This window comes from Pararhizobium sp. LjRoot255, assembly GCF_964252905.1.
Classification (GTDB): domain Bacteria; phylum Pseudomonadota; class Alphaproteobacteria; order Rhizobiales; family Rhizobiaceae; genus Pararhizobium.
In genome coordinates, this window is the sequence record NZ_CAXUPQ020000001.1 from 499,176 (window position 1) to 724,241 (window position 225,066).

Annotated in this window: 216 protein-coding genes, 1 tRNA gene, 1 pseudogene and 1 riboswitch (2 of these 219 running past the window's edge); of the genes and pseudogenes, 95 read left to right on the forward strand and 123 right to left on the reverse strand. The window is 61.5% G+C overall.

From position 1 onward, the window contains the following. Nucleotides 1-1,263, reverse strand: the 5' portion of a protein-coding gene (locus tag ACSQ2W_RS02580) for a diguanylate cyclase domain-containing protein (RefSeq protein WP_436084836.1). It extends 369 nt beyond the left edge of the window; the window shows 1,263 of its 1,632 coding nt (coding positions 1-1,263); its start codon is at nt 1,261-1,263; the stop codon falls past the left edge of the window. Between the two features lie 249 nt (nt 1,264-1,512). Between ACSQ2W_RS02580 and ACSQ2W_RS02585 the strand changes: the two genes are divergently transcribed. Then, nucleotides 1,513-3,312, forward strand: coding sequence for a caspase family protein (locus ACSQ2W_RS02585; RefSeq protein WP_436084837.1), 1,800 nt, complete (start codon nt 1,513-1,515; stop codon nt 3,310-3,312). Here ACSQ2W_RS02585 and ACSQ2W_RS02590 read toward each other — a convergent pair whose 3' ends face one another. The 3 genes from ACSQ2W_RS02590 to ACSQ2W_RS02600 form a co-directional block, all read right to left on the reverse strand. After that, the gene (locus ACSQ2W_RS02590; protein ID WP_436084838.1) at nt 3,313-6,777 is read right to left on the reverse strand and encodes a chromosome segregation SMC family protein; all 3,465 of its coding nucleotides are present in this window, start codon (nt 6,775-6,777) and stop codon (nt 3,313-3,315) included. A gap of 180 nt (nt 6,778-6,957) precedes the next feature. Beyond that, nucleotides 6,958-7,842, reverse strand: coding sequence for a DsbA family protein (locus tag ACSQ2W_RS02595; protein WP_436084839.1), 885 nt, complete (start codon nt 7,840-7,842; stop codon nt 6,958-6,960). Nucleotides 7,843-7,965: 123 nt separating this feature from the next. After that, a complete protein-coding gene (locus ACSQ2W_RS02600; RefSeq protein ID WP_436084840.1) occupies nt 7,966-8,472 on the reverse strand; it encodes a DUF721 domain-containing protein in 507 nt (168 codons plus the stop codon). Between the two features lie 86 nt (nt 8,473-8,558). Between ACSQ2W_RS02600 and mutY the strand changes: the two genes are divergently transcribed. Genes mutY through ACSQ2W_RS02615 form a run of 3 tightly spaced genes read left to right on the forward strand, consistent with a single transcriptional unit; the run spans nt 8,559 to nt 10,662 of the window. Continuing rightward, the gene (gene mutY / locus ACSQ2W_RS02605; RefSeq protein WP_436084841.1) at nt 8,559-9,674 is read left to right on the forward strand and encodes an A/G-specific adenine glycosylase; all 1,116 of its coding nucleotides are present in this window, start codon (nt 8,559-8,561) and stop codon (nt 9,672-9,674) included. Next, nucleotides 9,674-10,291, forward strand: coding sequence for an HAD family hydrolase (locus ACSQ2W_RS02610; RefSeq protein WP_436084842.1), 618 nt, complete (start codon nt 9,674-9,676; stop codon nt 10,289-10,291). The genes mutY and ACSQ2W_RS02610 overlap by 1 nt, the downstream gene beginning before the upstream one ends. After that, nucleotides 10,288-10,662, forward strand: coding sequence for a nuclear transport factor 2 family protein (locus tag ACSQ2W_RS02615; protein ID WP_436084843.1), 375 nt, complete (start codon nt 10,288-10,290; stop codon nt 10,660-10,662). The genes ACSQ2W_RS02610 and ACSQ2W_RS02615 overlap by 4 nt, the downstream gene beginning before the upstream one ends. Nucleotides 10,663-11,140: 478 nt before the next feature. On the opposite strand, the gene ACSQ2W_RS02620 is transcribed toward ACSQ2W_RS02615, so the two are convergent. After that, nucleotides 11,141-12,271: a site-specific DNA-methyltransferase gene (locus ACSQ2W_RS02620; protein WP_436084844.1), complete on the reverse strand. Its 1,131-nt coding sequence runs from the start codon at nt 12,269-12,271 to the stop codon at nt 11,141-11,143. A gap of 144 nt (nt 12,272-12,415) precedes the next feature. Here ACSQ2W_RS02620 and ACSQ2W_RS02625 point away from each other — a divergent pair, with 144 nt between their 5' ends. Beyond that, complete coding sequence (locus tag ACSQ2W_RS02625; RefSeq protein ID WP_436084845.1) at nt 12,416-12,712, forward strand: nucleotidyltransferase family protein; 297 nt, start codon at nt 12,416-12,418, stop codon at nt 12,710-12,712. Further along, entirely contained in the window at nt 12,709-13,059 is a 351-nt protein-coding gene (locus ACSQ2W_RS02630) for a HepT-like ribonuclease domain-containing protein (RefSeq protein WP_436084846.1), read from the forward strand. Before ACSQ2W_RS02625 ends, ACSQ2W_RS02630 begins: the two co-directional genes overlap by 4 nt. On the opposite strand, the gene ACSQ2W_RS02635 is transcribed toward ACSQ2W_RS02630, so the two are convergent. Then, a complete protein-coding gene (locus ACSQ2W_RS02635; RefSeq protein WP_436084847.1) occupies nt 13,046-13,444 on the reverse strand; it encodes an antibiotic biosynthesis monooxygenase family protein in 399 nt (132 codons plus the stop codon). The two genes, ACSQ2W_RS02630 and ACSQ2W_RS02635, sit on opposite strands and share 14 nt — an antisense overlap. Continuing rightward, entirely contained in the window at nt 13,441-13,770 is a 330-nt protein-coding gene (locus ACSQ2W_RS02640; protein ID WP_436084848.1) for an NIPSNAP family protein, read from the reverse strand. The genes ACSQ2W_RS02635 and ACSQ2W_RS02640 overlap by 4 nt, the downstream gene beginning before the upstream one ends. 93 nt (nt 13,771-13,863) lie before the next feature. Between ACSQ2W_RS02640 and ACSQ2W_RS02645 the strand changes: the two genes are divergently transcribed. Beyond that, nucleotides 13,864-14,550: an ArsR/SmtB family transcription factor gene (locus ACSQ2W_RS02645; RefSeq protein WP_436084849.1), complete on the forward strand. Its 687-nt coding sequence runs from the start codon at nt 13,864-13,866 to the stop codon at nt 14,548-14,550. Here the strand turns inward: ACSQ2W_RS02645 and ACSQ2W_RS02650 are convergent, their stop codons facing one another. Then, nucleotides 14,551-14,982, reverse strand: coding sequence for a DUF1284 domain-containing protein (locus ACSQ2W_RS02650; protein WP_436084850.1), 432 nt, complete (start codon nt 14,980-14,982; stop codon nt 14,551-14,553). It lies immediately after the preceding gene. Nucleotides 14,983-15,212: 230 nt separating this feature from the next. On the opposite strand from ACSQ2W_RS02650, the gene ACSQ2W_RS02655 reads away from it, so the two are divergent. Next, nucleotides 15,213-15,908 (forward strand): HAD family hydrolase, encoded by a 696-nt coding sequence (locus ACSQ2W_RS02655; RefSeq protein ID WP_436084851.1) that lies wholly within the window; start codon nt 15,213-15,215, stop codon nt 15,906-15,908. Between the two features lie 264 nt (nt 15,909-16,172). On the opposite strand, the gene ACSQ2W_RS02660 is transcribed toward ACSQ2W_RS02655, so the two are convergent. Further along, complete coding sequence (locus ACSQ2W_RS02660) at nt 16,173-16,721, reverse strand: hypothetical protein (protein WP_436084852.1); 549 nt, start codon at nt 16,719-16,721, stop codon at nt 16,173-16,175. Between the two features lie 354 nt (nt 16,722-17,075). On the opposite strand from ACSQ2W_RS02660, the gene thrC reads away from it, so the two are divergent. The 4 genes from thrC to ACSQ2W_RS02680 all read left to right on the forward strand — a co-directional run bounded on the left by thrC (nt 17,076) and on the right by ACSQ2W_RS02680 (nt 23,412). Then, on the forward strand, nt 17,076-18,482 hold the full coding sequence (thrC, locus tag ACSQ2W_RS02665; protein WP_436084853.1) for a threonine synthase: 1,407 nt from the start codon (nt 17,076-17,078) through the stop codon (nt 18,480-18,482). Between the two features lie 16 nt (nt 18,483-18,498). After that, nucleotides 18,499-19,800 carry a M16 family metallopeptidase gene (locus tag ACSQ2W_RS02670; RefSeq protein WP_436084854.1) on the forward strand — a complete coding sequence of 434 codons (1,302 nt, stop codon included), beginning with the start codon at nt 18,499-18,501 and terminating at the stop codon, nt 19,798-19,800. 88 nt (nt 19,801-19,888) lie between these two features. Next, on the forward strand, nt 19,889-20,500 hold the full coding sequence (locus ACSQ2W_RS02675; protein WP_436084855.1) for a GNAT family N-acetyltransferase: 612 nt from the start codon (nt 19,889-19,891) through the stop codon (nt 20,498-20,500). Next, entirely contained in the window at nt 20,500-23,412 is a 2,913-nt protein-coding gene (locus ACSQ2W_RS02680) for an EAL domain-containing protein (protein WP_436084856.1), read from the forward strand. Before ACSQ2W_RS02675 ends, ACSQ2W_RS02680 begins: the two co-directional genes overlap by 1 nt. 79 nt (nt 23,413-23,491) lie before the next feature. Here the strand turns inward: ACSQ2W_RS02680 and ACSQ2W_RS02685 are convergent, their stop codons facing one another. The 3 genes from ACSQ2W_RS02685 to ACSQ2W_RS02695 all read right to left on the reverse strand — a co-directional run bounded on the left by ACSQ2W_RS02685 (nt 23,492) and on the right by ACSQ2W_RS02695 (nt 25,710). Further along, entirely contained in the window at nt 23,492-24,571 is a 1,080-nt protein-coding gene (locus ACSQ2W_RS02685) for a zinc-binding metallopeptidase family protein (RefSeq protein ID WP_436084857.1), read from the reverse strand. A 228-nt stretch (nt 24,572-24,799) separates the two neighbouring features. Beyond that, a complete protein-coding gene (locus tag ACSQ2W_RS02690) occupies nt 24,800-24,991 on the reverse strand; it encodes a CsbD family protein (RefSeq protein WP_436084858.1) in 192 nt (63 codons plus the stop codon). Nucleotides 24,992-25,107: 116 nt separating this feature from the next. Next, nucleotides 25,108-25,710, reverse strand: a complete 603-nt coding sequence (locus ACSQ2W_RS02695; protein WP_436084859.1) for a YqgE/AlgH family protein — start codon at nt 25,708-25,710, stop codon at nt 25,108-25,110. Between the two features lie 189 nt (nt 25,711-25,899). Between ACSQ2W_RS02695 and ACSQ2W_RS02700 the strand changes: the two genes are divergently transcribed. Further along, entirely contained in the window at nt 25,900-26,718 is an 819-nt protein-coding gene (locus tag ACSQ2W_RS02700; protein ID WP_436084860.1) for a protein-disulfide reductase DsbD domain-containing protein, read from the forward strand. A 94-nt stretch (nt 26,719-26,812) separates the two neighbouring features. Further along, nucleotides 26,813-27,298: a peroxiredoxin gene (locus ACSQ2W_RS02705; RefSeq protein ID WP_436084861.1), complete on the forward strand. Its 486-nt coding sequence runs from the start codon at nt 26,813-26,815 to the stop codon at nt 27,296-27,298. 43 nt (nt 27,299-27,341) lie between these two features. On the opposite strand, the gene ACSQ2W_RS02710 is transcribed toward ACSQ2W_RS02705, so the two are convergent. Next, nucleotides 27,342-28,100 (reverse strand): SDR family oxidoreductase, encoded by a 759-nt coding sequence (locus ACSQ2W_RS02710; RefSeq protein WP_436084862.1) that lies wholly within the window; start codon nt 28,098-28,100, stop codon nt 27,342-27,344. Between the two features lie 86 nt (nt 28,101-28,186). Here ACSQ2W_RS02710 and ACSQ2W_RS02715 point away from each other — a divergent pair, with 86 nt between their 5' ends. Then, nucleotides 28,187-28,495 carry a helix-turn-helix domain-containing protein gene (locus tag ACSQ2W_RS02715; protein ID WP_037124505.1) on the forward strand — a complete coding sequence of 103 codons (309 nt, stop codon included), beginning with the start codon at nt 28,187-28,189 and terminating at the stop codon, nt 28,493-28,495. A gap of 63 nt (nt 28,496-28,558) precedes the next feature. Here ACSQ2W_RS02715 and ACSQ2W_RS02720 read toward each other — a convergent pair whose 3' ends face one another. Next, the gene (locus ACSQ2W_RS02720; protein ID WP_436084863.1) at nt 28,559-29,038 is read right to left on the reverse strand and encodes an SRPBCC family protein; all 480 of its coding nucleotides are present in this window, start codon (nt 29,036-29,038) and stop codon (nt 28,559-28,561) included. Further along, nucleotides 29,035-29,379, reverse strand: a complete 345-nt coding sequence (locus ACSQ2W_RS02725) for an ArsR/SmtB family transcription factor (protein ID WP_436087659.1) — start codon at nt 29,377-29,379, stop codon at nt 29,035-29,037. Before ACSQ2W_RS02725 ends, ACSQ2W_RS02720 begins: the two co-directional genes overlap by 4 nt. 213 nt (nt 29,380-29,592) lie before the next feature. Here ACSQ2W_RS02725 and ACSQ2W_RS02730 point away from each other — a divergent pair, with 213 nt between their 5' ends. After that, nucleotides 29,593-30,255, forward strand: coding sequence for a peroxiredoxin (locus tag ACSQ2W_RS02730; RefSeq protein WP_436084864.1), 663 nt, complete (start codon nt 29,593-29,595; stop codon nt 30,253-30,255). 46 nt (nt 30,256-30,301) lie between these two features. Then, a complete protein-coding gene (locus tag ACSQ2W_RS02735) occupies nt 30,302-31,339 on the forward strand; it encodes an MBL fold metallo-hydrolase (RefSeq protein WP_436084865.1) in 1,038 nt (345 codons plus the stop codon). A 21-nt stretch (nt 31,340-31,360) separates the two neighbouring features. Here the strand turns inward: ACSQ2W_RS02735 and ACSQ2W_RS02740 are convergent, their stop codons facing one another. Continuing rightward, on the reverse strand, nt 31,361-32,023 hold the full coding sequence (locus tag ACSQ2W_RS02740) for a class I SAM-dependent methyltransferase (protein WP_436084866.1): 663 nt from the start codon (nt 32,021-32,023) through the stop codon (nt 31,361-31,363). Between the two features lie 125 nt (nt 32,024-32,148). On the opposite strand from ACSQ2W_RS02740, the gene ACSQ2W_RS02745 reads away from it, so the two are divergent. Continuing rightward, a complete protein-coding gene (locus tag ACSQ2W_RS02745; RefSeq protein ID WP_436084867.1) occupies nt 32,149-32,970 on the forward strand; it encodes a DUF1194 domain-containing protein in 822 nt (273 codons plus the stop codon). 134 nt (nt 32,971-33,104) lie between these two features. On the opposite strand, the gene rnhA is transcribed toward ACSQ2W_RS02745, so the two are convergent. From rnhA to coxB, 12 genes are all read right to left on the reverse strand, one after another. After that, the gene (rnhA, locus tag ACSQ2W_RS02750) at nt 33,105-33,548 is read right to left on the reverse strand and encodes a ribonuclease HI (RefSeq protein WP_436084868.1); all 444 of its coding nucleotides are present in this window, start codon (nt 33,546-33,548) and stop codon (nt 33,105-33,107) included. After that, nucleotides 33,545-34,525 (reverse strand): homoserine kinase, encoded by a 981-nt coding sequence (locus tag ACSQ2W_RS02755; RefSeq protein ID WP_436084869.1) that lies wholly within the window; start codon nt 34,523-34,525, stop codon nt 33,545-33,547. Before ACSQ2W_RS02755 ends, rnhA begins: the two co-directional genes overlap by 4 nt. Before the next feature lie 201 nt (nt 34,526-34,726). Then, the gene (gene ispH / locus ACSQ2W_RS02760; protein ID WP_436084870.1) at nt 34,727-35,734 is read right to left on the reverse strand and encodes a 4-hydroxy-3-methylbut-2-enyl diphosphate reductase; all 1,008 of its coding nucleotides are present in this window, start codon (nt 35,732-35,734) and stop codon (nt 34,727-34,729) included. A 3-nt stretch (nt 35,735-35,737) separates the two neighbouring features. Beyond that, entirely contained in the window at nt 35,738-36,103 is a 366-nt protein-coding gene (locus ACSQ2W_RS02765) for a DUF1304 domain-containing protein (RefSeq protein ID WP_436084871.1), read from the reverse strand. 48 nt (nt 36,104-36,151) lie between these two features. Next, on the reverse strand, nt 36,152-36,922 hold the full coding sequence (locus ACSQ2W_RS02770; RefSeq protein ID WP_436084872.1) for an SURF1 family protein: 771 nt from the start codon (nt 36,920-36,922) through the stop codon (nt 36,152-36,154). Continuing rightward, nucleotides 36,891-37,274, reverse strand: a complete 384-nt coding sequence (locus ACSQ2W_RS02775) for a DUF983 domain-containing protein (RefSeq protein WP_436084873.1) — start codon at nt 37,272-37,274, stop codon at nt 36,891-36,893. The genes ACSQ2W_RS02770 and ACSQ2W_RS02775 overlap by 32 nt, the downstream gene beginning before the upstream one ends. Nucleotides 37,275-37,436: 162 nt before the next feature. Next, the gene (locus ACSQ2W_RS02780) at nt 37,437-38,315 is read right to left on the reverse strand and encodes a cytochrome c oxidase subunit 3 (RefSeq protein ID WP_436084874.1); all 879 of its coding nucleotides are present in this window, start codon (nt 38,313-38,315) and stop codon (nt 37,437-37,439) included. Between the two features lie 62 nt (nt 38,316-38,377). Beyond that, nucleotides 38,378-38,983: a cytochrome c oxidase assembly protein gene (locus tag ACSQ2W_RS02785; RefSeq protein ID WP_436084875.1), complete on the reverse strand. Its 606-nt coding sequence runs from the start codon at nt 38,981-38,983 to the stop codon at nt 38,378-38,380. A gap of 12 nt (nt 38,984-38,995) precedes the next feature. After that, a complete protein-coding gene (locus ACSQ2W_RS02790) occupies nt 38,996-39,136 on the reverse strand; it encodes a hypothetical protein (RefSeq protein ID WP_436084876.1) in 141 nt (46 codons plus the stop codon). After that, on the reverse strand, nt 39,136-40,092 hold the full coding sequence (locus tag ACSQ2W_RS02795; protein WP_436084877.1) for a heme o synthase: 957 nt from the start codon (nt 40,090-40,092) through the stop codon (nt 39,136-39,138). Before ACSQ2W_RS02795 ends, ACSQ2W_RS02790 begins: the two co-directional genes overlap by 1 nt. A gap of 106 nt (nt 40,093-40,198) precedes the next feature. Beyond that, nucleotides 40,199-41,905 (reverse strand): cytochrome c oxidase subunit I, encoded by a 1,707-nt coding sequence (gene ctaD / locus ACSQ2W_RS02800; RefSeq protein WP_436084878.1) that lies wholly within the window; start codon nt 41,903-41,905, stop codon nt 40,199-40,201. A gap of 34 nt (nt 41,906-41,939) precedes the next feature. Further along, a complete protein-coding gene (gene coxB / locus ACSQ2W_RS02805; RefSeq protein ID WP_436084879.1) occupies nt 41,940-42,824 on the reverse strand; it encodes a cytochrome c oxidase subunit II in 885 nt (294 codons plus the stop codon). Nucleotides 42,825-43,257: 433 nt separating this feature from the next. On the opposite strand from coxB, the gene ACSQ2W_RS02810 reads away from it, so the two are divergent. The 3 genes from ACSQ2W_RS02810 to ACSQ2W_RS02820 all read left to right on the forward strand — a co-directional run bounded on the left by ACSQ2W_RS02810 (nt 43,258) and on the right by ACSQ2W_RS02820 (nt 46,788). Then, nucleotides 43,258-43,797 carry an invasion associated locus B family protein gene (locus tag ACSQ2W_RS02810; RefSeq protein WP_436084880.1) on the forward strand — a complete coding sequence of 180 codons (540 nt, stop codon included), beginning with the start codon at nt 43,258-43,260 and terminating at the stop codon, nt 43,795-43,797. A gap of 301 nt (nt 43,798-44,098) precedes the next feature. Further along, on the forward strand, nt 44,099-45,514 hold the full coding sequence (tldD, locus tag ACSQ2W_RS02815) for a metalloprotease TldD (RefSeq protein ID WP_436084881.1): 1,416 nt from the start codon (nt 44,099-44,101) through the stop codon (nt 45,512-45,514). A 233-nt stretch (nt 45,515-45,747) separates the two neighbouring features. Beyond that, nucleotides 45,748-46,788: a polysaccharide deacetylase family protein gene (locus tag ACSQ2W_RS02820; RefSeq protein WP_436084882.1), complete on the forward strand. Its 1,041-nt coding sequence runs from the start codon at nt 45,748-45,750 to the stop codon at nt 46,786-46,788. 12 nt (nt 46,789-46,800) lie between these two features. Here ACSQ2W_RS02820 and pdxH read toward each other — a convergent pair whose 3' ends face one another. Next, nucleotides 46,801-47,433, reverse strand: a complete 633-nt coding sequence (gene pdxH, locus ACSQ2W_RS02825; protein ID WP_436084883.1) for a pyridoxamine 5'-phosphate oxidase — start codon at nt 47,431-47,433, stop codon at nt 46,801-46,803. Between the two features lie 113 nt (nt 47,434-47,546). On the opposite strand from pdxH, the gene ACSQ2W_RS02830 reads away from it, so the two are divergent. The 4 genes from ACSQ2W_RS02830 to ACSQ2W_RS02845 all read left to right on the forward strand — a co-directional run bounded on the left by ACSQ2W_RS02830 (nt 47,547) and on the right by ACSQ2W_RS02845 (nt 51,049). Further along, nucleotides 47,547-47,999 carry an RT0821/Lpp0805 family surface protein gene (locus ACSQ2W_RS02830; protein ID WP_436084884.1) on the forward strand — a complete coding sequence of 151 codons (453 nt, stop codon included), beginning with the start codon at nt 47,547-47,549 and terminating at the stop codon, nt 47,997-47,999. A gap of 228 nt (nt 48,000-48,227) precedes the next feature. Continuing rightward, nucleotides 48,228-49,328: a DnaJ C-terminal domain-containing protein gene (locus ACSQ2W_RS02835; RefSeq protein ID WP_436084885.1), complete on the forward strand. Its 1,101-nt coding sequence runs from the start codon at nt 48,228-48,230 to the stop codon at nt 49,326-49,328. Nucleotides 49,329-49,553: 225 nt separating this feature from the next. Further along, complete coding sequence (gene fabI, locus ACSQ2W_RS02840; protein ID WP_436084886.1) at nt 49,554-50,372, forward strand: enoyl-ACP reductase FabI; 819 nt, start codon at nt 49,554-49,556, stop codon at nt 50,370-50,372. Nucleotides 50,373-50,464: 92 nt separating this feature from the next. Next, the gene (locus ACSQ2W_RS02845; protein ID WP_436082270.1) at nt 50,465-51,049 is read left to right on the forward strand and encodes a histidine phosphatase family protein; all 585 of its coding nucleotides are present in this window, start codon (nt 50,465-50,467) and stop codon (nt 51,047-51,049) included. 54 nt (nt 51,050-51,103) lie between these two features. Here ACSQ2W_RS02845 and ACSQ2W_RS02850 read toward each other — a convergent pair whose 3' ends face one another. Beyond that, nucleotides 51,104-51,364, reverse strand: a complete 261-nt coding sequence (locus tag ACSQ2W_RS02850; RefSeq protein ID WP_436084887.1) for a DUF1344 domain-containing protein — start codon at nt 51,362-51,364, stop codon at nt 51,104-51,106. Nucleotides 51,365-51,614: 250 nt separating this feature from the next. Here ACSQ2W_RS02850 and ACSQ2W_RS02855 point away from each other — a divergent pair, with 250 nt between their 5' ends. From ACSQ2W_RS02855 to ribB, 3 genes are all read left to right on the forward strand, one after another. Further along, nucleotides 51,615-54,329 carry a bifunctional diguanylate cyclase/phosphodiesterase gene (locus tag ACSQ2W_RS02855; protein WP_436084888.1) on the forward strand — a complete coding sequence of 905 codons (2,715 nt, stop codon included), beginning with the start codon at nt 51,615-51,617 and terminating at the stop codon, nt 54,327-54,329. 157 nt (nt 54,330-54,486) lie between these two features. Continuing rightward, nucleotides 54,487-55,584 carry a chorismate synthase gene (aroC, locus tag ACSQ2W_RS02860; RefSeq protein ID WP_436084889.1) on the forward strand — a complete coding sequence of 366 codons (1,098 nt, stop codon included), beginning with the start codon at nt 54,487-54,489 and terminating at the stop codon, nt 55,582-55,584. Between the two features lie 53 nt (nt 55,585-55,637). Then, nucleotides 55,638-56,738 carry a 3,4-dihydroxy-2-butanone-4-phosphate synthase gene (gene ribB / locus ACSQ2W_RS02865; RefSeq protein WP_436084890.1) on the forward strand — a complete coding sequence of 367 codons (1,101 nt, stop codon included), beginning with the start codon at nt 55,638-55,640 and terminating at the stop codon, nt 56,736-56,738. 257 nt (nt 56,739-56,995) lie between these two features. On the opposite strand, the gene ACSQ2W_RS02870 is transcribed toward ribB, so the two are convergent. Together ACSQ2W_RS02870 and ACSQ2W_RS02875 are read right to left on the reverse strand one after the other, a co-directional pair. Continuing rightward, a complete protein-coding gene (locus ACSQ2W_RS02870) occupies nt 56,996-57,262 on the reverse strand; it encodes a hypothetical protein (protein WP_436084891.1) in 267 nt (88 codons plus the stop codon). 343 nt (nt 57,263-57,605) lie between these two features. Beyond that, entirely contained in the window at nt 57,606-58,055 is a 450-nt protein-coding gene (locus ACSQ2W_RS02875) for a VOC family protein (RefSeq protein ID WP_436084892.1), read from the reverse strand. 50 nt (nt 58,056-58,105) lie between these two features. Here ACSQ2W_RS02875 and ACSQ2W_RS02880 point away from each other — a divergent pair, with 50 nt between their 5' ends. Both ACSQ2W_RS02880 and ACSQ2W_RS02885 read left to right on the forward strand, forming a co-directional pair. After that, complete coding sequence (locus ACSQ2W_RS02880) at nt 58,106-58,708, forward strand: TetR/AcrR family transcriptional regulator (protein ID WP_436087660.1); 603 nt, start codon at nt 58,106-58,108, stop codon at nt 58,706-58,708. Between the two features lie 163 nt (nt 58,709-58,871). After that, on the forward strand, nt 58,872-59,045 hold the full coding sequence (locus ACSQ2W_RS02885; RefSeq protein WP_436084893.1) for a hypothetical protein: 174 nt from the start codon (nt 58,872-58,874) through the stop codon (nt 59,043-59,045). A 15-nt stretch (nt 59,046-59,060) separates the two neighbouring features. Here ACSQ2W_RS02885 and ACSQ2W_RS02890 read toward each other — a convergent pair whose 3' ends face one another. Then, entirely contained in the window at nt 59,061-59,489 is a 429-nt protein-coding gene (locus ACSQ2W_RS02890; RefSeq protein ID WP_436084894.1) for a VOC family protein, read from the reverse strand. A 130-nt stretch (nt 59,490-59,619) separates the two neighbouring features. Continuing rightward, entirely contained in the window at nt 59,620-60,810 is a 1,191-nt protein-coding gene (locus tag ACSQ2W_RS02895; RefSeq protein ID WP_436084895.1) for a winged helix-turn-helix domain-containing protein, read from the reverse strand. Between the two features lie 115 nt (nt 60,811-60,925). On the opposite strand from ACSQ2W_RS02895, the gene ACSQ2W_RS02900 reads away from it, so the two are divergent. From ACSQ2W_RS02900 to ACSQ2W_RS02920, 5 genes are all read left to right on the forward strand, one after another. Continuing rightward, the gene (locus ACSQ2W_RS02900) at nt 60,926-61,606 is read left to right on the forward strand and encodes an energy-coupling factor ABC transporter ATP-binding protein (protein WP_436084896.1); all 681 of its coding nucleotides are present in this window, start codon (nt 60,926-60,928) and stop codon (nt 61,604-61,606) included. Continuing rightward, on the forward strand, nt 61,600-62,223 hold the full coding sequence (locus tag ACSQ2W_RS02905; protein ID WP_436084897.1) for an energy-coupling factor transporter transmembrane component T family protein: 624 nt from the start codon (nt 61,600-61,602) through the stop codon (nt 62,221-62,223). The genes ACSQ2W_RS02900 and ACSQ2W_RS02905 overlap by 7 nt, the downstream gene beginning before the upstream one ends. 84 nt (nt 62,224-62,307) lie before the next feature. After that, entirely contained in the window at nt 62,308-62,871 is a 564-nt protein-coding gene (locus tag ACSQ2W_RS02910) for a biotin transporter BioY (protein WP_436084898.1), read from the forward strand. A 123-nt stretch (nt 62,872-62,994) separates the two neighbouring features. Continuing rightward, complete coding sequence (locus ACSQ2W_RS02915; protein ID WP_436084899.1) at nt 62,995-63,921, forward strand: histone deacetylase family protein; 927 nt, start codon at nt 62,995-62,997, stop codon at nt 63,919-63,921. Nucleotides 63,922-63,923: 2 nt separating this feature from the next. Next, on the forward strand, nt 63,924-64,184 hold the full coding sequence (locus ACSQ2W_RS02920; RefSeq protein WP_085995090.1) for an exodeoxyribonuclease VII small subunit: 261 nt from the start codon (nt 63,924-63,926) through the stop codon (nt 64,182-64,184). Between the two features lie 10 nt (nt 64,185-64,194). Here the strand turns inward: ACSQ2W_RS02920 and ACSQ2W_RS02925 are convergent, their stop codons facing one another. Both ACSQ2W_RS02925 and ACSQ2W_RS02930 read right to left on the reverse strand, forming a co-directional pair. Then, the gene (locus tag ACSQ2W_RS02925; RefSeq protein ID WP_436084900.1) at nt 64,195-64,545 is read right to left on the reverse strand and encodes an HVO_A0114 family putative DNA-binding protein; all 351 of its coding nucleotides are present in this window, start codon (nt 64,543-64,545) and stop codon (nt 64,195-64,197) included. After that, entirely contained in the window at nt 64,542-64,859 is a 318-nt protein-coding gene (locus ACSQ2W_RS02930; protein ID WP_436084901.1) for a toxin-antitoxin system TumE family protein, read from the reverse strand. Before ACSQ2W_RS02930 ends, ACSQ2W_RS02925 begins: the two co-directional genes overlap by 4 nt. A gap of 98 nt (nt 64,860-64,957) precedes the next feature. On the opposite strand from ACSQ2W_RS02930, the gene ACSQ2W_RS02935 reads away from it, so the two are divergent. From ACSQ2W_RS02935 to ACSQ2W_RS02960, 6 genes are all read left to right on the forward strand, one after another. Next, complete coding sequence (locus ACSQ2W_RS02935; RefSeq protein ID WP_436084902.1) at nt 64,958-65,881, forward strand: pirin family protein; 924 nt, start codon at nt 64,958-64,960, stop codon at nt 65,879-65,881. Between the two features lie 167 nt (nt 65,882-66,048). After that, complete coding sequence (dxs, locus tag ACSQ2W_RS02940; protein ID WP_436087661.1) at nt 66,049-67,959, forward strand: 1-deoxy-D-xylulose-5-phosphate synthase; 1,911 nt, start codon at nt 66,049-66,051, stop codon at nt 67,957-67,959. Nucleotides 67,960-68,079: 120 nt separating this feature from the next. Then, nucleotides 68,080-68,883: a TlyA family RNA methyltransferase gene (locus tag ACSQ2W_RS02945; protein ID WP_436084903.1), complete on the forward strand. Its 804-nt coding sequence runs from the start codon at nt 68,080-68,082 to the stop codon at nt 68,881-68,883. Continuing rightward, nucleotides 68,880-70,130 (forward strand): class I SAM-dependent RNA methyltransferase, encoded by a 1,251-nt coding sequence (locus tag ACSQ2W_RS02950; RefSeq protein WP_436084904.1) that lies wholly within the window; start codon nt 68,880-68,882, stop codon nt 70,128-70,130. The genes ACSQ2W_RS02945 and ACSQ2W_RS02950 overlap by 4 nt, the downstream gene beginning before the upstream one ends. 169 nt (nt 70,131-70,299) lie before the next feature. Then, nucleotides 70,300-70,932, forward strand: a complete 633-nt coding sequence (locus ACSQ2W_RS02955; RefSeq protein ID WP_436084905.1) for an alpha/beta hydrolase family protein — start codon at nt 70,300-70,302, stop codon at nt 70,930-70,932. Further along, nucleotides 70,883-71,311: an alpha/beta hydrolase family protein gene (locus ACSQ2W_RS02960; RefSeq protein WP_436084906.1), complete on the forward strand. Its 429-nt coding sequence runs from the start codon at nt 70,883-70,885 to the stop codon at nt 71,309-71,311. The genes ACSQ2W_RS02955 and ACSQ2W_RS02960 overlap by 50 nt, the downstream gene beginning before the upstream one ends. Here ACSQ2W_RS02960 and ACSQ2W_RS02965 read toward each other — a convergent pair. The 5 genes from ACSQ2W_RS02965 to ACSQ2W_RS02985 all read right to left on the reverse strand — a co-directional run bounded on the left by ACSQ2W_RS02965 (nt 71,295) and on the right by ACSQ2W_RS02985 (nt 78,752). After that, nucleotides 71,295-72,362, reverse strand: a complete 1,068-nt coding sequence (locus tag ACSQ2W_RS02965; RefSeq protein ID WP_436084907.1) for a helix-turn-helix domain-containing protein — start codon at nt 72,360-72,362, stop codon at nt 71,295-71,297. The genes ACSQ2W_RS02960 and ACSQ2W_RS02965 overlap by 17 nt on opposite strands. A 183-nt stretch (nt 72,363-72,545) precedes the next feature. Then, the gene (gene mcpU, locus ACSQ2W_RS02970; protein WP_436084908.1) at nt 72,546-74,642 is read right to left on the reverse strand and encodes a methyl-accepting chemotaxis protein McpU; all 2,097 of its coding nucleotides are present in this window, start codon (nt 74,640-74,642) and stop codon (nt 72,546-72,548) included. 242 nt (nt 74,643-74,884) lie between these two features. Next, complete coding sequence (locus ACSQ2W_RS02975) at nt 74,885-75,973, reverse strand: extracellular catalytic domain type 1 short-chain-length polyhydroxyalkanoate depolymerase (protein WP_436084909.1); 1,089 nt, start codon at nt 75,971-75,973, stop codon at nt 74,885-74,887. Between the two features lie 136 nt (nt 75,974-76,109). Then, nucleotides 76,110-76,862, reverse strand: a complete 753-nt coding sequence (locus ACSQ2W_RS02980) for a crotonase/enoyl-CoA hydratase family protein (RefSeq protein ID WP_436084910.1) — start codon at nt 76,860-76,862, stop codon at nt 76,110-76,112. A 108-nt stretch (nt 76,863-76,970) separates the two neighbouring features. Next, nucleotides 76,971-78,752 (reverse strand): acyl-CoA dehydrogenase, encoded by a 1,782-nt coding sequence (locus ACSQ2W_RS02985; protein ID WP_436084911.1) that lies wholly within the window; start codon nt 78,750-78,752, stop codon nt 76,971-76,973. A 207-nt stretch (nt 78,753-78,959) separates the two neighbouring features. Here ACSQ2W_RS02985 and ACSQ2W_RS02990 point away from each other — a divergent pair, with 207 nt between their 5' ends. Further along, the gene (locus ACSQ2W_RS02990; RefSeq protein ID WP_436084912.1) at nt 78,960-79,952 is read left to right on the forward strand and encodes a transporter; all 993 of its coding nucleotides are present in this window, start codon (nt 78,960-78,962) and stop codon (nt 79,950-79,952) included. A gap of 57 nt (nt 79,953-80,009) precedes the next feature. Here ACSQ2W_RS02990 and ACSQ2W_RS02995 read toward each other — a convergent pair whose 3' ends face one another. Continuing rightward, the gene (locus ACSQ2W_RS02995) at nt 80,010-80,486 is read right to left on the reverse strand and encodes a BA14K family protein (protein ID WP_436084913.1); all 477 of its coding nucleotides are present in this window, start codon (nt 80,484-80,486) and stop codon (nt 80,010-80,012) included. A 258-nt stretch (nt 80,487-80,744) separates the two neighbouring features. Between ACSQ2W_RS02995 and ACSQ2W_RS03000 the strand changes: the two genes are divergently transcribed. Further along, complete coding sequence (locus ACSQ2W_RS03000) at nt 80,745-81,722, forward strand: glycoside hydrolase family 25 protein (protein ID WP_436084914.1); 978 nt, start codon at nt 80,745-80,747, stop codon at nt 81,720-81,722. Nucleotides 81,723-81,859: 137 nt separating this feature from the next. Here the strand turns inward: ACSQ2W_RS03000 and ACSQ2W_RS03005 are convergent, their stop codons facing one another. From ACSQ2W_RS03005 to ACSQ2W_RS03015, 3 genes are all read right to left on the reverse strand, one after another. Continuing rightward, on the reverse strand, nt 81,860-82,165 hold the full coding sequence (locus ACSQ2W_RS03005; RefSeq protein WP_436084915.1) for a DUF982 domain-containing protein: 306 nt from the start codon (nt 82,163-82,165) through the stop codon (nt 81,860-81,862). Nucleotides 82,166-82,610: 445 nt separating this feature from the next. Next, on the reverse strand, nt 82,611-83,705 hold the full coding sequence (locus tag ACSQ2W_RS03010; protein WP_436084916.1) for a 2Fe-2S iron-sulfur cluster-binding protein: 1,095 nt from the start codon (nt 83,703-83,705) through the stop codon (nt 82,611-82,613). A 1-nt stretch (nt 83,706) separates the two neighbouring features. Beyond that, nucleotides 83,707-84,951 (reverse strand): aromatic ring-hydroxylating oxygenase subunit alpha, encoded by a 1,245-nt coding sequence (locus ACSQ2W_RS03015; protein WP_436084917.1) that lies wholly within the window; start codon nt 84,949-84,951, stop codon nt 83,707-83,709. 117 nt (nt 84,952-85,068) lie between these two features. Further along, nucleotides 85,069-85,266, reverse strand: a riboswitch (cobalamin riboswitch). Between the two features lie 353 nt (nt 85,267-85,619). Between ACSQ2W_RS03015 and ACSQ2W_RS03020 the strand changes: the two genes are divergently transcribed. After that, on the forward strand, nt 85,620-86,222 hold the full coding sequence (locus tag ACSQ2W_RS03020) for a DUF6656 family protein (protein ID WP_436084918.1): 603 nt from the start codon (nt 85,620-85,622) through the stop codon (nt 86,220-86,222). 122 nt (nt 86,223-86,344) lie between these two features. Here ACSQ2W_RS03020 and ACSQ2W_RS03025 read toward each other — a convergent pair whose 3' ends face one another. Next, complete coding sequence (locus ACSQ2W_RS03025) at nt 86,345-87,406, reverse strand: GGDEF domain-containing protein (RefSeq protein WP_436084919.1); 1,062 nt, start codon at nt 87,404-87,406, stop codon at nt 86,345-86,347. A 224-nt stretch (nt 87,407-87,630) separates the two neighbouring features. On the opposite strand from ACSQ2W_RS03025, the gene ACSQ2W_RS03030 reads away from it, so the two are divergent. The 3 genes from ACSQ2W_RS03030 to ACSQ2W_RS03040 all read left to right on the forward strand — a co-directional run bounded on the left by ACSQ2W_RS03030 (nt 87,631) and on the right by ACSQ2W_RS03040 (nt 90,480). After that, the gene (locus tag ACSQ2W_RS03030; protein ID WP_436084920.1) at nt 87,631-88,623 is read left to right on the forward strand and encodes an L-threonylcarbamoyladenylate synthase; all 993 of its coding nucleotides are present in this window, start codon (nt 87,631-87,633) and stop codon (nt 88,621-88,623) included. A 93-nt stretch (nt 88,624-88,716) separates the two neighbouring features. Beyond that, nucleotides 88,717-88,950 (forward strand): hypothetical protein, encoded by a 234-nt coding sequence (locus ACSQ2W_RS03035; protein ID WP_436084921.1) that lies wholly within the window; start codon nt 88,717-88,719, stop codon nt 88,948-88,950. Nucleotides 88,951-89,049: 99 nt separating this feature from the next. After that, nucleotides 89,050-90,480, forward strand: a complete 1,431-nt coding sequence (locus ACSQ2W_RS03040) for an FAD-binding oxidoreductase (protein ID WP_436084922.1) — start codon at nt 89,050-89,052, stop codon at nt 90,478-90,480. Between the two features lie 9 nt (nt 90,481-90,489). Here ACSQ2W_RS03040 and ACSQ2W_RS03045 read toward each other — a convergent pair whose 3' ends face one another. Then, nucleotides 90,490-92,796 (reverse strand): DUF1217 domain-containing protein, encoded by a 2,307-nt coding sequence (locus ACSQ2W_RS03045; protein ID WP_436084923.1) that lies wholly within the window; start codon nt 92,794-92,796, stop codon nt 90,490-90,492. Between the two features lie 349 nt (nt 92,797-93,145). Between ACSQ2W_RS03045 and ACSQ2W_RS03050 the strand changes: the two genes are divergently transcribed. Continuing rightward, a complete protein-coding gene (locus ACSQ2W_RS03050) occupies nt 93,146-93,712 on the forward strand; it encodes a DUF6101 family protein (RefSeq protein ID WP_436082305.1) in 567 nt (188 codons plus the stop codon). 169 nt (nt 93,713-93,881) lie between these two features. Next, a complete protein-coding gene (locus tag ACSQ2W_RS03055; protein ID WP_436084924.1) occupies nt 93,882-94,076 on the forward strand; it encodes a hypothetical protein in 195 nt (64 codons plus the stop codon). Nucleotides 94,077-94,127: 51 nt separating this feature from the next. On the opposite strand, the gene ubiA is transcribed toward ACSQ2W_RS03055, so the two are convergent. From ubiA to ACSQ2W_RS03070, 3 genes are all read right to left on the reverse strand, one after another. Next, the gene (ubiA, locus tag ACSQ2W_RS03060) at nt 94,128-95,087 is read right to left on the reverse strand and encodes a 4-hydroxybenzoate octaprenyltransferase (RefSeq protein ID WP_436084925.1); all 960 of its coding nucleotides are present in this window, start codon (nt 95,085-95,087) and stop codon (nt 94,128-94,130) included. A 67-nt stretch (nt 95,088-95,154) separates the two neighbouring features. After that, nucleotides 95,155-95,964: a MipA/OmpV family protein gene (locus ACSQ2W_RS03065; protein ID WP_436084926.1), complete on the reverse strand. Its 810-nt coding sequence runs from the start codon at nt 95,962-95,964 to the stop codon at nt 95,155-95,157. Between the two features lie 254 nt (nt 95,965-96,218). Beyond that, the gene (locus tag ACSQ2W_RS03070) at nt 96,219-97,034 is read right to left on the reverse strand and encodes an AraC family transcriptional regulator (protein WP_436084927.1); all 816 of its coding nucleotides are present in this window, start codon (nt 97,032-97,034) and stop codon (nt 96,219-96,221) included. A gap of 109 nt (nt 97,035-97,143) precedes the next feature. Between ACSQ2W_RS03070 and ACSQ2W_RS03075 the strand changes: the two genes are divergently transcribed. From ACSQ2W_RS03075 to ACSQ2W_RS03100, 6 genes are all read left to right on the forward strand, one after another. Further along, nucleotides 97,144-98,343, forward strand: a complete 1,200-nt coding sequence (locus tag ACSQ2W_RS03075; RefSeq protein WP_436084928.1) for an MFS transporter — start codon at nt 97,144-97,146, stop codon at nt 98,341-98,343. Between the two features lie 108 nt (nt 98,344-98,451). Further along, nucleotides 98,452-99,495, forward strand: coding sequence for a polyamine ABC transporter substrate-binding protein (locus ACSQ2W_RS03080; RefSeq protein WP_436084929.1), 1,044 nt, complete (start codon nt 98,452-98,454; stop codon nt 99,493-99,495). Next, nucleotides 99,492-101,885 carry a putative bifunctional diguanylate cyclase/phosphodiesterase gene (locus ACSQ2W_RS03085; RefSeq protein WP_436084930.1) on the forward strand — a complete coding sequence of 798 codons (2,394 nt, stop codon included), beginning with the start codon at nt 99,492-99,494 and terminating at the stop codon, nt 101,883-101,885. The genes ACSQ2W_RS03080 and ACSQ2W_RS03085 overlap by 4 nt, the downstream gene beginning before the upstream one ends. A gap of 96 nt (nt 101,886-101,981) precedes the next feature. Then, nucleotides 101,982-103,253, forward strand: coding sequence for a phosphoribosylamine--glycine ligase (purD, locus tag ACSQ2W_RS03090; RefSeq protein ID WP_436084931.1), 1,272 nt, complete (start codon nt 101,982-101,984; stop codon nt 103,251-103,253). Between the two features lie 109 nt (nt 103,254-103,362). After that, a complete protein-coding gene (locus ACSQ2W_RS03095) occupies nt 103,363-103,890 on the forward strand; it encodes a plant virulence effector HPE1-like domain-containing protein (RefSeq protein WP_436084932.1) in 528 nt (175 codons plus the stop codon). A gap of 269 nt (nt 103,891-104,159) precedes the next feature. Further along, nucleotides 104,160-105,992, forward strand: a complete 1,833-nt coding sequence (locus ACSQ2W_RS03100) for a methyl-accepting chemotaxis protein (RefSeq protein WP_436084933.1) — start codon at nt 104,160-104,162, stop codon at nt 105,990-105,992. Nucleotides 105,993-106,151: 159 nt separating this feature from the next. Here ACSQ2W_RS03100 and ACSQ2W_RS03105 read toward each other — a convergent pair whose 3' ends face one another. The 6 genes and pseudogenes from ACSQ2W_RS03105 to ACSQ2W_RS03130 form a co-directional block, all read right to left on the reverse strand. Further along, complete coding sequence (locus ACSQ2W_RS03105; RefSeq protein ID WP_436084934.1) at nt 106,152-106,670, reverse strand: DUF523 domain-containing protein; 519 nt, start codon at nt 106,668-106,670, stop codon at nt 106,152-106,154. 12 nt (nt 106,671-106,682) lie between these two features. Beyond that, complete coding sequence (locus tag ACSQ2W_RS03110; RefSeq protein WP_436084935.1) at nt 106,683-109,109, reverse strand: glycine--tRNA ligase subunit beta; 2,427 nt, start codon at nt 109,107-109,109, stop codon at nt 106,683-106,685. Then, a pseudogene (locus tag ACSQ2W_RS03115) lies at nt 109,109-109,567 on the reverse strand (endonuclease domain-containing protein). The gene ACSQ2W_RS03110 and the pseudogene ACSQ2W_RS03115 overlap by 1 nt, the downstream one beginning before the upstream one ends. A gap of 168 nt (nt 109,568-109,735) precedes the next feature. Beyond that, the gene (locus ACSQ2W_RS03120; RefSeq protein WP_436084936.1) at nt 109,736-111,667 is read right to left on the reverse strand and encodes a DUF2207 domain-containing protein; all 1,932 of its coding nucleotides are present in this window, start codon (nt 111,665-111,667) and stop codon (nt 109,736-109,738) included. 148 nt (nt 111,668-111,815) lie between these two features. Then, complete coding sequence (locus tag ACSQ2W_RS03125; RefSeq protein ID WP_436084937.1) at nt 111,816-113,084, reverse strand: 3-phosphoshikimate 1-carboxyvinyltransferase; 1,269 nt, start codon at nt 113,082-113,084, stop codon at nt 111,816-111,818. A gap of 100 nt (nt 113,085-113,184) precedes the next feature. Next, nucleotides 113,185-113,733, reverse strand: a complete 549-nt coding sequence (locus tag ACSQ2W_RS03130) for a LemA family protein (RefSeq protein ID WP_436084938.1) — start codon at nt 113,731-113,733, stop codon at nt 113,185-113,187. 205 nt (nt 113,734-113,938) lie between these two features. Between ACSQ2W_RS03130 and ACSQ2W_RS03135 the strand changes: the two genes are divergently transcribed. Further along, nucleotides 113,939-114,136 (forward strand): hypothetical protein, encoded by a 198-nt coding sequence (locus tag ACSQ2W_RS03135; protein WP_436084939.1) that lies wholly within the window; start codon nt 113,939-113,941, stop codon nt 114,134-114,136. A 103-nt stretch (nt 114,137-114,239) separates the two neighbouring features. On the opposite strand, the gene ACSQ2W_RS03140 is transcribed toward ACSQ2W_RS03135, so the two are convergent. Then, nucleotides 114,240-114,578: an antibiotic biosynthesis monooxygenase gene (locus ACSQ2W_RS03140; protein ID WP_436084940.1), complete on the reverse strand. Its 339-nt coding sequence runs from the start codon at nt 114,576-114,578 to the stop codon at nt 114,240-114,242. A gap of 337 nt (nt 114,579-114,915) precedes the next feature. On the opposite strand from ACSQ2W_RS03140, the gene ACSQ2W_RS03145 reads away from it, so the two are divergent. Then, on the forward strand, nt 114,916-115,053 hold the full coding sequence (locus ACSQ2W_RS03145; RefSeq protein WP_436084941.1) for a hypothetical protein: 138 nt from the start codon (nt 114,916-114,918) through the stop codon (nt 115,051-115,053). A gap of 89 nt (nt 115,054-115,142) precedes the next feature. Here ACSQ2W_RS03145 and ACSQ2W_RS03150 read toward each other — a convergent pair whose 3' ends face one another. From ACSQ2W_RS03150 to ACSQ2W_RS03170, 5 genes are all read right to left on the reverse strand, one after another. After that, nucleotides 115,143-116,105, reverse strand: coding sequence for a glycine--tRNA ligase subunit alpha (locus ACSQ2W_RS03150; RefSeq protein ID WP_436084942.1), 963 nt, complete (start codon nt 116,103-116,105; stop codon nt 115,143-115,145). A gap of 240 nt (nt 116,106-116,345) precedes the next feature. Continuing rightward, complete coding sequence (locus ACSQ2W_RS03155) at nt 116,346-116,537, reverse strand: hypothetical protein (protein ID WP_436084943.1); 192 nt, start codon at nt 116,535-116,537, stop codon at nt 116,346-116,348. Nucleotides 116,538-116,559: 22 nt separating this feature from the next. Further along, nucleotides 116,560-117,426 carry a S49 family peptidase gene (locus ACSQ2W_RS03160; RefSeq protein ID WP_436084944.1) on the reverse strand — a complete coding sequence of 289 codons (867 nt, stop codon included), beginning with the start codon at nt 117,424-117,426 and terminating at the stop codon, nt 116,560-116,562. An 82-nt stretch (nt 117,427-117,508) separates the two neighbouring features. Continuing rightward, nucleotides 117,509-118,279, reverse strand: a complete 771-nt coding sequence (locus ACSQ2W_RS03165; RefSeq protein WP_436084945.1) for a tRNA1(Val) (adenine(37)-N6)-methyltransferase — start codon at nt 118,277-118,279, stop codon at nt 117,509-117,511. Nucleotides 118,280-118,481: 202 nt separating this feature from the next. Beyond that, nucleotides 118,482-118,703: a DUF2007 domain-containing protein gene (locus tag ACSQ2W_RS03170; protein ID WP_436084946.1), complete on the reverse strand. Its 222-nt coding sequence runs from the start codon at nt 118,701-118,703 to the stop codon at nt 118,482-118,484. 109 nt (nt 118,704-118,812) lie between these two features. Here ACSQ2W_RS03170 and ACSQ2W_RS03175 point away from each other — a divergent pair, with 109 nt between their 5' ends. The 4 genes from ACSQ2W_RS03175 to moaB all read left to right on the forward strand — a co-directional run bounded on the left by ACSQ2W_RS03175 (nt 118,813) and on the right by moaB (nt 123,386). After that, entirely contained in the window at nt 118,813-119,829 is a 1,017-nt protein-coding gene (locus ACSQ2W_RS03175; RefSeq protein WP_436087662.1) for a polyprenyl synthetase family protein, read from the forward strand. A gap of 271 nt (nt 119,830-120,100) precedes the next feature. Then, entirely contained in the window at nt 120,101-121,921 is a 1,821-nt protein-coding gene (locus tag ACSQ2W_RS03180; RefSeq protein ID WP_436084947.1) for a tetratricopeptide repeat protein, read from the forward strand. A gap of 12 nt (nt 121,922-121,933) precedes the next feature. Next, nucleotides 121,934-122,857, forward strand: coding sequence for a 4-(cytidine 5'-diphospho)-2-C-methyl-D-erythritol kinase (locus ACSQ2W_RS03185; protein ID WP_436084948.1), 924 nt, complete (start codon nt 121,934-121,936; stop codon nt 122,855-122,857). Beyond that, nucleotides 122,844-123,386, forward strand: coding sequence for a molybdenum cofactor biosynthesis protein B (gene moaB / locus ACSQ2W_RS03190; RefSeq protein WP_436084949.1), 543 nt, complete (start codon nt 122,844-122,846; stop codon nt 123,384-123,386). The genes ACSQ2W_RS03185 and moaB overlap by 14 nt, the downstream gene beginning before the upstream one ends. A 429-nt stretch (nt 123,387-123,815) precedes the next feature. Here the strand turns inward: moaB and ACSQ2W_RS03195 are convergent, their stop codons facing one another. Then, a complete protein-coding gene (locus ACSQ2W_RS03195; RefSeq protein ID WP_436087663.1) occupies nt 123,816-124,352 on the reverse strand; it encodes a glycosyl transferase in 537 nt (178 codons plus the stop codon). Nucleotides 124,353-124,591: 239 nt separating this feature from the next. Here ACSQ2W_RS03195 and ACSQ2W_RS03200 point away from each other — a divergent pair, with 239 nt between their 5' ends. From ACSQ2W_RS03200 to ACSQ2W_RS03210, 3 genes are all read left to right on the forward strand, one after another. Then, entirely contained in the window at nt 124,592-125,749 is a 1,158-nt protein-coding gene (locus tag ACSQ2W_RS03200) for a PA0069 family radical SAM protein (RefSeq protein WP_436084950.1), read from the forward strand. Between the two features lie 151 nt (nt 125,750-125,900). Next, nucleotides 125,901-126,584 (forward strand): ribonuclease HII, encoded by a 684-nt coding sequence (locus ACSQ2W_RS03205; protein WP_436084951.1) that lies wholly within the window; start codon nt 125,901-125,903, stop codon nt 126,582-126,584. A 190-nt stretch (nt 126,585-126,774) separates the two neighbouring features. Beyond that, entirely contained in the window at nt 126,775-127,086 is a 312-nt protein-coding gene (locus ACSQ2W_RS03210; RefSeq protein ID WP_436084952.1) for a hypothetical protein, read from the forward strand. Between the two features lie 98 nt (nt 127,087-127,184). Here the strand turns inward: ACSQ2W_RS03210 and ACSQ2W_RS03215 are convergent, their stop codons facing one another. The 12 genes from ACSQ2W_RS03215 to ACSQ2W_RS03270 all read right to left on the reverse strand — a co-directional run bounded on the left by ACSQ2W_RS03215 (nt 127,185) and on the right by ACSQ2W_RS03270 (nt 139,355). After that, a complete protein-coding gene (locus ACSQ2W_RS03215) occupies nt 127,185-127,676 on the reverse strand; it encodes a F0F1 ATP synthase subunit B (RefSeq protein ID WP_436084953.1) in 492 nt (163 codons plus the stop codon). 10 nt (nt 127,677-127,686) lie between these two features. Further along, entirely contained in the window at nt 127,687-128,295 is a 609-nt protein-coding gene (locus ACSQ2W_RS03220; protein WP_436084954.1) for a F0F1 ATP synthase subunit B, read from the reverse strand. 71 nt (nt 128,296-128,366) lie between these two features. Next, entirely contained in the window at nt 128,367-128,594 is a 228-nt protein-coding gene (locus ACSQ2W_RS03225; RefSeq protein ID WP_018330055.1) for a F0F1 ATP synthase subunit C, read from the reverse strand. Between the two features lie 82 nt (nt 128,595-128,676). Further along, nucleotides 128,677-129,438, reverse strand: coding sequence for a F0F1 ATP synthase subunit A (locus ACSQ2W_RS03230; RefSeq protein WP_436082344.1), 762 nt, complete (start codon nt 129,436-129,438; stop codon nt 128,677-128,679). A 62-nt stretch (nt 129,439-129,500) separates the two neighbouring features. Continuing rightward, complete coding sequence (locus ACSQ2W_RS03235; protein ID WP_436084955.1) at nt 129,501-129,866, reverse strand: AtpZ/AtpI family protein; 366 nt, start codon at nt 129,864-129,866, stop codon at nt 129,501-129,503. A 288-nt stretch (nt 129,867-130,154) separates the two neighbouring features. Continuing rightward, complete coding sequence (locus tag ACSQ2W_RS03240) at nt 130,155-131,315, reverse strand: cell wall hydrolase (protein WP_436084956.1); 1,161 nt, start codon at nt 131,313-131,315, stop codon at nt 130,155-130,157. A gap of 367 nt (nt 131,316-131,682) precedes the next feature. Further along, on the reverse strand, nt 131,683-133,584 hold the full coding sequence (locus tag ACSQ2W_RS03245; RefSeq protein WP_436084957.1) for a potassium transporter Kup: 1,902 nt from the start codon (nt 133,582-133,584) through the stop codon (nt 131,683-131,685). A 17-nt stretch (nt 133,585-133,601) separates the two neighbouring features. Beyond that, a complete protein-coding gene (locus ACSQ2W_RS03250; RefSeq protein ID WP_436084958.1) occupies nt 133,602-134,579 on the reverse strand; it encodes a magnesium transporter CorA family protein in 978 nt (325 codons plus the stop codon). 502 nt (nt 134,580-135,081) lie between these two features. Next, complete coding sequence (apbC, locus tag ACSQ2W_RS03255) at nt 135,082-136,254, reverse strand: iron-sulfur cluster carrier protein ApbC (protein WP_436084959.1); 1,173 nt, start codon at nt 136,252-136,254, stop codon at nt 135,082-135,084. A gap of 476 nt (nt 136,255-136,730) precedes the next feature. Then, nucleotides 136,731-137,486 carry a LuxR family transcriptional regulator gene (locus tag ACSQ2W_RS03260; protein ID WP_436084960.1) on the reverse strand — a complete coding sequence of 252 codons (756 nt, stop codon included), beginning with the start codon at nt 137,484-137,486 and terminating at the stop codon, nt 136,731-136,733. A 114-nt stretch (nt 137,487-137,600) separates the two neighbouring features. Continuing rightward, nucleotides 137,601-138,341 carry a helix-turn-helix transcriptional regulator gene (locus ACSQ2W_RS03265; protein WP_436084961.1) on the reverse strand — a complete coding sequence of 247 codons (741 nt, stop codon included), beginning with the start codon at nt 138,339-138,341 and terminating at the stop codon, nt 137,601-137,603. Nucleotides 138,342-138,554: 213 nt separating this feature from the next. Next, nucleotides 138,555-139,355, reverse strand: a complete 801-nt coding sequence (locus ACSQ2W_RS03270; protein ID WP_436087664.1) for an IclR family transcriptional regulator — start codon at nt 139,353-139,355, stop codon at nt 138,555-138,557. 162 nt (nt 139,356-139,517) lie between these two features. Here ACSQ2W_RS03270 and ACSQ2W_RS03275 point away from each other — a divergent pair, with 162 nt between their 5' ends. The 6 genes from ACSQ2W_RS03275 (at nt 139,518) to ACSQ2W_RS03300 (ending at nt 145,453) form a co-directional block, all read left to right on the forward strand. Next, the gene (locus ACSQ2W_RS03275; RefSeq protein ID WP_436084962.1) at nt 139,518-140,288 is read left to right on the forward strand and encodes an SDR family NAD(P)-dependent oxidoreductase; all 771 of its coding nucleotides are present in this window, start codon (nt 139,518-139,520) and stop codon (nt 140,286-140,288) included. After that, the gene (locus ACSQ2W_RS03280; RefSeq protein WP_436084963.1) at nt 140,288-141,205 is read left to right on the forward strand and encodes a 2-dehydro-3-deoxygalactonokinase; all 918 of its coding nucleotides are present in this window, start codon (nt 140,288-140,290) and stop codon (nt 141,203-141,205) included. The genes ACSQ2W_RS03275 and ACSQ2W_RS03280 overlap by 1 nt, the downstream gene beginning before the upstream one ends. A 13-nt stretch (nt 141,206-141,218) precedes the next feature. After that, nucleotides 141,219-141,851: a 2-dehydro-3-deoxy-6-phosphogalactonate aldolase gene (locus ACSQ2W_RS03285; RefSeq protein WP_436084964.1), complete on the forward strand. Its 633-nt coding sequence runs from the start codon at nt 141,219-141,221 to the stop codon at nt 141,849-141,851. 2 nt (nt 141,852-141,853) lie between these two features. Further along, nucleotides 141,854-142,738 carry an SMP-30/gluconolactonase/LRE family protein gene (locus ACSQ2W_RS03290; protein ID WP_436084965.1) on the forward strand — a complete coding sequence of 295 codons (885 nt, stop codon included), beginning with the start codon at nt 141,854-141,856 and terminating at the stop codon, nt 142,736-142,738. A gap of 91 nt (nt 142,739-142,829) precedes the next feature. Continuing rightward, nucleotides 142,830-144,557, forward strand: a complete 1,728-nt coding sequence (locus tag ACSQ2W_RS03295) for an IlvD/Edd family dehydratase (RefSeq protein WP_436084966.1) — start codon at nt 142,830-142,832, stop codon at nt 144,555-144,557. Nucleotides 144,558-144,838: 281 nt separating this feature from the next. Further along, on the forward strand, nt 144,839-145,453 hold the full coding sequence (locus ACSQ2W_RS03300) for a PRC-barrel domain-containing protein (protein WP_436084967.1): 615 nt from the start codon (nt 144,839-144,841) through the stop codon (nt 145,451-145,453). A gap of 45 nt (nt 145,454-145,498) precedes the next feature. On the opposite strand, the gene ACSQ2W_RS03305 is transcribed toward ACSQ2W_RS03300, so the two are convergent. Further along, nucleotides 145,499-147,049, reverse strand: coding sequence for a trimethylamine methyltransferase family protein (locus ACSQ2W_RS03305; RefSeq protein WP_436084968.1), 1,551 nt, complete (start codon nt 147,047-147,049; stop codon nt 145,499-145,501). Between the two features lie 90 nt (nt 147,050-147,139). Between ACSQ2W_RS03305 and ACSQ2W_RS03310 the strand changes: the two genes are divergently transcribed. Beyond that, the gene (locus ACSQ2W_RS03310) at nt 147,140-148,114 is read left to right on the forward strand and encodes a LysR substrate-binding domain-containing protein (RefSeq protein ID WP_436084969.1); all 975 of its coding nucleotides are present in this window, start codon (nt 147,140-147,142) and stop codon (nt 148,112-148,114) included. Here ACSQ2W_RS03310 and ACSQ2W_RS03315 read toward each other — a convergent pair. Both ACSQ2W_RS03315 and ACSQ2W_RS03320 read right to left on the reverse strand, forming a co-directional pair. Continuing rightward, a complete protein-coding gene (locus ACSQ2W_RS03315) occupies nt 148,078-149,439 on the reverse strand; it encodes a putative bifunctional diguanylate cyclase/phosphodiesterase (RefSeq protein WP_436084970.1) in 1,362 nt (453 codons plus the stop codon). The two genes, ACSQ2W_RS03310 and ACSQ2W_RS03315, sit on opposite strands and share 37 nt — an antisense overlap. A gap of 196 nt (nt 149,440-149,635) precedes the next feature. Next, nucleotides 149,636-151,372, reverse strand: coding sequence for a response regulator (locus tag ACSQ2W_RS03320; protein ID WP_436084971.1), 1,737 nt, complete (start codon nt 151,370-151,372; stop codon nt 149,636-149,638). 282 nt (nt 151,373-151,654) lie between these two features. On the opposite strand from ACSQ2W_RS03320, the gene mutL reads away from it, so the two are divergent. Together mutL and ACSQ2W_RS03330 are read left to right on the forward strand one after the other, a co-directional pair. Beyond that, on the forward strand, nt 151,655-153,454 hold the full coding sequence (gene mutL / locus ACSQ2W_RS03325; RefSeq protein WP_436084972.1) for a DNA mismatch repair endonuclease MutL: 1,800 nt from the start codon (nt 151,655-151,657) through the stop codon (nt 153,452-153,454). Nucleotides 153,455-153,623: 169 nt separating this feature from the next. Then, nucleotides 153,624-153,854 carry a DUF2093 domain-containing protein gene (locus ACSQ2W_RS03330; protein ID WP_436084973.1) on the forward strand — a complete coding sequence of 77 codons (231 nt, stop codon included), beginning with the start codon at nt 153,624-153,626 and terminating at the stop codon, nt 153,852-153,854. A 12-nt stretch (nt 153,855-153,866) separates the two neighbouring features. On the opposite strand, the gene lpxK is transcribed toward ACSQ2W_RS03330, so the two are convergent. Next, nucleotides 153,867-154,904, reverse strand: a complete 1,038-nt coding sequence (lpxK, locus tag ACSQ2W_RS03335; RefSeq protein ID WP_436084974.1) for a tetraacyldisaccharide 4'-kinase — start codon at nt 154,902-154,904, stop codon at nt 153,867-153,869. Nucleotides 154,905-155,144: 240 nt separating this feature from the next. Between lpxK and ACSQ2W_RS03340 the strand changes: the two genes are divergently transcribed. Then, complete coding sequence (locus ACSQ2W_RS03340; protein ID WP_436087665.1) at nt 155,145-155,336, forward strand: flagellin; 192 nt, start codon at nt 155,145-155,147, stop codon at nt 155,334-155,336. Here the strand turns inward: ACSQ2W_RS03340 and ACSQ2W_RS03345 are convergent. From ACSQ2W_RS03345 to ACSQ2W_RS03365, 5 genes are all read right to left on the reverse strand, one after another. After that, nucleotides 155,291-155,998, reverse strand: coding sequence for an HAD family hydrolase (locus tag ACSQ2W_RS03345; RefSeq protein ID WP_436084975.1), 708 nt, complete (start codon nt 155,996-155,998; stop codon nt 155,291-155,293). The genes ACSQ2W_RS03340 and ACSQ2W_RS03345 overlap by 46 nt on opposite strands. Nucleotides 155,999-156,015: 17 nt before the next feature. Continuing rightward, complete coding sequence (waaA, locus tag ACSQ2W_RS03350; RefSeq protein ID WP_436084976.1) at nt 156,016-157,329, reverse strand: lipid IV(A) 3-deoxy-D-manno-octulosonic acid transferase; 1,314 nt, start codon at nt 157,327-157,329, stop codon at nt 156,016-156,018. A gap of 94 nt (nt 157,330-157,423) precedes the next feature. Further along, a complete protein-coding gene (locus ACSQ2W_RS03355; protein ID WP_436084977.1) occupies nt 157,424-157,660 on the reverse strand; it encodes a DUF4170 domain-containing protein in 237 nt (78 codons plus the stop codon). 59 nt (nt 157,661-157,719) lie between these two features. Continuing rightward, nucleotides 157,720-158,532 carry a 3'(2'),5'-bisphosphate nucleotidase CysQ gene (locus ACSQ2W_RS03360; RefSeq protein WP_436084978.1) on the reverse strand — a complete coding sequence of 271 codons (813 nt, stop codon included), beginning with the start codon at nt 158,530-158,532 and terminating at the stop codon, nt 157,720-157,722. A gap of 60 nt (nt 158,533-158,592) precedes the next feature. Then, a complete protein-coding gene (locus tag ACSQ2W_RS03365; protein WP_436084979.1) occupies nt 158,593-159,939 on the reverse strand; it encodes a TldD/PmbA family protein in 1,347 nt (448 codons plus the stop codon). A gap of 168 nt (nt 159,940-160,107) precedes the next feature. Between ACSQ2W_RS03365 and ACSQ2W_RS03370 the strand changes: the two genes are divergently transcribed. Further along, on the forward strand, nt 160,108-161,967 hold the full coding sequence (locus tag ACSQ2W_RS03370) for a monovalent cation:proton antiporter-2 (CPA2) family protein (protein ID WP_436084980.1): 1,860 nt from the start codon (nt 160,108-160,110) through the stop codon (nt 161,965-161,967). Nucleotides 161,968-161,973: 6 nt separating this feature from the next. Here ACSQ2W_RS03370 and ACSQ2W_RS03375 read toward each other — a convergent pair whose 3' ends face one another. The 3 genes from ACSQ2W_RS03375 to ACSQ2W_RS03385 are packed head-to-tail and all read right to left on the reverse strand — an operon-like array spanning nt 161,974 to nt 165,394. Next, nucleotides 161,974-162,843, reverse strand: coding sequence for a patatin-like phospholipase family protein (locus ACSQ2W_RS03375; RefSeq protein ID WP_436084981.1), 870 nt, complete (start codon nt 162,841-162,843; stop codon nt 161,974-161,976). Nucleotides 162,844-162,862: 19 nt separating this feature from the next. Continuing rightward, complete coding sequence (rsmD, locus tag ACSQ2W_RS03380; protein WP_436084982.1) at nt 162,863-163,423, reverse strand: 16S rRNA (guanine(966)-N(2))-methyltransferase RsmD; 561 nt, start codon at nt 163,421-163,423, stop codon at nt 162,863-162,865. Nucleotides 163,424-163,429: 6 nt separating this feature from the next. Beyond that, nucleotides 163,430-165,394, reverse strand: coding sequence for a pseudouridine synthase (locus tag ACSQ2W_RS03385; RefSeq protein ID WP_436084983.1), 1,965 nt, complete (start codon nt 165,392-165,394; stop codon nt 163,430-163,432). A 77-nt stretch (nt 165,395-165,471) separates the two neighbouring features. Here ACSQ2W_RS03385 and ACSQ2W_RS03390 point away from each other — a divergent pair, with 77 nt between their 5' ends. Further along, nucleotides 165,472-165,921: a nucleoside deaminase gene (locus tag ACSQ2W_RS03390; RefSeq protein ID WP_436084984.1), complete on the forward strand. Its 450-nt coding sequence runs from the start codon at nt 165,472-165,474 to the stop codon at nt 165,919-165,921. Nucleotides 165,922-165,931: 10 nt separating this feature from the next. On the opposite strand, the gene ACSQ2W_RS03395 is transcribed toward ACSQ2W_RS03390, so the two are convergent. The 8 genes from ACSQ2W_RS03395 to ACSQ2W_RS03430 all read right to left on the reverse strand — a co-directional run bounded on the left by ACSQ2W_RS03395 (nt 165,932) and on the right by ACSQ2W_RS03430 (nt 175,062). Beyond that, nucleotides 165,932-166,408, reverse strand: coding sequence for an N-acetyltransferase family protein (locus ACSQ2W_RS03395; RefSeq protein ID WP_436084985.1), 477 nt, complete (start codon nt 166,406-166,408; stop codon nt 165,932-165,934). A 6-nt stretch (nt 166,409-166,414) separates the two neighbouring features. Then, nucleotides 166,415-167,032 carry a hypothetical protein gene (locus tag ACSQ2W_RS03400; protein ID WP_436084986.1) on the reverse strand — a complete coding sequence of 206 codons (618 nt, stop codon included), beginning with the start codon at nt 167,030-167,032 and terminating at the stop codon, nt 166,415-166,417. Nucleotides 167,033-167,170: 138 nt separating this feature from the next. Continuing rightward, nucleotides 167,171-170,080 (reverse strand): isoleucine--tRNA ligase, encoded by a 2,910-nt coding sequence (ileS, locus tag ACSQ2W_RS03405; RefSeq protein WP_436087666.1) that lies wholly within the window; start codon nt 170,078-170,080, stop codon nt 167,171-167,173. Between the two features lie 305 nt (nt 170,081-170,385). Then, nucleotides 170,386-170,625 (reverse strand): BrnA antitoxin family protein, encoded by a 240-nt coding sequence (locus tag ACSQ2W_RS03410; protein ID WP_436084987.1) that lies wholly within the window; start codon nt 170,623-170,625, stop codon nt 170,386-170,388. A gap of 83 nt (nt 170,626-170,708) precedes the next feature. Beyond that, complete coding sequence (locus ACSQ2W_RS03415; protein ID WP_436084988.1) at nt 170,709-171,689, reverse strand: bifunctional riboflavin kinase/FAD synthetase; 981 nt, start codon at nt 171,687-171,689, stop codon at nt 170,709-170,711. A gap of 210 nt (nt 171,690-171,899) precedes the next feature. After that, complete coding sequence (locus ACSQ2W_RS03420; RefSeq protein ID WP_436084989.1) at nt 171,900-172,748, reverse strand: TIGR01459 family HAD-type hydrolase; 849 nt, start codon at nt 172,746-172,748, stop codon at nt 171,900-171,902. A 123-nt stretch (nt 172,749-172,871) separates the two neighbouring features. Continuing rightward, complete coding sequence (chrA, locus tag ACSQ2W_RS03425; protein WP_436084990.1) at nt 172,872-174,236, reverse strand: chromate efflux transporter; 1,365 nt, start codon at nt 174,234-174,236, stop codon at nt 172,872-172,874. After that, on the reverse strand, nt 174,229-175,062 hold the full coding sequence (locus ACSQ2W_RS03430; protein ID WP_436084991.1) for a chromate resistance protein ChrB domain-containing protein: 834 nt from the start codon (nt 175,060-175,062) through the stop codon (nt 174,229-174,231). Before ACSQ2W_RS03430 ends, chrA begins: the two co-directional genes overlap by 8 nt. 265 nt (nt 175,063-175,327) lie before the next feature. Between ACSQ2W_RS03430 and groES the strand changes: the two genes are divergently transcribed. From groES to ACSQ2W_RS03445, 3 genes are all read left to right on the forward strand, one after another. Beyond that, nucleotides 175,328-175,624, forward strand: a complete 297-nt coding sequence (groES, locus tag ACSQ2W_RS03435; RefSeq protein ID WP_037124760.1) for a co-chaperone GroES — start codon at nt 175,328-175,330, stop codon at nt 175,622-175,624. Between the two features lie 66 nt (nt 175,625-175,690). Continuing rightward, the gene (groL, locus tag ACSQ2W_RS03440; protein ID WP_436084992.1) at nt 175,691-177,334 is read left to right on the forward strand and encodes a chaperonin GroEL; all 1,644 of its coding nucleotides are present in this window, start codon (nt 175,691-175,693) and stop codon (nt 177,332-177,334) included. Nucleotides 177,335-178,026: 692 nt separating this feature from the next. Further along, the gene (locus tag ACSQ2W_RS03445; protein ID WP_436084993.1) at nt 178,027-178,476 is read left to right on the forward strand and encodes a hypothetical protein; all 450 of its coding nucleotides are present in this window, start codon (nt 178,027-178,029) and stop codon (nt 178,474-178,476) included. Nucleotides 178,477-178,488: 12 nt separating this feature from the next. Here the strand turns inward: ACSQ2W_RS03445 and ACSQ2W_RS03450 are convergent, their stop codons facing one another. The 6 genes from ACSQ2W_RS03450 to ACSQ2W_RS03475 form a co-directional block, all read right to left on the reverse strand. Then, nucleotides 178,489-179,706 (reverse strand): NAD(P)/FAD-dependent oxidoreductase, encoded by a 1,218-nt coding sequence (locus tag ACSQ2W_RS03450; protein WP_436084994.1) that lies wholly within the window; start codon nt 179,704-179,706, stop codon nt 178,489-178,491. Between the two features lie 94 nt (nt 179,707-179,800). Beyond that, complete coding sequence (locus ACSQ2W_RS03455; protein ID WP_436084995.1) at nt 179,801-180,508, reverse strand: glutathione binding-like protein; 708 nt, start codon at nt 180,506-180,508, stop codon at nt 179,801-179,803. 110 nt (nt 180,509-180,618) lie between these two features. Then, nucleotides 180,619-181,317: an ATP phosphoribosyltransferase gene (gene hisG / locus ACSQ2W_RS03460; RefSeq protein ID WP_436084996.1), complete on the reverse strand. Its 699-nt coding sequence runs from the start codon at nt 181,315-181,317 to the stop codon at nt 180,619-180,621. Then, on the reverse strand, nt 181,314-182,453 hold the full coding sequence (locus ACSQ2W_RS03465; protein ID WP_436084997.1) for an ATP phosphoribosyltransferase regulatory subunit: 1,140 nt from the start codon (nt 182,451-182,453) through the stop codon (nt 181,314-181,316). Before ACSQ2W_RS03465 ends, hisG begins: the two co-directional genes overlap by 4 nt. 190 nt (nt 182,454-182,643) lie before the next feature. Further along, on the reverse strand, nt 182,644-184,206 hold the full coding sequence (gene hisS / locus ACSQ2W_RS03470) for a histidine--tRNA ligase (RefSeq protein ID WP_436084998.1): 1,563 nt from the start codon (nt 184,204-184,206) through the stop codon (nt 182,644-182,646). A gap of 154 nt (nt 184,207-184,360) precedes the next feature. Further along, nucleotides 184,361-184,990, reverse strand: coding sequence for a helix-turn-helix domain-containing protein (locus tag ACSQ2W_RS03475; protein WP_436084999.1), 630 nt, complete (start codon nt 184,988-184,990; stop codon nt 184,361-184,363). A gap of 283 nt (nt 184,991-185,273) precedes the next feature. Here ACSQ2W_RS03475 and ACSQ2W_RS03480 point away from each other — a divergent pair, with 283 nt between their 5' ends. Continuing rightward, entirely contained in the window at nt 185,274-185,690 is a 417-nt protein-coding gene (locus tag ACSQ2W_RS03480) for a hypothetical protein (protein ID WP_436085000.1), read from the forward strand. A gap of 80 nt (nt 185,691-185,770) precedes the next feature. Beyond that, nucleotides 185,771-185,965: a hypothetical protein gene (locus ACSQ2W_RS03485; protein WP_436085001.1), complete on the forward strand. Its 195-nt coding sequence runs from the start codon at nt 185,771-185,773 to the stop codon at nt 185,963-185,965. Nucleotides 185,966-185,985: 20 nt separating this feature from the next. Here the strand turns inward: ACSQ2W_RS03485 and ACSQ2W_RS03490 are convergent, their stop codons facing one another. Beyond that, nucleotides 185,986-186,615 carry a DNA-3-methyladenine glycosylase I gene (locus ACSQ2W_RS03490; RefSeq protein ID WP_436085002.1) on the reverse strand — a complete coding sequence of 210 codons (630 nt, stop codon included), beginning with the start codon at nt 186,613-186,615 and terminating at the stop codon, nt 185,986-185,988. A gap of 250 nt (nt 186,616-186,865) precedes the next feature. Between ACSQ2W_RS03490 and ACSQ2W_RS03495 the strand changes: the two genes are divergently transcribed. Together ACSQ2W_RS03495 and ACSQ2W_RS03500 are read left to right on the forward strand one after the other, a co-directional pair. Further along, nucleotides 186,866-187,630 (forward strand): L,D-transpeptidase, encoded by a 765-nt coding sequence (locus tag ACSQ2W_RS03495; protein WP_436085003.1) that lies wholly within the window; start codon nt 186,866-186,868, stop codon nt 187,628-187,630. Between the two features lie 168 nt (nt 187,631-187,798). Next, nucleotides 187,799-188,485 (forward strand): L,D-transpeptidase, encoded by a 687-nt coding sequence (locus ACSQ2W_RS03500; protein WP_436085004.1) that lies wholly within the window; start codon nt 187,799-187,801, stop codon nt 188,483-188,485. A 113-nt stretch (nt 188,486-188,598) separates the two neighbouring features. Here ACSQ2W_RS03500 and glcF read toward each other — a convergent pair whose 3' ends face one another. The 3 genes from glcF to ACSQ2W_RS03515 form a co-directional block, all read right to left on the reverse strand. Further along, complete coding sequence (gene glcF / locus ACSQ2W_RS03505) at nt 188,599-189,906, reverse strand: glycolate oxidase subunit GlcF (RefSeq protein ID WP_436085005.1); 1,308 nt, start codon at nt 189,904-189,906, stop codon at nt 188,599-188,601. Between the two features lie 202 nt (nt 189,907-190,108). Continuing rightward, a complete protein-coding gene (locus ACSQ2W_RS03510) occupies nt 190,109-191,314 on the reverse strand; it encodes an FAD-binding protein (RefSeq protein WP_436085006.1) in 1,206 nt (401 codons plus the stop codon). Further along, nucleotides 191,311-192,750, reverse strand: a complete 1,440-nt coding sequence (locus ACSQ2W_RS03515) for an FAD-binding oxidoreductase (RefSeq protein ID WP_436085007.1) — start codon at nt 192,748-192,750, stop codon at nt 191,311-191,313. The genes ACSQ2W_RS03510 and ACSQ2W_RS03515 overlap by 4 nt, the downstream gene beginning before the upstream one ends. Nucleotides 192,751-192,865: 115 nt before the next feature. Here ACSQ2W_RS03515 and ACSQ2W_RS03520 point away from each other — a divergent pair, with 115 nt between their 5' ends. Next, complete coding sequence (locus tag ACSQ2W_RS03520) at nt 192,866-193,759, forward strand: LysR family transcriptional regulator (RefSeq protein WP_436085008.1); 894 nt, start codon at nt 192,866-192,868, stop codon at nt 193,757-193,759. Here ACSQ2W_RS03520 and ACSQ2W_RS03525 read toward each other — a convergent pair. Together ACSQ2W_RS03525 and ACSQ2W_RS03530 are read right to left on the reverse strand one after the other, a co-directional pair. Continuing rightward, nucleotides 193,744-195,174, reverse strand: a complete 1,431-nt coding sequence (locus tag ACSQ2W_RS03525) for a DUF6880 family protein (protein WP_436085009.1) — start codon at nt 195,172-195,174, stop codon at nt 193,744-193,746. The two genes, ACSQ2W_RS03520 and ACSQ2W_RS03525, sit on opposite strands and share 16 nt — an antisense overlap. A 40-nt stretch (nt 195,175-195,214) precedes the next feature. After that, a complete protein-coding gene (locus tag ACSQ2W_RS03530; RefSeq protein ID WP_436085010.1) occupies nt 195,215-196,498 on the reverse strand; it encodes a DUF3422 family protein in 1,284 nt (427 codons plus the stop codon). Nucleotides 196,499-196,676: 178 nt separating this feature from the next. Here ACSQ2W_RS03530 and ACSQ2W_RS03535 point away from each other — a divergent pair, with 178 nt between their 5' ends. From ACSQ2W_RS03535 to ACSQ2W_RS03570, 8 genes are all read left to right on the forward strand, one after another. Beyond that, nucleotides 196,677-197,474: a FadR/GntR family transcriptional regulator gene (locus ACSQ2W_RS03535; protein ID WP_436085011.1), complete on the forward strand. Its 798-nt coding sequence runs from the start codon at nt 196,677-196,679 to the stop codon at nt 197,472-197,474. Between the two features lie 294 nt (nt 197,475-197,768). Then, entirely contained in the window at nt 197,769-198,275 is a 507-nt protein-coding gene (locus ACSQ2W_RS03540; RefSeq protein ID WP_436085012.1) for an NUDIX hydrolase, read from the forward strand. A 92-nt stretch (nt 198,276-198,367) separates the two neighbouring features. Next, complete coding sequence (locus ACSQ2W_RS03545) at nt 198,368-199,873, forward strand: inorganic phosphate transporter (protein ID WP_436085013.1); 1,506 nt, start codon at nt 198,368-198,370, stop codon at nt 199,871-199,873. 9 nt (nt 199,874-199,882) lie between these two features. Continuing rightward, a complete protein-coding gene (locus ACSQ2W_RS03550) occupies nt 199,883-200,620 on the forward strand; it encodes a 16S rRNA (uracil(1498)-N(3))-methyltransferase (RefSeq protein WP_436085014.1) in 738 nt (245 codons plus the stop codon). Between the two features lie 146 nt (nt 200,621-200,766). Beyond that, the gene (locus ACSQ2W_RS03555) at nt 200,767-202,140 is read left to right on the forward strand and encodes a glutamate--cysteine ligase (protein ID WP_436085015.1); all 1,374 of its coding nucleotides are present in this window, start codon (nt 200,767-200,769) and stop codon (nt 202,138-202,140) included. 78 nt (nt 202,141-202,218) lie between these two features. After that, a complete protein-coding gene (locus tag ACSQ2W_RS03560) occupies nt 202,219-202,548 on the forward strand; it encodes a hypothetical protein (protein ID WP_436085016.1) in 330 nt (109 codons plus the stop codon). Between the two features lie 110 nt (nt 202,549-202,658). Beyond that, the gene (locus tag ACSQ2W_RS03565; protein ID WP_436085017.1) at nt 202,659-203,495 is read left to right on the forward strand and encodes a DUF937 domain-containing protein; all 837 of its coding nucleotides are present in this window, start codon (nt 202,659-202,661) and stop codon (nt 203,493-203,495) included. 318 nt (nt 203,496-203,813) lie between these two features. Further along, nucleotides 203,814-204,119: an HAD-IA family hydrolase gene (locus ACSQ2W_RS03570; RefSeq protein WP_436085018.1), complete on the forward strand. Its 306-nt coding sequence runs from the start codon at nt 203,814-203,816 to the stop codon at nt 204,117-204,119. A 212-nt stretch (nt 204,120-204,331) separates the two neighbouring features. Here ACSQ2W_RS03570 and ACSQ2W_RS03575 read toward each other — a convergent pair whose 3' ends face one another. Continuing rightward, nucleotides 204,332-204,625, reverse strand: coding sequence for a DUF1127 domain-containing protein (locus ACSQ2W_RS03575; protein WP_436085019.1), 294 nt, complete (start codon nt 204,623-204,625; stop codon nt 204,332-204,334). A gap of 324 nt (nt 204,626-204,949) precedes the next feature. Between ACSQ2W_RS03575 and ACSQ2W_RS03580 the strand changes: the two genes are divergently transcribed. Further along, nucleotides 204,950-205,900 (forward strand): LysR substrate-binding domain-containing protein, encoded by a 951-nt coding sequence (locus ACSQ2W_RS03580; protein WP_436085020.1) that lies wholly within the window; start codon nt 204,950-204,952, stop codon nt 205,898-205,900. A gap of 277 nt (nt 205,901-206,177) precedes the next feature. Here ACSQ2W_RS03580 and ACSQ2W_RS03585 read toward each other — a convergent pair whose 3' ends face one another. The 9 genes from ACSQ2W_RS03585 to ACSQ2W_RS03625 form a co-directional block, all read right to left on the reverse strand. Then, complete coding sequence (locus ACSQ2W_RS03585) at nt 206,178-207,053, reverse strand: dienelactone hydrolase family protein (protein WP_436085021.1); 876 nt, start codon at nt 207,051-207,053, stop codon at nt 206,178-206,180. 141 nt (nt 207,054-207,194) lie between these two features. Further along, the gene (locus ACSQ2W_RS03590) at nt 207,195-207,977 is read right to left on the reverse strand and encodes a 3-hydroxybutyrate dehydrogenase (protein WP_436085022.1); all 783 of its coding nucleotides are present in this window, start codon (nt 207,975-207,977) and stop codon (nt 207,195-207,197) included. Between the two features lie 12 nt (nt 207,978-207,989). Continuing rightward, a complete protein-coding gene (locus tag ACSQ2W_RS03595; RefSeq protein WP_436085023.1) occupies nt 207,990-208,730 on the reverse strand; it encodes an acetoacetate decarboxylase in 741 nt (246 codons plus the stop codon). Beyond that, nucleotides 208,727-209,857: a DUF3734 domain-containing protein gene (locus ACSQ2W_RS03600; RefSeq protein ID WP_436085024.1), complete on the reverse strand. Its 1,131-nt coding sequence runs from the start codon at nt 209,855-209,857 to the stop codon at nt 208,727-208,729. The genes ACSQ2W_RS03595 and ACSQ2W_RS03600 overlap by 4 nt, the downstream gene beginning before the upstream one ends. Nucleotides 209,858-210,090: 233 nt before the next feature. Then, complete coding sequence (locus tag ACSQ2W_RS03605) at nt 210,091-210,510, reverse strand: MAPEG family protein (protein WP_436085025.1); 420 nt, start codon at nt 210,508-210,510, stop codon at nt 210,091-210,093. Nucleotides 210,511-210,728: 218 nt separating this feature from the next. Then, nucleotides 210,729-212,225: an IMP dehydrogenase gene (guaB, locus tag ACSQ2W_RS03610; protein ID WP_436085026.1), complete on the reverse strand. Its 1,497-nt coding sequence runs from the start codon at nt 212,223-212,225 to the stop codon at nt 210,729-210,731. A 289-nt stretch (nt 212,226-212,514) separates the two neighbouring features. Then, nucleotides 212,515-212,898 carry a VOC family protein gene (locus tag ACSQ2W_RS03615; protein WP_436085027.1) on the reverse strand — a complete coding sequence of 128 codons (384 nt, stop codon included), beginning with the start codon at nt 212,896-212,898 and terminating at the stop codon, nt 212,515-212,517. A gap of 4 nt (nt 212,899-212,902) precedes the next feature. Then, nucleotides 212,903-213,658, reverse strand: a complete 756-nt coding sequence (locus ACSQ2W_RS03620) for an RlmE family RNA methyltransferase (RefSeq protein ID WP_436085028.1) — start codon at nt 213,656-213,658, stop codon at nt 212,903-212,905. Further along, nucleotides 213,655-215,244, reverse strand: a complete 1,590-nt coding sequence (locus tag ACSQ2W_RS03625; protein ID WP_436085029.1) for a Ppx/GppA phosphatase family protein — start codon at nt 215,242-215,244, stop codon at nt 213,655-213,657. Before ACSQ2W_RS03625 ends, ACSQ2W_RS03620 begins: the two co-directional genes overlap by 4 nt. A gap of 270 nt (nt 215,245-215,514) precedes the next feature. Here ACSQ2W_RS03625 and ACSQ2W_RS03630 point away from each other — a divergent pair. Then, nucleotides 215,515-215,588, forward strand: a tRNA-Gln gene (locus ACSQ2W_RS03630). Between the two features lie 156 nt (nt 215,589-215,744). Next, the gene (locus ACSQ2W_RS03635) at nt 215,745-217,841 is read left to right on the forward strand and encodes a DUF6538 domain-containing protein (RefSeq protein WP_436085030.1); all 2,097 of its coding nucleotides are present in this window, start codon (nt 215,745-215,747) and stop codon (nt 217,839-217,841) included. A 22-nt stretch (nt 217,842-217,863) separates the two neighbouring features. Here the strand turns inward: ACSQ2W_RS03635 and ACSQ2W_RS03640 are convergent, their stop codons facing one another. From ACSQ2W_RS03640 to ACSQ2W_RS03665, 6 genes are all read right to left on the reverse strand, one after another. Continuing rightward, complete coding sequence (locus ACSQ2W_RS03640; protein WP_436085031.1) at nt 217,864-220,197, reverse strand: hypothetical protein; 2,334 nt, start codon at nt 220,195-220,197, stop codon at nt 217,864-217,866. 233 nt (nt 220,198-220,430) lie between these two features. Beyond that, complete coding sequence (locus tag ACSQ2W_RS03645) at nt 220,431-220,721, reverse strand: hypothetical protein (protein WP_436085032.1); 291 nt, start codon at nt 220,719-220,721, stop codon at nt 220,431-220,433. A gap of 496 nt (nt 220,722-221,217) precedes the next feature. After that, nucleotides 221,218-222,021: an ATP-dependent Zn protease gene (locus ACSQ2W_RS03650; protein WP_436085033.1), complete on the reverse strand. Its 804-nt coding sequence runs from the start codon at nt 222,019-222,021 to the stop codon at nt 221,218-221,220. Continuing rightward, the gene (locus ACSQ2W_RS03655; RefSeq protein ID WP_436085034.1) at nt 222,018-223,874 is read right to left on the reverse strand and encodes an ATP-binding protein; all 1,857 of its coding nucleotides are present in this window, start codon (nt 223,872-223,874) and stop codon (nt 222,018-222,020) included. Before ACSQ2W_RS03655 ends, ACSQ2W_RS03650 begins: the two co-directional genes overlap by 4 nt. Continuing rightward, nucleotides 223,874-224,167 (reverse strand): hypothetical protein, encoded by a 294-nt coding sequence (locus tag ACSQ2W_RS03660; RefSeq protein ID WP_436085035.1) that lies wholly within the window; start codon nt 224,165-224,167, stop codon nt 223,874-223,876. The genes ACSQ2W_RS03655 and ACSQ2W_RS03660 overlap by 1 nt, the downstream gene beginning before the upstream one ends. A gap of 198 nt (nt 224,168-224,365) precedes the next feature. Further along, nucleotides 224,366-225,066 carry the 3' portion of a hypothetical protein gene (locus tag ACSQ2W_RS03665; protein ID WP_436085036.1) on the reverse strand. 379 nt of this gene lie beyond the right edge of the window, so 701 of the gene's 1,080 nt are visible here — the last part of the coding sequence; its start codon lies off the right edge, out of view — the gene reads right to left on this strand; the stop codon is at nt 224,366-224,368.

A 225,066-nucleotide genomic window follows, 5' to 3' on the forward strand; every position in this document is an offset into this window, starting at 1 on the left:
GCCGTCGAGGTCGAGGTAGTGGACCGCCAGTTGCCCGCCGTCACGCGCCGCCGTTTCCAGCGCGGCCTCCAGCCGCTTGCGGAACTGCATGCGGTTCGGCAGGCCGGTCAGCGCGTCATGGTGGGCGAGATGGGTGGCATGCGCCTCGGCGCGAACCCGATCGCTGACGTCGGCGATCGTCAAAAGCAGTCGCCGCGACGCCCCTTCATGGAGGATGCGGACATAGATGAGCACGTGATGTTCCGTACCGCTCGCCGTCTTCTGATGCCACACGGTGCGTGCCTCGCAATCAGCATCAAGCCCGCGCATCATGACGCCAAGACGCTCGCTTTCTCCGGGGGCTTGTAAGTCCGTGATGCGCTTTTGCAGGATGTCCTCACCACTAAAGCCGTAGAGGGCAATCGCGGCGTCATTGACGGCGACGATGTCGAGGGAAGCCGCATCACAGACCATCATCGGCATCGGGTTGGCGTCGAACAGCAGCCGGAACGATTCCTCGCGGCGCTTGAGGTCGGTGATGTCGATGCGCATGCCGATAGCGCCGCCATCCGGGGTGCGGCGATCGTCATGGCGCAGCCAGCGTCCGTCGCGCAGCATCTGCTCGTGCTGGGAAACGGCAAGCGCGTGTTTCTCCAGGCGCTCCTCGATCCAGGTTTCAGGATCCGTCACGAGCTCCGGCAGGTCGCCACTCTTAAGGCTGATTTCCAGAATCTCGCGGAAGGGAATGCCGGGGCGCAGGTGCGCGGCGATCTCCGGATAAAGCGCCGCATATTTCTCGTTCCACAGGACATAGCGGTCCTCGGCATCGAAGACGCAAGCCGCCTGCGGCAGCATGTCGATAATGAAGCCCAGGCGCCGGCGGGCAGCCTCCGCTTCCATCAAGGCCTCCTCGTTTTGCCGCTCGAGCTCAAGACGCATCGATTCCAGCGCCTTTTCATCGATCAGGTCGCGGATGACGACCCCGATCATCGCTTCTGCGGCCGCACCAAAGCGCACGAAAGAGAGTTCGACCGGGATCGCGCCGCCATCGCTGCGCAGAAGCATCGTTTCGCGGCGGAACGATCTGGCGGATATCGTCGACAACAAGTGCCATTCCGGCAGGAGCCGCGAAACCGGCGTTCTCGCAAGCATCGACCGGGCGCCAGCGATTTCACATGCGGCCTGATTGGCAAACACGATGGTGCCGGCCGCACTCACGCACACGCAGGCGAAGGGCACCACCCCCAGCAGCAACAAGGCATCAGCGCTCGTGAAATCCGTCAAGCTTCAAGTCCTCGACAGCCCACCTATCCGAAAGGCGTAGCCGATACCGTAAGCGCAATATATGAAAAATCTTCTTATCAGCTGACGAAGTGTTTAAGATGAACGCCGGAGGCAGATCGCCGGCAGGTGATCGATTACTCTTTCGACTGTGCTTTTGTCCTTGTGCAAGGAACGACAAATTTTTCCGGGCCGCGCCCCGCGTTTCCTGATGGATGGGAGCGTTTCCTGATGGATGGGGAGCGCTTCAAAATGCAGGAGATCGCAAAAAGGGTATTGGTGGCGCTGGCGATTGTCTTGTGGGCGGGTGTTTCGCCGTCTCAATCGGCAGACGGCCGGCGGCTCGCTCTCGTTATCGGCAGTTCGGCCTATGAGGCAGCCGGCAACCTGCCAAATGCCGTCGCCGACGCGCGGCAATTCGGCGCATTCCTCTCCAGTCAGGGATTTGACACCGATATCGTGACCGACGCGGATCGCAAGGAGATGGCGGACGCCGTGTCACGCTTTGCCCGAAAGATCAGCGCCGACGACGTCGCCCTTTTCTATTTCGCCGGTCATGGCATGCAGCTTCGCGGCGAAAACTACCTCGTCGGCACCGATGCACGGCTTGCGAGCGAATTCGATGTCGCGGCCGAGACGCTGGCGCTGACCGATGTCATCGGGGCAATCGAGAAAAAGTCGAAGATCGCCCTCTTCTTCCTGGACGCATGTCGCAACAATCCACTCGCCAACCGCCTCAATCAAGAGGTCGAGGGCGCCACGAGAAGCATCGCGACGCGAGGACTGGCGCCTGTCGAAACCGAAAGCGCGGGAACGATGGTCGCGTTCGCGGCGGCACCGGGGCAGCTCGCGTCCGACGGCAGCGGCGCCAACTCCCCGTTCACCACGGCGCTGATCGGCCACCTTGCTGGCCCGGGCCTCGAAATCAGCACCGCCTTCAAGAGGGTCATCCGGGACGTTCGAAAGGCGACGGATGGCAAGCAGTCGCCGCAGATATTGTCGTCGCTGGCGCTCGAATTCTATTTCAACAGCTCTTTGCCTGAAGTGGAGCAAGCGCCGGTCGCCACACCGACGATCGATCCCGAAAAGATAGAAGCCGAGGCGGATTTTGAAAAGGCGCTGCGGATCAATACACCGCGCATCTGGAAATTCTTTCTCGCCAAGCATCGCAGCGGGGAGCAGTCTGACCTCGCCCGGCAAATCCTGTCAGTCATGGCGCCGACAGCACTTACCCCCCTGTTCCCGACGCCTGAGCAAGCCGAGAACGAACTCGCCCTCAACAGGTCTCAGAGGAGCGAGATTCAACTGGCGCTAGCCGCAAAGGGTTTCGGTGCGGGGAACGCAGATGGTGTGTTCGGTGCGCAGACACGCAGAGCCATCACCGAGTATCAAAAATCCGCCGGCATTTCCAATACCGGCTATCTCAATGAAATGACGGCGAAAGCGCTTGGGCTCAACCTGCTCAAGGTCGAAGACGGCCTCTATTCCTCGCCCGTGGCGCGGCAGTATATGCCGAAGGATTTCGCCGGGCTGGAAACGGATGCGCGCGTCTGGAAGGCAATCGACTGCGACCCCTGGCAGGAAAAAGTCTATGGCTCCTTCGAAGGGCATGTCTACCTCGTGATACACGCGCAAAACACGACGTGGAAGTCGGCTACATTGGCGGCCGAGCGCTGCGGCGGACACCTGGCGACGATTGGCTCGAAGCAAGAAAATGATTTTGTCGTCTCGCTCTTCAGCAAGGACGAGCGCTTCTTCGACACCGGCTTCGATGGACAACAATATTCCTACAAAATGGGTCCTTGGATCGGGTTGCTTCAGAATGAAAATGGTCGTGAGCCCAAGGGGGGCTGGCGATGGATTACCGGCGATGCCTTGGGTTACACGAAGTGGCTGGAATCTCACCCGAACGAACACAAGCCGGGCGACGACTACGGCATGTACTTTGCGGACGCCGAGGGCAACCGCGACATGAAGGACGTGCGGGTCGATACCTGGGACGATATGGGACCGTCGGATGCGTCCCACAGCTTCGTCATCGAATTCGAATGATCACACCGCTTCGCGCAGCTGCTCTGCCGTCTGCAGATCGACCGAGACGAGCTGGGAGACGCCCTGCTCGCCCATAGTGACGCCGAACAGGCGGTTCATGCGGGCCATGGTGATCGGATTGTGGGTGATGATGACGAAGCGGGTCTCCGTCGAGGCGGCCATCTCGTCCATCAGGTTGCAATAGCGCTCGACATTGTGATCGTCGAGCGGCGCGTCGACTTCGTCGAGTACGCAGATCGGCGCCGGGTTGGTGAGGAACACCGCGAAGATCAGCGCCATCGCCGTCAGCGCCTGTTCGCCGCCGGACAAGAGCGTCATCGTCTGCGGCTTCTTGCCGGGCGGCCGGGCAAGGATTTCGAGGCCGGCATCGAGCGGATCCTCGCTCTCGATCAGTTGCAATTCGGCGGTACCGCCGCCAAACAAGTGGGTGAACAGGCGCTGGAACTGCGCGTTGACCACGTCGAAGGCGGCAAGCAGGCGCTCGCGGCCTTCGCGATTGAGGTTCTGGATTGCCGACCGCAGCTTGCGGATCGCGTCGATGACGTCCTCGCGCTCCTTGAGCATGGCATCGAGCTTGTCGGATAGTTCCTTCTGCTCTTCCTCGGCCCGGAGATTGACCGCGCCCAGGCGCTCGCGCTCGATCTTCAGCCGCTCCAGATCACGCTCGATCTGGCGCATGTCCGGCAAATCGCCATCGACCGGAAGGCCGGTGAGGCGCATCACCTCATGCGGGGCGCAATTCAGCGCCTCGCGAATACGGGCTTCAATCTCGACGCGCTTTTCGCGGGCGGAAACGAGGCGCTCTTCGGCGCGTCCGCGTTTTTCACGCGTTTCGGCAAGCTCCGACAGCGCCGTCGCAGCCACCCGGTCGGCATCGCGCTGGCGGGCTTCAGCCGCAGCCAGAAGGTCCGCCGCCTGCCGGCGCGCCTCTTCCGCCTTCGACAACTCGTTCATCAGCGCGCGGCGTTTCTCGTCGAATTCATCCGGTGCTTCGAGAAGTTCTTCCGCCTCCTCACGCGCTTCACTTTCGCGCTCACGCAGCGTTTCGATATGCTCCTGCGCGCTTGCCGCCCGCGCATTCCAGGTCTGCCGCTCGCCGGTGATTGCCCCGATGCGGCGCTCACGCGCCTGATTTTCGCGAGCAAGGCCGTCATTGATCGCACGCGCTTCGGCAACCCGCGCCCGATCGGTCGCGACGGTCGTCATCTGGCCGTTCAGCCGGCGCTCCAGCTCAGCGAGATCCGGCGCATCCTCCAGCGCCTCGCGCGCGCCTTCCATCTGCTCGCCGATTTCCTCGACCTGCAGGGCGAGCTGACTGCTTGTTTCCGCCAAAACGGCGCGGCGGCGGACGAGATCGCCGGAGGCACGCTCGGCAGCCGCCAGCGCATCGCGCGCCTCGGCCAGCTTGCGCATGACCATGCGCTGCTCTTCCCGCGACAGCCGCAGGCGTTCGTCCCCGGCGCGAATGCGCGCGGCGGCGGCGGCAAGCTCCGCCTCGCACAATTCCAGCTGATGGCGGGCATCGACAAGTTCGGTTTCGAGTTCGGCCAGCCGGTTCTTCTGCTCCAGCCGCAAGGCAGCCGCGCTCGGCGCATCGGCACCGGTCACATGGCCGTCCCAGCGCCAGACGGCACCCTGGCGCGTCACCAGCCGCTGGCCGGCCTTGAGCATTGGCAAAAGCGCCTCGGCCATCGCATCGCTGTCGACGATGCCGATCTGGCGCAGACCACGATCGAGCGCCTGCGGGGCACGCACATGCCCGGCCAACGGCACCGCGCCGTCCGGTAATCGCGGATCGTCCAATCCATCACCCGGCGCGCGCCAATGGGCGGGCGCATTCGGGTCGAGCGGCGATTCCAGGTCTTCGCCAAGGGCAGCGCCAAGGGCGGTCTCAAAGCCGCGATCGACTTGCATGTCATCGACAATCGGAGGGGCCGTGCCCTGTATCGCTGTGGCTTCGAGCATGCGCCGGATGGTGCGTGCTTCCGTCTCGATGCCGTTCAGCCGGGCGCGGGCCGCCTCGACTGGCGGGCGGGCCTCGACTTCGGCGAGACGCGCGGCATTCAGCACATCCTCGATATCGGCGATTGCAGTTTCCGCCTGCTCCAGCGCCGCTTCGGCCGCCTCGACCTCCTCGCGCTTTTCCTGCGGATCAGCAAGTGCCGAAATCTGCCGGTCGAGTTCGTCGAGATCGCGGTTCTGGTCGGACAATTGCCGGGCAAGCCGCGCCTGCCGCTCGCCGAGATCGCGGATGGTCTTTTCCAGCTGGTTGCGCGCTGCCTGCGCTTCGGCCTTTTCGGCGGTCAGAAGGCCTAACTGCCGTTCGCTTTCGCCCAGTGCTTCGCTCGCCTCGGCCAACCGCTCGCGCGCTTCCTCCGCCCGCTCGCCGGCTTCGGCCAAAAGGTCGCGAAGCTCGCTTTCCTCTTCGTCCAGCCGCGCCAGGATGCCGGCATTGTCGGCCACGAGGCGCTCCTCGCGCAGGATGTCTTCGGCAAGCTGCGACAGGCGGCGCTGCAGCTCGTCGCGGCGGCGCAGGATGCGGCCGGCATCTTCCTCGAGCTGCGCCTTGGCGATCTGCAGCCGCTGCAGGGCGGCAGCAGCACGTGCCTCGCCTTCACGCAGTTCCGGCATCTTCAGACTGGCGATGCCTTGCGCCTTGGCCGCCTCCATCTGGGCTTGCGCCTTTTCGGCAACCAGCGATGTCGCCTGGTTGAGATGACTATCGGCTTCGGCTTCGGCCTCCTTTGCCTGCACCCAGCGGATATGCAGAAGCATCGCTTCGTGCCGGCGAATGTCGGCCGACAGCATCTTGAAGCGGTTGGCCTGGCGCGACTGGCGCTTCAGGCTTTCGATCTGGCTTTCGAGCTGCGAAGTGACGTCCTCGAGCCTTTCCAGATTGGTTTCGGCGCCCTTGAGACGCAATTCCGCCTCGTGCCGGCGCGAGTGCAGGCCGGAAATGCCGGCGGCCTCTTCGAGCAGTTGCCGGCGCGCCTGCGGCTTGGCGGCGATCAGTTCGCCGATCCGCCCCTGCCCGACCATCGACGGCGAGCGCGCGCCGGTCGAGGCGTCGGCGAACAGGAGCTGCACGTCCTTGGCACGCGCCTCCTTGCCGTTGATGCGATAGACAGAGCCGTTTTCCCGCTCGATCCGCCGCGTCACCTGGATCTCGTCGCTGTCATTGAAAGCGGCGGGCGCGGTGCGGTCGGAATTGTCGAGATACAGGCCGACTTCGGCGGTGTTGCGGGCCGGGCGATTGCCGGAACCGGAAAAGATCACGTCGTCCATGCCGGACGCGCGCATGTTCTTGTAGGAGTTTTCCCCCATCACCCAGCGCAGCGCTTCGACCAGATTGGACTTGCCGCAGCCATTCGGCCCGACAACGCCAGTCAGCCCCCGCTCGATGACGAATTCGGAGGGCTCGACGAAGGACTTGAAACCGAGAAGGCGGAGTTTTGTGAATTTCATGGAGCCACTCTCCCCTTGAGGGGGAGGGTCGGAGCGGAGCTCCGGGGTGGGGTGGCCTCTTGCGACACCCAAAGTTCACCCCCACCCGCGCGTTCCGCGCGACCTCCCCCCTCAAGGGGGAGGTAAAGAAAAACGGGCGCACTGAGGCGCCCGCCGGTCGTTCTCAAAGAACGCGAAGGATCAGAGCATCGTTTCGATAAGGGCCGACATGGTGTCAACCGACATTTCTCCGGAATATTGCTTGCCGTTGATGAAGAAGGTGGGCGTGGCCTTTACCCCGAAATCCTTCTCGCCCTTCTGCATCGTTGCCTGCACATCATCGAGAAGTTTCTGGTTCGTCAAGCAGGCCTCGAAGCTCTCCTGTGTAAAACCGGCGAGTTTCGACATCTGCAGCAGCGCATCGCGGCCGTTCGGGGCCGCAGCCCAGGTTTCCTGCTGTTTGAACAGCATCGAGACCATCGGGAAATACTGGCCCTCCGGCGCGCAGCGCGCCAGCATGAAGGCAGCCGCAGCGCGCGGATCGAACGGGAATTCGCGAACGACGAAACGAACCTTGCCGCTGTCGACGTATTTCGCCTTGATGGCATCGAAGGTCTCGTTGTGGAAACGCGCGCAATGCGGGCAGGTCATCGACATGTATTCGACGATGGTCACCGGCGCATCGGCCTTGCCGATCGACATTTCCGGCAGCGGACCCGGCTCCATCAGTTTGGCGACATCGACTTCGCCCTGGACTTCGGGCAGTTCGACCTTGGCGGGGGCTGCAGCCTGCGCCATCTGCGTCTGGTTCGCGTCGGCGGTCGCGGGCTTCATCGCCGACGACATGGTCGAGGAGGTCATCGTGCCGTCGACGGGCTTAACTTCGGTCTTCGTCGCGGCCATCATGGAACCGCCGTCAGCCGGCTTGACCTCGGTCTTCGCCGCCGTTTCGGTCGTTTCCGTTGCCGGAGCGTTGGAAGCCGCGTCCTTCTTCTCGTCGCTGCAGGCGGCGAGCGTCACGGCGATGGCAGCCACGGCGACGCCGCTCAGGAGGCGCTTGAAAGGGCTCATTTCAGAAAGGGACATTGTTTCACCTGTGTAAAGGGACGAACGAAAACGGTCGAAAATTCGATAACTTGCCTTGCCTTAGGCGACAAGGGCCTGCCGCTCACCAAAGTTCAAACAATTGTGACCGGCTGATGATCCGCTTCATTTTTTTCGAGCGGACAGGACGGCCGTGCCAAGGCGCGTCAAGGCCGCCTTCAGCGCCTCGCTCTCGATACCATCGACCATCGCTTCCAGATGCCGTGCCCGCTCGCCGGTCAGAGGTTTCGGCTTGCGATTGCGCTTCGGCGGCGGCGCGACCGGCTTTTGCACGATGCGCATCTGGTTGATCGCCGGAAAACCGAAGAAGCCGTTGATCCGCTGGATCAGTTCGCCCTGCGCATGGGTGAGGAACAGGGCGCGCGCGCCCTCGCAGGCGACCGTCAGGACACCGGGCTGATACCCGCCCTCGCCCGCCATTTCCGAGGCGCGCCGCGGCCAGGCGATCTTTTCCGGGCGGGTGCAATCGGCAAACTCCTCGCCGGCGATCTCGTCCCAGGAGCCGAGCAGCAGCGTGTTGATGCCGGCGCGCTTGGCAAGCACCGGGTCGATCAGGCCGTTGGCGACCTCGCTGATCTGCACGACGCCCTTGCGGGTGTAAGGTTGTTTCAACAGAACGGCTTTCGGTTCTCGATTTCGCCTTGAAGGATGGCGAACACTCCGCCAAGTATAGGACCCAACCAACCTTCCGGCAAATGATGCAGCACATGTTCAATGCGGCCGATGGGGCCAACCGGCTTCTTGCCTGGTACGACCGGCACCACCGCGATCTTCCGTGGCGCGTCTCGCCGCCGATGGCAAGGGACGGCGTCGTCGCCGATCCCTATCACGTCTGGCTGTCGGAAGTGATGCTGCAGCAGACCACCGTGCAGGCGGTCAAACCCTATTTCCACAAGTTCCTGTCGCTCTGGCCAAAGGTCAGCGATCTGGCGGCCGCGGACACCGAAGAGGTGATGAAGGCGTGGGCGGGGCTCGGCTACTATGCCCGGGCGCGCAACCTGAAGAAATGCGCCGAGGCCGTCGCGTGCGATCATCGCAGCGTGTTTCCCGACACAGAGGAAGCACTGAAGGCGCTGCCGGGAATCGGCGACTATACCGCCGCGGCGGTTGCGGCCATCGCCTTCAATCGCCAGAGCGCCGTGCTTGATGGCAATGTCGAGCGGGTGATTTCCCGGCTGCATGCGATCGAGACGCCACTGCCCACGGCCAAACCGCAGATGCGGGCGCTGGTGGCCGAGATGACCCCAGTCGGCCGGCCGGGCGATTTCGCCCAAGGGATGATGGATCTCGGCGCGACGATCTGCACGCCGAAACGGCCGGCCTGCGCGCTCTGTCCGTTCAACGATCTCTGCCTGGCGCTGAAGACCGCCGATCCCGAAACCTTTCCGCGCAAGGCCGCCAGGAAGGACAAGCCGCTGCGCGTCGGTGCGGCCTTCGTCGCCAGCTGTCCGCAAGGCGCGGTCTATCTGCGCAAACGGGCCGAAACCGGCCTGCTCGGCGGCATGACGGAGGTGCCGGGCACAGCCTGGACAGCGCGCATTGATGGCGAAACCTCGGTCGAGGCGCAGCCTTTTGCCGCGAGCTGGGAACCTTGCGGCGCGATCACGCATGTTTTTACGCATTTTGAATTGCGCTTGTCGGTCTATCGCGCGAATGTCGCCAACCGGAACAAAAGCGGAAACGGCTGGTGGGAGCCGCTCGCCTCGCTGGAGGCGCAAGCGCTGCCGACCGTCATGAAAAAAGCAATCGCCCAGGCTATACCGCATGCCTTCCGCGGCAAGCATGATAGAGGCCGGGAACCGAGGAACATCTGATGAGCAGCGTCGAGATCCGCCACATCGTCTTCGACATCGGCAAGGTGCTGATCCACTACGATCCCGATATTCCCTTCAGCCGGATCATTCCGGACGAGGCCGAGCGCAAATGGTTTTTTGCCAATGTCTGCACGCATGACTGGAACATCGAGCAGGACCGCGGCCGCGGCTGGCGCGAGGCGGAAGATCTTTTGATCGCCGAGCATCCGGCGCAGGAAGAAAACATCCGCGCCTTTCGCAGGCACTGGCACGAGATGGTGCCGCATGCCTATGTCGAATGCGTCTCGATCATGGAGTGCCTGATCGCCAAGGGCTACGACGTGACGCTGTTGACCAATTTCGCCTCCGATACCTTCAAGGAGGCGCAGAAGCTGTTTCCGTTCCTGACGCTGCCGCGCGGCGTCACGGTCTCGGCAGATGCGCGGCTGACCAAGCCCGACGTGGCGATCTACCAGGCGCATGCCGAAGCCTTCGGCCTTGATCCTTCCGCGACACTGTTCATCGACGACAACATGGTCAATGTCGAGGGCGCCCGGGCGGCCGGATGGCATGCCGTGCTTTTCACCGACCCGCAGACGTTGCAGGCCGATCTGCTGGCCTATGGGGTCAATGTGTGAGAACGGGTGCGCAGCCAGCCCTTGATCCCGTCACGCTGGTGAGGCGGTTTCACGCCGCCATCAGCGCGCTCGATTTCGCCGCGATCGAGGATTTCTTCACGGAAGACGCCACCTATTCTTCTGGCAAAGTCGGCGGCCTCAAGGGCCGTTCAGACATCATGGCGGCGTTCCGGCGCTATTTCGCCGAGTACCCTGACCAGGTCGCCGAGGACAGTTTGATCGAACCTCTGTCCGCCGTTTCGGCACGCTCGATCTGGCACCTGACGGCCACCAGTGCGCTCACCGGAAAACAGCTTCGGCGGCAGGGCGAAGAGATCATCACCTTCGACCAGGGCGGCAGGATCGTCAGCGTCGACGTGACCGACCGCTGACACCAACGTTGAAGGGCTCCACTGCGGGGCCCTTTTGCTTTGCACCATTGCGAAAGTCCCGCAAACAGAAACGCCCAGGACCTTTTCGGATCCTGGGCGTTTAAGTCTCCCTCCGGGACTGAAGGTACGAAACCGGACGAAAACTATCTCTGAACAGGGCAGCCTCGGAGGCTGTCCTGCCGGGCAATTTGCGGGTTGCCCCGCGCGCCTCGCGTGGTTGATCACGCGGTCGTCTTGCCTGACATCAGAGTATCCGCGGGATGGTTAAATTGTTCTAAAGGCCACGAAGGCGCCGATCGTTTTCGGCTGCGAATTCTCCGGATCATCCGTCAGAAATTTGCGGTTGGCGATCGCATGCGCGGGAGCACGGGGCGTTCTGCATCGGGTCGCCCGAACCGCCATGCAGGACGCAGACGCCGCGCCTCCTTGCGGATAGCGCGGCGTCAGGAATGCTTTTCCGTGGTTCTTGCTTATCTGCTCAGTTGAGCTTGGCCATGTCGCTGCGGATGACGGCGCGCAGGTCGTCGATCGGGCGCAGCGCCGTGCCGTCGTCATAGTGCCAGAAGGTCCAGCCGTTGCAGGCGTCGAGCCCCTGAACCTTGGCGCCGAGGCGATGGATGGAGCCCGCCTCGCCGCCGCTGGCCACGGTGCCGTCGGCGCGCACGATGGCGCTGTAGCGGCGCCTTGCATCGGTCAGCACCGTGCCGGGCTTGATCATGCCGCTTTCGACCAGCGTGTTGAAGGCGACGCGCGGTTCGGCCTTCTTGCCGGTCATGACCGACAGCGTTGCCTTGCCGAGCGGCTCGACTGCGGCAATGCGCTCGGCGGCGGCATCGATATAGCTCTGCTCGCGCTCGATGCCGACGAAATGGCGACCGAGGCGCTTGGCCACGGCGCCCGTCGTACCGGAGCCAAAGAACGGATCGAGCACCACGTCGCCAGGCTTGGTCGAGGCCATCAGGATGCGGGCCAGCAGCGCTTCCGGCTTCTGGGTCGGATGCACCTTCTTGCCGTCGTCGCCCTTCAGCCGTTCGCCGCCCGAGCAGATCGGAAACAACCAGTCGGAGCGCATCTGCACATCGTCGTTAGAGGCCTTGAGAGCGTCGTAATTGAAGGTGTAGCCCTTGCCCTTGGCGCTGGGGCTTGCCCAGATCAGCGTCTCGTGGGCATTCTGAAACCGGCGGCCCTTGAAGTTCGGCATCGGGTTGGTCTTGCGCCAAATGATGTCGTTGAGGATCCAGAAATTGAGGTCCTGCAGCGTCGCGCCGACGCGGAAGATGTTGTGGTAGGAGCCGATGACCCAGAGCGTGCCGGTCGGCTTCAGAACGCGGCGGCAGGCGAGCAGCCAGGCGCGGGTGAAGGCGTCATAGGCCTCGAACGAAACGAACTGGTCCCACTCGTCGTCGACCGCATCGACCAGCGACTGGTCGGGGCGGGTGAGCGCACCGCCAAGCTGGAGATTGTACGGCGGATCGGCGAAGACGACATCGACGGAATTGTCGGGAAGCGCCTCAAGGGCTGCGACGCAATCGCCCTTGATGATGGAATCGAGCCAGCCGGAAGGGCTGACGCCGCGGGAGATTTCGGCCAACGAAACAACTGATGACATGGACAACTCGCACCTACGCTTACTCGGAACTGATCAGTGCTTATGGTTACCGAACTTGGTTACCAAATGCTGAAGGCCGGCGCGAAATCTGCGAGATGGTACACGAGGATGGAAAGTCCATCGCCGATACGGTATCTTGTTTTCATGATCAAAAGCGACGCCATAGCAAGATTGCGGGAGCAAGCCGATACCGTTCGCGGGATGGGTGCAACCGCGCTTTATCTTTACGGCTCGACGGTGCGGAACGGGACGCATGCCGCCAGCGATCTCGACCTGTTCATCGACTACGATCAAGAAAGCCGATTCAATGCCTTCGATCTGATCGGGATAAAATTACTTTTGGAGTCGGAACTTGCGGTACCGGTTGATATCACCACTCGGGATGGGTTGCATCCGGTGCTGAAATCCGAGATCGAAAAGTCCGCTGTACAGGTTTTTTGATGGCTCGGGAGTTTCGCCACGCGCTTGGCGACATGCTCGATGCCATCGCGGGCATCGAGCGGTCGGTCGCGGGCAAGACGTTGGCGGACTATCAAAGCGACTGGCTTCTGAAACATGCCGTGCAACGAGCAATAGAAATAATATCAGAGGCAAGCCGCGCCCTTCCTGATGACGTCAAAGAACTCCGTCCTGAAATTCCCTGGCCGCAGGTGCGCACAATCGGCAATGTCCTCCGGCACGAATATCATGGGCTGTCTGACAGGATTATTTGGGGCGTTGTCGTTGACGAACTGCCAGCCTTGAAAATCGCTGTCGCGGCTCTGAACGAGAAATTCAAGACACATTAAGGTCGGCCTTTGGAACGACACGCCAGCGCGTACGTCCCACATCCTCATGAAACGCCCGGCTGTCATCGGGCGCCTCGTTGCGCTCCGTCATTCCATAGTCGCGGATGACACTGGCGATGCGCAGGCGGTAATCAGCGAAGGTGCCGTTGCGGCCGGCGTGCTGGGCCGCCCGGTGCTCGGCGCCGTTGCGCCACGTGGCGATCGCCGCCTCGTCGCGCCAGAACGACAGGGACAGGATCTTGCCCGGCATCTTCAGGCTTTCGAACCGCTCGATCGACAGGAAGCCGTCGATCTTGTCGAGGCGCGCATGCAGTTGCGCGGCGAGATCGAGATAGGCGCTGCGCCGGTCATCGGACGGCGTGACTTCGAAGATGACGGCGATCACGGCGAGACCCCCCTGGCATGCGGCAGCGAAACGTTCGTCAGGAAAATCCGGTCTTCCTTGAGGATGAAGCGCTCCCTCTTGGCAAATTGATAGTTCTCGGCGCCGAGCGGATCGGCTGCAAGCCTTGCGCGATAGGCCTCGTAGGCGGCAAGGCTTTCGATGTTGTAGACGCCATAGGCGGTCGTGGCCGAGCCTTCATGCGGGCCGAAATAGCCGATCAGGTCGGCGCCGTTGCGCGGGATGGCCTGACCCCAGTTGCGGGCGTAGGTGGCGAATTCCTCTTTCTTGAACGGATCAATCTCGTAGCGGATGAAGCAGGTTATCATTGTCTTTTCTTTCGATGTTTCCCGGCCGTCGTGACCTTCGATGATCCTTTTTGCCACCTTGAATGCGCTCGATGCTTCGGTTACGGTCGAAGTATGAAAGAAGGACCGGACATAGCCCAGATCGGGTCGCTGATCGGCGATCCAGCCCGCGCCAACATGTTGACCGCCCTGATGGGCGGCAAGGCGTTGACGGCGACCGAGCTTGCCGGAACGGCGGGGATCACGCTGCAGACGGCGAGTTCGCATCTGTCGAAACTGGAGGCCGGCGGGCTGATCAGCCAGCGCAAGCAGGGCCGGCACCGCTATTTCGCCCTTGCCGACGACGATGTCGGCCTTTTGCTCGAAAGCCTGATGGGGTTTGCCGCCCATCGCGGCTTCACCCGCCACCGCACCGGCCCCAAGGATCCGGCGCTGCGCAAGGCGCGCGTCTGCTACAATCATCTCGCCGGCGACTACGGCGTGCGTTTGCTCGACAGTCTTGTCGCCGAGGAGGTGATCACCGGTGCGGGCGACGACCTGTCGCTGACGCAGGCCGGCGAGGACAAGATGACGGCGCTCGGCATCGACCTTTCGGCGCTCACCAAATCGCGGCGCCCGGTCTGCCGCACCTGCCTCGACTGGAGCGAACGCCGCTCGCATCTCTCCGGCTCGCTCGGCCAGGCACTGCTGACACTGTTTCTCGACAAGGGCTGGGCCAGGCGCGAGACCGACAGCCGCGCCGTGCGCTTCACCGGCACCGGCGAGAAGGAATTTTCAAAGCTCTTTCCCCTGCCCGCCTGATCAGCAGCCAAAGGATACGACGAGCACGCCGTCGAAACCGGAGGCTGCAATGCCGGTACAGAGCGGCGACCATTCGCAGCGGACGCATCCCTTGCGGATCAAGCCTGAGCTGAAAGCCTCGCGCATCCTGGCGAGAAACTCTGCATCCGGGAGGATAGAAGCTCCCGGACCGGCCGGCACGCCGAGCAGAGCCTCAATCGCTTCGCTCGCCTTCAAATCCCGTTCCGTCACGCTATCGCAAAAACAATGGTTGCTGGTCTCGCCGAGCATCGGCGCGCAAATGTCGTCCGGGCCATCGACAACAAGAATATCCTCGCCCGCAGAGAGACGTTTTGCGATCAGACGGTAGTTCTCGGTGAACCCGGCCGTATATCCCTTGCCGACAAAGGTCAGCATGCAGAGCAGGTGATGCGGGCGCAAGCGAACGGTCATGGAGGCCTTGGTGCTTGGGGGTAAACGGGTGCCGAAGCGTGTTTTACCTAGCCCGCATATACGCTGGACGCAACAGCTTCGGTTTCCGCCGTCTCGCCATCACCCACAAATGCCGACCCAGCCCCTTCCTGCATGGCAGCTTCCCGCCGCGCATGGTTGAGCTTTCAGGCCGCTTCGTGTACATCGCCCCCTTCTTTCCAAGGTTCTGGCCTTCCCAAGGATTCCCCGACATGCCCAGCATTGATCTCATCATCTTCGACTGCGACGGCGTATTGGTCGATTCGGAAATCATCGCCAGCGAGGTCGAGGCCGAACTCCTGACCGAAGCCGGTTATCCGATCAGCACCGAGGAAATGGCCGAGCGTTTTGCCGGCATGACCTGGCACAACATACTTCTTGCCATCGAGAAGGAAGCCGACATTCCGCTTTCGGCCCAACTCCTCACCAGGAACGAGGCCATCCTCGACAAGCGGCTGGCAAGCGATGTGCAACTCATCGAGGGCGTCAAGCCGATGCTGGCGCAGCTGACGCTGCCGCACTGCATCTGCTCAAACTCGACATCGAAGCGTCTCGCAATGATGCTCGGCAAGGTCGGGATCCAGGATCATTTCGGCAAGCATATCTATTCGGCCCGCGATCTCGGCGAAGACAAGGTGAAGCCGAAGCCGGACATCTTCCTCCACGGCGCCAGGCAGTTCGGCATCGATCCGTCCCGCGTGCTGGTGATCGAGGATTCCGTCCACGGCATCCATGGCGCCACCGCCGCCGGCATGCGCGTCGTCGGCTTCACCGGCGCCTCGCACACCTACCCCTCGCATGCCGACAAGCTGACCGAGGCGGGTGCCGAGACGGTGATCTCGCGCATGAGCGCCCTGCCCGGCGTGATTGCAGCATTGTCGGAATGGTCGGAAACTCTGATTGCGTAGTGGTGTTTGGTGGGTGCCTTAGCTGAAGGCAGCCCGCCCACCTCCGTCATCCTCGGGCTTGACCCGAGGATCCATTCTCGAGCCGTTTGAAGTCGGCGCATCGTTGTGTTCCCACCGCTTGGATCCTCGGGTCAAGCCCGAGGATGACGTGCGGAGAGGCATGCCCGGTACAAAACGAGCTACTCGGAAAAAAGCGCTGCGACAGCACCAACCAAACGCCGGCACGAAAAACGCACTGGCTCTTCGTTCATTGCAAACCCCCGCTTATTTCTTCGTCTTCACCGGACCTTCGTCGAAGCCGACATAGACCTTGGCGAAATCGCCGGCGCCGCCGGGCAGCGCGATGTCGGCCTTGGTGAAGATGAACTGGGTGGTGCCGACGCCGGCCGGAACTTCGACCGGATATTGCGTCAGTTCGGAATAGAGCGTGTTCTTGCCATCGGTCGCGGCGACGCGGATTGGCAGGTTGACGTTTCCGGCGCCGCCGGCGGGGCCGGCAACCACGCGGCCCTGGACGACGACGGTCATTACCAGCTGGCTTTCGTTCTGGACGCACTGGCGGGTCGTGTCGGCCAGCGACGCCTGGTAGACGATCTTGGTCGGATCGTCCTTGGCACCCTTGGCATAGGTGCGGTAGTTCGCCGTTCCGTCGAGCAGATAGACCTGCGGGCAGGTGCCCTGGATGACGGCGGGCGTTGCTGCGACCGCGCTGCCGCCGGCATCGATCGCTCCGCCGGTATCCGTTTTGTTGCAGCCTGCTATGACGACGAGAAGTGAAATTCCGAGAAGACGGCTGGAGATTTTACCAAACACCTGAGTTGACCCTCTGCCTTGCACAATTGATGTCGCGGGACAGGACTGACCGGAAAATAAGGATTTTTTCCGTCGCCTCCCCCTGCAGCTGGGCCTTTCAAGACCCTTGGCGATGGTCTATAGCAGCGACGCATCGAAAAATCGATTGGAGTCTCAGAGCCAAAGGTCAATTTTTCAGCACCCGTCAAAACGCGACGGGAGGCGGCTGGAAACGACCAACGGCGGAGCTGCAATGCGATGTTTCCGTCGGCTTCGCCAAGGGCTGACGCAACAAGAACCGCGATTTCCATCCGGTTCGAATAGGGTGCCGATCAATTCTCGCCGCATCCTCCGCGGCAACACAGACGACGAAGGATGGTCACGGTGAAGTATGTCTCGACGCGGGGCGAAGCCCCTTCGCTCAGTTTTTGCGATGCGCTTCTGGCGGGTCTTGCCCGCGACGGCGGCCTCTATGTGCCGAAGGAATGGCCGCATTTCTCCAAGAAGCAGATCCGCGCGCTGCGCGGCAAATCCTATCAGGAGATCGCCTTCACCATTCTTTCGCCCTTCGTCGACGGTGAAATTCCGGACGACAAGTTCCGGGCGATGATCGACGAGGCCTATGCCACGTTCCGCCATCCGGCGATCGCGCCCCTCGTCCAGACCGGGCCGAACGCCTTCATCATGGAACTGTTCCACGGCTCGACGCTTGCCTTCAAGGACGTCGCCATGCAGCTGCTCGGGCGGCTGATGGATCATGTGCTTACCGAGCGAAACCAGCGTGCCACCATCGTCGGCGCGACTTCCGGCGATACGGGGGGAGCTGCGATCGACGCCTTTGCCGCACGCGACCGCACGCACATCTTCATCCTGTTTCCGCATGGCAAGGTCTCCCCGGTGCAGCAGCACCAGATGACGACCTCCCAGGCTGCCAACGTGCATGCGCTGGCGATCAAGGGCAATTTCGACGACTGCCAGAACCTCGTCAAAGCCATGTTCAACGACGTTGCCTTCCGCGACGGCGTGGCGCTTTCCGGCGTCAACTCGATCAATTGGGCGCGCATCATGGCCCAGATCGTCTACTACTTCACCACCGCACTTGTCCTCGGCGGCCCGGACCGGAAAATCTCCTTCACCGTTCCCACCGGCAATTTCGGCGATATCTTTGCCGGCTACGTCGCCATGCAGATGGGGCTGCCGATTGACAAGCTGATCGTCGCCACCAATGAGAACGATATCCTCGCGCGCACGCTGAAGACAGGCCGCTACGAGATGCGCGACGTCAAGGCGACCACCTCGCCCTCGATGGACATCCAGATCTCCTCGAATTTCGAGCGGCTGCTGTTCGAAGCCTATGATCGCGACGCTTCCAAGGTGCGCGGCGCCATGGCGAGCCTGAAGCAGTCCGGCGCCTTCGAGATCGAGGAAAAGGCGCTGAAGACCATCCGCAAGGTGTTCCGCGCCGGCCGTGCGACCGAAAAAGAGGTCGCCGAGACCATCCGCTCGATGCTCGAGGCAACCGGCTATCTTCTCGACCCGCATACGGCGATCGGCGTTTTCGTCGCCGGCAAGCATGAAAAGCCGAATACGCCGATGGTGACGCTTTCAACCGCCCATCCGGCGAAATTCCCTGCCGCAGTAAAATCGGCCAGTGGTATTGACCCGGCGCTTCCAACGTGGCTTGCTGATCTGATGGTCAGGGAGGAGCGTTTCGATATTCTGGAGCCGGAACTGAAAATCGTTGAAACCTTTATCAGCGAGCACGCCCGCATTCGGAGCTAAGGACGCAGAAAGACGTATGATGAAAGTTGAGTGCACCCGGCTCCAATCCGGGTTGACCGTCGTCACCGAGAACATGCCGCATCTTGAAAGCGTGGCACTCGGTGTCTGGATCAAATCCGGTTCACGCGATGAAACCACGGACGAGCACGGAATTGCCCATCTGCTGGAACATATGGCATTCAAGGGCACAGCGCGGCGAACCGCCCGCGAAATTGCCGAGCAGATCGAAAATGTCGGCGGCGAAGTCAACGCCGCGACCTCAACGGAAACCACATCTTACTACGCCCGCATCCTGCAGGACGATGTCCCCCTCGCGGTCGATATCCTTGCGGATATCCTGACGGAATCGTCCTTCGAGGAAGACGAGCTGCAGCGCGAAAAACACGTGATCCTGCAGGAGATCGGGGCCGCCAACGACACGCCCGACGATGTCGTCTTCGACAAGTTCGCCGAAGCCGCCTTTGTCAACCAGACGATCGGCCGCCCGATCCTCGGTACGCCGGAAACGGTTCTTTCCTTCACGCCGCAACAAATCCGCACCTATCTCGGCCGCAACTACACCACCGACCGCATGTTCGTCGTCGGGGCTGGTGCGCTTGATCATGATAGCTTTGTGCGACAGGTTGAAGACCGTTTTTCCAGCCTTCCGCAAAAGCCGGCCACAGCGCCGGTTACCGACGCCGCCCGCTATACCGGCGGTGACGTGCGCGAGGATCGCGACCTGATGGACGCGCAGGTCCTGCTCGGTTTCGAAGGCAAGGCCTATCACGCCCGCGATTTCTACTGTTCGCAGATTCTCGCCAATATCCTTGGCGGCGGCATGTCTTCGCGCCTGTTCCAGGAAGTGCGCGAGCATCGTGGTCTCTGCTATTCGGTCTATGCTTTCCATTGGGGCTTTTCCGACACCGGCATCTTCGGCGTTCATGCCGCCACCGGCGGCGAGAACCTGCCGGAACTGATGCCCGTCATCATCGATGAACTGCGCAAGTCGTCGATGAAGATCGAGCAGCAGGAAATCGACCGCGCCCGCGCCCAGATCCGCGCCCAGCTTCTGATGGGCCAGGAAAGCCCGGCTGCCCGCGCCGGCCAGATCGCTCGCCAGATGATGCTCTACGGCCGGCCGATCCCGAACGAGGAACTGATGGAGCGCCTGTCCGGCATTACCATCGAGCGCCTGACGGATCTTGCAGGGCGGCTGTTCTTCGACACGGCCCCGACGCTTTCGGCGATCGGACCGGTCGAAAAGCTGGCGCCGATGGACGACATTCTCGGCGCACTTTCCAACAAGACCGTTCAAGCTCGCGCCGCCAACGGTTAATTCTTATTTTGAAGGGCGACCTCCGGGCGTTCTTCGAGCGCCCGGCACTCTCGCATCACGGCAACACCCACGCGTTGCGGAGGCTTATATGACACGATCGGTCTTTCGGTTTCTGTCACGGCAGCCGGACCCGGTCGAGATTGCCAATGCCACGTATTTGCTGCGTTTACCGAAAACATCCGACTACCGGCAATGGTATCGGCTGCGCAGCGAAAGCCGCGCCTTTCTCGAGCCGTGGGAGCCGACGTGGCGCGCCGACGAGATGACCGAGAACGCTTTTCGCAACCGCGTCATTCGCAACGAGCAGGAATTTGCCTCCGGCCAGGCCGTGCCGCTGTTCGTTTTCCTGCGCGCCGAGGACCAGCTGATCGGCGGGCTGACCATCGGCTATATCCGCCGTGGAGCCGCGCAGTGCTGCATGATCGGCTACTGGATGGGCGAGCGATATGCCGGCAACGGCCATATGGCGCAGGCTGTCAAACTGGCTATTCCCTACATCTTTTCGACCCTTCAGTTGCACCGTATCGAAGCAGCCTGTATTCCCGAGAACCATAGAAGCATCCGGCTCCTTGAAAAGGCCGGGTTTCAGCGCGAAGGCTATTTGCGGGAATACCTGAAAATCAACGGGCAATGGCGGGATCATCTCATGTTCTCCCTGCTCTCGCAGGACAGCGTGCAACCTAAGAATTTGAGTGATTGATGTCTTTGAACTGCCTGCCGCGTCTCCCCTCAGCACGAAGGCTCCTGGCGTTTCTGGTCGCCATGATGACGCTGGTCTGCCTGATGGGGAGCGGTGCGGCATTTGCCACGGAACCCGTCAAGATTTCGCGCGAGGACAGAGCGCTTGACCTGACGGCCACGACGGAAATCTATACCGGCCGCGGCGAAGCCTTTCAGGTCTCGACCGCCCCCGGCACGGACGGTATCGTCCGGCGCATCGAGGTGCGATCGAGCGCCGAGAACCACCAGGGCGACTGGGCCGTTTTCGCGCTCGCCAATGTGTCGGAAGAGCAGCTGGAGCGCGTCATCGTCGCGCCGCATTTCCGCCTGGTGAATTCCAAACTGTTCTGGCCGGATCTCGGCTCGCAGCGCATCCTCTCGATCACCCCGAGCGAAGGCTTTGCGCTCGACCGGCAGCCGAGCGACGAAGCGGACGTCTTTCGCATCACGCTGAATCCGGGCTCGGTCATCACCTTCGTTGCCGAACTGGCGGGACCCGACCTGCCGCAGATCTATCTCTGGCAGCCGGATGCCTACAAGGACACGGTCAACGCCTTTACCCTCTACCGCGGCATCGTGCTCGGCATTGCCGGCCTGCTTGCAGTGTTCCTGACGATCCTCTTCGTCGTCAAGGGAACCTCGATGCTGCCGGCGACAGCTGCACTTGCCTGGGCGGTGCTCGGCTATATCTGCGTCGATTTCGGTTTCCTGTCGAAGCTGATCAGCATTACCGCGGGGGATGAACGCGTATGGCGGGCGGGAACGGAGGTGTTTCTCGCCGCCGGCCTCGTCATCTTCCTGTTCACCTACCTCAACCTCAACCGCTGGCACCAGCATCTGAGCTATGCGACGCTCGCCTGGATCCTCGGTCTCGGCCTCCTGTTCGGCGTCGCCATCTACGACCCGGCGATCGCGTCGGGCATCGCGCGGCTCTCCTTTGCGCTGACCGGCACCTGCGGCATCGTGCTCATCGCCTATCTCGGCTTCAACCGCTACGACCGCGCCATCCTGCTCGTACCGGCCTGGCTCCTGATCCTCGTCTGGCTGTTCGGCGCGTGGCTGACCGTAACCGGCCAGCTTGCCAATGATATCGTTCAGCCTGCACTCGGCGGCGGCCTCGTGCTGATCGTGCTGCTGATCGGCTTCACGGTGATGCAGCACGCCTTTGCCGGCGGCGCCTATGGCCAGGGTCTGTTCTCCGACCTCGAGCGCCAGTCGCTGGCCCTGACGGGCTCGGGCGACACCGTCTGGGACTGGGACGTGGCGCGCGATCGCGTCGTCACCATTCCCGACATCTCGGCGCAACTCGGGCTCTCGCCCGGCACCATGCATGGCGCTGCGCGCAACTGGCTGCCACGCCTGCACCCCGACGACCGCGACCGGTTCCGCGCAACGCTCGACGTGCTGCTGGAGCATCGCAAGGGGCGGCTCAATCACGAATTCCGCGTTCGCGCCGAGGACGGACATTACCACTGGCTATCGATCCGCGCGCGGCCGGTGCTTGGCGCCAATGGCGAAATCATCCGCTGCGTCGGCACCATCGTCGATATCACCGAGCAGAAGAACTCCGTCGATCGCCTGCTGCACAACGCGCTGCACGACAATCTGACGGGATTGCCGAACCGTCACATCTTCCTCGACCGGCTGCAATCCATCCTGTCGCTGGCGCCGGGCTCAAGCGTTGTCCGGCCGACCGTGCTGACGATCGATATCGACCGCTACAAGCAGGTCAATGACGTGCTCGGCATCGCCGCTGGCGACAACATCCTGATCGCGCTGACCCGCCGCCTGCGCCGGCTCATGAAGCCGCAGGACACGCTGGCCCGCCTCGGCGGCGACGAGTTCGGCCTGATCCTGATATCCGAGCGCGATCCCACCAAGGTCGCCGATTTCGCCGATGCGGTTTCCAAGGCGATCATGGTGCCGCTCAATTTCGGCAATCGCGAAATCAACCTCACCGCCTCGATCGGTCTCGTTTCCTGGGTTGATCAGCAGGAAAATGCCGCAGGCTTGCTCGACGATGCCGAGCTTGCGATGTTCCGGGCTAAAAAGGCGGGCGGCAACCGCGTCGAACCCTTCCGTCCGGCCTTCCGCGCCTCCGGCACCGATCGCCTGCAACTGGAAAACGACCTGCGTCGCGCCATCGAGCGCAAGGAATTAAGCCTCGTCTATCAGCCGATCGTGCGCCTGGTGGATGCCGAGATTGCCGGGTTCGAGGCCCTGATGCGCTGGGAGCATCCCAAACGCGGCAGCATCTCGCCATCGGAGTTCATCCCGATCGCCGAAGGCTCCGATCTCATCAACCAGCTCGGCATGTTCGCCTTCGAGAAGGCGACCAGCGACCTGACGGAATGGCAGCTGCAAACCGGTGACCTGCCGATCTTCGTCTCCGTCAACCTGTCGAGCGCGCAGCTGCTCAACAACGACTTGCATGATGATGTCCGGGCGGTCTTGAACAAGAACCACTGCGATCCACGGAAGGTGAAGGTGGAACTCACCGAAACCCTCGTGATGGAAAACCCGGAGCAGGCCCGTCTCGTGCTGGAGAAGCTCAAGGATTCCGGCCTGAAACTGGCCCTCGACGACTTCGGCACGGGCCATTCCTCGCTTGCCTACCTGACCCGCTTCCCCTTCGATACGATCAAGATCGACAAGGCGCTGGTCAAGGATCCGAGCGACAAGCGCGCGATCCTGCTCCGCTCCGTCATCACCATGGCGCGCGAACTCGACATGCAGGTCGTCGCCGAAGGCATCGAATCCGAGGAAGATGCCATTCAGTTGGCCCAGATGGGCTGCGATTTCGGCCAGAGCTTCCTCTTCGGCCCGCCGATCGGCTCGGAATCGATCCTGCGACTGTTGAAGGAACGCTTTCCGCTGATGAAGCGGGCGTAACTCGTAGGCGGTAGCAGTAGGCAGTAGGCAGTAGGCAGTAGAATATCGCTGCCTTGGCCTGGAAGGCGACAGCTATTGCCTATTGCCATTGCCTATTGCCTGCCCGCGCTATCAGCCGGTTGATAAAATCCAGCTTCTGCACCACCGGCGGCGAGAGCACGAAAGGGTAGCTGTCGGGCTGGCCCATGCTGCGCTGGATGCTGTTCAGCGCCATGCTCAAGGGGATCCAGGCATCGACCAGCGCCTGGGCGCTCGCGGCACCACGATAGGGATCGAAATCGACCTCTGCCGCCATGCCCTGGTGGCGGCGCGGATCGGTAGACAAGCCGAAGGAATGCGCCGTTTCCAGCGCATCGACGATGTGGAAAAAATGTGCCCAGCATTCGGCGAAATCTTCTGCCGGATGGGCGCTGGCGTAGGTACTGATGAAACTGGCCTGCCACTCTGCCGGAGGACCCTCCTCATAATTGCGACGAAGCGCCTCCGCGTAATCCGTCCGCTCGTCCCCGAACAACTGCCGGGCTTCGTTCAGCGTCTGGTCGTCACGGACAAGCTGCGCCCAATAGAAGTGGCCGATCTCGTGGCGGAAATGGCCGAGCAGCGTGCGGTAGGGCTCGTTCATCGACACACGCACGCTTTCGCGCGTGGCATCATTGGCTTCCGCCGCGCGCAGGCTGATCAGGCCGTCTTCATGACCGGTGATGGCCGGCACCAGATTGCCATAGGCATCAACCTCGTCGGCGAGAAAATCGAAGACAAGCCCGGCCTGCGGGTCAACGTCACGGCCCGGCCGCGGCAGATTCCAGCGCAACAGGGAATAGAACAGATGCCGCTGCGCCTGGCCGATCTTCTGCCAGCGCGCCAGCCCCTCCGGGTTGTCGGTGACCGGCACGATGCGGTTGTAGCGGCAAGCCTGGCAATAGGCATGATTGTCATTGGTAGAGATCAGCCAATTGCATGTATCGTGGGCTGCATTGGCGCAGAACCGGACGTCCGCCTCCTGGCGCGCCGGCAGCTGCCACAAGTCGCCACCTGCCGGCATCAGCGCCTGCATCGCCATGGCCTCCGGCAGGAAGCCGAGCCGAGAGCCACAGTTGATACAGACACGATTGTCGAAATGGACCGGGTTTCCGCAATTGCCGCATTCGTAAAGTCTCATGAAAGATCGTCCGTCCAGTGGTGGGCATGAATGTCGAAGACATCGAATGCCCTATTCAAAAAACAAAACGCACACCCCAAGGAATGCCCCAAAGGAATGCCCGCCGGCGCGAAGCACAGCGGGCATCGGCGCTAAAATCTTCCATCCAGTTGAACCCGTCAGGACAGTCGATCCGCGCACTTTGAAGCCGCCATCATCTCATTGGCGAAAGAGGGGCGGCAAACCGGATTACATGCGATCAACGGTACCTTTCACTGCACTCTTGGCCTTGCCAATCGCGGACTGGACCTTGCCCTTGGCTTCCTGCCCTTTGCCTTCCGCCTGCAGCTTTTTGCTACCGATTGCCTTGCCGGCCGCCTGTTTGGCCTTGCCTGCCGCCTGGTTGGCTGCGCCGGAAATCTTGTCGGAAGTGCTGCCCATGATCAGTCTCCTTGACGGGTTGAGGACAGGATCAAGCGTCATGTCCTCGCGTCCAGAAAACGGTGGGCAGGTCAAATTGTTCCGGCAAAAAACCGCAAGGGCGGAAAATCCGCCGGTCAGGCGTGGCCGGCATCCGTGGAGAGCATGGCTGGAGAAACGCCCATCAGCGCCAGCGCCCGGTCGTATTTGTCGCCGAGATCGCGGTCGAAGATCAGTTCCTCGCTCGCCGGGCAATTCAGCCAGCCATTGTTGGCGATCTCGCTTTCCAGCTGGCCGGCACCCCAGCCGGCATAACCCAGCATCATCATCGCCTTGGACGGCCCCTCGCCGCGCGAGATGGCCCGCACGATATCGAGCGTCGCCGTCAGGCAGATGTCATCGCTGACCGGAATGCTGGATTCGCTCAGGTAATCGTCGGAATGCAGGACGAAGCCGCGGCCGGTTTCAACAGGCCCGCCGGTCTGGATCTGGAAATTGCGGGTGAGCGGCGGCAAACGGATGGCTTCCGCCTGATCGATGATCTGCAGGTGAAGGAGCACATCCGGAAAGGTCAGTTGCTGCGGACGGTTGAGCACGAAACCCATGGCGCCGTCACTGGAATGGGCGCAGACGAAGATGACCGTGCGGGCAAAATTGCTGTCGAACATGCCGGGCATGGCGATCAGGAACTGACCGTCTAGCAAACCGCGCTCGCGTTTCTTCTGGAATGTCGCCATCATGGTGTCCGCCTTGTGGGTCGAATGAAAAGCGTTTCCACCCTCGTCTTTTGGTTTTGAGGCTTTTCTCGGGTTTCCTCGTTTCGCGTCCATCAAGAGAAAATGATCCGGAGGTGAAAGCGGGCATCTTTAAACCACACGCCAAAACCGGTAAGCCTCATCCACATGAAACATCATCGTCTCCTAGAGAATGTGACTCATTTGGCGGCGCTGGCAAGCCTTGCCGGATATTTTTTTATTGCGTCCAGTGCGAACGCCGCGCAGAGCGACTGGGCGCATTCCGAAGGTGGCGCTATCCGCATCGTGGCTGGCAGGCCGCAACCGGACGGGACGATCCCGGCCATCCTCGACATCCGCCTGAAACCCGGCTGGAAGACCTACTGGCAAGCGCCCGGGGCAAGCGGCATCCCGCCGCAAGTGAGCATCGACCCGAAGGATGGCATTTCCTTTTCCGGCATGCGCTTTCCGGCACCGAAGAGCTTCGGCGACGGTGTGGGGCAGTACACCGGCTATGATAAATCTGTGGCTTTTCCGCTCCTGTTGAAGAGCAAGAAGAGCGGCGACCTGTCTCTCAGGGCCTCGGTTTTCCTCGGCATCTGCCAGGACATCTGCATCCCCGTCCAGGCCGAGCTCAGCCTTTCGCTGACCGAAGGTGCTGCGGACAACCCGCTCGACAAGGCCCGGATTGACGATGCCGTTGCCGCCTTGCCGGCGCAACCCTCCGAGACGTTCAAGGTCAAGGCCGCGTCCTTCGATGCCGCCGGCAAGCGCCTTCGTCTCTCGCTGGTGATGCCCGGCGCGTCAGCCGAAACACCGCCCGAACTCTTCCTCGCCGGCCCGCCCGGCTACAGCTTCGGCAAGCCCGAAAACATCAGCGTCGCGAACGGCACGTTTACGGCGGACGTGCCGGTACGGGTTCCGGCAAAAGGCGGCACGCTGAAGAGCGGATCGGTCCTGCTCGTCGCACGGTCCGGCGAGCACAGCATGGAAACCCCGCTTGCCTTTGACTGAGGCAAATCTATATTCCTTCCCGACCCATCGCAGTGCCCGACCCAACGGAGCGACTGCGCTTTTGCCTTTCCGAAACGCCTCAAGGAGTAAGACCGTGACAATTTCTGTCGGAGACAAGCTGCCTGCCGCCACCTTCAAGGAAAAGACCGCCGACGGCCCGGTCGAAATCACCACCGATCAGCTGTTTGCGGGCAAGAAGGTCGTGCTGTTCGCGGTTCCCGGCGCCTTCACGCCGACCTGCTCGCTCAATCACCTGCCCGGCTATCTGGAAAACCGCGATGCGATCCTTTCCCGCGGGATCGACGACATCGCGGTCGTCGCCGTCAACGACCTGCATGTCATGGGCGCCTGGGCGACCGCATCTGGCGGCATCGGCAAGATCCACTTCCTCTCCGACTGGAACGCCGCCTTCACCAAGGCGCTCGGCATGGACATCGACCTCTCCGCCGGGACGCTCGGAGTGCGCTCTAAGCGCTATTCGATGCTGGTGGAAGACGGCGTCGTGAAGACGCTGAACGTCGAGGACAGCCCCGGCCAGGCAACCGTCTCGGCCGCCGCGGCCATGCTGGAACAGATCTGAGGCAAAACGGCCGGCTCCGGCATCGAAGCCGGCCGTTTTCAGTTCATATCTGGGTCATACCGCCATCGACGCTCAGTTCGATGCCGTTGACGTAGCCGGCATCAGCCGAGGCGAGAAAAGTAATCGTGGTCGCGATCTCTTCCGGCTGGGCGATGTAGCCAAGCGGCACTATCTGTTCGGCATGGCTGTGCAGGGCGGCGATCTGCTCTTCGTCCATCTTCAAGCCGTTTTCCATGATTGGCGTGCGCGTCAGGCCGGGGCTGACGGCGTTGACGCGGATTTTTCGCTCCTTGAGATCATTGGCAAGCGTTCGGGCAAAGGAGCGCACAGCCGCCTTCGACGCATTGTAGAGGCTGAGTTCCGCCATCCCCTTGTTGGCAACGATCGAGGCATTGAGCACGACGGCCCCGCCATCCGGAACGAGCGGCAAGAGGGTCTGCACGGTGAAAAACAGGCCTTTGACGTTGATGTCGAAGGTCTTGTCGAATTCGGCTTCAGTCGTTGCGCCGAAGCTGTTCTTTTCCGCTATGCCGGCATTGGCGAAAAGCACATCGACATTGTCGCCGCGCTGCTCGATTTCCGCCTTGAGCTTCTCAATATCGCCGATTTTCGAGACATCCGAGACCACCGGAACGGCACGTTCGCCGAGCGCCTCCACCGCAGCATCGAGGCTCTTGCGCGTGCGCCCGGTGACATAGACGCGCCTTGCCCCTTCTTTAAGAAAGGCGCTCGCCGTCGCCAGACCGATACCGGTCGAGCCACCCGTTACAACCACCACCTGATCATCAAATCTCTTCGTCATACACAGTCCTTCCTTATTTCCGTATTACGGTATTTCGACATTACCGAAATATTGAAGTCTGTCAATCGATGTGTTATCTGCGGTTCATGAGCCAATTCTTTCATCCGTCGCGAGACGACATAACCCTGACAGGCGTCATGACCGCACTCGGAGACCCGACGCGGCTGGCGATCGTAAAGACGCTCTATTGTTCAGCGGACGGCAGGAATTGCGGCGAAGCGGCAGCACCTTTTCCCGACATGGCACGTTCGACCCTTTCGGGCCACTTCCGGGTGCTGCGAGAATCAGGCGTTATTCAGACCACCAAGAAGGGTGTCGAGAATATCAACGTGGTCCGCCTCGATGATCTCGAAGCCCGCTTTCCGGGGCTTTTGGCAAAGGTCATGTCCTATTGACGACCTGGCCGGAGCGGCGACCAAAATAAAGCACGAGCGCCGCCGGCCCGACAACGCAATCTTTCATCCCGCGCGTTGTTCTACGAGCTTGGCAAGCTGCTCAATGACGGTGCCCCATCCGTCGTAGAAGCCCATTTCCGCGTGCATGTTCCGGTCTGCATTATTCCTGTGCATCACATGGGCAGCATAATCCGTGCCGTCCGGGTGGTCCCGCAGCGTGATGATCGCCGTCATGAAGGGCTGTTCGGCAGGCCGCCAGCCACCGACCAGCGCGTTGGTAAAGACGATCCGTTCTCCGTCGGCGATGTCGAGGAAGCAGGCGTCCAGATGCGGCGTGAAGTCGCCGCCGTCCTCGCTCATGCGGGTGACGAACGCGCCGCCGGGGCGCATCTCCATGTCCACGACCTTGCATCTGGCCGGCGCCGGGATCCACCATTGTTCAAAGCTCACCGGATCGGTCCAGGCGCTCCAGACGAGCGAACGCGGTGCCCTGATGACGCGGGAAATCGTCAGGTCGAGATCAGCATTGAAAGATCGGGTCATTGGCTTTCTCCCTTCTTTTGAGCGGCGATGACAAACTGCTCAAGCCTGTCGGTGCGGCCTTCCCAGAGGCCGTGCTGTTCGGTGAGCCACGCTTCGACCGCGGCAAACTGCTTCTTCTCGATGACGCAGGTCCTGACGCGGCCTTCCTTGCGCGTCCGGATCAAGCCGCTGCCCTCGAGATAATGGATGTGTTTCATGAAGGAGGGCAAAGCCATCTCGAACGGCCTTGCGAGATCGCTGATGCTTGCCGGCCCCCTGCCCAGCCGCGCCAGCACGGCGCGCCGGGTTGGGTCGGCCAGCGCCTGAAAAATGCCATCAAGTCGATCGGAATACTGTTCCATAAGGCTAAGTATCACCACAAAACACTTAGCGCAAGAGCTAAGTAACTTGACGCGGCGTCGGGGTTTGGCGCCGGCGGCTGGCCAGACACACCATCTTGTCAGGAAGGTTAGCCTCATGCCCGATTTTTTCGCTTTTCCTGATTTATCAAAAGGAGCAAACTGCGCGCCTTGGGTGCTTTTGGTGAGCATTTTCTCAAAGCTATGAGGGGTATCATGACACTTGCAATCAATGATCTCGCGCCGGATTTCACGGCAACAACCACCGAAGGTGACATAAGGTTCCACGACTGGATCGGCGATTCCTGGGCGGTGCTTTTCTCGCACCCGAAGGATTTTACGCCGGTGTGCACCACCGAGCTGGGATACATGGCCCAGATCAAACCCGAATTCGACAAGCGCGGCGTCAAGATCATCGGGCTGTCGGTCGATCCGCTGGACCGTCATTCCGGCTGGGTGAAGGACATCGAGGAAACGCAAGGGTTCGCGCCGAACTTCCCGATGATTGCCGACACGGACTACACCGTGTCGAAGCTCTACGGCATGCTGCCGGCTGCAGTATCCGGCGATCCGACCCAGCGCACCCCGGCCGACAATCAGACCGTGCGCAATGTCTTCGTCGTCGGCCCGGACAAGAAGATCAAGCTGATCCTCGTCTATCCGATGACCACCGGCCGCAATTTCGACGAGGTGCTGCGCGTGATCGACTCGCTGCAGCTCACCGCCAAACACAAGGTCGCCACGCCGGTAAACTGGAAGCAGGGTGAAGACGTGATCATCGCCGGCTCGGTAACGGACGACGACGCGCGGAAGCAATACCCGCAAGGCTGGCGCGCGCCAAAACCCTATATCCGGATCGTGCCGCAGCCAGAGGGATAGCGTCGATGTTCCGCGCCGACCGAAGAGACGCGCAACGGAGGCACCGATGATCTTCCGTCAGTTGTTCGACAGCGCGTCCGGTACCTATACCTACCTCATTGCCAGCCGGCACGGGGGAGAGGCGCTGATCATCGACCCGGTTCTCGAAAAGGTCGATCGCTACCTGCAGCTGGTGCATGAGCTCGATCTGAAGCTCGTCAAGGCCGTCGACACGCATCTGCACGCCGATCACATCACCGGGCTCGGTGCGCTGCGCGACCGAACGCACTGCATCACGGTGATGGGCGAGCAGACGCTGGCCGATGTGGTCTCGATGCGCGTGGCGGAAGGCGACCGCGTCGCGATCGAGGGCCTGAGCCTCGACGTGCTCTATACGCCCGGCCATACGGATGATTCCTATTCCTTCCTCATGGGCGGTCGTGTCTTCACCGGCGACACGCTGCTCATTCGCGGAACCGGGCGCACCGATTTCCAGAACGGCGACCCGCGCCAGCAATATGATTCGATCTTCAACAAGCTGCTCAAACTGCCGGACGAAACGCTGGTCTTTCCGGCCCATGACTATAAGGGCGATACCGTTTCGACGATCGGCGAGGAAAAGCGGTTCAATCCGCGGCTCAGGGTCCGATCGGTCGACGAATATGTCGACATCATGAACAATCTCAACCTGCCGAACCCGAAGATGATGGATGTGGCCGTGCCGGCCAATATCCATGTCGGCCTTCACCAGGAGGAAATCGCGCGCAAGGGCTGGGCGGTTTCGGCGGCCGAGGCATTGGCGCTCAGCGGCCGCCCCGACATTGCGATCGTCGACCTGCGTGAGAAGGCGGAACGCGAGAAGCATGGCGTCATTCCGGGCGCCCTGCACGCGCCCTATCCGGAGCTGCAGGAAAACATCGGTGCGGGCGGCATGCTGCATGAGTTGGCGGCAGCCACCGGCAAGCGGATCGTCTTCTATTGTGCCTTCGGCGAGCGCTCGGCGATGGCGGTCGAGGCCGCGCAGGATGCCGGCCTGACGAGCGCCTGCCACATCGAAGGCGGCATCGACGCCTGGAAGAAGGCGAACGGGCCAGTGGTCCGATAAGCAGAAAAGCAGCGGTCTCCCTCAACCCGGAAGCTTGAGGTCTCTTATGCCAAGGCGTTCAGGCCCCGCGACCTTTTCGAAAGTGCTGAATTGGAATTTCTGCACGGATCCCCATGGGGTTGTGTGTTGATGGCGCCGCGTTGCAGCGAGCTTGAACCGTTCGCCGAGAACGGCCTGCAGGCTTTCCGCATCATAACGGGCAACGGGCAGGCCGCTGCATTTCTCCGGTCCGTCCGGCGCAAAGGTGCCAATCACGGCCTTGCCACCGTCCTTGAGAGCCTGCACCATCACGCGAACATATGCCTGCTGATCCTCTACCGCCGTCAGGAAATGAAAGGCGGCGCGATCGTGCCAAAGATCGTACGGACGGTCGGGCGTCCATGCGGTCACATCCGATACGACCCACTGTACCCGATCGGCATTTGCCAATCTGGCTTTCGCCGTTTCGAGCGCGGCGGCAGACAGATCGAGGACGGTGACATGGGCCTGACCGGACGCCTCCAAAGCATCCACCAGCCGCGACGTGCCGCCGCCGATATCGATAACAGACATTTCCGGCCTCAACCCAGCTTCGCGCAACAGGGCGAGCGATAGCTCTGGCGCGTCCTCATACCAACTGACGTCGGTCTCTGCCTTGGTCGTGTAAACACCTTCCCAATGAGTTTGCCGGTCGATGGCGATCATGACATCATCTCTTCCCACAAAGCCTCCGCAGTGGCCATCGCGAAACTTCGGACGTATGTTAACCTGCTTCAGCCGGAACGACTATCAAGAGTGATGCGCGATGGACGCCTCGCCGGCGCGACTGAGTGGCTAAATGGATTGCCGCGATGAAACCGCGATGGGCGTTTTTGGCTACTTTTTGTCTTCTGGGGGGAAATACTTCTGCCGAACATTATTCTGTTGCCGTAGATCTGGAGCTGGTTATTGCCGTTGATGTCTCTTACTCAATGGAAATCGATGAACAGCGGATCCAACGTAAAGGCTACGTGGACGCATTCCGCAGGTCGGAGATCGTCAAAGCCGTGCAGGGCGGACCGCTCGGCAGGATTGCGGTCACCTATATCGAGTGGGGTGGCTCCGCTGTCCAAATCGTGCCCTGGACCCTGATCGACGGCCAGGAGGCCGCGGCACAGTTTTCCGAACTGTTGCGCCAACAGCCGATCAGGCGAATCTCCTTCACGTCGATCTCCAACGCGCTTGCGTTTACCCGAAAGCTCTTTCAAACCAGCCCATTTCGAGGGAACCGACGCGTGATCGATGTATCCGGCGATGGGCCCAACAATGCCGGGGTCCCGGCGCCTGTTGGCAGAAATACGACCATCGCTCAGGGCATCGTCATTGACGGCCTTCCCATCATGTTGAAGACCGCGCCGGATTCGGCATCGATCCCGGACCTCGATGCCTATTATCGGGAATGCGTCATCGGCGGCGATGGGGCATTTTTGTTGAAGGTCACGGATGTGTCCCAATTTGCCGAAGCTATCCTGCGCAAGCTCGTTATCGAGATTTCAGGACTGGAGGTCAGCGGCCCTCCGCAGCGCCAAACGGGGCTGGTGCCGGTTGAATACTCTCAGCCCTATAATTGTTTTATCGGCGAAGAGATGCAGGAGCGTTCCATTGGAAAATAGCCCGGTCTCGCTTCGGCCATCTACGCGCCGCGCGTCAAACATGACCCGCAAAGGACGCTGTAGCACTTTGAAACTGCTTAAATCGATTCCGATTTAAGGAGTTATGCAGCAGGTGAAATCCTCCGCCGTTCCCCTCACCGCTTCTTCTTGAACGGCTCCATGCCCTTGCGGGCGAGTTCGTCGGCGCGTTCGTTTTCCGGGTGGCCGGCGTGCCCCTTCACCCAATGCCAAGTGACCTTGTGGCGCTGGTTGGCGGCATCGAGCGCCTGCCAGAGTTCGCCGTTCTTCACCGGCTTCTTCTCGCCCGTTTTCCAGCCGTTCCGCTTCCAGCCATGGATCCATTTGCCGATGCCGTCCATGACATACTTGCTGTCGGTGTAGAGATCGACCTCGCAGGGCTGCTTCAGCGTGTTGAGCGCTGTGATCGCGGCCAGAAGCTCCATGCGGTTGTTGGTGGTGTCCGCCTCGCCGCCGCACAGGTCCTTCTCGACTTCGCCATAGCGCAGCACCGCCCCCCACCCGCCCGGTCCGGGGTTTCCGGAGCAGGCGCCGTCGGTGAAGATATCGACATGTTTCATACGGGCCGGGCCTCTTCAGTCAGGCCATATTCGGCTGCAGTTGCAACAGAGCGATGAAACTGCAGTTTCTTCAGATATTCGAGCGGGTCCTTCTTCACCACCAGGGCCCCCGGTGGCGTCGTCAGCCAGTCGTAGAGCCTGGTCAGGAAAAAGCGCAGCGCCGAGCCGCGCGCGAGAAGGGGCAGAGCCTCGATCTCGGCTGCGGTCAGCGGCCGGACGCTCTGATAACCGGACAAGAGCGCCATGCCCTTGGTCATGTTGAAGGCGCCGTCCTTTTCGAAGCACCAGGCGTTCAAGCAGACGGAGACGTCATAGGCGAGGAAGTCGTTGCAGGCGAAATAGAAGTCGATCAGGCCGGAGAGCATTTTGCCGAGGAAAAAGACATTGTCCGGGAACAGATCGGCGTGAATGACGCCCTCCGGCAGGTCCTTCGGCCAATTGGCTTCGAGGAAATCGAGCTCGGCGGCGATCTCGGTCTTGAGGCCCGGCTGCACCTCGTCGGCGCGGTCGCGCGAATTGTTCCACAGCGGCCGCCAGCCATCGACGGACAACGCATTGCGGCGGCGGATCTCGAAGCCATCGGCCGCCACGTGCATCGCCGCTAGGGCCTTGCCGACCTCGCGGCAATGATTGGCGTCAGGCTTGCGCAGCCACATGCCTTCGAGAAACGAGATGACAGCGGCCGGCCGGCCGGAAAGTTCGCCGAGCAGTTTACCGTCGGCGCGCGGCAAAGGCAGTGGGCAGGACAGGCCCTTGTCCGCCAGATGGTGCATCAGTCCCAGGAAGAACGGCAGGTCGTTCTGGTCCACCCGCTTCTCGTAAAGCGTCAGGATGTAGGCGCCATTGGTGGTGTGCAGCAGGAAATTGGTATTTTCCACGCCCTCGGCAATGCCCTTGTAGGACGTCAGCATGCCGACGTCATAGGCAGTCAGAAAACGGGAAAGGTCGTCTTCCGTGATGTCGGTGTAAACTGCCAAGGTCTGTTCTCGCGGTTGTAAGTGTTGAAATTGTTCGGCCGGGATATGGATCCTCGGGTCATCCTCGGGTTTAACCCGAGGACGAGGATGACGGAGAGAGGGAGCAATCGCAACGGCGACAGCTGGCTTCAGAATGGCAGGAAACCCAAGGTCGTCATCCCAGGGCCTGACCCGAGGACCAATGCCACTGCCCTCATACCTCTAATCTCCATTCACGAACGCCATATCCTGCACGGTCAGCGGCACGTGGCGAAGCTCGCGGTTGACGAGGAAGTTCTCGGTTTCCTCGACCGTATCGGCAAGCTCAACCGAAGCATCGTAGCGCTCGCGAAAAGCCTCGATGATTTCGTTGACGATGACTTCCGGCGCAGACGCGCCGGCCGACAGGCCGACGCTGGAGATATCGCCGATGTCATCCCAGTCGATTTCCGAGGCGCGCTGGACAAGCACCGATTTCTTTGCACCGGCCCGAAGCGCAACCTCGACCAGCCGCCTGGAATTGGACGAATTCGGCGCACCCACGACAAGGAAGAGGTCGCAGCCGGGAGCAGCCTGCTTCACTGCCTCCTGGCGGTTTGTCGTGGCATAGCAGATCGAATCGGCGGCGGGTGCCGTCAGGTTGGGAAAACGCTCATGCAGCCGCTTGATGACGCCGGCCGTGTCATCGACCGACAGCGTCGTCTGGGTGACGAAGCCGAGATTGTCCGGATCCGGCGGCACGTATTTGTCCGCGTCCTCGACTGTCTCGATCAGCGAAACGGCACCTTCCGGCAATTGCCCCATGGTGCCGATGACTTCCGGGTGACCGGCATGGCCGATCAGCACGACATGGCGGCCGAGACGCTGGTGGCGCATGGCCTGCTTGTGGACCTTGGAAACCAGCGGACATGTGGCGTCGAGATAAAACAGATTGCGGCTCTCTGCATCGGCAGGCACCGACTTCGGCACACCATGAGCGGAGAAGACCACCGGCTGCTTGCGATGTTCTTGCGGAATCTCGTCGAGTTCCTCGACGAAGATTGCGCCCTTGGCTTCCAGACCCTCGACGACATAGCGGTTGTGAACGATCTCGTGGCGGACATAGACCGGTGCGCCATATTCCTTCAGCGCCAGAACGACGATCTGGATCGCCCGGTCGACGCCGGCGCAAAAGCCGCGCGGACCGCAGAGGCGAATGGTGATCGGTTTCTTTGCCGAGGAGGAAGCCATGGATCAGGATGCCAGAACAGTGAACAAGAGTGCCAGGATCGCCGGGCCGCCCTGCACCAGAAGGATGCGCGGCTTGACCGACCATGCGCCATATATAGCGGCAACGATCACGCACACAAGGAAGAACAGCTTCAGCTGAAAGGCAAATTCCGGCGGCGACGCAATCAGCGACCAGAGGAGACCTGCGGCGAGAAAGCCGTTGTAAAGCCCCTGATTGGCCGCCAGCACCTTCGTCGCTTCCGCGCGTTCTTGAGACATGCGGAAGGCCTTTCGGCCTTGCGGCCCGGTCCAGAGAAACATTTCGAGCACGAGAAAGCCGATATGCAGCAAGACTGTTACGGCAATCAATAGAGTGGCGATGATGGTCATGAGCTCCCTCGGCTGTCATTACATGTGTTCAAGGCAACCCCGCCCGATTTATCGTTTTCGCCGGAAGATGAACACGCCGCTGACAGCGACCAGCGCCGCGGCCAGGCCGTACCATGTCACGGCATATTGCAGGTGGTTGTTCGGCAGATCGAATTGCGTGACGCCGCCGATCGGCATGCCTCCCGGATTGGGCGCCGCGTCCGCATCGACAAAGAACTGGACCGTGCGGGCCGGATCAAGACCGACACTCGCGGCCATTACGTCGAGGTCCTTCCAGTAGAAGATGTTCTTGGCGACATCGTTGTCCGGCACGGCCCAGGACGGCTTTTCGGTGAGCTTGATGCGCGCAAGGCCGGTGACGGTCTGCTCTCCGGTCAACTGCCCCTGCTTGCGCATCTCCGGCTCCTTGCGCTCGAAGGAGACGAAGCCGCGGTTGACGAGGAGGACGCGGCCATCGGCGAGCTGCAATGGCGTGTAGACGTAGTAGCCGGTCCGGCCTTCATAGGTTGCGAAGAAGTGCCGTTCCTTGTTGTTGATGTAGGTGCCGGTGACGCGCACCGTGCGGTAGTCGATGTCCTCGCCGGACTTGGCCATTGCCTCGATCGCCTCCAGATCGACCGGCGGTGCTGCGCGGCGCTCAGTAATTGCTGCCAGCAGGTCTTCTTTCCAATGGAGCCGCTGCATCTGCCATGTGCCGAGCGACAAGAGGATCGCGAGCGCGATCAGGACGAGCACAATGCCCACGGTGCGGCCGAGCAGGCCGCCGCCCTGCTTTACGCTGGCCGTCTCAGCCACGATCGATCTCGCCCTGCCGCGCATTGTTGCGGTATTGCAGGTTGATCAGAATACCCTTGAGCATGCGCATGAGGGCGAGGCTGAAGATTGTGGCGAGCGGTATCCAGAGCAGGAAATGCAGCCAGAGCGGGGGGTTGACGTTGACTTCCATCCACAGAGCCGCGCCAACCACGATGAAACCGACGATCAGGATGACGAAGACCACTGGACCATCGCCGGAATCGGCGAACGTGTAGTCGAGGCCACAGCTCGTGCAGGCCGGTCTCATCTTCAGGAACCCGTCGAACAGCTTGCCCTGGCCGCATCGCGGGCAAAGCCCCTTGAGCCCGGCCTTGACCGGATCGACGGGTGGAAAATGTGCGCTGTCTTCGTTCATGGTTTTACGTCCTGTTTGCCGCCACTTTCCATAACGCATTCGTTGCGCAAGGGATATATCGGCCACCGCGACCTTTGGGCTCATTCGATCGCTCACGGCGGCGTTGCAACAAAAAAGGCGGGCGCCGTTGCACCCGCCTCAGATATTCGAATCCAGACCCGATCAGCCGTGGGCGAGCGGCGCGCCCCAGCCGCCCCAGACGTAGATCGAGAAGAACAGGAAGAGCCAGACCACGTCGACGAAGTGCCAGTACCAGGCGGCGGCCTCGAAGCCGAAATGATGCGTCGGGGTGAAATCGCCCTTCAGCGCGCGCAAGAGGCAGACGAGCAGGAAGATCGTGCCGACCAGCACGTGGAAACCGTGGAAGCCGGTCGCCATGAAGAAGGTCGCGCCGTAGATCGAATCCTTGAAGGCGAACGGTGCGTGGGCATATTCGTAGGCCTGGACAGTCGAGAACAGGATGCCGAGCAGCACGGTCAGCGTCAGACCGCTGATAAGACCCTTGCGGTCGTCGTGCAGCAGCGCATGGTGCGCCCAGGTAACGCAGGTGCCCGAGAGCAGCAGGATCACCGTGTTGTAGAGCGGCAGGTGCCAGGGATCGAGAACCTCGATGCCCTTCGGCGGCCAGACGCCGCCGGTATAGGCGGCGCGGGTCGCCTGGATGGCTTCGCCCGAAAAGAGGCTTGCGTCGAAGAAGGCCCAGAACCAGGCGACAAAGAACATCACTTCCGAAGCGATGAACATGATCATGCCATAGCGCAGATGCAGCGACACGACGCGGGTATGATGGCCCTCATGCGCTTCCTTGATCGTGTCCGACCACCAGCCGAACATCGTGTAGAGAACGACTACGAGCCCGATGAAGAACACCCAGGGATTGGCCAGTTCGAGACCGAACATCTTGAACGAACCACCGGCCAGGTAGCGCATGTAGGCAACGCCGCCGAAGGCCATGATGAAAGCGCCGATCGAGGCCAGAAGCGGCCAGGGGCTCGGGTCGATGATGTGGTAGTCGTGGTTTTTCTGATGCGCATCGGCCATGTGAAGTATCCCCGATAAGTCTTTCTCGTGTCGTTTCCGGCTTAGCCGAAAACGGTGATCTGTCAAAGTGTGTTGTCAGTCTCGGCCGGCTTCACCGTCAGGCCGGCAATCGGCTTCGACGGTTCGCGGGCGTAGAAGGTGTAGGAAAGCGTCAGCGTGCTGATGCCCTTGGTCTCGATCGTATTGACGATTTCCGGATCGACGAAGAACACCACCGGCATCTCCATCTTTTCGCCGGGCTGCAACGTCGTCTCGGTAAAGCAGAAGCACTGCACCTTGTTGAAATAGGCGCCGGCTGCCATCGGCGTGACGTTGAACACCGCCTGTCCCGTCGTCGGCTTCTTCGACAGGTTCGTCGCCTCGAACTCGACCTGCACCGTTTCGCCGATCTTCAGTTCGATCTCGCGCTGAACCGGCTTGAATCCCCAAGGCAGGCCCGGTGCCGTGTTGGCGTCAAACGTCACCTTGATCGTCTTGTCGAGGATGACGTCGGACGCTTGCTCGACGCGCTTCGTCGTGCCGTTGTAGCCGGTGACCTTGCAGAACATGTCGTAGAGCGGAACGGCGGCATAGGCCATGCCGACCATACCGAACGCGAAGGCGAGACAGGACGCGACGATGACGCCGTTTGCCCGGTCCTTCTGGTCTGCGTTGTTCGCCACAGTCATGATCGTTCGATCCTAGTGAGCCATGCCGCTGGTGAATTTGATCAGCGTCACGACATAGAAGGCAGCAACGAGACCGAAGAGCACGAAGCCGAGCGCGATGTTGCGGCCGCGGCGCGATTTCTTCTGGGCGTCCGTCAGTCTCACGAGTTCCATCAGGCAACCTTTCCGACAGTGAGCCACAGCGTGGCAATCAGATGATCGACCATCAACGCGGAGAAGATCGCGAAGAGATAAAGGATCGAGAAGGCGAAGAGTTTTTTGGCCGGGATCATCTTCTCGTCGCCCTCCGGCATGCGGTGAACGCCGATTGAGTACCAGATGAAGCCGAGGCCGAGACAGAGAGCGATCGCGCCATAAGCGGCGCTGGCGAAACCAAGCGTGGCCGGAACGACGCCGATCACTGCCGTCAGCACCGCATAGACGACGATCTGGTTCTTGGTCGCCGCCTCGCCGCAGACATTCGGCATCATCGGCACGCCGACTGCGCCATAGTCGCGCATCTTGAACAGCGCGAGCGCCCAGAAATGCGCCGGCGTCCAGAGAAAGGTGATGAGGAAAAGCACGATGCTTTCGATCGAAATTCCATTCGTCACGCAGGCCCAGCCGATCATCGGCGGGAATGCGCCGGCGGCTCCGCCGATAACGATGTTCTGCGGCGTCGAGCGCTTCAGCCACATCGTGTAGATGACGACGTAGAAGAAAATGGTGAATGCGAGCAGCCCGGCCGACAGCCAGTTGACGACGATGCCGAGAATGCAGACGGAGAAGGCCGAGAGCGTCAGGCCGAAGGCGAGCGCTTCCTTCGGCAGGATCTTTCCCGCCGGGATCGGCCGCCTGGCCGTGCGGGTCATCACCGCATCGATATCGGCGTCGTACCACATGTTGAGGGCGCCGGAGGCTCCGGCGCCAACGGCGATACAGAGGATCGCGATGAAGCCGATGAAGGGATGGATGTGGCCCGGCGCCAGCACCATGCCGGCAAGCGCTGTGAACACCACCAGCGACATGACGCGCGGCTTCAACAGTTCAAAGAAATCGCGCGCAGAGGCTTCCGAGAGACGAACGCCGCCCTCCGGACCCATTGCTTCGTGATTTTCGATGACCGTCATATCTCATCCTTGGATCGTTTCGGCACTTATCCCGCGCCGTCTTGCCGGTTATCCCCGGCGTGGAGCGAAGCCGCCGTTACCGGCGGCTTCGGATTGAAAGCAGCGCTTACTTGATGCGCGGCAGCTGTTCCCACTGGTGGAACGGCGGCGGCGACGTCAGCTGCCATTCCAGCGTGTTCGCACCCTCGCCCCATGGATTGTCGCCGGCAACGCGCTTCTTGGCGAAGGCTTCGAAGACGCCGAAGAGGAAGATCAGGACGCCGACGGCCGAGATGTAGGAACCGTAGGACGATACCATGTTCCAGCCCGCATAGGCATCCGGATAGTCGATGTAGCGGCGCGGCATGCCGGCAAGGCCGAGGAAGTGCTGCGGGAAGAACACCAGGTTGACGCCAACGAACATCACCCAGAAGTGCAGCTTGCCGAGGAATTCCGAGTACATGTAGCCGGTCATCTTCGGGAACCAGTAGTACCAGGCGGCGAAGATGGCGAAGACGGCGCCGAGCGACAGAACGTAGTGGAAGTGGGCGACCACATAGTAGGTGTCATGCAGCGACCGGTCGAGTCCGGCATTGGCGAGCTGGACGCCCGTAACGCCGCCGACGGTGAACAGGAAGATGAAGCCGATCGCCCAGACCATCGGCGTGGTGAAGCGGATCGAACCGCCCCACATCGTCGCGATCCAGGAGAAGATCTTCACGCCGGTCGGAACCGCGATGACCATCGTCGCGAAGACGAAGTAGCGCTGCGTGTCGAGCGACATGCCGACCGTATACATGTGGTGCGCCCAGACAATGAAGCCGACGGCGCCGATGGCGACCATGGCATAGGCCATGCCGAGGTAGCCGAAGATCGGCTTGCGCGAGAACGTCGAGACGATGTGGCTGACGATGCCGAAGCCGGGCAGGATCAGGATGTACACTTCCGGGTGGCCGAAGAACCAGAACAGGTGCTGGAACAGGATCGGGTCGCCGCCGCCTTCAGGCGCGAAGAAGGCCGTGCCGAAGTTGCGGTCGGTCAGGAGCATCGTGATGCCGCCTGCCAGAACCGGCAGCGAGAGCAGGAGCAGGAAGGCGGTGATCAGCACCGACCAGGCAAACAGCGGCATCTTGTGCAGCGTCATGCCCGGAGCGCGCATGTTGAGGATGGTGGTGATGAAGTTGATCGCACCGAGGATCGACGAGGCGCCGGCGATATGCAGGCCGAGGATCACCAGATCCATCGCCGGCCCAGGCTGGCCCGATGTCGAATAGGGCGGATAGACCGTCCAGCCGCCGCCGGACCCATAGGCACCCGCCGGACCTTCGACGAACATCGACAGAAGCACGAGCAGGAAGGCCGGAACGATCAGCCAGAAGGAGATGTTGTTCATGCGCGGGAACGCCATGTCCGGCGCGCCGATCATGATCGGCACCATCCAGTTGGCGAAGCCGCCGATCAGCGCCGGCATGACCATGAAGAAGATCATGATCAGCGCGTGCGCGGTGGTGAACACGTTGAACATGTGCTTGCCGCCGTCGATGGCAGCGTCGCCTTCGAAACCGTAGACCATGGCGGCCAGACCGTGGAAGATCTGGATGCCCGGCTCCTGCAGTTCGGCGCGCATGAAGACCGACAGCGTACCGCCGATGATACCCGCGATGATCGCGAAGATCAGGTAGAGCGTGCCGATATCCTTGTGGTTGGTCGAGAGAAACCAGCGCTGAAAGAAGGTCAGCGGCTTGTGGGCGTGGTCATGGTCATGGTCATGCCCCTGATGGGCGTTGGGGGCGTGATCATGAAGCTGATCGTGTTGCGCGGTTGTTCCGGCCATGGGTCGAGTTCCCCTTCGAATTCTGTAGGGCGAATTACTGTGCGGCGTTTGCAGCGACGTCTACGGTCTTTTCCGCGCCGTCGATGGAAGCCATGAGTGCCTTGTTCGCGTCACCGATATTGGTGGCGGCGGCAGCAAGCCAAGTGTTGTACTTGTCTTCACTGACCACGCGGATGGCGATCGGCATATAGGCATGATCCTTGCCGCAGAGCTCGGAACACTGGCCATAGTAGAGACCTTCGCGGTCCGCCTTGAACCAGGTTTCATTGAGGCGGCCGGGAACGGCATCGACCTTGACGCCGAACGCCGGCATGGCGAAGGCGTGAATGACGTCGGCAGCAGTCACGAGAACGCGCACGGTCTTGCCCACCGGCACGACGACTTCATTGTCGACCGCAAGAAGACGCGGATATTCCGTCTTGTCTTCCTTGCCGAGCGATGCACGATCCTCGTCCTTCATCATCAGGCTGTCGAAGGTGAGCGGGCTCTCGCCGACTTCATATTCATAGGACCAGTACCACTGGTTACCGGTGGCCTTCAGCGTTAGGTCCGGATTAGCAGGCGGCGTCAGTTGCGCGGTCAGCAGCTGGAAGGAGGGAATCGCCAGGAAGAGCAGGACGAGGACCGGGCCGACCGTCCAGGCGATCTCGATCATCGTGTTGTGGCTGGTCGTGGACGGAACCGGATTGGCCTTTTCACGGAAGCGGAGCACGATCCAGACCAGCAGCGCCAGGACGAACAGCGTGATCGGGATGATGAACCAGAGCGTATAGTGCTCGAACCATGTGATTTCTTCCATGATTCCAGTTGCTGCCGTCTGAAAATTGGTCTGCCAAGCGACCGGCTTGTCGGCAAAGGCGTTCGTAGCAAAAAGCAGACAGGCAATGGATGCCAGAACTGCATAAGCCTTGTTTTTCACAATATGTCTCCCTGGGCGCTTGATCAGGATCAAACCAAAACGCAGAATCCCTGCGATACTGAAGCGCTTCAAACCACAGTTTGATGAGCGCCGCAACATCTGTCCATTCAAGCCCATGCGGCATTTTTGCGCAAACCGTGCTTTTCGCACAGGCTCTTGAGCGATGCGGCCTTTCAAAGGCGCGCGGCGGAGAAGACCGCACCGGCACCATCCGGCATTTCATGTCGATGGCGGACCCTATACCATATTTACCTCAGCCGGCACTACGCCGATGCCATCTTATATTGAGGCTTCACCACTCGTCTTGCCGCCTGCGCCGCCCGCAAGAGCCCCATTTCCGCCACACCGGGCTGGAATGTACCGCGCCGGGGCTTTTCATTTGCGTGTACGCACTTCAAGAATAGCCGGACTGATTCTTAAGTTTGAGGTTTACATGGGCCTGCCCCTCCTTTCCCGGCTGCCGATCGCGGCGTTCGGACTTGCCGCCACTCTTCTGTCCCATACGGCGGCGGCCCAGCAGACCGGAGCGCAACAGCCAGGCACACCCGGCACTGTAAAGTCGAACCACGGCGCATGGTCGATCGTCTGCGATCAGCCGGCGGGTGCAACCGCCGAGCAATGCGCGCTGATGCAGAACGTCATTGCCGAGGATCGTCCGGAAGTCGGTTTGTCGGTCGTGGTCCTGAAGACCGCCGATCGCAAGGCGAAGATCCTGCGCGTGCTTGCGCCGCTCGGCGTTCTGCTGCCCAACGGGCTCGGCCTCAACGTCGATGGCAAGGATATCGGCCGCGCCTATTTCGTCCGCTGTTTTTCCGACGGCTGCTACGCGGAAGTGGTTCTGGAAGAGGAACTGTTGAAGACCTTCCGCAGCGGCGCGACCGCCACTTTCATCGTCTTCCAGTCACCGGAAGAAGGCATAGGCATCCCGGTCGACCTCAAGGGTTTTGGCGAAGGGTATGACGCGCTGCCGTAAGTGGGTCGATGCAAGACAATTAGTGTGGTGATCGCCGCGCATACCCCCTCTGTCCCTTCGGGACATCTCCCCCTCAAGGGGGGAGATTGGTCGCGCGCCTTGTGCTTCCCTTACGTGGTTGAGCTAGCGAGGGAAAGGAATGATCTCCCCCCTTGAGGGGGAGATGTCACGAAGTGACAGAGGGGGGGTAATCTCTCCTCGATTGCAGGCTGCATGGTGCCACGCCACATCTCCGCTTGCCCCTCTCCGAACCTGTCCCTACATAGAGCACCATATCCTTAAGCATCTGGAGCCCGCGCCCATGAACACCGATCTCATCAAACTGTTCGACAGCGACGAGGCGGCTGTGCGCGAGGTGCTGGCTAAGACGCTTTCCGGTGCCGACGACGGCGAGCTGTTCATCGAGCACAGCCAGTCGGAAAGTTTGTCGTTTGACAATGGCCGCCTGAAGGGCGGCAGCTTCAACACCGACCAGGGGTTTGGCTTGCGCGCCGTAGCCGGGGAAGCGGTCGGCTATGCGCATGCGGGCGATCTTTCCCTCTCCGCGCTGAAGCGGGCGGCCGATGCGGTCGGCGCAGTAACGCGCGGCTATTCCGGCACCTACGCGGCAGCGCCACAGCGCACCAACAAGAAACTCTACGGCGACGAGAACCCGATCGGCGAACCGAGCTTCGAGGCCAAGGTCTCGCTGCTTGCCGAGATCGACGCCTATCTGCGGACCAAGGAACCGAAGGTGCGGCAGGTGACCGCTTCGATCGCCGCCAGCTGGCAGGTGGTCGACATCCTGCGCGCCGACGGTGAACGCATGCAGGACATCCGGCCGATGACGCGTCTCAACATTTCCGTCGTCGTCGGCGAAGGCGACCGGCAGGAATCCGGCACCTACGGCGTCGGCGGCCGCCGCGGCTTCGGCGATTTCGTCGCCACCGACAACTGGCAGCGTGGCGCCGACGAGGCTTTGCGGCAGGCGCTGGTCAACCTGGGCGCCATCGACGCGCCGGCCGGCACCATGGATGTGGTGCTTTCCTCCGGCTGGCCGGGCGTGATGCTGCATGAAGCCGTCGGCCATGGCCTCGAGGGCGATTTCAATCGCAAGAAGACATCGGCCTTTGCCGGACTGATGGGCAGCCAGGTCGCTGCGAAGGGCGTGACCGTCGTCGACGACGGCACGATCGAAGCCCGGCGCGGATCGCTGACCATCGACGACGAGGGCACGCCGTCCGGTTACAACGTGCTGATCGATGACGGCAAGCTGGTTGGCTACATGCAGGACCGCCAGAACGCCCGGTTGATGGGCATGAAGCCGACCGGCAACGGACGGCGCGAATCCTATGCGCATGTGCCGATGCCGCGCATGACCAACACCTATATGCTTTCCGGCGACAAGACGCCCGAAGAGATCATCGCCTCAGTGAAGAAGGGCATCTATGCCGTCTCCTTCGGCGGCGGCCAGGTCGATATCACGTCCGGCAAATTCGTCTTCGGCTGCACCGAGGCCTACCTGATCGACAACGGCAAGATCGGCGCGCCGGTCAAGGGTGCCATGCTGATCGGCAACGGGCCGGATGCGATGCAGCGCATCACCATGATCGGCAACGACATGAAGCTCGACACCGGCATGGGCAATTGCGGCAAGGGCGGCCAGTGGGTGCCAGTCGGCGTCGGCCAGCCGCATCTGAGGATGAACGAGATGACCGTCGGCGGCACGCAGGCCTGACGGCAGGCCCCGCCACCGAGACCGGGCTCTCTCTTTTTGTAACGCCTACTGCATAATTCCTTAAATCGGAATCGATTTAAGGATAAAATTATGCAGCAGTTTCAAAGCGCTACTGCGTCCTTGGCGCGTCATGTTTGACGCGCGGCGCTGTGGTCGCGGATTCAACAGGTGTTAACGCCGCTGCCGCTACAGTCCGGTCGTCTAAACTCGATCGCCAAGCGTCGGAAAAGCCCGTGAAAGCCAGTTTGCGAAGACTTGTCAAGCGCGCCGCCATCACCGGGGGGCTCGAAACCGCGCGGCTGGTGAATGCCGCCGGCCTGATGCGGCGCGCCCGCGGACGCGGCGCGATCTTCACGCTTCATCACGTCCGCCCGAAAAAGCCGCGCGTCTTCGACCCCAATTCTCATCTGGAAATCACGCCGGAGTTTCTCGACACGGCGATCACCCGGCTGAAGCGCGACGGCTACCGGTTCATTGCTCTGGACGCGCTCCCCGCCCACCTCGCATCGAGCGATCCTCAGCCGGTCGCGGCGTTCACGCTCGACGACGGTTATCGCAACAACCTCGACTACGCGGCCCCGGTCTTCTCCAGGCATGGCGTGCCCTTCACCGTCTTCGTCGCCGGCGGGTTCGTCGACCGGACCGAAATACTCTGGTGGGAAGTGCTTGCCGACCTTTTGGAGCAGCAGACGAGCCTCAAGTTCCAATTCGACAAGCAGATCGAGACGCTGCCAGCCGCAACGCTGCAGCAGAAACAGGCGGCCTTCGATCGTATCGCCGCCTTCATCCATGCGATCGACGAAACGACGGCTGTGGACCGGCTGAAGGGCATGGCCAATTTTCAGGGCGTCGATGCGCTGAAGCTGACGGCGGACCTGACGCTGGATGAAACCGGCCTGAGGACACTCATTGAGAACCCCCTGGCAAGTCTTGGCGCCCACACGATCACGCATCGCGCGCTGGCGCGCCTGACCGACGATGCCGTACGAACCGAGATGGAACGCTCGGCCGTGCGCGTCGAGCGTATCACCGGTCGCCGGCCGGCGTCATTTGCCTATCCCTACGGCTATAGGGGGACCGTTTCGCCGCGCGATCACCGGACGGCGAAAGACCTCGGCTTCACGACAGCCGTTACCACGCAGCCGGGCACGCTGACCAATGGCATTGAAACAGCCGCACTGCCCCGCATCTCGCTGAACGGCCATTTTCAGAAGGCGGGCTATGTCAGCGCGCTTGCCTCCGGCACTCCCTTCAGGCTAATGGGAAGCAGCTAGTCCCGCCGGTGGTCAGGGATACATCCTGACCTTGCTCCAGTTGCCCTCCGGCGCATCGCGGCAGAACTCGATGCGGTCGTGCAGACGGAAGGCGCCGTCTTTCCAGAACTCGATCGACGTCGGCTTGATCCGGAAACCGGACCAGTAGTCAGGGCGCGGGATTTCACCGATGACATAGCGAGCGGTATATTCGGCCACGGCCTTTTCCAGTGCGAAGCGGCTTTCGAGCGGCCGCGATTGTTTCGACGCCCAGGCGCCGATGCGGCTGCCGCGGGCGCGGCTCTTGAAATATTCGTCCGCCTCTTCGTTGCTGACAATCTCGACGGGACCGCGCACCCGCACCTGACGGCGCAGGGTCTTCCAGTGAAAGCACATCGCAGCCTTCATGTTGCCGAGAATTTCCTGGCCCTTGCGGCTCTCGAAATTGGTGTAGAACGTGAAGCCCCGCTGATCGAAGTCCTTCAGGAGGACCATGCGCACATCCGGCAGGCCATCCGCATCGACCGTTGCCAGCGCCACGGCAGTGGGATCGTTGATCTCCGATGCCTCGGCCTCTTTCAGCCACGTGCCAAAAAGGGAAAAGGGCTCGTTCTCTTCCGTGAAGTCACCAGTTGTTAACCCGGTCTCGCTCATATTGTCTTCCAATGCCGCAATGTGGCGATTGAGCCCGAGGGACCCGCCCGCTGAGTAAAAATGTCAGAGCCTGCCGATGCGTCCTTGGACATCGAAGCCGCTCTTTCGAGTCTGACAGGTATGCCGTGCAAGACATAGCAAAGTGGATCAAGGACACAAAGGTTTTCTCCCGGTCGACGGGATTGGCGGCCCTGTGTCTCGCGGCTGGCGCCCTGTCGGGATGCGTGGGTGCCGGCCTTGGCCTTGCGGGCTCCTCCGACGTCGACAGGAGCGTTGCCACCGGCTCCGTGCCACAGCCGCAAAATGACGAGGACAACGCCGACGCCATTACGGTGCGCAACGCCGTCTCCTCCGCCGACGTGACGATGATGACCGGGAACCCGATCCCCTGGGCGAATTCAAGCTCCGGCAGCGCCGGCGTCATCAGCAGCATCGCCGAGGAAGAGGTGAACGGCACCGTCTGCCGCAGTTTTACCACGACCCGCCATTCCTACCAGGGCATCGCCAAATTCGACGGCAAGACCTGCATGCTTGGAACCGGCGAATGGTATCTCACCAGTTTTGGCCCACGTAGCTAGCCAAGCCGTCCCATTCCGCTACCTGCCATTAACCACGCTTCGACAAAGCCGCGCGACCTGGCCCATGCAATGCCATTCCGGCCTGGCGGCTAACCGATATTTAAGCAGCAGCTTCCCATCATCGCAACCATCAGGAGCGTGCCCGGCGCGGCGCGGTTTCCTCGTTGTTTCAACAGGCTGAACCGGCCCGCTGGATGCGGTGCCTCGGCCCTCAAGAACGGTGACAGCATGCGTGATCCCTATTCAGTGCTCGGCGTCAGACGCAATGCCGGACCGGACGAGATCAAGGCCGCCTGGCGGGCGGTGGCGAAGGCCGTGCATCCCGACCAGAACAAGGATGATCCGTTGGCGACCCAGCGCTTTGCTGAAGCCGGCCGCGCCTATGAGGTGCTGAAGGACCCGAAGCTGCGCAACCGCTACGACTATGCACGCCGCGAGGCAGAACTGCGCCGCATGGAAGAGATGAAGCGCAGGAGGCGCGGCGCAACCGAGGAAGAAACCATCGATCCGGAAACGGCCGAGGAGATGATTTCGCGGATCTTCGGCGCTGACAATCGCGTCAAGCCGCAGGACACCGCCAAGCCGCAGGACAAAAAGCCCGCGGCCGCCGCACCGCAGGCCAAAGCCGAGCCGAAGCCGGAAACCAAAGCGGAAGCAAAGAGCGAGGCGGTATCCGAACCCGACGCCAAACCGGAAACAAAAGCAGAAGCAGCCGAAAAACCGGCAGGCTTCGGCGGTTTTCCCCGCGCTGCGGCGCCCGCCGCCGAACTGGTCTCGGCCATCGTCCGGCGCATTCGCGGCACGGCAAACAAGACCGCCGACAAGGTGCCGGAAATCTTCTGCGACGTGACCGTCTCGGTCGAGGACATTTTTCGCCGCGAGAAGGCAACGGCAACGCTGCCGGACGGTCAGACCCTGAAGGTCAGCCTGCCCGCCGGCGCGACCGATGGCAGCGTCGTTCGTCTCAAGGAGCAGGGCTACCGGCTGAACGGCATGCTGCGCGGCGACGTCGTCGTGACCGTCCGCATTGCCCAGGATGGCACCTTCCGGCCGGATGGCATCGACCTGCGCACGACGCTGCCGGTAAACATCCAGGACGCCGTGCTCGGATGCGAGACCACGGTGGAAACCCTGACAGGCCCTGCCAAGGTGACGGTTCCGGCCTGGTCTGGCTCGGATCATGTGATCCGCCTCGAAGGCCACGGACTACCGTCTGCCGATGGCAAACGCGGCGATCTACTGGTCGAGTTGCGGCTTATGCTGTGGGAAAAACCGGACGAGAAAGTCACCGACCTTATGCGCAGCCTGCGCAACGGACTGTATTTGTAACGTTTTTACGACAATCCCGGTGGACGCTGACCCATTATTACCGGGACTAACAGTTCCTGATCTGCACCACGCTTGAACCACAATGGCGGCTATGCCATAGCCATTGCTCGAAAATTCAGGATCGGCTCCACCAAATGGCGGCGCGGGTTCCGGCAGGTTTAACGATGCGGAATTTCCACCGGCAACTGCTGAGGGAAACACAGGCAATATTGGGGACATAACATCATGTCGCAAACATCCGGTCTGATGAAGGGTAAACGCGGCCTTATCATGGGCGTCGCAAACAACCGGTCGATCGCATGGGGCATTGCAAGGGCAATCCACGCGCAGGGCGGCGAGATCGCGTTCACCTATCAGGGCGAAGCGCTGAAGAAGCGCGTGGAGCCGCTCGTCGCCGAAGTCGGCGGCATCCTGGCGGGTCATTGCGACGTGAGCGACGAAGCCACCATCGATGCCGTCTTCGACGAACTCGAAAGGACCTGGGGCAAGATCGACTTTCTCGTTCACGCGATCGGTTTTTCCGACAAGGACGAACTGACGGGCCGCTACGTCGATACATCGGCTGAAAACTTCGCCAAGACGATGCAGATCTCCGTCTATTCGTTCACCTCGGTCGCACGCCGCGCGGAAAAGCTGATGACGGATGGCGGCTCGATGCTGACGCTGACCTACTACGGCGCCGAGAAGGTCATGCCGAACTACAACGTCATGGGCGTTGCCAAGGCAGCCCTCGAAGCCAGTGTCAAATATCTGGCTGTCGACCTCGGCCCGAAGAACATCCGGGTGAATGCGATTTCGGCCGGCCCGATCAAGACGCTGGCCGCCTCCGGCATTGGCGACTTCCGCTACATCCTCAAGTGGAACGAGTACAACGCACCGCTACGCCGTACCGTCACCATCGAGGAAGTGGGCGATGTCGGCCTCTACATGCTGTCTGATCTTTCCCGCTCGGTGACCGGCGAAGTGCATCACGCCGACAGCGGCTACCATGTCGTTGGCATGAAGGCCGTCGATGCGCCCGACATCTCCGTCATCAAGGACTGAAGCGACACGAAAGAATTCCGGGGCTCCGGCCACGCGCCCGTGCCCCGGCTCCCTTGCATAAGGGCCGATGGTCCCTGCCCCGGAGTTACTCCGTGCTCATTTACATGATCCGCCACGGACAAACCGACTGGAACGCGCAGATCCGCCTCCAGGGCCAGAAGGACATTCCCCTCAACGACACCGGCCGGCGGCAGGCGAGCGGCAATGGCCGTGCGCTTCTTTCTCTTCTCGGCAGGCAAGCGGAAAATTTCGATTTCGTCGCAAGCCCGCTGCATCGGACCCGCGAGACCATGGAACTGGCGCGGGAAGCCATGGGCCTTCCCCGTTCCGGCTACCGCACGGATGAACGGCTGAAGGAAGTCTCCTTCGGCGACTGGGAAGGCTATACGCTGGCGGAACTGGAACTGGAAATGCCGGAGCGTGTGGCCGAGCGTGAACTGTCGAAATGGGATTTCATTCCACCGGGCCCGGATGCCGAGAGCTACGAGATCCTCTCCTGGCGCGTCGGCGCCTGGCTCTCCAGTGTTTCTGCGCCCACCATCTGCGTCAGCCATGGGGGCGTGATCCGCACGCTGTTCAAGATGTGCGGCGCGATGGACGCGGAAGAAGCCGCCCTTGGCGCCATTCCTCAGGACCGGATTTTGAAGATTGAGAACGGCGCGATCGGTTGGCTCTGAGAAAGCCTGCGCCGTCACGGAAAAAGCATCGGATTACGACGGAAGCAACGGAAATTACTGAACAATTTCCAAATCGTTGATGACGCGCTTGCCATCGACTTCGGTGTAGAACACCAGAACCTTGACGCCTTCTTTCAAGCCATCGAAGTTGAATTCCTCGGGCGCCTGGTAGCTCTTGCCGTCATCAAGGGAAAGGCTCAGCTTGTCGGTATCGACGCTCGTAATTACAGCTTCGACATCCGCACTCTCGGCAAACGCGGCGAGCGGCGAAAAGAAACTGGCTGCGGCCATCAATGCAGCAACGATGAAACGCATCTGTCTTGCCCTCTTCAGTGATTCATTCAATTTGGTAATGCCCACTGTTTGACCCCCGATTGTGGCAAAAATCGCCCGCTGCCATGACTTTTAAAAGTTTAGCCGATCGGAATTTTCACGGCGGACCAATCTTGACCGACGTACACCATCTGACCGGCGAAACGGCGATTTGATAGCAGGATCAGCCTCTAAAGCCAATCTTAAGACTCCATGTTTACCGTCACGCCGGGGAATATGGGGTTCTTGAACGTTGACCAAAAGCGCTACAATCCGTCACCGCGCCTCGACGCTCGCGAGGCTGGCGAAACCGTCGCTTTTTCCCGCGGTCATCGCTGCCGCCGTCGTCTTCACCGGTGGCTATTTCTTTAAAGAGCAGAACCGTCAAAACTTCCACAGCGAACTGAAGAGCAACGTCGAGAGCGAGCTCAACCTGATCTCCACCCGGCTGCAGAGCGAGATCAACAACAACATCACCGCCCTTCGCGGCTTTGCCAACAATATCTCCGTCGCGCCCGACATGCCGCAACCGGTTTTCGACCAGTTGGCGACCAAGCTGCTCCTGCAGAATCCCCAGATGGTGCGTGTCAGCGCCGCGCCCGATGCCGTTATCCGCATGACATTTCCGCTTGTCGGAAACGAGCGGATGATCGGCACTGATTTCAAGAAATTCCGCTCCTCCAGGGTCGCCGTTGATCGCGCCCAATCGAAAGCGAAGCCGATCATCGCCGGCCCGGTGAGGCTGCCAAGCGGTCGCACCGGCTTCAACCTCTTCTCTCCCGTCTTCACGAAGAGCAATGAAACGGTGGCCTTCTGGGGTTTCATGGAAGCCGTCATCGACGAGAAGGAGATCTATCGCAACGCGCGGCTCTTCCATGACGGCAATCACGAAGACGAAACCGGTCGCGGGCACCGTCATACGGATATCCAGCTGGCAATCCGCGACATCTCGGTGAAGAACAATATCCAGGATGCCTTCTTCGGCGACACCTACATCTTCTCGAAGGAGCCGGTCATTCGCCAGCTCGATCTTCCCGGCGGCACCTGGGAACTTGCGGCGATCCCGTCCGGTGGCTGGGCGCAGCAGCCGGCCAACAGCAGTTGGCTGGACATCGCCATTCTCATCGCTGCCACGATCATCATTGTTCCGATTTTGCTGACCGGCGGCCTCGTCAACGAACGCCAGCGCAACATTGCCACGCTGCGATCCCGCGAACGGGAACTCCTGACCGTATCGCACCGGCTCAACCTGGCCCTCGAATCCTCCAACATCGGCATCTGGGAGATCGACCTCGACACGCAGCACCGTTCCTGGGACAAGCGGATGTATCATCTGCACGGCATGCCGCCAGACGATGGCGGACCAAGCTACGCAGATTGGCGGCGGACCATTCATTCCGACGACATCACCACGGCCTCGCTGATCTTGTTCAAAGCGCTGGATGAGGACCTCGAATACCGTTCGCAATATCGCGTGATCATGCCGGACGGCAGCGTCCGCCATGTGCGCAATGCCGGCTCGACGCATACCGGCGCCGACGGCAAGGCGAAGATCACCGGCATCAGCTGGGACGTCACTGACGACGTGCTGATGACCGAGCAGCTCAGAACCGCGAAGGCGTTGGCGGAAGCCAAGAACGGCGAGCTCGCCGAGGCCAAGGACCGCATCGAGCACAATGCGTTGCACGATCCGCTGACCGGGCTTGGCAATCGCCGCATGCTCGACAAGGAGCTGGAAACGCTGTCGGCTGCGCGCAAGGACGGCCTGCAGAACATCGCCATCCTGCATATCGACCTCGACCGCTTCAAACAGATCAACGACACGCTCGGCCATGCGGCGGGCGACGCGATGCTGGTGCATGCGTCGAAAATCCTCAGCTCCAATGTGCGAGCAGGCGACATGGTCGCCCGCATCGGCGGCGACGAGTTCGTCGTCCTGGTGGCCGATCCGCCGGACAAGGCCTCTCTCTCGATCCTTTCGGAACGCATCATCGCCGAGATGCGCCAGCCGGTCGACTACCACGGCTTCCCCTGTCGCTTCGGCGTCAGTATCGGCATTGCGGTTGCCGGCGACATGGCGATCGACGAACGGCAGCTTCTGGTCAATGCCGATATCGCGCTCTACCGGGCCAAGGAAAACGGCCGCAATCGCTGCGAATTCTTTACCGAAGCGCTGCTGGCGGAAATCATCACCACCAAGCGCATCGCCGACGAAATCCTCGAAGGCATCGAGAAGAACCAGTTCGTCGCATGGTACCAGCCGCAGTTCGAGGCGGGCACCCTGCGTCTTTCCGGCGTCGAAGCGCTGATTCGCTGGAACCATCCGCGCGACGGCGTCCTGACACCCGACAAGTTCCTCGAGATCGCCGAAGAACTCAATGTCGTCGCCACGCTCGACCGGATCGTCCTCGACCGCGCGCTGATCGATGCCATGCGCTGGGCTGCGATGGGCATCGACGTGCCGAAGGTCTCCGTCAACGTCTCGGCCAAGCGATTGAGCGACAACACGCTGTTGAATTCGCTGCAGGGCCTTTCGTTCAAGCGGGGCCAGCTCTCCTTCGAACTGGTGGAATCGATCTTCCTCGATGAGAGCGATGACATCGTCACCGCCAATATCGAGGGCATCAAGAAGCTCGGCATCGATATAGAGATCGACGACTTCGGTACCGGCCACACCTCGATCGTCAGCCTTTTGAAGATCAAGCCGAAGCGGCTGAAGATCGACCGGCAGCTCGTCGCTCCTATTCTGAACGCCCGCAGCGAGCAGGCGCTGATCCGCTCGATCATCGAGATCGGCCGCTCGCTCGGCATCGAAACGGTGGCCGAAGGCGTGGAGACCATGGCGCATGCGGAAATGCTCGGGCTGCTCGGTTGCGATCTGCTGCAGGGCTATGCCTTCGCCAAGCCGCTGACTTTCGAGAAATTCGTCGCATTCGCCACCACCGAAGCCCTGCAACTGGCGTCCTGATCGTTGCTTTCCTGACGAGACACACTGTCCACGCGCCAATTGCCATATTTTGCCAGAAAGGTTTTCCCTTTCGGGCATTTTCCCACTAATAGTCACGCCGAATGAATGTCGCATGCCGGCGCCTTGAACGCCGGCGGTTTACACATCGGTTCTGGACATGTCGCACAACACCTTCGGTCATCTTTTCCGCGTCACCACCTGGGGCGAAAGCCATGGACCAGCGCTCGGCTGCGTCATCGACGGCTGCCCGCCCGGCATTCGCTTCACGCTTTCCGAAGTGCAGGCCTGGCTCGACAAGCGCAAGCCCGGTCAGTCCCGCTTCGTCACCCAGCGCCGCGAGGACGATCTGGTGAAGGTGCTCTCCGGCGTCATGCTGGACGCTGATGGCGAGACGATGATCACCACCGGCACGCCGGTGTCGATGATGATCGAGAATACCGACCAGCGCTCCAAGGATTATTCCGAGATCGCCAAGAGCTACCGGCCGGGCCACGCCGACTACACCTATGACCTCAAATACGGCATTCGCGACTATCGCGGCGGCGGCCGCTCGTCCGCCCGCGAGACGGCGGCGCGGGTCGCCGCCGGCGGCCTTGCGCGCAAGGTCGTGCCGGGGCTTCTGGTACGCGGCGCGCTCGTGCAGATCGGCAAGCACAAGATCAACCGCGACAACTGGGACTGGAATGAAGTCGGCAACAACCCGTTCTTCGCCCCCGACCCGGCCATTGTGCCGGTCTGGGAGGAATATCTCGACGGCATCCGCAAGGCCGGCTCTTCGGTCGGTGCCGTCGTCGAGGTGGTGGCCGACGGCGTTCCGGCCGGCATCGGTGCGCCGATCTATGCCAAGCTCGACCAGGACATTGCCTCCAACCTGATGTCGATCAATGCCGTCAAGGGCGTCGAGATCGGCAACGGTTTTGGCGCGGCCGAAATCACCGGCGAGGAAAACGCCGACGAGATGCGCATGGGCAGTGACGGCAACCCGATCTTCCTGTCGAACCATGCCGGCGGCATCCTGGGCGGCATTTCGACCGGCCAGCCGGTGATCGCCCGCTTCGCCATCAAGCCGACCTCGTCCATTCTCACCCAGCGCCGCTCGATCGACGCGGACGGCAACAATGTCGATGTCCGCACCAAGGGCCGTCACGACCCCTGCGTCGGCATCCGTGCGGTGCCGATCGGCGAGGCCATGCTTGCCTGCACGATCGCCGACCACTACCTGCGCGACCGCGGCCAGACCGGTCGACTGAAATGACTGGTCGACTGAAATGACCGGACGCCTCAAGTCACCATCCAAGGAAGAGTTCCATGCCCTTTGACCAGAAGCGCGTTGCAGATGCCATCCGGGCCTTCGAGGCCGGCGAGATCGTTGTCGTCATCGACGACGACGGCCGCGAGAACGAAGGCGACCTGATCGTTGCCGCCGTTCACTGCACGTCGGAAAAGATGGCCTTCATCGTCCGCCACACCTCGGGCATCGTTTGCGCGCCGATGCCGAGGGAAGAGGCCAAGCGCCTCAACCTCAACCCCATGGTGGCGGAAAACGATTCGGCCCATACCACTGCCTTTACCGTATCCATCGACTTCAAGCATGGCACGACCACCGGCATATCGGCCGACGACCGGACGCTGACGGTGCGCAACCTCGCCAACCCGAATGTCGGCGCGGCCGATTTCACGCGTCCCGGCCATATTTTCCCGCTCGTTGCCCGTGAAGGCGGCGTGCTGATGCGATCCGGCCATACCGAAGCGGCCGTCGACCTCTGCAAGCTTGCCAGCCTGCCGCCCATCGGCGTCATCTGCGAACTGGTCAACTACGACGGTACGGTCACGCGCGGCCCGCAGGTCACTGAATTTGCGGAAAAACATGGCCTGAAGCTGGTTTCCGTCGCCGACCTCATCGCCTATCGCCAGCGCAAGGAAACGCTGATCCAGCTCGAGACGAGCTTCGACGTCGATACGCCCTACGGCAAGGCCAAGGCCCATGCCTATTCGCTCCCGTGGGACCCGATGCAGCACCTCGCGGTGGTCTTCGGCGACATCCGCGACGGCGTCGACATTCCGGTCAGGCTGCATCTGGAAAATGTCGCGGCCGACGTGTTCGGCAAGGATTGCGCGCTCGATGACATCATGAAACGCATGGCCGAACAGGGCCGCGGCGTTATCGTTTACCTGCGTGAAGGCTCCGTCGGCGTCGGCGTTTCACAGACCGCGCGCAAAGGCAATCATGACCGCGAGGGCCATGACGAGGCGCAGGCGCGCGAAAGCGAATGGCTGGAAATCGGGCTTGGCGCACAGATCCTGAAAGATCTCGGCATCACCTCGATCAAGCTGATCTCGTCGCGCGAACGCCACTATGTCGGCCTCGAAGGTTTTGGCATCCAGATCGCGGCGACGGAGATTATGTAAACGCGCGGCAATAAGGGACACCGGCTGTTCGGGCCGGTGTCTTTTTACCGTGACGGCACGCTTCTGTGCGGCCCTTTAACCGAGAGGCGTCGGAGCTCGCACTTCGACCAATCCCGGTCAGGCGCGAACTCACCTGCACCGCTTGCTCCATCGGCCACCGGAAAGTATCTATCTGAATCTGGTATTTTCCAGAATGGCCGAAACCGGCCTGCAATAATTGACCGCCTCTTGCGGGATGGCTTGCCGAGCAACCAAACTCATGATTCGACAAGGATCACGATGGACTCCGGCACCACGCCATCATAAGCCATCGCTTCAGCAGCTGCCGTGCTCTCCAGCGCCTTCTTGACGACGTCCATGTCCGGAACGTCCATAAGAACGGCAACCCGTGTCGGGTCCTGCGCGTCAACGAATGTTCGAATGTTGGTCACGCCAAGTGGACCAAATAACTCTTTGCGCTTTGGCGATTTGAGCCAATGTTCGGCGCCCTTTGTGATGTTGTGGTAGGCAACAATTGTCGGCATTGTATCCTCCCTCGTGCGACGTGAACGTCCGGCGTCAACCAGGAGTGCCAAAATCCGTCCACGTCGAGTCACGGAACGCCCTATAACTTGGACTGTCAAGCAGCGTCAGGGGCGCAACGGTTTAGAAACAACGATGGCCAGGACGGGTCGCTTCCCTTGAAGTACAGCCGCGTCCGGCGGCCGTTTGGCGCGAGCGAACAGCTGGTCAACGACTGGAAGGCTCACCTGCAGATCATGGAAGCTGGCGGCTGGGGGGCACTAATCGTCTGGGCGGGATCGTTTGATACCATCGCCGCATTGAAGGCCCGCTCGACCTCTTCAAGCGTTTCCAGGTCCGCTGCACTCATACGGATGTCCCCTCGTCCCAACGCCGCTGCATCTCCGCAGGCGTGACTTGCTCGATGGTCTGCGACAGCATCCAGCGATGGCCGTAGGGATCGATGACCTGCGCTACCCGCTCGCCAAAGCTCTGGTCCGTCGCCGGGCGCAACAGCGTCGCCCCGGCCGAGAGGGCTTGCGCGACCGCCGCGTCGGTCGAGTCGGTATCCACGTGGAAGGTCACCGGCGAACCGCCGATGGTATCAGGAGACAGGGCGCCGAAGTCCGGGTATTCATCCGCCAGCATCATCAGCGTTTCTCCGAAACGGAGTTCAGCGTGCCCTATCCGTCCGTCCGAAGGATCGGTCATACGGAAGATTTCCGTTGCGCCGAAAGCTTGCTTGTAAAAGTCGATGGCCCGAACTGCATCCTCTACGATGAAATAAGCACTCACTTTTCTGGCGAAACTCGGCATGACGCTTCTCCTTGACCGGAATGGATATTAACGTTACGTATCGTAACGATATGAGTCAAGACAGGAACGCAACACCGCAGAAGCGTGGGCGGCCGCCAAGTGCAACGGCGCGCAAGCGTGCCCTGGAGGCGGCGCATGAGATTCTGATGACCGAAGGCTTCGGCCGCCTGACGATCGAGGCGGTTGCAACGCGGTCCGGTGTCGGCAAGCCGACGATCTATCGCAACTGGGCCAACGCGCAGGAACTGGCGATGGCCGCCCTGCTGGTCAATCCGTTGCCCTCAGCGGAGGCCGAAGGGGCCACCGCGCACGCCGCCCTTGGTGCGCAGATGCGTGGGCTGATAACTGCCTTCGCCAGCACGCGTGGGCGGCAAATCACCATGGCGCTCGCGGCCGCTGACCCGGAAAGCGAATTCACCAAGGCGTTCCGCAACCAGGTGATCCTGTCGAGCAGAAACGCTGGTCGCATCATCCTTGAACAGGCGCTGGCCCGTGGAGAAATCATCCGGCCCCCTGATCTCGAGGCCCTCCTCGACATGATCTACGGACCCGTCTTCTTCCGGCTGCTGGTCGGCCATCGCCCGCTCTCGCCGGAGTTCGGCGATGCGATCGTCGAGACCGCTTTGCGGGCCATTGCACCGCTGGGCCAGTGACAGCAGATCTCCGGGAACGCCAAGTCGCTTTCGCGAAAATTCTGAAGACCGCGTCAAAAGTCTTTTGACACGGTCTGCCTAGATTTTGCGCCGGCGCTTTATCCCATCGCCAAAATCATGCAGGATTTAGCATGTCGCGAATAGCGAGTTGTAGGAGGTGAGTATGTATTCTACGCGGCGGATCGAGACGGAAGATGCTGGTAATTTGGTCAAACTGTGGCGACAAGCGTGGATTGCTACTTATGCGGAAAGCCTTGGCGCGGATGCTTTGAGCGCCATGCTATCCAATCTCGATGCTCATGGTTCTTCCGAGTTGCTGCCAGGTAATGGTGAGTAAGGTTATTGTGCGTTTTTAGACGATGAGATTGTGGGGAGTGCAATCTTTGCCATCCGTGAACTGCACGAGATCCCATAAATTTCCGTAGAGGTCCTCAAACACAGCGACAATGCCGTATGGGGCTTGCTTCGGCTCACGTGTAAATCGGATGCCCGCATCGAGCATGGCCGAGTAGTCCCTGCTGAAATCGTCGGTCCGCAAGAACAGGAAGACGCGACCGCCGGCCTGGTTGCCTATGAACGTTTCCTGATGAGCCGAGGACGCGCGTGCGAGAAGCAATGAGGTGCTGCCCTCGCCTGCGGGCCTGACGACAACCCAGCGCTTGTCCTGCTCCGGCTGGTAGGTGTCCTCAATCAGAGCAAACCCCAATTTGTTGACGTAAAAGTCGATTGCTTCGTCGTAGTCGCGAACGACAATCGCGATAAGGGCAATAGCTTGGTTCATGGCGCCTCTGCTGGTCCGACAATAGTGTCTGTGGTTGCAGAATTCGGGAGCGAATACGAGTCCGCTTCGGGTCAAGCGGGCATTCACGGTTATGCGTGACTTCCTCTACCCGATCCGCGCTCAGCGGGCCTCACCCATTCCACCCATCCAGAAACACCACCTTCTCGACGCCCGCGAACTTCGCCACCCGTGCCAGTTCCGCCTCCAGCCGCTCCATCCGGCCCGACGACGTCCGCACGCCCTTTTCCCACCAGACACGCTTGACGTCGAGCGTGGCCGCCTTGCGGTCGGCCTTCATGTCGATGCGGCCGACGAGGCGGTCGCCTTCGAGCAGCGGGAAGACATAGTAGCCGTATTCGCGCTTGGGCTCGGGAACGAAGACTTCGATGCGGTAATAGAAGCCGAAGAGCCGTTCCGTGCGGTTGCGGTCGCGGATCAGCGGATCGAAGGGGCTGAGCACGCGCAGGCGGGCGGGCGGATCAGTGAGATCGCCGAGATTGCCGGGGAAGCCGATGAAGGCATAAGAGAGGCGCGGCTTCTCGCCATCGGCCGGTTCGATCATCACCTCGGCCAGTTCGTCGCGATGGCCGGCGACCCAGGACTTGGCTTCCTCCGGCGAAATCAGGTCGAAGAAAGCGGCGATTTCGCCGTGGGTGGCAAAACCCAGCCGCTCCAATGCCGCGCGGCAGCACCAGTCGATAAAAGCCTCATGGCTGACTTCCGGTCCGTGGTGATGATCCGGAATGACCCGCTCGGTGAGGTCGTAGACCTTCTGGAAATTTTCCCGCCTTGCGATCGCCACCCTGCCGGTGCGCCAGAGATATTCGAGCGCCGTCTTCGACGGATGCCAGTTCCACCAGCCGCCGGAGACCCGGCCCTCGAACTTGAAATCCCGCGCCATCACCGCGCCATCGCGGAGGATCTTCTCGTAGGTCTCGTCGAAGGCCTGCTCGAACCCCTCTTCGCGCCATTTGCGCCAGCGCTCGATGATCGTCTCGCTTTCGCGCTTGAAGCGGTGTTTCCAGTAGACGAAGAAGCGGCTCGGGATGATCGAGGCGTCGTGCGTCCAGTGCTCGAACAGGGCCCCGTCCTTCTCCAGAAGCTCGGTCAAATGCTCGCGCCTATAGGTCTGGTTGCGCGAGAAGAGTATCTGGTGATGGGCGCGCTCGACCGTCGAGATGCTGTCCACCTGGACGAAGCCGATATCGTGGATGAGATCGAGCAGACCGTCCTTGCCGAGTGCCCGGTGCGGCGGCGCGGCCAGACCCTGCTTGTTCAGGAAAATACGCCGCGCATCGCGGTTTGAAACGAGAATCGCCATAACGACAATCTAAGCGAATGTTCACACTTTGTTCAAGTCCCCAACCGAACGCCTCTTTTCAACGGACAGGAATTCGTCCTATAGAGCCTGCCTATCGACAAGCGGGGGACGCGGATTGGACATACGCTTTTCCGGCGCATCCGTCAGCTTTGGCGAGCGCACGGTTCTGCAGCCTCTGACCCTGACGCTCACCGAGCGGCGCATCGGCATTATCGGCCTCAACGGATCCGGCAAGACCACCTTCGCGCGGCTGATCAACGGCCTCGTCAAGCCGACGACCGGCACGGTCACCGTCAATGGGCTCGATACGGTGCGCGACGATGGCGCCGTCCTCGCAGCGGCCGGCTTCATCTTCCAGAACCCGCAACACCAGATCATCATGCCGATCGTGCACGAGGACATCGCCTTCGGCCTGAAGAATCGCGGCCTGAAGAACGACGAGATCGAGCGGAAGACCGCCGCCGTGCTCGCGCGGTTCGGCATTACGCATCTGGCCAGGCGGCGGGTCCACGAACTCTCGGGCGGCGAGACGCAACTCGTCGCCATCTCCAGCGTCGTCGTGACCGGTCCCGGCATCCTCATCCTCGACGAACCCACCAACCAGCTGGATCTCAGGAATCGCCGGCTGATAGAAAACACCATTGCCGGTCTTAACGAGCACACCATCGTCATCAGCCACGATCTGCCGCTGATCGAGCATTTCGAGCGTGTGCTTTTGTTCCATGACGGCCAACTTGTCGCCGATGGCCCGGCGCAGGAGACCATCCGTGCCTATCGCGAGGCGGTGGAATGCTGAACGGGCTGAATGTCGAGGGCAGTACGCCGCTGCACCGGATGCCGGTGCGCATGAAGCTCGCCATCCTGGTCGTTCTCGGCGTCGCACTCTATTTCGTTTCGTCCTTTGTCGTGCTTGTCCCGGCTTTTGTGCTCGCCGCCGGCATCTATTTCACCACCGGCCTGACCGTCCGCGATGGCCTCAGCCGCCTGAAACCCATCCTTTTCACTCTCCTGATCCTGCTGATCGCGACGGTTTACCTCGCCTCGATCCGCGAGGCGACCGAGGCTTTCTTCCGGCTGATGGCAATCGTCCTGTTTGCCGGCGCCGTGACGGCAACGACGGCGACCGGCGACTTCATCGACGAGATCACCCGGCTGCTGCAGCCGCTCGACCGGCTTGGCCTGGTGCGGGCTGCCGATGTTGGCCTCGCCTTCGGCCTTGTGCTGCGTTTCGTTCCCGATATCTTCAACCACTACCAGGCGATCCGCGAGGCGCATCGGGCGCGCGGCCTGAAGGTCCGGCCGTTGACGATCCTTGCGCCGTTGATCATCCTGACGCTCAAGGACGCCGATACGATCGCCATGGCGATCGACGCGCGCGGCTTTCGCCGGGACCGCGTCGGCCCGAACGGATGATTTGCGCAGCTTTTGTTGCGCTGCCGGCTTCCCTTGGAAGAGAAGGCGCTTTAGATCCAAGGCTCTATAGACAAAGGACCCGTCATGAAAACCAGAGACCTTGTGCTTGTTGCCCTCTTCACCGCAATCATCGTGGTTCTCGGTATCATCCCGCCCATCACGCTCGGCTTCATTCCGGTGCCGATTACCGCACAATCGATGGGCGTGATGCTGGCCGGCTGCATCATCGGCGCCAAGCGCGGCGCGCTCGCCTATGTCCTGTTCGTGCTGCTCGTGGCAGCCGGCCTGCCCGTCCTTTCCGGCGGCAGGGGTGGCCTTGCCGTCATCCAGGGTCCGACCGGCGGCTTCATCCTCGGCTGGATCGCCGCCACCTACGTCACCGGCCTGATCGCCGAGCGGCTGGTGAAGGACGGGCAGAACGAGATCAGGCAGTTCGCAGCCTTCTTCATCGCCTCCGTCGTCGGTGGCATCGTAGTGCTCTACGCCATCGGCATGCCGTGGGTGAGCATGACGACCGGCACGCCGCTTGCCGCTGTCGCGACCGGTTCGCGTGCCTTCATCCCCGGCGACCTCCTGAAGGCCGGCATCGCGGCGCTTGCCGCCCGTGCGGTCCTCATGGGCTATCCGCTCCTGCCGCGCCGCGCCTGATCTGCCTTTGGCAATCCCCTCAAGCTCGGCAGCGGGGGATTTGCCGGTCCCCGCTGTTGAAAACGCCGCAATTGCCCTACCTATGCCATGGACCTTGCCCCAACGAAGCCATAGGTTTCCGCCATGACCACGATCCTGTTCGAAAACCCGATCTTTCTGGAACACAAGGTTCCCGAAGGTCACCCGGAACGGCCCGACCGGCTCAAAGCGCTCAATCTGGCGCTGGAGCACGAGCGTTTTTCGTCGCTCTCGCGGCTTGAGGCGCCGCAGGGCAATGAGGATCTGGTGCTGCTTGCCCATCCGGAAGAACATCTTCGCGCGGTGATGTCCGTCATTCCCGAGGAAGGCATCAATGGCTTCGAGGCCGACACCTATGCGAGCCCAGCCAGCCTTCAGGCCGCGCTGACCGGTATCGGGGGTGCGGTCGCTGCCGTCGATGCGGTGTTTTCCGGCAAGGCCGACAATGCCTTCGTCGCCGCCCGCCCCCCCGGCCACCATGCCGAGAAGAACAAGGCAATGGGCTTCTGCTTCTTCAACACGATCGCCATCGCCGCCCGCTATGCGCAGCAAAGACACGGCGCCGAGCGGGTCGCCATCGTCGATTGGGACGTACATCACGGCAACGGCACGCAGGACATCTTCTGGGACGATCCTTCGGTGCTGTTCTGCTCGACCCACCAGATGCCGCTCTACCCCGGCAGCGGCGCCAAGACCGAGACGGGCGCCGGCAACATCGTCAATGCGCCGCTCTCGCCCGACACCGGCAGCGACCATTTCCGCGAGGCCTTCAAGTCGCGCGTGCTCCCCGCGCTCGAAGAATTCCGCCCGGATTTCATCCTGATCTCCGCCGGCTTCGATGCCCACCACCGCGATCCGCTGGCGCAGATCAACCTGGTCGCCGAGGATTTCGACTGGGCGACCGGGCGGCTGCTCGACGCCGCCGGCAAGACCGCCAACAATCGCATCGTGAGCCTGCTCGAAGGCGGCTACGATCTCCAGGGCCTGGCCGAATCGGCCGGCACCCACATCTATCGCCTGATGAGAGGATGACCATGACCACCGCACCCCAAACCGCCGCGATCGACGTTTCCTCCCTCTCCTTCGAAAAGGCCGTCGAGGAACTGGAAGCGATCGTCTCGGCGCTCGAACGCGGCGACGTGGCCCTCGACAGGTCGATCGAGATCTACGAACGCGGCGAGGCGCTGAAGAAACACTGCGAGGCGCTGCTGAGCGCTGCCGAAAACCGCATCGAAAAGATCAGGCTCGATCGCGCCGGCAAGCCACAGGGGGTTGAGCCGCTGGATGGGGAGTGAGGGCATTTAGCTATAAAGCGATAATCGTCCTGATTTCATCATAGTCCGCATGCAAGCCCGCTGCGTTGTGTTCAATCAGGCCGGCTTTCGTTAAAATCTCGACATCCTCATGAACACGCCGGTAGTCCCTGCCCAAGCTCCGCGCCAGGGCGGCGATGCTGACTTGCGGGTGATGGCGAAGGTGGCGAAGCAGCTCGAGCCGCTTTGTCGTCATTGTCTGCGACAGCGCGTCCCAGTTCACGAATGTGAGATGGTCCTCGGAAACAGGTTCGCCTTTTTCCGCGCGATGCCAGGCATCGGCGACCCTTTTAGCCACATCGTCAAAAGAACCACCAATATGAAGCTGCAGGTCCTTACTCATATCTGTTCTCCTCTTGCCTCCTCGACATCCCGTCTGAAATCGGCCAGCAATTTTTCAACGGACACGAACGCGTAGGGCTCTTCACAAACACCATAATGCCGGTGATCGCCTTTGCCGCGCTTGTTGTCGTATCCCACAATCCTCTGGTTTGGGCGGCCATAAAACAGAGAATACTTGAGAAAGTGGGGCGATGGCAGAACGGCGACGGGCACACGCCACACCTTGATCTCGAGGATCGCCCCGTCCCGAAAAATGAGGCGATCACGAATGATCAATGTCGCTTTCATGGTTTCGAATATGTCATGCACCGCCATATGGCGTCAAGCGTCATAGATTTCGAAAGGATTGCTGGAAGTTTTCAGATCGCGGGAATAACCTTGGGGCAATCTGAAACAACAGGGACCATCTGCCCATGAGCTTCTTTCCCGGACCAGACCCCCTCGCCGGTGATGCGCCGGCGTGCGATGCGATCGAGCATCTGATCATTCCGCGCACCAGCGACATCGGCAATCTTGAGGTGCGCCGCGCGCTGCCGACTGCGAAGCGCAGGCTGGTCGGGCCGTTCATCTTCTTCGACCGCATGGGGCCGGCGCTGCTCAAGGCCGGTGAGGCAGTCGACGTCCGGCCGCATCCGCATATCGGGCTTTCAACCGTCACCTACCTCTTCGACGGCGAGATCAAGCACCGCGACAGCCTCGGCACCGAAATGGTCATCGAGCCCGGCGACCTCAACCTGATGACGGCCGGGCGCGGCATCGTCCATTCGGAACGCTCGCCGGAAAATCTGCGCGGCAAACCCCAATCAATCTCCGGGCTGCAGACCTGGCTGGCGCTGCCGGATCGATACGAGGAAATCGATCCGATCTTCGCCCACACCGAAAAGCGCGACCTGCCGTCCTTCAACACCGGTGGCATGGAGGGCCGCGTCGTCATCGGCACATTCGAGGGCATGAAGTCTCCGGTCTCGGTGTTTTCCGACACGATCTATGTCGACCTGAGGATCGAGCCGGGCAAGAGCGCACCGTTCGGGGCAGACTGGGAAGAACGCGCGCTCTATATCCTCGAGGGCGAGGCGATCATCGCCGGCGATCATTTCTCAGACAATCAGCTGCTGGTTTTCCGCGCAGGCGATCCGATCACCATCACCGCCGGTCCGATGGGCTGTCACGTCATGCTGTTCGGCGGCGCGGCGCTAGGCTCGGCGCGGCATATCTGGTGGAACTTCGTTTCCTCGTCGAAGGAGCGAATCGAACAGGCCAAGGAAGAATGGCGCACCGGCCGCTTCGACATTGTGCCGGGGGACAGCCAAGAGTTTATCCCTTTGCCGGAACGGTAATATTCGCTAAACTCTTTGTTTGCGCCGCAAGAAAACCCGTTTTTGCAATCCATAACGATTCCGTTTAAAGACGCGGGTTCCTGCGGACACCCACATTTGATATCGCGGCTCTTCGACGAGCCGCGGGAACGAAGGCCTTCAGCGTGACACAACTGCCAGTCAATCCCATGCCGGCGACTCCCCTTCTCGATCAGGTGACCTATCCCGATGATCTGAAGAAGATCGACGACAAGGATCTGCCGCAACTGGCAACCGAACTGCGCGCCGAAATGGTCGATGCGGTCTCGCGCACCGGCGGCCATCTGGGCGCAGGCCTCGGCGTGGTCGAGCTGACGATCGCCATCCACAAGGTCTTCGACACGCCGCATGACCGGCTGATCTTCGACGTCGGGCACCAGTGTTATCCGCACAAGATTCTGACCGGCCGCCGCGACCGCATTCGCACGCTGCGCCAGGAAAACGGACTTTCCGGCTTCACCCGCCGCGCCGAGAGCGAATACGATCCCTTCGGCGCCGCCCATTCCTCGACCTCGATCTCCGCCGGCCTCGGTATGGCGGTTGCAGCCGATCTCTCCGGCGAGCCGCGCAACGTCATTGCCGTCATCGGCGACGGCGCGATGTCGGCCGGCATGGCCTATGAGGCGCTCAACAATGCCGGCGCGCTCGATGCGCGGCTGATCGTCATCCTCAATGACAACGACATGTCGATTGCCCCGCCGACGGGCGCGATGAGCGCCTATCTGGCACGGCTTGCCTCCGGCCGCACCTATATGGGCTTCCGCGAGCTCGGCAAGAAGCTGACGGCTTATCTCGGCAAGTCGGTGGACCGGGCGATCACCCGCGCCGTCGAGCATGCGCGCGGTTATGTGACCGGCGGCACGCTGTTCGAGGAGATGGGCTTCTATCATATCGGCCCGATCGACGGTCATTCCTTCGATCATCTGCTGCCGGTGCTGCGCAATGTGCGCGACAATTCCAAGGGTCCGGTGCTGATCCACGTGGTGACGCAGAAGGGCAAGGGCTACCCGCCGGCGGAGGCTGCAGCCGACAAGTATCACGGCGTCAACACCTTCGACGTCATCACCGGCGCGCAGGCCAAGGCCAAGCCGAATGCCCCCGCCTATACCTCTGTCTTTGCCGAAGCTCTGACGCAGGAAGCGGGCTACGACGACAAGATCGTGGCGATCACCGCCGCCATGCCAACGGGCACCGGGCTCGACAAATTCGCGCTCGCACACCCCTCGCGCTGCTTCGATGTCGGCATTGCCGAGCAGCATGCGGTGACCTTCGCGGCCGGCCTCGCCTCCGAGGGCTACAAGCCGTTCTGCGCGCTGTACTCGACCTTCCTGCAGCGCGGCTACGACCAGGTGGTGCACGACGTCGCGATTCAAGGCTTGCCGGTGCGCTTCCCGATCGACCGCGCCGGTTTCGTCGGCGCTGACGGGCCGACGCATGCGGGCTCGTTCGATACGACCTATCTCGCCACCCTGCCCGGCTTCGTCGTCATGGCGGCGGCCGACGAGGCAGAACTGAAGCACATGGTGCGCACGGCCGCCGCCTACGACCAGGGGCCGATCTCGTTCCGCTACCCGCGCGGCGAAGGCATCGGCGTCGAGATGCCCGAGCGCGGGCAGATTCTTCAGATCGGCAAGGGCCGGGTGATGAAGCAGGGCTCGAAGGTGGCGCTGCTTTCCTTCGGCACGCGCCTTGCCGACTGTCTGCTCGCGGCCGAAGATCTCGATGCCGCGGGCCTTTCGACGACGGTCGTCGACGCCCGCTTCGCCAAGCCGCTCGACCACGACCTGATCCGCCAGCTTGCCCGCCATCACGAGGTGCTGATCACCGTTGAGGAAGGCGCCGTCGGTGGCTTCAGCAGCCATGTACTGCAATTCCTCGCGCATGAGGGTCTGCTCGACAATGGTTTGAAAATCCGGCCAATGGTTCTGCCGGACATCTGGATGGAACAGGCCAAGCCCGAGGCCATGTATGCCAAGGCCGGCCTCGACCGCGCCGGCATCGTCTCGACGGTGTTCCGCGCTCTCGGCCAGAAGGAAATCGGCGTCGGCGCGGCGGGCTGACGGGCCACTCCGGCACCGAGATCACCCTGACCCGCCGCGCGGGCCCTGCTATCGGGCATTTTTTGCCGTTAAACAGCCCAAAAGCCTTGCCATACGGGCCTCGACGCGCCATGACGGGCCATGTCAAACGAACCCAAAACAACCGTCCGCCTCGACCAGCTGCTCTTGAACCTGGGGCTTGTCGCCAGCCGTTCGCGCGCCCGCGATGCGATCCAGCGCGGCACCGTCACCGTCAATGGCCGCACGGTCACCAAACCGAGCTCCACCTTTCCCGAGGATGTGACGATCAGCATCGACGACCCGGTCCAGGCCTATGTTTCGCGCGCGGCGCTGAAGCTGAAGGCTGGTCTCGAGCATTTCCAGCTGTCGCCCGAGGGGCTGGACTGCCTCGACATCGGCGCCTCGACCGGCGGCTTCACCGAAATCCTGCTGCATAACGGCGCAGCGCATGTCATTTCGATCGACGTCGGCCATGGTCAATTCCATCCGCGGCTGGAAGCTGATCCGCGCGTCACCAATATCGAGGGGCTGAATGCCCGGGTGCTGGACGAGGACCATCTCGACGGCCGCGCGATTTCCTTTGTCGTCTCGGATGTTTCCTTCATCTCGCTGAAGCTTGCCCTGCCGCCGGCGCTTGATCTCGCCGAGCCCGGCGCCCACTGCATCCTGCTCGTCAAGCCGCAATTCGAGGCCGGCCGCGAGGCCGTTAGCAAGGCGGGCCTGCTCAAGGATCCGGACAGCGCACCCGCCGTCGCTGCCGAACTGGAGCGCTGGCTCACCGAGGACATGGGGTGGGAAAGCCTCGGCCTTATCCCCTCGCCGATCTCCGGCGGCGATGGCAATGAGGAATACCTTCTGGCCGGCCGCAAGCCGCTGGACGACGCCCCCTTGGACGAAGACGCCCCCTTGGACGAAGACGTATGAGCACCGAGACGCTGACCATCGAGAAGCTCGGCATGTCCGGCGACGGCGTGACCCGCGGCCCGTTCGGGCCGGTCTACGTGTCCTTCACGCTGCCTGGCGAAACGGTGGCGCTGGCGGTCAACAAGGACAGGGGCACGGTGATGTCGATGTCCCATCTCTCGCCTGATCGCGTCCAGCCGAAGTGCCGGCATTTCGGGCCGGATGGCGAAAACGGCGCCTGCGGCGGCTGCAGCCTGCAGCATGCCAGCGACAGCCTCTACCAGGATTTCAAGCGGCAATTGGTCGTCGATGCGCTAAAATCGAAGGCGCTGCAGGCCGAGGTCGCACCGCTTGTGCTCGCCCATCCCGGCGAACGGCGGCGCACGGTGTTCACGGCACGGCGCACCGAGAAGGAATTGCTGCTCGGCTACAACCAGGCCGAAAGCCACCACATCGTCTCGATTTCCGAATGTCCCATCGCAAGCCCCGGCATCGTGTCGCGGCTTGCAACCATCCGGACGATCGCCAATGCCATGGCCGTCAATGCCGAAGCGTTTCGCATCACGGTGCTGGAAACCCTCTCCGGCCTCGACCTTGCCTTCGAAGGCATCAAGGCGATGAACGACCGGCAGCGGCGCATGGCGATCGAGACCGTTCTCGGACAAAAGGGCGTGGCTCGGCTCAGCCTCAACGGTGAAATCCTGGTCGAGCCGGTAAAACCGGTCATCGATTTCGGCGGCGTTTCGGTCTCGCCGCCTCCGGGAAGCTTCATCCAGGCGACAAAGCCCGCCGAAGAGGCGATGGCCGAACTGGTGATGGCCCATCTCGGCAAGGCCAAGCGCGTCGCCGACCTCTTTGCCGGTTCCGGAACCTTCTCGCTGCGTATCGCCAGAAAAGCCCGTGTTCATGCGGTCGAAGGCGAAGACAAGGCATTGAAAGCGCTCGATTTCGCTGCCCGCACCACGCAAGGCCTGAAGCCGGTGACGGTGGAGAAACGCGACCTCTTCCGCCGGCCGATGATGGCCTCGGAGCTCAAGGTCTATGACGCCATCGTCTTCGACCCGCCGCGCGCCGGCGCCGAAGTCCAGACGAAGGAAATCGCCCGCTCCGGCGCGAAGAAGATCGTCGCGGTCTCCTGCAATCCGGTGACGCTGGTGCGCGATCTGCGCATTCTGGTCGACGCCGGTTACCGGATCACGTCCGTCACGCCGATCGACCAGTTTCTGTGGTCATCACATATCGAGGTGGTGGCGACGCTGGAGAAGTAGTGGCGGCAACGCCCGTTCCTCGATGGCCGATTTCGCCGTCAGCCACTCACTCGCCGCAAGTCCTAGATCGTGATTGAGGTCTCGGGCGCTCTGATTTTCGAGCCATGAAAGCCAAGTTCAATCTCAACGAGAGGCTTTCACGCTCAAGTTTACGTTCTGCACCGGCGGATTGTGGTTGCTCGCCACTACACTTGCCCATTCCGCCAATACCATCGGTTTTCGAGAAACCGAGCTGGATAGGGGAAAGGAGCGCCCCCTCCATGTCAGCATGTGGTATCCCGCCAATGACGGGGGCAAAGCCATCACCGTCGGTGAAAACCGGGTATTCTATGGAATTCCGGCGGTCAGGGTCGGCAGTCCTGACGCAACAAGCCGGCCGCTCGTGGTCCTTTCGCATGGCTATGGCGGCAGCTGGCGCAACCTCAACTGGCTGGCCGGGGAGCTCGTGCGGAAAGGCTACATCGTTGCGGCCGCCGACCACCCCGGCACGACCACGTTCAACAAAGACCCGTTGCAAGCCGCGAAGCTGTGGGAGCGCCCGCACGATCTCAGCCGACTCATCGACATGTTGACGGAAGATCCTGCAATGGCCGGCAAGGTCGATGTGAACCGGATCGCCGCCATCGGTCATTCGTTAGGCGGTTGGACCGTCGCGGCCCTCGCCGGCGCCCGTTTCGACACGAATTTGTTCGAAAAGGATTGCGAGACGAAGGCAAGTCCGCGTGCCTGCAGCCTTAAAGAGGAACTTGGCATTGGACGCACGCAAGACCCAAAAACCGCAACCGAAGGGAGACCTCAGTGATGCGCGTCTGGGGGCATTCGTATCTCTGGATCTTGGCCTGGCGAGAGGCTTTTCACCTGAAAGCCTGACAGGCATTCGGGTGCCGTCCCTGGTGATCGGCGCTGGTATCGACATTGGAGACATGCCGGCAAGGCTCGAATCCGGTTATCTCGCGCAGTATTTGCCAAAAGCATCTTCCACATATGTGGAGATTCCCGATGCCATGCACTTCAGTTTCATGCAGCTATGCAAGCCGGGAGCCGGAGCGCTGATCGAAGAGGAGATGCCGGGCGATGGCATCGTATGCAAGGACGGAGGAACCCGCAGCCGGGAAAAAATCCATCGCGAGATTGGCGACCTCATCGCCGCGTTCCTAGCCAAAGCTATTCCGGCCAGATAGCTAGGGGTGTTGTGGAAGGCATGGTGCCGGAGCGGCGATAGTCGCTCGGGGTCATTCCCGTCACCCTTGCAAACTCCCGGTTGAAGTTAGATTTCGTCTGGAAACCGCACTCAAATATGATGGTCGTTACGGGCAAATCCGTCTCAAGAAGAAACCGCTGAGCATCCCTGATCCGGTATTCGTTTACGGCTTGGGACACGTTACGGCCGAGTGTGCGGTTTATCGTCCCCGAGATCTGGCGCGAAGGGATTCCAAGCCTTCGCGACAGGCGGTTCAAAGTCAGATCCGGATCGCGAAAAAGCCGCTTCTCCCGCATGATCGTCTCTATCGCTTCCATGATGCGGCTGTCGCCTTCGGTCTCCGGCAGTTTTTCGGGCGAGGAATCATCCTGCCTCTCCTTCGCTGAATGGCTGGAAGGTTGGGCTTCCGGCGCACTGCGGCCAATGATCGTGACGGCGTAAGCAACCAAAGGCAACGTCAGCATATTGGCAACACCGACGATGGAAGCAGCATGGCTGCCTTGATAGAAATCGAAATCGACGGCGACAAGAAGATCGATTACGCCGGAGCAGCACAGCAGCCACCCGACCAGCAACACGGCCCTGCGCGCTTCCGCGGCATCGGTCAGCCGCGCTCCCTCGAAACTGTCAGAGCCTGCATAGGCGCGGTGGAGCAGAGAAAACCCGTAGCCAAAGTAAAGTAGGGCGAGAACAAGGTCGATCGGCGGATGCCAACGATGCCACATCGCAGAAAGGAACAGGATCATGCCTGCCGGCAGGAAATGAGGCCACCTTCGGTTGGCGAACGGCCGTCTCAGATCCGAAAAGCAAATCCAGGCGATGGAAGGCAATAAAGCGGCAACGAAAGGCTGGAGGAAACGAACGATCTGAATATCGGAGCTCCAGCGCAGTCCGACTGTCGTCACCAAAACAATGCACGCTCCTATGAAAACAGTCGCGGGTCGAAGAAGTGCCTCGCCCTGGGCAAGCACCCGGACCAAAAGAATGATCAGCAACAGCGAGATAACGAATGAGAGCGGTATCGCAGGCAAAAGAGCCACCCTTCGCAAATGCTTTTGGTTTTTGGTGTCATGCTTCGACGAAGGCTATCGTATCCCCGTCACAACAGTCGATGCGGAGGCTTCGGCTTTTGCCTCAACTTTTAACGCTTTACCACTCCAAATTGAAAGGGCCCGGTTTTTGCCGAGCCCTTTTCGTCTGCGTCGTCGGTATGATCACGCCGCCCGGCGACCCTGCTGTCTCGTAACAGCAGCCACGTGGCCGTCCCCGAGCTTGAACTGGGCAAGCAACTCGTTCAGCGCTGCTGCTTCCGACGCGAGGCCGTGGCTTGCGGCCGTCTGTTCCTCGACCATGGCGGCGTTCTGCTGGGTGCCTTGGTCCATGGTGTTGACGGCCGTGTTGATTTCCTGAAGGCCGGTCGACTGTTCGCGGGTCGCGGTCACGATGGCGCTGATATGGGTATTGATCTCCTGAACCTCGGAGACAATCGCCTGTAGCGACTGGCCGGTTTCGCCGACAAGCGTCACACCGGCGCGAACCTGCTGGCCGGACGTCGTGATCAGCGCCTTGATTTCCTTGGCCGCATTGGCCGAGCGCTGGGCGAGTTCACGCACTTCCTGGGCGACGACGGCAAAACCCTTGCCTGCATCCCCGGCGCGAGCGGCCTCGACACCGGCGTTCAGGGCCAGAAGGTTGGTCTGGAAGGCGATGTCGTCGATCACGCCGATGATGTTGCTGATCTCGCCGGACGACTTCTCGATGCCCTGCATGGCGTTGACGGCGTTGCGGACTACTTCACCTGACTTTTCAGCCCCGGCGCGGGTGCGGGCGACCAGCTGGCCGACTTCCTCGGCACGGCGGGCTGAATCCTTGACCGTCGTGGTGATCTCTTCAAGCGCTGCGGCCGTTTCCTCGACGGAGGCGGCCTGCTGCTCGGTGCGGCGGGCAAGGTCGTCGGCGGCATGGCGGATTTCGCTGGCGCCGGCGTCGATCGCGCGAGCGTTGGTTCCGACAGCCTGCAGAGCATGGTGCAGTTTGGCGACGGAATTGTTGAAGTCGGCGCGCAGGCGGTCGAGATGCGAGACGAAGGGGATGGAGATGCGGTAACCGAGGTCACCATCGGCAAGACGGCCGAGACCGGCCGCCAGCGCTTCGACGGCCTGCTGGATGTCAGCGGTTTCCTTCGCCTTCAGCGCTTCACGCTCACGGCGCTCCTGTTCCGACAGCGAACGGCCGGCTTCGGCCTCACCTTCGAGACGCACGCGCTCGATGGCATTGGTGCGGAAGACGGCGACGGCGCCGGCCATGGAACCGATCTGGTCGCGACGTTCCTGGCCGGGGATTTCAGCCTTCAGGTCGCCGCTGGCAAGCCGCTCCATCGCGCCGGTCATATCGGTGACCGGGCGGATAACGAGACGGCTGAGCAACGTCGCAAGGAAGCCGATCATCACGCCAACGGCGAGAAGCGTTGCAATGGCGGCGGCGATCCGGAACTGGCCAATGGCGGAATAGGCGACATCGGCATCGACAGCGAAACCGACATACCATTCGACCGAGGGCAGGCCCGCAACCGGCACGAAGCTGACGAGCATCGGCTTGCCGTCAAGCTCGGTTTGCGTGATCGAAGAGCCAATCGACGGCGTGGTCGCCGGGAAGGCGTCGGCGAGCGTCTTGGTAACGAGCTTCGCATCCGGGTGAACGAGGATCTGGCCCGACTTGTTGACGAGGAAGGCAAAACCTTCGCCGCCGACATCGACGGACTTGATCATGTCGACGAGGGTCTTGAGCGAAAAATCGCTGCCTGCGATGCCAAACAGCTTGCCATCGCGCTTGACCGGAGTGGCCGCGCTGATGATGAGGTCGCCGCTCGATGCGTCGATATAGGGATCGGTAAGCACGCTGCTGTCGGCCTTGGCGGCCTGCTGATACCATGGGCGCTTGCGCGGGTCATAACCCGCCGGCAGCGGCAATTCCGGCCAGCTGGTGAATTTTCCGGTCTCATCGCCGACATAGGTGCTGAGGAATTCCTTCTCCAGAACACCGTTCTTGAGCGCGCCTTCGAGGCCCGCCTGGTCGGCGGCGTTGCCGGCAGCGTTCGCTGCCATCGCCGTCAACGTGACCCGGCCGTTCAGCCAGTTGGCGACGCTCTGGGCGGCCTGCTTGCCGGAGGATGAGATGTTTTCCTCCACCGCACGTGTCGTTACGGCATGCTGGAGACTGTCGATATAGACGGAAAAGCCGGCAAAGGCGGCAACGACGACGAAGGACGCGGCGACGAGGATGCGCGTCATCAGGTTCGATCTTTTAGACAAGGCAAGCTTCCTTATTGCGATGCAGCTTTTGCGCAAACGGGATCGCCCGCCGGCGCAATAGCGCACCGGGCGCTTCCTGGTTCGCGAGAATGAAGACATGCCCCGGAAGGGCGAAGAGAGACGGCGCGTCATGCCGCCTGATGGGACTGAAAAAGTCCCTATTGCCGGACCATAGCCGGGCCTACTTAAGGCAGCGTTAAAATTTCCCGGTTTGAAACGCCTGGATTTTAAGGGCTTTCCACCTATTCGGCTGCCTGTCTCAGGGTCGATAGCAGGACCGGTTTCTTCAGCCCCCAGGCGGTCGCAAGATGCGTCGACGATGAAATGCCGGCATCAAGCATGAACGGACCCGGCGTATCCGCCCTTGGCCGCGAGGCGGGTCTCGGCTTCAACGGCGTTCCGTGCCCCATGCCCTCGATCAGGTAGAACTCGACGGCGACCTTCCCGGACGCCGTCTTCCAGACGCGGCGGTTGTAACCATCGACCGTACTCTGCGTGAAGGCATCGCGTTCCAGACCATGCACATCGAGCCATTGCTGAAGCAGCGCCTCGGCATTCGACAGCGAGACGGTGTGATCCCGCGTCCCGTGCCAGATGGAAACCGTGGGAAAATCGCGATTTACAGGCGATGCGGCTCGCACGAGATTGCCCCATTCCTGCGGTGTCCGCTCCGGCGCATTCTTCATGGCGGCAAGCGCCCGCTGTACATCGCGGGCTGCACCATAGGGCAGGCCGGCAATGATGCCACCGGCGCGAAACACATCAGGATAGGCAGCGAGCATCGCCGCCGTCATCGCGCCACCAGCCGAAAGGCCGGTAATGAACACCCGCTTGCGGTCGATGCCGTGGGTCGATGTCATCTTGGCGACCATCTGGCGGATCGACATCACCTCGCCGCGGTCGCGCGCGACATTGCTCGGGCGGAACCAGTTGAAACAGAGGTTGTGATTGTTTGAGTGGGTCTGCTCGGCATAAACGACGGCAAAGCCGCGTTCCCGCGCCAGCGTCGACCAGCCGCTGCCCTGGTCATAGGCTTCGGCCGTCTGATGACAGCCGTGCAGAACGACGACGAGCGGCGATGTCTTCGGCAGGCCTGCAGGGACATAGCGCAACATGCGCAAATGGCCGGGATTGCTGCCGAATGCCTTGACCTCTTCCAGCTTTCCGGCCGATCTCGGCTTTACGATTGCCGGGACTGGCATCGACGCCGGTGCCGGCGTGGCAGAGACAAGCGCCTTGCGCGTCACCTTGACCGCCTTGGCCAGGGTCCTTTCCCAGCGCCGGTGCTGCCTGAGCATGTCGGTAAGGGAAAGCTTGAAACGAGACCGCATGGACGAATCCTTGATTTGCCGGCACGCCTCCCATGCCGAAATTCCTCCACGCAACACGGTGCAATATGGGGCTCATCCCGGCATCCGGCAAGGCAGGCACGCAGATAATCGCCTTGGACCAATCGTCGCGCGGCACTCAACGGCGCATGAAAGCCTCGAAGGCTGCGCGCGCTTCGGCGCTTTTCAGTTGCGCGGAAAAGTGTTTTGCCTCTTCGTCAATACGCGCAAGCACGTCGGACCGATCACCGCGTATCAATTGGCGGGCGATGCGCAGAGCTTCCGGCGGCTTCCTCGCGAGGTTCGCGGCGAGCGCCAGAACCTCGCCCTCAATCGCGTCGGCACCGGTAACCTTCCAGATCAGGCCGGCCTCCTGCGCTTCTTCGGCCGTAAACGGCTCGCCCGCGGCCAGAAGCGCAAAGGCGCGCTGGTGGCCGGCGATGCGGGGCACGATGAGGCTGGAGGCTGCCTCCGGCACCAGCGCCAGATCGACGAAGGGCGTCTTGAAGACGGAGCGCGCCGAGGCGATCGTCAGGTCGCAGTGGAGGTGAATGGTGGCGCCGATGCCGATCGCCAGGCCATCGACACCGGAGACGACGGGCTTGGCGGCCCCTGCCAGCGCGCGCAGGAAATCGAGCACCTCCTGCCCCATGGTTCCGCCCATGGCAAAGGCCATGAAATCGGCCATGTCGTTGCCGGCCGAAAAGCAGCCTTCGGTTCCGAGAAAGGCGGTGACGCGGACGGCGTCATCGGTGCCGGCGACGGTGAGCGCGTTGGCCATCTTGGCGTACATCGCCCTGGTGATGGCATTCTTCTTGGCCGGCCGGTTGAAGCGGATGAGCTGAACGCCGGGATAGTCTTGCGGCCGCTCGATCAGAACGTCGTCGGTCATGGCAGTCTCCTTCAGGGCCAAATGTTCAGGCCAGGTGTTCGGGGCCAGGTGTTCGGGGCCAAAGCGTTCAGGGCCAGGTGTTCAGGGCCAAGTGTTCAGGCGAGGTGGTCAGGCAAGTGCGATGCGGGCGGCGGCAAGGCTTGCCGCGCCGTTGATAATGCTGCTCCTGAGTGCTGCCGTTTCGGACAGCAGGTTCTCGGCGGCGAAACGGCAGAGAGCGATGCGGGCATCGCGGCCGCCGTCGCCCGCCTCCGCCAGACCGCCCTTGGCGAGGTAGATACCAGTCAATGTCAGGCCGAACAGCCGCTGATAGGCCGTGGCGCCGGCAAGCGCCTCGGCGGATTTGCCTTCGGCCAGACGGGCGAGCAGCCACTCGGTCGCCGCTTCAAGATCAGTGATCGCGTCATTGAGGCAGCGGCGGGTCTCGCCGAAATCGGCAAGGTTCGAGGCGCCTACCTCCTCGGCAACCGTGTTCAGTTCCCGGATGAAGCCGCGCACGTGGCCGCCATCGGACAAAGGCAGTTTGCGGGTCACAAGATCGATGGCCTGAATGCCGTTGGTGCCCTCGTAGATCGGCGCGATCCGAGCGTCGCGCAGATAGCGTGCAGCACCGGTCTCCTCGATGAAGCCCATGCCGCCATGGACCTGGATGCCCATCGAGGCGACATCGACGCCAACATCGGTGCCGAAGGACTTGGCAATCGGCGTCAAGAGGCTGGAGCGTTCCTGCCAGTAACGCGCGACCTCGCCTTCCGACACATGCGCCCGGTCGACAGCGCGGGCGCAGGCGAAAGCGATGGCGCGCGCACCCTGCGTCAGCGCCTTCATGGTCAGAAGCGTGCGGGCGATATCGGGATGCTCGATGATCGGGCTCATGCCCGTTCCCTTCCAGTCCGGCGCCTTGCCCTGCGTGCGTTCGCGGGCATAGTTGAGCGCGTGCTGGGTTGCCGCATCCGCCATCGCAACACCCTGGATGCCAACGGCAAGGCGCGCGTTGTTCATCATCGTGAACATGCAGTTGAGGCCCTTGTTCTCTTCGCCGACCAGATAACCGACGGCGCCCTTCTCGTCGCCAAACCTGCCGTCGCCATAGACCATGGTGCAGGTCGGCGAGGCATGGATGCCGAGCTTGTGTTCGAGCGAATGGCAGAACAGATCGTTGCGGGGGCCAAGCGAGCCATCCTCATTGACGAGAAATTTCGGCACGAGGAACAACGAGATGCCGCGCGTACCCTCCGGCGCGCCGGCAAGGCGGGCAAGCACCAGATGGACGATGTTGCCGGTCATCTCGTGCTCGCCCCAGGTGATGAATATCTTCTGGCCGAAAATGCGGTAGGTGCCGTCGTCGCGGCGTTCGGCGCGGGTTTTCAGGACGCCGAGATCGGAGCCGGCATGCGGCTCCGTCAGGTTCATCGTACCAGTCCATTCACCGGAAATCATCTTGGCGAGGAACATCGATTTCAGCGCATCGGAACCGTGCTTTTCCAGCGCATCGACGGCGCCCATCGTCAGCATCGGCGCAAGCGCGAAGGCCATGGAGCCGGCATTCCAGAATTCCATCGCGGCGATATGCAGCATATGCGGCAAGCCCTGGCCGCCGAACTCCTCCGGTGCCGTCAGGCTGTTCCAGCCGCCTGCTGCCCAGTTACGATAGAGATCGCTCCAGCCATCCGGCGCCCTGACCTTGCCGTCGATCAGCTTCGAGCCCTGCTTGTCGCCGATATCGGCGAGCGGCGCCACCTCCTCGTTGGCGAAGCGGCCGGCCTCACCAATAATGGCATCAACGAGGTCCTCGTCCAGATCGCCGAAGACGCCCTCGGCCAAGTCTTCGCTAAGGCCGGCCACCTGCTTGAGCGTGAACAGAACGTCGTCCACCGGTGCCTTGTACATTATCGTCTCCTCCCGCAATCACATGACAACATGGCCGCTCGACAGTCCAGCAATGGCATGTTCGTTGGCTCGAGAAATTATTGATTTTTACGTAAACGTCAATATTCGATTGTTCAGCGAATTGAGGACGCAATGGCCGGCCTGTAACAAAACTGTCATGAAACCTGAATAAAGCGAAGTCCGGCCTCCTCCCGGGATCACGCCTAAATGAATCTCATCTCCTCGGAAATCCCAGGCCTCGTCTGGGGCTATCGTTTTCTGCCGGGCGAAAGCCGCTGCCTGCGGATCGCCACCGATTCCTCCATCGATGCGCTGATGGAAGGCGAAGGGTGGGTCTGGCTGCATCTGGCACTCAGCGATGCCCGTACCCCTGCCCTTATCGAACGTATCACCACGCTGCCGCAGAGCGCGCTTTCGACGCTGACCAGCCATGACACGCAGGCGGCCGTCACCGTCTCGGACGACATGGTCTATGGCACGCTGGTCGATTTCGAGCGCACCTTCGACGCCGAGACGAAGACCATCGGATGGCTGCATTTCGCCGTCACCGAAAAGATCATCATCACCACGCGGCTGCATCCGCTGCGCAGCATCGACCGGGTCAAGGTCGCGGTCGAGAAGAACGCCCGCTGCGCCCGGCCGATCGATCTGTTCGAAATGATGGTGGTCGAATTCCAGCGCACCCTGATCAGCCTCGTGCTGGAGCTGACCGAAGACCTCAACGTCATCGAGGACGACGTCTATGGCGAGGCAGGCCACAACCACCAGCCGCGGCTGGCCCCGCTGCGGCGGACGGCCGTGCGCCTGCACCGGCATCTGCGCACGCTTTTGGCCTTGTTGCGGCGCGCCGGAACCTCGGAGGAGGATGAAGTGCCGCCGGGCTTCATCGACGTCGCGGAGCGCCTGTCAGACCGGCTGGAATCCGTCGACCGCGATGTTTTTGCCCTGCAGGAACGCGCCCGCCTGCTGCATGAAGAAATCGACAGCAAGCTGTCCTCGGAAACCAACCGCCATCTCTACATCCTGTCGCTGATGACGGCGTTCCTGCTGCCGCCGACGCTGGTCACCGGCTTTTTCGGCATGAACACCAGCAGCCTGCCGTTTGCCGGCGGCGCGCACGGCACATTGCTCGCAGGCTTGTTCATCCTGCTTTCGATGGGCCTTGCCTGGACGATCCTCAGGCGGATCGGAATTCTCTGACACGCGCAAAAAAGCCGGAGACAAATGCCTCCGGCCAGTTGGTGCGTGTAGGCGACATCAATACGGCGAAACGCACTGCCTGCGCGGGCCGCCATATGGCTGATACGTGTTGTCGTAAGCGCGGTAGCTGCGATAACGGTTGTAGCACCATTCGACATGGCTGCCGCCGTAGCGCACAGGCGGCCGGGCAATGGCGCCGCCGATGATCGCGCCGGTCGCGAAGGCTGCGAGCGGGAACCAGAAGCCGTTAAATTCGCGGTAGCCCCGGCGGTAGTAGCGATAGCCGCGATGACCGCGGTAATAGGAGTAGCCGCCGCGGCGGTAATAGCCGTCGTAGCCGCGGCGACGCTGGCCGTCACGATCACGCCAGCGCTCCTCGTCACCGCGATAATACTGCACGGCCTGGAAATCACTTGCGCGCTCTGCCTTTACCGGTACCGGAATCTGGGGGAAAGCCTGCGATGGAGTGAAAGACGTCGCCAGCATCATGGCCGAGAGGGCCACCGACGCCATTTTTAATCCGAAAACACCCATGGGTTTCTCCATTCGTTTTTACCCGATAAGATAGTCTTGCCCAATGAACGGTCCGCGGCGCTTTTTGTTCCACGAAACCACCACAGATAAGCGCGTCCGCCGAGTTCGCGACAGACGTGTTAAAGCCGTGACGTTCAGTCTTATGCCGTCTGCCATAGGGCCTTCCTCGAGGGCATAGCCGAAGGGCGTCGGGGCGAAAATCGCCGCAAGGCTCGAGGCATTAACACTCGGTTAACCCTGTTTCAGCACCCTCTTGTTATGGGAAAGCGCCGGTCTATCAGCTTGGGCATGTTTTTCCGCCTCGCCGCTATCCTCGGCGTCGCGCTGTTTTCTCTCGGGGTTGAAGCGCGCGACATCATGCCGTGGAAGTCCAAGGACAACGCGCTGGTTATCGACGCCTACGAGATGAACATCATCGACTGGGATGAGATGCTGAGGGACAAGCGCATCGCCGGCTTCATCTCCAAGGCGTCGGACGGCCTGCCGGAGAGTTTCGCCTGCACGGGAGATCATGGCGGTGATACCGTCGCCCACTGCAAGACGATGTGGCGGAAATATGCGGTCAGCCGCGAGCTCTACCAGACACGGCGGCTCATTGCCCGTGCAAGCGGCTTGCTCTGGGGTGCCTATCACCTCGCCCGCCCCGGCAATCCGATCGACCAGGCCAACCATTTCCTCGACTATGCCGACCCGCGCGACGACGAATTGATGGTGCTCGACATCGAAGGCATCGATACGGAAAGATACATGTCCTTGGAGGATGCCGCCATTTTTGCCGGCCATATCAGGACCCGCACCGGCCGCTATCCGATGCTCTATACCAACCACGCGACCGCCAAATACATCGCCGCCAACCGCGACCGTTTCCCGATCCTGTCGCGCCTGCCGCTCTGGTATGCCCGCTACAAGCCTGGCATCCGCAATGTCTTCCCTATGGGAAACTGGGACGGCTACGCGCTCTGGCAGTTCTCCTCGGCGGCGAACTGCGGCAAGCGGCGCTGCCCCTACCGCGTCGCCGGAACCCTGAGCGACATCGACGTCAACGTGGCAGCGATGACTGCCAAGGCCCTCAGGGCCGTATGGGCGAAAGGCGAGCTCCTGCCGGCAAAACCGCTCGACAAGCCGTTACTGATCGCCACCGGCAAAGGCAGCATCGCCGCAGGCGCGGGCATCGGCGTCGATCTGACTCTGACGGGATCAATCCACCGGGTTTCAGGCGCCCTGGCTTTGCGGTAGGACACGGGCGATTTTCCAGCCGCTTGTCGAACGGGGTGGCACGAGGCTCATCGGCTTCACTCTCTCATCCCCCTCGGCGATCTCTCTTCCGCGGGACATTGGCGGCGGCGGCCGTTGCCACCGCCGCTTGCTCGATACTACACGGCCGCCGAGGCCCCGCGTTGATGTGATCGACCGTAGGGAAGCGGCGCTGCCATGATTGCCGGCATGTTCGCCTCAAGGCACGCGGCAATGAACGCCTCTCGTGCCACCGCCGCCGGCGTCATCCGGTTCAGCGCCCGCCTGCAGGAGGAGACGGCGCAATCGTAGCGCTCTCCTCGCTTCAACGGCCATTCGTTTTCCAGAAAATCAAGGGCTTCGTTGACGCTGCCGAACGTCCGTTCCAAACCGGAGCGTAAGGTAACTTTCAGTGGATGGTTCCACGGGACATCGCGAGTAGTCATCTTTTTTCCTCCTTTTTGGCTACCTCTTCGCGGGTATCGGAGGATAATATTGGTAACGAAATCAGCCCGTTCAAGAGGCTCATCGGCCGTCCAGAACTGCCAGGGCCAGACAATCGAAGGCCCCCTCCTACGCAGGAAGGGGCCAAAGGCATACGTTCTGAAATCGGCGCAAGATACGTATCTCTTGCATATCGGATTTTACTCTATCGTCGGGCTTCAACAAGTAACGTTTTCCGACAGAGGGTGTTCTGTCCGTTACTGAAGATGCCGGATTTCGTTGCGGTGCGGCGACGTTCCGCTGGTGGCGAGGTAAGCCGCGTCCTCAGCCCGATTTCGGGGCTTCGTCAGCGGCACGCCCTTGTTCCTGCCAGGCTGGTTCATGGATTGGTGTTGATGCCCCATGCCGGGGCACCACCCTCAGATGTCCCTCCGGTCAAGCCTGCCCTCAGGCCTCGATCTGCACATCCCCCAATGGCCGCGAACAGCAGGCGAGGATGTAGCCCTCGTCGATCTCGTCGTCGAGGATACCGCCATTATGGTGCATCTCGACCTCACCGGAGACCTTCATGACGCGGCAGGTGCCGCAGAGGCCGCCTTCGCAGGCGGCACCGATGCGGACACCTGCGGCGCGAGCCGTCTGCAGGATGGTCTGGCCCGGCTGGCACTTGGCCTCCTTGCCGGCCATCGTGAAGGTGACGGTGGAGACGGCGGCGGCATCGACCTCGGTCCCTCCCCCGATCGCGAAGTCTTCAGCCGCCGGTGCCGTCGCCGGCTGGAAGCTCTCCTCGTGATAGCGGTTCATGTCGAAGCCGACGCTTTCCAGCATGGACTTCACGCCGCGCATGAACGGCTCCGGCCCGCAGCAGAAGACGGTGCGGTCGCGGAAATCCGGCGCAAGCAGAGCAAGCTTCGCGGTGTCGATACGGCCGCGCAGACCGTGCCAGCCGTGGCGCGGTGCATGCGTCTCGACGATAAAGCCGAGATTGAGCTTCGGCATGTTGCGCGAGATGTTCTCGAGCTCGTCACGGAACAGCAGATCGTCCGGCTGGCGGGCGCAGGAGAGGAAGGTCACATCGGTCTGTGGCGCGCAATCAGCCATCCAGCGGGTCATCGACATCATCGGCGTGATGCCGGAGCCCGCTGAGATGAACAGGTATTTTTCGCCCGGATGGCGCACGAAGGAGAAATCGCCGAGCGGACCGAAGGCCTTCAGTTTCATGCCGGGCTTCAGGTTCTCGAACATCCAGCGCGTGCCGATGCTCGATGCCTGTGCCTTGACGGTCACGGCCACCGAGAAGGGCCGCGACGGCGTCGAAGACAGCGTGTAGGTGCGCATCACCGGATCGTCCGGCTTAACCGGCAGCTCGAGCGTGACGAACTGGCCCGGCAGGTAGCGGAACCAGCTGTCCTTGTCGGCCTTGAAGCCGAAGGTCATCACATCCGGAGCCTCGGCGGTGACGGAGATACATTCCAGGAGATGCTTCCGGTCGTTGAACGGCAGCAATTCGTCGAAGTGCCGGAAGGATGAAGCAATCGTCATGTCAGGCGACCCGGACCAGAGGGGTGGAGGCTCCATGCAGGCGATCCTGCATGAAATTGACGTACCATTCGACGAACTGCATCACGCCGCCTTCATGCTCCGGCGAATAGGGACCGGGCTGATAGGCGGGCGAGCGGATGCCGAAGGCATTTTCCTCGACGATCTGGCGATCCTGGTCGTTGGTCTCGGTCCAGACATGCGTCAGTTCTTCGAGGTTATAATCGACACCTTCGACGGCATCCTTGTGCACCAGCCACTTCGTCGTGACCTGGGTCAGTTCAGGGCCGAGCGGCAGGACGCGGAAGGTGATGGCGTGGTCGGCCAGGATGTGGTTCCAGGTGCTTGGATAGTGGAACATCAGCAACGTGCCGATGTGGCTCTGGCTGACATCGTCGGAGAGCTGGCGCTTGACGGCGCGCTTGCCGGAGATCGTGTAGCTCTCGGCCTCCTGGATCAGCGGCATGCGAGCAATGCGGAACTGACCGGTCGGCGACATTTTGAATTCGCTCGGCAGACCTTCGGCTTCGCATTTCGCCCAATGGGCAGCGATGATCGGATCGTCCTTGGCGCCCTGCACGCCGGTCGCGGTCGGCGCTTCCGGATAAGTGCGGCAGAGTTCGGGATGGTTGGCGGCGCAGTGGTAGCACTCGCGGTTGTTTTCCCAGACGAGCTTCCAGTTGCCCTTCTCGATGATGGTGCTTTCGAAGGCGACCTTGGTGTCCTTCAGATTGTGCGGCGTCACATAGGACGACACCATGTCGCGCATCGGCTGGAAATCCATCGGCTCGTCGGCGAGGCAGATGAAGATGTAGCCGCCGATGGTTTCGCAATGGATCGGCTTCAGGCTGTGCTGCGCCTTGTCGAAATCCTCGCCCATCTGGCGGGCGAACAGCAGCTTGCCGTCAAGCTCGTAGGTCCACTGGTGATAGGGACAGACGAGCTTGGCCGACGAGCCCTTCTGACCGGCGCAGACGCGCGAACCGCGGTGGCGGCAGGAATTGTGGAGCGCCCGGACGGTGCCCTGGCGATCGCGGACGACGACGACCGGATAATCGCCGACCTGGACGGTGAAATAGTTGCCGGCCTTGGGGATTTCGCAGTCATGACCGATGAACAGCCAGTCCTTGTACCAGATCTGCTCCATGTCGAGCTTGTAGAGATCGGGATCGGTGTAGAATGCCTGTTCCAGGCTGTGCCCGTCGCGGCGGGTCTTGAGTTTGCGGAGGACTTCGCTGCGGAGATCCATGTTCGTTTCCTTGTGCTCGCCACTTTTCGGTTAAGCGGGCAGGAAAGGAACCACCACCGCGCCGGGAATGCGCGTGGATATGCTGGTTCGCCTTCCGGCTGCCCGCCGCAACCAAGACATCAATTTCGCCACAAGGCTGGTTTCCGGGCTCAGGAGCTGTCCTTTCGGACCGTCGCGGCGCCTTCCCGGATCTCTCCAGTGGCCTTTTGCCGAGGTTTCGCTCCACCACCGTTGCGGGGGCAGCGCCGGATTTCGACCGGCTTCCCAATTCTCCGCCCTCCCTATAAAGGCGGCACCTTGAGTGTCTTCATCTAATCTTCCGACGCGGCCGGACAGCCGCCGATTAGCGACATCCGGTTCCAGAATGACGACACACGCACAGTTGCGTTTCCAGACGGAAAGATGGCTATTTTATAAGCAGAAACAATGGTATCTCCTGATTTTTCGGCAGATGACGCCTTTTCAGTCACGCACTGTCAAATTCTGTGCAGAGACCGTCTCTTTGCGACATATTGCGGCGCGACAACCCGGTTGAAAGCGCAAGCCTCGCACCATGGCGCGCGGGTAATGCTCGGAAAGACTGCATTAACCCTCGTAATGTAGCTTTTCATCATAAATATTTCCGCCGCAGTGCAATCAGCACGTTGGCGCAATCCTGGTGCAGGCCGATGCCAAACTTGCGATATTTCGACGCTGCTTCCGTCAAGAAACCGGTTCAATCGCCGAAATCAGCTGTTCACACCGAGTTCCTGCGCACCGGGCGTATCAACCGGCCCCAGCAATGGAGCGTCGAGGAAAAGCGCTACCTGACCCATCAGGAAGTGGCCACCCGCACCGGCCGCAGGCTTGAGGCTGCGGGAACGGTGACGCACGAACGCATCAACGGCTTCCATGCCTCCATCCGCTTCCCGAAGCTGATTTTCCATCGCACGCTTTCAGGCAGGCCGCATCTCGGCTATTGCCATGTGACCACGGCGCGGACGAAGTTCGCCAAGTTCGACGATGTCCGGTGGTCGTTCTATATCGCCAACTTCTTCTCCGACATCGGCGCCAACGAGCATTTCTTCGAGAAGATCAAGCTGGGCTATTCGCGGATGTATTTTGCCGTCGCGACCGAACTTGATGCGGAAGAAGGCAAGCTGACGCTCAACCGCACCGTCCACGAGAACGGCCTCCTGTTTCGCACCCGCGATCCGAAAGAAGCCTTGAAGAACGTGCTTTTGCTCGGCGCCTGCAACGAACGGCTCCGCAAGATCATCAACAGCCTTTGACGCCTTACAGCGCCGCGCGTCAAACCTGACGCGCAAAGGACGCTGTAGCACATTGAAACTGCTGCATAATTTTATCCTTAAATCGAATCCGATTTAAGGAATTATGCAGTAGCGGCAGCCGCCTATCGCTTGTAGATCAGCCAGTCCCGCCCTGTCGGCTGCTCGTCCTCGCTTCCATGAACGACAGTGTTATCGCCACCCTTGGCCTGTGCCTTGGCCAGCGCCTTTTCGGCCGTTCCGACGAGATCGAACGCATTGCCGGCACCACGCGACATGCACACGCCGACCGAGAGCGTGACACTGCCAAGGCTGCGGCCGGTTTTCGGGTGCTTGAAATGGACACCGCGCAGAGCCGATCGCAGCAGCGCCATAAGGCGGACAACTTCCCGCTCCTCACCCGCATTGATCAAAAAGCCGAAGCGGACGCCGTCGAAACGCGCGGCGAGCTCGCTCGGCGGAAAGGCCTGCTGAGCGATGCCGCCGATATGGCGGGCGAGATGATCGGCGATCGCGGCGGCCTGTTCGCCGGACAGCCTCTGGCTGGTGTCCGGCTCGGCGATCGCGACGCCACAGGAAAGCGGCCGGTCGGGATCGGCATAGACCTTGGCGAGCGCCTTGTTGAAGGCGCGGCGGTTGGCCAGGCCCGTGACGGCATCCGAGAATTTCGTCGCCTCGAAATCGGCAAGCTCCTTCTGGACGCCGGCGATGACGTTGGATTGCGCCGTGACGCTCTGTTCCAACTCGGCATTGTGCGTGACCTGCCGCTCGGTTGCCCGTTTCAGGGCCTGGATCGAGTTCTTCAACGCCGCCTGGCTTGCCTCGTCCGAAACGACGAGCGCCTTCGACGCCTCGCCGATCAGACGGCCATAGTCGTCAAGCGAGTTCTTTTCGCGCGAGAGCAAATTCATGAAGTTGCTCATCTCGTCGCGCACGATCGTCGTCGAGCGCGCAAGGACGCTCGCTTCATGGTGGTGCGGCAGGTATTTGCGGCCGAGTTCGTCGAGTGCGGCCTGCGACTTGTATTTGCCGAGCGCGATGAAGTCCCGCACCAGCTCGGGATTGGCGCCGGCATAGGCCTCGTACACCAGTTCGTAATTTCTCGGGACAGCGTCGATGCCCATCTGGTGCATGGCGGTGGCGATGCGCAAGGCAAGGTCGTTCGGCATGGATTTCTTGTTGGCCATTTGCGCTCCGGCAGGGTGCAGAACGCAACATCTAGCATGCCCAACTTTCAGCTCCGCTAATCGAAGCTGTCGCATTTTAAGAAATCTTGAAGGGGGGAGGTGTACCGATCGGGCACACAGTCAGGGCGGCCCGCCGAATGCGCTTGGCAATATCCCGCCGAGCCCTGTAATAGAAACCGCAAAGCCCTGCCCTCTCGGACGGCCCTCGATTTTTTGGAAGCTGCATGACCCTCATCATCGACACAAGGAGCGAACCGGAGCGCGCATTGGCGGTGGCTTGCGAAACGCTGGCGAAAGGCCTGCCGGTGGCGATCCCGACGGAGACGGTCTATGGTCTTGCAGCCGACGCGACGAACCCGGACGCCATCAGCCGCATCTACGAAATGAAGGGGCGGCCCCGCTTCAACCCGCTGATCTGCCATGTCGCCGACTTCGCCATGGCGCGGTGTTATGTCGACTTCGACCCGATCTCGCTCAAGCTGGCGCAAGCCTTCTGGCCGGGACCGCTGACGCTGATCCTGCCGATGAAGCCCAGGAGCGGCGTTCACCCGCTTGCCTCCGCCGGTCTCGACACACTCGGCATCCGCATGCCCGAAGGTTTTTCGCGCGCGGTGATCAAGCGCTATGGCAAGCCGCTGGCGGCCCCGAGCGCCAACACCTCCGGCAAGATTAGCCCGACCAGCGCCGAGCATGTCGCCACCGATCTTGGCGGCAAGCTGGCGCTGATCCTCGATGCCGGGCCGGCCGAAATCGGCCTGGAATCGACGATCATCAAGGTTGACGGCGACGAAATCCGGCTGCTGCGCCCGGGCGGGCTCGATGTCGCCGATATCGAGAAACTGACCGGAAAGCCCGTGCTGCGATCGGAAACCGCGGGGGCCGCTATCGAGGCGCCAGGCATGCTCGCCTCCCACTACGCACCGGGGGCCGCGGTGCGGTTGAACGCGGCCGATGTGAAGCCGGGCGAAGCATTGATCCGCTTCGGCGGCGCGGCTCTGCCCGGGGAAGAAAAGGCCGCTGTGGTTCTTGATCTCAGCCCCTCCGCCAGCCTGCGCGAGGCGGCTGCCAATCTGTTTGCTTATATGAAAAAGGCCGATGCATGCGGCGCCACGACGATTGCCTTCGGACCCATTCCGAGTGTGGGCCTCGGCGAAGCGATCATCGACCGGATTGAAAGGGCAGCTGCGCCAAGGGATATTCCGGAAGCCGCCACATAACCCGGTCGAGGCATTGGCTCTGCTTCTCTATATTCAACTTCATTGATATATTTTCCCGGTTGGCCTTTTTAAAAAAACCGGGAGGGCATAGGCATGATGGCGCCAGCATGGATCTGCGTCATGAGCATAGCCGTGTCAGGGTTTGCAAATAGCCTGCCGGCTGCTCCCTACAGCGACCACGTCCTCGTGAGAGACGACGGCGATCTGGTGGCACAGGACAAACGGATCGAGAAGATCAAGCGGGGCAATTGCAAGATTGTCCGTAAATGGAAAGGCGACACGTTTACGGAAAAGAAGAAATGTAAGGGAGGCAGCCAACCGACCTGAAGGCGCGTGGGATACGCCCCGGGACGTAATCAGGATCGCATCATCGCAAGGCAAGGAATGGTGGTGTTTCGCAGAGCATGCCTTATAAGTTTCGGCATCATGACCAACATTCTCCCCTCGCCCGACCTCATCGCCCGCTTCGCCGCCATCGTCAGCGACCGCAACGCCCTGACCGATCCGTCAGACATCGCACCCTATCTCATCGAATCGCGCGGCCTCTACAAGGGCAACACGCCGCTGGTGCTGAAGCCGGGCAGCGTCGACGAGGTCTCGCAGATCCTCAAGCTCGCCAGCGAAACCGGCGCTGCGATCGTGCCGCAGGGTGGCAATACCGGTCATGTGGCGGGGCAGATCCCGCGCACCGGAGCGGCCGATATCGTCCTGTCGCTGGAGCGGCTGAACCGTATTCGCGATATCGATCCGATCGGCAACGTCATCGTCGCCGACGCTGGCTGCATCCTTGCCGACATACAGGCCGCGGCAGAGACGCATAACCGCCTGTTCCCGCTGTCACTCGGCTCGGAAGGCTCGTGCCGCGTCGGCGGCAATCTCTCCACCAATGCCGGCGGCACCGCCGTTCTCGCCTATGGCAGCATGCGGCAACTGTGCCTCGGCCTCGAGGTCGTTTTGCCGACCGGCGAGATCTGGGACGGTCTCCGCCGCCTCAAGAAGGACAATACCGGCTACGACCTGCGCGACCTGTTCATCGGCGCCGAGGGAACGCTCGGCGTCATCACCGGCGCGGTTCTGAAACTCTTTCCGCGGCCGCTCGGCCATCAGGTGGCCTTTGCCGGCCTGAAAAGCGTTGCCGATGCGCTTGCCCTCTTCGACAAGGCATCGAGCCTTTGCGGCGCTGCCCTGACCGGCTTCGAGCTGATGCCGCGGCTTGGGGTCGAGTTCACGGCGAAACACATTCCAGGCGTTCGCGACCCGCTGGACACCGCGCATGCCTGGTACGCGCTGATCGACATTTCCACTTCGGATTCGGCAGAAACCGCCGAGCGGATGATGAGCGAACTATTGGAAACGGCGATTTCAGGCGGCCTCGTCGAAAATGCGGTCGTGGCTGCCAACGAGACGCAGAGCAAGAGCCTCTGGCACATGCGCGAAAGCATGTCGCCGGCCCAGAAGCCGGAGGGTGGCTCGATCAAGCATGATGTCTCGGTACCGGTATCGAGCATTCCGGCCTTCATGGCGGAGGCGGAGGCGGCGGTGGTGGCGGCCATTCCCGGCGCCCGCATCTGCGCCTTCGGCCACATGGGCGACGGGAATATCCATTACAACATCTCCCAGCCGGTCGGCGCCGACAAGGATACCTTTATTTCCCGCTGGCGCGAGATCAACGCGATCGTGCATGGCATCATCATGAAATACAACGGCTCGATCTCGGCGGAACACGGCATCGGCCAATTGAAGCGCGACGAACTTGCAAAGGTCCGTTCGCCAATCGAGATCGACCTGATGCAGCGCATCAAGCGCGCCTTCGATCCCGCCGGGATCATGAACCCCGACAAGGTGCTGAAAGCCTGACGAACGGAATCAAGCGCCGCCGGTGCGCAGTTGCGAGAGGCTCAGAAGCGTATCGGCACTGATGCCGTTGCGGCCGCTTCCCGACATGATCAATTCGGCGGCCGAGACATCGCTGTTGTTCTCGACGTCATAAAGCGCGGTGAAGCGTACGAGCAGTTTTTCCAGTTTTTCCGGATCGTGCAGGTCTTCAACATCGAGGACCCGATTGATGTAGGCATATTGGACATCCACATCGGCGCTCGACATTTCGTCCGGGATGCTGAACGTCGTCTGGATGACCTGAAGCAGCGCGCTGTCGGCCAAAAGATCGTAAGCCGTACTGACGCCGGAGGCCATGCGGCGGAAGTAGAGCGCAAGGCGCACGCCTGCATTGTCTTCGCCCTCCTGCTCTTCGAGCGTCTGGTTGAGGTAGAGATCCTCCGTCTCGAGCAGGCCACGCCTGGTCTGTATCCCGTTTGCCGGCTTTGCCAGATTGCCTTCGCTGTCAAAATTGTAGGAGGCGACGATTTCCTTGAAGATCGTCGTGTTCGGCCCGGTGTTGATGAAGCTCTTGGGATCCTCGAAATCGGATTCGAACATCTGCCGGACATCGTCCGAGGTGTACTCCTCCGGATCGAGGCCGGCCGAGACGAGAATGAAATCGACCAGGCGCCGGTTCGACAGCAGATCGTCCAGAGATTCAATCTCCGCGATCTCGGCACTGTAGTACTTTGATTCCTCCGTCGCCTTGGTCTTGTCCTCCTCGGTGCCGAAGCGGCTCTTTTCGACGACATAGGACTTGGCAGTGTTGAGGATTTCCGATTCCGACTGCGCCAGCATCGGCACCCCGAACGTCCCGTCGGCGTTGAAGTTGAATGCCTTGGCCAATTCGACGTAGCGGTCGTCCTTCAGGGTGTAGACATAGCTGTTCGGATCGGCGAGGTCGCTGGTCAGCACCTTCTTCAGCTTCCGCGTCGTATCGCCTTCATCCTGAAGGCCGACCGCCGTCAGCGCCAGTTTCATGATCTTGATGTCAGCAAGCAGATCGTCGACATCCGCCGCGACGCTAATCAGGGTCTTGTAGGAGGCGATCAGGCTCTCATCGGCGGCTTCGTCTGCGTCGTTGTAGCGATCGGTCCAGTAGGCGGAGGTGGTCGCGGTCTGCTCCGCCGTCTGCGCCGTGTCGCCGGAGGCAAGCGTTCCGTCGGTCTGGAAGTTGAACGCTGCGGCGAGCTCCTTGTAAGCGGCGTTGTTTTCGCCGCCTTGCGTATTGGCGTAGCTCGTCGAATCGCTGAGATCACTCGTCAGGATGTTCTCCATCGTCGACGTCAGGAGGCTCGACGGCAGGCCGTAGGCGATGCGGATATAGGCGAACAACCGGGTATTGCCCAGAATATCGTCGACCGTGGTGACGCTTCCTATGGTCGAACCATAATATTCCTTGTTGAGTTGGGCAGCGGACGAGGAAAGCCGCGGCTGCGCGAAGGCATAGGCCTCGTTGACCGATGCCTTCTGGCTGTTCGTCATCGGCAAATCGCCGGCGGCCAGCGTCCCATCGCCCTGGAAATTGAAGGCGGCGGCAAGCGGCGTATAGTCGGGCGCATTGTCGATCGCTGACTGATATTGGGCGATCAGCTTGCTCGCCGTGCTCGTGCTGTCTGCAAGCTCCGCGGCCGTCGCGCTGGCCGTCACGGCGTCGATCTTATCCTGGTAGCCCTGCTCATAGGCCGCCGCCGCCGTATTCACATAGCTGTTCGAATCGCTGACGTCGCTGGTGACGACGCCCTTGAAATGCGCATAGGACATATAGTCCGGGTCGAAGCCGAGCGCCGTCAGGACGTAGTTCTTAAGCTTCTCGTTCTGCCAGAGTTGATCGGCGGTCGTGATCGTGTCGATCGCTGCGTTAAAATAGTTCGTGTCGGCCGTAACTGCGTCATCGAGATTGGCGATGCTCTGGTTGTAGAGGCCGATAAGCGCATCCTCCTGTGCGTCACTTTGGACCACCTCGGTGGACTGCGAGAAGCTGAAGGCCATCGCGAAATTGCGGTAGCGTTCGTCCGTCAGCATGTTGGCGTAGCTGTTCTCGTCCGTGAGGTCGCTTTCCATGACCTTGCGCATGAAGGCCTTGGCATAGGTCATGTCTTCGAGGCCATGCGCCTTCATGGCATAGGAATAGAGCCGGTAGTCGTCGAGGAACGCGTCGACCGACATGACGTTGCCGATATTCTCCTTGTAATAGTCGGTTTCGCGGGCAACCAGCACCTGCTCGGCGGTGCGCCGAATGCTCGTCTTCATATCGCGGGTAATGAGGTTGTAGTCGATAAAGGTGGAAACCATTGCCGCTCTGCCGATCGCCTGAAGTGCCTGACGGAATGCCGTCCGGGCGGGACGCAATGCCGCGCAATGCGGCCATAATCTGCGGCACCATGGCCTTTCAGCCTTGTGCGTGGCTTTTCCGCGAAGCCGCGGCGCCCCGCCTGCGGATCGGCAGAATGCTGCCGATTTTCTTCAGATTTGGGAAACCCTACCGCGTTGGTCTTTGCTAACCATCAGGAAATGCAAAGTTTTTTAACTGCAATTTTTAAGCGGTCTCAAACGGCCGCCGCCTATGCTCCAGCCATAGAGGACGAAAAGTCCCAAAGAGAAGACCGGGAACCGGCTCTCAAGGAAAACAAGGGCGATTGACATGCTGAAGACACTTTCCCAACCGGCTTGGGTTGAAACCACGCTGCGACTGGATCCCAAACGCTTCCCGCAGCAGGCAAGCTACTGCTTGCACGGACAGTCAAGCAATGTCACCATCAGTCTGGATGAGCGCGGAGCGGTTTTGCGCAAGGTCCTGCCGTCAAGCGGACTGCCCCTCTCGATCGCGCTGCCGGCACGCGCCTTCAAGGGGGTTGCAGCCCGTGCGATAGACCATGGAGACGGAGAAGTAACCGTGACGCTGGAACTTCATCATGACGACCCGGATCTCTGCATTCCGCTTCTCGTCGCACATGACCTATCCGACATCGCTGCCGATTGGCGCGCATGGTCGGAAGCTTACCGCACCCCGATGCTGATGGTGGAGGCCGACGGCGTTGCCCGGCCTCTGGAAGAGCATCTCGGCGAAGTGCGCACCCGCGAGATCAAGCCGCGCCGCCGCCATTCGCTTTTCAACGATCGCCGCCCGCGCTTCCTGATGCGCCGCTCCACCCGCAGTCTCGGCGTCAACATGAAGATCGACGGCCGGGAAATTATCGCCCGCAGCTAATTTTCGACACAATTTCCGCGTGTTCCTCCAGCGCGAAAGACCGGCCGTCCCTGCGGCCGGTTTTTTGCTTTTGTTTTCAGCCAGTTATCAACGATTCTGAAAACGCGGCGGACGCCTTTTTGATGCCATATGCAACTTGCACTTTGCCGGCACGAGAAGGAGACATCCCATGCGCAAATTCATCCCGCTGCATAATTCCTTAAATCGTAATCGATTTAAGGGTAAAGTTATGCAGCAAATTCAAAGTGCTACAGCGTCCGTTGCGTGTCTTTTGACGCGCGGCGCTGTAGGGGCCATCACCGCTCTTTCCGCCCGCCTGGCCAAGAAGAAGAACAACCGCGACACGGAATTGAGCTGGGCCTGAAATTTCGTTTACTGCGGTGGACCCTTGCCCTCCGGTGATCCGGAGGGTTTTTTATAACAACCGCACCAGGAGCGCGGCGCAAAGCCCCGTAAAGACGATCAATCCGACGACACTGTTGAACTTGAACAGGGCAAGGCACTGCGTCGCGTCGTGGATGTCCAGCACGAGGATCTGATAGAACAGCATCACCGCTGCGACGAGCAGGCCGGCATAAGCGAGAATTCCCGCGCCGGCGACCCAAAACGCAACGAACAGCAGCAGCACCGTCAGGCCGTAAAGGCCGAACAGCCAGGGGCGTGGATGCTCGCCGAAGCGCCGCGCCGTCGAGCGCACCCCGATCAGTTCGTCGTCCTCCTTGTCCTGATAGGCATAGATCGTATCGTAACCGACCGTCCAGGCGATCGCGCCCAGATAGAGAATGATCGCGGCCATCCCTACCCCGCCGAATTCGGCGGACCACCCCATCAGGGCGCCCCAGGAGAAAGCCAGGCCGAGGAAAAACTGCGGCCAGTCGGTAAAACGCTTGGCAAAGGGATAAACCGCGACGAAGACCAGCGAGAAGACGCCGAGGAAGATTGAAAAGCCGTTGAACTGCAGGAGCACGAGAAGGCCGGCGAGTGCCTGCAGCGCCATGAAGATCTTCGCCTGTGGCCGCGTCACACGGCCCGACGGTAGCGGCCGCGAGCGGGTGCGCGCCACTTCCATGTCGATGTCGTGGTCAACGATGTCATTATAGGTGCAGCCGGCACCGCGCATGGCGACCGCGCCGATGAAGAACAGCATCAGATGAAGGACGAAACGACTGAACGAGAACGTGCCGGCCGAAGCCGCCGCATTCGCCGCCAGTCCCGCCGACCAGAAACACGGCCACATCAGCAATTGCCAGCCGATCGGCCGGTCCCAGCGGGCAAGCTGCGCATAGGGCCAGAGCCGCCTCGGCAGGACGCGGTAGACCCAATTGTTGGACGGCGCATCATGGACGCGCCCGGAATCGGCTGGACTGGTGCTCATACGATGTGTTTGCAGCGCCAGCCGTCTGCGGTCAAGCGGTCACGAGCTTTGGCCGAGAGCCGTAAACTCAATCCAGCGTGAAATCGAAACGATAGGTGGCGGAAAGGCCGACCATGAACTGGTTGCGGCTACCGCCTTCCTTGACGATGCTCGAATCCGCGGCCGGGCCCATCAGCCGCTTGTATTCGGCAAAGGCGCTGGTCTCGAGCTTTTCGGTTGCCTGCCAGGTGATGGCCGTGCCGGCGCCGACCGAATTCAGGCCGCCGGAGGGTGTATATTTCGAGTAACCCGATGTTGCCGCTTCCGATGAGCTCACACCATAATAGGCATCGAAATAGTCGCTCGTGGCGGCTGACAGGCGCGGTCCGGCGGAGACACGGACATTGTCGGTGACATCGACGAAGCCATCCGCTGCGACATCGGCGACAAGGCCGTGATGGCTGCGGATACCCTGGCGCAGTTCGGCGCGGATGCGCAGCCAGTCGGTGGGATAGACTTCGGCAAAACCGCCGAGTTCGCCGCCGAAGCGGACGGGGTCGAGGCCGTTGAGCTTGGACGAAGTATCCTCGTCGCGCTCGAAAATCAGCTTGCCGACCACACCGGCGCGGAAGGCACCCTTGTCGACGAAAGCAAAGGACGGGTTGTCGTTGCGCGAGGAGAAGCGCACGGTGCTGCCGGCGCGCCCGAGCGAGATCAGCGGCGCTGCCTGGAACAGGCGGTCGGAGCCGCCATCATATTTCGGTCCGAGGAAGCCTGCCGCACCGACCTTCAGATACCAGTCACCCGACCAGAAATACTGGCCGTCCTGTGCCTGAGCAGCAGAAGCAAGGCCAAGAAAAACACCAACGGAAAGGGCAAGGGCAGATCGGCAGGACAACTCAGAACTCCGGATACCAAGCCCCTTCGAGGCCGGACACCGGCACGACACACCGAAGTCAGGAGAAGGGGCAAACTGAAACGGCTCGTTTCGGCGCGGTTATAGGCCTTAGCTCACTACCATTGCGTTAACCAGACACGTTCAGTCTTTCTTTTCCATATTAGCCCAACGCCATATGGGAAAACCTTCTATTTACAAAATGATAGCGTATCTGCGCAGATGGGATTCTGCAGCGGCGTGGCAGAATTGCACCGTCAGGCAGCGCGCGATTTCAGATAGGTGCTGGGCGGACTGCCGAGCATGCGGCGAAACATCGTGGTGAAGGCCGCAATGTTTTCGTAACCGGCATCGAGCGCAACGTTGGTCACCGGCTCGCCTTCGGCCAGGCGTGGAAGCGAGGCGAAGATGCAGGCCTGCTGCCGCCAGGTGACGAAGCTGACGCCAGTTTCGGCGCGAAACAGCCGGGTGAAGGAACGACGGCTCATACCGAGTTTCCGCGCCCAATCGTCTATGCCGGCATTGGCATCCGGCGATTTCAGGAAATGGCGGCAAAGGCGGCCGAGCCGCGCATCGCCCGGAAACGGCAGGCCGAGCGGCCGCTCCGGCAATTGGCCGATCTCATCGAGCAGCAACTCCATGATCAGGCGTTTACGCCGTGGCGAGAGTGGCTTTTCATCCGATTGCACCAGTTCCTCGATCAGGCTGCCGGCAAGCGCCGTGATTGCGAGCACGCGCGGCCCATCCGCCGTGACAGCCGACGGATGGACATAAATGGAATGCATCCGCACGTCACTGATCATCTCGCTCGAATGCTCAAGTCCGGCCGGGATCAGCAGACCGTGGCCGGGCGGGATCATCCAGCGGCCGTCGGCGGTGCTGACGAGAACGACGCCGTGGCGCGCGCACCAGAGTTGCGTCTTCGTATGGCTGTGAGGCTGTCCGCGAAAGCGCGCGGCATAGACACGGCCGAGCGCCAGGACCGGCTCATCGGAGCTTTCGATCCACGAAAGGCTCGCGAAATGCTCATCGTCGCCTTCTTTGTCATGTCCCGTGAGATCGACGATCCGCATTTGGCCCACTCTCGAAAGATTGCGACCAGAACACAAAAGCAGGCCAGGCTCAAGCCGTGTAATGACAGGCACAATCACAATACGGTATTCGACGGGCGAGGAAGACAGCATGGCGAGCGTATCATCGGTCAACGGCATCAGTGTGGAAAAGACGGCTTTCTCCGTGATCGTCGCCGTCAGTTTCTGCCACATGATGAACGACATCATGCAGTCGCTGCTGACCTCGCTCTATCCGCTCTTGAAAGAGAATTACGCGCTCGACTTCGTGCAGATCGGCCTTCTGACCTTCGCGTTTCAGGTGACCGCATCCTTGCTGCAGCCTGCCGTCGGCGTCGTCACCGACCGCTGGCCAATGCCCTTTTCGCTGCCTGCGGCCATGCTTTCCACCTGCGCCGGGCTGATCACGCTCGCGAATGCCCAGCACTTCTACGTCCTCGTCGTCGGGGCATGCCTGATCGGCATCGGCTCGGCGATATTCCATCCGGAGGCGTCGCGGGTCGCGCGCCTTGCTTCCGGAGGCCGGCACGGCCTTGCGCAATCGCTGTTTCAGGTGGGCGGCAATACCGGTACGGCGATCGGGCCGCTGCTGGCAGCCTTCATCGTCATCCCGCGCGGCCAGGGCAGCCTCAGCTGGTTCTCGATCATTGCACTGACCGGCTTCATGGTGTTGTCCTGGGTCAGCGTCTGGTATACGCGCCACCGCCGCGGTTCGGCGGGCCGCAAGATTGTCAGCCGCACGCTGCCCCTGCCGCGCAATCAGGTCATCTGGACGTTGATCATCCTCGTCATCCTGACCGCGACGAAGAACGCCTATCTCTCCAGCCTTTCCAGCTATTTCACCTTCTTCACCATCGAGAAATTCGGTCTCGGCGTTCAGGACGCCCAACTGCTCCTGTTCCTGTTTCTCGGCGCGTCCGCAGCCGGCGTGATCTTCGGCGGGCCGATCGGCGATCGTTTCGGTGCGCGCTTCGTCATCTGGTTCTCGATCCTCGGCGTCATTCCCTTCGCACTGCTCTTGCCCTACGCCAACCTGTTCTGGACCGCCGCGCTCGTCATCCTCATCGGCTTCATCTTCTCCTCCGCGTTTTCGGCCATCGTCGTCTTTGCGCAGGAACTCGTGCCGGGCCGTGTCGGCCTGATCGCCGGCATGTTCTTCGGCTTTGCCTTCGGCTTCGGCGGCATAGGTGCTGCCGTGCTCGGTGTGGTTGCCGATCACAAGGGCATTTCGTTAGTCTACACGATCTGCTCCTACATGCCGCTGCTGGGGCTCCTGACGATCTTTCTGCCGAAGCTCCCGAGCCATCGGTAGGGGAATATCCGAGCCGCCAACCAGTACCAAACTACCCGCATCTTCTTGTAAGTATTCATCAAGCATTGCGAGCTAAGGTTCACCTCGGGGACTGTCGGGGTAACATTGATGCGCAAGACGTTTATTGCCGTTTCCGTCGCGTTGGTCGCGCCGGTCGCTGCTTGCCCAGCACACGCGGAAACGCTGAACCTGTTGATATGGGAGTCCTATATCGACCAGAAGATTCTCGATCGCTGGACGGAAAAGACCGGCGTTGCCGTCAACCAGATTTTCTACGATAGCGGCGACGCGCGCGACGAAGTTCTTTCAGACCCAAACAGTAACATCGATCTCGTTGTCGTCGGCGAGAACGGCGCTGATCTGTTCGGAAAACGCGGCATTCTCGAGCAACTGACGGAAAAGAACGTTCCTGCGGTTAACGACTACAAACCTGAATGGACGTCTCGCTGCGCAGGCTACGCCATGCCCTATCTGTGGGGGACGATGGGCATCGCCTATCGCTCCGACCTGGTCAAAACAGTGCCCACCTCCTGGAACGACCTGATGGCGCCGGCGCCGGAGCTGAAAAAGCATATCGCCATGTACGACGACCACAACGAGGCGTTCATCGCGCCGCTGGTGCTGCTCGGCAAGTCGATCAACGCCAACGACAATGAGACGCTCAAGCAAGCCTTTGAAATAATGAAGAAACAGGCACCCTTCGTGCTGACCTATGACTACGTCATCACCTCGATCCAGAGCCGCGAAGTCGGCAAGGATATCTATATGGCGATCGCCTATAGCGGCGACCAGCATGTGCTGAACGACAAGGCCGGCACGCCCGGTGCCTGGCGGTACACGGTTCCGAAGGAAGGCACCTTGTCCTGGCTCGACTGCATGGCCGTGACGGCAGCGTCGCCGCGCAAAGAGATCGCCCTGCAGCTGCTCGATTTTATCGGCTCGCCGGAAAGTGCTGCAGCCAACGCCGAAGCGCTGACCATGCCGACGGCAAGCGAAGCGGCGCTGAAACTCATTCCGGCCGAGATGCGGTCGAACACGGAAATCTATCCGCCCGCAGAAATCCTGGCGAAGAGCCAGTATCAGAAGGAACTCTCCGTCCAGTCGATCCAGACCCGCCGGCGCATCATCAGCTCGATGGCAAATTTCCAGTGACGCTCGGAAAACGTGCCTTTTTCCTGATATTTCCTGTAGTGCTGACGGGATATCTGCTCGCGGCGCTGTCGGTCTATATCGCGCAAAGCCATTCGATGCTCGCGCTGGAGCGCGCGCGGCTGTCGCAGCAACTCGACCATATCGCTGCCCTGTTCCGAAACGAAGTCAACCAGAGCCGGAGCTTCCTCTATTCACTCCTTGAGGGCAACGCCGTCCGGCTTTTCGTCTCCGAAACCGATGAAGCCTACCGCAACAATGCGCTTGGGCTCCGGCTGCAGCAGAGCATCCGCTCGCTCTCCGACAATCCGGAGAAGTTCATTTCCTTCGCCATTCTCAATCCGGACCTGACGCCCGGTTACTATTTCGAAAACAGCGACGATCCGTTTGCGGCGATCGGTCAAGCCCAGTTTGCGCTGGCACGCCGGCTGGCCGGCGGCAGCCAGCTCCGGGACTGGACGTATCTTCATGACGGACAGGCACGCCCGCTGATCGTCTATTCGGAATTCATCGACCCAGTCACCTTCAACCGCCCGCTGCCGAGTGCGAAAAACAGCGCGCTTCTGGTTCAGGTGGCAGTCGAGCCGACGCAGTTTCTCGGCATGCAACGCAAGCTGCAGAAGGAGTATCAAACCGCAATCGCCTTCACCACGACGCCACAGCAACCGGTATCCGGCGACCTTTCGGCATCCGTGCGGCTGGCACCGTCGATGTTTGCGACGCTGTCAGTTCCGCCGTCTCACAATGCAGGCCAAATGGGGCGGTTGAAGCTGCTCCTGAGCCTTGGCGCGCTCGCCATGAGCCTCGTCTCCGTCGGCCTGATGATCATCCTGATCCGCCGTTTCATCACCAATCCGATCTCAGCGCTCGACCAGCAGGTCACGGCGGTGATGAGCGGCGAGAACGACGGCATCACTGAAACCGGCGCGGCCGGCGAAATCGGCCGGTTGACGGGAAACATCAAGCAGTTGCACGACCAGTCCCAGCGCGCGCTGCGGCTGGTTCAGCATGCCTCCTGGACCGACACGTTGACCGGCATCAGCAACCGCGGTCACTTCAACATGCGCGCAGCAGATGTCGTCCGCAAGGTCACGGCCGAGGGCGGGCATTGCAGCCTGCTCTTCATCGACATCGACAACTTCAAGTTCGTCAATGACAAATACGGCCATGAGGTCGGCGACGAGCTCCTGAAGATGCTCGCGCTCAGGATAGAAAGCGCCGCCAGCGAGATCATCAGGTGCCGGTCGCTTCCGCAGGTCATCTTTGCGCGTCTCTCCGGCGATGAGTTTGCCGTTCTGGTACAATCGCCATCCGGCGACGGCACGATCCGTGAAATGTGCACCGTCATCCTGGCATTGTTTTCCGACGGCTTTGAAGTGCTCGGCAAACACTACCCGATCACCGCCAGCATCGGCGTGGCCGTCTGTCCGACGGATGCAACAAACCTTGCCGAGCTGATTTCGAATGCCGATGCGGCCATGTACCAGGCCAAGACCAACGGCAAGAACCGCTCTTCCCGCTTCTCGCGTGCCCTCCAGGACAAGCGCGACCGGATCCGCCACGTTCAGGAGGAACTGCGGCTGGTCAATCCGGACGAAGAGTTCCACCTCGTCTACATGCCGATCGTCGATACCCGCGGCAAGGTGACCGGCTGCGAGGCGCTGTTGCGCTGGGTTTCTCCGACGCTCGGCAATGTCACGCCGGACGAATTCGTGCCGATCGCGGAAAGCACCGGCCAATTCACCAAGATCGACTGGTGGGTGATCAACCGGGCGATGTCGGACCACCAGCGCCTGAAAGCGCTGTTCGGACCAGAAACCGTGCTCGCCATCAACATCTCGTCGGCGGAACTGCACTCGAAATCGATCAGCGAGTATTTCAGCGATTGCCTCGACCGGCATGGGCTCGACGCGCGAACGATCGAGATCGAGCTGACGGAGACCTACGCCGTCAAGCTCGGCGACCAATCGCGCCGCAGTATCGAAGCCCTGCGCGACCGGGGTTTCCGCATCTCCATCGACGATTTCGGCGCGGGCTACACCTCGGTGCAGCAGATCGTCGAATATACCGCCGATACCATCAAGCTCGACCGGATGCTGGTGAAAAACCTTGCCAACGAGGAATCGCTGCCCGCATTGAAAGCAATGATCGCGCTCTGCCACGCGCAACATATGTCGGTGATCGGCGAAGGCATCGACAGCTACGAAAAGCTCGCTTTGCTGACGGTGGCCGGTTGCGATCATTTCCAGGGCTACCTCATCAGCAAGCCGCTTGCGCTGCCCGACCTCTCGATCTGGGCGCTGAAGCAGGCAGCGGAAATCGCTGGCCGCGATGAAGACCGCGTGTTCCCCAGCAGCGGCAGGCGCCGCGCAGGATCCTCCAGCCTGCTCTGAACCGCCAGTCAATCGCGCATAATTCCGATTTTGCCTTGACCTTCAGCGGCCCTCGCCTTAACCGCACCTCAACACTTCGGGCTGCGGGAGTAGGCGATGAGAGTTCTGTTGATCGGGTCGGGCGGACGCGAGCATGCGCTGGCATGGAAACTGGCGCAATCGCCGTTGCTGACCGCGCTTTACGCGGCGCCCGGCAATCCCGGCATTGCCGAACATGCTGAGCTTGCCGATCTCGATACCGCCGACAACGGCGCCGTACTTGCCTTCTGCCGCGAGCAGGCGATCGATTTCGTGGTGGTTGGCCCCGAAGCGCCGCTGGTGGCAGGGCTTGCCGATACGCTGCGCGTGGGCGGCATTGCCGTCTTCGGCCCTTCGGCGGCCGCGGCCCAGCTCGAGGGCTCCAAGGGCTTCACCAAGGACATCTGCGCCAAATACAATATTCCGACCGGCGCCTATCAGCGCTTCACGTCCGCGCAACCGGCCAAGGCCTATGTACGCGAACAGGGCGCGCCGATCGTCATCAAGGCCGATGGCCTTGCCGCCGGCAAGGGCGTGACGGTGGCGATGACGCTGGGCGAGGCGCTTGACGCCGTCGACAGCTGTTTTTCCGGCGCCTTCGGCGCCGCCGGTGCCGAGGTCGTGGTCGAGGCCTATCTCGATGGCGAGGAGGCGAGCTTCTTCTGTCTCTGCGACGGCGGGACCGCCTTGCCGCTTGCCTCGGCGCAGGACCATAAGCGCGTCGGCGACGGCGATACCGGACCCAACACCGGCGGCATGGGCGCCTATTCGCCTGCCCCCGTGATGACGGCGGAGATGGTCGAGCGGACGATGCGCGAGATCATCGAGCCGACCATCGCCGGCATGGCCGAGAGCGGCCATCCCTTTACCGGCGTATTGTTCGCCGGGCTGATGATCACGGCCAAGGGGCCCGAACTGATCGAATACAATGTCCGCTTCGGCGATCCGGAATGCCAGGTGCTGATGATGCGGCTGAAGAGCGATGCTTTGCCCCTGCTTTATGCCGCCGCCACCGGGAGGCTGGCCAATGTCAGTGCAGAATGGCGCGACGAGGTGGCGCTGACGGTGGTGATGGCGTCGAAGGGCTATCCGGGTGCCTACGAGAAGAACACGCCGATCAGGGCATTGCCCCCCGAAAACGCCGCGACCAAGGTCTTCCATGCCGGAACGGCGCTGAAGGACGGGCAACTGGTGGCGACCGGCGGCCGCGTGCTGAACGTCACCGCCATGGGCGCGACCGTCAGCGCGGCCCAGGAGACAGCCTATGCCGCTCTCGACCGGGTCGAGTGGGACAACGGCTTCTGCCGCCGCGATATCGGCTGGCAAGCGGTCGAGCGCGAGAAAGCCTGACGGCGGGACGGCGGAAATCGAAAACTCACTCAATTTTTACCAATTCTCCTGACGGGAACGTAACGGAGAATGAATATTCTCCTCGCACGGATTATCGAGGAGAATGCCGATGCGCACCCTGTTGTTCACAGTCGCCAGCCTGCTTGCCGCCGGTTCAGCCGGCGCGTCGTCGGTTGAAGTCGTGAAGACCGGACAGGACGCAAACAACAGCATTTCGCAGCTCTCCTGCGCCCATTGCCCGCCGCTGGTTGTCACGAAGAAGACGAGTTATGTCGTTCCCGACGTCGCTCCGGGCACGGAACGGCTGGAACTCAAGGAAATCAACGGCGAGATGAAGCTGATGCGCACCGAGGCCTGGCTCGGCGGCTCGCCGGTCGTCTTCATCACCAAGGCTTCGGAGGAAGCCATCAAGGCGGCGCAACTGGAAATGGCGCCGGCCGAGCATCTGGCGAAGGCTCCAGCCGCGGATGCACTGCCGGCCGAGGCCCAGGCGACGGCCACCCTTTCCGTTATCGACGGCACGGTGAAAACCGGCGCGGTCTCCACCGCATCGATGGCCGGCATGGCCGCGGTAACGCCGCGAGACAGCCATTCACAAGAAGTTGATCTGGAAAATTTCCAACTTCGGCTAAAATAGTCCGGGAGTTCCCTGTCCCTGCCCTGGCCAGCCACGCTGAAATGGCTGAACGGGCATTCGCCTTCCAAGGCGAGAAATTGCGCCCCTGAGAGAAGCAGGGGCGTAATTTTTTTGCGCTGCGAATAGGCTTTTCTTAAGCACGATCAGATTAACATAGTCTTGGAAATGATTTCCGGTGGCCGCAGAGTGCGACCTGCCCTTACCCCTGCATCATTAAGTGGATTTGCCGGCGATCCCTTGGCTGCCGGTGTTTGGATCGCGTGAACACCATGAAGAATCTCAGGATTTCGCGGCAACTGCTGCTGCTCGTTACCGGCCTGTTCGTTGCTTTCGCAGCGGCCGTCTATTTTCAGCTATCGGCCTCGAGCGACGCGCTCTACCAGGCTCGCTACGACACGCTGCGCACCCAGGTGCAATCGGCCGTATCGGTACTCAAGGCTTTCCACGAACGGGAAACGGCGGGTGAACTGACCCGTGAAGAGGCGCAGGCGCAGGCCTTCAAGACTTTGACGGCGATGAAGTTCGATCCGGACGGGTATTTCTTCGGCTACGACTATGACGTCGTCATGAAATTCCACCCCGACGCGCGCAAGGTCGGCAAGAGCGCCAAGGGCGTTGCCGATCCGAAGGGCTACAAGTTCCGCGACGAACTGGTCAGACTTGGACGCGCCGGCGGTGGCCAGACAAACTTCTATGCCAGCAAGCCCGGCGAGCCGGACGACGCCTTCTTTCGCAAGAGCGCCTATGCCGCGGCCTTCGAGCCCTGGCAGGTGGTCGTCGTCACCGGCCTTTACATTGATGACCTTGACGCGCAGGTCACTGCCACCATCTGGCAGGCGCTCTCTCTCGGCCTGATCGTTTTCGGGTTCGGCATCGCCGCCGCCTGGTATGTCATCCGCGGCATCACCAAGCCGCTGCAGGCGATCCACACGGCGCTCCAGGCGGTTGCCGACGAGAACGTTTCGATCGACATCCCGCACACGGACCTGCGCAACGAAGTGGGTCTGATGGCGACGGCAACGCAATCGCTGCAGCAGAAGGTCCGCGAACGGCACGAGATGACGCGCCGTCAGGCCGAACAGCAGGCCGAAATCAACGCCGAGCGCCAGCACAATCTCGACCTTCAGCGCGAAGACGCGGAACTGCAGGCGCATGTGGTGGCGACGATCGGCGAGGCAATGGAGGTTCTGGCGACCGGTGACCTCACAATCCGCTGCGGCGATATCGGCCCCAGCTATTCAACGCTGCGCGAACATTTCAACAATGCGCTGGCGCGGCTCGAGGCGGCCATGTCGAAGGTTAACGGCAAGGGGGCTGATATCGGCGGCAGCAAGGAAGAAATCCGCAACGCATCGCTGGAACTCGCCCGCCGCACCGAACAGCAGGCGGCCAATCTTGAAGAAACCGTCGCCGCGGTCGACGAACTGTCGGCCTCCGTGCGCCACACGGCCGAGGGTGCCAGCGAGGCAAGCAAGCGGGTGCAGGCGGTCAGCGTCGATGCGTCCCGCAGCGACGCCATCGTCTCGCAGGCGATCGAGGCCATGAGCGGCATCGAAAAATCCTCCGACGAGATCTCCAAGATCATCGGCGTGATCGACGAAATCGCCTTCCAGACCAACCTGCTCGCACTGAATGCCGGCGTCGAGGCGGCGCGGGCGGGCGAAAGCGGCAAGGGTTTCGCCGTTGTGGCGCAGGAAGTGCGCGAACTGGCGCAACGCTCTGCCGCCGCAGCCAAGGAGATCAAGGAACAGATTTCCCGTTCCTCCGCCCAGGTGGTCAACGGCGTCAAGCTGGTCGGCGAGGCCGGCGAGGCGTTGAAGCGGATTGCCAACCAGATCCAGGCGGCCAACGAAATCGTCGCCAAGATCGCCTACAGCGCTTCGGAACAGGATACGACCCTGCGCAGCATCAACGGCTCGATGAACCAGCTTGACGTCGCCACGCAGCAGAACGCCGCGATGGCGGAAGAAACGACGGCGTCGGCCCAGGTGCTGGCTGACGATACGGAAGAGCTCTTGAACCTCATTCGCGGCTTCCGCATCTCCGATCGCGGCGTACCCACTGAGACCCGCCGGCAACCCCAATGGCGCAAGGCGGGCTGATCCGCCCAAGATACAGCAGGCCCAAGATACAACAGGAAAGGCAGCGCTCGCGGGCGCTGCCTTTTTTGTTTCGGGCGGTCCGGCAACGTTCAGTCGGAACGCGCTACTGCATAATTCCTTAAATCGGTATCGATTTAAGGATAAAATTATGCAGCAGTTTCAAAGTGATACAGCGCCGCGCGTCATATTTGACGCGCGGCGCTGTATCACCTCGACGAGGGCGTCGATATCGCGATCGGAAAAGACCTGAATGCCATTTTTCCGGAGCAGCGCTGCCGTCACGCCCTCGCCCGGCCGACGGTCACCGGAAAACCTGCCGTCATAGACGAAGCTTGAGCCGCAGGAGGGGCTGCCGTCGATCAGGAGCGCATAGGCGCAGCCGGCTTCGATTGCCAGCGCCAGGGCATTTTGCGCCCCCTGGCGGAACTCGGCCGTCAGATCGCCGCCGTTGCTCTCCAGCACGCGGGCATCACTGGTGAGAACTTCTGATTTTCCCGGCTCGATCTCCGCCGGCAGCCGCGGCACCGGCATGCCGGCCGACATTTCCGGACAGATTGTCACCAGCCGCCCTTCCGCGCGCCAACGATCGAGCGCCGGATGCACAAGCGGCTTTGCCTGCCCGTCATAACGGACGGCATGGCCCATAAGGCAGGCGCTGACGAGGATTTTCGCCCCCATCGGCCCGTTCCTTCAGCCGCTGATCTTCGAGAAATCCGCAACCGTTCCCGTTGCCGAGCGGATCAGGCCGAGCAGGGCCAGGCGGTTGGCGCGGATTACCGGGTCTTCGTCGTTGACGAGGACGTCGTCGAAGAACTGGTCCACCGGGCCGCGCAGCTTCGACAGGGCTGCCATGGCCGAGCGGAAATCTTCCCCGGCGATGGCGGCAGCCGCTTCCTGCGACGCCTCGGTAACGGCTTTGTAGAGCGCCTTTTCCTGATCGAGCCTGAAGAGCGCCGGATCGACTGCCTCCGCGACTTCCGTGCCCTTCTTTTCCTCGGCCGCGAGGATCTGCGTGGCGCGCTTGGTGCCGGAAAGCAAGTTCAGGCCGTCTTCCGAGGTGATGAAGGCCGTCAGCGCCTCGACGCGACGAGCGACCATCAGGAGGTCGTCGGATTCCGGTGTGAGCACAGCATCGATCAGGTCGTAGCGGGCACCGAGATCGCGAAGGTAGACTTTGAGGCGGTCGTGGAAGAAGGCGAGGAGGTCCGCTGTGACAGCCTCTACGCTGTTTAGGAGATTGGCCGCGAACTCTGGGCCACCCGTTGCTTTCACCTGCTCCATTCGAATTTCGAGAGCTGAAAGGGCATCTAGCCGCTTTTCAGTTTTCTGAACAACCTCGTCGAAGGAAGGGATGTCAGCGTTAAATTTACGGCCGAATTGAACCGTTACAGCTTGCATGACCGGTTCACGCAAAACTCTTCTTAAATTGGCTCGAGCGCCGCGCTCGAGCAGAATCCGAATAGTGCCCAGAGCCGAACGACGCAGCGCATACGGGTCCTTAGAACCGGTAGGCTTCTCGTCGATGGCCCAAAAGCCAACCAGCGTGTCAAGCTTGTCTGCAAGGGCAACTGTAATTGCCACCTTGTCGTCCGGCACGCGGTCGGAAGGCCCCTGCGGCTTGTAGTGGTCCTCGATGGCAGCGGCGACGGAAGCATCTTCCCCCTGCAGAGCCGCATATTTGCGTCCCATGATGCCCTGAAGCTCGGGGAACTCGCCAACAGCTTCGGTGCGCAGGTCGGCCTTGGCAAGGACGACGGCGCGATCAACCAACGCGGCATCGGCGCCGGTCACCTTCGCCAATTCGGCGGCGAGCGAACGGATGCGCTGAACCCGCTCGCCCTGCGTTCCCAGCTTTGCATGGAACGTCACGTTCAGCGCGTCGAGCTTGGCCATGCGCTGGTCGAGCGGCTTTTTCAGGTCGAGATCGAATTTCGCGGCCGAGGCTTCCAGCGTTTCGAGGTCCGGCAGGTTGCCCTGGTCGCGGGTCCAGAAGTGCTTGGCATCCGACAGGCGGGCGCGCACGACCTTGCCGTTGCCGTGGACGATTTCCTTGCCGCCGTCCTTCGCCTCGATATTGGCAACTAGGATGAATTTGTTCGACAATACACCCTCCCCTTGAGGGGGAGGGTCGGCGCGCAGCGACGGGGTGGGGTGATCTTCCACGACACCAAACGGGTCACCCCCACCCGCAGCTTCGCTGCGACCTCCCCCCTCAAGGGGGAGGTGGGAGCCAAGCACGCGCGTGACGAAACACTTCTGGTTGGTCTTGATCGTCAGGCGGATGATTTCCGACGGGATCGCCAGATAGTCCTCCTCGAAGGCGCCCATCAACACGCGCGGCCATTCGACGAGGCCGGAGACCTCTTCCAGCAGCGCCTCGTCCTCGACCAGTTCAAGGCCGTTGGCGAAGGCGATGTCGCGGGCATCGTGGAGGATGATGTCCTTGCGGCGCTCGGCATCGAGCACGACCTTGGCCTTTTCCAGCTTCTCGGCGTAATCGGCAAAACGGCGCACGGTGATCGCTTCCGGCGCGTGGAAGCGGTGACCGTAGGTGACGTTGGAGGCGGTGATGCCGTCAACCTCGAACGGGATGACCTGCGTTTCCTCGTTTTCCGGGCCGAACAGGCAGATGATTGACTGCAACGGCCTGACCCAGCGCATGGCACCCGCCTTGGCCGAGGCGGCACCCGAGCGCATCGATTTCGGCCAGGCGAAATTGCGGATGATGCCGGGCATCACCTCGGCGATGATCGCTTCCGCCGGGCGGCCGGGCTTGACGATGTGGGCGACGTAGAAATCGCCCTTCTTCGGATCGCTGTGCACATGCGCCTGATCGATCGACGTCAGCCCGGCGCCGCGCAAAAAGCCTTCGATCGCCTTTTCGTTGGCGTCGGTGCGCGGGCCCTTGCGCTCTTCGCGTACATCGGCCGAGCGGGCATTCAGACCGCGGATATCGAGCGTCAGCCGCCGCGGCGTCCAATATTCCCTGGCGCCCTCATAGGTCAGCCCCGCCTCGACCAGCGCATCGGTCAAGAGCTTCTTCAGGTCGCCGGCAGCCTTGCGCTGCATGCGAGCCGGGATTTCCTCGGAGCGGAGTTCAAGCAGAAGATCGGGCATCAGATTTCTTCCTCACCCTCTCCGTGGCGGAGAGGGGCGGCACGCGGTGCCGGGGTGGGGTGAAAATGGCTGGCTTCTGCTAGCAAAATTTGACGTTGCTGCACAATGGCAAAAATGGTGTCTAGCACTGCGTCGAGTTCGTTGAAAACCTCCGAATTCCAAAAGCGCCGGACTTGGTAGCCCTAGCTTTCAAGAAAGGCCGTTCGTTTCTCGTCGTGCTGCAAGCCCCTTTCCGATGCATGTTGGCTGCCGTCAAGTTCGATCACAAGGCCGATCTGGTGGCAGGCGAAATCGGCAAAATATGGCCCGATCGGCACCTGGCGGCGGAAATGGGTCCCTTCGATTGGGATGCGTTCGAGGTGGCGCCACAATCTTGCTTCGGCGTCGGTGGCGCCGATGCGAAGGCGGCGGCTGTTGACGATTTTGAAGCGATCGAGTTTTGAAGGCTTTTTTGCCATTGCGCTCTCCTCCCGCTTAGATTGCAAGCGAGGCTGCCGGATGGCAATACCCTCCCCTTGAGGGGGAGGGTCGGCATGCAGTGCCGGGGTGGGGTGAGCTCTCGCGCGCCCGGATCACCCCCACCCGCGCGTTCCGCGCGACCTCCCCCCTCAAGGGGGAGGTAGAGATCACCACCCGCCGCCACCCCCGCCGCCTCCACCGCCACCGGAGAAGCCGCCGCCGCTGGAAAAGCCGGAGGAGGAGCTCTTCGGTGGCGGGGGGAGCGAGGAGGTCATGGTATCGGCCATCGAGCCGGCAAAGCCGCCCATGCGGTCACCGAAGGAGCCGGCGGTGAAGCGGTCGCCGTGGTACCAGGCGGGTTGGTAGGCGGCGGCGCCGGCGGCAGCGGTGAGCAGCCAGCGGTCGAAGGTTTCCGACCAGGGCTTTTCGACGCCGAGGGCAACGGCGTAGGGAAGCAGCTTTTCGAAATGCTGCGGCGACATCTCCGGCGCGCCGGCCATGTTCATCCGCTCCTTTTCGGCGAGCGTCAGATATTGCCGAAGGCCATCGATGCCATCCATCAGCTTGGCGCCGAGCGGGGTTGGGGCGCCCATGAGGAAGAAGAACAGGAGATTGACCAGAACGATGCCGCCGACGGCGATCAGGAGCGGCAGCTGATGCGAAGACACCGCCTCGAAAACGAGGAAGGCGAAGACGCCGGAAAACACCGAAACGGCGACGAACCCGATAAAGCCGAGCACAACAACGGAGACGATGCGCGCGGCAAGGCTCGCCTGCCTGCGGAAGGATTTGCCGAAACCGACGGCGAAGACCGAGACGAAGAAGGCGGCGGCGACAGGCACGATGACGAGGCCGATGTTTTCCTCATCCAGATTGCCGAAGAGGAAGATGGCGGCGAGGAACAGGAGCGACAGGACGACGCCGCCGACCACATAGGCAGTGTTGGTCCGGTAATATTTGCCGCGATGCTCGCGCTCCATGGCGCTGCGGAAATCGGCGCCGGCCTTCTGGACGATCTTGCCGTTTGCCTTATCGATCACGAGCGTGCCGCCCTGCCCTTCGACGGCCTTCAGCAGTGTCGCCTCGCCGGTCGGCAGCCCGGTTGCTTTTGCTTTGCCCGTCTTCGTGATGACCAGTGCATTCTTCAGGTCCTCCAAGACGACATGGCCGCCGACGGCGAGATTGAGCGCTGCGGCCGACAGCGCCATCCAGCCCTCGCCGGAAAAGCCCTTGTTATCGATATAGTTGACCAGCGCCGGCGAGATGCCGTCCGGCGCGTCCCAGCGCGGCACCATTACCCCACGGGCCGGATCCCGACCGAGCTTCAGCCACATGCGCGAATAGTAGAGCGCGACAATGACAAGCCCGGCAATGGCAAGGGCCGGCGCCAGGTTGTCTTTGAACCACCAGAGCTTTTCCTGTGACGCGGATGGCGGATCGATGCTGCCTTTCGGCATCTTGACGGCGATGGTCAGCCCCTCGCCCGGCTCGAGGCGGCGCGTCGTGGTGAACACCAGCCGATCGCCATCCTCGAGCGCGCGAGCATTCTTGTCGGTCGCGCCGTGGCGGCCCGTGAAGACATCGAGCGCCTGCGCCTTCACGCCCCCCGGAAGGGTGACGGTTGTGGATGCTTCCTCGATCGGAAAAGCCCAATCCGTGCCGGTGACGTTCCAGTAGAGCTCATCATGATCGTCGAAAAAACGGATTTGGCGGGCGGTCTCATAGGTGAACTGGAAGGTGTGCTCACCGCGCGGCAGGAAAACCTCGGCATCGCCGGTATAGATGCGGATGCCGCCCTTGATGCTCTCAGTGCGATAAGGCTCTGCATTGCCGTCGCGCTCGACGGAGACGAGCGTGAAATCGACCTTGACGGTGCGTCCGTTGGCATCGGTGAACGTCAGCGGAAAATCGCGATAGATGCCGCGCTTGATCTGGTCGCCCTCGACATTGGCCTTGATCGTCTCCGTTACCGTCAGCGTGCCGCTTTTGGCGACGTCGATCGCCGAATGATAGGACGCGAAGAACTCCTGCGAGTGCGCAGCCCCGGCCATGGCCAGAAACAGCCAGATGAAGCCAAGCACAGCGCAGAGACGTTTCATGCGAACGACCTTCCGATAGGGCTACTGCATAATTCCCTAGATCCTATTCGATCCAGGGATAAAATTATGGCAGCAATTCAAAGTGCTACAGCGACCTTTGCGCGTCTGATACGACGCGCGGCGCTGTAGCTGACGTTGAACACGACGCTCACGGCCGGTCGCCCTCAAATTCGACGCCGAGCGAGGCGAGCTCGTCCCAATAGCGCGGATAGGTTTTCGCCACGCAGCCGGGATCGAGGATGGAGATGCCGTTGATCTTCAGCCCCGCCAGCGCGAAGCTCATGGCGATGCGGTGATCGGCGAAGGTGTCGATGTCGGCGGGCAACGTCTGACCGGCGAGCTTCGGGTCGGAGGCGACGATGAGGTCATCGCCCTCTTCGAGCCCAAGGCCCGGACGGATGTTCGACAGGCCGGTGGAGAGCGCCCGCACCCGATCGCATTCCTTGACGCGCAGATTGGCAAGACCGGTGAAACGCACCGGCGTCTCGTTGAAGGCAGAAAGCACGGCAAGCGTCGGCACCGCGTCCTGCATCTGCGAGCCGTCGATGATCGCCGGCATGTGCGGAAAGCTGGCGATCACCTCATAGGACTTGGCATCCGGCTGCGAGAACGAGGTCGCGGCAACACCGAGATCGATGCGGCCGCCGGTCAGCACTTCCGCAGCCCAAAGATAGGTGGCAGCCGAGGCGTCCGGCTCGATGACATAGTCGGTAGCGCGATAGCCGGTCGGGGCGACCTGCCAGATCGACGGGCTGACTTGGCGGATCTCGGCGCCGAAGGCACGCATGGCGGCAACGGTGAGATCGATGTAACCGCGCGCGCCGATCTCTTCGCCGGCAAGCTCGATATTGACCGGGCGCGAGCCTCCGGCTGCCGCCATCAACAAGGCAGAGACATACTGGCTGGACAGGCCGGCATCGATGGTGACGCGATCGGTACCGAAATCGCCGGTGCCGGAAACCGTGACCGGCGGGCAGCCCGTTTCCGCCTCGACCGCCACGCCGAGCGAGCGCAGCGCCGCAACCAGCGGCGCGATGGGCCGCTTGCGCATATGCTGATCGCCATCGATCACCACCGTGCCATCGACGAGCGCTGCGGCCGCCGTCAGGAAGCGTGTCGCCGTTCCGGCATTGCCGAGGAAGAGCGGCTTTTCCGGCGGCAGCAGCTTGCCTTCGCTGGTGACGATGAAGGTCGTATCGTCCGGCTCGGAAATCGCAACACCCATGGCGCGCAGGGCGTCTGCCATGTACCGCGTGTCGTCGCTCTTCAGCGCGCCGGTCAGCCGGCTCGTGCCCTTGGCGAGACCGGCGAGCAGCAGCGCCCGGTTGGTAATCGACTTCGACCCGGGCGGGCTGACGCGGCCTTCAAGCGGACGGCCTGGCGGGAGGATGGTCAATTTCTGGTCAGCGTTGCTCATGCGCGTGTCTCTTGATGCCTGCGGCGCCGCCTCATCCCGGCGGTGCGCCCTCTATCGATTATCAACAGCCGTCTACGACGGAATGACGTTTCGGGATAGATCAAAACTTCACGACCGGGACAGTGCGGTCCGCTTCGTTGGTGATCTCGAAAAAGGCGGCCTTGGCGAAACCGAAGGGGCCAGCGATCAAATTCGACGGAAAGCTCTCCACCTTGACATTCAGGTCGCGGGCAGCGCCATTGTAGTAGCGGCGGGCCATCTGCACTTCACTCTCGATTTCCTCCAGCGATTGCTGCAACTCGGCGAAATTCTGGTTGGCCTTGAGGTCCGGATAGGCTTCCGCCAGCGCAAAGAGCTTGCCGAGCGCCTGGCCGAGCATGCCTTCGACGGCCGCCCGCCCGGCGACATCGCCCGAGGGCACTGCCTGCGCCTTGTTTCGCAGTTCGACGATCTCCTGCAGCGTGCCCTTCTCGTGGGCGGCATAGCCTTTGACGGTCTCGATTAAATTGGGAATGAGATCGGCGCGGCGCTTCAATTGCACGTCGATGCCGGACCACGCCTCCTCCTTCACCTGCCGCGCCTTGACCAGGCCGTTATAGATCAAAATCAGGTACAGGATCACGACCGCAGCGATGGCAAGAACGATCATCGAGATTTCCTTCCGCAAACATATGTTTTCCGCAACTTAAAGATCGTCCGCCGCCGTTGGAAGACAATTTTCCGCTGCCGTTTCTTCAGCCGCTTTTTCGCACTGCCATCACGCCCTCCCTGTTCCTCCGGGAACCGCGCCGCGGCACCGTTTGATCGATAGTAGGCGCATCAGATCAACGCCAAACCCCGAAAAGAACGGCACCATGAAAACGCTCGCAACCTTCATCAACGTCATCGCCTTCTCGGCTTTGTTCGTCGCCTATGCGAGCGTCACGCCGGTTGAAAAGCCGACCGGCGTCCGCCGCGCCCTGCAGACCTATGCCGGCCAGCTTTCGACCGGCGCCTATCCGACCCTGAAGCCGGTGTGGAAGATCGGTGTCGATGCCAGCGATCTGGTCTGAACGCTCTGCACGCACCAAACACCGACCGATAAAGGACGGGCCGCAAACCGCAATCGGAGCGATTTTGACGGGCCCGCTTACGTGCAGATGCACTCGCCGACGATCAAATGTCCAGGCTGCGATAAAGCCCCATATCGGCCTTGATGCCGAGACCGGCCATCGCCTGCTGGCGATCGATGCCTTCCTGGTGGTCGAACGCGGCAAGGGCGGAAACGATGTTCTCGATCACCTCCGGTCCACTGAACTCGATCGTGGTCACGAAATTGAACACGCCGGGGCCGGACTGCTGCTCGAGGATCTGGTCCGCGACGAAACCATCCTGCTTGCGCAGGACCGCATGCGTTCTGGCGATCAGATCCAGAAAGCCGTCGCGGCTTTCTAAGGGTACCGAGAATTTGTTTATGCGATAAAGCGGCGCTTGGCCGGATTGCTGGATGCTCATCTGCGTCTCCATTGGCTCGCGGCCACACATCGCGGCCCGACGCCGGAATGCCTACGACCTCAAGCAAAGTTGAGGTCAAGAGCGCGACCGTCAATTTTCTGGAAAAGGCACACGCGTTTCATCGGCGAATCAACCACCGCAGCGTGCGCAACAGATGAGCCGGCGAACAATCTAGTTATAACTCGCGATTGCAGGCCGCCGGGTAAGGCGTATCCTTAACCGATATTTTGCGCATACACGGCCAATTGTGGCCCCGGCAAGGATGGCCGCCGAAAACCTTACGGCGCAACGCAGGGCAAAAGCGTCGCCAAAGTCTTAATGAAGTGCGAATTGAACCATGACCATTATCTCCATGATCACCCTCTCGGCACTGGTTCTCATCGGCCTGAGCCACATGGCAGCCAGCCGGGCGCAGAAACTGGAACAACAGCAGAAGAGCCTCGTGCCGGTGCACATCCATACGGGCAGGCGCTGAGTACACTCAAGGCTGCCGTCAGCCTCCGATCCTTGGCGTAGGCCGCCGAGGCCAACCGACCTCGATCGGCTTGGCGTTGAAGCTGCCAATCAAGCGGCCGTTTCCGCGAGGTTCACGCCGCCTGCATCCGTCAACAGAAACGCCTCGCCGCAGGCCTTGGCCAGCGTGCGCACCCGCAGGATATAGCTCTGGCGCTCGGTCACCGAGATCACGCCGCGTGCGTCGAGCAGGTTGAAGACGTGGCTCGCCTTGATGCACTGGTCGTAGGCCGGAAAAACGCATTTGTGCAGCGTCGCGTTCAAGCCGGCATCAGGCGCGCCGGCTGCCAGGAGAGCCAGGCATTCCTTTTCCGCGTCGACGAAATGCTGCTGCAGCATGGCGGTGTTGGCATATTCGAAATTGTGGCGTGAATATTCCTGCTCGGCCTGCAGGAAGACGTCACCATAGCTGATCTTCTCGTCGCCTTCGCGGCCGTTGAAGTTGAGATCGTAGACGTTGTCGACGCCCTGCACATACATGGCAAGGCGCTCGAGGCCGTAGGTGAGTTCGCCCGAGACCGGCGAGCATTCGATGCCGCAGACCTGCTGGAAATAGGTGAACTGCGAGACTTCCATGCCGTCGCACCAGCATTCCCAGCCCAGCCCCCAGGCGCCGAGCGTCGGGCTTTCCCAGTCGTCCTCGACGAAACGGATGTCGTGCAGCAGGGGGTCGAGCCCTATCGCCGCGAGCGAGCCGAGATAGAGTTCCTGCAGGTTCGACGGATTGGGCTTCAGGATCACTTGATACTGGTAATAATGCTGCAGGCGGTTGGGGTTTTCGCCGTAGCGTCCGTCGGTCGGGCGGCGCGACGGCTGCACGTAGGCCGCCCGCCAGGGCTTGGGCCCAAGCGCCCGCAGCGTCGTTGCCGGATGAAAAGTTCCGGCGCCGACTTCCATGTCGTAGGGCTGCAAAACCGCGCATCCCTTGTCCGCCCAGTAATTGTGCAGCGTCAGGATCAGCGCCTGAAAGGAGCGCTTGGGGTTCATATGGTCCGGCAGGGCGGCGGTGGTCATGGCGTCAGTCCAGGTTGAATATGTCTGGCTGTCTGGTGCCATGATGGGCGAAGAGGGTCAAGGGGCGGAGAAGCGTCATTCCCGCCTCGGGTAAGGCCGTCATCTGCTTTACGGTCGACGATGAAAGAAAAGTAGTCGAGGTCATCTGCATCACCTATGGCGGAGCAGACTGGCAGGCACGCATACCTGAACGTCGCTGAGACCGCTGTTCAAGTCGCGGGTGTTAGCTTCATCGCGCGATCACGCCTCCGGCTTCTTCAGCCTGTATTCCCCCGTCACCGGGTCCTTGACCAGCGTGCCTTGGGTGCCGGTTTCCCGCTGACGGCGGACGTCCTGCTGGTGGCGGGTGAGCTTTTCGGCGTCGGCAACGAACTTGCGGTAGCCGATCCAGGCGATGGCTGCAAACAGCAGCAGAAGGATGATTTGCGGCATTCGCTTCTCCCTCCTCAGGCGATCAAAGGCCGAAGCGAGCCCATAATGCTCTTTCTTCGGCCACCTCTGCAAGACCGGAAATGGCAGAAGCCGCGACGTGCTCGGCCATTCCGCCCGCAACAGACGCGCCGGGCAGCCGCCTGCCGAACAGGCCGCGCGACGCGGAGACGAGCTGCAACTGGGTTTTCTCGCCGAAACGCTTCTTCAACTCGCCGCGCATGTCGCCGAGACTGTCGACAAGGCCGAGTTCCTGGCCGCGCTTGCCCGTCCAGAACAGGCCGGAGAAGATATCCGGCGTACCGGCAAGCAGATGGCCGCGCCGCGCCTTGACCATGCCGATGAAGATGTCGTGGATTTCGAGCTGCAGGCCCTTCAGATACTCGATGTCCTGTTCCTTTTCCGGCTGGAAGGGATCGAGCATCGCCTTGTTGGTGCCGGCCGTGTAGACGCGCCGCTCGACCCCGATCTTCTTCAGAAGCTCCGGAAAACCGAAGCCGCCGGAAACGACGCCGATGGACCCGACGATCGAGGTCGGGTCGGCGATGATCTCGTCGCCCGCCAGCGCGATCATATAGCCGCCGGACGCCGCGACATCCTCGACGAAGATGATGACGCGCTTCTTCTTCTCTTCGGCGAGATCGCGGATGCGCTGATAGATCAGCCGCGACTGGACAGGCGATCCTCCAGGAGAGTTGATCGAGATGGCGACCGCCGGCGTGCCCGTCATCGAAAAGGCCTTGTCAAGCACCGGAGCAACCGTGGCAAGGTTGAGCAGCGGGCGAAACTGGCTGCCACCAGCCATGATCACACCGTGCAGCCGGACGACCGGGATCGTCATACCCTCCTGGCGAAAACGCCTCGGCAACAGCTTCCTGAAAAATCCGGTCATCTCAATTCCCTGCATCATTCTCTGGTTTGCGTGATGGCATGTATGCATTGACAGGCCAAACGCAATGGCGCCGCCACGAAAATCATCGCCGCCGACGATAGGCGGCGCGGCCGTTGTTCAGGTCATCCACGAATGCGGAGAATTTGTGGGTATCCTCCTCGTGCATGATCAGCGGTGCCCGCAGCGCCAACCGGGCGCGGCTCTGCTTGATGGCGGTCACGAGGATGCGCACCGCGTTTTCGCCCGTTCGCGGATGCAGGGCGGTGATCTCGATGCCGCCGAACCGACGACCGCAGGCGGAAATGATCGTAGCGATCGATTCCGGCCGGGCGATCAGCGACAACTGCCCGCCGGGTTTCATGATCGCGCCCGCGGTGCGGACCCACATGTCGAGCAGACCATCGATCATTGCATGCGCCTCGGCCTTCAGGGCGTCGGGGGTCTTGCGGTCGGATGCATCGTTGAAGGGCGGGTTCATGATGACGTGGTCGAAATAATCGTCGGCGAGGCCGGCGGCGACCCGCGCCCGGCCGGTGAGCGCGACATCGGCTTCAAGCACGGACACACGGGAACTGAACCGCTCGTTCTCTACGAGCGCAAGGCTCTTGCGGGCGAAATCGGCCATCAGCGGCGAGCGTTCGACCAGCAGCACCTCGGCATTTTCCAGTCGCGAGGCAACGGCCATGCCGGCAGCGCCCGCCCCTGCGCCGAGGTCGGCAACCCGGCACGGCTTGTCCGAGGCAACCAGCGAGGCAAGCAGCATCGCGTCCATGCCGGACCGGTGCCCCTGCCCCAGCGGCTGGATCACGTGGAATTTGCCGCGGTGGAAAGAATCAATGGTTTCGTTGCTCATGCCGGAAAGCCCCCGGCACATCCGCATCTGTCCCTCCGGGACATCTCCCCCGCAAGGGGGGAGATCGCCACAACCTCCGCGGCCAGCACACCCAACTCCAACTCCAGATCGGCGAGGGAAAAGAACCATCTCCCCCCTTGTGGGGAAGATGTCAGCAACGCTGACAGAGGGGGGGTTCTGGGCGAGAGGGGCATGATAGGACTCAATCCCGCAATTCCGCGGCCAAGCCCGCATCGATCAATATCTGCCGGGCCTCGTCAGCCTCCTCGTCGGCCACCAGAAAACGGCGGGGCAGGAGGCCGAGCGAGCCTTCGAGGATGCTCATGCCCTGGTCGGCGATGAAATAGCCGATGCCCGCTTCCTTCATCAGGCTTTCGGCGAAAGAAAGGACGACGGCGTCGTTGGTGCGGATCAATTCCTTCATTCCGGGTCGTTTTCCTGCCTTATTTGAACAAGCGGGACAATTCGCCTCTTGCCGCCACAAGCCCCCCTTTCTATTGTCCAAACTGGAATTTGAACAGGAGTCCCTTGTGTTGGGCGTAGTGATACCGCTGGAAGACAGCAAAAACAAACAGGCATCCGTGAAGCCGCTCGTCGACCTGACCAAGGCGGATATGGAACGCGTCAACCAGTTGATCCTGTCCAAGGCCGGTTCCGACGTCCAGATGATCCCGGAAGTGGCGAACCACCTGATTTCATCCGGAGGCAAGCGCCTGCGGCCAATGCTGACGCTCGCTTCCGCCTCGATGTTCGGCTTTACCGGCGACGCGCATGTGAAGCTCGCAACCAGCGTCGAGTTCATGCACACCGCCACCCTGCTGCATGACGACGTGGTCGACGAAAGCGATCTCAGACGCGGAAAATCGACGGCGCGGATGATCTGGGGCAACCAGGCGAGCGTTCTCGTCGGCGACTTCCTGCTCGGCCAGGCTTTCCGCATGATGGTCGATGTCGGCTCGCTGGAGGCGCTCGACGTGCTTTCGACGGCTGCTTCGGTGATCGCCGAGGGCGAGGTGCTGCAGCTTTCCGTCGCCAAGAACATGGAGACGACCGAGGACGACTATCTCTCGGTCATTCGCGCCAAGACGGCGGCGCTGTTTGCTGCTGCCGCCGAGGTCGGCCCGATCGTCGCCAAGACCGACAAGGCGAGCCGCAACGCGCTGAAATCCTACGGCATGAATCTCGGCCTCGCCTTCCAGCTGGTCGATGACGTGCTCGATTACGGCGGCAAGGCCGCCGATCTCGGCAAAAATGTCGGCGACGATTTCCGCGAGGGCAAGATCACACTGCCGGTCATTCTCTCCTATCGCCGCGGCACCTCCGACGAACGCAGCTTCTGGCGCGAGGCGATCGAGGGCGGCAAGAGCGACGACCAGAACCTGGAAAAAGCACTTGGCCTGATCACCCGTTACGGCGGCTTGAGCGATACGATCGCCCGGGCGCAGCACTACGGCACCATTGCCCGCGACGCGCTTGCACCCCTGCCGCAATCCCCGTGGAAAGCGGCGCTTCTCGAGGTGATCGATTTCTGCATCGAGCGGGTGAGCTGATCCGGCGATCCGCCGCTGCGGCGGAGGCCTTGGAGGAAATTGTTGCCGCACCGCGCCAAAAAAGCCATTCTGTCCGTTCATGATGGCATCGTTGCCGCGTCGCCAATGCAACCCGAAGGCGGTGGAGCTTGGCGGCGGCATGTCGAATTGCGTTTTGCGCCGCGTTCAAACCGATTCCGGTTTAAGCGGTTATGCGCTAATGATTTAGAACTGATTCCGCGCGAATCCGGCGCCGGCGCCAAGGGGCGCCGCCCGTAACGAAAGGCCTGTCATGCGGCAAACACACCTTCTTCGCCTGCTCAGCGGCGCAGCGTTCCTGGCCCTGGCGTCGTTTTCCGGCGCTTCCCAGAGCTTTGCCGAGGAAAAGGCTGTCGTGGAGGAAAGCAAGCCCTTCGATGTGGATTCGGTCAACAGCTTCTCCGGCTCCTTCCTCGCCGCCCGGACCGCCGATGTCGATCATGACCTCGATGTTGCGACCAAGCTCTACCGGACGGCGCTCGAATTCGAGCCGGATAATGTCGAGGTCAAGCAGCGCCTGATGATCACGCTCCTGATGAACGGTGACTTCGATGAAGGCGCGAAGATCGCCGAAGATCTGAAGTCCGACAGTTCCGTCGAGCGCATCACAACGATCGCCCGCGCGGTCGAAGCAATCCGCAAGCGCGAGTACCGCCATGCGCAGAAGATCCTCAACTATGACGGCCCGAACGATCTCGACCGGCTGATGAACGGCCTGCTGCTCGGCTGGTCCAAGGCCGGCGAAGGCAAGCCGAAGGACGCGATCGCCGCGATCAGCGCCATGGACGGCCCCGAGTGGTTCAAGATCTTCAAGTCCTATCATGCAGGTGCCATCGCGCTTGCCGCCGGCGACAAGTCCACGGCGCGCTCGAAGCTGAACGATGCCGTTCTTGACCGCGAAGGCGGCAGTGCGGCTCCGGATACCTTCATGCGCGCCGTCGTCGCCCTGGCGAAGCTCGAAGCGCGCGACGGCAACAAGCGCAAGGCGCTCGACGCCATTTCGGTCGGCGAGGGTTTCATCAGCAACTATGCGCCGCTGAAGGCGCTGCGCAAGAGCATCGAAGAGGGCAAGCCGCAGGAGCAGCAGGTGCGTAGCGCGGCCCAGGGTGCCGCTGCGGTACTCTTCTCGATCGGTGCGGCCCTTAACCGCGACGGCGCGGAAGACATCGTTTCGCTCTATCTGCAGACAGCCCGTGCGCTGGATCCGGAAAGCGCCGATATCCTGCTCATGCTCGGCGGCATTGCCGAAAACCTGAAGAAGCCGGAACGGGCAATCGCGCTCTACAGGAGCGTGCCGGAAAATTCGCCGATGCGGCGGATTTCCGAGATGCAGCTCGGCTTGAGCCTCGCCTCGATCGGCAAGGTGGACGAAGCCAAGAAGCACCTGAAGGCGCTGATCGAGCTCGATCCGAAAGACGTGCGCAGCTATATCGCCTATGGCAGCGTGTTGTCCGACGCCAAGGATTACAAGGAGATGGGGCTGGTCTACGACCGCGCCGTCGAGGCGATCGGGCCGGTGCCGCAGCGCGGCGATTGGACAATCTTCTTCCAGCGCGGCATCGCCTACGAGCGCCAGAAGATCTGGGACAGGGCCGAGCCGAGCTTCAAGAAGGCGCTTGAGCTCAACCCCGACCAGCCGCAGGTTCTCAACTATCTCGGCTATTCCTGGGTCGATATGAACATCAACCTCGAGGAAGGTCTCGGCATGATCCGCAAGGCGGTCGATCTGAAGCCGGATGACGGCTACATCGTCGATTCGCTCGGCTGGGCCTATTACCGGATGAACCGCTTCGATGATGCCGTCGTCGAACTCGAGCGTGCAGCCGAATTGATGGCCGGCGATGCAACGATCAACGATCATCTCGGCGATGCCTACTGGCGCGTCGGGCGCAAGCTCGAAGCCGTGTTCCAGTGGAACCAGGCGCTGGCGCTGAAGCCGGAAGGGGCAGAGATTCCGAAGATCAAGGCGAAGATCGAAAACGGCCTGCCGCCGGTCGAGGCCAAGGTTCCGGCAGCTGCCGAAACCCAGCCCGAGAAGGTGACGCCGGACGCGGCATCGGGCAAGAAATCCTGATCCTGCCTTCCCATGGCACGTGAAAACGGCATTCCAGGTTTCGCGCTGACGCGGCTTGCGCCGGCGAAGGTTAATCTCGCCCTGCATGTCGTCGGCCAGAGGCCGGACGGCTATCATCTGCTGGAAAGCCTCGTGACATTCGCCGATGCGGGAGACCGCATCGGCTTCTCCCATTCGACGGACGACCGCTTCACCGTCTCGGGCCGATTTTCCACCGACCTGCCGCTGACCCGCGAAGGCACAACCGGCAATCTGGTGCTTAAGGCGCGTGACCTGCTGCGGGCCCATCTGACAGAAAGACGCATCGAGGCCGGGCCGGTTCATCTTCATCTCGAAAAAAACCTGCCGGTCGCCTCCGGTATCGGTGGCGGCTCGGCGGATGCCGCAGCGGCGCTTCTCGGATTGCTGGAACTGTGGGGCGCCTCTGCGGATCGCGGCAGCTTGCAGGACATGGCGCTGAAACTGGGCGCGGACGTGCCGATGTGCCTGGAGGGCCGGCCGGTCATCGCAAGCGGCATCGGTGAAAAACTTGAGCCGATACCGCTGCCATGCTTTCCCATGCTTCTCGTCAACCCGCTCGTTGCCCTATCGACACCGGTGATTTTCCGGATGCTGACGAACAAGGCCAATGCGGCGCTTGATATCCCCCGTGGCGCCGTCGCTGCGAGCGGCTGGATCGACGCTTTGAAAGGCATGCGCAACGACCTTGAGCCGCCTGCCCGGCTGCTGGAGCCGGCGGTCACCGCAGTGTCAGATGCCCTTCTTGGCGCCGGGGCCGCATTCGTCCGCATGTCCGGCTCCGGCGCCACCTGCTTCGGGCTGTTTGCGACCGCTGCCGCAAGAGACGCCGCTGCCGCCGTTCTTTCAACGCAGAACCCGAACTGGTACGTTCTTTCATGCAACAGCGTCAGTGGAGTGGATCATGGCCGGCATTGACGAGACGAGACCCTTTGTTCCCCTCGGCATCGCCGTGCTGACGGTTTCCGATACCCGCACGCTCGCCGACGACCGTTCCGGCGATACGCTCGCGGCCAGCATCATCGATGCCGGTCACCGGCTGGAAGCGCGCGCCATCATACGCGACGACAAGGCGCGGATTGCCGCTCAGGTCGAAGCATGGACACTGGACGACACGATCGATGTCGTGATCACCACGGGTGGCACGGGCTTTACCGGCCGCGACGTCACGCCGGAGGCGCTGGAGCCGCTGTTCGAGAAGCGCATGGATGGCTTTTCCGCCGTCTTCCACCGCATCTCCTACGAGAAGATCGGCACGTCGACGATCCAGTCTCGCGCAACCGGCGGCGTCGCCAATGCCACCTTCATCTTCGTGCTGCCGGGATCGCCCGGCGCCTGTCGCGACGCCTGGGACGGCATTCTGAAACAGCAGCTCGACTACCGGCACATGCCCTGCAATTTCGTCGAGATCATGCCGAGGCTCGGCGAGCATCTGAAGCGCAGCTAACGCCTCTCCCTTCGCCCCCTGCTCTGCCTGTTCCATCCGGAACAGCGCCTGCGCGCGCGCCGGCATAAAACTTTCCTCATCGGCTCACGGCAGGGGGAAACCGCACATGGCACCGAGACGCAACGACCGTTCCACTCCTGCCGCGCCCAAGCTTTAGAACCGGAATACTGCGGGAAGTATACGACGGCGCGGCTTCGGCCGCTCGGCAAGACCTTTTCAGCCATTCATTTTCATCAAGTCCGGGCAGGTCTGAAAGGGCCTGCTCTTTTTTGCCACGCATGTTCGCCGGCAAAACGGTCGAAGGTGATCCCTCCACCGACGGCAGGTCGCTCAGCGTGGTCGAGCGACAAAGGATGGGGAACACGGCTCATCCGTATCTGCATGCTCAACGGCGCCGGCCCGCGGGCCGATGTGCGAGCGCGCTTCGCGCTAGCGATCGTCCGCGCCGGGACGATTGCCAATCGCGACCCAGGCAGGCACGAGTTCGCTGCCGAGGCGGCGCACCGCCCGGCCGGTCGCGAAATCGCTGAGCCGCATGCCGGATTTTGCGATCGCCGTCGCCTGCTGCCGCGACAAGAGGAAACCAAGTTCGAGCGGCGCCAGGCGGGTCACGACGCGTTTCAGGAACGGCCGGCGATGCAGCCGCGAGGGTGAAAAACGCGCCGGTGTCTTGCTAAGGGACATATATTCCGCCAAGTCATCGATCCAGCGGCCTGCCGGTCTTGCGCCCGCCTCCAGCAGCAACAACCAATCGCCTCGCGCGGAGCGAACGATGTCCTTCATATCCCAGCTCGTGCAGAAACGCGCGCCGGCGGCATCGGCGACACGGCTCGAACCGTCCCGGGACCCGTGATCGAGGATGATCACGTCGCTCACCAGGCCCTCAACGGCACCTGCGACCAGCGCCGACAGCGTCTGCGCCAGTTCGGCTTCGTTGTTGCGGGTTTCCATGATGATCGTCAGCATCGCCGTCCATACCGCATCGCACCGGCAATTTCCATAAACCCTTCGTTTTCCGGCGATTAACTTTTCATTCATGATGAATCCGCGCGCGAACGAAGATGGAATTGGCTGTCCGCCCCAGCCCCGCCCCGCGCTCACGACGCCGTTTCCACAATTTTGTTCTTGTCTTGTTCTCTTTTTTGGGCTAGGAAAATAATCAGAGGATAATGGATCGTCCGCAAGGGCCGTCCCCGGAGAACCCCATGAACGAGCTGTCTCAGATCAGGCAGGGCGCCCTTGCGCCCGGCAACACGGCAGATATGGCCGAGGCAATGATCGCCGGTTCCGGACTACGGATCGAGATCGATCGCAGGCGCGGACGGGGTGCGGCCCTCAATACATCGGGACGCTTCGAACCGACGTCGCGGGCGTTGGAGGACGACGGCTGGGACTCGCTTGGAGATCTGCCCGCTCTCCAGACCGAGGTTCAGGTCGAAAAACCGCGCACGATCATCAGCCGCAACGATTCGCCCGACCTTCCCTTCGATCGCTCGGTCAATCCGTACCGCGGATGCGAGCATGGCTGCATCTATTGTTTCGCGCGACCGACCCACGCGTATATGGGCCTGTCGCCGGGGCTTGATTTCGAAACCAAGCTCTATGCCAAGCCGGATGCGGCAAAGCTGCTTGAGCGCGAACTGGCAAAGCCGGGCTACAAGGTGCGTCCGATCGCGATCGGCACCAACACCGATCCCTACCAGCCGATCGAGAAGGAATGGCGGATCATGCGCCAGGTCCTCGAGGTGCTGAAGGCCTGTGATCATCCGGTCATGATCGTCACCAAATCGGCGATGGTCATGCGCGACATCGATCTTCTCGCGCCGATGGCTGAGAAGGGTCTGGCAAAGGTCGGCCTGTCGGTGACGACGCTCGACCGCAAGCTCGCCCGCCTGATGGAACCGCGCGCCTCGACGCCGTCGAAGCGACTGGAAGCGATCAAGGCGCTGGCGGAGGCCGGCATTCCCTCAACGGTGATGATGGCGCCCGTCATTCCGGGCCTCAACGACCACGAGATCGAGCGGGTGCTGGATTCCGGCAAGGCCGCCGGCGCCACGCATGCAAGCTACGTGCTCCTGCGCCTGCCGCTCGAAGTGAGCCCATTGTTTCGCGACTGGCTGCTGCGCCACTATCCGGACCGCTACCGCCACGTCATGTCGCTGGTGCGCTCGATGCGCGGCGGCAAAGATTATGACGCCGAGTTCGGCAAGCGCATGAAGGGTGCCGGACCCTATGCCTGGCAAATCGGCCGGCGCTTTGAACTGGCGGCCAAGCGGCTGGAACTCAACGTGGCAAAGCGCCCGCTGAACTGTGACCTGTTCGTTCCGCCGCTTGGCACCGGCGTTCAACTGTCGCTGCTCTGATGACGCCTTGATGTTTTCGTCCGGGCATCTCCCCGGATATCGAATACCGATCCTGTTTCTTGCCCCGAGGCTCGATCGGTCCATCCTCCGGCAGCCCGCCTCGTTGCCGGAGGACTTGCAGGGAATCGGGCTTGTGTGCGAGTTTCGCCGCATGTCACGAAGCACACCGCCCGATTCCCCCTTTCTTTTCGAAACCATCGAAGGCCCTGACTTCAGCTTCGAGGCCGGCGCGCGGCGAGATGGTCTCTGGCCGGTGGCCGGAACGGACGAGGCCGGGCGCGGCCCGCTTGCAGGCCCGGTGGTTGCGGCTGCCGTGATCCTCGATCCGGACAACATTCCGGAGGGGCTGAACGACAGCAAACAGCTCTCGGTGTCCCGGCGCGAGGAACTGTTCGACATCATCCTTTCCTCGGCCGTCGTGTCGATCGCCTCCTCGGCCGCCGGCCGGATCGACGAAACGGATATCCGCAAGGCCAGCCTCGATGCCATGCGCCGGGCGGTTCTCGCGCTGTCGACGCGCCCGGCCCTGGTGCTCGCCGATGGCCGTGACGTGCCGCCGGGGCTTCCCTGCCGGGGCAAGGCCGTCGTCAAGGGCGACGCGCGGTCGCTGTCGATCGCCGCTGCCTCGATCGTTGCCAAGGTGACGCGCGACCGGATGATGATCAGGGCCGGCCTCGTATTCCCCGCCTATGGCTTTGCCATGCATGTCGGCTATGCCACCGCCCGCCACCGCCAGGCCATCGATCACCACGGCCCCTGCCCTCTCCATCGCATGAGCTTCCGTCCGTTGCGGCAGAATGGAGAAGAGGCGCCAGACGACGAATTTGCCGTCTGACCGCAAACTTTTACCGGGCGGGACAACAACGTCGCCGGCGCATCGCGGATTTTAGACACCACTCATAAATACCTGCGGAAAACCCCGATATTTTCTCTGCAACACGTTTACGCTGTAACAAACCGGCGGTCTGCTGCGTTATAGACTCCGTGCTTCTGGCTCTCGCGAATCACTCGAAAGGATCGGGATCTTGATCTTTGGCCTGATGATGTTGGCAATCACCGCTGCGACGGATGCGTCGGCAGCCCCGTCGCCGACCGCGGAGGCCCTCCAAGCCGACCTGCAGACAGCTTACGCCTGCAAGGAAATCGATGGCCGCAAGGTCTGGAAGGGTGGGCTGGCCTATTACATCCAGTCTTACGTCTACGACGGTCAATCGACTGATGACGCAACCGACATTGCCACGGACGCAGTCCTGCCGGCTGACAATGCGCCGGAAACGATGCGGGAGTTCGAGGAAGCCTGCCTCACGCTTGCCCCTGTCACGATCAAAGGCGACTGAAACGATCGCCACCCTCGTCCGCGCGCCGATAGTCCTCCTCACCCAACAAAAAAGGCCGGCGCGAGCCGACCTTCTTCCATTCCTTGTAAAGCAACCGCTCAGTTGAGGCGGGTTTTCACGTCGCTGACAGCCTTGGCGAACAGGGTCGCCTGCGTTGTGGCATCCGACTTCGCGGTGATGACGCTTTCAGCGGCGGCAATGGCGATATCGACAGCGATCGCTCGGACCGAGTTGATGGCGTCGGTTTCGGCCTGCTTGATCTTCTGTTCCGACAGAGCCGTGCGGCGGGCAACGAACTCCTCGGTCTTCTGCTTGGCTTCGGCGGTCAGCATTTCAGCTTCGCGTTCGGCGGCGGCAACGATGTGGGCGGCTTCCGCTTCGGCTTCCTTGCGCTTGCTCTGGTATTCGGCCAGCAGCGACTGGGCTTCGGCGCGCAGGCGCTTGGCTTCGTCGAGTTCATGAGTGATGCGGGCGGCGCGGTCGTCGAGCGACTTTGCCAGCATGCCCGGAACCTTGAGATAGACGATCAGCGCGAGGAAAAGCACGAGGCCGACGAAGGCCCAGAATGTGGCCAGTGAGGTCATATCCATGGTGTTCTCCTTACTTCGCCGATGCCTTGACCGCGGATGCGATCTCGGCCTTCGATACCTTGCCGCCGATCAGCAGCTCGACGACGGCGCTTGCCGTTTCCTCGGCGATCGAGCCGACGTCGGCCAGCGCCTTCGCCTTGATATCGGCGATGCGGGCTTCAGCGGCGAAAATCTTGTCGTTCAGGCTGGTTTCGACCGCGGTGCGGTCGGCCGCAGCCTTTGTCTTGGCGGCTTCGCGGGCGGTCGCGGCAATTGCGTTGCCCTTGGCCCTGGCTGTTGTCAGTTCCTGCTCGTAAGCGGCAACTGCAGCGTCTGCCTCGGCCTTCGAGCGAGCGGCGTCATCGAGATCGCGGGCGATCGTGTCGTGGCGCTTTTCGAGAATGCTGCCGATGCGCGGCATGACGACCCTCGACATCAGAAGGTAGAAAAGACCGAAGCTGATCGCCAGCCACAGGAGCTGCGAAGCGAATGTCGAAGAATCGAAGGGCGGGAACACTCCCGAGCCATGTTCGCCTTCATGGGCTACACCAGTCTCGGTGTGGACCTCGCCGGCGGCGGCGTCGTGGGTCTCTGCGCCTTCGGTGGTGGTTGACTGGGCGTAGGCCGCGGTCACAAACATGCTCACCTCCAGGTGCATTCAGAAAAGATGCGGGCCGCGGCTTAAACCGCGACCCTGCCTTCAAGCCGATCTTAGACGGCGAAAAGGAGCAGCAGTGCTACGAGCAGCGAGAAGATGCCCAGAGCTTCCGTAACGGCGAAGCCGAATACGAGGCGGCCGAACTGGCTGTCAGCAGCCGACGGGTTGCGCAGAGCGCCGGACAGGTAGCTGCCGAAGATGTTGCCGAGGCCGAGAGCCGTGCCGGCCATGCCGAGGCAAGCGAGACCTGCACCGATGAACTTTGCTGCTTCCGCTTCCATGATTTTCTCCTTCGAAATGGTTGTTGCGGCTGACGTTGGCGGCTTCACCGGTCAAGACCGGAAAAGCCCACGACTTTATTCCTTAGTGGCCACCCGGATGCACTGCGTCGTTGAGGTACATGCACGTCAGCACCGCAAAGACATAGGCCTGGAGGAAGGCGACGAGGAATTCGAGACCCGTGAGGGCCACGGTCATGATGAGCGGCAGAACCGCCCCTCCGATACCCAGTGCGCCGAGGGTTCCGAGCGAGGCGACGAAGCCTGCGAACACTTTCAGCGTGATGTGACCGGCCAGCATGTTCGCAAAGAGACGAACGGAAAGGCTGATCGGGCGGGACAGGAAGGAGATGATTTCGATGGAAATCACGAGCGGCAAAAGAATGCCGGGTACGCCAGCGGGCACGAACACGTTGAGGAAGCCAAGGCCGTGCTTATAGAAACCGTAAACCAGAACCGTGCCAATGACGAAGATCGCAAGCGCAAAGGTCACGATGATCTGGCTGGTAATGGTGAAGAAATAGGGAACCATGCCGAGCATGTTTGCCGTCAGGATGAACATGAACAGCGAGAACACCATCGGGAAGAATTTCATGCCGTGGGAGCCGGCGCCTTCGCGCAGCATGGAGGCGATGAATTCATAGGAAAGCTCGGAGACGGACTGCAAGCGGCCGGGAACCAGGCTGCGCGTCGACGTCGTGAAATAGAGGAAGCCAGCGGCAACGGCGAGGGTTGCGACCATGAAGAGCGACGAGTTGGTGAAGGAGAAATCAATACCGCCAATTTCGATCGGAACGATCTTGTTGACCACAAACTGGTGTACCGGATCTACCTTATCGCCTGCCACAGCCGCTCTCTCTCGTTCTGGACCGCCGGTCTGGCGGACATTTCTGCCTTGCGACGGCCGCTTTAAGCGCCATCACCGTTATTTTCGCCGCCCTTGCCCCGCCGATCCGCGGGATGGGGCGCTGCCACCATGCCCGCCGAACGCAGCACGTTCAGCACACCGGCACAAAAACCAAGGAGGAGGAGTACGATCATCCCCCACGGCCCTGTACCCGCAAAATGATCCAAAAGATAGCCCAGAAGTGCACCGACGATGATGGCCGCCACAAATTCGCTCGAAAGCTTCACTGCGACCTGATAGCCCCTGCGGTTCTCCGCCGCCCGCGCCTCGTCCGCAGCATACTTCGGATCTTCCTTGCGCTTTTCCGACAGTTCCGAACCGAGGCGTTTCAGCCGTTCTTCCAGACCTTCTTTCCGGTCGTCCGTCATGTGGCACCCTCCTTTTTGTTTCCGCTCGCGGCGATAAACCGTGAGCTTGGTCACACAAAGGCCGGATTTGAAGCCACGTTTCGGCCCGTTTGAAGTCGGCCGCAACATAGTTTTAGGTGCCCCTATAGTCAAGGCACCAAAGGCCCTTGTTAGGGCACAATATTATCACATAAAAACAATATCTTATACAATTTCCGGGGAGCTGGCGCGGGAATCACGGAGAATCACGACGCCTTCACGAGAAACGGGAATGGCCGCGCTTGGCCGGCATTGCCGCTCCAGACGATTTCAGCTCCAGCCGCCGCCATAGGTGCGGTAGAAGATGTGCTTGCCGATCTTGGCGACCCGTTTCATCGTCGGCCCCCAGTCGGGCTTCACATAGGTGGCGTGGTAGTGCGTGGCGGAGCCAACCTCCGGAAACCAGATCTTGCCGGCCGTAACTGCAAGGGCGATCTCCCTGGCCGTCTGCCAGTGCGAGCGCGACCAGACGATGTCGGGGATACGGTCGCAGGCGAACGAGAACTGGCAGCGGTTGTACCAGCCCTTGTTCTGATAGACGACCTCACAGATCGTATCCGGATAGGCCGGGTTGCGGACGCGATTGAGAATGACCTGCGCGACGGCCGCCTGGCCTTTGACCGATTCGCCGCGGGATTCGAAATAGATGCCCGAGGTCAGGCATTTCTGCTCGGCTTCCGAAAACACCCAGGCCGGCAGCGGATTGGCCGCCCAGGCATGGTCTTGCGGCGATATATCGGGAATGAAGCGGCCGCCGGTCTTATCGTCACGCAGGATCGAATCGAACGGCGACTGGCGGGCATAATCCGGCTCGGCCGGTGCATAGGCGGTCGCAAGCACGTCCGCCGCCTGGTTGGTCACCAGGCTTGCCAGCATCGGCGAAATGGCGGGGTCCCGCTTCGGCGCCTTCTTCTTGTAAAAAGCCGTGGCGATCTCGATTTCCTTGCCCTTGATCCTGGGCTTGGAAAACACCATGCGCGCCTCGATGTCGAAGAGCGGGGCCGTCAGCGAACTGGTGCGCTGCAGGATCGAGCCTGCGGTAAAATCCTTCGGCGGCGTCACCGGCGCCACGGCGACGATACGACCTTTCTTGTCCTTGCGGTTCACCCGCTCCTCGTCCGTGCGCGGGTCGGCCTGCTTCTCGGCCGCCGTCAGCGACACCTGCCCGCCGCCCGGCATGGCGATCCCTGCCCCGTCTGCAATCGCGCCGGTGGTGACCGGGTCGTTGAACACCATCTCCACTTCGTGTAGTGAACCTGCCGGCGAGCGGGTCATGTACATGCGCCAGCGTTCGCCGCCGCGATTGATGCCGGAGAGAAAGGTCGCGAGATCCGAATGGGCCGAGACCGAAGGGAAGCCGACGAAAAGACCGATGCCGAGGATCAAGGGGGCGGTCCAGCGCGCAGGCGTCAAACGGAACTTCATACTCATACGGACCATCCCTGCTCCACGCACCGGCAGACACGGGTCTTCATCCGGCAAAACGGCTCCGGAACGCATTTCCCCGCGAATGTGAATCGGACAAGCGGCAGGCCGGCACTACAGCGCCGCGCGTCAAACCTGACGCGCGAAGGACGCTGTAGCGCTTTGAAACTGCTGCATAATTTTATCCTTAGATCGATTCCGATTTAAGGAATTATGCAGTAGTCCGCGCCTTTGCCGCTTCAACATGGTTCGACAATGAAGCATTAACCTTGATGCTTGGTTAATGACGGCCGCCGGGAATTTGGGGAATGGAACGCAAAAACGCCTCCCGCGGCGCTCTGGCCGCAGGAGGCGTTCGCGTCGATGCAGCCGGTCAGATGATGACGTGCGAACCCAGTTCCACCACACGGTTGGTCGGCAGGCGGAAATAGTCGGAGGGATCGATTGCGGCGTTGGCAAGCGCGATGAACAGTTTGTCCTGCCAGTAAGGCATGCCGGACTGCGCATCCGGCACCAGCTTGCGCCGTCCGAGATAGAACGAGGTCGACATGATATCGAACTTCAGGCCGGTCTTGCGGAACAGGCCGAGCGCCTGCGAGACGTTTTGAGTTTCCATAAAACCGAAATGCATTTCCAGGAGGCTGAAGCGCTCGGAAATGCTGCTGGCCGAGACGCGCTGGTCCTTCGGCACGACCGGGACGCTCGCCGTGCGGATCGTCAGGATGAAGTTCTGCGCATGGAGGACGTGGTTGTGCTTGATGTTGTGCAGCAACGCGGCCGGAGTCGATTCCGGGTCGCTGGTCAGGAAGACGGCAGTGCCGGGCACGGAGACCGGCGCGTGCTCGCTCTTGCGCTCGATCGATTTCACGAAGGCCAAAAGCGGAATGTCGGTATGGCGCGTCTTGTCGTGCAGGAGTTTGGTGCCCCGCTTCCAGGTCCACATCAGAACGATGAAGGTGACAGCAATCAATATCGGCACATAACCGCCATCATGAATTTTCAGAAGATTAGCACCAAGGAATACCAGTTCCAGCGAAAGGAGCGGCAGAAGGACCAGGCAGGCTGCATAGAGCGGCCAACGCCAGTGCAGACGAACGAATTCGAAGGCGAGCATCGTCGTCACGACCATCGCGCCGGTGACGGAGACACCATAGGCGGTGGCGAGCGATTCCGACGAGCCGAACATGAAGACCAGCGTCATCACGCCGAACAGAAGCAGCGTATTGACGTTGGGAAGATAAATCTGGCCCGTCTGGGTCTCGGAGGTGTGGAAGATCGCCATGCGCGGCAGGAAGCCGAGATGGATCGCCTGGCGCGTCAGCGAGAAGGCGCCGGTAATGACCGCCTGGCTGGCGATGATCGTGGCTGCCGTCGCAAGAATGACCACCGGCAGCAGCGCCCATTCCGGAAACATCAGGAAGAACGGATCAGACATGGTTGCCGGATGCTTCAGCACAAGCGCGCCCTGCCCGAGATAGTTGAGCGCCAGCGCCGGAAAGACCAGACAAATCCAGGCCCACTGGATCGGCTTGCGGCCGAAATGGCCGAGGTCCGCATAAAGTGCCTCGGCGCCCGTCACCGTCAGGAATACCGCGCCGAGGACGACGATGCCGACAAAGCCGGCGTGAAACAGGAAGTAGACAGCGTAGTAGGGATTGAAGGCAGACAGAATGCCGAAATCGTCACGGATGTGATCGATCCCGGCAGCGGCTATGACCAGGAACCAAACAACGGTAATGGGCCCAAAGAAGTTCGATACGGCTGCCGTGCCTTTCGACTGGACCGCGAAAAGCACCACAAGGATGACCACGGAAATCGGCACCACATATTCGGTCAGCGCCGGCGTAACCAGTTTCAGGCCTTCCACAGCCGACAGCACTGATAGAGCCGGCGTGATCATCGCGTCACCGATGAAGAGAGCAGCGCCAGCGATCCCCATGAAGAAAAGCCGGGATGCATGGCCGTTGGCTGTTTTCATCAACAGAGCAAGCAGCGACAGCGTTCCGCCCTCACCCTGGTTGTCGGCGCGCAGCAGGAACAACACATATTTCAACGTGACGATGATCGTCAGCGTCCAGATCATCAGCGAGATCAGGCCGATCACCTCGAAGCGGGTGACGCCGTCGGCCGCGACCGGGCGCAACGCTTCCCGGAAGGCGTAGAGCGGGCTGGTGCCGATATCGCCGTAGACAACGCCGACCGAACCGAGCGCGAGCAACAGAAATTTGCGCAATTCCTTTTCGCCGCTTGCAGGTTGAGCTACCGAATGGGACATATGAATTCCTCAGGCTCCTAGAGCCAGCCTTTCCAGCGAAAGAAGTAGTAGGGCACAATTGCGGAAATCACCATGGCGACGACCGCCATCGGATAACCGAAGGTCCATTGCAGTTCGGGCATGACATCGAAATTCATGCCGTACATCGAGGCAACCAGGGTCGGCGGCAGAAAGACAACGGCCGCGATCGAGAAAATCTTGATGATGGCGTTCTGCTCGACATTGATGAGGCCGAGAGAGGCATCGAGCAGGAAGGTGATGTTTCCCGAGACGAAGGAGGCGTGTTCCGACAGGGATTGGATGTCGCGCGAAATGGCGCGGCAGAGTTCCTTGGCTTCCCGGTTTTCCTGCACGGAGGGGACCGTATAGAGAAATGTCAGAACGCGGGAGAGAGAGATCAAGCTGTCACGCGTCTTTGCCACCAGTCGGTGATGCGAGGCGACGTCCATCAACCTGGCTTCGAGATAGTGGGGCGGGCGGCGTTGTCCGACAGGACGATCGCCAAAAACCTGCAGCGACAAGGCATCAATTTTCGCAACCGCAGTCTCGAGGATCTCCGCCGTGCGATCGGTGATGGTTTCGAAGAGGCGCGTCGCCAGGATCGTCCCCGTCGCACAGCCGCCGGGGATCCGGTGCATCGCAGCCGTGAACAGGTCGAACGCCCTCGGTTCCTCGTAACGGACCGTGATCAGCATCCCCCGCGCCAGGACGAAGGCGACATCCGTCAATTCCGGACGGCCGCTGTCGGCCTTGCAGATGAGTGACGCCGTCATGAACACAGCATCCTTTGCCGTGTAGAGGCGGCTGGAAGGTTCGATGTCCTTCATGTCCTCGCGTGTCGGCACCTCGATGCCGAGGAAACTCTCGACCAGAAAATCCTCCGCCTTGTCCGGACGCAGCATGTCGATCCAGACGATATCGGACGGCAGGGAAGCGGGTGGCTTCACCGCGCTCACCACAACGGCTTCGCCATTGTCACGATAGGCAGTGATCATTCCACCGCCCTTGCAAGCGCGCCATCGCGGCCGCCGCAATTGACCAACACACGGTCGTGCGCACGGAAGGAGATCAGGTCCTGACTGTGGCGAACCGGACAAACCCGGCGGTATGACATCAAAGCTGCGCGCGGCAGATCCATATGGAAACTCTCGTCGTTTACGACAAAACCTCAAACGGTCATCATGGTCATGCGGAGCCCGACGGAGGGCAGCGCCGCTGGCACATCCTTGCGGACGCGGGGAGGCATATGGAACAAGGCACATTCAAAATCAATGGAGAAAGTGGCAAAGCGCCACATTGTCGCCCAAAGACTTAATGACGCTAGCCGATCGATAGCCATTTGTCACCGCGGATGCGGCGCATTTCCGAAATGCAATGCATGCATAGCGAGGTAGCGGTTCCAGCGCCGCGCGTCAAATATGACGCGCAAAGGACGCTGTAACATTAAGTCTGCTGCATAATATCCTTAAATCCCGATTGAAGGAATTATTCAGTAGCCTACTCGAAGACGATGTTGGGCATGGCGCGCGACGTGTCGGCCTTCTGCGCCAAGATCTGATCCCAGACTTTTCGAGCGATCTCGCGGTAGACCCGGGTAATCTCGCTGTCCGGCTCGGAGGCGACCACCGGCGTGCCGGCGTCGGAGGTTTCGCGGATGCCGATCGTCAGCGGCACTTCGCCGAGGAACGGCACGCCGATACGCTCGGCCTCCTTGCGGGCGCCGCCATGTCCGAAGATGTCATAGCGGTTGCCGGTATCGGGCGCGATGAAATAGCTCATGTTCTCGACGATGCCGAACACCGGCACCTCGACCTTGCGGAACATCGCGAGCCCCTTGCGGGCATCGACCAGCGCCAGGTCCTGCGGTGTCGAGACGATGACGGCGCCGGCGAGCGGCACCTGCTGGGCCATGGTCAGCTGTGCGTCGCCGGTGCCCGGCGGCATATCGACAACGAGCACGTCGAGATCGCCCCAGGCCACTTCGCGCAGCATTTGCAGCAGTGCCGACTGGATCATCGGCCCGCGCCAGATCATCGCGACCTCCTCGTCGACGAGGAAGCCCATCGACATGACCTTCAGGCCGTAATTTTCCATCGGCCGGATCATGCGGCCCTCGATCTGCTGCGGACGGCCGGAAATCTTCAGGAGGCGCGGCATGGACGGGCCGTAGATATCGGCATCGAGAATGCCAACGCGCAGACCGTTGGCTTTCAGCGCCAAGGCCAGGTTGACCGAGGTCGTCGATTTGCCGACGCCGCCCTTGCCTGACGCGACAGCGATGATCGCGCCGACGCCCGGAATGCCGGCCTTGGCCGGGCGCTGTCCCGAAGGTGCCGGATGCGCATGCTCCGCATGGGAATGTCCAGCACGCGCCGGCGCAGCGGCGGGCCTCTGCACCGGCGCGGAGGAGGGCGTAGCCTTCCTGTCGGCGGTTAGCGCCACCATGGCGCCTTTGACGCCGGGGATTTCCTTGACCACACGCTCGGCGGCGGCGCGCAGGGGATCGAGTTCGCGCGCGCGTTCAGCCGGTACGGTGATCGAGAAATAGACTTTGGAGTCGGAGATAAAGACGTCGGAGACGAGCCCCAAATCGACGATATTGCCGTCCATATCCGGCCCGAGCACACCCTTCAATTTCTCGAGGACCTGTTCCTTGGTGACGTCTGCCATCTCATTCACTCCTGCCGCCGGCGCGGCTGGTCTGCCTGCCGCCTGTTTTCAACCGTGATGCGTGACATTTAGATAGTCGAGCGGGAGTGTTTCGCCAATGCGGTCACCGAGAAAAACAGGCTGCAAAGCAAAAGCCGCTTCCGGCCGTGTGGTGTCCGTACATCCGGGATCACCTCAGGCTGAAAGCGGCCTTGTTTGTCGCGACCTTCATGGGCGCAGTTTTATTATTGCAGTCCCCTCTGGACCTGTTTCTTAGAAAGCAGGAACCGTGCCAGTTTGAGAAAATCCCTGAAATGCAACGGTTCGCGACATGGATTGCTGCAGCGCACCATCCGAGCCGCATAGTTATTGTGCAAATGCGTTGCGTTCCTGCCGGATTGCCGAATTTTAGGACAAGGCGGTTGCAGATATCGTCCAACCGTTCGCCCGGACAACCGCACCTGCGCGCGTCGACGCCGGAAATCCATCGCATGAGATCAGCTGATGTAGCCCTTCTTCATCGCCTTGACGACGGCCTGGGTACGGTTGACGGCGTCGAGCTTCTTGCTGACATGGTTGAGATAGTGATTAACGGTGTGCTCGGACAATCCGAGAATTCCGGCGATCTCCGAACTGGTCTTGCCCGCCGCCGTCCAGTTGAGGCATTGGATCTCTCGCTCCGACAGGGCGACGCTGGGGTCTTTCCAGAACGAGCCGATCTCCGTCAAACGGTTATAGACATGGATAGCGATCATCTGCAGTTCCATCATCGCCGTCATCGGCAGATCGACGCGTTTTCCCATCCAAATGACAGTGGCGCGGCTGCCGTCAGCGTCGTGAACCGGGAAATAGTTGGCCTGGAAGATCCCGTGCTCCCGCAGCATCGCGATGTATTCGTTTGTCTGCGCTGGCCTACCGCTCTCCCTCTCCCAATCCTCGACCGTCAACTGAAACGGCGTCGTGGTTTCGCGCAACCGGCGGATGCCTGTTGAATGCTTGAGGACGGAGATGCTGTCGTACTTGCTCATCAAGTCTGCCGGCATATTCGACAGGATGGAGGCGCTGGCCAGTTTCTCCGCGTCGAAAGAGGGCACCATGCAAACGAGGAACGTCTTGAAGCCGAAAGCCTGGGTCGTTCTCTTCATATAGCGGATCGCGTCGAACTGCGTTTCCAGCGCAGCGATCTCGGATGCGAAATCGCCGCCACGCGGCTGCTCGTTTTCCACCGGCTCCGCCATCACGTTGTCACGCATTCACAGTCTCCACCGCACCGTCGGGTGCATTGCGTGTCGACCGGTCGTCCGCTGTGCCTGTCGTGCGCTCCACCCACCATGCCGGTTTTCCTGCTCGTATCCATATGCATTTTCTCAGTTGATCAGTCCGGCGCGGATCGCCTTCGCCACAGTCTGCACACGATTGACGGAATCAAGCTTGCGGGTTGCACGGCTCAGATAGTGATTGACGGTATATTCGGAGAGATCCAGAATTTTTGCCATTTCCGTGGTGGTCTTGCCTGCAGCTGCCCAGTGCAGGCATTCGATCTCGCGGCGCGACAAGCCTCCGGGTGCCCGGTTGCGGATTCCCCGCAACTCGCTGAGGCGGCTGAACAGATAAGCGGCGGCGAAGGTCAGTTCTTTCAATTCGCCCGCGCCGACCACCTCGCGGTCGCCGCCGAAACCGACGGCGCCGCAGGTTCCGTGCACATCGTGAACCGGGATGTAGACCCCACGCCGGAGCTGGGCGCGTTCGAACAGGCCTTGCACGGCATCGCCCTTGCCGTCCGGGCGCCGGCGAGACTCCAACTCCGTATCATAGGTGAATGGAATGGTGCTGCGGCGCAGCCGCTTGATCACCGGGCTGCCGGCCATCAGGCTGGCGGCATCGTAGCTGGCCAGGAAATCGTTCGGCCAATTGGTCATGACCACCGATTCCGACAGCCTGCTGGAACTCTTGGCCGGAACGATCATGACCACAAATCCATGAAATCCGTAAGCGTCCGTGACCTGCTCCAGCGCCTGGCGGACATCTGCTTCCCGCTTCATTGTTCCAGCAATCCGCGGATCGGCGGAGAGCGCGACGGATGAGAGATGCCCCCTGAAATCGACCATTTTCACTCTTCCAGACTCGCGGCCTTTCGGCTCGACGTTCGTAAGAAACCAATCCGCTGCCGCTGCGTTCGTTTACCGGGCGATCCCGGTGAAGCCATTTCGAAGCGGCAATCGAACGTCAGCAAGCACCGAATCTGATTTGTTGAAGCTACAACTCCGCTTTCCCTGCGTCCAGCCGATTTGCCTAATTTAAACGAACAGGGATAATCGACACTACCGCCCCGGTCCCAGACGAACCTCCACATCTTCACGAATGGCCATCGCCGCCTGCCGGACAAGATAGGCCCAGATCTCAAGTTGTTCCATCGTTACCCGGTAAGCCGGCCCCGTCACGGAAATGCCGCCGACGAGATCGAAACCGGCATCGTGGATAGGCGCGGCAACACAGCGAATTTCCGTTTCATGTTCTTCGCGATCAAAGGCATAGCCCTGCAGCCGCGCCTCGTCCAGATCACGTTTCAAGGAAGCAACGGAAAGGTGGGTATTGGCGGTAAAGCGATGAAATGTCAGCTTGTCCAGCGTCTCGGCGAGGCGATCTTGCGGCAGTACGGAGAGAGCCGCCTTGCCAAGCCCGGTGCAATAAACGGGTGATGCATTGCCGATCTGTGATTCCATCCGAACCGTCTGGCGGCTCTCGACCTTGTCGACATAGATGATTTCCGTGCCGCGCAGGACGCCCAAATGAACCGTCTCGCCAGTTTCCTCGTGCAGCTTACGCAGATGCGGCGCCGCGACCGCCCGGAACTGGTTCTTCGACCAGGACCGGTAGGCGAATTTCAACAGCCGCAGGCCCGGCTCGTAGCAGAGGTCGCGGCCCTGGATGAGAAGTCCCTCCTCGACCAGATGCGAGAGCTGGCGATGCAGCGTGCCGCGCGGCTGGTCACACAAGGCGAGGATTTCGCTGAACCGAAGCGGCCGGTCCGAACTTACCACGACCTCAAGCACGGACAGAGCCTTGCCCAGCGTGCCGGTGCCGCTATTCTCAGTCCCTGGAGGAGAGCCTTCGCGATCCATGATTTCCGTTTCGTTCACCGGCCGCCGCCGGCGCGATCTTGACAAGCGATCAGCGACGGCGATAATTCCAAATAATAAGAGTATGTTCCACATAATGGAACGACATGGATGCAAATGCAAGCCGGTTTTCGGGATGCGGCGCATCAGGGAGAGTGACACACAATGGCCTTGCCAGCCGCACAGTTTCCCGACCTCAAGGGTCGCGGCGTCCTGATCACCGGCGGCGGCTCGGGCATCGGCGCCGCCCTTGTCGAGGGCTTTGCCCGGCAAGGTGCCCGGGTCGCCTTCGTCGACATTGCCGAAGCGGAAAGCCGGGCGCTGGTGGAGCAGCTCGCTCCGGTTGTCGCGCACGCTCCGGTTTTCATTCGGGCCGATCTTCGAGACGCGCAGGCTCTCGCCTCCATTGTCGATCAAGCCGCTGAAACGGTTGGCTCACTCAGCGTTCTCGTCAACAACGCCGCGCGTGATGACCGGCAGCCGCTGGAGGATGTCACGGAAGCAAGCTGGGATGAAAGCCTGGCCGTCAACCTGCGGCACGTCTTCTTCATGAGCCAGGCAGCAGTGCCGCATATGCGCCGGGCGGGCGGCGGTTCGATCATCAATTTCTCGTCGATCGCCTTCATGCTCAACATGGGCGAGATTCCGGCCTATGCGACGGCCAAGGCCGGCATTGTCGGCCTGACCAAATCGCTTGCCGGCAAGCTCGGGCCGGAGGATATCCGCGTCAATGCCGTGCTGCCGGGCATGGTCGTGACCGAACGGCAGAAGAAGCTCTGGCTGGACGATGCCGCAATCTCCGGCATGCTGGAAAAACAATGCCTGAAGCACACGCTCGTTGCGGAGGATATGGTGGGGCCATGCCTTTACCTCGCCTCCGATTGCTCGGCGCGGATGACGGCACAGACGATGATCATTGACGGGGGCGTATTTTAATGACGGCAGCTTGCTATGCGGCGGTGGACTGGGGGACATCGAGCTTCCGCCTGTGGATCGTCAGCGAGAGCGGCGAAGTCTTGGCCGAGCGCCGCAGCGGCGAAGGCATGACGACGGCGGCAAAGACCGGCTTCTCGCCGATCCTCGAAACGCATCTCGCCGCCGTCTCGGCACCGCCGCACCTGCCTGTGGTCATCTGCGGCATGGCCGGGGCACGTCAGGGCTGGGTCGAAGCGGGCTATCTCGATACCCCGGCACCCTTGACCGGCATCGTCAAGGCGGCGGTGACGGTGACGGACGCCAATCGCGATATCCGCATCCTGCCGGGACTTGCCCAACGCAGCGAGGCCGCACCCGACGTGATGCGCGGCGAGGAAACGCAACTGCTCGGCGCAATATCGCGGCTCGGAAGCGGCAGCCATCTCGTCTGCATGCCCGGAACGCACAGCAAATGGGTGCGCGTCACCGGCGGTATCGTCGACGGGTTCTCGACCTTCATGACCGGCGAACTGTTCGACGTGATCTCCAAACATTCGATCCTCAGTCACGCGGTTGCCGATGGCGGCTCTTCTGAAGCCGATGATCCCGTGTTTCTGGGTGCTGTCACAACAGCCGCGAAAAGCCCGGCGCTCGCCACCAACCTGGTGTTTACCGTGCGCAGCGGCCAGTTGCTGCACGGTCTGAGCGCCAGGGCCGCCAAGGCGCGGCTCTCCGGCACATTGATCGGCCTTGAAATTGCCGGCGCGCTCTCGACCGCGAGACCCGGCAGCAGCGTCTGTCTTGTCGCCTCCGGGGCGCTTGCGGGGCTTTATCACTCCGCCCTGTCGGCCCTCGACCTCAAACCCGTCATCATCGATGCCGATGAAGCCGTTCGCCATGGCCTTGCCGCTGCGGCCAACGCCATCTGGCCTGCCTGAAGAAAGAGACGTCATGCACCGCATCCCCTTCCCGCAGATGAAATATCCGTTGATCGCCATCCTGCGCGGGCTGAAGCCCGAGGAAACGCAGGGCGTCGTCGGCGCCCTGATCGAGGCAGGGTTCACCGCTATCGAGATCCCGCTCAATTCGCCCGATCCGTTCCGGTCGATCGAGACCGCCGTGAAGATGGCGCCGGCAGGCTGCCTGATCGGCGCGGGCACGGTGCTGACCACCGAGCAGGTTGAACGGCTGGACGGCGTCGGCGGCAGGCTGATGGTAAGCCCGAATGTCGAAACGGACGTGATTGCGCTGGCCGCCGCCCGCGGCATGGTCACCATGCCCGGCGTCTTCACCCCGACCGAAGCGCTGGCGGCCGCCCATGCCGGGGCGACGGGGCTCAAGTTCTTTCCCGCCAGCGTGCTTGGGCCCTCGGGCATTTCGGCGATCCGCGCCGTGCTGCCGCCGGAACTGGAAATCGCCGCCGTGGGCGGTGTTTCGGAGGCCAATTTCGCCGACTACGCCAAGATCGGCGTCAAAAGTTTCGGCCTCGGCTCCAGCCTCTACAAGGCAGGGATGGATGCCACTGAGGTCACCAAGCGTGCACAGGCGACGATCAAGGCCTATGATGCCGTCTATGGAGCGTGACCATGACAGAGACGATCGCCTTTTCCGGTAAAACCCTGTGCGGCGAAACGCTTGAACTCGGCGAAGGACCGACCTTCGATCCGGCCACCGGCACCGCCTGGTGGTTCAACATCCGGGGCAAGGAGCTGCACGCCCTGCATCTCGAAAGCGGCCGCAAGACGGTTCATCCCCTTCCTTTCATGGGCAGCGTGATGGCCATCATCGACCCTGAGCAGCAGCTCATCGCGTCGGATCAAGGGCTGTTCATTCGCAACACGCAAACGGGGGCTTTCAAGGCCTACGGGACCCTTGAAGACAACCCGGAAAACCGTTCCAACGACGGCCGCATGCATCCGTCGGGAAGCCTCTGGGCCAGCACGATGGGAAGGCGCGCGGAAAAAGGCGCCGGCGCGATCTATCATGTCGCCAAAGGCACCGTGACCAAGCTCTACAGCAATATCAGCATCCCGAACGGCATCTGCTTTTCGCCGGACGGCTCAACGGGATATTTCGTCGATTCGGCGGTCAATCACATCATGAAAGTGGCTCTCGACCCTGAAACCGGACAGCCGACCGGCGATGCTTCCGTGCTCAGCGACCAAAGCGGCAATCCCGGCGATGTCGACGGATCCGTCTGCGATGCCGACGGTCTGATCTGGAATGCCCGCTGGGGCCAGGGCGCCGTCGATGTCTACAAGCCGGACGGCACGAAGATCGCGCGCTACGCCGTGCCGGCAAAGCAATCGAGCTGCCCGGCGTTCATCGGTGCCAAGGCCGACCGCCTGCTGGTGACGTCCGCCTGGCAGGACATGGACGCCGAGGCCCGCGCCGCCGACCCGAACGCCGGCCAGACCTTCGAACTCGGCGTCTCGGTCAAGGGCCGTTTCGAACCTATCTACCGGCTCTGACCGGCCGCGCGGAGCCGGCTCACAGGCATCGCGGCTAAAAAGTATTCCAATTGACTCCAGGCAAGGATACCTGACCCAAGGGAGTGCTCCGATGAGCGACAACAAGAAAAAAGAGCTGAGAAGCCGGCACTGGTACGGCGGGACCGACAAGGACGGTTTCATTCATCGTTCGTGGATGAAGAACCAGGGTTTTCCGGATCACGTCTTTGACGGGCGGCCGATCATCGGCATCTGTAACACCTGGTCGGAACTGACGCCCTGCAACAGCCACCTGCGCATCCTGGCCGAAGGCGTCAAGCGCGGCGTCTGGGAAGCCGGTGGCTTTCCGCTCGAGTTCCCGGTCTCCTCGCTCGGCGAGACGCAGATGCGGCCAACGGCGATGCTGTTCCGCAACCTGCTTGCCATGGATGTCGAGGAGGCGATCCGCGCCTATGGCATCGACGGCGTCGTGCTGCTCGGCGGCTGCGACAAGACCACGCCCGGCCAACTGATGGGTGCGGCCTCGGTCGACCTGCCGACCATCGTCGTTTCCTCCGGCCCGATGCTGAACGGCAAGTGGAAGGGCAAGGACATCGGCTCGGGCACCGACGTCTGGAGGTTCTCCGAGGACGTGCGCGGCGGCAAGATGAGCGTGCAGGAATTCATGGCGGCCGAAAGCGGCATGTCGCGCTCGGCCGGCGTCTGCATGACCATGGGCACCGCGACCACGATGGCGTCAGTCGTCGAGGCCATGGGTCTTTCGCTGCCGACCAACGCGGCGCTTCCCGCGGTCGACGCACGCCGCATGGCGCTTTCGCACATGACTGGCAAGCGCATCGTGCAGATGGTGCATGAGGACCTGCGCCTGTCGAAGGTGCTGACCAGGAAGAATTTCGAAAACGGCATCATCGCCAATGCCGCCGTCGGCGGTTCGACCAATGCGGTCGTGCATCTTCTCGCCATCGCCGGCCGCGCCGGTGTCGACCTGACGCTCGAGGATTTCGACCGCGTCGGCGGCCAGATCCCCTGCATCGTCAACTGTATGCCGTCGGGCAAGTATCTCATCGAGGATCTTGCCTATGCCGGCGGCCTGCCCGCTGTCATGAACCGCATTCAGGACATGATGCATGCCGACGCCCCGACCGTCATGGGCGCGCCGATCTCCGGTTACTGGAAGGACGCCGAAGTCTACAACGACGACGTCATCCGCCCGCTCGACAACCCGCTCCGCAAGGCCGCCGGCATCCGCGTGCTCAAGGGCAACCTTGCGCCCAACGGCGCCGTCATCAAGCCGTCTGCCGCGAGCGAGCATCTGCTTGCGCACGAGGGCCCGGCCTATGTGTTCGAGACCATCGAGGATCTGAAGGCGAAGATCGACGACCCGGACCTGCCGGTGACCGAGGACACGATCCTGGTGCTCAAGGGCTGCGGCCCGAAGGGTTATCCGGGCATGGCGGAAGTCGGCAACATGCCGATCCCGCGCCGGCTCGTGGAAAAGGGCGTGCGCGACATGGTCCGCATTTCCGACGCCCGCATGTCCGGCACCGCCTTTGGGACCGTGGTGCTGCATGTCAGTCCCGAGGCCAATGCCGGCGGTCCGCTTGCCATCGTCAAGACCGGCGACCGCATCCGCCTTGATGCGATGAAGGGCGAGCTCAATCTCCTGATCAGCGAAGAAGAGTTCGCCTCGCGCATGGCCGCCTGGAAGGCGCCCCAGCAGAAATGGACGCGCGGCTACTACAAGCTCTACCACGACACCGTGCTGCAGGCCGACAAAGGCGCAGACTTGGACTTCCTGGTCGGGGCGAGCGGCAGCGAAGTCTTCCGCGAAAGCCACTGACCGGATCGGTTGAGCGAATATGAAGAGAGCCGGGGCATCGCCCGGCTTTTTTTACGGACTGAAACCGGCGCCGCGATGGGCCGTTCTTTCGGGAATCTCACCGCTTTTTCCTCGAAATCGCCTTCGCCCGGCAATAGTCTCCGCGAAGAGTTCCATCCCGCGTTGCATATTTTTTAAGGAACCACTGAACGCCTTGAACGTTTCCTTGATATCACCGGTGCGGCGGAAACGCTTTGGACCCCCGCGCCCTGATCGACAAGAAACGAAAAGGTAGGTTTGACATGACCAGGAAACTCGTAGCTTCCGTCGCCGCAGGCGCACTTTTTGCAGGCGTGACCGCTTTGGCGCCGCTCGGCTTCGCACAGGATACCACTCAGCCGGCAACGCAGCCGCAGACCATGGAAACTCCGGCAACCGGCGATCAGCCGGCTGACCCGATGAAGAAGCCGCTGGACCAGGCCGCTCAGGCGCCTGCCGCGGGTTCCGGCTACCTGACCGAACAGGCTGAAGGCCAGATTTCGGCCAACACCTATATCGGCCAGCCGGTCTACAATGCGGCCGATGAAAGCATCGGCGAAATCAACGACGTGATCTTTACCATGGACGGCTCGGTTGAGGCCGCTGTGGTCGGCGTCGGCGGCTTCCTTGGCATCGGCGAAAAGAACGTCGCCGTGCCACTCGACACCATCACGGTTACCGAGGTGCCGAATTCCGCCGATCTGAAGCTGACGACGCAGGAAACTGCCGACACGCTGAACGCTGCACCGGAATTCAAGACCAAGTCGCAGAAGATCGCCGAGCAGAACGCCACTGCGCCGGTCGATACGACCACTACGTCGTCCACCGCACCGGCAACGGATGTGCAGCCGGCTGAGAAGCCCGCGACCAACAATTAACCGTCTCTATGGTTTGAGAAACGGCGGTGCGAAAGCGCCGCCGTTTTAATACCAGGCATCCGCCATGCTGCTCTTGCGTCCTGCGATATAGTCCGTCAGCGCCTCGTCGATTGCCACGTCCAGAGGCGGCGCTTCATATTCGGCGAGCGTCTTTTTCCAGCGCCCGTTGGCGCGCGCCGCCATGTCGGTCGAGCCGCCCTCCTCGCTCCATTTTTCAAAAGGCTCGTTGTCCGAAAGCGCCGAATCCCAGAAGGCCGTCTGATAGTTGCGCATCGTATGATCGCAACCGAGGAAGTGGCTGCCCGGACCGACCTGCAGGAAAGCATCCATGGCAAGCGTGTTGTCATCGACAACGACGCCCGCGAGATAGGAATGCAGCGCGCCGCAGAAATCCGTGTCCATGACGAATTTCTCATAGGACATGGCGAGCAAGCCATCGAGGAAGCCGGCCGAATGCAGGATGAAATTGGCACCGCAATGCACGGCCGACATCATGGACATCACACCCTCCTGCATCGCCTGTGCATCCGGCCGCTTGGAGTTGGAAAAGTTGCCGGCACAGCGCAGCGGCAGCTTCAGCCGGCGCGCCAATTGGCCGATCACCATCGAGCCGATGGCAGGCTCCGGCGTGCCGAAGGTCGGCGAGCCGGAACGCAGTGACATGGAGGAAAGGAAATTGCCGAAAATGACCGGTGCCCCCTTTCGCTCCAGTTGGGTCAGCGCACAGCCCGCCAGCGTTTCCGCATAGGATTGCGCGATCGCGCCGGCATTGGTGACCGGCCCCATGGCACCGCCGAGGATGAAGGGCACGATGACCGCCGCCTGGTTGGCGCGGGCGTAGGCGCGCAGCGACTTCGTCATCGTGCCATCCCAGACGAGCGGCGAGTTGACGTTGACATTGCCGAGGATGACGCAGTTCCTGTCAACGAAATCGTGGCCGAAGACGAGGCGCGCCATGTCGATCGAATCTTCCGCCCGCTCTTCCGCCGTGATCGAGCCCATGAAGGGACGGTCCGAGTATTTGACATGGCTGTAGACCATGTCGAGATGGCGCTTGTTGACAGGGATATCCACCGGCTCGCAGATCGTGCCGCCGGAATGGTGCAGCCATGGGCTCGACTGGGCGAGTTTGATGAAATTGCGAAAATCCTCAAGCGTCCCGTAGCGACGGCCCTTGTCGAGATCCATGACGAAGGGTGAACCGTAGGCCGGGGAAAAGACGACATTGCCGCCGCCGATCTCGACATTGCGGGCCGGGTTGCGCGCATGCTGGGTGAATTGCGAAGGCGCCGCCGAAACGATTTCGTTCAGCATGCCCGGCTCGAAGCGCACGAGCACGCCCTCGACCTTGGCCCCTGCCCGTTTCCAATGGTCGAGCGATGCCGGATCGTCGCGAAACTCGATGCCGACCTCGGACAGGATCCGGTCGGCGACGCGCTCGATCCTGACGAGATTTTCCTCCCCCAGGATGTCGTAGGTCGGAATGTTGCGAACGATGTAGGGAACGCCCGCAATCTTTGCCGCGTTGTCGCGCCGGGCCGGGCGCGCCGGGCGTGTGCGTCTTGCCGGTTCTGCTTCTGCCACGGGCGTTTCCATCTGTTGCCTCCCATTGTCTCAGTCGAGGCTACTGGTGAAAAAGGTCACTGTAACGCTGGAAAAATTCAACACATGATATAAGCTGGATTTATGGAAACCCTGCGCCGTCTGCTCCCCTCCGCTTCCAGCCTGATCGTCTTCGAGGCGGCGGGGCGCCATCAGAATTTTACGCGCGCCGCCAATGAGCTGGCAATGACGCAGGCCGCCGTCTCCTATGCCATCCGGGGGTTGGAGGAGCAGCTTGGCGTGCCGCTGTTTCACCGGGTCCACCGTGCCGTCCAGTTGACAGAAGCAGGAGAGAAATTCCATGCCGACGTGTCGCTCGGCCTTTCGCGGATTCAGAAGTCGGCCGAGGATATCCGGGCGAAGCGGCGCGAGAGCAATGTGACGCTGGCCGCCTCGACCGCTTTTGCCTCGATGTGGATGCTGCCGCGGCTGACGAAGCTGCGCGAGGACCTGCCCGAGATCGATCTGCGCATCCAGACCAGCGTGCGCGATCTCGATCTGGAGGAGGAGCCGATCCCGCTCGGCGTGCGCGGCGGCGGCGATCCCGCCAACTGGCCGCGCTATCACTCGGCCCTGCTTGCACCGGAAGTGATCAGCGCCGTGGCGTCGCCCGCCTTTGTCGAGGCTCACGGCATGCCGCGGCGGCCCGCCGATCTACTAAATCACCCTCTGATCCATCTGGAAGAGCCGGTCAGGCGCGCCTATAGCTGGCAGGAATGGTTTGCCAGCGCCGGGGTATCCTACCCGGCCCAGTCGCGGCGGCTGACGCTCAACGACTATGTGCTCGTCATCCAGGCGGTGCTTGCCGGCGAAGGCATCGCTCTCGGCTGGAACCATCTGATCGAGCGGCAGGTTCGCTCCGGCGCGCTTGTTCCGGTCGGCAATCATGTGCTGAAGACGGATCTGGCATTCTACGTGGTCTGGCCGCGCTCGCGCGAACTCAACCAGCAGGCTCGGCGGGTGCGCGACTGGCTTCTTGCGGAAGGGGGCCGGGAAATGCGCGACAACGACGATGGCTGGCCTCAGATGGAGACGGACAGCGATGGCGTGGGCTCGTGATATTTTTCCGCGAGAAAGCGAAGCGTCGTGACCGCGTCGACGGGCTTTCCATAGAAATACCCCTGCCCCATGCCGCAGCCGAGATCCTTCAGTTTCGAAGCTTCGGCCAAATCCTCGATGCCCTCGGCAACCACCTCGAGATCGAGACCCTCGCACATGGCGATGATCGCCTTGACGATGTGTTCCGACGCGCGATCGGCGGCAATGCGCGAGACGAAGGCGCGATCGACCTTCACCTTGTCGAAGGAAAAATCACGCAGGCGACCGAGGCTGGACTGGCCGGTGCCGAAATCGTCGAGCGAGATGCGCACGCCGGCGGCCCTGAGTTCCGTGACGATCTTCTGGGCCACGTCGGCATCGGTCATGACGGCGGTTTCAGTGATTTCCAGCTCAAGGCGACGAGGGTCGAGGCCGACGCGATTGATGATCGCCAATACGTCGCCGCTCGTCGACGGGTCCATCAGTTGCGCCGAAGACAGGTTGAAGGAGAGAAAGAGTTCCTTCGGCCACTGCAGCGCGGTCTCGGCAGCCTTGCGCAGCAGCGTTTCCGAGAGGGAATCGATGAAACCACGCTCTTCGGCGAGCGGCACGAAGACGGCCGGAGAAACGTAGCCGAGATCTGGATCGCACCAGCGCGCCAAAGCCTCGAAACCGACCACCGTGTCCGTCTTCAGATTGACGATCGGCTGGAAATGCACATCGACCTCGTCGGCGATGATGGCGTTGCGCAGCGCCTGCTCGAGCTGCGTCGCGCGCCTCATCTCCTGGGCGATTTCCTGGGAGTAGACGGTGATCTGTCCGCGGCCTCGGCGCTTCGAGCGATAGAGTGCCGTGTCGGCGCTTTTCAGAAGATCCTCGAACTCCTCGCCGGCGAAAGGATAAACGGCAAAACCGAAGGAGGCAGACAGGCGGACGTTGCGCTCGCCGAGATCGAAGGGGGCCGACAGCACCTCCTTCAGCATGTTGCCGACCTTCTCGGCCGCCTTTCGCTCGAATACCAGCGGCAGCACGAAGGCGAACTCGTCGCCGCCCGCGCGAATGACGGTCGCACCATCGGGAACGCAGGCGAGCAGCCGGCTCGCGACCTGGCAGAGGATTTCGTCGCCGGCATGCGGCCCAAAGAGATCGTTGATCGGCTTGAACCCGTCGAGATTGGCAAGGCCGATGGTAAAGGGCGCGGGGTCGCTGGCGCGGTCGGCAGCGATTTGGCGCACCTTGTCGCGCATCCTGTATGAATTGCCCAGACCGGTCAGCGGATCGGTGTAGGCCATGGCATGCAGATCATTCTGGCTTATGTGCTGAGACGATGTTTCAGCAGAATTCATAACGCATTCCCGGCTTGGCTCTAAGGCATTGTCAGGAATAGACGATGGACAGCGAGGGTTAAGATTTCGAAAGCATAGCCTTACCAGTTTCCACAGTGCCCTCCCCAATTCCTGGGAATTGACACGGGATATCGGTGAAATCTGTCCGGCTCCTTCCATTCCCTGTCACCATGGCTGCTCGAACCGGTGGCCGACGTCAGCCCGCCATGCGTTCGGGTCTGGTGACCACGAACTTGCGATAAACGGCTTCTATCATGTCCGGGCTGATCGGCTTGGTGATGTGATCGTCCATTCCCGCCGCCTTGCTCAGTTCGATATCGATATCGAGCGCCTGGGCCGTTACGGCAATGATCGCCGTCTGGAAAGCGGCCGATTTTTCAGCCGCGCGAATCGCTCGCGCCGCATCGAAGCCGTTCATCACCGGCATCGAAACATCCATCAGGACGAGAGCTGGCCGGTATTGCTGCCAGAGCCGAACGGCTTCCTCGCCATTGGCTGCGATGCGATAGGAGATGCCGAGACCCTCGAGGATCTGGGCAAAGACGAACTGGTTGATTTCATTGTCTTCGGCGACGACGACGTCGACTTCCGGCACGGGCCTGGCGGCAAGCCCGCCATCCGGCACGATGATGTCCCAATCGGCCGGGTAATCGATCGCATCCGCGCCACCACGGCCTGATCCGTCGCCGCAAAGCGCAAGCAGGCTTACGCGCAGCTCGGATACTTTCCAATTCCTTGCCAATTGCAAGGATGGCGACGCGTTCCAGTTGGTGATGACGTCTTGCGCCCCAGCCATCGTGCCATCGACAATCAGTGCTGCAATCTCAATACGGCGCGCCGCGCAGATGTCCTTGAACGCCGTCAGTTCCGCTCTGTTTCTGACCGCACATGCATCGAGGCCCCATCGGTGCAATTGCGGCACAAGGCTCTGCTCGAGAGCAACCGCGGGCGTCATCAGCAGGACCCGGTGCCTGATCGCGGAAACCGGCTCGATGATCGCACCGGCTTCAACGAGGTGCTGCATATCGATCGACCGGAACGGGTCGTAGCAATTCTGGGCCGGGGTAAAGGCGCTGTAATCCCTGACGTCCAGAGGCGAGCGACCCGACGCGATGCTGTCGAGGTCGTTGTAGCCGACGACCAGACCGGTCACATCGTTCATGCAGGTGACGAGCAGATATTTTCCCGGATCACCGACGCGGAACTTGCAGGTGACGACCCAGAGGTCCTCGCCATCGGACTGAACGATCTGCTCGGGCAAGGAATGGACGACCCCGGTTTCCAGCGTCGCGCGGTCTGAGCGCTCGAATTTTTCGGCGAGTTCCGGCTCCAGCAGGTCCCATACGGAGCGCCCCAGGATGGCCTCTGCCGCCATACCATGGATGGCGCAGAATGCCTTGTTGACGGCCACATAGTTCAGGTTGCGGTCTTTCACGCAGATCGGATTGGGCAGGCAATCGAGGATGCCCTCGGTCAGTTCGATCCGTTCAAGATCGAGCTGCATCTGTTCTTCGCGCTTTTTCTGCTCGGAAACGTCGCTGATCCAGACGATGCCGAGGCCGTTGGAGAGCCGCCGTTTGCGCAGGCTGATCCAGCGATGGCGACCGATGCGCTCCACCACTTCGAAGCGCTCGCGCCAATGGTGGGAAAGATGCTCGGAAATCCACTCGTCGCGATTGGCATGCCTGCGGCTCGTTTCCGGCGCAGTGCCGCTGCGGACGCCTGAATCGAAGATGGCACCGAGAAAATCCTTGAGCCGCGTTCCGGTTTCCAGGAACTGCGCCGGGATGGGATAGAACTGGAGAATGGGCCGGCTTGCAAAAATGATCTCATCATTCTTGTCGCAGACAAGAATAGCCAGGCCGAGCGCGTCGGACGTCGCTTCGAGCACCGTTTTCTGGATGTTCGCGCCGAAAGACGCTACATCAATCATTGCATAGCCCTCATATACCTTGGTGGCTTCTCTTTCCGGACATGCTGACGAACGTGCCTCTTTGGGGGCCGTATCTGGGATGAAAGCCTTGGGCGGCCAGCTGCGCCACAAGCACCAAATGACAAAACCCGTGTTCATTCAGGTTCTTGGCGAACGTCGCAGCTTTGTATTAAGGCCTGATTAAACCCGCCTGACATTATCGGGCATACCGCCTTGGATGACATCCGGGGATAGAATGCGCGACGTACTTTCCATGCGGCGCCGAATCCCGGACAATAGGCCATGCCCATCAAACAACTCTCCGAGACCCTCATCAACCAGATCGCTGCCGGCGAGGTCATCGAACGGCCGGCGAGTGCTGCCAAGGAGTTGATAGAGAATGCACTGGATGCCGGCGCGACGCGCATCGAGATTGCCACGGCAGGCGGCGGCAAGACGCTGCTCAGGGTCATCGACAATGGGTGCGGCATGGGACCGGACGATCTCGAACTGGCGGTTCGCCGTCACTGCACCTCCAAGCTCGACGACAATCTTCTCGACATCCGGACGCTCGGTTTTCGCGGCGAGGCCCTGCCCTCGATCGGTTCCGTCGCGCGTTTGACGATTGCCAGCCGCCCGGCCGGCGCAAGCCATGGTGCCGAGATCGGGGTGATCGGCGGCAAGCTGCAGCCGGTGAAGCCGGCCGCCGTCAACCAGGGCACCGTGGTCGAGGTGCGCGACCTGTTCTTCGCCACCCCGGCACGGTTGAACTTCATGAAGACGGAACGGGCCGAAGCCTCGGCGATCTCCGACGTCGTCCGACGCATGGCGATCGCCTTTCCGGGCGTTCGCTTCGTGCTGTCCGGCTCAGACCGCACGACGCTTGAATTTCCATCCACCGGCGACGACCGGCTTGCCCGCATCGCCCAGGTGCTCGGCCGCGAGTTTCGCGACAACGCCATCGAGATTGACGCAGAACGCGAAGGCGCGCGGCTCACCGGCTTTGCCGGCGTACCAACCTTCAACCGCGGCAACTCGCTGCAGCAATATGCCTTCGTCAACGGCCGCCCGGTGCAGGACAAGCTGATCTGGTCGGCGCTGCGTGCCGCCTATGCCGAGACCATTCCTCAGGGCCGCTATCCGGTCGCGGTGCTGTCGCTGACGGTCGATCCCGACGTCGTCGATGTCAATGTGCATCCGGCGAAATCGGATGTCCGCTTCCGCGACCCGGGGCTCATTCGCGGCCTGATCATCGGCGCGATCCGGCAGGCGATGGCGCAGGGCGGAGACCGAGCCTCGACGACCGGCGCCAGCGGGCTGATGCGGGCGTTCCGGCCGGAACCGCCGCGGCCGAATGGCGGCTGGAGCGCTTCCTCATCTCCCTACCGGCCGATGGCATTCGATGCGGCGCGGCGCGGATTTGGCGAGGCGCCGCAGGCTGCCTTTGCCGAGATGGCAACGCCATCGGCCCACGCGTCAACGTTTGAACCCGAAGCGATAGCCGTTTCGCAACCGGAGAAGTCCCATCCGCTCGGCGCGGCCCGGGCGCAGCTGCATGAGAACTACATCGTCGCCCAGACCGAGGATGGCCTTGTCATCGTCGATCAGCACGCAGCCCATGAGCGTCTGGTGTTCGAGGAACTCCGCAAGGGACTGAATTCAAGGCCGATCCCGGCGCAGGCGCTGCTCATTCCGGAAATCATCGATCTGCCGGAAGACGATTGTAACCGGCTGATCAGCCATGCCGCCGAATTTTCACAACTTGGGCTCGGCATCGAGCGCTTCGGCCCCGGCGCCATCGCCATCCGCGAAACACCGTCGATGCTCGGCGAAATGGATGCCGTCGGACTGGTGCGGCAACTGGCCGACGAGCTTGCCGAATGGGATACAGCAAACGGGCTTGCCAGCCGGCTCGACTATCTGGCGGCGACCATGGCCTGCCATGGCTCCGTGCGCTCCGGCAGACGGCTCAGGCCGGAAGAGATGAACGCGCTGCTCAGGCAGATGGAGGCAACGCCCGGCTCCGGCCAGTGCAACCACGGCCGGCCGACCTATATCGAGTTGAAGCTGTCCGATATCGAGCGGCTGTTCGGACGCAGTTGACGATGCGACACGTCAATTGCGCTGGAAATTTGGCGTTTTGCGCGCTAGAGCATGAATACAACAGGTGATGCCTGGATATGCAGTAGCTCAAGGCCTTGGGCGCATCCAGAAGGATGCCGGCCCGAATGCGCTCCGAAAGCGGACGACAAAGATGCGAGGTCGAAGGACAATGAACCGGTTTGAAGGCAACGGCAACAGGGAAGCCAAGATCCGCTATCTCGATGGCGACTTCCAGATCGTGCTGCCCGGATCATATGTCACCTGCGCGGTGACCGGCGCTGCTATCCCCGTCGACGAACTGCGTTACTGGAGCGTCGAGCGGCAGGAAGCCTATGCCGATGCAGAGGCGTCGTATCAGGCCGACAAACGGGCCGGCATCCTGCCGAACCAGAAATCGTAAGACAGCCCGTCCTCATTTCCTGCCCTTGCGCAGGCTGCGCGCCCGCGCGGCCTTCAACGCCGCATCGATGATCTTGCCGGGCGAGGCCGGATCGTCGAAGCGGACTTCGACATCGATCACCCGGCTCTTTTCCATCAGTTCCGCAGCCCGGCCATGACCTGGCTCAAGCCGCACCATGTCCTTGGCCGTCGTCAAGAGCTGGTGGCCCTGGGCAGCAGCGTGATCGAGCAGATCGGCAATCTCGTCCTCGGAAAAATGGTGATGATCGGGGAAGCTGCGGCTTTCCGCGAGAACCGCGCCGGTTTCGCGCACGGTGCGGAAGAATTTTTCCGGATCAGCAATGCCCGCCCAAGCGAGAACCGGCACGTCCTTCAGGCTGCCATCGTCGAGATGCATGACATTGGCTTCGTAGATCTGCTTGCCGGCGCGGGCCGCCCGGCGGATCAGCGCATCGGCACGGTCACCGTTACCGATCTTCAGAAGTGCCGAGGCGTGGCGTATCTGCTGGCGGATCGGCGCGCGGACCGGGCCGGAGGGGATGAGGAACCCGTTGCCGATCCCCCTTCGGCTGTCGATCACCAGCAGCGAAAAATCGAAGGCCAGCCGGGCGCTCTGGAAACCATCGTCCATGATGATCAGATCGGCCCCTTCGGCGACCAATCGGCGGGCGCCCTCGACCCGCCTGCGGCAGACCACGGCAAGGCCCTCGCGGGCCAGAAGCAGCGGCTCGTCGCCAACATCGCGGGCGCGGTGGTGGGAAAGGTCGACCACCGTCGTCACGTCGAGCGAGCCGCCATAGCCACGGCTGAGGAACCCCGGCTTCAGGCCACGCTTGCGGGCGGCCCGGGCAAGCGCGATCGCGGTCGGCGTCTTGCCTGCCCCGCCGACGGTAAAATTGCCGACGCAGATGATGGGAACCTGGACAGTGGCGCGCCGCGCATGGTCCATGCGCCAACCGGAAATGCGGCCATAAATCCAGGAGAAGGGCCAGAGGCCATAGGCGCGCCAATCCGCTTTGGTCCACCAGAACGGCGGTGCTTCAGAAACCATCAGTGCTTCCAGGCCTCCCCACGCCCACCGGTTGCCGCCTTTTGCGGCACGGTAAAAGTTTTTCCCGTTGCCGAACCAGATTCTTCTTGCGGCAAACCAGCTTTGGCTGGCGACACAAAACGGCAGATTGCCGGGAATTGCAAGCCGTCACGCGCTATCCGCGGTGGCAAATGACCTGGCCTCGTGACCCGTCGAAACGCGCGACCGGCACCGGCGAAAGTCAACGGCGTCGGGTGCCTGGTGGACGCCGATATGAGCGACGCTTCGATCAGGCTGAAGGCCATCCAGTCGCAGGTTCAACTCGCCGTCCAGGCGCTGAACATCGCAAACAACGCACCGTCTCTGCTGATGCAGCTGTTCCAGCAAGCGACAAGGTCAGCCGAACGTCAGATCAGAACGGTCTCGAGCTCGGTGATATCGTTGAGGCAATGATCTGATGCCGCCGCGAGCGACTGTGGTGAGCCGGTGCCGGTCAGAACCGCCACCGTGAGGCCGGCGCCTGCGCTTCGGCCCATATGCAGATCGTGGTTGTTGTCGCCGACGACCGCCACCTGATGCGGCTCAAGCCCGGTCGCGGCGCAGAAGCCATGGACCATGCCGGGCTCCGGTTTGGTGCCGAAGCCGCTGTCGTAGCCCGCGACGTAGTGCAGATAGCCGTCGAAGCCGAAGCGCTTCGCGGTCTCGCGGATCGAGCGCTCGTTGTCGCTGGAGGCGACGCCGAGCCAATAGCCCTTGGCGTGCAATCCCGCAAAAAAGGCGGCGAGATCGGTAACCGGCACGGCAAAGGCGGCCGAATTGGAAAAGAGCCCGTCGAGCTTCGCCGTCAGTTCTTCCACCGTGTAACGGGCGCCGGCGGCGACCATGCCGGTGGCGATCTCCACCGTGTTGCCGGCAGCCAGAAGGCTATCCGGCGTCACATAGCCCGTGTCGGGATCCATGCCGCCCGCCGCCAGCAGGCGGCGGGCAAGGTCATGATCACCATCAGCAGCGATGCTGGCAACCTCGTAATTCACCGGAACCCAGCTTTTGACATAATCGAGCAGCGTCCCGTCCTTGTCGAAGAGGATTCCGGATATCACTTTTTCACGCGTCATCGGACTTTCCCGGAAAATCAGGTCTCGCCGCGGGGCTGCAGCCGCGCCTTCACCGTCAGCGGATTAATGTAGGGCTCCAGCCCCCTGATCGTTGCCGACAGTGCTCCGCGCATTTCATGCACGGTTTCGAGCCCGGCATCGATCATCTTGCGACGCACGTCGTCGTTGACGAGCAGATAATTGACGCCCTTGGCCAGCATCTCGACATCGCGGACAATCTTGGCGCTGCCGTTCTTGGCGAGCATCTGGTAGGTGTCGCGGAAATTCTGGACATTGCCGCCGGACAGGATGGCGCAGCCGAGCATCGCCGGCTCCAGCGGGTTCTGCCCGCCCTCGGCAAACAGCGACCGGCCGACAAAGGCAACTTCGGTCAAGCGCAGATAAAGTCCCATTTCACCGATGGTATCACCAAGGAAGATGTCCGTCTCCGGCGTGATCGGATCATTGCGCGTGCGCCGCGCGACCGTGAGCCCCTTGGCATTCAGCATCGCCTCGATCGCGTCGCATCGCTCGGGATGGCGCGGCACGATGATGGTCAGCAGCCCGGTGCGTTCCTTCAGAGCGCGATGGACGATGCCTGCGGCATTCTCCTCGCCGTCAAAGGTCGAGATCGCGGCCCAGGTCTTGCGGTCGCGGATCTGCTGGCGATAATCCCTGAGGACCTGCCCGTCATGCGGCGGCGCATCGGTATCGACCTTCAGATTGCCCGACACCATCACCGGCAGCGCACCCAGCGTGCGGAACCGGTCGGCATCGAGGTCCGACTGGGCAATGACCAGCGCGAGGTTTTCGAACAAGGCATCGGCAAGCCACGGACGCTTCTTCCAGCGGCCGAAGGTGCGATCGGACAGGCGGCCATTGACCAGCACCTGGGGAATATGGCGCCGACCGAGCTCGACGATGGTCATCGGCCAGATTTCCGATTCCGCGATGATCGCCAGATCCGGCTCCCAATAATCGAGGAAGCGGGCGACGGCCGGCTTGAAATCGAGCGGCACATATTGATGGATGATGCCGGGTCCAAGCCGGTCGGCGGCCAGACGCGCCGACGTCGTTGTTCCCGTCGTCAGCACGACGGCGATGCCGCGGCGCGATACTTCCCTGATCAGCGGGATGACTGCCGTGGTCTCGCCAACGCTGGCGGCATGGAACCAGACCAGCGGCCCCTGCGGACGCGGCGCGCTGGCGTGGCCGTAGCGCTCCAGGCGGCGGGTGGAATCCTCCTTGCCCTTGACGGCCCGAGCGGCAAGATAGGACCAGACGAGCGGATAGATAGCCGTGCCTATCCAGCGGTAGCTGGACAGCGCCAGCCGCGCAAGGATGCGGCTCATGAGAAGACGTCTCCGCTTTCGCGTTCAGGCTTTGAAAGCCAAGCGCTTCCGGCAGCACGCCTTGAAGGCGCGGCGTGTGCGGACCGGACCGGCATCAAGCCTGTTCCGGATCGAGCAGCCGGTGCATGTGCACGATGAAATAGCGCATATGGGCGTTATCGACGGTCAACTGCGCCTTGGATTTCCAGGCGGTCAGCGCGCTGTCGTAATCGGGGAAGATGCCGACGACGTCGAGCTTTTCCAGATCGCGGAACTGAACGCCGGTCAGCGTCGTCAATTCACCGCCGAACACGAGATGGAGCCGCTGTTTCTTTTCCGAGTTCTGAGCCATCTGACCTTCCGATTTTCTTGACGTATTTTGCTCGTGTTTGCGGCATTCAGCCGGAAAGGTCAATGGCCCTCCAGCCCCTGTGACGCGGCAATCAGCGCCGGCAAAGCGGGCTTTGCGGCGGCGCACAGGACGGTATGGCGAACATTGGGGCGATTGTAGGAAAGCGGCTGCCCGTCGAGGCCGAAAAGCGCGCCACCCGCTCGCTCCAGGATCAGGTCGGCGGCGGCGAGATCCCAGTCGTGGGAATTTTTCTTGACAATGGTGCCATCGATCCGCCCATCAGCGATCATGGCGATCCTATAGGCAAGGGAAGGCACATGGGCAATGCGCGAAACGCTTGTCCGGTAGCCGTCTTCCAGAAGTCCCACGGCGTCTTCAGCCAAGGCAATCCGGAGCGTCGATTCCACATCTGCCCTGACGTTGATCGCCGCTCCGTTTTTTTGCGCGTCGCCCGTCAGCGTCGCCTGGAACAGTTCATCAAGAGCCGGCGCATACAGCACGCCGGCCACCGGGCGGCCAACATGCACGACGGCGACGCTGACGCACCAGACATCCTTGCCCGCGATGAAGGCGCGGGTTCCGTCGATCGGATCGACGACGAAGACGGTATCGCAGCCGAGCCGGGCCTCATCGTCATCGGTCTCCTCCGACAGCCAGCCGTAATTGGGCCGGGCCGTCAGGAGCTTTTCCTTCAGGATGTCATTGGCTGCATAATCCGCTTCGCTGACGGGCGAGCGGCCTTCATTCTTCCATTGGACGTCCGGATTCTTGCGGAAATAGGACAACGCCTTTTCGCCCGCGGCTTTCGCCGCCATCGTGATGAGTTCCAGATCGGTGATCCATTGATCCGGCGATGGACGAACGGCAGTCATTCAGTCTTTCCATTTCCCGCGGCCACCGGCCGCGTTGAAGGTCGATAAGCGGATGGCGGCTCACTTGCCCGCGAGTGTCATGCCCTCGATGGCAAGCGTCGGTGCGGCGATACCGAACTTGCGATCGATGTCGTCTGCCAGCGTGAGGCCGAAGAACATCTGCTTGAGGTTCGAGGCGATGGTGACTTCCGATACGGGGAAGGTCAACTCGCCGTTCTCGATCCAGAAGCCCGAGGCGCCGCGGCTGTATTCCCCCGTCAGCATGTTGACGCCCTGGCCGATCAGCTCGGTGACATAAAAGCCGGTTCCAACATTGCGGATCAGGTCCTCGCGGGAGATATCTCCGGGCTCCAGGGCGAAGTTCGTCGGCGATGGCGACACCGCAGGGCCGCCGCGCACGCCACGTCCGTTGGTTTCCAGCCCAAGTTCCCTGCCGGTCGACGTGGACAGGAACCACTGCTTGAGCACGCCATTCTCGATCATCGACAGCCTCTCACCGGTCACGCCTTCTCCATCGAAGGGACGCGACGAGGAGCCGCGCACCACCAGCGGATCGTCGGTGACATGGATGCCCGCCTTCATGACCGGCTTTCCCATCATGTCGCGCAGGAAGCTCGTCTTGCGGGCGACCGACGCGCCGTTGATCGCGCCGGCGATGTGCCCGGCAAAGCCGCGCGCCATGCGCGGGTCGAAGACGACAGTCACATCCTTCCGGGTCGGCACCTGGCGCGGACCGATGCGGGCGACCGCCCTCTCACCGGCCGTTCGGCCGATTTCCGCGGCCGGTTTCAGGTCGGCGAAAAAGAGCCGGCTGTCGAAATCATAGTCGCGTTCCATCTTCGTGCCGTCGCCGGCAATGACGCTGACGGAACAGCCGAAGCGCGTGCCCATATAGGCGCCGGAAAAACCGTGCGAGGTCACCAAAACCATCCCACCCATGCCGGCGGACGCGCCGGCGCCACTGGAATTGGTGACGCCGTTCACGGCAAGGGCTGCCTCTTCCGCCTCCAGCGCCGCCGCCGTCAGGGTCTCGGTCGATATTTCGGTCGGATCGAAGAGATCGAGATCGGGATAGGATTTCGCAAGGCGCGCGGCATCGGCGAGGCTGGCGAAAGGATCCTCCGGCGAGGCCTTGGCCATGGCCACCGCGCGCTCGGCCAGGACCTTGAGGTCGAAGCCCGGATTGGCCGAAACGCTGGCGACGCGGCGGCCGACGAAGACGCGGAGCGAAAAATCGTCGCCTTCCGACGCCTCTGTTCCCTCGACCTTTCCGAGCCGCACCGAGACGGAGCGGGACCGGGAGCGAATCGCCACGGCATCCGCCTGGTCGGCGCCAGCCTTCAGCGCCAGATCGACAAGCTCGGCCGCACGCTGCTGGAGAACGCCGGAATCGATAATATCGGACATGATTTAGCCTTTCATTCCTGCCCCATTTATTGTGCACTGGGACGGGCATCAAGGGCATACCCTGATTCTTGGCCGCAGCCCCGACGAAATACCCGATCACGGGCAATCTCTTGCCCATGGAGAGATGGGATAGCCCGGTTGCACCGCAACGGGCAGGAAAGAGCAGACATGTCGACGACACCCGCCCTCACCTCCCAGGCCCTGCTGCTGCTCGGCGGCGCTGTCGTGGCAGCCCCGATCTTCAAGAAGCTCGGGCTCGGCACGGTTCTCGGCTATCTGGCCGCCGGCATCATCATCGGCCCGCTGCTGCACCAGATCACAGAGGGCGAGCAGATCCTCGGTTTTGCAGAACTGGGCGTCGTCTTCCTGCTGTTCATCATCGGCCTTGAGCTGAAGCCCTCGCGCCTTTGGCAGATGCGGCGCGATATCTTCGGGCTCGGCACCGCGCAGGTGCTTCTGACCGGCGCGGCTGTCTCGGCGATCCTCTACGAGCTTGGCATGCTCGACTGGAGCGGCAGTATCATCACCGGCTTCGGGCTGGCGCTGTCATCGACGGCCTTCGCATTGCAGATCCTCGATGAGAACGGCGACACCAATACGCGCTACGGCCAGCGGGCATTTTCGCTGCTCTTGCTGCAGGACCTGGCAATCGTGCCGCTTTTGGCGCTGATCCCGTTGCTCGCCCTGCAGGCGCCTGAAGATACCAGCCCGCCGCTCCAGGACTTCGGCATCGCTGTCGGCGCGATCCTGATCATGGTGGTTGCCGGCCGCTATCTGCTCAATCCCCTGTTCCAGATCATCGCCCGCACGGGTGCGCGGGAAGTCATGATTGCCGCCGCGCTGCTGATCGTGCTCGGTGCGGCGACGATGATGCAGCTTGCCGGTCTCTCGATGGCGATGGGCGCCTTTCTCGCCGGCGTTCTGCTCGCCGAGTCCTCCTACCGGCATGAGCTGGAAGCCGATATCGAGCCGTTCCGCGGGCTGCTGCTCGCCCTGTTCTTCATGGCCGTTGGCCTGTCGCTGGAGGTCGACGTCATCCTTCAGAACTATCTGCTGATCCTGTTCGCTGTGCCGGCGCTGATGCTGATCAAGGCGGTGATCATCTATACGCTGTGCCGCGTAACGGGCTCGCCGCACAATGACGCGGTGCGCATCGGGCTGCTCTTGCCGCAGGGTGGCGAATTCGGCTTCGTGCTCTTCACCGCCGCTGCCGCAGCCGGCGTGTTTTCCGCCAGCTGGGCGTCGCTGCTGATCGTCATTGTCACGCTCTCCATGGCGCTGACGCCTGCAGCCGCGGCGCTCGCCGGATTGCTCATGCACGAGCATGAGGAGATGACGGAAGAACTCGAGGAGGACTTCGACGGCGCCGGCGCCGACGTGCTGATGATCGGCTTCTCCCGCTTCGGCCAGATCGCGTCGCAGATCCTGCTCGCAGGCGGCCGCGACGTGACGATCATAGATCATTCCGCTGCCCGCGTTCGCCAGGCCGCGACCTTCGGATTCCGCATCTATTTCGGCGACGGCACGCGGCTCGACGTGCTGCGCGCCGCCGGCATCGAGCGCGCCAAGATCGTCGCGGTCTGCACCCAGAAGATGGAGATCACCGATCGCATCATCGATATGGTGCAGGCGGAATATCCGAACGCCCGCATCTATGCCCGCGCCTACGACCGGCTGCACACGCTGTCACTGCGGGCGCGCGGCGTTGACTACGAGCTGCGCGAGACCTTCGAGTCCGGTCTCGTGTTCGGTCGCAAGACGCTGGAGGGGCTTGGCGTCGGCGACAACCAAGCGCAGGAAATCATGGACGACATCCGCCGGCGCGACGAGGCGCGGCTGGCGGTGCAGGAAGCCGAAGGCATCAGCGCCGGCCGCGACATGCTGCATTTCGAACCGGTCAGGCCGGAGCCGCTGATAAAGCCCAAGCGCGAGGTGGCACCCTCGCTGGAGCCGGGCGACGATATCCTTTCGGCCACGGCAAACATCAAAGCCAGCCCGGAAAAGGGCGCCTTGGCCGACGCGGACTGATCCCGCTCAGGCCCGGCTTTTCGCCTCAAAGGCTGCGTCAAGTGCAACCTTGAGCTGCTCCTTGACCGGCGCCGTCGCGGCCAGCACCTCCTGCGCCTTGAGGAAGTCCATCACCCGGAAGCGGTTCACCTCGGGCCGCAGGAGGATGTCCGGCGGATGCGCCTTCATCTTCATGGCGATGATCGACTGCATCATCAGCTGGCTGGCGCCGAAGAGGCTATCGATCCAGCTCGGCATGGTTTCACCGTCGCCATCCGGCCCGCCGACGACGTCGACGCCGATGACGATATCGGCCAGACCTGTGAGATGATCGAAGGGCACCGGATTGTAGATGCCGCCGTCGATCATCACGCGGCCATCGATCCGAACCGGCTTGAACAGGACCGGAAGCGCGGCCGAGGCCGCCAGCGCCTGATGCAGGTCGCCGGACTGGCAGACGCGCTCGGTCTGACCGTAATAATCGGTGGTCATCACCTTCAGCGGGATATCCAGGCCAGAGAAATCCTTCGGCACGCTCTCAGGCAGGAAAGCGGGAAGGATGCGCTCGATATTGAACTGGCCGACACGAAAGCCGTTCGTAACCGCCTGGGAAAAACTCGATGGCCGCAGGCTCCATAGCCGATTGACGACCTCCTTGCGGCGCCCGACCGTCGCCAGCGTGTGATCGCGGATTTCCTGGCCGCTAAGGCCGGCCGCCATGCCTGCCCCGATGATCGCACCGATCGAGGAGCCGGCGATCGCGACCGGGCGGATGCCGAGTTCGTCCAGCGCCTCAATGACATGGATATGCGCGAGACCCCGCGCGCCGCCGCCGCCGAAGGCTACGGCAACCGTCGGGTCCGCTGATTTCATCACTGTTTCGAGGCCTTGCGACATGCTCAGCGTCTTTCCGGTATCACGCGGCGCGGTAACGGTAGAAATGCATCTTCGTATCGCCGAACAGGCGGTCATCGACGGGCTCGAAACCATCCTGCAGCACCGGTTGAACATCGGCCCGCTCTTCGAGAATGACAAGAGCGCCCGGCACCAGCCATCCGCCTTTCGCGGCCGAAGCGAGTGCTTTTTCACCAAGGCCCTTGCCATAGGGCGGATCGGCAAAGACGAGGTGGAACGGCTCGACCGTGCCGGCCGGTCCAAGATCGGTCGCGTCACGGCGGAAGATGCGCGCCCGGCCGGTCAGGCCGAACGCCTCGATATTGGTGCGCAACAGGCCCCTGCCCTCGGCGCTCTGCTCGACGAACAGCGCCTGGCGGCAGCCACGCGACAGGGCTTCGAGGCCAACCGCGCCGGTGCCGGCGAAGAGATCGAGAATGCGGGTGCCGTCAAGGGCATCCGCATAGGCGTGGCTCAGGATATTGAACAGGCTTTCGCGCGTCCGGTCCGTCGTCGGCCGGATGTCATTGGATTTGGGCGTAGCGAGCCCGCGCCCGCGAAACTCACCACCGACGATCCGCACCTGCGCTTAGTTCCCGCGTCCGCGCGGCTTGCCGCCACCCGCCGGGCGTCCGCCGGACGGCTTGCCGCCACCGCCGGGCTTGCCGCCACGCGGGCCGCCGCTTTTCGCACCGAAGGACTTCGCACCGCCCGGCTTGCCGCCAAAGGACTTGCCGCGTGGTTTATCACCGGCCGGGCGATCGCCACGTGGCGGGCGGTCGCCGAAATCCCGCGGCTTGCGGTCACCATCCTCGCGGGAGAAAGACTTCTCGCCGAACGGCTTGCGCGGGCGGTCACCCTGGGGACGATCGCCTTGCGGCCTATCACCCTGGGGCCTATCACCCTGGGGCTTGGCGCTTCTCGGCCGATCGGAAGACGAGCGTGCGCCTTCGGCGCGGGGTTTGCGATCACCGAACGGCCTGTCGCCGCCTTCGCGGCGCGGTGGCCGGTCACCGCCTTCACGCCGGGCCGGACGATCACCGAAGCCACGTGCATCGCGGTCGCCGCCACGCTTGCGGTCGCCGCCGCGGCCTTCATCCCTGCTCGTCTCTTCGCTGGCCCTGATCCAGTCGCCATCGTCATCGGCCCGATTGACCACGACACGCGGGCCGCGATCAGGGCGATCGTAGACGGTCGCCTTCTTGCGATCCGGGTCGAATTTCTTGTTGGACTTCATCGGCAGACCATCCTTGGTCCGGCCGTAGCGCTTGGTCGCCGGCGCGCCTTCCGGGCGCTCACGACGTACGGGCTTTTCAGCCACATCCGCTGCCTGCGCATCCTTGGGTTTCTTTTCGGCAATCGGACGGGCACCGGGCGCCATCCAGACATTGGCCTTGCGGGGGCGCTGGGCGGGTTCGCGCTTCGGACGTTCGTCGAATCTCGCCTCCGCGCCACGCTCGTTGCGGTCGCCACGTCCCCCGCCTCTATCGTCGCGCTTGGTGTCGAGACGCGAGAGTGCCCGTTCGCGCTTGTCGCCTGCCTTTTCGCGGAAGGCGCCACGTTCCCTGGTCTCAGGCTTTCCAGCCGACCATTCGTTTTTTGGCGGCTTTTCTTCCTCAGCAGGGGCGGCGTCGAAGATCGGCGCGTCAAAATTCGCCTTCGCATCCTCGATCAGGCGCGGGCCGAGCTGATCGCGCAGCGTGCGGCCGCGAATTTCCTGGGCATGACCTTCCGGCAGCTCGCCGAGCTGGAAGGGGCCATAGGAAATACGGATCAGGCGGTTCACGTCGAGGCCGAGCGCGCCCATGACGTTCTTGATTTCGCGGTTCTTGCCTTCGCGCAGGCCCATGGTGATCCAGACATTCGAGCCCTGGACTTTGTCCAGCGTCGCCTCGATCGAGCCATAAAGCACGCCATCGACGGCAATGCCGTCCTTGAGCTTGTCGAGTGCTGCCTGGTCGATCACGCCGTGGGCGCGGACGCGGTAGCGGCGCAGCCAGCCGGTCGCCGGCAGTTCGAGAACGCGGGCCAGACCGCCGTCATTGGTGAGCAGCAGCAGACCTTCGGTATTGATATCGAGGCGGCCGATCGACAGCACGCGCGGCAGATCGTCCGGCAGGTTGTCGAATACGGTCGGGCGTCCCTCCGGATCGGAATTGGTCGTCACCAAGCCGGACGGCTTGTGATAGAGCCAGAGCCTGGTGCGCTCGATGCCGCGGATCGGCTGGCCATCGACTTCGATCGTGTCGGCGAGCGTCGCGTTGACAACCGGCGTGTCCAGCACTTTGCCATTCAGGCTGACGCGGCCTTCCATGATCATGCGCTCGATATCGCGCCGAGAAGCGACGCCGGCCCGCGCCAGAATCTTGGAAATGCGCTGCGGCACGTCCGCATCGACGGTTTCCACCGCGGCTCTTGGCTTGCGCGGCTTTTCCGCTTCGGTCTTTTCAGCACCGGAATGCGCGGCCGCGGCCTTGCGGGCGCCGGTGTAGGGCTTCTTGTCGCGGCCAGCCGGCTTGCCGCCGGGCCGCTGGGGCTTGTCTTTGAATGTCATTTGTGTTGCCTGCCTTTTGAGGCTGTCCTATCAGGTCGCAGCCCAAGGGTTAAGAGAAATTATCGCGGGTTCCAACGATGGCTGAAACGAACCGCTTCATGGATTTGGCCTTGGCAGAGGCCCGGTTGGCAGCGTCACGTGGCGAGATCCCCGTCGGCGCCGTGCTCGTCCTCGACGGCGAAGTCATCGCAAGTGCCGGAAACCGGACCCGGGAACTCAACGACATCACCGCCCATGCCGAGATCGAGGTGATCCGCGAAGCCTCCCGCATGATCGGCGACGAGCGGCTGCCGGGCGCCGACCTCTATGTCACGCTCGAACCCTGCACCATGTGCGCCGCGGCCATCTCGTTTGCCCGGCTGCGGCGGCTCTACTATGGTGCCGAGGATCCGAAAGGTGGTGGCGTCGACAACGGCGTGCGCTTTTTCAGCCAGCCGACCTGCCACCACGCCCCCGAGGTCTATTCGGGTTTTTCAGCCCAGGCAGCGGCTGATATCCTCAAGCAGTTTTTTGCAGGGAAGCGTTGAGCAGGCGGACTCAGCCGGCGGCAAAACTTTCGAGCGCCGGGCCGGACAGACGATAGCGCGTCCATTCGGTCAGCGGCTCGGCACCGATCGCCTGATAGGCCTTGATCGCCGGTTCATTCCAGTCGAGCACGCTCCACTCGAAGCGGCCGCATCCCTTTTCCACCGCGATCCGCGCCAGATAGCGCAGCATCAGTCGGCCGGCACCGGTTCCGCGCTGTTCGGGCGTGACATAGAGGTCTTCGAGATAAAGGCCGTTGCGAGCCTGCCAGGTCGAATAGCTGAAGAACCAGACGGCAAAACCGACGGGAACGCCGTCGCGCTCGCAGATCGCCGCATGCGAAACGGAATTCGGACCGAACAGGGATTGGGCGACGGATTCGACCGTCGCCTCGACTTCGTGGCCGGCGTTTTCATAAATTGCCAGTTCGGTGATGAAGCGCAGGATAGTTCCTGCGTCGGCTTGTGTCGCCTCGCGAATATCAAACATCGGCGATCAGAAGATATCCCACCACTTCTTGCCGCTGTTGGCAATCGCGGCTTCCTTCTTGCGGCGGCGCGCCTTGACCTGCTCCGGCTCGCCGAGATCCGCCACTGCCTCTTCCGGCATCTTGCGGTATTCGAGCGGCGGGTCACTCAGGAACCGGCGCTTGTCGGCATAGGCGCCCATCTGGAGCTTGCGGGCTTCGCGATAAGCCTCCTGCTGTTCCTTGGCGGTCAGGCGACGGCTATTGGCGCCCGATTTGGCCAGCGGCGAAACGTAGGTCGGGCTGTCGGCATTGGCATCGGCTTCGTCGCGCAGGCGCTGACGCGTTTCTTCCGGCGACTCAAGCCACTGCGGGTTGTCCTTGGCAAGGCTCTGCTGTGGCTGCACCAGCGCGGCGGTCTCGCTCGATGGAGGCAGGACGAGGCCGGGCCGCGGCTGGTATTTGAGGTTCTTGGGCTTGGTCGTCTCGCCAATGCTGACGGCACTGCCGAGGTCGTCCATCAGGTGTTCACCGGCGGTCTTGTCGGTGCCGTAGGTCGGGCCGCCAATGCAGCCGGTCAGGACGAGGCTGCCAGCCACAACGCCGAAAATACCGGCATACACTCGAAACTCTCGCGTCATTCCCATGAAAACCCTTCCAGCGGCGCCGGCACGATCGATCTCTGAGGCGGCATTGCTGCGCCCTTGACGGATAAATCCGCCGATTTTCAGGCAGGTTCTACCGGATGAGCGGCAAAAGAGCAATTCACCCGGCAGACTATCCATCTAAGAAGCGAAGCCAAGCTCGCGCAGCGCCGCCGCATCGCGGGCGGACACATCCGGGAAAGCCGGATCAGAGCCAACATCGGCGGTAATCCGCCAGGAGCGGGCGCATTTGACGCCTTCTGCGAGTTTGGGCTCGACGCTGACCGTCGACAGGTCGTCCAGGCGGAAGGCGCCTTCCGGCCCCTTGCCATCGACGACCGTGATGCCGGAGGTGATGCAGATTTCAGCGAAATCCTGACCATCCAGCGCCTGCAGCAGACCCGCGTCGGCGATGTAGACCACCGGCGCAGCCTCGAGTGAGGAGCCGATACGCTTGTCGCGGCGCTCGACCTCAAGCGCGCCGGTGACCGCCCGGCGCACGTCACGGACCTTCTTCCACTTCTCGGCCAGAGCCTCGTCGCGCCATTCCGCCGGCACGATCGGAAACTGCTCCAGATGGACGGAAACCGCCGACGGATCGCGCGACAGCCAGGCCTCTTCAGCCGTGAAGGGCAGAACCGGCGCAAGCCAGATCACAAGGCAGTCGAACAGCTTGCGGATGACCGCGAGGCTGGCGCGGCGGCGCAGGCTCGACGGCGCATCGCAATAGAGCGCGTCCTTGCGGATATCGAAATAGAAGGCCGAAAGCTCGACATTCGAAAAATCGATCAGCGCACGGGCAATGCGCTTGAAGTCGAAGGCGTCGTAACCATCGCGCACGATCCGTTCGAGTTCGGTCAGGCGATGCAGCATCAGTCGCTCGAGTTCGGGCATGTCGTTGAAGGCGATGTCTTCTTGCCTGTCATGCGCCAGCGTGCCGAGCATCCAGCGGATGGTGTTGCGCAGTTTGCGGTAGGCGTCGATGTTGGTCTGGATGATCGTCTTGCCGACCCGCAGATCTTCCGCATAGTCGGAGGTCGCAACCCACAGGCGCAAGATATCGGCGCCGGCGTCCTTCATGACCTCCTGCGGCGATGTGACATTGCCCTTGGACTTCGACATCTTCTCGCCCTTCTCGTCCATGGTGAAGCCATGGGTGATAACGGCGTTGTAGGGCGCGCGGCCGCGCGTCGCGGCACTTTCGAGCAGCGAGGAATGGAACCAGCCGCGATGCTGGTCGGAACCTTCGAGATAGACATCGGCCGGCCATTTCAGGTCGGGGCGGTCTTCCAAGGTGAAGGTGTGCGTCGAGCCTGAATCGAACCAGACGTCGAGGATATCCATCACCTGCGTCCAACGGCCATGATCATGGTCGTTGCCGAGAAAACGCTCCTTGGCGCCTCTAGCGAACCAGGCATCGGCGCCTTCCTTTTCGAAGGCTTCGAGGATGCGGGCGTTAACGGCCTCATCGACCAGCACTTCGCCCTTCTCGTCGGCGAAGACGGCGATCGGCACGCCCCAGGCGCGCTGACGGGAAAGCACCCAGTCCGGACGGTTCTCGATCATCGCGCGCAGGCGGTTCTGGCCGGCAGCGGGCACGAAGCGGGTCTCGTCGATGGCAGACAGCGCGCGCGAACGCAGCGTCGTGCCGTCGGCAAGATCCTTGTCCATATAGACGAACCATTGCGGCGTGTTGCGGAAGATCACCGGCTTCTTGGACCGCCAGGAATGCGGATAGGTGTGCTTCAGGCGGCCACGGGCAAACAGCGTGTGGCGGGCGATCAGCGCCTTGATGACGCGGTCGTTCGCGTCGCCCTTCTTGCCCGTGTCATCGATGACGCGAGCGGCGCCATTCTCCGCATCCGGACCGAAGCCAGGCGCGTCGGCGGTGTAGAAACCGGCGTCGTCGACAGGGAACGGGATCGTCGAGGAGATGCCGCGCGCTTCGAGCGCCCGGGCATTCTCCATCCAGGCATCGAAGTCCTCGCGGCCGTGGCTGGGAGCCGTATGGACGAAACCGGTGCCGGCGTCGTCGGTGACGTGGTCGCCGTCGAGCAGCGGCACCTGGAAGTCATAGCCGCCACCGAGACCGTGCAGCGGATGGGCGCAGGTCGTGGCCGCCAGTTCGTCGGCGCCGACTTCGCGGACAAATTTGAACGTGACCTTGGCCTTGGTTGCGGCTTCATCGGCAAGACGCCTAGCGAAGATCAGCTTTTCGCCCGGCTGCGGGCCGAAATCGTTCTCGGCGCTCTCAACTTCGAAAAGGCCATAAGGGTAGCGCGAAGAATAGGCGATGGCGCGGTTGCCCGGGATGGTCCAGGGTGTCGTGGTCCAGATGACAACGAAAGCGTCCTTCAGGCTTTCCGGCCCTTCAGCAACCGGAAACTTCACCCAGATCATGTCGCTCTCGACGTCCTGGTACTCGACCTCGGCTTCCGCCAGCGCCGTACGCTCGACGACCGACCACATGATCGGCTTCGAACCGCGATAGAGCTGGCCGGACTTGGCGATCTTCAGGAGTTCGCCGGCGATGCGGGCTTCGGCGTGGAAGGCCATCGTGGTGTAGGGATTGTCGAAATCGCCCTCGATGCCGAGGCGCTTGAATTCTTCCGACTGGATCTTGATCCAGTTGGCGGCGAATTCGCGGCACTCCTTACGGAACTCGTTGACCGGAACCTCGTCCTTGTTCTTGCCCCGGGCGCGATAGGCCTCCTCGATCTTCCATTCGATCGGCAGGCCGTGGCAGTCCCAGCCCGGAACATAGTTGGCGTCATAGCCGCGCATCTGGAACGAGCGGTTGATGATGTCCTTGAGGATCTTGTTCAGCGCATGGCCGATATGGATGTTGCCGTTGGCATAGGGCGGGCCGTCATGCAGCACGAATTTTTCGCGGCCGGCAGCCGAAGCGCGGAGCTTCTTGTAGAGCTCCATCTTCTGCCAGCGGGCAACCGTTTCCGGTTCCTTCTGCGGCAGGCCGGCGCGCATCGGGAATTCGGTCTCGGGCAGATAAAGGGTCTTCGAATAGTCGAGCTTTTCAGCGGTATCGGTCATGGCTTTTGCAATCGTCTCTGAGCGCGTTTCGCCGCGCATGCGAACGGGATATCTTCAAGGGATAGCGGAGGCGCTTCTGTCAAACGCCGAAAACCCGGACCTTCCGGCGGCAGTCAACGCGCTGGGAAGGCCGGGCCAATAATTCGCTGATCTATCATCAATCGACGATATCGGGTCATGGTGGCGGTTGTTTAAGACGTTTTCGGGCGAAAAGGAAGAGGCTTGCGGCTGGCGCTGCAGCTTTGCACACCCCCGTTGCCGTGCCGCCGTCAGCGTGCTTCCTGCCAATTCAGGCTCGACGCAATTTACGCGCCGGGTTTGCCCTGCATCACTGCTCGCAACGCGTCGTTGATGCGATCCTGCCAGCCCGGCCCATCCTTTTGAAAATATTCGAGCACGGCGCTATCGATCTTGATCGAAACAAGCTCCTTGGTCTCCGGCAAAGCTCGCCTTTCGGCGGCAGGCGCTACCGGCTTTTTAGCCGGCTTGAACAATGCTTCAGCGGCATCCATCGGATTTACGGGTCGGCGCGGCGTTGTAGCCATCGAACTCTCATTCCTGTTGGGTTTGTGACTTTGGTCAGGCACAGTACGCGACCAATTTGGTCCGAGGTCAACCAGGTCACGGCTTAAAACGCAATCTGCAGGTCGATCTCGCTGAGCGGCCGCACACCCGAGAGCAATGCCCGCGCCTCGGCCTCATCCTGCTTCATCTGCACCACCAGCGGGTCGAGGCCGTCGAATTTGAGCTCGTCGCGAAGGTGACCGAAGAAGGAGACGGAACAGATTTCGCCGTAGAGATCGCCGGCAAAGTCGAAGACGAAGGTTTCGAGCAGGGGGATGCCATCGCTGTCGACCGTCGGGCGCTTGCCGAAACTGGCAACCCCGTCATGGAGACTGCCGTCGGCCCGGCGGAAGCGCACGGCGTAAATGCCGTTGCGCAATTCGACTTCGGGGGGCAATTGCATGTTGGCTGTGGGATAGCCGAGCGTGCGGCCGAGCTTCTTGCCGCCGATCACTTCGGATTCCACCGTATAGCGATAGCCGAGCATTCCGGCTGCCTCTGCGACGTCACCCTCGCCGAGCAGCCCGCGGATATGACTGGAGGAGATCACCGAGGCGTTTTCGTCGCGAAAAGCATCGACCAGCGTGACGCCAAAACCGTTTTCGCCGCCGGCCGCCATCAGGAAGGCGGGGCCACCTTCCCTGCCCTTGCCGAAATGGAAATCGAAGCCGGTCACGACGTGGCCGGCATGCAGCCAGTCCATTAGCACGGAGCGGATGAAATCGGAGGCGGAAAGCTGTGAAAACGTGTGGTCGAACGGATATTCGATGACGGCGGAAAAGCCCATGCCTTCGAGGATGCGCGCCTTGAGCGGCGCCGGCGTCAGGCGGAAGACCGGCTGGTCCGGGCGAAAGACGGTGCGCGGATGCGGCTCAAAGGTCAGCACCAGGGCGGGAATGCCCCGCGCCCGTGCCTCCTCCAGTGCCCGATTCAACACCGACTGGTGACCACGATGGACGCCGTCGAAATTGCCGATGGCGATGACGCCGCCCCTCAAGGCTTGCGGCAATGGTTCGCGCGTCTCGTTGCGATGGAAAACCGTCATATCCGTCACACCAGTCTGGTCTCTACAGCGCCGCGCGTCTTTTCAGGCGCGCAGAGATCACTGTAACACTTTGAAATGCTGCATAATTTTATCCTTAAATCGATTCCGATTAAGGGAATTATGCAGTAGGCTAGTCCGATCAAGCCAGTCCTTCAGGCCAGTCCTTCAGGCCAGTCTGGTTCAAGCTAGTCTCGTTCAAGCTAGTCTCGTTCAGGCCAGCCTGGGCATCCACCACTTCGGCGTCGCACCCTCGCTTTTCAGGAATGCCGTGAGTTTCGCCTCATCCGTCTTTTCAGCATTCATATACTCGAGCGCATGAATGCCGGCGCTGATATAGAGAATATCGAGGCCGAAATCCTGCGCTCCCTTGACGTCGGTCGGCATGCCGTCGCCGACGGCTACGACCCGCGACAGATCGAGCCCGCCGCGAACGGCCTTGGCCTCCGACAGCGAGGCGCGGTAGATCGGCACGTAGGGCTTTCCGGAAATCCGGGTCTCGCCGCCCAGTTCCGCATAGACCTTGGCGATGGCACCGGCGCAGGGGATCAGCCTGTGGCCGCGTTCGACGACAAGGTCGGGGTTGGCGCAGATGAAGGGCAGCTTGCGTTTGGCCATGCCGGTAAGCGTTGCGCGGTAGTCGTCCGGCGTTTCGGTCTCATCGTCGAAAAAGCCGGCGCAGACGATGATCTCGGCATCCTCGGAAGAAACCATTTCGACACCGAGGCCATCGAGCAGCGGCAGGTCGCGTTCGGCGCCGATGAAATAGATCTTTTTCGGGCCAGCGGCGATCAGTGCGCGGGTGACGTCGCCGGAGGTGACGATCCGGTCATAGGCGCTATCCGGCACGCCGAGGCCGCGGATCTGGACGATGACGCCGGGATGCGGGCGCGGCGAATTGGTGATGAGGACGACGGTCAGCCCCCTGGCCCGGGCTTCCGTCAACGCCTCGCAGGCTTGCTTGAAGGCCGCAACACCATTGTGCAGCACGCCCCAGACATCGCACAGAACGACATCGTAACGTTTGGCGATGTCGCGAAAACTGTTGATCCGAACGGCCATGCTGGCTTCCCGCAGAAAAAATATCCGGCGTGACATCGCAGGCAGGCGCCGAAAATACAAGACTCCTTGCGGAAATTGGCGGCCGAATCCCAAGGATTCGGCCGTAAAACACGGATAGGCCTTTTAAAAGCTGCTGATCAGCCAGCCAGCGCCGGCGCAGACGACAAGCGTGGTTACGATTCCGCGTTTCAGCTTGAAAAGCATGAGAGCGGCCAGAAGCGTCAGCAGGAATGCCGCCGGCTGGAACGTCTGCCAGGCCGGAAGCGGCATCGACAGCGGCCCGGCCACATGCCGGCTTACCTCTGCAAAAAGGATGTGCAGGCCGAACCAGAGCGCCAGGTTGAGGATGACGCCGGTGACCGCCGCCGAGATCGCCGCCAGCGCACCCGAAAGCGCCCTGTTGTTGCGCAAGGTCTCGACATAGGGCGCACCGAGGAAAATCCAAAGGAAGCAGGGAATGAACGTGACCCAGGTGGCAAGCGTCGCTCCGAGAACGCCGGTCCAGAGAGGATCGAGCCCGAGCGGCGCGCGAAAAGCGGCCATGAAGCCGACGAAGGAGAGCACCAGCACCAGAGGGCCAGGCGTCGTTTCGGCCAAGGCCAGACCATCGAGCATTTCACCGGGCCTCAGCCAGTGATAGGTCTCGACCGCCTGCTGGGCGACATAGGCAAGCACGGCATAGGCGCCGCCGAAGGTCACCACCGCCATCTTGGAGAAGAACAGGCCGATGGCAGTATAGACGTTGTCGAAGCCGAGCATTGCGCCGATGACCACGAACGGCGCGACCCAGAGCGCCGCCCAGACGCCGAAAACCCGGACCGCCCTGCCCCAGGACGAGACGACGTCCGGGAAATTGCTGTCGATGACCGAGGGTTGGTCGGCAAGGGCCTGCTTTGCCGCCGCCATCGTTCTCCCTTCCACCGATTGCGCATGGGTGGCGACGTAGCCGGCCACGCCCGCCGCCAGGACGACCAACGGAAACGGCAGATCGAAGAAGAAAAGCGCAGCGAAGGCGAGAGCCGCGACGATCACGGCAAAGCGGGTTTTCACCGCCCGGCGGCCAATGCGGATGACCGCTTCGACGACGATCGCCAGCACCGCCGCCTTCAATCCGAAAAACACAGCGGCGAGCCAATGCGTCTCCTGGAACAGCGCATAGGCAGACGACAGGCCAAGGATGACGAAAAAGCCCGGCAACACGAACAGCGTGCCGGCCACGATGCCGCCACGCGTGCCGTGCAGCAGCCAGCCGACATAGGTGGCAAGCTGCTGCGCTTCGGGGCCAGGCAAAAGCATGCAGAAATTCAAGGCATGCAGGAAGCGGCTCTCGGAAATCCAGCGGCGTTCCTCCACCAGTTCCCTGTGCATCAGGGCGATCTGGCCCGCCGGGCCTCCGAAACTCAAGAGCCCGATCTTCGCCCAGACCCTGGTGGCCTCGGCGAATGTCGGATGTGCCGGTGGCGCCTCAATCTGCACCGCCTCATTCATTGTCTTTGGCCTTCTTCGCGACGTGCTGCACCCACTCGTGTTTTTCCTGCGTGGCATCACGTGCCCAGCGATAGAAGGCGTCGTAAAGTATCATGCCCGCTTCCAGCTGCTCCAGATCGTCGGCAAACATCCGCGAGAGGCCGAGCGACGCAGCGAGCAAACCGGCGGCTTCGGGAACGAGATCGAGCCGGTCGGTATCAGCCCCGCGGACAATCAGGCAGAGATGCTGAAGTGCAGGGAATGAAAGACCAAATTCCTTGACCATCGTGTCGAAGGTGCAGTCCTCGCCCCTATGGCTCCAGAAGACGTCTTCCACATCGAACGGCGTTGCGCCGAAACGCTCCGCAACCGCCTCGACTTCCGGGGCCGCGACGAAGAGAAACGTCGCTGTCGGATCAACAAAGCGGCGGATCAGCCAGGGGCAGGCAATGCGATCGATCTTCGGGCGCGAGCGCGTAACCCAGACCGTTCCGCCATTTGCGTTTTCACCCGGCAGCGCAGCGACTGGAACGAGTGGCAGTTGAGCCGCCTGCCAGGCTTCAAACCCGCCCTCCAGCGTCTCTGCCTCGGCGCCGGCCTTTCGCAGCCAGGCGGCAACACCCTCGCTGAGCTTCTTGCCCTTCTGGCAGACCACAACGACCCAGCGGCCGCGATAATCCGCCCCCCATTGCCGCACGTCGGCGTAAGGACGCCGGAAAGACGCGGGAAGAAGAAGAGGCTGAGCGGCGAAATCCTCATCGTCGCGCACGTCGATAACGACCGGGCCCTTGGGGGTGCCGATCAGGCGGACGAGCTTTTCGGTGGAAATAGCGTTATACGAGGCCATGGTTTACGTCCTTTTCGTGGGATTGGACGCGAAGTGATGGCATGACGCCTCGTGGGGCAGTTCGCAAACCCCATGCAGAAATTAGACAAAAAAGCCGGAACCAAGTCAATCATTTTCGCCGCAAAAGAATCTGCCGGCCCATTCTTGACTCAATCGGCGGCCATCCTTATCTCCGGGTCGCTAGCACTCACACAACAGGAGTGCTAACATCCATCCATCGGGTCGGTTCACGATCCGTGAAGTCATTTGATCGAGGGATTAGACAATGACAAGCACCAATTTCCGTCCTCTGCATGACCGCGTCGTCGTACGCCGCGTCGAGTCTGAAGCCAAGACCAAGGGCGGCATCATCATTCCGGACACCGCCAAGGAAAAGCCGCAGGAAGGCGAAATCGTCGCCGTCGGCACCGGCACCCGTGACGACAAGGGCGCTCTCATCGCTCTCGACGTCAAGGCTGGCGACCGCGTTCTGTTCGGCAAGTGGTCGGGCACCGAAGTCAAGCTCAACGGCGAAGACCTTCTGATCATGAAGGAAGCCGACATCATGGGCGTTATCGGCTGATCCTGGCCGGTTCCCTTCTCTTCAATTCCATAAAACCAATTGGGCACCAGCCCGGGAGTTTTTAAAATGGCAGCCAAAGAAATCAAGTTCGGCCGCACCGCGCGCGAAAAGATGCTGCGCGGCGTCGACATCCTCGCTGACGCAGTCAAGGTAACGCTCGGCCCGAAGGGCCGCAACGTCATCATCGACAAGTCGTTCGGCGCACCGCGCATCACCAAGGACGGCGTTTCCGTCGCCAAGGAAATCGAACTCGAAGACAAGTTCGAGAACATGGGCGCCCAGATGGTCCGCGAAGTTGCTTCGAAGACCAACGACATTGCCGGCGACGGCACCACGACTGCTACGGTTCTCGCCCAGGCCATCGTTCGCGAAGGCGCCAAGAGCGTAGCCGCCGGCATGAACCCGATGGACCTGAAGCGCGGCATCGACCTCGCTGTCACGGCAATCGTCAAGGACATCGTTGCCAAGTCCAAGACGATCAGCACTTCGGAAGAAGTGGCCCAGGTCGGCACGATCTCTGCCAACGGCGAGACGGAAATCGGCCAGTACATCGCTGACGCGATGCAGAAGGTCGGCAATGAAGGCGTCATCACGGTTGAAGAAGCCAAGACCGCCGAGACCGAGCTCGAAGTCGTCGAAGGCATGCAGTTCGACCGTGGCTATCTCAGCCCTTACTTCGTGACCAACCCGGAAAAGATGGTTGCCGAACTGGACGACGCCTACATCCTTCTCCATGAGAAGAAGCTCTCCAACCTGCAGGCAATGCTTCCGGTTCTCGAAGCCGTCGTTCAGACCGGCAAGCCGCTCCTCATCATCTCGGAAGACGTCGAAGGCGAAGCGCTTGCGACCCTCGTCGTCAACAAGCTGCGTGGCGGCCTGAAGATCGCTGCCGTCAAGGCTCCGGGCTTCGGCGATCGCCGCAAGGCCATGCTGGAAGACATCGCGATCCTGACCGGTGGCCAGGTCATTTCCGAAGACATCGGCATCAAGCTCGAAAACGTCACGCTCGAAATGCTCGGCCGTGCGAAGAAGATCTCGATCTCCAAGGAAAACACCACCATCGTCGACGGTCATGGCCAGAAGGCCGAGATCGAAGGCCGCGTTGCCCAGATCAAGGGTCAGATCGAAGAAACCACCTCCGACTACGACCGCGAGAAGCTGCAGGAACGTCTTGCCAAGCTCGCTGGCGGCGTTGCGGTCATCCGCGTCGGCGGTGCGACTGAAATCGAAGTCAAGGAAAAGAAGGACCGTATCGACGACGCTCTCAACGCAACGCGCGCTGCCGTTCAGGAAGGTATCGTTCCTGGTGGTGGTACGGCTCTGCTGCGTGCCTCGATCGTTCTCAACATCAAGGGCGCCAACGACGACCAGACGGCCGGTATCAACATCGTCCGCAAGGCGCTGCAGTCTCTGGTTCGCCAGATCGCCGAGAACGCCGGTGACGAAGGTTCGATCGTGGTCGGCAAGATCCTCGAAAGCGACACCGACAACTACGGCTACAATGCCCAGACCGGCGAATATGGCGACATGATCGCCATGGGTATCGTCGATCCGGTCAAGGTCGTTCGCACCGCTCTGCAGAACGCAGCTTCGGTTGCCGGTCTGCTCGTCACCACCGAAGCCATGATTGCAGAACTTCCGAAGAAGGAATCTGCCGGCGGCGGCATGCCCGACATGGGCGGCATGGGCGGCATGGGCGGCATGATGTGATAAGGCGTCTGCCTTATCACGAATGACGACCATACAGCTTCGCCCATGATCCAAAGTGCTTCAGCGCGCCAAGCGCGCTGAAGTGGCGGCATGGGCGGCATGATGTGATAAGGCGTCTGCCTTATCACGAATGACGACCACAAGGCTTTCCGGCCTTCCGGATTGAGAAAGGGCGGGCCGCAAGGTCCGCCCTTTTTCGATCACGATACAAAAGTTGATGGATGTCCCCAAGAAAGGTCCGCATCTACGGCATTTGGCTCATTGCCTAATCGCATGCGAATCATGTTCTGATTGCACAAATTGAAACGAATGCAATCGTCGATACATGCTTCCAGGCCGCAAAAAGTTTGCCAGAAAGACCATTGAAGCTACAAGTGAACCACAGACCTAGATGCAAGACCTGGAAAAGATAGACAACAGGTTGCTCAATTCTTCTGCACTAACCATGGCCTGAAATCGCTTTTCATCCAAAATCCATGAAGAATATATTTTCATCGCATACAATTTACTTCATCAATGAACGCAATCACGATAGGGATTTAAAATTACGTCTCTTGACGACAGCAGGTTACAGGACTTTAAAAGTATTTTCAGCGTCAATTTTACTTTAAAAAATTGGAAATAGTTTCTTTCAAACCTTTGATGGGAGCAGCGAATGAATTTCGGACGTTGCGCATATTCTGGAGCCGCCCGTGTTTAAGATTGCAACAACGGGCCTTTCTTCATTTCCAGACGCAGATTCCTTTGCCCTTGGCGAAAGCGGGCAGAAGTTGCTGAACCAGTTCTGCTTTTCAGACGAATGGGCCGGCAATCTCTCGAGCGGCCTGTTTCGGCTCGGTGAAACCGCCACGGCGATGCACGGCCTGCGTCAGCCCGAATGCGGCCTGCTCAATCTCGTGCGCTGCTATGACAGCACCGACCGCGATCATGTCTTCCGGCTTTTTGAACAGGCGGCAACGACGTCCTCGTCCTTCTGCTTCTCAACCACCATCATGCTGGAGTCCGGCCAGAAGCAGCCGGTTTTCTGCATTGGTGAATCGAGCGGGCTGGCACAGCGCTATTCCGGGTCGATGCTCGGCGTCTTCTTCTTTCCCCGTTTCCAACTGGAAACAAAGGGACGGATTTTCAGCCACCATTCGTAGGGTGGTGACCGCTCAAGGCAGCAGCGACTTCAAGTCCGCTTCAGGATTTTCGAGGATGGAGCGGTCCGGCGTCAGCCCCTGCTCGAGCAGTTTCTTGCCCGTCACATAGGCCTTCGCATCATTGAGCGCGTCGACCGCGATCAGCTTGCCCTGCATGAAATACCAGACGGAGACGCTGCCCTCGCGCTGGCCCTTGCGTACGATCGTTTCGTCGTGGCCGAGACCGAAGCCGGCGATCTGCAGCTTGACGTCGTACTGATCGGACCAGAACCAGGGTTTCGGATCATAGGGTGCCTCGCCGCCGGCGAGCAGGGCAGCCACCGCCTCCGCCTGATCGACGGCGTTCTGGACCGATTCAAGCCGGATGCGCATCCCCTTCCACGGCAGCACGGCGCAGTCGCCCATGGCGCGGATCGAGGGATCAGAAGTGCGGCCGAATTGGTCGACGACGATGCCATTGGCAACCTCGAGACCTGCGTCGTTGGCCAGCGCGTCATTGGCCGTCACGCCGATACCGACGATCACCAGATCGACCGGAATGGTCGAGCCATCGGTCAATTGGGCGGCGGTCACGTGTCCATTCGTGCCGGTCAGCCGGACAAGCCCGGTGCCTTCGCGAATATCGACGCCGCGTGTCTTGTGGATATCACGCACCAGATGAGAGGTCGCGGCCGAGGCGACGCGTTGCAGGATGCGATCCGCCATCTCGATAACCGTGACATCGAGCCCACTCGAACGCGCGATGGCTGCGGCTTCCAGGCCGATATAGCCCCCGCCGATGATCAGGGCGTGCCTGTCGGGCTTCAATTCATCCGCCAGGCGGTCGGCATCGGCGAAATCGCGCAAGACGAACACCCCCTCGAGATCGCCACCGACGCTGGCGGGCAGCTTCCGCGGGGTCGAGCCCGTCGCAAGCGCCAGCACATCATAATCGAGTTTCGAGCCGTCGCTGAGCATCACGGTCTTGGCGGCGCGGTCGATGGCTGTGACGGTCGTCAAAAGACGCACATCGACGTTGTGCTCGGGGTACCAGCTCTCCGGCCGGTACAGCAGCCGGTCGAGGTTCATTTCGCGCAGCAGATATTTTTTCGACAGCGGCGGGCGCTGGTAGGGAAGACTGGCCTCCGCGGCGACGATCGTCACCGGACGTTCGTCCTTCAACGCCCGAAGCTTGGCTACCAGGGCAAAGGCCGCCTGACCGCCGCCTGCAACAACAAGTCTACCTGCCACGTCTGTTCCACCCGTCGAGAAAGCTTCATTTTCCCGAGAGGTAGCCTGTCCGCCCAAGTCACGTCAACTCAGGCGGACGGATGGACAAGCGCGGTCATTCGCGCCCGGGGATTTCCATGCCCTTCTGCGTGGCCGGGCGGGCAAGGCCGCGATCGACCCAGGCCATCACATTCGGGAAGCTCGAATATTCCAGCACATCGGCGCCGCCATAGAATTTGCGGGCACCCTCGATCCAGGGATAGGTAGCGATATCGGCGATGGTGTAGTCATCGCCCATCAGCCACTGGCGGCCCGTCAACCGGCCCTCAAGAACGCCGAGCAGGCGCTTGGCTTCGTCGCGATAGCGTTCCATCGGATAGGAATTGTTGGCGACCTTGTCGGCGGCGAATTTGAAGAAATGGCCGAACTGGCCCAACATCGGCCCGACGCCGCCCATCTGGAACATCACCCAGCAGAGCGTCTCGTAGCGTCCGGCGGCATCGGCCGAGATCAGCTTGCCGGTCTTTTCCGCCAGATAGACGAGGATGGCGCCGGATTCGAACAGGCCGATCGGCTTTCCGTCCGGACCATTGGGGTCGATAATCGCCGGGATTCGACCGTTCGGATTGAGGGAAACGAACTCCGGCGTCTTCTGGTCATTGTTGCCGAAATCGATGCGGTGCGGCTCATAGGGCAGACCAAGTTCTTCCAAGGCGATGGAAATCTTCACGCCGTTCGGCGTCGGCAGGGAATAGAGCTGAATGATATCGGGATTTTTGGCGGGCCAGCGGGCGGTGATCGGGAAGGAAGAAAGATCGGCCATGGAGAACTCCTTGAGGTGGGAGTTACCCATATAGGACAGTCGTGTCCAAAATGTTAGACTGATGAGTGCAACCAGCTGCAGTTTTTGCAGCGCCCACACGCCCTTCCGACCTATCCGAGTGCCCCGCGCATAGCATCGATGATCCTCGTCACCAGCGGATCACTCTCATGCTCCGGCTTGCGCGCCCGCACCAGGCAAGCCTCGGATTTAAGCATGATGCCGTCCGACAGGATTTTCAGGTGATTGGCCTTGAGCGTCGAGCCGGTCGTGGTGATGTCGACGATGATATCGGCGGAGCCTGAGGCGGGCGCGCCTTCAGTGGCGCCCAAGCTTTCGACGATGCGGTAGAGCTGGATGCCGTGCTGGGCAGAAAAGAACTGCTGCGTCAGCCGCCAGTATTTCGTGGCGATCGCCAGCCGGCGCCCGTGGCGGGCGCGGAAATCGGCGGCGACGTCGCCGAGATCGGCCATGGTATCGACATCGAGCCAGATTTCCGGAACGGCGACGACGACATCGGCATGGCCGAAACCGAGACGGGCGCAGATTTCGACGCGGGCGTCGGCCTCCGCAAGCTCCTCGCGGATCAGGTCTTCGCCGGTGACGCCGAAATCGATCGAGCTGCTGCCGATCTCGCGGGAGATTTCGGAGGCCGAGAGGAACGCGATCTCGACGCCATCGAGACCTTCGACGCGGCCGCGATAGGAGCGCTCGTTGCCGACGGCGACGATCTTCAAACCCGCCTTTTCGAAGATGGCGGAGGCATCGTCCTTCATCCGGCCCTTGGAGGGCAGAGCGATGGTAATGGTCATCGGGTGGCCTCCCCTTGTCGCTGCACAAGCGCCTGTTCGATCCGGTCGAGCCAGAGCGCGAAGCCGACGGCCGGGATGCGCGCCTTGGCGCCGAGCAGCGTCATCAACCGGTCGAAACGGCCGCCACCGGCCAACACCGCCGAGGAACCGTCGATGACGACCTCGAAGACGAGGCCGGTATAATAATCGAGCGGACGTCCGAAGGCGGCGCGGTAGGTGAGAAGTCCCGGATCGACGCCGGCATTGCCGAGCGCCGCCACCCGCGCGTCAAAGTGCGACAGGGCGCCGTCCAGCGTCAGGCCGGATTTTTTTGCGAAGGCAAACAGCGCCGCCGGCGCATCGGCGAGTGGTACGTTGAGCGACAGGAACTCGCGCAGGAGGCCAAGCGTGCGGCCATCGAGCGCGGTCTTTTCCAGCGCCCGCTTCTCCTTCAGCCTAGCTGCGATTTCCTTCGGGCTGCGGCTGGCATTGGTGGAATAACCGGTTTCCTGCATGGTCTCGTCGAGATGGGCGATCAGCGTCGCATCATCACCAGAAGCCAAAAGCGCCTCGATCTCGGCGCTGAGGCCCGTCACCGGCTGCGGGCTCGAAAGCCGCGTCAGCAGTGCGTCGATCTGCGCCGAATTGCCGAAGGCGTGGATCAGGCGCTTCTGCCAGCCGGCGGGCAGACCGCAGGCGGCGACCACGGCTTCGAAGACCGACTGGTCGCCGAGCGTCACCTTGAGGCGGCGGCCCGGCAGCCGTGCCGAAAGGATTTCGATGGCATCACTGATAGCACGGGCATCGGCGCCGGCCACATCCGTTTCGCCCAGGTCCTCGATTCCAGCCTGATAAAATTCGTTGGCGCCTTCCCGACGCTGGCGAAAGATCTCGCCGAGATAGGAATAACGCTGCGGCGTGCCGGTTGCGGTCTCGATATGGCGCAGGCAGACGGGAATGGTGAATTCCGGGCGCAGGCACAGGCTTTTTCCCGTCTCGCTTTCGGTCATGAAGATGCGGCGGCGCAGGTCTTCGCCCGCCATGTCGAGGAATGGTTCGGCCGGCTGGATCACCGGCGTATCGACGCGCAGCGTCCCCAGCCGCTCGAAATCGGCGAGCAGATCGGCGGCAAAGGCTGGGAGGTTGATCAGGGGCATAGGAAACAAACCTTTCGATCGGAGCGAGCATACCCCCCTCTGTCCCTCCGGGACGTCTCCCCCTCAAGGGGGGAGATCAGCCGCAGGCTCTTTGCCTCCCTGACGCTCGACGTGAGGGAAAAGAACGATCTCCCCCCTTGAGGGGGAGATGTCAGCACCGCTGACAGAGGGGGGTAAACTCTCCTCACCCTCAAGCGTCCTTGCCGTTCCGCGCCCGATCCTGCGCCTGCGCCGCCAGCATCTCGCGCACCTTGGCGACGAGGTCGCCCTCCGGCACCGAGACCTGCGCGACGCGGGCCTCGCGCCATGCGACGTTGTCCTCGATCTCGCCCGACAGGCGCTTGCCCTCGATCAGGTCCTTGATCTGCACCACGCCTTGCGAGCGCTCGTCGCCGCCCTGGATGATGGCGAGCGGCGAGCCGCGGCGATCGGCATATTTCAGCTGGTCGCCGAAATTCTTCTTGTTGCCCTGGTACATCTCGGCGCGGATACCGGCGTGGCGTAGCTGTTGCGTGAACTGCTGGTACTTGCCGAGGCTTTCCGTGTCGCGGTCCATGACGCATACGACGACCGGTGCGATCACCTCTTCCATGCCGAGCTTGCCGAGGTTCTTCAGCGCCGTCATCAGGCGCGAGACACCAATCGAGAAGCCCGTTGCCGGAACCGGCTGGCCCATGAAGCGCGAGACGAGGCCATCGTAACGCCCGCCGCCGCCGACCGAGCCGAAGACGACCTTTTCGCCCTTTTCGTTGGTGACGGCGAACTGGAGTTCGGCTTCGAAGACAGGGCCGGTGTAGTATTCGAGGCCGCGGACGACGGACGGGTCGATCTTGATGCGGTCGGAATGATAACCCGATGCTTCAAAAAGGCTTCGCATAGTTGCCAGCTCCCGCAGCCCATCGGAAAGCACATGGACCGCCAAAACATCAGGAAAGCCTTTTGGAAACCCTCCTTCAAGTTCGGAAGTTTGGCTACCGTCTGCATGCTTTTTCAGAACAAAGGTAAAATCAAACATAGAGAAGAGAGCTTCTATCTGGCCTTCATTCAACCCCGCGCCCTTGGTGAAATCACCGCTCTCATCCTTGCGGCCGGGGCCGAGCAGCAGTTTCACGCCCTCCGGCCCAAACTTGTCAAGCTTGTCGATGGCCCGAAGCACCGCCAACCGCGCATTGGCATTCTCATCGCCGCCCAGCCCAATCGCCTCCAGTACGCCATCCAGAACCTTGCGGTTGTTCACCCGGATCACATAATCGCCGCGCTTGATGCCGAGCGCTTCCATCGTGTCGGCCATCATCATGCACATTTCGGCATCGGCCTGGACGCCGGCGGCGCCGACCGTGTCGGCGTCGAACTGCATGAACTGGCGGAAACGGCCCGGGCCCGGCTTCTCGTTGCGGAAGACGTAGCCGGCGCGGTAGGTGCGGTAGGGGAGCTGGATCTCGTTGAAATTTTCGGCGACGTGGCGGGCGAGCGGCGCGGTCAGGTCGTAGCGCAGGCTCATCCACTGCTCGTCATCGTCCTGCAGCGAAAACACGCCTTCATTCGGGCGGTCGGCGTCGGGCAGGAATTTTCCCAGCGCATCGGTATATTCGAACAGCGGCGTCTCGACCGGGTCGAAGCCGTAGCGCTCATAGACTTCGCGGATCTTGCCGGTCATCTCGTCGACGGCGCGGATATCGGCGGCGGAGCGATCGACGAAGCCGCGCGGCAGGCGGGCTCTCAGCTTCTGTGGCTTGTTCTTTTTGTCGTTCATCGGGGTCCGCACTTTCAGCGTCGATCGGTCATTTTGATCGGTCAGGGGAATTGGCGCTTTCCCTATCCGATCAAGGCCAAGGCGGCAAGTCTCTGCGCGGTTTCGAACGGCTCCAAGAGCATCGTCCGGCGCGCATTGGCTGGGGCGACATGCATTAAAGCGGCCGCGACAGCGTATCCCAGTTATGGACTACCGCGCCCTCGGCCATCGGCGCCTCGGTCTGCGGGATGAGGATCGAATGGGTATCGCCACGGATGACGCCCTTCAATTCGGACTGGAAGCTCAACCGCTTGAACTGCACGAAGCCGTCCGGAATGGTCGTCACCGACATCGAGGCCCCGCCATAGAAATCGATACTGGCAAGTTCGCCCGCCTTGAGGCTCGCGACGATGGCGCGATCTTCGATGAAATCGTGGTAGAGCCCGGTCATGTAGCGGCGGATGCTCTTGCCGACCATCGCCCGCATCAGCGGCGTTTCGGCAAATTCCTGCCGCGAACCGGCGAGGTAGCGGATATCCTCGCCTTCCCAGAGGTTGCGGCTATCACGCGCATTGACGATCGACCGCAAAAGCACGTTTCCGGCATAGACGTCGGCCCTGCGCAGGAAATCGACGATCGCGCCGGTGGCGCGCAGGTCGGGCGTTGAAATGCCGCGCTCCCAGCGCGAAACCGTCGGCAGGGAAAAGCCGAGCTTCCAGGCGATATCGCCCTGGCTGAGGCCCGCCTTCAGCCGGTAGTCCCGAAGCTGCGTGACCAGCTCACCCTGCACCAAAATCATCGACATGCCGTGTTTTCCAAAATCCAGGATTGAGTAACTTACAGAATCAAAACCAAAAGGTCAGTAAATGATCAATCCACGGCATTTAAGTTGCGGTTTTTGTGCACTATTTTCAATTCCATAGGGAGCGTTTCCCGCAGTCTGAAGCGGAACGATGAAACACAAGAACAATTCTTTTTTCCCGGCGGGTAAAGCCCTATTTCGTAGGCGCAACCGCCTTGATGGCAAAAACCGTCTCGTTTTTGCAAAAGCCGCCCGTGCGGCGGGAGAGCAAGGAGCGGAAGACGACATGCTGCAGTTGATGAAACCGGGATTCGGCACGATCCTGCCAGGCGACAGCCGCGCCCACGAAGAATGGGTCGCGGCGCTGGTGGGGCGGGACTATCTTATCGAAAGATGGCATTGCGACCTTTCGACCGGCATATTTTCCGTCGGGGAGACAACCAAAACGCGGCACTGTCTTGGCGACAGGCTCTGCGGATTGCTGGATATCATCCGCAGCTATCATGAGGACCATCACAAGACGGTGCTCAACATCCTCGAAGAGGCCACCGCTGCGGCGTCCTCCTTCTGCTTCTGCACGATGCTGCAGGAAGAGGATGGCGGCGCCCTGCCGGTGTTCTGCGTCGGGACTTCGACCGTGGGCGCTTCCCTGGCCGGCGGTCGCATGCAGGGCATCTTCGCCTTCGCACCGGCAGACGGCTGAACATCTTTTCAGGAAAACGCGCCGCATTGACCGACCCCTCCCGCCAGCACATAATTTCAACCAGTGCGTGGGAGGACGTCATGAAGATCTTTAAGAATATCGCCGGCATCTTCGCCATATTGCTCGGCGGGCTGTGGATGTTGCAGGGGTCCAATATCCTTACTGGCAGCCCGATGTCGGACGACAAGGAGTGGCTGGTGATCGGCGCCCTTCTGGTGATCTTCGGCGTTGGCCTTCTCTACCAGAACAACCGGCCCGCCTCCCCAACCTACTGAAGCGTGGGCGAGACACGTTTTCATGGGCGCGCGAATGACGCGCGCAACTGCTCAACCTTTGCTCGGCAATAACACCCCTCGATATGGTCGTTGACCAGTCCCATCGCCTGCATGAAGGCATAGACCGTCGTCGGACCGACAAAGGTCCAGCCGCGCTTTTTCAGGTCCTTCGATATCTGTACCGAGGTCGGCGTCGTCGGATTGGCGACGATCTCCTCGTAGGTCACTGCCTTCGGGCGCTCGTTCGTGCCCGGCTCGTGGCTCCAGAAATACCGGGCGAGCGTGCCGAATTCGGCTTTCAATTCCTGCGCCCGCCTCGCATTGTTGATCGTCGAGACGATCTTGCCGCGATGGCGGACGATGCCGGGGTCGGCAAGGCAGCGCTCGACATCGGCATCGCCGAAGGTGGCGACCACTTCGAAATCGAAGCCGGCGAAAGCGGCGCGGAAGGCTTCACGCTTTCTCAGAATGGTCAGCCAGGACAGGCCGGACTGGAACCCTTCGAGGCAGATCTTCTCGAACAGCCGGATGTCGTCGGCCATGGGCCTGCCCCATTCCTCGTCGTGGTAGCGCTGGTAGTCCGCCAGATTGGCATGCCAGGCGCAGCGCACGAGGCCGTCCGCGCCGGTGATGGTTCCCTTTGCCGTCACTCAATTCTCCCTGTTTTTCGTGCTTTACCATTTGCCAACCATAGTCCTAAAGCGGGCAATAACCCTACCCAAAGCTTTAGCCCGCCGAATGCCTTTTAATGAACCGGCATTTACCATTCGGTCGTCCCCGGGTGCCACCATCGCCCCATTCCGCCAAGCCTCTTGGCGTTCATATCCATCCCGCCCTTCGCCTAGCCGGCGGACGGCGGAGCTATGAGACAGTCCCGGCGAAAGGTAGCGTAACCGTCCGATGATGAAGAAAACCATGATCCTTGCGACGTCCCTGTTCGTTGCATTTTCCAGCCTTGCGGAAGCGCAGGACCGCTATCAGAACCGACCGCCGGTCGTCATCAGCCCGGACCTGACGGCCCCTTGGATCACCCAGCTTGGCGGCAGCGTCCAGCCCGTCGTCTACCGTCAGCAGCGCCCTGTAGACGCTCAGATTAAGCGCGCCACCCGAAAACAGTATCTGTTCCAGCGCCGCGTCAAGCGCTCCGGCGTTGCCGTTGCGCAACCGGTGGCCATGACGCGGGCACAGAAGCCGGCGCAACGCCAGTTCGACCCGCAATTCCTGCCACAGGCGGTCGCTTATGAAACGAAGGAAAGACCGGGCACGATCGTCATCGATACGAACAGCCGCTTCCTCTATCTCGTTACCGGCAATGGGCAAGCACGGCGTTACGGCGTCGGCGTCGGCAAGCCGGGCTTCGAATGGGCCGGCGTCCACAAGGTGACCCGTAAATCCGAATGGCCTGTCTGGACGCCCCCATCCGAAATGATCGCGCGCGAAGCGGCCAAGGGGCATTATCTGCCTGCCAGCATGGAGGGCGGCTCGGCCAACCCGCTCGGCGCCCGCGCCATGTATCTCGGCTCGACGCTCTACCGCATCCACGGCACCAACGCCCCCTGGACAATCGGCTTCGCCGTCTCGTCCGGCTGCATCCGCATGCGCAACGAGGACGTGGTCGATCTCTACGAGCGCGTGAAAATCGGCACCAAGGTCATTGTGATCTAAGCCACCGCTTGCCCGCTAAAGGGCCATAGCGTGGCCTTTCAGCAACAGGGGTTCCCGGGGTTACAGTCCTGTCGGTCACATTTACTCTATCCAAGACCCGTTAGACTTGCGTAAGACGCAATATTGAATAGCGTTTCGCAGCTTGGGGCTGGAGAGGGAATCCTGTAGATGAAATATGCCTTGCAGACATTGGTCGCAATCGGTTTTGCGGCCGCTGTTACATTTGGCGCGTCGAGCGCTTCGGCTTTCATGCCGGCCGAAACCGTGAAGTCCACATCGGATGTCACGCTGGTGGCGATGGAGAAAAAACCGGCGAAGCAATTCTGGCGCACCAAGGTGCGGCTGAGTACCGACGAGGCGCCGGGTACGATCATCGTCGATACCAACAACAAGTACCTCTATTATATTGAGGGCCCGAACAGGGCGACCCGTTATGGCATCGGCGTCGGCCGCGAGGGCTTCGGCTGGTCGGGCGTCGTCAAGGTGCAGCGCAAGGCGGAGTGGCCGGGCTGGACACCGCCGCCGGAGATGGTCATCCGCGAACGCAAGAAGGGCCGCATCCTTCCGGCCTTTCAGGAAGGCGGCATCGACAATCCGCTCGGCGCCCGGGCGCTCTACCTCTACAAGGGCAGGAGCGATTCCGGTTTCCGCATCCACGGCACCAACCAGCCCTGGACGATCGGCCAGAACATGTCTTCCGGCTGCATCCGCATGATGAACAAGGATGTCGAACATCTCTACGAACGTGCCGACATCGGCACCAAGGTCATCGTCATCGGCCCCGGCAACAAGCAGGGCGATGTGTCCTATGACGATCGCGGCGTGGATATCCTGCGCACCATCTTCGGCGGCTGATGACACCATCTCCCCCTTGAGTGGGGAGGTCGCGACAAATTCACGGGTGGGGGGTGATCCCTTTCTTGTCGCGAAAGTCACCCCACCCCGTCGCTGCGCGCCGACCCTCCCCCTCAAGGGGAGGGTGAAATCGCAGTCGGCCGCTCACCGCCATAGGCCCAGTCGAGCAGTTCCACCGTGTGCAGGATCGGCATCTGTGTGCCGGTAGCGATCTGGGTGATGCAGCCGATATTGCCGGTGGCGATGATATCGGCCTTGGTTGCCTCGATATTCTTCACCTTGCGCGCCTTCAGCGTCGCCGAAATCTCCGGCTGCAGGATGTTGTAGGTTCCGGCCGAACCACAACAGAGATGGCCTTCAGCGGGGTCGCGGACCGTGAACCCGGCATTTTTCAAAAGCAGCTTCGGCGCCGTGGTGATCTTCTGGCCATGCTGCATCGAACAGGCCGAGTGGTAAGCGACGGTCACGTTTCTCGCTTCCTGCCGCGACAGATCAAGGCTTGCCAGGTATTCTGTGATGTCCTTTGCCAGCGCCGAGACGCGGGCGGCTTTTTCCGCATAGGCCGGATCGAGGCGCAGCATATGGCCGTAGTCCTTGATCGTCGTGCCGCAACCGGACGCGGTGATGACGATGGCATCAAGCCCGCCCTCGTCGGCCGCCTTGATCCAGACGTCGACGTTACGGCGAGCGGCGACAAGCGCCTGTTCCTCGCGGCCCATATGGTGGACGAGCGCCCCGCAACACCCCTCGCCTTCCGGCACCACGACCTCGACACCGAGCCGCGTCAGAAGCCGGATCGTCGCCTCGTTGATCTCCGGCCTCAGGACCGGTTGGGCGCAGCCGGTGAGAATGGCGACTCGGCCGCGCTTTTCTGCGTCTGCGGCCCGTGTTCCCGGTTGGGCTGCGTTGGACGGTGGCGCAAGGAGACGTGGCGCCAGGTCGAGCATGACGCCGAATGTCTTCAGGAGCGGCATCCGTTTCATCAGTCCCGCAAACGGCCGGCCGAGCCGGGCAGCCCTGAGCGCCAGCCGGAAGCGTTGGGGATGAGGGAGCACCGCCGCAAGCGCGGCCCGAACCAGCCGGTCCTTGAGCGGCCTTTTGTAGGTGTTCTCGATGTGGATACGGGCGTGATCGACCAGATGCATATAGTCCACGCCGGAGGGGCAGGTGGTCATGCAGGCAAGGCAGGACAGGCAGCGGTCGATGTGGGTGACCACTTCCTCATCCGCCGGCCGGCCGTTTTCCAGCATGTCCTTGATGAGATAGATGCGCCCGCGCGGGCTGTCGAGCTCATTGCCGAGCGTCACATAGGTCGGACAGGTGGCGGTGCAGAAGCCGCAATGCACGCATTTGCGCAGGATCGATTCGGATTCTGCGACATGCGGATCGGAGAGCTGGGCTGGGGTGAAGTTGGTTTGCATCAGGCGTGAGGCTCCGTGTGTGCGGAAGCATACCCCCCTCTGCCCTGTCGGGCATCTCCCCCACAAGGGGGGAGATTGCAAGCGGCACTATCCCCGCTCCAACAAAACTTTCCGTATTGGCAGAAAGACGCTTGGGAAAAAAACGATCTCCCCCCTTGTGGGGGAGATGTCACGCAGTGGAGGAGGGTAACGCGCGTCATACTCAAATACCCATCTTTCCCGGATTGAAAATACCTTTCGGATCGAACCTTTCCCTCAATCGTGCCGACAATGCGGCAACGGACGAAGCTTCCGGTTCGAACGCCGGCGTCACGGCGCGGATGATATCCGGCGCTCGTACCAGCGTCGCATGTCCGCCGCCCAGACCCCTGACGTAACGGCGCAGCAGATCGGCTTCGGCGTCGGCCTCCATGCGCAGCCAGACAAGGCCGCCCTGCCAATCGTAGAAGGCATCGACGCCCGCCTCCAGCCGGAGGGCGGCCACCAGTCGATGTCCGGCGGAAGGAGCGACGGAAACACGCCAGAGCGGCTTTTGTGTGCCGTCGACATAGGGTTTGACATCGCGGACTTCCCGCCAGAGGGATGTTGTCGCATCATGATCGAGAACAGCAACGGGCGCGATCGATGCGAAGGCGGCAACGAGCTTTTCGCGGCGGACGGTGACAGAGGCGTCCAGGCCTTCAATTCGCAACGCCGTTGCAGGGCCATCCGGGAGACTGCCACCGAGGAAACGCGATCGCACGCTTTCCGGCAGATGCGCAGCACCTGAGACCTCGACCGGCAGGGCCATTGCCTGTGCCATGACCGCTGCTGCTTCAGCATCATCGAGCCCGGACAGGACGATCGTCGCCGAGGCTGGCGGTAATGGCAGAACCTTGAAGGTCACTTCCGTCAGCAGCCCCAAAGTGCCGTGCGAACCGCAGAGCAGCTTGACGAGATCGAGACCGGTGACATTCTTCATCACCCGGCCGCCGGACTTGATGACCTCCCCTGCCCCGTTGGCGAACCGGATGCCGAGCAGGTGATCGCGTGCCGCGCCCGCCACGAGGCGGCGTGGGCCGGAGGCGTTGGTGGCGAAGACACCGCCGATCGTCGGCTCGCCCGTGGTCGCCATGACGCCACGATAATCGAGTGGCTCGAAGGCGAGAATCTGACGGTTTTCACGAAGCGCCGCCTCGATTTCGGCGACGGGCGTTCCGGCCTTTGCCGTCATGGTCATTTCGGCCGGATTATACGAAACGACCCCCGACAGTTTTCGCGTCGAGAGGACCCGGTCGGCAGCCACCGGATTGCCGAGGCCCGCACGCGTCGCGCCGCCCTCTATCTTCAGCGTCAGGTCATTGCGGGCAATGGTGGCGACGATACCGGCCGCCTCCGCTTCGGTTTCCGGCTCGAATATCGGGATCATGCGGCAGGGCGCCCCTCGAGCGGAAAGACCTTGGACGGGTTCATGATCCATTGCGGGTCGAAGGCGGCGCGGGCGGCCATCTGCTGGTCGAGGTCGGCCTGGCTGAACTGATGCCGCATCAGGTCGCGTTTTTCGATACCAACGCCATGTTCGCCGGTAAGGCAGCCGCCGGCATCGACGCAGAGCTTGAGGATATCATTGCCCGCAGCTTCCGCGCGCGCGGCGTCTTCCGGATCGTTGATGTTGTAGAGAATAAGCGGATGCATGTTGCCATCGCCGGCGTGGAAGACGTTGGCGACGCGCAGACCGTATCCGTCGATGATCTCGCTGGTCTTCTTCAGAACATAGGAGAGCTGACCGAGCGGCACCGTGCCGTCCATGCAGATATAATCGGCGATGCGGCCGGTGGCACCGAAAGCCGACTTACGGCCCTTCCAGATCAGCGCCGCTTCTGTTGCCGACTGGCTCTCCTTGATCGTCGAGACGCCATGGCGGCGGGCGATTTCGATGATGTTCGAAAGCATCGCCTCCATCTCGGCTTCCGAGCCCTCGACCTCGATGATCAGCAGCGCCTCGACATCCATCGGATAGCCTGCATGTGCGAAGGCCTCGCAGATGCTGATGGCAGGCTTGTCCATGAATTCCATGGCAACCGGGATGATACCGGAGCCGATGATTTCGGCGACGCAGGAGCCGGCTTCTTCCGAGGAAGGGAAGCCGAAAAGAACCGGTCGTGCGCCTTCCGGCTTGGCGATCAGCCGCACTGTCGCCTGCGTCACGATACCGAGCTGGCCTTCCGAACCGCAGACGAGACCGAGCAGATCGTAAGCCGGCGCATCCAGCGCCTTGCCGCCGAGTTCGATCACCGTGCCGTCGAACAGCACCATCGTGACACCGAGCAGGTTGTTGGTCGTCACCCCGTATTTCAGGCAATGGGCGCCGCCGGAATTCATGCCGATATTGCCGCCGATGGTGCAGGCAAGCTGCGAGCTCGGGTCCGGCGCGTAGAAGAAACCATCGGCCGAAACGGCTTCGGAAATGTTGAGGTTTGTCACGCCGGCCTGAACCGTGGCCGTGCGGTTGGCGAAATCGATATCGAGAATACGCGACATCTTCGACAGGCCGATCACCACCGCATCCGCCTGCGGAATCGCACCGCCGGACAGCGACGTGCCTGCCCCGCGCGGCACGACGGGAATGCCGTAGCGGCTGCAATATTTCAGAACGGCCGCCACCTGCGCCGTCGTCTCGGGCAAGGCGACAGCAAGTGGCACCCGGCGATACGCAATGAAGGCATCCGTTTCGAACGGCACCAGCCCGCGCGTCTCACTGATCAGACAGCCGGGCGGCAAAAGGTCCGCAAGGTCTTCGATGATGGCTGCCCGGCGGGAAAGGACGCTTTGCTTCGGCTCCAGAAAGGCGATCGTCTCCGGCATTTCGTCCTCCCGATCCGCACTTCACGCGAAAATTGGTATTTTTTCTTTACCACTATCGTCACGACGCAGCAAATGTTAATCAGTTTTTCCGTTTTCGAAACAATGGTCAAGATTAATGACAAATCTGGGCGATCTCGAAGTCTTCACCCGCGTCGTTTCGACCGGCAGCATGTCGGCCGCAGGCCGAGCGCTCGGCTTTTCACCCGCCGTCATCTCCAAGCGGATCAAGCGGCTGGAAGACCGGCTCGGCACGCGATTGCTGCAGCGGACGACGCGGCAGATCTCGCTGACCGAAGCGGGACAGGGCTTTTATGATCGCGTGCTCGGCATTCTTGCCGGTGTCGAGGACGCCGAAGCCTTCGCCTCCGGCCGTTCCGGCCAGCCGCAAGGAACGCTTCGCGTCACGGCGCCAACCTCTTTCGGGCGCATGCATGTCGCGCCGCATCTGACCCGCTTCGAGATGCATACCGAACTTGTCGTCAACATCGTCCTGTCCGACGAATTCACCGACATCGTCGCGGAAGGCTTCGATCTGGCGATCCGCATCGGCGAACTCGACGATTCCAGTCTCGTGGCACGAAAACTGGTGTCGGTGCGGCGCATCCTGTGCGCTTCGCCCGCCTATATCGAGCGCTACGGCATACCGGAAACCGTCGATGATCTCGGCCGGCATGTCTGCCTGCGCCAGCACAACCACGACACCTGGAAGCTGGAAAGCCGGCAGGGTTCACTGAGCTACAAGCCGCAGGGCCGGCTAGTCACCAATTCGTCGGAAGTCGTGCGCGAAGCGGTGCTCTCCGGCGCCGGCATTGCCCTGCGCTCGACCTGGGATATCGGCGGCGACCTGAAGTCGGGGAGGCTGCTGCAGGTCTTGCCTGCCTGGGAAGGCTCCAGCAATCTCTTCGTCTCCGCCCTCTACCCAAGCCGCCAGTTCCTGCCCGCCAAGGTCCGCCTGTTCATCGACTATCTGGCCGGGCTTTACGGGCCGCAACCCTATTGGGAGCGGTAAATGTCCGGCGGGACGAACTCCCAGAAGTCGTATTTGCGACCGTGCTCCTTCCGCAAGGCGGCAACATAGGCATCATGTGATATCAATCCGTCATTGCCACCGGGGCGCGCGGCAAGCGTGAAGAGCGTTGCAAGATAGTCTGCTCCGTACCCATAGGCCTGAGACAGGCCTCGGCCGATGATGCGGTCGAGCAGAGCCCTGTAGAGAACGGTTGCCGCGGCCGGATGATCCTCTTCGAAAGCCTTGGCGGCAGGCAGAAGAAATTCATAGAATTCCCCCTCCCAGGCGTCGGCTCTTGCGACGACATAGCGCGCAGCAAGATCGAGCCTTGGCCATGCCAGATAAAACCGCAGCGCCGCGTGGGGATTGCTATGGCGTTCAACGAAGGCGAAGGCCTTGTCGAGAGCCTCGAACTCCTCGAAATCACCGGCCTTGGCAATGTATTCGCGCAGCATCTCGACATCGAGCCGCTGTTCGAAGGCCTGCCAGCGCAGTGCCTGTGATGCCGGACGATCCTTCAGACCATCGAGAATGGCGGCCTCAAGCCGTTCCTTGTCCGGCAGCGGCTTGAGATCGCCGCTGAGGATATCGGCGCGGCGGGCAAAGCCAATCCGGGACTTGCGGTGCTTGCGAACCCAGATCAACGCTTCCGCATGGCGGCCGGCAGCAAAGAGCCGTTCGGCAATGACAGTCGGTTCGCGCAGCGCCTCCGGCAGGGCTTCCTCAATCGCCACATGGGTGTCGAGATCACCGCGTGCATCGGCAATCGCGCGGCGCACGTAAACGAAAGCGGGCAGAAAGGCCGTTCCAACCGGTATCTTCATGGTCGCGGCAAGCGTTTCGTCCCATGCCTTTAGCACGCCCGGCGACAGCACGGCCGCAATCCGCACCGCGAGCAACGTCCTGAAGCCGTGATAGTCCATCCCACCGAGGGCCGGCGTAATCAGCATGGGGATCTGCGCCTGCTGCTCGGCAGACGCCGCCTGCGTCAATCGCCCGGCAGCTTCGCAGGCCTGACCGTAAATTCCGGCGATGCGTCCGCTGGAATCGTTGACGCGCTCGGCGATACCCTCATAGCCGAGCACGAACCGGATCAACCGCTCCAGCGCCATGCCGGGGTCCACTGCGCCGAACTCCTTGACGATGCTGGCGGAGATACTTTCGAGATCGTTGCCGAAGGCGCGTTCCTTTTGCCAGCGGATGCGCGAGCGGGCTTTTTCCAGCATGGCCAAACGGCTGTCGATCAATTTCGCGACGCCCGCGGCGCCGCCGATGCCGGCCAGCGCCGCATTCAACCGCTTCTTGAAGGACGGATTGAGCGCCGCTTCATCCAGCGCGATCTGCACGAGCCTTTCAAGGCCGAGCACAGTCAGCCCATCCTGGTCCAGCTTCGCCTTCTTTGCCGCTTTCGCCATGGTTCTGAACCGACCGAATCTTCTTCAATATGGCTTAGACTTAAAGGCTTTCACGGTCCTCGTCTGCATGGTGCTTGCGGATCGAGCGGACGACGAGCCACATGGAGATCACGGCGACGGGGACGAAGAGACCGGTGAGCACGCTGGATTTCACCGGCAGGCCCTCGCTTTCCAGGGCTTTGGCGAGGTAGCCGAACAGGCCGACGACATAATAGGAAATGGCGGCGACAGACAGGCCTTCGACGGTCTGCTGCAGGCGCAGTTGCAGCTTGGCGCGCCGATCCATGGAGTTGAGCAAAACGCCGTTTTGCCGTTCGAGTTCGACATCGACCCAGCTTCTGAGCAGAGCGGTGGCACGCGTCAGCTTGCGCGACAGGTTTGCCTGACGTTCTTCGACCGACTGACAGGTGCGCATGGCAGGCGCCAGTCGCCTTTCGAGGAAGGTGCCGAGGGTTTCGTAACCCGGCACGCCGGTTTCGGTCAGCGAGCGGATGCGCTCCTGGACGATGCCGTAATAGGCACGGCTGGCGCCGAACCGGTAGAGGCTGAGGGCGGCGCCCGCCTCCAGTTCGGCCGCCAGCAGCGTGATCTCGGCCAGCATTTCGTCGGCCTTTTCCCGGACGCTGCCGCGCATCTTCTGGGTGACGCCGGTCAGGCCGTCCTCGATGCGGCGGATATCCGGCGACAGCGATTGCGCCAAAGGCAGGCCGAGCATGGCGAGCGTCCGGTAAGTCTCGATGTCAAGCAGCCGCTGCACCAGCGCGCCCGTTCCCGCCTCCGTCATGCCCCGGTCGATGACGAGAATCTGCGTCAGGCCGTCACCATTCTGGCGGAAATCGGTGAGCACCACGGCCTGACCGTTCTTGACGTCGCTGTAACAGAGGCTGGTGGGATCAAACGCGCTCATTGCCGCGCGGGTCTCTTCCGTATCCGGCCGGATTTCGAGGCGGATGCCGGAAATCAGGCTTCCCGGTGGGGAAAAACCATCGCCGAAAGGATGGGTGGTCACCTCGCCGCCGAAACGGTCGGGAATGACGCCGTCCCAGAAATAGGTCGAGAATTCGGTATGCCGCTCCCAGCGCAACGTGCCCTGCCCCCAGGACACGGCATGATGGTTGGCTTCGCGACTCGGCGGCGAGACGCCGCGGGCGCGCGACAGTTCGGACAGGACGGCATGATCGACGGAAGAGCCGCCGTCCGTCATGAAGGCGAGCTGGAAGATGACGCGAGGCGATGTCACCAGCGCATAGGGACGCGAATGGATCTCGCCCAGCGCCTGCGCGCGGGCCGGTGCCGACGGAAATGCAAAACTACCCTTGCCCATGAGGCGTTTTCCCCTCTCACGCGTCAATCAGAACCCTCTTATCAACAGGTCGAGCAAAAGGGAAAGGACGCTTTGACGCAGTTACAACTTTGTTTGCCAACAGCATTCCACAAAGTGGCTAAAGAAATTGACCACTTTGGCGCAGATGACTAGATTGGCGCCAAGGAGAAAGCCCGCCGTGACTGACGACACCATTGATGCCTATGCCCCCATCCCTCACAGCCGGACATCCGCCGAAATCATCCAGCAGATCGAGCTCCTGATCCTCGAAGGCGTGTTGCGCGACAACGAGCGGCTGCCAAGCGAAAGGGAGTTGTCGCGCCGGTTCGACGTTTCCCGGCCCATTTTACGCGAGGCGCTGAAGGAACTGGAAGCACGCGGACTGCTGATCAGCCATCACGGCGGCGGCACCTTCGTGGCCGATGTCATCGGCCAGATTTTTTCCAAGCCGGTGATCGAACTGATCGCGCGGCACCAGAAGGCGACGCAGGACTATCTCGAATATCGCCGCGAACTGGAGGGCATGACGGCCGAGTTTGCCGCCCGGCGTGCCACCCGCTTCGACAAGGAGATGTTGACGCGCATCATGGAAGAGATGCGCGCCGCGCATCTCGCAGGTTCGGCGGAAGGCGGGCTGAAGACCGATGTCGAACTGCACAGCGCCATCGGCGAATGTGCGCACAATATCATCCTGCTGCATACGCTGCGGGCCTGCTACCGGCTCTTGAGCGGCGGCATCTTCTTCAGCCGCGAGATGCTGTTTGCCGCGCCCGGCGCGGGTGACAAGCTGCTCGCCCAGCACGAAGCCATCTACCAGGCCATCATGGCTGGTGATGCGCAGGCAGCGCGGGAGGCGGCGCAGGCCCATATCGATTTCATCATCACCGCAACCCGAGAGGCGGAACGAACGGGAGAATGGGCCCGCATTTCGCAACTGAGGCTGCAACAGCGGGGCGGCCAGACAACAAGCGCCTAACCCGGCGGACATCTGACCAGCCGTGCCCCCGATCCGTCCGGCCGCTGAACAAAATTCTGTACGCATGGCGCCAATGCCGCAAACAAGCTCCAAAAGGGCGCGAACGGCACATTTTTTTTGCAGTGCAATCCTACTAAATTGCCCGTCTTCTGCGCCTCCGCCCTCTTCTTCAGGGCGCCGCGAATACTATATGTGTTTGATAAAATCTGTGCGTTTACAGGCCGCATAATGCGAGCATAATCAAGCGATATTGCAGATAGATTGATTCTCTTGTTTTGAAAGGATGCCCCGACGTTGAACATTCTGAATCGCATAGCCGCAGACGTCCGCCTGATGTTCCGCCGTCCGGTGAGAATGCAATGTGCCGCACTGTGCTATCGATTCAAGAAGAAGAGCGCGGTGCCTGAAATGCTGCTTATCACCAGCCGCGACACCGGCCGCTGGGTCATTCCCAAAGGATGGCCGATGGAAGGCAAGCTGTGTCATGAAGCCGCCGCACGCGAAGCCTATGAGGAAGCTGGCGTCAGGGGCGAAGCCGGGGCGGAACGCATCGGCTTCTACATGTACGACAAGGCCATGGATCACGGCCTGAAAATCGAGTGCATGGTTCAGGTTTACCCGCTAGTGGTTCTGGACATGCTGAAGAACTTCCCGGAAAAGGGCACGCGGAAGGTAGAATGGGTAAGCTTCGCAGAAGGCGCCAGTCGCGTCGTCGAGCCAATGCTCAAGGATATCATTCTGAGGTTTGAACAGCGTCTGCTTGCCACCATGAACCCGGCCCCGCAGGCCGTGGCACGATAAGCTCCCGACATCACATGGATAGCTTGACGCAAGCTACGTCTGATCCCGCTGCGCCTTTTAGCGCCTCGGCTGCATGAACTGGAGAACAGACGGTGGCAAAGCCGCGCCCGCGCCTCGAAAAACCGACGCTCGACGAGTATCTGGACAAGGTAACCCTCGCTGAACAGGTCACGCAGCATGTCCTGAAGCCTTGGGCAGGCGTTGGCCTTGGCATTCTCTTCCTTATCGTCAGCATGATTTTTGCCGCTGCCTATGTGTCCGAGCAGCCGGGTTACCTGATCATCATAGCCGCCGCTGCGGTTGCTGCTTACATGGCGATGAATATCGGCGCAAACGACGTCACCAACAATGTCGGCGCGGCGGTCGGATCCAAAGCGATTACCATGACGACGGCGCTCGTCATCGCCGCCATCTTCGAAGTTGCGGGTGCCGTGTTTGCCGGCGGACGCGTCGTCTCCACCATCGAGGCGGGCATTGTCGATGCAGCACAAATGCCGACGGGCCTTTCCTTCGTCTGGGTGATGATGGCGGCGCTGATTTCAGCCGCGGTCTGGATCAACATCGCGACCTGGTCGGGCGCCCCGATTTCAACCACCCACTCGATCGTCGGCAGCATACTCGGATCCGGTGTCGCGGCTGCAGGCTTTTCCGCCGTCCACTGGGTATCGCTTGCAGGGATAACGGCAAGCTGGATGGTTTCCCCCATCCTCGGCGGCGGCATCGCAGCGCTGCTTCTCGCCTTCATCAAGACCTTCATCATCTACCGCGAAGACAAGGTCGAGGCGGCTATTTTCTGGACCCCCATCCTGATCGCCCTGATGACCGGGGCCTTCGCCGCCTATTTTGCGTTGATCGGATTGGAAAAGGTCATCGACGTTTCCCTGGCGAACGGCACGCTCGCCGGCCTGTGCGTAGCGGTGGCTACCATCGTTGCCTGCAGGCCCTGGGTCGTTCGCCAGGCCCAGGGGCTCGACAATCGCAACCAGTCGCTGCGCAAGTTGTTCCAGATGCCGCTGATTCTTTCGGCAGCCCTTTTGTCTTTTGCCCATGGCGCCAATGACGTTTCGAACGCGGTGGGTCCGCTTTCGGGGATCGTCGCAAACGTCAACGGAATGGTCGTCCCTGATACAACGCACGTGCCGCTGTGGGTCATGCTGATCGGGGCGTTCGGCATCTCCTGCGGATTGCTTCTCTTCGGGCCGAAGCTGATCCATTTGGTCGGCGAGGAGATTACCAAGCTCAACCCGATGCGCGCCTTCTGCGTTGCCCTGGCGACGGCGGTCACCGTCCTATTGGCAACGACGCTCGGATTGCCCGTCTCCACCACTCATACGGCCGTCGGCGCGGTCTTCGGCATCGGCTTCTTCCGCGAATGGTACACCCGCAATTCGAAGCGGCGCCTGGACTACGTTCGGCGCAAGACCGGGCAGGCGGACTTCGAGCGGTACATCGAACACAGTCCTGAAGAGTTGCACCGGCGGCGTCTGGTGCGACGATCGCATTTCATGACGATCGTTGCCGCCTGGATTATCACCGTCCCCGCTTCGGCTCTGCTTTCGGCGGCCGTTTATTGCGTCCTCGCGGCGCTGTTCATCTAGGGATCTTCGATGCGCGCCAATTTCCGCATGCAGCGGCTCTTCATCGACACACCACTTTCCACCGGCGCCGTTTACGAAACCGGCAAGGAACAGTTCAACTACCTTGTCAACGTGTTGCGTTTCCAAGAGGGCGATGCCGTTCTCGTCTTCAATGGCCGCGATGGCGAATGGCGGGCGGAGCTTTCCTTTCCGAGCAAGAAGCGTCTCGTCCTGACGGCGACCGAGCAGACGCGGCCGCAGCCTGCTCCCTGTGATCTTCACTACCTGTTCGCGCCGCTGAAGGTCGGCAGGCTCGACTATCTCGTGCAAAAGGCCGTCGAAATGGGCGCGGGGCTGTTGCAGCCGGTGATGACGCAGCATGTGCAGGGCAAAATCACCAACATGGACCGGGTCCGGGCCAATGTCATCGAGGCCTCCGAGCAATGCGGCGTTCTCGGCATTCCACAGGTGGCGGAGCCGCGCAGGCTGGACGACGTTCTGGGAACCTGGCCCGAGGACCGGCGCATCATCTTCTGCGACGAGGGCGATGCGGGACAAAATCCGTTGCCGGTTCTTGCCGGCGTCAAAGAGCGCAAGCTGGCCCTTTTGATCGGTCCCGAGGGCGGCTTCTCCGATGCGGAGCGCACCTTGCTGCGCAGCCGCGATTTCGTCACCGCCATTCCGCTCGGACCGCGTATCCTCAGGGCCGATACGGCCGCCGTCGCAGCCATGGCCGTTATTCAGGCGACGATCGGCGATTGGCGCTAGCGGCCGTGTCATTTCAGTGCCGATAAGGTGTTGAAAATTTGAACCCGCCTTGAAACAATTTCACTTGCACGTCACCTCAATCCGGTTCAATCACCCTCCTGACATCTGCCGCCCGGCAGGTTCCGCCTGTTCAAAAGAAGACGCCCATGGCCAGAGATACCACCGACCAGACGCCGGTTACCTCCGTCGCAGACCTCACCGAATACCTGGCTCAGGGCAACAAGCCGAAGGAGCGGTTCCGCATCGGGACGGAGCATGAGAAGTTTGCCTTCTTCAAGACCGACAACAGCCCCGTCCCCTATTTCGGCGAGGCCAGCATCTCGGCGCTTCTGAATGGGATGGCGGAAAAAAGCGGCTGGGAGCCGATCATCGACGCCGGCAACATCATCGGCCTTGCCGAGCAATCCGGCCAAGGCGCGATCTCGCTCGAGCCCGGCGGCCAGTTCGAGCTTTCGGGCGCACCGCTCGAAAACCTGCACCAGACCTGCAAGGAATCCAACCAGCACCTGGCCGCGCTGCGCGAAATCGCAGAGCCGCTCGGCATCCGCTTCCTTGGCATCGGCGGTTCACCGAAATGGACGTTCGCGGAAACACCGCGCATGCCAAAATCCCGCTACGACATCATGAGCCGCTACATGCCGAAGGTCGGCACCCAGGGTCTTGACATGATGTACCGCACCTGCACGATCCAGGTGAACCTCGACTTCTCCTCTGAAGTAGACATGCGCCGCAAGATGCAGGTGTCGCTGAAGCTGCAGCCGCTGTCGACCGCCCTGTTTGCAAGTTCGCCCTTTACCGACGGCAAGCCGAACGGGTTGCTCTCCTGGCGCGGCAGCATCTGGCGCGACACGGACAACCAGCGCGCCGGCGTGTTGCCGGTCGCCTTCAACGCGGATTTCGGCTTCGAGGACTATGTCGAATGGGCACTCGATGTGCCGATGTATTTTGTCGTGCGCGACGGCCACTATCATGACTGTACGCACGTCACCTTCCGCCAGTTCATGAACGGCGCTCTGAAGGGCGAACTTGCCGACTGGGAGCCCAATATGGGCGATTGGACCAACCATCTTTCGACGCTGTTCCCCGATGTACGGCTAAAACGCTTTCTCGAAATGCGCGGCGCCGACGGCGGCCCGTGGCGCCGGATCTGCGCGCTGCCGGCCTTCTGGGTCGGTCTGCTCTACGACGACGCAGCCCTTGACGCAGCCGAGGACCTTACCCGCTCCTGGACCTACGAGGACACGATCGCCATGCGCGACGCCGTGCCGGCACAGGCGCTTGCCGCGAAACACAAGGGCACGCCGCTATTCGACATCGCCCGTGAGGTCCTCTCGATCTCCCGCCTTGGCCTGAAGAACCGCAACCGGCTGAACGGCGACGAGGTCGACGAAAGCATCTTCCTTGCGCCGCTGGACGAGGTGCTGGCGAAGAAGGCTACACTCGCCGAAGACCTGCTGTCGCTTTACAACGGCCGCTGGAACGGGTCCGTCGATCCGGTTTTCACTGAGTACCAGTATTAGAGTTCGAGTTTTCGCTTCTCCGCTTGTCGTTGAATGAACAGCGACGGCGCAAACTGCCTCAATAGACCGGAGAGTGGAATGTTACAGGATCTTAAAACCAGGCTCGGCGGCCTTGCCGCGCTCGCCGTCGGCGTGGCGCTCGGCTGGTATTTCGTTCTCGGACCGCTCGACGAGGCAAGGCGCGGCGTTCCCGAGATCAACTACTCTCTGAAAATCTTCCTGATCGTTCCACTCTGCCTCATCTTCGGCGCAGCCTTTCTGGTCATGGGATCGCGACTTTCCTATCGCGATGAGGAGCGCAAGACATTGACGCTGACGGGCTGGATCCTGTTTGGCCTGATCGCCCTTGCGACGGCTGCGGGTTTCTGGTGGTTCAAGGAACAGTTCTCCGCGTTCGGCTATATGTGACTTCGGTAGCCGGCAGACCGACCGTTTCGTAAAAAGCGGTTTCCACTCGGTTTTTTACCGTTATAGTGCAACGACATGCGTTATGCTGCCTGCAGGAGAGGACTCCGGACATGATCCCGCTTTTTGACATGATGATGCAGGCGCAGAACGGCAATGCCATGGACGTGATGGCCAAGCAATTCGGCCTTGCCCAGGAACAGATGGCCAAGGCGACTGCCGCGCTGATGCCGGCCTTCTCCACCGCGCTCAAACGCAACGCCGCCGACCCCTATGATTTCGGCGCCTTCCTGACCGCCATGTCGAGCGGCAACTACGCGCAGTATTTCGAGGACATGAGCAAGGCCTTCACACCGCAAGGCATGGCCGACGGCAACAATGTTCTCGACCAGCTTTTCGGCTCCAAGGAAATGTTGCAGGCGGTCTCCGTGCAGGCGGCCCAGATGACAGGCGTCGGCCAGGAAATCTACAAGCAGATGTTACCGGTAATGGCGAGCGCGATCATGGGCGGCCTGTTCAAGCAGGCCTCCGGCCAGATGAGCGGCATGCAGAACCCCTTCGCCAACACGCCGATGGAAGCCATGATGAAGCCTTGGCTGGAAGCCTCCGGGTTTATCAAGAAACCGCAACCAGCTCCCAATCCGTTCGACAATCCCTTCACGCAAGCCATGCAGGGCTTCTTCGGCATGGCAAAGCCTGAGGAAAAGCCGCAGGCCGCACCAGACATGTTTGCCGCAAACCCCTTCATCAAGGCTTTCCAGGACATGATGAGCGGCGGTGCGGCTGCGAAAGAGCCCGAAAAGAAACCGGCCGACAAGGACCCGATGGCGCCCTTTACCGACATGTTCAACACGATGTTCGACAGCGGTATCGAGGCACAGAAGGAATATCAGAAATCGATCGACAATCTGTTCGACCAGTATCGGACAGCCAATGACGCCGACAAGTAACGCCGTCGAAGCGCTTGTCTTCGACGTCGATGGCGTCATCGTTCTCGGTCGACTCGACGACGGTCGACACTGATCGTCGGGCCTTGAGGCCGACCTTGGGATTAAAGTGGAGGACCTACAAAGCGGCCTCTTTGAAACTCACTGGGCAGATATCATCGTTGGACGGGCGTCTCTCTATGATCACCTGCCGGCGCTTCTTCGGAAGATCGCCCCCGCGGTGAGTTGTGATGATTTCCTGCGGTACTGGTTTGAAAAGGACTCACTGCTCAACCGGCACCTGCTATCGCAGATCGACGAAATTCGCCTGTCGGGCCGGAAGTGCTTACGAACCAAGAGCATTGCCGCGCGAAGTACCTTTTGAACGAACTCGGCTTAGCGCGGCATTTCGACGGGATGTACTATTCCGCAGCGCTCGGGCACCGGAAGCCTGAAACGAAGGCCTTTAAGGTTGTCGCAGCCCGGCTCGAACTGCAGCCGGAGCATATTCTGTTGATTGATGACACTCCGGAGAACGTTGACGGCGCCCACCGCCCCGGCTGGCAGGCTTCTCTGTGGAAAGACGGAATGCTGTTGAGCGATCTGCTTCAGCAAGGACCGAACGGCGGATTGCGTCAGACCGAATAGGAAAAAGCCCGGTGCCGGTCCTCAAGACCGCTCACCGGGCAAGCAGCAGGGCATATTGGCTCTAACCCTGCGGGGAACGGTAACGCGCAGAGGCGGCTGCGCGTCCCTGTTGCACGGAACGTCTTCAAACGTTCGAGGTGCGCAACAAAACTCTGAACTGCTGCGGAATTCCTGAACTTGTCGCTCAAGAGCTTAGCGCAGCAAATGCACCGTCAATCGAGGCGCGCACTCCTGTAGAACGTGTTCGTCCTGTTGCGCGACGCCCGGGTCAAGTGACGGCCCGGATCATCGAAAAAGGACGAGGTCAGCGCCTCGCGCACTTCTTCACGGCAAAGCCCGATATCCAGCAATTGATGATCATCGAGGTCGTGCAAGCTGCCGATAGCTTTTCGGTTTCGCAGCAGGCGCCAAACCGATTTCAGCACGCCCGTCAGCCCCGTCTGGCGGGACGTCGCGGACAGCTTCCCGGTAAGGGTGAGATCGAGGGTGTGATCGGTCGTGCGCATGATACTGCTCCTTTTTTCAGGCACGACAGCGCCGCACGTCTTTCAGACGTGCAAAGGTCGCTGCGATTAAAAATTTTGCATAATTTTTCCTTAAATCGTTCCCGATTTAAGGAATTATGCAAGGGCGACCCGTCCCGCCGCAGGGAGGTCGGCGCGGGGGTAGGTCGAGACTTGATGATGTTTCGGCTTCGCCACAAGCGGGCCGAAGCGGTGATTGATGTCGTTTGCAGGACCAAATTCGCAAATCCTTATTGATCAGTCCAACGAATGTTTCTAATGATATTCATCAAACAATTTTATGGGTAACCTTTGGGGACTTGCGCCATGTCCGCACCACTCGACATCGACCAGCTTCAGACTTTCGTTGCCATCGCCGATACCGGCAGCTTCACCAAAGCGGCCGATCGGGTATTCAAGACCCAGTCGGCCGTCTCGATGCAGATGCGCCGGCTGGAGGAACGAATTGGCAAGCAGCTCTTTGCGAAGGACGGCCGCGGCAACCGGCTGACGACGGAGGGTGACCGGCTCCTGAACTTCGCGCGGCGGATGATCCGTCTCAACAACGAGGCGATCGCCTCCTTCGACGACAACCGGCTGGAAGGCACGCTGCGGATCGGCACGCCCGACGACTACGCCGACCGCTATATGCCGGAGATCATCGTCCGCTTCGCCAAGACCCATCCGAACGTCGAGCTCTTTATCGTCTGCGAGCCTTCGGTGGACCTCGCCGAAAAGATGGCCAGAGGCGATCTCGACATCGCGCTTGTCACGCACAACCCGCGTGCACGCGCCTCGGATGTGGTACGGACCGAGCCGCTCTGCTGGGTATGCTCGATCAACCACCCGCTGCCGGAGAACGCACCCGTGCCGCTCGCCGTCGGCAAGCGCGATTGTCAGTGGCGGCAGGCCGCCTGCTCGGCGCTCGACGCGACCGGCAAGGAATACCAGATCCTGTTCACCAGCTGGTCGTCGACCGTCGTCGCCGCTGCGGTTCTCGCCGGCATGGCCGTTTCAGTGCTGCCGGAATCGGCGCTGCGCACCGGCATGAAGGTGCTGACCCAGGCCGACGGGTTCCCCGCGCTGGCGCCGGTGCAGATCGGCATCATGAAGCGGCCCGGCCTGTCGCCGTCGCTGTCGAATGCCATCACCAATCACATCACCGCCTGTCTCGACAACATCACGCCGACGACCGCGACTGACGACCTCGATGGCGATATCAAGAACTTCCCGCGCTACCCGCGACTGCGCCAAAGCCATATGCTGCCGGGCTGGTAAGCCACACATGCGCTAACAGTAAACAAAAAGGCCGTGCTTCCCTTCGAAGCGCGGCCTTTTTGTATTCCCCAATATTAATACCCGGCCATAAAATTAGCCGTTAAAACTGATGCAATATGATTTGGTCATTTAGCCGTCCCCAACGAGCCGACTGGAGTTCTATACTCCAATCTGGCGAGCCACCAAAGATGGAGAGGATGACCATTTTTGGGTCAGTCACGCCTCCGACCTTGGCGAAGGTCGTCTCCGAAGCTGCCGCGCCATCGCTGGCCAGTCCTCAAGCCAGTTTTGCCTTCAGGAACTCCACTGTCCGGCGCCAGGCAAGATCGGCCGCCTTCTTGTCGTAGCGGGCAGCAGAGGTATCGTTGTTGAAGGCATGATTGACACCGTCATAGACATGAATGCTGAAATCCTTGCCATTGCCGGTCAGTGCCTTCTTATAGGCCTCGATGCCGGCATTGATCCGCTCGTCCAAACCGGCATAGTGCAGGAGCAGCGCCGCCTTGATCTTCGGCACATCTTCGGCCGGTGGCTGGGCGCCGTAATAGGCGACGCCGGCTTTAAGGTCAGGCGAAGCGACCGCCAGGTTGTTAACCAAACCGCCACCCCAGCAGAAGCCGATCGCGCCAACCTTGCCGGTCGTTGCGTCATTGCCTCCAAGGAAGGCCACGGTCGCCACAGCATTGTCGACCGTCTGCTTTTCATCCAGCGCGCTGATCATTTCGCGCGCCTTGTCCTCATCGGCCGGCGTGCCACCCGCTGGAGACAGCAGATCCGGTGCCAGAGCCACGAAACCCTCCAGCGCGATGCGGCGGGCGACGTCGCGGATATGCGGATTGAGACCGCGGTTCTCGTGAATGACGATGACGGCGGGCAGTTTTCCGGCAGCATCGGCCGGGCGCACGAGATAGCCCTTCATGTCACCGGCAGCGCCGGGATAGGTGATGTCCTCGCCCTTCAACCGCGGGTCTGCTTCGGGCACCACTTCCGCATGCGCGCTGTTGGCCGCAAGCAAGGGCGCGATGGCCGCCGCACTTGCCGCCGATCCGGTCAGCGCCGTCAGCTTCTGCATGAAGGATCGCCTGTCGAGAGAGAGATGGGTGTAGTCGTCGTAGGCATTGATCATCGCCTGGGTAATGGCGGGCTTATCCATGACTTCCTCCTGATGCTTGAGCCGATGACAAAAGAACTGTGTCATCGGCTCAAGGGTCAAGGTCATGGGGAGTGGATTGACGCGAAAGTGATTGACAGTGGCAGCCCACGGCCAAAGGCTCCGCGCTTCCGGCCTCCGGTCTTACTGCATGTACCAGCCGTGGCTGACGACGAGCGACTGGCCGGTCAGCGCATTGGTCTCGAAACCGGCAAACAGCAGTGCCACTTCGGCGACGTCATCGACCGTGGTGAATTGCGTGTCGACCGTGCCGCCGAGCATCATCTTCTTGACGACTTCCTCCTCGGAGATGCCGAGCGCCTTCGACTGCTCGGGGATCTGCTTCTCAACGAGCGGCGTCTTGACGAAGCCTGGGCAGATGACGTTGGCGCGCACCCCGTCCGGTCCGCCCTCCTTGGCGACGACGCGGGCCAGGCCGAGCAGGCCGTGCTTGGCGGTGACATAGGCCGATTTCAGCGGAGAGGCCTCGTGCGAATGCACCGAACCCATATAGATGATTGCGCCGCCCTTCTGGGCCTTCATATGCGGGATGCAGGCCTTGGTGGTCAGAAAGGCGCCGTCGAGATGGATGGCCAGCATCTTCTTCCAGTCGGAAAACGCATAGTCCTCGATCTTGTTGACGATCTGGATGCCGGCATTGGAGACGAGGACATCCACCCTGCCCCATTTTTCGATGGTGGCGGCGACGCCTGAATTGACGGCTTCCTCGCTGGTAACATCCATGGCAAGGCCGATCGCCTCGCCTGGCCCCGCCGCCGTCAGGTCCTTGGCCGTCGCTTCCGCCGCCTCGAGCTTGAGGTCGGCGATGACGACCTTGGCGCCTTCGGAGACGTATTTCCTGGCGATTGCCAGGCCGATACCACTGGCAGAGCCGGTAACGATGCAGACCTTGTCTTTGAGTTTCATGGATGGGACTCCCTATTTTGCAAGATAATCATGGACCACTTCGCCGAGGCCCAGCGTCAGGTCGGAGAGAATATGGACGGCGGACCTGACTTCGAGCACTGGCAGGTCGGCAACCGGCGCCAGCGCATGCGGAAACAGTGCCAGCGCGCCCGGCCCTTCCCAGGCGCCCTTCACGGTCAGATCCTCGAGATAGTATCGAACCAGTTCGCAGATGCGCGGCGTGCAATCGACATGCGGCATGATTTTCAGCATGAAGTTCGGCTGCTTCAGCGTCTCCAGAACCTTCGCCTTGTCGAGCGTGCGGTGCTTGAAACCCATCGTCGCCGTCGCAACCCGTTGGCCGCCATAGTCGAGCGTGCCGACCAGTGCATCCTTCACCGATGCCAGCGAGGGTTCCGCGAGCTTCTTCGGAAAGCCCCAGATCTCACGGCCGCCGGCGATCGGCGCGTCGTCATTGAGGTACATGGAGTGGACATAACCGCCATGCACGCCGTTGAAACTGACGGGAATGACCTGGCCGGATTCGGTGTAATCGCCAAAGCCCGTCGAATCCGGCATGCGGATGAACTCGTATTTCACCAGCGGTTCATCGAACTGCAGCGGCTCCGGCACAACGCGGCGCAAAGCCTCCGGATCGGTGCGGTAGGTGATGATCATGTATTCGCGATTGACGAAGCGATAGGGACCCGGCGGATAGGATGGGCTCGTCAGCGGCATCGCGAAGGCATTGCGGACCACATCTTCGACTTTCATGCTTTTTTCTCGCTTCCATGTTTTTCACAAAGATCGAAGACACGAATCCCGTTGGTTGGGCGGGTGCGGCTCTGCCAATCCGGATGATTGAGCGTCCTGACCACATCGTCATGGCCGGCCTTCCAGTGTTCCTCCACGGAAAGACGGGAGAACTCGTAGTCCTTGGACTGGCCCTCGTAGGCGGCATGGCGGTAGATCAGGTGCACCATGGTGACGGCGCAGTCATTGCCGATCCTCTCGAGAAACCGCGCGTCCGGATCATCCTTCAGTTCTTCCGGCAGCTTTGCCATCAGCCGGCTGGCGGCCATGCGGATGCCCTGCAGCTTGCGGAACTGGTCGGTGTTCAAGCGCGTGCGGCTGGAAAAACGGATTTCCTTTTCCCGTGCCTGGACGTCGAAAAGATCCTTCGGCAACTGGCCCTTTGCACTGAACAGATCGACCTGGAAGATGCAGAGATCGCTTTCCAGTTCGGGACCGGAGAGAATCCGCTGCAGGGGCGTGTTGGAAACGATGCCGCCGTCCCAATAGTACCGGCCGTCGATCTCGACCGGTGCAAAACCCGGCGGCAGCGCTCCGGAGGCGGCCACGTGCTTCGCCGAAAAGGCGCAGTGGTTGTTGTCGAAATAATTGAAGTTGCCGCTCACCACATCGACGGCGCCGAGGCTGAGGCGAATGGCGCCGGAATTGATCAGGTCGAAATCGACGAGATCGGCAAGCGTTTCCTGCAGCGGCCCGGTATCATAGAGACTGATGGCCGCCATCGGATCGCCCGGAATGTTCCAGGGTTTCAAGGCGCGCGGCTTGAAGAAGCCGGGGACGCCTGTCAGCGAGCCGAGAAGGGCGGAGGATTCGTTGAACCACTTCCGCATGACATCGCCATTTCCAAGAAAATGACCGTTAAGACCGGAGGAGACGCGGTGCCAGAAGGTGCGCAGATTGTCGACGCGGCGGTTTACCGGGCTTCCGGCAATGATCGCCGAATTGATTGAGCCGATGGAGATGCCGGCAAGCCAATCGGGTCGGATGCCCGCCCCATGCAGGGCCTCATAGGCCCCCGCCTGATAGGCGCCGAGAGCACCGCCGCCCTGAAATACAAGCACGGTTTTCTCTGTCGGTATGGTGCTCACCGGATGCTTCCCTTCAAATGCTGCGACTGCGAAGCGATAACGGCCAGACGGCTATCAGGTTCCATGCAGGCAGATTACGTTTTGGTAATGCGGAAAAGCGTTTAGAGGGATGATGTTCAATTTAATTCAAGGGCTTGGACGTATGGATGGCGTGCCGTTCCTGCCGCCGGAACCGGATGATAGTGCAGCTTCCGAGAGCACGCAATGCAACAGAATGTGACAGGAACACCGCCTCAGACACCGGCGATATGTGCCGCAAACAGCACCCACAGCACGAAATTGAAGACGAAGCCGGTCACGAAGAAGCGCCGGCGCGGCTTCAGCCGGTTCGAGGTGACATGCACATAAGCATGGGCGAAGCGGCTGAGGACAAAGAGCCAGGCGGCCGCGAGCACGGTGTTGTTCACGCCGGCGGTCAGATAGAACAGGATGCAGACGAGGAAGAAAAGGACCGGTAGTTCGAACTGGTTGATCAGGCTGCGAGCGGCCGTTGCGCTTGGTGCCGGCTCGATCGCCGGAACCCAATAGTCCTGTACCTTGGCAAGACCGGCGCGCACGGCGCGATTGCGCCGCTTCAGCATCAGAAAATAGACGGCGTGGATCAGCGCGACCTGTGCGATGACCGGCCAGAAGATGGCAGTCGATGTGGGCATGGGCACTCCGTCGATCGAACCATCGATGATGTATAGCAAGCCGGCCGAAAATCCAGAACAGCACCGATTGCCGCGTCTCAAGCGCCTTGCTGGACATCTCTTTTGCGAATGACGAATCGTCGCCCTGATGGTTACGATCGCTGGAAGCCCGGCCATAAAAGAAAAAGCGGCGAAGACATCTCCGCCGCTTCGTCAAGTTGAGACATGACGCGCTATTTTCAAGCGCCGCCGGGATAGTTCGGGCTTTCGCGGGTGATCGTCACATCATGGGCATGGCTTTCGCGCAGGCCCGCGCCGGAGATGCGCACGAAGGTGGCGCGTTCCTGGAAGTCCTTGATCGTCTTGCCGCCGACATAGCCCATCGACGCCTTGAGACCGCCGGCCAGCTGATGCAGCACGCCGGAGACCGGACCCTTGTAGGGCACCTGGCCTTCGATGCCTTCCGGTACCAGCTTCAGCGTATCGCGCACTTCCGCCTGGAAGTAGCGATCCGCCGAGCCGCGCGCCATGGCGCCGACCGACCCCATGCCGCGATAGGCCTTGAAGGAGCGTCCCTGATAGAGGAACACTTCGCCCGGGCTTTCGTCGGTGCCCGCCAGCAGCGAGCCGATCATGCAGGCGGAGGCGCCGGCGGCGATGGCTTTCGCCAGGTCGCCGGAGAACTTGATGCCGCCATCGGCAATGACCGGAATATCGGACGCCTGGGCGGCTTCGACCGCTGCCATGATCGCCGCGAGCTGCGGCACGCCAACACCGGCGACGATGCGGGTGGTGCAGATCGAACCCGGGCCGATACCGACCTTGACCGCATCCGCGCCGGCATCGATGAGTGCCTTGGTGCCATCGGCGGTGGCGACGTTTCCGGCCATGATGCGCACCGAGTTCGACATCGTCTTGACCTTGGTCACCGCATCGAGAACCCGCTGCGAATGGCCATGCGCGGTATCGACGACGATCAGATCGACGCCGGCCTCGATCAGCCGCTCGGCCCGTTCGATGCCATCATCGCCGACGCTGATGGCGGCGGCGGCGCGCAGGCGGCCCTGTGCGTCCTTGGAAGCATTCGGGTTGAGCTGCGACTTCTCGATGTCCTTGACCGTGATCAGGCCGACGCAGCGTCCGTCGCCATCCACCACCAGCAGCTTTTCGATGCGGTGTGTATGAAGCAGACGCTTGGCTTCCTGCTGGTCGACGTTCTCCTTGACCGTGATCAGGTTTTCCCTGGTCATCAGTTCATAGATCTTCTGCGTCGGGTCCGATGCGAAGCGAACGTCGCGGTTGGTGACGATGCCAACGAGACGACCAGGCTTGCCGCCGCTTGCGTTTTCAACGACCGGGATGCCGGAGATCGAGTACATCTTCATCAGCGAGAGCGCGTCGGCGAGCGTGGCGTCCGGGCCGATCGTCACGGGATTGACGACCATGCCGCTTTCGAACTTCTTGACCTGGCGAACCTGCTCGGCCTGCTCGACCGGCGTCAGATTGCGGTGGATGACGCCAATGCCGCCGGCCTGCGCCATGGCAATTGCGAGGCGCCCTTCGGTGACGGTATCCATGGCGGAGGAGAGGATCGGAAGGTTGAGTTCGATATCCTGGGCGATGCGGGTGGCGATGTTGGTCTGCCCCGGCATGACCTCGGAATGTCCCGGTTGAAGGAGCACGTCGTCGAAGGTCAGAGCCTCCAGACCGGTTGCCGTTTCAATGATGCGAGCCATGGCCAATCCCTTCAATAGATGAAACGCTTCGCGGACGGTCTTGGGAAACGGTCCGGCGAAAGACTTGCAAGAGTTTCTTGGAAGTTGGCGAGGGCTCGTAACACGGATATGACGGGATGGAAAGTGCAAAGGCCCGGCGAAAACGCCGGGCCTGCTAAGAATCTTGAGCAATGCGTGATCGGCGGCGCCTTCAGATTTCGAACTGAAGGGTCTCCGTTTCCGGTCCCGGATGCGCGGGGAGCCGGAAACGGAAACGGAAACGATCGCCATCGAAGAGCTTGGGCGTGAACTATTCCGGCCGCTCGCAGACCGCCGAAAGCTTGTTTCCATCGGGATCGCGAACATAGGCCGCGTAGAAATTTGCGTGGAAAGGCCGCAGGCCCGGTGCGCCCTCGTCGGTGCCGCCATGGGCGAGTGCCGCCTCATGGAACGCATCGACGTCCGCCCGGCTCTCGGCGTCAAGCGCCACCATTGAACCGTTGCCGATGGTCGCGGCATTCTGGTCGTAGGGCGTGACGACCCACAGCCGGCATCGCGTATCATGCCCGGCCCCATAGCCGATCTCGACATCGTCCTGCTTGCGGCGCTTCAGGCCGAGCGGGGCAAGTGCCGCGTCATAGAAGATCCGCGCCCGCTCGAGATCATTGGTGCCGATGGTCACGTAGAGCAGCATGCGATCACTCCGCCGGCGCTTCGTCGAGATTGTCCGAAACGTCTTCCCGGGTTGCCGCAACATCCGCCCGGCGTCCCTTGAAGCCCTTGGCGAGCAGGAACATTTCGACCGATTCGGCCCGCGACGAGGCAGGCTTCACATGGATAACCTGCTTGAAATTCTGCTTCAGCAGGTTGAGAAGTTCGCGCTCGGTTCCGCCCTGGAACGTCTTCGCCAGGAAATGGCCGCCCGGCGCCAGAACGTCGACGGCGAAATGGGCCGCGACCTCGCAGAGATGCATGGTGCGGATATGGTCGGTCTGGCGGTGGCCGGTCGTCGGCGCTGCCATGTCGGAGAGAACAAGGTCCGGCGCGCCGCCAAGCGCGTCCATGATCTTGTCCGGCGCCGTCGAATCGAGAAAATCGAGCTGCAAGATGTGGACGCCCGGCAGCGGATCCATCGGCAGAAAGTCGATGGCGACCACCTTCGGCTCCGCGTCGGTCGAGCGGGTCACGTTGGCGGCGATCTGCGACCAGCTTCCGGGAGCCGCCCCCAAATCGATGATCCGCCGCGCGCCTGAAAGAATCTTGTGCTTCTCGTCGATCTCGAGCAGCTTGAACGCCGCGCGGGCGCGATAGCCCTCGAGCTGCGCCCGCTGCACATAGGGATCGTTGATATGTCGCTCGATCCAGCGCCGCGACGACGCCTTCAGCTTGCCCTTCTTGACCTTCTGGCCAAGCTTGCGCCCGGTGCGGTTTCCGCCGATCGGGGGTTTGGTCATTGCGTATTTCCTTCGTGGGAACCGTACGGCCCGCGCGCATTCCGGCGCGCGCGACCGCGGCGCCAGACGCCGTCATCGGCCATCATGTCGGTGAGCAAGCCTTCGCGTAAGCCCCGGTCGGCAACGCGCATGCGCTCCGACGGCCAGCGGCGGCGAATGGCTTCGAGAATGGCACAGCCGGCGAGCACCAGATCGGCGCGGTCCGGGCCGATGCAGGGATTGGCGGCTCGCGCCGTGAAATCCCATGACAGAAGGCGTGCCTGCATGGCCGAAACCTCGTCATCCGACAGCCACAGCCCATCCACCTTGCGCCGGTCATAACGCGGCAGATCGAGATGGACGCCGGCGAGTGTCGTCACCGTGCCGGACGTGCCGATCAGGTGGAAGCCGTTCTCGTCGCCGGGATTGTCGAGCGTGTGGATTTCCGGGCAGTCGAATTTGGCGAGCATGCCCTGAACTTCGACGACCATCGCCTCGAAACTTTCCGGCGTGACATGCTGGCCGCCATGACGTTCCGACAAAGTCACGACGCCAACTGGCAGCGACGTCCAGTGGGTGATGTGGTTGGCAAGGCGGCTGGAGCGGTTCTCGCCGATCTTGATGACGGCGATCTCCGACGAGCCGCCGCCGATATCGAACAGCACCACTGATTTCGTCTCGCGCCCGACCAGAGACGAGCAGCCGGACACCGCAAGCCGCGCCTCCGTCTCGCGCGTGATGATCTCAAGTTCCAGTCCGGTTTCGGCCAACACCCGTTCAAGAAAGGCCTCGCCGTTTTCGGCAGCGCGGGTCGCCTCGGTGGCGATGAGCCGGGTCTTGCGAATATCGCGGTTTTTCAGCTTCGCGGCGCAGACCTTCAACGCCTCGATCGAACGGTCCATGGCATCCTCAGACAGGCGGCCGGAGGCACCGAGCCCTTCGCCAAGCCGCACGATGCGCGAAAAGGCGTCGACGACGCGGAACTGGCCCGGCCGCGTCGGCTGCGCGATCAACAGGCGGCAATTGTTGGTGCCGAGGTCGAGCGCGGCGTAGAGTTGCGAGGCCGAATCAAAGCCGGAGGCCAGGCCACCGCCAAAGCGATCGTCGTGCCCTTTCTGGGAAAAGGCCGGACGCTCCACCGGCCGCGCGGCGGAGGCCGGACCTTGTGGCTGCGGTCTGGATACGACGTCGGCAACCGGCCGCGCCTTGTCGGCAGATGCAAGGGGACGTCCCTGCAGGACGCGACGCAGCCGGTCCTTCTTGCCACGCTTTCGGCTGGGGTGGTGTTCGGCGACGGAACCCGCGGCCTGCTTCACCGCGGAGAGATCGGTGACGCGATTTGCGGCAGCCGCCTGCTCAACCTGCCCGGATTTGGAGCGGCGCCTGCGCTTGCGTTTGCGCACCGGTTCCCCGGGCGCTTCTTTCACTTCGGGACGCCCTGTTTCTCCGGAATGGCCGGAGGAACTGGCATTCGCAGAGGGCATGCGCGACGGTTTTCCCCGTCTGCGCTTTCCTTTGCCGGAACGGGACGGTGTGCGCCCCTCGTCGCGGCCTGCTGCCGACGCCCCGGAAACGGACGGCTGTTCGCCGCTGTCGGGGTCTCTCACGTGTCTGTCCATTGCGCCGCGCGGAACGATAGCTGCTCAAGGCGCTCTCTTGATTTTCGTTGGGCAGACTTTACCAGCGCCGTCCGCTTTCGCCAAATTCTTTTTGCACCACGCCCCAATGCCTGAATTCCCGCGTCATCACATGGATCGCACGGCTGCGAATTTTACAGGGGGTGAACTACATTTTTTTACCAAAATCTATTGCATCCGCCGATCTTTTGTTTATAAGCCCGCCTCACCGGCTGGGCGACACGATCGCCCACGCAGCGTTGGGGAATAGGTTAACGGTAGACCCACGGACTCTGACTCCGTTAGTCCTGGTTCGAATCCAGGTTCCCCAGCCAATTCTCTCTAAATCCCCGTAATTCCTTGATTTTCCAGTCGTGCCGGATATCGTTTTGGCATCATTGGCGACCTGATGCCCAGAACTGTAGCCCACAGGTGATGCCCACGGTTTTATGAACCGGCGTCATCGGTGGTCCAGCAGAGGCTGTCACGGCATGGCGATTCGCCACGAAGTCGAAAATCTGATCCGACGCGGAAACATCTTTTACTGGCGCGCGCGCATTCCTACATCATTCGCGCGGTGCCAGCCGGGCAGCCGGCTTTCACTGAGCCTTCATTGTTCCGACCATAAGAAGGCTAAGATGATCGGCCGAAAGCTCAATGTGCGCCTGGCCGAGTTGAAGATGAACTCGAAGGAATCCATGTCCACAAAAGACCAACTTCAAAAGCTGTTCGAGCATGAGCGCGACGCAATGCTCGAACACCTCGAAGACGTTGCGATGATCGCCAGACGCTATGGACGGCCGGCGGATATTGAAGAGCTCGAACTCGACCTCGAAAACGGCTGGACTTACAGACTGCTTGCGATGTTTGGCATAGGTCACCGACTGACGCTGGAGGATACCTGCAGCGGCCGCGCCTATCTGCTCGCCAAAGGCGTTCCCGTGTCGCACATTCCCGCAATCAAATCGAACTATAGGGAGGAGTTCGATCTCGCCAGTAGCCCTGGCTTCCAGGACGGCATTCGCACGCTCATGCAGCAATTCGGGATCGAAGCCCATCCGCTGAACCAGGAAAAGGCGATGAAGGCTTATTTCGGGGGACGCGCGGAAGCATTGTGCGACGTCGAGGATCGCCATCCCCTCGCCGACAGAAATCTCAGCGAGTTGACGGGTGGTTCAAGGCCCGATCATCCCCCGCCGATGCTACCGACCACCATCGAACAAGATGTGAGCGCATCGCAGCCGTCGCACGACATCATCGCCCCTTCCGCGTCGCAAGTTCCTTTGGACGAGGTGGCCGAAATCAGGGTCTTAGACCTAAGACCTGCGACACCGCCGTTCTCTACCGACATCGGGAAGGCGCTACCGCCGGCACCCGTTGTCTCGATCTCCGATTTTGAAGCTGAATGCGACAGGCTCACCGCCAATATGGCAGACTGGGAAGGTGGTACAGCGAACGATGCGAAAGCCCTTGTCAGATTGCTCAAAGGCATCCTTGAGGAATATGGCGTCGAACACTCCGGCCAAATTACACAGTATCACCTTGGCCAGCTACGACAGCACTTCAATGCGATCCCCAAAAAATGGGGGCAGAGCGCCAGAATGAGAGCGATGTCGGCGCCAGAACTTCGCGCCGAGGGTGACAAGCTTCGGAAAAAAGCTGAGATGGATGGGAAACCAGCGGAAGTTGGGCTGAGCTCAGGCACCATCCGCAAGCATTTCGGCAATTTGAACCACTTCCTCAAACATGTGCGTGGGCATGGCTACGACCTCGTTGACTTGAGCTTCGACGGCTTGAGGCCCAAGAAGCCCAAGGCGGGCTCGATCCGAAAGCAACAATACAAACCAAAGCCCGAGGAAATCCAGCCGATTTTCTCATCGCCCGTCTATGCAGGTTCGTTAAATGACAAGCGAGGCCGCGGGAAACCAGGCCCCCATGTCTTCCATGACGCGGCCTATTTTCTCCCTATCATGCTGACCTATCTTGGCGCCCGCAGGAAGGAGTTCGCGAGCCTCGCTCTCGACGATATCGCAGAGGACGACAACGGACTTGTAATCATCTTGCAGACGAATGAATTCCGAAGGCTGAAGACCGAACAATCGGAACGGGTATTGCCGGTTCCCAACGAGCTGATCCGCTTAGGGTTTGAAGACTATTGCATAGCGCTGAAAAAACTCGGGTACAGAGCCGTGTTTCCGGATCTATTTTCAGATAAGACCATCAATGACCCAGGTGATCGATTTTACGACGTCTTTAATCCCATCATGACGCAAGCGCTTGGTGCGAAAATGTGGAAGCGCGCCTTCCATGCACTTCGCCATGGCATGGCGGACACCCTCTTGCAGGCGGGAGTTGCGCCCTTAATCATCGATGACATTTCCGGGCGCCTAAGCATTGACGGGAGTGAAACCAGCCGCCGCTATACGAACCCCGCCGGACTGCCGCTCATGCGCGATGCCCTCACGAAATATCCGATCGTTACCGCCGGCGTCGAGCGCAAGCCGATCAAGCTCCTGCCTTGGATCGAAAAACGGCAGCCGCCGCCATGGGCACGCGAAGCAAAGAATGAAGAGAGACGCCGGAAATAATTTCCGGCATCTCGCCCAAACTTTACGCTGCCTCCCACACCTGATTGAGGATACGCGCCGCGAGCGCAGCCTTGTCCTGCGGCAGGAACCGGCCGTAGTGCTTCGCAACCATATCGGCGGTATCCTGGATGGCATAGCTTGCCTGCTCATATGAGCCGGTCTGCTTGAGGATGTGGGTCGCCAGAACATCGCGGACATTATGAGGGCCGTGTGGCAGCAGGCCCTTGATTGCTCCGCGGCCGGTATATGGATTATAGATCCCGTACCGCTGGATCGTCAGACGCCAAGCCTCGTAGAAGCTGGTGATGTCATAGGCTGCTTCGGTGCTGGTCGTCTTGACCGACTTCACGAAGAAGGTGCCTGGATCCGTAGCCGACCGCAGCAGGACCGAACGATGACGATCGACATAGGCTTCAATGTAGTCGTAAAGCCCAAGGAGATCCGGCAGCACAAGACGGAATGGCTTGTCGCCAAAGAATGACGAATTCGCGTTCTTGAATGCTACGGACGGGATTAAGACTTCCCAGCCGCCTTCGCGATCACTCCAGCGGATTTCGCCGCGCTTCATCTTCTCCAAAACCCGTTCCGAACGAGGCATGTGCCCTTTGGGACAGAGCATCAGTTGACGCAGATTCTTCTGCCGCAGTCCGAGATGCAATCCCAGCCTCAACATGAGAAACGCCCGGACGGCCTCGGCCGCTGGCCTGGGATAACGATGTTCGTCCGGCATCAGGCGGACGATTTCCTCGGTGATCTTGCGGTATTCACCGACTGGGCTGGCCGCTTCGAGAACCGGCATGATCGGCTCGAAAGGATCGCGATGGACACGCGCGATCCGCTGGATTTCTTTCACGCGATGTGACGCATGCTTATGGAAATCATCACACGCGCCATGCCAATCCTCTTTCGCATAGTCGATCTCGTGTTGTGAGACGAGGCCGGGCACTGGCTGGACTCGTGTCAGGAGTTCAGGGTGTTGCCGCAACCAACCTGTCCCCTCCTTCGTGATTGCCAAGGCTATTCGGAGCATGTCCACCTCCCAGGCTGTGTAGAAGCCCCGCCGGCTCTCACGCCACTGAAGATACCAATCCCAGACGCCGGGGAAGATAAGCAATCCGAACGTGATGTGACGAAGCGGCACGCCGTAACCGCGAATTTCCCCATCCTTCGCTGCCGCCAGAGCGCCAAACATAAGGCCCAGATGCTCGATCTTCTGTGACGCCGTCTCCTCGCCCCAGACGCCGCTCCGTTGGAAGCCAACCGAGGTCAAGGCGGAGGTCTTGAAGCGGACGAGGTCGGCCATCTCCATGGCAAGTCCCGGTGGTGCTTCAATAACACCGGAAAGAAGATCCGGATCCTCGATCCATGTTTCCTCGTAATTTGCGGGAACGGTGATCTTTCCGTCACGTGGTGACCGGCCGCCATACGACACTCCAGGGAACCGAATGGCATATCGCTGCTTGACGGCCGCGGCCTGGAACTTCCTGTAATCCGTCGAACCGCTGATGATGACCCGTCGGACCCAGTCGACAATTTCTTCCCGCTTGTGGAAGGGCAAGGAATTGAAGTCCTCTGGCAGGTGCCAGGCGATGCGGCGACGCTCGGCGGGCTCGATCCCCGACAGGTCGAACCCACTTGCGGAACGGGATGGATGAGGGAGTTTTGATTTAAAATATCCCTCCGGCAGCCGATAACGCCGCTCGATACGCGAAAGCACGTTGAAACTATCGGTGCTGCGCGGCACTCGCCGGCCTTCAATCCAGCTCAGGAGGGTGCTCTTGTCGGTCAGATCGTCAGGACCGGTAACGGCGCGATGAAGCGCCCAGTAGGTCTCTCCGTGTCGTCGAAGCTGTAGATTTAGAGCATCTGCGAAGCCCCCTGGTTCCTCCAAAGTTTCGAACAAAGGTTCCGGAAACTCCAACGGCATTCGGACGGACGCCACACCTGCCGTCTTAGCCTTTATCGGTTTTTGTCGTACCGTTGACGTTACCGGACTTTCCGAAGGTTTCACCCTTTTCGTTACGCTACTCGATGACCTCGGGGTTTCGTTTTTTGACGCCTTGTTGGAAGGCGTATTGCCCTTGATCCAGCGAGCGATCGCATCCAATCCGGGATCGATCTGACGCGCATTCGAAGTGAGTAACTCGGTACCGATCCCACAAGCGAGGGCGACGGCACTCCAGTCGGTCGTGCCCCCGGCCCGAGGCGCCGGCCGCCGTAGCTGGATGAGCAAGTGCATATAATACTTCAATCGGAACAAGTCGTCTGGCGCCAATAACGGCGCCAGACGGAGCTGGCAAAAGGTGTCGATCTTGCGCTGAAAAGCTTTTGCAGAAAAACTGTCGTTCATGTCCATTCACATAGTTGTTGTCGTGTCTTCCGCGGATGCGGGGCACGCGATCTATGTGACGTCGGTTAAGCCGTGGTAACGGCGGGGTTAGGACGTCCATTCAAACTCGAAAAAGTCGATTCAAAAGCAAACGGCGTTTTATGAAGTAACGGGGGGACGAATATCCGAAACGGTAACGCCGTTTGCAATGACAGGCACCATTAGCGCGGTAAGTCAGCGACAGTGGCAATCCGAATTCCTCAAGCTTGAAGATGAACCTTGCGACGGAAGTGAACGTCACCGTGACGATAACGATCGACGAGAGCATCGAAGACCTCGTATGAGGCCCGCTCGGCAAAGCCTTGGTCGACCAGTTGTGCGACCAGGATATCACCGAGTTCGTCCACGCGATCTGACCGCCCTTCTTTTAAATGTCCGCTGATCGCCCAAACCAGTAGAACGCGGGCAACGTCGTCGCGGTTCGGACGCCGCTCGGTCCTATGCCGCTCCCGGAGCTGCTTCTGCCGGTCCCTCTGAGTCTGTCGTGCCATATATTCCTCCTCTTCTTTTTTGGAATGGCACCTTCGATGGTCAGAGGACCGGCGGACCGGCGCAAGCCGTTTATCGCGGAAACGGAATCATGATGTTCTGAATCGGAAATCCACGGTCTGGAATCGGATGAGCGCAATTTGTTTCGATTTGCGGGCAACTCGAGGCACGTCGCTGGTAACCTGCTTTGAATGAGAATGGGCACGGCGTACGAAGCCGGATGGTCTCCCAACCCCACCCTGCCAAGACGTGAATCGAAAATCCGCGGTTTTGAATCGTGGGCGATGAAGTTGGAATCATTCTCTCGACGTTTTGAATCTCACGCCATCAGCATTGAATCGAATGACCGCAATTTGTTTCAAAGCGCCGACACTTTGAGGCGCCTCGCTCCCAACGTGTCGGCAACCGATGACGACCTCGATCCCGTTGCGAGCTGCCCCAGCTCTCGCACGCCGTCAGATTGTACCGGCACGACGGCGTGCTTGACGGCGCTGACCATCATGCCGATGCGGACAGAATGTCCATGACCGTGTCGCCGTCCAGCGCCTGGGCCTCGAACAATTTGCGCACCAGCAGATCGAATGCCGTTCTGTTTTCAAGTATCACCTCTGTCGCCCGCGCCTGCGCAAACGCGACACGCTGGTGGACACGCTCTGCCAGATCCAGATCGCGACTGAGGATCGCCGTCGGATCCCGGTGCGCGAGATAGAGGAGTGGATGGCGGGCGCCGAAGCCAAGCGCCTGCTCCATGTCGAGGGCAATGCGTGTTGCGCGGGCCAGATCACTGTGTTCCGCGCCGCCCGATCCGGCGGACGCGGATCTCAGCACGATCAGTTCTGCCGCGCGTCCAGCCATCAGCATGGCTAGGAGACGTTCGTACCAGTCCGAGGTATCTGAGGCATTGTTGGCGAAGGAAACGGCATTGTAGCCGCCGTCCTTGGTATCAATCGTCAGACCCTTGATGGAACCAAGGCGCAAAGCGTGATGAACAACCGCATGGCCCGCTTCGTGGATGGCCAGTCGCCAGCGAGCGTCATAGGGCACCGTGGGCCGGTGTCCACGAATGCCTGCTTCAAGATCGGCATATGTCAATCGCCGTTTGTTGCGTCGGGCACTCAGCCTTGCCTCGCGGACTACGCGCTCGATGTCCGCACCGGTCAGGCCCATGGCGCGCGTTGCCAGCCTCAGCAGTGCTTGCGCCGTTGCGTCGTCTCCGCAAGGGCCGTCCTGCCCCTCAAAGCCGCCTTCGTCTTGCTCATTGCGTGTGGACAACCGCCCACGCTCGTCAGATGTCTGGTTCACGACGCGGTTCCTTCCTGTCTGGCATCAGATGCGAGGACGTCGAGATCGGCGCCCAGGTGATGGGCAAGAATGCCTGCCAGTGCCGGGATATCCGGGCGTGGGATCTCGATGTGTGTTTCCAGACGACCAGATCTTCGGATCGCCTCGTCAATCTCGTGCGGGCGGTTGGTGGCTCCGACGACGATAACGCCCTCGCTTTTCATTGCGCCGTCCAGGAGTTCGAGGAGCTTGTTGACACATGCGTTCCAGTAATCCGCGTACTGCCGCGAGGCGCCAACCCGCATGCCGATGCCATCGATCTCGTCGATAAAGAGAATGCAAGGCGCCCGCGCTCTTGCCTCGGCAAAAGTATCCGCCATGCGGTCCAGGACCGCATGGAGGTATTCACCCTGCAGCCAGGTAGAGACCGATGTCACGACCAAGGGGATCTTCAGAGTGTTGCACAAGGCGCGTGCGAAGGTGGTCTTTCCCGTCCCTGGTGGCCCAGACAGTAAGAGCTTGGTGCTCATGTGCGACCAGGCTAGATCGCCGGCAAGGTGATCCGCCAGATCCGCCTTGAGGCCGAGCGCCCAGTTGGTGGCATCGCCATAGCCAGTCAAAGTTTCGACCAGCAGCGGTACTCTACCCTCGCCCCGCACCGGGTCATCGGCAGTCTGCGGTTCGATGACTTGCGCGCCTGTCGGCTTTTGCTTCGATCTGTCTTTTCGCTTGGTCGACGATGAAACAGAATCCTCCTCGGAGCTTCTTTCTCCGGAAGACTGACGCGCACGCTCGCTTGTACTTTGCGTGACCAGTCGCCGCTTTGGGGCACTACCCTCTTTGTCTTTTTCGCCGTCTGTGTCCTCACGATTTTTTGCCGCCAGCGCAGCCAGCGCCTGAATGCTTGCAACGATGGGTCGGCCAGGCCGAACCGCGATTGCAAGGTCATCCATGGTTAGCGCGCCAGCATCAATCTTGCCGATGGCGGCGCGATAGCGGGAGCTTGCGACGTCACCATACGTTGCTTCAAGCAGATCAATAACAAATCGCAGGTCGAACCCATCGACCGTCAGTCGGACATCAGAGGTCAGCTCGATCTGATCCGGGACAGGCTGGTCGATCTCGGAAACGCACAGTACCGGCGATCCGTGCGCCAGCGACTGCATCAACGGGCGTCGCATGCTTGAGCGACTGAGGCGTGAATCTTCTGACGAGAGGATCTTGATAAACACGCGCCTCGACTCCGCATCCGTGCTCGCCCACGTCTCGTCATAGCCGGCGACGTATGCCGAGACGCCGATGTACGGACCGAATGGCAAGAAGGCTGTCGCTTCGACAAGCTGGAGGATAGCGACCTCGACCCCCTCGACGGGAACCTGGAACGTAAGGACCGGTGCCGGTTGGCGAAGCAATTCTACCAGATCGCGCAGTTCGACACCGGAGGCTTGCATCGTCGCGGCAAGCAACACCACCGTCGCGGTGAATTTGACGGTTGGAAACTCCACCGCTGCACTGAGCAGTCTCAAGGCATAGGCCAGCCCCACTTCCTCGACGTCGCTTCCAGCCGGCGAGAACGGCCGGTGGCAAGCCGGCAGCATCGGAACAGGCGTCAGCCAGTGGGGTGGTACGCTGACCTGCTGTGGTGGCTGCTCGATGAGAATGGTCGCCAGATGATCGCGAAGCCATTGCCTGTCGCGCTCCACCTCTCCGGTCAGACGGGATAGATCGAAGGCTGGAACGTATCGGCCGACACGATGCCCGTCGACGACGACATACGTCATGTTCAGCAGACCGCATTGAGCAGCCACACGCCGCACCTCTCGACGTTGGGCATGACGAAGACGTCGAAGCAGGAATGAGGTGAGACGATCCATCAGCGCGTCTCCAGCATGCGAGCGGAAATAATTTCCGTCAGAGAGGCACCGGAGCTTTCGGAGGGAACGTCCCTCAACGAGGACCGCTCCTTGCTGGCGTCATGCCTTGCCCCGAGCCAGTCGAGAACCAGCCGGCACGCGGGATCGCCATCGGTCGCAGATGCGACGAGACGATTGACGAGCGTAGACGGAATCGATCTGACGCCGTCATGACCTTGTCGGACATGAGCCAGCGCGAGGCCAATGACGATAGCGATATCGTCCTGCGGGACGGAAGGTTGGACATCGGGCATCGCAAGACGCGTTTCGGCACAAGCGGGCAAACCTGGACGTCGATATGAAGGCGAATGGGTTTCTGCAGACATGCACGTCTCCTCGCCGGTCCATCACACGTGGACGGCGTCGTTCAGAGTGGAATGGGAACGGGTGAAGGCTGGCCGCGGGCACACCCCGCAGCCGTTGCCTATGCCGGAGCCAGAGGCATCAGCCGCTCAAGCGTCGAGCAGACGCCTGGCAAAGCCGATGCGGATATGCTGGGGCGGCCAAGAGGGTGCGCCGTCCTCTTCCGCCTCCGGATCAGGCCGGCCATTGTCACGGAGATCATCCGCACCATCACAGCAGTTATCGACATGACGGACGACCCGAAGCGTGCCAAAGCGGCGTGAAGGTCCTGCGGGGACAACCTGCGTAACCGTCTGCGTCTCCGGAATTCCGAGTGCACGTCGAGCCTCCGCTTCCAGAAGCTGCTGTACTCGGCGGCCAAAACGAAGACGCAATTCTGCCATGCAGGCCGCCGCGCCATCGATCTCCAGAAGGTCGTCGATTTCAGACAAAGCCCAGACGCCACTCGCATGATTGCTCGGACGGCTTGCTCCATCGACAATGGCCACGCCAACCGTCTCGACCATCAAGCGCTTCTGGTTCTTGTAAAGCCAGTCGGGCAAAATCATCGCCGAGGCGAGCATCTTCAGCTTCAGCTCTTCGAGCCGACTGGTGTCGCCGTAGGATGCCAGTGACCGCTTCAGGTCGAGAATGAAGGCCGCGTGCTTTGCCCGGTTCACGACGACAAGGTCGGGCGTATAGCTGCCCTTTGCGGGCGCCTCGCAATCGAGCCGCACGCCTTCGAGATGCTGCCAATCATTGCCGGTGACCGCCTCGACCGCGGCCTTCACCAGCGGCAGCTTGATCGAGT

Excerpts from the sequence above, each read along its gene's own strand:
- ACSQ2W_RS02585 (WP_436084837.1), top strand. The coding sequence starts at position 1,513 with ATGCAGGAGATCGCAAAAAGGGTATTGGTGGCGCTGGCGATTGTCTTG.
- ACSQ2W_RS02590 (WP_436084838.1), bottom strand. The coding sequence starts at position 6,777 with ATGAAATTCACAAAACTCCGCCTTCTCGGTTTCAAGTCCTTCGTCGAG.
- ACSQ2W_RS02595 (WP_436084839.1), bottom strand. The coding sequence starts at position 7,842 with ATGTCCCTTTCTGAAATGAGCCCTTTCAAGCGCCTCCTGAGCGGCGTC.
- mutY (WP_436084841.1), top strand. The coding sequence starts at position 8,559 with ATGCAGCACATGTTCAATGCGGCCGATGGGGCCAACCGGCTTCTTGCC.
- ACSQ2W_RS02610 (WP_436084842.1), top strand. The coding sequence starts at position 9,674 with ATGAGCAGCGTCGAGATCCGCCACATCGTCTTCGACATCGGCAAGGTG.
- ACSQ2W_RS02620 (WP_436084844.1), bottom strand. The coding sequence starts at position 12,271 with ATGTCATCAGTTGTTTCGTTGGCCGAAATCTCCCGCGGCGTCAGCCCT.
- ACSQ2W_RS02625 (WP_436084845.1), top strand. The coding sequence starts at position 12,416 with ATGATCAAAAGCGACGCCATAGCAAGATTGCGGGAGCAAGCCGATACC.
- ACSQ2W_RS02640 (WP_436084848.1), bottom strand. The coding sequence starts at position 13,770 with ATGATAACCTGCTTCATCCGCTACGAGATTGATCCGTTCAAGAAAGAG.
- ACSQ2W_RS02645 (WP_436084849.1), top strand. The coding sequence starts at position 13,864 with ATGAAAGAAGGACCGGACATAGCCCAGATCGGGTCGCTGATCGGCGAT.
- ACSQ2W_RS02650 (WP_436084850.1), bottom strand. The coding sequence starts at position 14,982 with ATGACCGTTCGCTTGCGCCCGCATCACCTGCTCTGCATGCTGACCTTT.
- ACSQ2W_RS02655 (WP_436084851.1), top strand. The coding sequence starts at position 15,213 with ATGCCCAGCATTGATCTCATCATCTTCGACTGCGACGGCGTATTGGTC.
- thrC (WP_436084853.1), top strand. The coding sequence starts at position 17,076 with ATGGTCACGGTGAAGTATGTCTCGACGCGGGGCGAAGCCCCTTCGCTC.
- ACSQ2W_RS02670 (WP_436084854.1), top strand. The coding sequence starts at position 18,499 with ATGATGAAAGTTGAGTGCACCCGGCTCCAATCCGGGTTGACCGTCGTC.
- ACSQ2W_RS02675 (WP_436084855.1), top strand. The coding sequence starts at position 19,889 with ATGACACGATCGGTCTTTCGGTTTCTGTCACGGCAGCCGGACCCGGTC.
- ACSQ2W_RS02680 (WP_436084856.1), top strand. The coding sequence starts at position 20,500 with ATGTCTTTGAACTGCCTGCCGCGTCTCCCCTCAGCACGAAGGCTCCTG.
- ACSQ2W_RS02685 (WP_436084857.1), bottom strand. The coding sequence starts at position 24,571 with ATGAGACTTTACGAATGCGGCAATTGCGGAAACCCGGTCCATTTCGAC.
- ACSQ2W_RS02690 (WP_436084858.1), bottom strand. The coding sequence starts at position 24,991 with ATGGGCAGCACTTCCGACAAGATTTCCGGCGCAGCCAACCAGGCGGCA.
- ACSQ2W_RS02695 (WP_436084859.1), bottom strand. The coding sequence starts at position 25,710 with ATGATGGCGACATTCCAGAAGAAACGCGAGCGCGGTTTGCTAGACGGT.
- ACSQ2W_RS02710 (WP_436084862.1), bottom strand. The coding sequence starts at position 28,100 with ATGACGAAGAGATTTGATGATCAGGTGGTGGTTGTAACGGGTGGCTCG.
- ACSQ2W_RS02715 (WP_037124505.1), top strand. The coding sequence starts at position 28,187 with ATGAGCCAATTCTTTCATCCGTCGCGAGACGACATAACCCTGACAGGC.
- ACSQ2W_RS02720 (WP_436084863.1), bottom strand. The coding sequence starts at position 29,038 with ATGACCCGATCTTTCAATGCTGATCTCGACCTGACGATTTCCCGCGTC.
- ACSQ2W_RS02725 (WP_436087659.1), bottom strand. The coding sequence starts at position 29,379 with ATGGAACAGTATTCCGATCGACTTGATGGCATTTTTCAGGCGCTGGCC.
- ACSQ2W_RS02730 (WP_436084864.1), top strand. The coding sequence starts at position 29,593 with ATGACACTTGCAATCAATGATCTCGCGCCGGATTTCACGGCAACAACC.
- ACSQ2W_RS02735 (WP_436084865.1), top strand. The coding sequence starts at position 30,302 with ATGATCTTCCGTCAGTTGTTCGACAGCGCGTCCGGTACCTATACCTAC.
- ACSQ2W_RS02740 (WP_436084866.1), bottom strand. The coding sequence starts at position 32,023 with ATGATCGCCATCGACCGGCAAACTCATTGGGAAGGTGTTTACACGACC.
- rnhA (WP_436084868.1), bottom strand. The coding sequence starts at position 33,548 with ATGAAACATGTCGATATCTTCACCGACGGCGCCTGCTCCGGAAACCCC.
- ispH (WP_436084870.1), bottom strand. The coding sequence starts at position 35,734 with ATGGCTTCCTCCTCGGCAAAGAAACCGATCACCATTCGCCTCTGCGGT.
- ACSQ2W_RS02765 (WP_436084871.1), bottom strand. The coding sequence starts at position 36,103 with ATGACCATCATCGCCACTCTATTGATTGCCGTAACAGTCTTGCTGCAT.
- ACSQ2W_RS02770 (WP_436084872.1), bottom strand. The coding sequence starts at position 36,922 with ATGCGCGGCAGGGCGAGATCGATCGTGGCTGAGACGGCCAGCGTAAAG.
- ACSQ2W_RS02775 (WP_436084873.1), bottom strand. The coding sequence starts at position 37,274 with ATGAACGAAGACAGCGCACATTTTCCACCCGTCGATCCGGTCAAGGCC.
- ACSQ2W_RS02780 (WP_436084874.1), bottom strand. The coding sequence starts at position 38,315 with ATGGCCGATGCGCATCAGAAAAACCACGACTACCACATCATCGACCCG.
- ACSQ2W_RS02785 (WP_436084875.1), bottom strand. The coding sequence starts at position 38,983 with ATGACTGTGGCGAACAACGCAGACCAGAAGGACCGGGCAAACGGCGTC.
- ACSQ2W_RS02790 (WP_436084876.1), bottom strand. The coding sequence starts at position 39,136 with ATGGAACTCGTGAGACTGACGGACGCCCAGAAGAAATCGCGCCGCGGC.
- ACSQ2W_RS02795 (WP_436084877.1), bottom strand. The coding sequence starts at position 40,092 with ATGACGGTCATCGAAAATCACGAAGCAATGGGTCCGGAGGGCGGCGTT.
- ctaD (WP_436084878.1), bottom strand. The coding sequence starts at position 41,905 with ATGGCCGGAACAACCGCGCAACACGATCAGCTTCATGATCACGCCCCC.
- ACSQ2W_RS02810 (WP_436084880.1), top strand. The coding sequence starts at position 43,258 with ATGGGCCTGCCCCTCCTTTCCCGGCTGCCGATCGCGGCGTTCGGACTT.
- tldD (WP_436084881.1), top strand. The coding sequence starts at position 44,099 with ATGAACACCGATCTCATCAAACTGTTCGACAGCGACGAGGCGGCTGTG.
- ACSQ2W_RS02835 (WP_436084885.1), top strand. The coding sequence starts at position 48,228 with ATGCGTGATCCCTATTCAGTGCTCGGCGTCAGACGCAATGCCGGACCG.
- fabI (WP_436084886.1), top strand. The coding sequence starts at position 49,554 with ATGTCGCAAACATCCGGTCTGATGAAGGGTAAACGCGGCCTTATCATG.
- ACSQ2W_RS02850 (WP_436084887.1), bottom strand. The coding sequence starts at position 51,364 with ATGCGTTTCATCGTTGCTGCATTGATGGCCGCAGCCAGTTTCTTTTCG.
- aroC (WP_436084889.1), top strand. The coding sequence starts at position 54,487 with ATGTCGCACAACACCTTCGGTCATCTTTTCCGCGTCACCACCTGGGGC.
- ribB (WP_436084890.1), top strand. The coding sequence starts at position 55,638 with ATGCCCTTTGACCAGAAGCGCGTTGCAGATGCCATCCGGGCCTTCGAG.
- ACSQ2W_RS02870 (WP_436084891.1), bottom strand. The coding sequence starts at position 57,262 with ATGCCGACAATTGTTGCCTACCACAACATCACAAAGGGCGCCGAACAT.
- ACSQ2W_RS02875 (WP_436084892.1), bottom strand. The coding sequence starts at position 58,055 with ATGCCGAGTTTCGCCAGAAAAGTGAGTGCTTATTTCATCGTAGAGGAT.
- ACSQ2W_RS02880 (WP_436087660.1), top strand. The coding sequence starts at position 58,106 with ATGAGTCAAGACAGGAACGCAACACCGCAGAAGCGTGGGCGGCCGCCA.
- ACSQ2W_RS02885 (WP_436084893.1), top strand. The coding sequence starts at position 58,872 with ATGTATTCTACGCGGCGGATCGAGACGGAAGATGCTGGTAATTTGGTC.
- ACSQ2W_RS02890 (WP_436084894.1), bottom strand. The coding sequence starts at position 59,489 with ATGAACCAAGCTATTGCCCTTATCGCGATTGTCGTTCGCGACTACGAC.
- ACSQ2W_RS02895 (WP_436084895.1), bottom strand. The coding sequence starts at position 60,810 with ATGGCGATTCTCGTTTCAAACCGCGATGCGCGGCGTATTTTCCTGAAC.
- ACSQ2W_RS02905 (WP_436084897.1), top strand. The coding sequence starts at position 61,600 with ATGCTGAACGGGCTGAATGTCGAGGGCAGTACGCCGCTGCACCGGATG.
- ACSQ2W_RS02910 (WP_436084898.1), top strand. The coding sequence starts at position 62,308 with ATGAAAACCAGAGACCTTGTGCTTGTTGCCCTCTTCACCGCAATCATC.
- ACSQ2W_RS02915 (WP_436084899.1), top strand. The coding sequence starts at position 62,995 with ATGACCACGATCCTGTTCGAAAACCCGATCTTTCTGGAACACAAGGTT.
- ACSQ2W_RS02920 (WP_085995090.1), top strand. The coding sequence starts at position 63,924 with ATGACCACCGCACCCCAAACCGCCGCGATCGACGTTTCCTCCCTCTCC.
- ACSQ2W_RS02925 (WP_436084900.1), bottom strand. The coding sequence starts at position 64,545 with ATGAGTAAGGACCTGCAGCTTCATATTGGTGGTTCTTTTGACGATGTG.
- ACSQ2W_RS02930 (WP_436084901.1), bottom strand. The coding sequence starts at position 64,859 with ATGGCGGTGCATGACATATTCGAAACCATGAAAGCGACATTGATCATT.
- ACSQ2W_RS02935 (WP_436084902.1), top strand. The coding sequence starts at position 64,958 with ATGAGCTTCTTTCCCGGACCAGACCCCCTCGCCGGTGATGCGCCGGCG.
- dxs (WP_436087661.1), top strand. The coding sequence starts at position 66,049 with ATGCCGGCGACTCCCCTTCTCGATCAGGTGACCTATCCCGATGATCTG.
- ACSQ2W_RS02945 (WP_436084903.1), top strand. The coding sequence starts at position 68,080 with ATGTCAAACGAACCCAAAACAACCGTCCGCCTCGACCAGCTGCTCTTG.
- ACSQ2W_RS02950 (WP_436084904.1), top strand. The coding sequence starts at position 68,880 with ATGAGCACCGAGACGCTGACCATCGAGAAGCTCGGCATGTCCGGCGAC.
- ACSQ2W_RS02975 (WP_436084909.1), bottom strand. The coding sequence starts at position 75,973 with ATGCGGTCTCGTTTCAAGCTTTCCCTTACCGACATGCTCAGGCAGCAC.
- ACSQ2W_RS02980 (WP_436084910.1), bottom strand. The coding sequence starts at position 76,862 with ATGACCGACGACGTTCTGATCGAGCGGCCGCAAGACTATCCCGGCGTT.
- ACSQ2W_RS02985 (WP_436084911.1), bottom strand. The coding sequence starts at position 78,752 with ATGTACAAGGCACCGGTGGACGACGTTCTGTTCACGCTCAAGCAGGTG.
- ACSQ2W_RS02990 (WP_436084912.1), top strand. The coding sequence starts at position 78,960 with ATGAATCTCATCTCCTCGGAAATCCCAGGCCTCGTCTGGGGCTATCGT.
- ACSQ2W_RS02995 (WP_436084913.1), bottom strand. The coding sequence starts at position 80,486 with ATGGGTGTTTTCGGATTAAAAATGGCGTCGGTGGCCCTCTCGGCCATG.
- ACSQ2W_RS03000 (WP_436084914.1), top strand. The coding sequence starts at position 80,745 with ATGGGAAAGCGCCGGTCTATCAGCTTGGGCATGTTTTTCCGCCTCGCC.
- ACSQ2W_RS03005 (WP_436084915.1), bottom strand. The coding sequence starts at position 82,165 with ATGACTACTCGCGATGTCCCGTGGAACCATCCACTGAAAGTTACCTTA.
- ACSQ2W_RS03010 (WP_436084916.1), bottom strand. The coding sequence starts at position 83,705 with ATGACGATTGCTTCATCCTTCCGGCACTTCGACGAATTGCTGCCGTTC.
- ACSQ2W_RS03015 (WP_436084917.1), bottom strand. The coding sequence starts at position 84,951 with ATGGATCTCCGCAGCGAAGTCCTCCGCAAACTCAAGACCCGCCGCGAC.
- ACSQ2W_RS03020 (WP_436084918.1), top strand. The coding sequence starts at position 85,620 with ATGCCAAACTTGCGATATTTCGACGCTGCTTCCGTCAAGAAACCGGTT.
- ACSQ2W_RS03025 (WP_436084919.1), bottom strand. The coding sequence starts at position 87,406 with ATGGCCAACAAGAAATCCATGCCGAACGACCTTGCCTTGCGCATCGCC.
- ACSQ2W_RS03030 (WP_436084920.1), top strand. The coding sequence starts at position 87,631 with ATGACCCTCATCATCGACACAAGGAGCGAACCGGAGCGCGCATTGGCG.
- ACSQ2W_RS03035 (WP_436084921.1), top strand. The coding sequence starts at position 88,717 with ATGATGGCGCCAGCATGGATCTGCGTCATGAGCATAGCCGTGTCAGGG.
- ACSQ2W_RS03040 (WP_436084922.1), top strand. The coding sequence starts at position 89,050 with ATGACCAACATTCTCCCCTCGCCCGACCTCATCGCCCGCTTCGCCGCC.
- ACSQ2W_RS03045 (WP_436084923.1), bottom strand. The coding sequence starts at position 92,796 with ATGGTTTCCACCTTTATCGACTACAACCTCATTACCCGCGATATGAAG.
- ACSQ2W_RS03050 (WP_436082305.1), top strand. The coding sequence starts at position 93,146 with ATGCTGAAGACACTTTCCCAACCGGCTTGGGTTGAAACCACGCTGCGA.
- ACSQ2W_RS03055 (WP_436084924.1), top strand. The coding sequence starts at position 93,882 with ATGCGCAAATTCATCCCGCTGCATAATTCCTTAAATCGTAATCGATTT.
- ubiA (WP_436084925.1), bottom strand. The coding sequence starts at position 95,087 with ATGAGCACCAGTCCAGCCGATTCCGGGCGCGTCCATGATGCGCCGTCC.
- ACSQ2W_RS03070 (WP_436084927.1), bottom strand. The coding sequence starts at position 97,034 with ATGCGGATCGTCGATCTCACGGGACATGACAAAGAAGGCGACGATGAG.
- ACSQ2W_RS03075 (WP_436084928.1), top strand. The coding sequence starts at position 97,144 with ATGGCGAGCGTATCATCGGTCAACGGCATCAGTGTGGAAAAGACGGCT.
- ACSQ2W_RS03080 (WP_436084929.1), top strand. The coding sequence starts at position 98,452 with ATGCGCAAGACGTTTATTGCCGTTTCCGTCGCGTTGGTCGCGCCGGTC.
- purD (WP_436084931.1), top strand. The coding sequence starts at position 101,982 with ATGAGAGTTCTGTTGATCGGGTCGGGCGGACGCGAGCATGCGCTGGCA.
- ACSQ2W_RS03095 (WP_436084932.1), top strand. The coding sequence starts at position 103,363 with ATGCGCACCCTGTTGTTCACAGTCGCCAGCCTGCTTGCCGCCGGTTCA.
- ACSQ2W_RS03100 (WP_436084933.1), top strand. The coding sequence starts at position 104,160 with ATGAAGAATCTCAGGATTTCGCGGCAACTGCTGCTGCTCGTTACCGGC.
- ACSQ2W_RS03105 (WP_436084934.1), bottom strand. The coding sequence starts at position 106,670 with ATGGGGGCGAAAATCCTCGTCAGCGCCTGCCTTATGGGCCATGCCGTC.
- ACSQ2W_RS03110 (WP_436084935.1), bottom strand. The coding sequence starts at position 109,109 with ATGCCCGATCTTCTGCTTGAACTCCGCTCCGAGGAAATCCCGGCTCGC.
- ACSQ2W_RS03120 (WP_436084936.1), bottom strand. The coding sequence starts at position 111,667 with ATGAAACGTCTCTGCGCTGTGCTTGGCTTCATCTGGCTGTTTCTGGCC.
- ACSQ2W_RS03125 (WP_436084937.1), bottom strand. The coding sequence starts at position 113,084 with ATGAGCAACGCTGACCAGAAATTGACCATCCTCCCGCCAGGCCGTCCG.
- ACSQ2W_RS03130 (WP_436084938.1), bottom strand. The coding sequence starts at position 113,733 with ATGATCGTTCTTGCCATCGCTGCGGTCGTGATCCTGTACCTGATTTTG.
- ACSQ2W_RS03135 (WP_436084939.1), top strand. The coding sequence starts at position 113,939 with ATGAAAACGCTCGCAACCTTCATCAACGTCATCGCCTTCTCGGCTTTG.
- ACSQ2W_RS03140 (WP_436084940.1), bottom strand. The coding sequence starts at position 114,578 with ATGAGCATCCAGCAATCCGGCCAAGCGCCGCTTTATCGCATAAACAAA.
- ACSQ2W_RS03145 (WP_436084941.1), top strand. The coding sequence starts at position 114,916 with ATGACCATTATCTCCATGATCACCCTCTCGGCACTGGTTCTCATCGGC.
- ACSQ2W_RS03150 (WP_436084942.1), bottom strand. The coding sequence starts at position 116,105 with ATGACCACCGCCGCCCTGCCGGACCATATGAACCCCAAGCGCTCCTTT.
- ACSQ2W_RS03155 (WP_436084943.1), bottom strand. The coding sequence starts at position 116,537 with ATGCCGCAAATCATCCTTCTGCTGCTGTTTGCAGCCATCGCCTGGATC.
- ACSQ2W_RS03160 (WP_436084944.1), bottom strand. The coding sequence starts at position 117,426 with ATGACCGGATTTTTCAGGAAGCTGTTGCCGAGGCGTTTTCGCCAGGAG.
- ACSQ2W_RS03165 (WP_436084945.1), bottom strand. The coding sequence starts at position 118,279 with ATGAGCAACGAAACCATTGATTCTTTCCACCGCGGCAAATTCCACGTG.
- ACSQ2W_RS03170 (WP_436084946.1), bottom strand. The coding sequence starts at position 118,703 with ATGAAGGAATTGATCCGCACCAACGACGCCGTCGTCCTTTCTTTCGCC.
- ACSQ2W_RS03180 (WP_436084947.1), top strand. The coding sequence starts at position 120,101 with ATGCGGCAAACACACCTTCTTCGCCTGCTCAGCGGCGCAGCGTTCCTG.
- ACSQ2W_RS03185 (WP_436084948.1), top strand. The coding sequence starts at position 121,934 with ATGGCACGTGAAAACGGCATTCCAGGTTTCGCGCTGACGCGGCTTGCG.
- moaB (WP_436084949.1), top strand. The coding sequence starts at position 122,844 with ATGGCCGGCATTGACGAGACGAGACCCTTTGTTCCCCTCGGCATCGCC.
- ACSQ2W_RS03195 (WP_436087663.1), bottom strand. The coding sequence starts at position 124,352 with ATGCTGACGATCATCATGGAAACCCGCAACAACGAAGCCGAACTGGCG.
- ACSQ2W_RS03200 (WP_436084950.1), top strand. The coding sequence starts at position 124,592 with ATGAACGAGCTGTCTCAGATCAGGCAGGGCGCCCTTGCGCCCGGCAAC.
- ACSQ2W_RS03205 (WP_436084951.1), top strand. The coding sequence starts at position 125,901 with ATGTCACGAAGCACACCGCCCGATTCCCCCTTTCTTTTCGAAACCATC.
- ACSQ2W_RS03215 (WP_436084953.1), bottom strand. The coding sequence starts at position 127,676 with ATGGATATGACCTCACTGGCCACATTCTGGGCCTTCGTCGGCCTCGTG.
- ACSQ2W_RS03220 (WP_436084954.1), bottom strand. The coding sequence starts at position 128,295 with ATGTTTGTGACCGCGGCCTACGCCCAGTCAACCACCACCGAAGGCGCA.
- ACSQ2W_RS03225 (WP_018330055.1), bottom strand. The coding sequence starts at position 128,594 with ATGGAAGCGGAAGCAGCAAAGTTCATCGGTGCAGGTCTCGCTTGCCTC.
- ACSQ2W_RS03235 (WP_436084955.1), bottom strand. The coding sequence starts at position 129,866 with ATGACGGACGACCGGAAAGAAGGTCTGGAAGAACGGCTGAAACGCCTC.
- ACSQ2W_RS03240 (WP_436084956.1), bottom strand. The coding sequence starts at position 131,315 with ATGAGTATGAAGTTCCGTTTGACGCCTGCGCGCTGGACCGCCCCCTTG.
- ACSQ2W_RS03245 (WP_436084957.1), bottom strand. The coding sequence starts at position 133,584 with ATGTCCCATTCGGTAGCTCAACCTGCAAGCGGCGAAAAGGAATTGCGC.
- ACSQ2W_RS03250 (WP_436084958.1), bottom strand. The coding sequence starts at position 134,579 with ATGATCACTGCCTATCGTGACAATGGCGAAGCCGTTGTGGTGAGCGCG.
- apbC (WP_436084959.1), bottom strand. The coding sequence starts at position 136,254 with ATGGCAGACGTCACCAAGGAACAGGTCCTCGAGAAATTGAAGGGTGTG.
- ACSQ2W_RS03260 (WP_436084960.1), bottom strand. The coding sequence starts at position 137,486 with ATGCGTGACAACGTGATGGCGGAGCCGGTGGAAAACGAGCAGCCGCGT.
- ACSQ2W_RS03265 (WP_436084961.1), bottom strand. The coding sequence starts at position 138,341 with ATGGTCGATTTCAGGGGGCATCTCTCATCCGTCGCGCTCTCCGCCGAT.
- ACSQ2W_RS03270 (WP_436087664.1), bottom strand. The coding sequence starts at position 139,355 with ATGGATCGCGAAGGCTCTCCTCCAGGGACTGAGAATAGCGGCACCGGC.
- ACSQ2W_RS03275 (WP_436084962.1), top strand. The coding sequence starts at position 139,518 with ATGGCCTTGCCAGCCGCACAGTTTCCCGACCTCAAGGGTCGCGGCGTC.
- ACSQ2W_RS03280 (WP_436084963.1), top strand. The coding sequence starts at position 140,288 with ATGACGGCAGCTTGCTATGCGGCGGTGGACTGGGGGACATCGAGCTTC.
- ACSQ2W_RS03285 (WP_436084964.1), top strand. The coding sequence starts at position 141,219 with ATGCACCGCATCCCCTTCCCGCAGATGAAATATCCGTTGATCGCCATC.
- ACSQ2W_RS03290 (WP_436084965.1), top strand. The coding sequence starts at position 141,854 with ATGACAGAGACGATCGCCTTTTCCGGTAAAACCCTGTGCGGCGAAACG.
- ACSQ2W_RS03295 (WP_436084966.1), top strand. The coding sequence starts at position 142,830 with ATGAGCGACAACAAGAAAAAAGAGCTGAGAAGCCGGCACTGGTACGGC.
- ACSQ2W_RS03300 (WP_436084967.1), top strand. The coding sequence starts at position 144,839 with ATGACCAGGAAACTCGTAGCTTCCGTCGCCGCAGGCGCACTTTTTGCA.
- ACSQ2W_RS03305 (WP_436084968.1), bottom strand. The coding sequence starts at position 147,049 with ATGGAAACGCCCGTGGCAGAAGCAGAACCGGCAAGACGCACACGCCCG.
- ACSQ2W_RS03310 (WP_436084969.1), top strand. The coding sequence starts at position 147,140 with ATGGAAACCCTGCGCCGTCTGCTCCCCTCCGCTTCCAGCCTGATCGTC.
- ACSQ2W_RS03315 (WP_436084970.1), bottom strand. The coding sequence starts at position 149,439 with ATGAATTCTGCTGAAACATCGTCTCAGCACATAAGCCAGAATGATCTG.
- ACSQ2W_RS03320 (WP_436084971.1), bottom strand. The coding sequence starts at position 151,372 with ATGATTGATGTAGCGTCTTTCGGCGCGAACATCCAGAAAACGGTGCTC.
- mutL (WP_436084972.1), top strand. The coding sequence starts at position 151,655 with ATGCCCATCAAACAACTCTCCGAGACCCTCATCAACCAGATCGCTGCC.
- ACSQ2W_RS03330 (WP_436084973.1), top strand. The coding sequence starts at position 153,624 with ATGAACCGGTTTGAAGGCAACGGCAACAGGGAAGCCAAGATCCGCTAT.
- lpxK (WP_436084974.1), bottom strand. The coding sequence starts at position 154,904 with ATGGTTTCTGAAGCACCGCCGTTCTGGTGGACCAAAGCGGATTGGCGC.
- ACSQ2W_RS03345 (WP_436084975.1), bottom strand. The coding sequence starts at position 155,998 with ATGACGCGTGAAAAAGTGATATCCGGAATCCTCTTCGACAAGGACGGG.
- waaA (WP_436084976.1), bottom strand. The coding sequence starts at position 157,329 with ATGAGCCGCATCCTTGCGCGGCTGGCGCTGTCCAGCTACCGCTGGATA.
- ACSQ2W_RS03355 (WP_436084977.1), bottom strand. The coding sequence starts at position 157,660 with ATGGCTCAGAACTCGGAAAAGAAACAGCGGCTCCATCTCGTGTTCGGC.
- ACSQ2W_RS03360 (WP_436084978.1), bottom strand. The coding sequence starts at position 158,532 with ATGACTGCCGTTCGTCCATCGCCGGATCAATGGATCACCGATCTGGAA.
- ACSQ2W_RS03365 (WP_436084979.1), bottom strand. The coding sequence starts at position 159,939 with ATGTCCGATATTATCGATTCCGGCGTTCTCCAGCAGCGTGCGGCCGAG.
- ACSQ2W_RS03370 (WP_436084980.1), top strand. The coding sequence starts at position 160,108 with ATGTCGACGACACCCGCCCTCACCTCCCAGGCCCTGCTGCTGCTCGGC.
- ACSQ2W_RS03375 (WP_436084981.1), bottom strand. The coding sequence starts at position 162,843 with ATGTCGCAAGGCCTCGAAACAGTGATGAAATCAGCGGACCCGACGGTT.
- ACSQ2W_RS03385 (WP_436084983.1), bottom strand. The coding sequence starts at position 165,394 with ATGACATTCAAAGACAAGCCCCAGCGGCCCGGCGGCAAGCCGGCTGGC.
- ACSQ2W_RS03390 (WP_436084984.1), top strand. The coding sequence starts at position 165,472 with ATGGCTGAAACGAACCGCTTCATGGATTTGGCCTTGGCAGAGGCCCGG.
- ACSQ2W_RS03395 (WP_436084985.1), bottom strand. The coding sequence starts at position 166,408 with ATGTTTGATATTCGCGAGGCGACACAAGCCGACGCAGGAACTATCCTG.
- ACSQ2W_RS03400 (WP_436084986.1), bottom strand. The coding sequence starts at position 167,032 with ATGGGAATGACGCGAGAGTTTCGAGTGTATGCCGGTATTTTCGGCGTT.
- ileS (WP_436087666.1), bottom strand. The coding sequence starts at position 170,080 with ATGACCGATACCGCTGAAAAGCTCGACTATTCGAAGACCCTTTATCTG.
- ACSQ2W_RS03410 (WP_436084987.1), bottom strand. The coding sequence starts at position 170,625 with ATGGCTACAACGCCGCGCCGACCCGTAAATCCGATGGATGCCGCTGAA.
- ACSQ2W_RS03415 (WP_436084988.1), bottom strand. The coding sequence starts at position 171,689 with ATGACGGTTTTCCATCGCAACGAGACGCGCGAACCATTGCCGCAAGCC.
- ACSQ2W_RS03420 (WP_436084989.1), bottom strand. The coding sequence starts at position 172,748 with ATGGCCGTTCGGATCAACAGTTTTCGCGACATCGCCAAACGTTACGAT.
- chrA (WP_436084990.1), bottom strand. The coding sequence starts at position 174,236 with ATGAATGAGGCGGTGCAGATTGAGGCGCCACCGGCACATCCGACATTC.
- ACSQ2W_RS03430 (WP_436084991.1), bottom strand. The coding sequence starts at position 175,062 with ATGGCCTCGTATAACGCTATTTCCACCGAAAAGCTCGTCCGCCTGATC.
- groES (WP_037124760.1), top strand. The coding sequence starts at position 175,328 with ATGACAAGCACCAATTTCCGTCCTCTGCATGACCGCGTCGTCGTACGC.
- groL (WP_436084992.1), top strand. The coding sequence starts at position 175,691 with ATGGCAGCCAAAGAAATCAAGTTCGGCCGCACCGCGCGCGAAAAGATG.
- ACSQ2W_RS03455 (WP_436084995.1), bottom strand. The coding sequence starts at position 180,508 with ATGGCCGATCTTTCTTCCTTCCCGATCACCGCCCGCTGGCCCGCCAAA.
- hisG (WP_436084996.1), bottom strand. The coding sequence starts at position 181,317 with ATGACCATTACCATCGCTCTGCCCTCCAAGGGCCGGATGAAGGACGAT.
- ACSQ2W_RS03465 (WP_436084997.1), bottom strand. The coding sequence starts at position 182,453 with ATGCCCCTGATCAACCTCCCAGCCTTTGCCGCCGATCTGCTCGCCGAT.
- hisS (WP_436084998.1), bottom strand. The coding sequence starts at position 184,206 with ATGAACGACAAAAAGAACAAGCCACAGAAGCTGAGAGCCCGCCTGCCG.
- ACSQ2W_RS03475 (WP_436084999.1), bottom strand. The coding sequence starts at position 184,990 with ATGTCGATGATTTTGGTGCAGGGTGAGCTGGTCACGCAGCTTCGGGAC.
- ACSQ2W_RS03480 (WP_436085000.1), top strand. The coding sequence starts at position 185,274 with ATGCTGCAGTTGATGAAACCGGGATTCGGCACGATCCTGCCAGGCGAC.
- ACSQ2W_RS03485 (WP_436085001.1), top strand. The coding sequence starts at position 185,771 with ATGAAGATCTTTAAGAATATCGCCGGCATCTTCGCCATATTGCTCGGC.
- ACSQ2W_RS03495 (WP_436085003.1), top strand. The coding sequence starts at position 186,866 with ATGATGAAGAAAACCATGATCCTTGCGACGTCCCTGTTCGTTGCATTT.
- ACSQ2W_RS03500 (WP_436085004.1), top strand. The coding sequence starts at position 187,799 with ATGAAATATGCCTTGCAGACATTGGTCGCAATCGGTTTTGCGGCCGCT.
- glcF (WP_436085005.1), bottom strand. The coding sequence starts at position 189,906 with ATGCAAACCAACTTCACCCCAGCCCAGCTCTCCGATCCGCATGTCGCA.
- ACSQ2W_RS03510 (WP_436085006.1), bottom strand. The coding sequence starts at position 191,314 with ATGATCCCGATATTCGAGCCGGAAACCGAAGCGGAGGCGGCCGGTATC.
- ACSQ2W_RS03515 (WP_436085007.1), bottom strand. The coding sequence starts at position 192,750 with ATGCCGGAGACGATCGCCTTTCTGGAGCCGAAGCAAAGCGTCCTTTCC.
- ACSQ2W_RS03520 (WP_436085008.1), top strand. The coding sequence starts at position 192,866 with ATGACAAATCTGGGCGATCTCGAAGTCTTCACCCGCGTCGTTTCGACC.
- ACSQ2W_RS03525 (WP_436085009.1), bottom strand. The coding sequence starts at position 195,174 with ATGGCGAAAGCGGCAAAGAAGGCGAAGCTGGACCAGGATGGGCTGACT.
- ACSQ2W_RS03530 (WP_436085010.1), bottom strand. The coding sequence starts at position 196,498 with ATGGGCAAGGGTAGTTTTGCATTTCCGTCGGCACCGGCCCGCGCGCAG.
- ACSQ2W_RS03550 (WP_436085014.1), top strand. The coding sequence starts at position 199,883 with ATGCGCGCCAATTTCCGCATGCAGCGGCTCTTCATCGACACACCACTT.
- ACSQ2W_RS03555 (WP_436085015.1), top strand. The coding sequence starts at position 200,767 with ATGGCCAGAGATACCACCGACCAGACGCCGGTTACCTCCGTCGCAGAC.
- ACSQ2W_RS03560 (WP_436085016.1), top strand. The coding sequence starts at position 202,219 with ATGTTACAGGATCTTAAAACCAGGCTCGGCGGCCTTGCCGCGCTCGCC.
- ACSQ2W_RS03565 (WP_436085017.1), top strand. The coding sequence starts at position 202,659 with ATGATCCCGCTTTTTGACATGATGATGCAGGCGCAGAACGGCAATGCC.
- ACSQ2W_RS03575 (WP_436085019.1), bottom strand. The coding sequence starts at position 204,625 with ATGCGCACGACCGATCACACCCTCGATCTCACCCTTACCGGGAAGCTG.
- ACSQ2W_RS03580 (WP_436085020.1), top strand. The coding sequence starts at position 204,950 with ATGTCCGCACCACTCGACATCGACCAGCTTCAGACTTTCGTTGCCATC.
- ACSQ2W_RS03585 (WP_436085021.1), bottom strand. The coding sequence starts at position 207,053 with ATGGATAAGCCCGCCATTACCCAGGCGATGATCAATGCCTACGACGAC.
- ACSQ2W_RS03590 (WP_436085022.1), bottom strand. The coding sequence starts at position 207,977 with ATGAAACTCAAAGACAAGGTCTGCATCGTTACCGGCTCTGCCAGTGGT.
- ACSQ2W_RS03595 (WP_436085023.1), bottom strand. The coding sequence starts at position 208,730 with ATGAAAGTCGAAGATGTGGTCCGCAATGCCTTCGCGATGCCGCTGACG.
- ACSQ2W_RS03605 (WP_436085025.1), bottom strand. The coding sequence starts at position 210,510 with ATGCCCACATCGACTGCCATCTTCTGGCCGGTCATCGCACAGGTCGCG.
- guaB (WP_436085026.1), bottom strand. The coding sequence starts at position 212,225 with ATGGCTCGCATCATTGAAACGGCAACCGGTCTGGAGGCTCTGACCTTC.
- ACSQ2W_RS03615 (WP_436085027.1), bottom strand. The coding sequence starts at position 212,898 with ATGCTGCTCTACGTGACCATCGGCACCAATGATCTCGAGCGGGCGCGG.
- ACSQ2W_RS03620 (WP_436085028.1), bottom strand. The coding sequence starts at position 213,658 with ATGACCAAACCCCCGATCGGCGGAAACCGCACCGGGCGCAAGCTTGGC.
- ACSQ2W_RS03635 (WP_436085030.1), top strand. The coding sequence starts at position 215,745 with ATGGCGATTCGCCACGAAGTCGAAAATCTGATCCGACGCGGAAACATC.
- ACSQ2W_RS03640 (WP_436085031.1), bottom strand. The coding sequence starts at position 220,197 with ATGGACATGAACGACAGTTTTTCTGCAAAAGCTTTTCAGCGCAAGATC.
- ACSQ2W_RS03645 (WP_436085032.1), bottom strand. The coding sequence starts at position 220,721 with ATGGCACGACAGACTCAGAGGGACCGGCAGAAGCAGCTCCGGGAGCGG.
- ACSQ2W_RS03655 (WP_436085034.1), bottom strand. The coding sequence starts at position 223,874 with ATGGATCGTCTCACCTCATTCCTGCTTCGACGTCTTCGTCATGCCCAA.
- ACSQ2W_RS03660 (WP_436085035.1), bottom strand. The coding sequence starts at position 224,167 with ATGCCCGATGTCCAACCTTCCGTCCCGCAGGACGATATCGCTATCGTC.